The organism is Metapseudomonas cellulosilytica, assembly GCF_049334135.1.
Classification (GTDB): Bacteria; Pseudomonadota; Gammaproteobacteria; order Pseudomonadales; family Pseudomonadaceae; genus Metapseudomonas.
Map to the genome: position 1 here is coordinate 54584 of NZ_JBHZGN010000010.1, position 168257 is coordinate 222840.

Annotated in this window: 157 protein-coding genes, 1 tRNA gene and 2 pseudogenes (1 of these 160 cut by a window edge); 77 read left to right on the forward strand and 83 right to left on the reverse strand. The window is 60.8% G+C overall.

The window, feature by feature from the left end; translation table 11 throughout:
* The 5 genes from ACFW0H_RS14400 to ACFW0H_RS14420 form a co-directional block, all read left to right on the forward strand.
* Window positions 1-664, forward strand: partial view of an RNA polymerase factor sigma-54 gene (locus tag ACFW0H_RS14400; protein WP_422914564.1) — the final stretch only. It extends 833 nt beyond the left edge of the window; 664 of the gene's 1497 nt are visible here — the last part of the coding sequence; its start codon lies beyond the left edge, outside the window; its stop codon occupies window positions 662-664.
* 84 nt (window positions 665-748) lie between these two features.
* Entirely contained in the window at window positions 749-1057 is a 309-nt protein-coding gene (hpf, locus tag ACFW0H_RS14405; RefSeq protein WP_280290808.1) for a ribosome hibernation-promoting factor, HPF/YfiA family, read from the forward strand.
* Between the two features lie 10 nt (window positions 1058-1067).
* Window positions 1068-1532 carry a PTS IIA-like nitrogen regulatory protein PtsN gene (gene ptsN, locus ACFW0H_RS14410; RefSeq protein ID WP_422914565.1) on the forward strand — a complete coding sequence of 155 codons (465 nt, stop codon included), beginning with the start codon at window positions 1068-1070 and terminating at the stop codon, window positions 1530-1532.
* 9 nt (window positions 1533-1541) lie between these two features.
* On the forward strand, window positions 1542-2399 hold the full coding sequence (rapZ, locus tag ACFW0H_RS14415; RefSeq protein ID WP_422914566.1) for an RNase adapter RapZ: 858 nt from the start codon (window positions 1542-1544) through the stop codon (window positions 2397-2399).
* 16 nt (window positions 2400-2415) lie between these two features.
* The gene (locus tag ACFW0H_RS14420; RefSeq protein ID WP_422914567.1) at window positions 2416-2688 is read left to right on the forward strand and encodes an HPr family phosphocarrier protein; all 273 of its coding nucleotides are present in this window, start codon (window positions 2416-2418) and stop codon (window positions 2686-2688) included.
* 72 nt (window positions 2689-2760) lie between these two features.
* Here the strand turns inward: ACFW0H_RS14420 and pmbA are convergent, their stop codons facing one another.
* Complete coding sequence (gene pmbA / locus ACFW0H_RS14425; protein ID WP_422914568.1) at window positions 2761-4107, reverse strand: metalloprotease PmbA; 1347 nt, start codon at window positions 4105-4107, stop codon at window positions 2761-2763.
* A gap of 143 nt (window positions 4108-4250) precedes the next feature.
* On the opposite strand from pmbA, the gene yjgA reads away from it, so the two are divergent.
* Complete coding sequence (gene yjgA, locus ACFW0H_RS14430) at window positions 4251-4772, forward strand: ribosome biogenesis factor YjgA (protein ID WP_153922234.1); 522 nt, start codon at window positions 4251-4253, stop codon at window positions 4770-4772.
* 19 nt (window positions 4773-4791) lie between these two features.
* On the opposite strand, the gene tldD is transcribed toward yjgA, so the two are convergent.
* The 8 genes from tldD to mreB form a co-directional block, all read right to left on the reverse strand.
* Window positions 4792-6234, reverse strand: coding sequence for a metalloprotease TldD (gene tldD / locus ACFW0H_RS14435; protein WP_422914569.1), 1443 nt, complete (start codon window positions 6232-6234; stop codon window positions 4792-4794).
* Window positions 6231-7085, reverse strand: coding sequence for a carbon-nitrogen hydrolase family protein (locus tag ACFW0H_RS14440; RefSeq protein WP_422914570.1), 855 nt, complete (start codon window positions 7083-7085; stop codon window positions 6231-6233). The genes tldD and ACFW0H_RS14440 overlap by 4 nt, the downstream gene beginning before the upstream one ends.
* Window positions 7086-7141: 56 nt before the next feature.
* Window positions 7142-10960, reverse strand: a complete 3819-nt coding sequence (locus tag ACFW0H_RS14445; RefSeq protein ID WP_422914571.1) for a YhdP family protein — start codon at window positions 10958-10960, stop codon at window positions 7142-7144.
* A 13-nt stretch (window positions 10961-10973) separates the two neighbouring features.
* Window positions 10974-12431 carry a ribonuclease G gene (gene rng, locus ACFW0H_RS14450; RefSeq protein WP_422914572.1) on the reverse strand — a complete coding sequence of 486 codons (1458 nt, stop codon included), beginning with the start codon at window positions 12429-12431 and terminating at the stop codon, window positions 10974-10976.
* Between the two features lie 9 nt (window positions 12432-12440).
* Complete coding sequence (locus ACFW0H_RS14455; protein ID WP_422914573.1) at window positions 12441-13031, reverse strand: Maf family protein; 591 nt, start codon at window positions 13029-13031, stop codon at window positions 12441-12443.
* Between the two features lie 51 nt (window positions 13032-13082).
* Window positions 13083-13571 carry a rod shape-determining protein MreD gene (gene mreD / locus ACFW0H_RS14460; protein WP_422914574.1) on the reverse strand — a complete coding sequence of 163 codons (489 nt, stop codon included), beginning with the start codon at window positions 13569-13571 and terminating at the stop codon, window positions 13083-13085.
* Complete coding sequence (gene mreC / locus ACFW0H_RS14465) at window positions 13571-14593, reverse strand: rod shape-determining protein MreC (RefSeq protein WP_422914713.1); 1023 nt, start codon at window positions 14591-14593, stop codon at window positions 13571-13573. The genes mreD and mreC overlap by 1 nt, the downstream gene beginning before the upstream one ends.
* An 81-nt stretch (window positions 14594-14674) precedes the next feature.
* On the reverse strand, window positions 14675-15712 hold the full coding sequence (gene mreB, locus ACFW0H_RS14470) for a rod shape-determining protein MreB (RefSeq protein WP_422914575.1): 1038 nt from the start codon (window positions 15710-15712) through the stop codon (window positions 14675-14677).
* A gap of 218 nt (window positions 15713-15930) precedes the next feature.
* Here mreB and gatC point away from each other — a divergent pair, with 218 nt between their 5' ends.
* Genes gatC through ACFW0H_RS14495 form a run of 5 tightly spaced genes read left to right on the forward strand, consistent with a single transcriptional unit; the run spans window position 15931 to window position 19979 of the window.
* Window positions 15931-16218 carry an Asp-tRNA(Asn)/Glu-tRNA(Gln) amidotransferase subunit GatC gene (gene gatC / locus ACFW0H_RS14475; protein ID WP_422914576.1) on the forward strand — a complete coding sequence of 96 codons (288 nt, stop codon included), beginning with the start codon at window positions 15931-15933 and terminating at the stop codon, window positions 16216-16218.
* Between the two features lie 14 nt (window positions 16219-16232).
* Entirely contained in the window at window positions 16233-17684 is a 1452-nt protein-coding gene (gene gatA, locus ACFW0H_RS14480) for an Asp-tRNA(Asn)/Glu-tRNA(Gln) amidotransferase subunit GatA (protein ID WP_422914577.1), read from the forward strand.
* A 12-nt stretch (window positions 17685-17696) separates the two neighbouring features.
* Window positions 17697-19142 carry an Asp-tRNA(Asn)/Glu-tRNA(Gln) amidotransferase subunit GatB gene (gatB, locus tag ACFW0H_RS14485; protein WP_422914578.1) on the forward strand — a complete coding sequence of 482 codons (1446 nt, stop codon included), beginning with the start codon at window positions 17697-17699 and terminating at the stop codon, window positions 19140-19142.
* Between the two features lie 56 nt (window positions 19143-19198).
* Window positions 19199-19588 (forward strand): septal ring lytic transglycosylase RlpA family protein, encoded by a 390-nt coding sequence (locus tag ACFW0H_RS14490; protein ID WP_422914579.1) that lies wholly within the window; start codon window positions 19199-19201, stop codon window positions 19586-19588.
* Window positions 19589-19601: 13 nt separating this feature from the next.
* Window positions 19602-19979, forward strand: coding sequence for a carboxymuconolactone decarboxylase family protein (locus ACFW0H_RS14495; RefSeq protein ID WP_422914580.1), 378 nt, complete (start codon window positions 19602-19604; stop codon window positions 19977-19979).
* 107 nt (window positions 19980-20086) lie between these two features.
* On the opposite strand, the gene ACFW0H_RS14500 is transcribed toward ACFW0H_RS14495, so the two are convergent.
* From ACFW0H_RS14500 to ACFW0H_RS14510, 3 genes are all read right to left on the reverse strand, one after another.
* Window positions 20087-21028 (reverse strand): AEC family transporter, encoded by a 942-nt coding sequence (locus tag ACFW0H_RS14500; protein ID WP_422914581.1) that lies wholly within the window; start codon window positions 21026-21028, stop codon window positions 20087-20089.
* A 203-nt stretch (window positions 21029-21231) separates the two neighbouring features.
* Complete coding sequence (locus tag ACFW0H_RS14505) at window positions 21232-21792, reverse strand: response regulator transcription factor (RefSeq protein WP_422914582.1); 561 nt, start codon at window positions 21790-21792, stop codon at window positions 21232-21234.
* A gap of 24 nt (window positions 21793-21816) precedes the next feature.
* Window positions 21817-23073, reverse strand: coding sequence for an ATP-binding protein (locus ACFW0H_RS14510; RefSeq protein WP_422914583.1), 1257 nt, complete (start codon window positions 23071-23073; stop codon window positions 21817-21819).
* A 348-nt stretch (window positions 23074-23421) separates the two neighbouring features.
* Between ACFW0H_RS14510 and ACFW0H_RS14515 the strand changes: the two genes are divergently transcribed.
* The 3 genes from ACFW0H_RS14515 to ACFW0H_RS14525 all read left to right on the forward strand — a co-directional run bounded on the left by ACFW0H_RS14515 (window position 23422) and on the right by ACFW0H_RS14525 (window position 27617).
* Window positions 23422-24138 carry an SIMPL domain-containing protein gene (locus tag ACFW0H_RS14515; protein WP_422914584.1) on the forward strand — a complete coding sequence of 239 codons (717 nt, stop codon included), beginning with the start codon at window positions 23422-23424 and terminating at the stop codon, window positions 24136-24138.
* Window positions 24139-24350: 212 nt separating this feature from the next.
* Complete coding sequence (locus ACFW0H_RS14520; RefSeq protein ID WP_422914585.1) at window positions 24351-25952, forward strand: ABC transporter substrate-binding protein; 1602 nt, start codon at window positions 24351-24353, stop codon at window positions 25950-25952.
* 78 nt (window positions 25953-26030) lie between these two features.
* Window positions 26031-27617 (forward strand): ABC transporter substrate-binding protein, encoded by a 1587-nt coding sequence (locus ACFW0H_RS14525; protein ID WP_422914586.1) that lies wholly within the window; start codon window positions 26031-26033, stop codon window positions 27615-27617.
* A gap of 194 nt (window positions 27618-27811) precedes the next feature.
* Here ACFW0H_RS14525 and ACFW0H_RS14530 read toward each other — a convergent pair whose 3' ends face one another.
* Window positions 27812-29029, reverse strand: coding sequence for a M24 family metallopeptidase (locus ACFW0H_RS14530; protein ID WP_422914587.1), 1218 nt, complete (start codon window positions 29027-29029; stop codon window positions 27812-27814).
* Window positions 29030-29190: 161 nt separating this feature from the next.
* On the opposite strand from ACFW0H_RS14530, the gene ACFW0H_RS14535 reads away from it, so the two are divergent.
* The 6 genes from ACFW0H_RS14535 (at window position 29191) to ACFW0H_RS14560 (ending at window position 35798) form a co-directional block, all read left to right on the forward strand.
* Complete coding sequence (locus ACFW0H_RS14535) at window positions 29191-29754, forward strand: helix-turn-helix domain-containing protein (RefSeq protein ID WP_422914588.1); 564 nt, start codon at window positions 29191-29193, stop codon at window positions 29752-29754.
* Window positions 29755-30043: 289 nt separating this feature from the next.
* Window positions 30044-31618 (forward strand): ABC transporter substrate-binding protein, encoded by a 1575-nt coding sequence (locus ACFW0H_RS14540; protein WP_422914714.1) that lies wholly within the window; start codon window positions 30044-30046, stop codon window positions 31616-31618.
* Window positions 31619-31818: 200 nt separating this feature from the next.
* Complete coding sequence (locus tag ACFW0H_RS14545; protein ID WP_422914589.1) at window positions 31819-32829, forward strand: ABC transporter permease subunit; 1011 nt, start codon at window positions 31819-31821, stop codon at window positions 32827-32829.
* A 21-nt stretch (window positions 32830-32850) separates the two neighbouring features.
* Window positions 32851-33747 carry an ABC transporter permease subunit gene (locus tag ACFW0H_RS14550; protein WP_422914715.1) on the forward strand — a complete coding sequence of 299 codons (897 nt, stop codon included), beginning with the start codon at window positions 32851-32853 and terminating at the stop codon, window positions 33745-33747.
* Window positions 33748-33855: 108 nt separating this feature from the next.
* Window positions 33856-34830 (forward strand): ABC transporter ATP-binding protein, encoded by a 975-nt coding sequence (locus tag ACFW0H_RS14555; RefSeq protein ID WP_422914590.1) that lies wholly within the window; start codon window positions 33856-33858, stop codon window positions 34828-34830.
* Window positions 34827-35798 carry a peptide ABC transporter ATP-binding protein gene (locus tag ACFW0H_RS14560; RefSeq protein ID WP_422914591.1) on the forward strand — a complete coding sequence of 324 codons (972 nt, stop codon included), beginning with the start codon at window positions 34827-34829 and terminating at the stop codon, window positions 35796-35798. The genes ACFW0H_RS14555 and ACFW0H_RS14560 overlap by 4 nt, the downstream gene beginning before the upstream one ends.
* 110 nt (window positions 35799-35908) lie before the next feature.
* Here the strand turns inward: ACFW0H_RS14560 and ACFW0H_RS14565 are convergent, their stop codons facing one another.
* Entirely contained in the window at window positions 35909-36526 is a 618-nt protein-coding gene (locus ACFW0H_RS14565) for a LysE family translocator (protein WP_422914592.1), read from the reverse strand.
* 142 nt (window positions 36527-36668) lie between these two features.
* On the opposite strand from ACFW0H_RS14565, the gene ACFW0H_RS14570 reads away from it, so the two are divergent.
* Window positions 36669-37142 (forward strand): Lrp/AsnC family transcriptional regulator, encoded by a 474-nt coding sequence (locus ACFW0H_RS14570; RefSeq protein WP_422914716.1) that lies wholly within the window; start codon window positions 36669-36671, stop codon window positions 37140-37142.
* A gap of 150 nt (window positions 37143-37292) precedes the next feature.
* Here ACFW0H_RS14570 and ACFW0H_RS14575 read toward each other — a convergent pair whose 3' ends face one another.
* From ACFW0H_RS14575 to ACFW0H_RS14610, 8 genes are all read right to left on the reverse strand, one after another.
* Window positions 37293-38213, reverse strand: coding sequence for a 5-oxoprolinase subunit C family protein (locus ACFW0H_RS14575; protein ID WP_422914593.1), 921 nt, complete (start codon window positions 38211-38213; stop codon window positions 37293-37295).
* Window positions 38210-38887, reverse strand: coding sequence for a 5-oxoprolinase subunit PxpB (pxpB, locus tag ACFW0H_RS14580; protein ID WP_422914594.1), 678 nt, complete (start codon window positions 38885-38887; stop codon window positions 38210-38212). The genes ACFW0H_RS14575 and pxpB (ACFW0H_RS14580) overlap by 4 nt, the downstream gene beginning before the upstream one ends.
* On the reverse strand, window positions 38884-39630 hold the full coding sequence (locus tag ACFW0H_RS14585; RefSeq protein ID WP_422914595.1) for a 5-oxoprolinase subunit PxpA: 747 nt from the start codon (window positions 39628-39630) through the stop codon (window positions 38884-38886). The genes pxpB (ACFW0H_RS14580) and ACFW0H_RS14585 overlap by 4 nt, the downstream gene beginning before the upstream one ends.
* 304 nt (window positions 39631-39934) lie before the next feature.
* Window positions 39935-42496 carry a PepSY domain-containing protein gene (locus ACFW0H_RS14590; RefSeq protein WP_422914717.1) on the reverse strand — a complete coding sequence of 854 codons (2562 nt, stop codon included), beginning with the start codon at window positions 42494-42496 and terminating at the stop codon, window positions 39935-39937.
* 183 nt (window positions 42497-42679) lie between these two features.
* Window positions 42680-44887 (reverse strand): TonB-dependent receptor, encoded by a 2208-nt coding sequence (locus ACFW0H_RS14595; protein WP_422914596.1) that lies wholly within the window; start codon window positions 44885-44887, stop codon window positions 42680-42682.
* A 331-nt stretch (window positions 44888-45218) separates the two neighbouring features.
* Window positions 45219-46322, reverse strand: a complete 1104-nt coding sequence (locus ACFW0H_RS14600) for an alpha-hydroxy acid oxidase (RefSeq protein WP_422914597.1) — start codon at window positions 46320-46322, stop codon at window positions 45219-45221.
* 148 nt (window positions 46323-46470) lie between these two features.
* Complete coding sequence (locus ACFW0H_RS14605) at window positions 46471-48684, reverse strand: TonB-dependent receptor (RefSeq protein WP_422914598.1); 2214 nt, start codon at window positions 48682-48684, stop codon at window positions 46471-46473.
* A 416-nt stretch (window positions 48685-49100) separates the two neighbouring features.
* Window positions 49101-50264 (reverse strand): type III PLP-dependent enzyme, encoded by a 1164-nt coding sequence (locus tag ACFW0H_RS14610; RefSeq protein WP_422914599.1) that lies wholly within the window; start codon window positions 50262-50264, stop codon window positions 49101-49103.
* Window positions 50265-50802: 538 nt separating this feature from the next.
* Between ACFW0H_RS14610 and ACFW0H_RS14615 the strand changes: the two are divergent.
* Window positions 50803-50865: pseudogene (locus ACFW0H_RS14615) on the forward strand (hypothetical protein); the annotation flags it as partial.
* 201 nt (window positions 50866-51066) lie between these two features.
* Window positions 51067-52278 carry a tyrosine-type recombinase/integrase gene (locus ACFW0H_RS14620; RefSeq protein ID WP_422914600.1) on the forward strand — a complete coding sequence of 404 codons (1212 nt, stop codon included), beginning with the start codon at window positions 51067-51069 and terminating at the stop codon, window positions 52276-52278.
* Between the two features lie 304 nt (window positions 52279-52582).
* Here ACFW0H_RS14620 and ACFW0H_RS14625 read toward each other — a convergent pair whose 3' ends face one another.
* The 7 genes from ACFW0H_RS14625 to ACFW0H_RS14655 form a co-directional block, all read right to left on the reverse strand.
* Window positions 52583-55282 (reverse strand): ATP-dependent DNA helicase, encoded by a 2700-nt coding sequence (locus ACFW0H_RS14625; RefSeq protein WP_422914601.1) that lies wholly within the window; start codon window positions 55280-55282, stop codon window positions 52583-52585.
* Window positions 55283-55313: 31 nt separating this feature from the next.
* Window positions 55314-56639: a DUF6035 family protein gene (locus ACFW0H_RS14630; RefSeq protein WP_422914602.1), complete on the reverse strand. Its 1326-nt coding sequence runs from the start codon at window positions 56637-56639 to the stop codon at window positions 55314-55316.
* Window positions 56640-56801: 162 nt separating this feature from the next.
* Window positions 56802-57833, reverse strand: coding sequence for a DEAD/DEAH box helicase family protein (locus ACFW0H_RS14635; RefSeq protein WP_422914603.1), 1032 nt, complete (start codon window positions 57831-57833; stop codon window positions 56802-56804).
* A complete protein-coding gene (locus ACFW0H_RS14640; RefSeq protein ID WP_422914604.1) occupies window positions 57818-59383 on the reverse strand; it encodes an ATP-dependent nuclease in 1566 nt (521 codons plus the stop codon). Before ACFW0H_RS14640 ends, ACFW0H_RS14635 begins: the two co-directional genes overlap by 16 nt.
* 259 nt (window positions 59384-59642) lie before the next feature.
* On the reverse strand, window positions 59643-60347 hold the full coding sequence (locus ACFW0H_RS14645; RefSeq protein WP_422914605.1) for a phospholipase D-like domain-containing protein: 705 nt from the start codon (window positions 60345-60347) through the stop codon (window positions 59643-59645).
* A gap of 101 nt (window positions 60348-60448) precedes the next feature.
* The gene (locus ACFW0H_RS14650) at window positions 60449-60733 is read right to left on the reverse strand and encodes a hypothetical protein (RefSeq protein ID WP_422914606.1); all 285 of its coding nucleotides are present in this window, start codon (window positions 60731-60733) and stop codon (window positions 60449-60451) included.
* Entirely contained in the window at window positions 60733-61125 is a 393-nt protein-coding gene (locus tag ACFW0H_RS14655) for a hypothetical protein (RefSeq protein WP_422914607.1), read from the reverse strand. Before ACFW0H_RS14655 ends, ACFW0H_RS14650 begins: the two co-directional genes overlap by 1 nt.
* 182 nt (window positions 61126-61307) lie before the next feature.
* Between ACFW0H_RS14655 and ACFW0H_RS14660 the strand changes: the two genes are divergently transcribed.
* The 5 genes from ACFW0H_RS14660 to ACFW0H_RS14680 all read left to right on the forward strand — a co-directional run bounded on the left by ACFW0H_RS14660 (window position 61308) and on the right by ACFW0H_RS14680 (window position 67618).
* On the forward strand, window positions 61308-61478 hold the full coding sequence (locus tag ACFW0H_RS14660) for a DUF4224 domain-containing protein (RefSeq protein ID WP_422914608.1): 171 nt from the start codon (window positions 61308-61310) through the stop codon (window positions 61476-61478).
* Window positions 61479-62456: 978 nt separating this feature from the next.
* Window positions 62457-62696 (forward strand): hypothetical protein, encoded by a 240-nt coding sequence (locus ACFW0H_RS14665; RefSeq protein ID WP_422914609.1) that lies wholly within the window; start codon window positions 62457-62459, stop codon window positions 62694-62696.
* Window positions 62697-62743: 47 nt separating this feature from the next.
* On the forward strand, window positions 62744-63016 hold the full coding sequence (locus ACFW0H_RS14670) for a hypothetical protein (RefSeq protein WP_422914610.1): 273 nt from the start codon (window positions 62744-62746) through the stop codon (window positions 63014-63016).
* Between the two features lie 17 nt (window positions 63017-63033).
* Window positions 63034-64185 carry a tyrosine-type recombinase/integrase gene (locus tag ACFW0H_RS14675; protein ID WP_422914611.1) on the forward strand — a complete coding sequence of 384 codons (1152 nt, stop codon included), beginning with the start codon at window positions 63034-63036 and terminating at the stop codon, window positions 64183-64185.
* 415 nt (window positions 64186-64600) lie between these two features.
* On the forward strand, window positions 64601-67618 hold the full coding sequence (locus ACFW0H_RS14680) for a DEAD/DEAH box helicase (protein ID WP_422914612.1): 3018 nt from the start codon (window positions 64601-64603) through the stop codon (window positions 67616-67618).
* Between the two features lie 337 nt (window positions 67619-67955).
* On the opposite strand, the pseudogene ACFW0H_RS14685 reads toward ACFW0H_RS14680, so the two are convergent.
* From ACFW0H_RS14685 to ACFW0H_RS14725, 9 genes and pseudogenes are all read right to left on the reverse strand, one after another.
* Window positions 67956-68165, reverse strand: a pseudogene (locus ACFW0H_RS14685) (hypothetical protein); the annotation flags it as partial.
* 353 nt (window positions 68166-68518) lie between these two features.
* A complete protein-coding gene (locus ACFW0H_RS14690; RefSeq protein ID WP_422914613.1) occupies window positions 68519-69778 on the reverse strand; it encodes an NAD(P)/FAD-dependent oxidoreductase in 1260 nt (419 codons plus the stop codon).
* Window positions 69771-70688: a bifunctional Delta(1)-pyrroline-2-carboxylate/Delta(1)-piperideine-2-carboxylate reductase gene (gene lhpI, locus ACFW0H_RS14695; RefSeq protein WP_422914614.1), complete on the reverse strand. Its 918-nt coding sequence runs from the start codon at window positions 70686-70688 to the stop codon at window positions 69771-69773. The genes ACFW0H_RS14690 and lhpI overlap by 8 nt, the downstream gene beginning before the upstream one ends.
* Before the next feature lies 1 nt (window position 70689).
* Complete coding sequence (locus ACFW0H_RS14700) at window positions 70690-71406, reverse strand: ABC transporter ATP-binding protein (protein ID WP_422914615.1); 717 nt, start codon at window positions 71404-71406, stop codon at window positions 70690-70692.
* The gene (locus ACFW0H_RS14705) at window positions 71403-72278 is read right to left on the reverse strand and encodes an ABC transporter ATP-binding protein (RefSeq protein WP_422914616.1); all 876 of its coding nucleotides are present in this window, start codon (window positions 72276-72278) and stop codon (window positions 71403-71405) included. Before ACFW0H_RS14705 ends, ACFW0H_RS14700 begins: the two co-directional genes overlap by 4 nt.
* Entirely contained in the window at window positions 72275-73588 is a 1314-nt protein-coding gene (gene livM, locus ACFW0H_RS14710) for a high-affinity branched-chain amino acid ABC transporter permease LivM (protein ID WP_459077303.1), read from the reverse strand. The genes ACFW0H_RS14705 and livM overlap by 4 nt, the downstream gene beginning before the upstream one ends.
* A 2-nt stretch (window positions 73589-73590) precedes the next feature.
* Entirely contained in the window at window positions 73591-74505 is a 915-nt protein-coding gene (locus ACFW0H_RS14715; protein ID WP_422914617.1) for an ABC transporter permease subunit, read from the reverse strand.
* 76 nt (window positions 74506-74581) lie between these two features.
* A complete protein-coding gene (locus tag ACFW0H_RS14720) occupies window positions 74582-75697 on the reverse strand; it encodes a branched-chain amino acid ABC transporter substrate-binding protein (RefSeq protein WP_422914618.1) in 1116 nt (371 codons plus the stop codon).
* A 629-nt stretch (window positions 75698-76326) separates the two neighbouring features.
* Complete coding sequence (locus ACFW0H_RS14725; protein ID WP_422914619.1) at window positions 76327-76677, reverse strand: RidA family protein; 351 nt, start codon at window positions 76675-76677, stop codon at window positions 76327-76329.
* Window positions 76678-77058: 381 nt separating this feature from the next.
* Between ACFW0H_RS14725 and ACFW0H_RS14730 the strand changes: the two genes are divergently transcribed.
* Complete coding sequence (locus tag ACFW0H_RS14730; protein ID WP_422914620.1) at window positions 77059-77814, forward strand: helix-turn-helix domain-containing protein; 756 nt, start codon at window positions 77059-77061, stop codon at window positions 77812-77814.
* A 92-nt stretch (window positions 77815-77906) separates the two neighbouring features.
* On the opposite strand, the gene ACFW0H_RS30155 is transcribed toward ACFW0H_RS14730, so the two are convergent.
* The 6 genes from ACFW0H_RS30155 to ACFW0H_RS14755 all read right to left on the reverse strand — a co-directional run bounded on the left by ACFW0H_RS30155 (window position 77907) and on the right by ACFW0H_RS14755 (window position 82826).
* On the reverse strand, window positions 77907-78143 hold the full coding sequence (locus ACFW0H_RS30155; RefSeq protein ID WP_459077304.1) for a DUF7740 domain-containing protein: 237 nt from the start codon (window positions 78141-78143) through the stop codon (window positions 77907-77909).
* A gap of 361 nt (window positions 78144-78504) precedes the next feature.
* Window positions 78505-78960: a VOC family protein gene (locus ACFW0H_RS14735; protein WP_422914621.1), complete on the reverse strand. Its 456-nt coding sequence runs from the start codon at window positions 78958-78960 to the stop codon at window positions 78505-78507.
* Entirely contained in the window at window positions 78957-79751 is a 795-nt protein-coding gene (locus ACFW0H_RS14740; RefSeq protein WP_422914622.1) for an NAD(P)H-dependent oxidoreductase, read from the reverse strand. Before ACFW0H_RS14740 ends, ACFW0H_RS14735 begins: the two co-directional genes overlap by 4 nt.
* A gap of 353 nt (window positions 79752-80104) precedes the next feature.
* On the reverse strand, window positions 80105-80308 hold the full coding sequence (locus tag ACFW0H_RS14745) for a 4-oxalocrotonate tautomerase (protein ID WP_422914623.1): 204 nt from the start codon (window positions 80306-80308) through the stop codon (window positions 80105-80107).
* Between the two features lie 233 nt (window positions 80309-80541).
* Window positions 80542-81564 (reverse strand): aldehyde dehydrogenase family protein, encoded by a 1023-nt coding sequence (locus tag ACFW0H_RS14750; RefSeq protein ID WP_422914624.1) that lies wholly within the window; start codon window positions 81562-81564, stop codon window positions 80542-80544.
* Between the two features lie 14 nt (window positions 81565-81578).
* On the reverse strand, window positions 81579-82826 hold the full coding sequence (locus tag ACFW0H_RS14755; protein ID WP_422914625.1) for an NAD(P)/FAD-dependent oxidoreductase: 1248 nt from the start codon (window positions 82824-82826) through the stop codon (window positions 81579-81581).
* 627 nt (window positions 82827-83453) lie between these two features.
* On the opposite strand from ACFW0H_RS14755, the gene ACFW0H_RS14760 reads away from it, so the two are divergent.
* The 9 genes from ACFW0H_RS14760 (at window position 83454) to ACFW0H_RS14800 (ending at window position 92000) form a co-directional block, all read left to right on the forward strand.
* Entirely contained in the window at window positions 83454-83996 is a 543-nt protein-coding gene (locus tag ACFW0H_RS14760) for a thiamine pyrophosphate-binding protein (protein ID WP_422914626.1), read from the forward strand.
* Window positions 83984-84583, forward strand: coding sequence for a thiamine pyrophosphate-dependent enzyme (locus tag ACFW0H_RS14765; protein WP_422914627.1), 600 nt, complete (start codon window positions 83984-83986; stop codon window positions 84581-84583). Before ACFW0H_RS14760 ends, ACFW0H_RS14765 begins: the two co-directional genes overlap by 13 nt.
* 19 nt (window positions 84584-84602) lie before the next feature.
* Window positions 84603-86090 (forward strand): aldehyde dehydrogenase, encoded by a 1488-nt coding sequence (locus tag ACFW0H_RS14770; protein WP_422914628.1) that lies wholly within the window; start codon window positions 84603-84605, stop codon window positions 86088-86090.
* 13 nt (window positions 86091-86103) lie between these two features.
* Window positions 86104-87267 (forward strand): acyl-CoA dehydrogenase family protein, encoded by a 1164-nt coding sequence (locus ACFW0H_RS14775; protein ID WP_422914629.1) that lies wholly within the window; start codon window positions 86104-86106, stop codon window positions 87265-87267.
* Between the two features lie 97 nt (window positions 87268-87364).
* Window positions 87365-88567 carry a CaiB/BaiF CoA transferase family protein gene (locus tag ACFW0H_RS14780; RefSeq protein WP_422914630.1) on the forward strand — a complete coding sequence of 401 codons (1203 nt, stop codon included), beginning with the start codon at window positions 87365-87367 and terminating at the stop codon, window positions 88565-88567.
* Between the two features lie 46 nt (window positions 88568-88613).
* The gene (locus ACFW0H_RS14785) at window positions 88614-89363 is read left to right on the forward strand and encodes an electron transfer flavoprotein subunit beta/FixA family protein (RefSeq protein WP_422914631.1); all 750 of its coding nucleotides are present in this window, start codon (window positions 88614-88616) and stop codon (window positions 89361-89363) included.
* Entirely contained in the window at window positions 89363-90292 is a 930-nt protein-coding gene (locus ACFW0H_RS14790) for an electron transfer flavoprotein subunit alpha/FixB family protein (RefSeq protein WP_422914632.1), read from the forward strand. Before ACFW0H_RS14785 ends, ACFW0H_RS14790 begins: the two co-directional genes overlap by 1 nt.
* Window positions 90293-90317: 25 nt before the next feature.
* Window positions 90318-91145, forward strand: coding sequence for an HTD2 family dehydratase (locus ACFW0H_RS14795; protein WP_422914633.1), 828 nt, complete (start codon window positions 90318-90320; stop codon window positions 91143-91145).
* Between the two features lie 30 nt (window positions 91146-91175).
* A complete protein-coding gene (locus ACFW0H_RS14800; protein WP_422914634.1) occupies window positions 91176-92000 on the forward strand; it encodes an HpcH/HpaI aldolase/citrate lyase family protein in 825 nt (274 codons plus the stop codon).
* Between the two features lie 185 nt (window positions 92001-92185).
* On the opposite strand, the gene ACFW0H_RS14805 is transcribed toward ACFW0H_RS14800, so the two are convergent.
* A complete protein-coding gene (locus ACFW0H_RS14805; RefSeq protein WP_422914635.1) occupies window positions 92186-92980 on the reverse strand; it encodes an NAD(P)H-dependent oxidoreductase in 795 nt (264 codons plus the stop codon).
* Window positions 92981-93819: 839 nt separating this feature from the next.
* On the opposite strand from ACFW0H_RS14805, the gene ACFW0H_RS14810 reads away from it, so the two are divergent.
* The 11 genes from ACFW0H_RS14810 (at window position 93820) to ACFW0H_RS14860 (ending at window position 102878) form a co-directional block, all read left to right on the forward strand.
* Window positions 93820-94596 carry an SDR family NAD(P)-dependent oxidoreductase gene (locus ACFW0H_RS14810; protein ID WP_422914636.1) on the forward strand — a complete coding sequence of 259 codons (777 nt, stop codon included), beginning with the start codon at window positions 93820-93822 and terminating at the stop codon, window positions 94594-94596.
* A 5-nt stretch (window positions 94597-94601) separates the two neighbouring features.
* Window positions 94602-95279, forward strand: coding sequence for a 5-oxoprolinase subunit PxpB (gene pxpB, locus ACFW0H_RS14815; RefSeq protein WP_422914637.1), 678 nt, complete (start codon window positions 94602-94604; stop codon window positions 95277-95279).
* Window positions 95276-96235, forward strand: a complete 960-nt coding sequence (locus tag ACFW0H_RS14820; protein ID WP_422914638.1) for a 5-oxoprolinase subunit C family protein — start codon at window positions 95276-95278, stop codon at window positions 96233-96235. The genes pxpB (ACFW0H_RS14815) and ACFW0H_RS14820 overlap by 4 nt, the downstream gene beginning before the upstream one ends.
* A gap of 20 nt (window positions 96236-96255) precedes the next feature.
* Window positions 96256-97044: a LamB/YcsF family protein gene (locus ACFW0H_RS14825; RefSeq protein ID WP_422914639.1), complete on the forward strand. Its 789-nt coding sequence runs from the start codon at window positions 96256-96258 to the stop codon at window positions 97042-97044.
* 4 nt (window positions 97045-97048) lie between these two features.
* A complete protein-coding gene (accB, locus tag ACFW0H_RS14830) occupies window positions 97049-97498 on the forward strand; it encodes an acetyl-CoA carboxylase biotin carboxyl carrier protein (protein ID WP_422914640.1) in 450 nt (149 codons plus the stop codon).
* Between the two features lie 2 nt (window positions 97499-97500).
* Window positions 97501-98862: an acetyl-CoA carboxylase biotin carboxylase subunit gene (accC, locus tag ACFW0H_RS14835; protein ID WP_422914641.1), complete on the forward strand. Its 1362-nt coding sequence runs from the start codon at window positions 97501-97503 to the stop codon at window positions 98860-98862.
* A 1-nt stretch (window position 98863) separates the two neighbouring features.
* On the forward strand, window positions 98864-99265 hold the full coding sequence (locus ACFW0H_RS14840) for an acetyl-CoA carboxylase biotin carboxyl carrier protein (RefSeq protein ID WP_422914642.1): 402 nt from the start codon (window positions 98864-98866) through the stop codon (window positions 99263-99265).
* A gap of 9 nt (window positions 99266-99274) precedes the next feature.
* Entirely contained in the window at window positions 99275-99883 is a 609-nt protein-coding gene (locus ACFW0H_RS14845; protein ID WP_422914643.1) for a TetR/AcrR family transcriptional regulator, read from the forward strand.
* A gap of 265 nt (window positions 99884-100148) precedes the next feature.
* On the forward strand, window positions 100149-100553 hold the full coding sequence (locus ACFW0H_RS14850) for an alpha/beta hydrolase (RefSeq protein WP_422914644.1): 405 nt from the start codon (window positions 100149-100151) through the stop codon (window positions 100551-100553).
* Window positions 100554-100597: 44 nt separating this feature from the next.
* On the forward strand, window positions 100598-101878 hold the full coding sequence (locus ACFW0H_RS14855; RefSeq protein WP_422914645.1) for an aminotransferase class I/II-fold pyridoxal phosphate-dependent enzyme: 1281 nt from the start codon (window positions 100598-100600) through the stop codon (window positions 101876-101878).
* 76 nt (window positions 101879-101954) lie between these two features.
* Window positions 101955-102878, forward strand: coding sequence for a LysR family transcriptional regulator (locus ACFW0H_RS14860; RefSeq protein ID WP_422914646.1), 924 nt, complete (start codon window positions 101955-101957; stop codon window positions 102876-102878).
* Between the two features lie 97 nt (window positions 102879-102975).
* Here ACFW0H_RS14860 and ACFW0H_RS14865 read toward each other — a convergent pair whose 3' ends face one another.
* The 3 genes from ACFW0H_RS14865 to ACFW0H_RS14875 form a co-directional block, all read right to left on the reverse strand.
* Window positions 102976-103887, reverse strand: a complete 912-nt coding sequence (locus ACFW0H_RS14865) for a DMT family transporter (protein ID WP_422914647.1) — start codon at window positions 103885-103887, stop codon at window positions 102976-102978.
* Between the two features lie 3 nt (window positions 103888-103890).
* A complete protein-coding gene (gene can, locus ACFW0H_RS14870) occupies window positions 103891-104535 on the reverse strand; it encodes a carbonate dehydratase (protein ID WP_422914648.1) in 645 nt (214 codons plus the stop codon).
* Between the two features lie 105 nt (window positions 104536-104640).
* Window positions 104641-105621 carry a threonine ammonia-lyase gene (locus ACFW0H_RS14875; protein ID WP_422914649.1) on the reverse strand — a complete coding sequence of 327 codons (981 nt, stop codon included), beginning with the start codon at window positions 105619-105621 and terminating at the stop codon, window positions 104641-104643.
* Between the two features lie 419 nt (window positions 105622-106040).
* Here ACFW0H_RS14875 and ACFW0H_RS14880 point away from each other — a divergent pair, with 419 nt between their 5' ends.
* Window positions 106041-106979, forward strand: a complete 939-nt coding sequence (locus ACFW0H_RS14880; protein WP_422914650.1) for a LysR family transcriptional regulator — start codon at window positions 106041-106043, stop codon at window positions 106977-106979.
* A 1027-nt stretch (window positions 106980-108006) separates the two neighbouring features.
* Window positions 108007-108369: a histone-like nucleoid-structuring protein, MvaT/MvaU family gene (locus ACFW0H_RS14885; protein WP_422914651.1), complete on the forward strand. Its 363-nt coding sequence runs from the start codon at window positions 108007-108009 to the stop codon at window positions 108367-108369.
* Between the two features lie 208 nt (window positions 108370-108577).
* On the opposite strand, the gene qatD is transcribed toward ACFW0H_RS14885, so the two are convergent.
* The 5 genes from qatD to ACFW0H_RS14910 all read right to left on the reverse strand — a co-directional run bounded on the left by qatD (window position 108578) and on the right by ACFW0H_RS14910 (window position 114770).
* Complete coding sequence (gene qatD / locus ACFW0H_RS14890) at window positions 108578-109342, reverse strand: Qat anti-phage system TatD family nuclease QatD (RefSeq protein ID WP_422914652.1); 765 nt, start codon at window positions 109340-109342, stop codon at window positions 108578-108580.
* Complete coding sequence (qatC, locus tag ACFW0H_RS14895; protein WP_422914653.1) at window positions 109339-110712, reverse strand: Qat anti-phage system QueC-like protein QatC; 1374 nt, start codon at window positions 110710-110712, stop codon at window positions 109339-109341. The genes qatD and qatC overlap by 4 nt, the downstream gene beginning before the upstream one ends.
* Entirely contained in the window at window positions 110709-111623 is a 915-nt protein-coding gene (gene qatB / locus ACFW0H_RS14900; protein ID WP_422914654.1) for a Qat anti-phage system associated protein QatB, read from the reverse strand. The genes qatC and qatB overlap by 4 nt, the downstream gene beginning before the upstream one ends.
* The gene (gene qatA, locus ACFW0H_RS14905) at window positions 111551-113503 is read right to left on the reverse strand and encodes a Qat anti-phage system ATPase QatA (RefSeq protein WP_422914655.1); all 1953 of its coding nucleotides are present in this window, start codon (window positions 113501-113503) and stop codon (window positions 111551-111553) included. The genes qatB and qatA overlap by 73 nt, the downstream gene beginning before the upstream one ends.
* A gap of 118 nt (window positions 113504-113621) precedes the next feature.
* The gene (locus ACFW0H_RS14910) at window positions 113622-114770 is read right to left on the reverse strand and encodes a DUF1624 domain-containing protein (protein ID WP_422914656.1); all 1149 of its coding nucleotides are present in this window, start codon (window positions 114768-114770) and stop codon (window positions 113622-113624) included.
* A 182-nt stretch (window positions 114771-114952) separates the two neighbouring features.
* Here ACFW0H_RS14910 and ACFW0H_RS14915 point away from each other — a divergent pair, with 182 nt between their 5' ends.
* Window positions 114953-116290 (forward strand): OprD family porin, encoded by a 1338-nt coding sequence (locus ACFW0H_RS14915; protein WP_422914719.1) that lies wholly within the window; start codon window positions 114953-114955, stop codon window positions 116288-116290.
* 85 nt (window positions 116291-116375) lie between these two features.
* Here the strand turns inward: ACFW0H_RS14915 and ACFW0H_RS14920 are convergent, their stop codons facing one another.
* Window positions 116376-116555 carry a hypothetical protein gene (locus ACFW0H_RS14920; RefSeq protein WP_422914657.1) on the reverse strand — a complete coding sequence of 60 codons (180 nt, stop codon included), beginning with the start codon at window positions 116553-116555 and terminating at the stop codon, window positions 116376-116378.
* A gap of 121 nt (window positions 116556-116676) precedes the next feature.
* Here ACFW0H_RS14920 and ACFW0H_RS14925 point away from each other — a divergent pair, with 121 nt between their 5' ends.
* The 3 genes from ACFW0H_RS14925 (at window position 116677) to ACFW0H_RS14935 (ending at window position 118004) form a co-directional block, all read left to right on the forward strand.
* A complete protein-coding gene (locus tag ACFW0H_RS14925) occupies window positions 116677-116859 on the forward strand; it encodes a hypothetical protein (RefSeq protein WP_422914658.1) in 183 nt (60 codons plus the stop codon).
* A 304-nt stretch (window positions 116860-117163) separates the two neighbouring features.
* Entirely contained in the window at window positions 117164-117676 is a 513-nt protein-coding gene (locus ACFW0H_RS14930) for an antirestriction protein ArdA (RefSeq protein WP_422914659.1), read from the forward strand.
* Window positions 117677-117698: 22 nt separating this feature from the next.
* A complete protein-coding gene (locus ACFW0H_RS14935; protein WP_422914660.1) occupies window positions 117699-118004 on the forward strand; it encodes a hypothetical protein in 306 nt (101 codons plus the stop codon).
* A gap of 40 nt (window positions 118005-118044) precedes the next feature.
* On the opposite strand, the gene ACFW0H_RS14940 is transcribed toward ACFW0H_RS14935, so the two are convergent.
* From ACFW0H_RS14940 to ACFW0H_RS14955, 4 genes are read right to left on the reverse strand one after another with little or no spacing between them, the layout of a single operon-like run.
* Window positions 118045-118491: a hypothetical protein gene (locus tag ACFW0H_RS14940; protein ID WP_422914661.1), complete on the reverse strand. Its 447-nt coding sequence runs from the start codon at window positions 118489-118491 to the stop codon at window positions 118045-118047.
* 15 nt (window positions 118492-118506) lie between these two features.
* Window positions 118507-119073 carry a hypothetical protein gene (locus tag ACFW0H_RS14945; RefSeq protein ID WP_422914662.1) on the reverse strand — a complete coding sequence of 189 codons (567 nt, stop codon included), beginning with the start codon at window positions 119071-119073 and terminating at the stop codon, window positions 118507-118509.
* Window positions 119064-119696, reverse strand: coding sequence for a J domain-containing protein (locus tag ACFW0H_RS14950; protein ID WP_422914663.1), 633 nt, complete (start codon window positions 119694-119696; stop codon window positions 119064-119066). Before ACFW0H_RS14950 ends, ACFW0H_RS14945 begins: the two co-directional genes overlap by 10 nt.
* Window positions 119696-120379: a hypothetical protein gene (locus ACFW0H_RS14955; RefSeq protein WP_422914664.1), complete on the reverse strand. Its 684-nt coding sequence runs from the start codon at window positions 120377-120379 to the stop codon at window positions 119696-119698. Before ACFW0H_RS14955 ends, ACFW0H_RS14950 begins: the two co-directional genes overlap by 1 nt.
* Window positions 120380-120481: 102 nt before the next feature.
* Between ACFW0H_RS14955 and ACFW0H_RS14960 the strand changes: the two genes are divergently transcribed.
* Window positions 120482-121339, forward strand: coding sequence for a hypothetical protein (locus ACFW0H_RS14960; protein ID WP_422914665.1), 858 nt, complete (start codon window positions 120482-120484; stop codon window positions 121337-121339).
* A gap of 2 nt (window positions 121340-121341) precedes the next feature.
* Window positions 121342-121860 carry an ankyrin repeat domain-containing protein gene (locus ACFW0H_RS14965; RefSeq protein ID WP_422914666.1) on the forward strand — a complete coding sequence of 173 codons (519 nt, stop codon included), beginning with the start codon at window positions 121342-121344 and terminating at the stop codon, window positions 121858-121860.
* Here ACFW0H_RS14965 and ACFW0H_RS14970 read toward each other — a convergent pair.
* Window positions 121855-123387: a type IV secretory system conjugative DNA transfer family protein gene (locus ACFW0H_RS14970; RefSeq protein ID WP_422914667.1), complete on the reverse strand. Its 1533-nt coding sequence runs from the start codon at window positions 123385-123387 to the stop codon at window positions 121855-121857. The genes ACFW0H_RS14965 and ACFW0H_RS14970 overlap by 6 nt on opposite strands.
* Window positions 123388-123698: 311 nt before the next feature.
* Between ACFW0H_RS14970 and ACFW0H_RS14975 the strand changes: the two genes are divergently transcribed.
* The 3 genes from ACFW0H_RS14975 to ACFW0H_RS14985 are packed head-to-tail and all read left to right on the forward strand — an operon-like array spanning window position 123699 to window position 128457.
* Window positions 123699-123989, forward strand: coding sequence for a hypothetical protein (locus ACFW0H_RS14975; protein ID WP_422914668.1), 291 nt, complete (start codon window positions 123699-123701; stop codon window positions 123987-123989).
* Window positions 123986-128170 (forward strand): hypothetical protein, encoded by a 4185-nt coding sequence (locus ACFW0H_RS14980; RefSeq protein WP_422914669.1) that lies wholly within the window; start codon window positions 123986-123988, stop codon window positions 128168-128170. The genes ACFW0H_RS14975 and ACFW0H_RS14980 overlap by 4 nt, the downstream gene beginning before the upstream one ends.
* Before the next feature lie 59 nt (window positions 128171-128229).
* Window positions 128230-128457 carry a hypothetical protein gene (locus tag ACFW0H_RS14985; protein ID WP_422914670.1) on the forward strand — a complete coding sequence of 76 codons (228 nt, stop codon included), beginning with the start codon at window positions 128230-128232 and terminating at the stop codon, window positions 128455-128457.
* A gap of 487 nt (window positions 128458-128944) precedes the next feature.
* Here ACFW0H_RS14985 and ACFW0H_RS14990 read toward each other — a convergent pair whose 3' ends face one another.
* The 3 genes from ACFW0H_RS14990 to ACFW0H_RS15000 form a co-directional block, all read right to left on the reverse strand.
* Window positions 128945-129382 carry a hypothetical protein gene (locus ACFW0H_RS14990; protein WP_422914671.1) on the reverse strand — a complete coding sequence of 146 codons (438 nt, stop codon included), beginning with the start codon at window positions 129380-129382 and terminating at the stop codon, window positions 128945-128947.
* A gap of 59 nt (window positions 129383-129441) precedes the next feature.
* Window positions 129442-129864 carry a hypothetical protein gene (locus ACFW0H_RS14995; protein ID WP_422914672.1) on the reverse strand — a complete coding sequence of 141 codons (423 nt, stop codon included), beginning with the start codon at window positions 129862-129864 and terminating at the stop codon, window positions 129442-129444.
* A gap of 202 nt (window positions 129865-130066) precedes the next feature.
* Entirely contained in the window at window positions 130067-130381 is a 315-nt protein-coding gene (locus ACFW0H_RS15000) for a hypothetical protein (RefSeq protein ID WP_422914673.1), read from the reverse strand.
* 585 nt (window positions 130382-130966) lie between these two features.
* Here ACFW0H_RS15000 and ACFW0H_RS15005 point away from each other — a divergent pair.
* From ACFW0H_RS15005 to ACFW0H_RS15015, 3 genes are all read left to right on the forward strand, one after another.
* Complete coding sequence (locus ACFW0H_RS15005; protein ID WP_422914674.1) at window positions 130967-131176, forward strand: hypothetical protein; 210 nt, start codon at window positions 130967-130969, stop codon at window positions 131174-131176.
* 690 nt (window positions 131177-131866) lie between these two features.
* A complete protein-coding gene (locus tag ACFW0H_RS15010) occupies window positions 131867-132211 on the forward strand; it encodes a hypothetical protein (protein WP_422914675.1) in 345 nt (114 codons plus the stop codon).
* Window positions 132208-133803, forward strand: coding sequence for a relaxase/mobilization nuclease domain-containing protein (locus tag ACFW0H_RS15015; protein ID WP_422914676.1), 1596 nt, complete (start codon window positions 132208-132210; stop codon window positions 133801-133803). The genes ACFW0H_RS15010 and ACFW0H_RS15015 overlap by 4 nt, the downstream gene beginning before the upstream one ends.
* Before the next feature lie 40 nt (window positions 133804-133843).
* On the opposite strand, the gene ACFW0H_RS15020 is transcribed toward ACFW0H_RS15015, so the two are convergent.
* From ACFW0H_RS15020 to ACFW0H_RS15040, 5 genes are read right to left on the reverse strand one after another with little or no spacing between them, the layout of a single operon-like run.
* Window positions 133844-134584 carry a hypothetical protein gene (locus ACFW0H_RS15020; protein WP_422914677.1) on the reverse strand — a complete coding sequence of 247 codons (741 nt, stop codon included), beginning with the start codon at window positions 134582-134584 and terminating at the stop codon, window positions 133844-133846.
* A 52-nt stretch (window positions 134585-134636) separates the two neighbouring features.
* On the reverse strand, window positions 134637-134990 hold the full coding sequence (locus tag ACFW0H_RS15025) for a hypothetical protein (RefSeq protein WP_422914678.1): 354 nt from the start codon (window positions 134988-134990) through the stop codon (window positions 134637-134639).
* 33 nt (window positions 134991-135023) lie between these two features.
* Complete coding sequence (locus tag ACFW0H_RS15030) at window positions 135024-135896, reverse strand: bacteriophage abortive infection AbiH family protein (protein WP_422914679.1); 873 nt, start codon at window positions 135894-135896, stop codon at window positions 135024-135026.
* A 38-nt stretch (window positions 135897-135934) separates the two neighbouring features.
* Window positions 135935-136744 carry a GIY-YIG nuclease family protein gene (locus ACFW0H_RS15035; protein WP_422914680.1) on the reverse strand — a complete coding sequence of 270 codons (810 nt, stop codon included), beginning with the start codon at window positions 136742-136744 and terminating at the stop codon, window positions 135935-135937.
* Between the two features lie 18 nt (window positions 136745-136762).
* Complete coding sequence (locus ACFW0H_RS15040) at window positions 136763-137404, reverse strand: hypothetical protein (protein WP_422914681.1); 642 nt, start codon at window positions 137402-137404, stop codon at window positions 136763-136765.
* Window positions 137405-137717: 313 nt separating this feature from the next.
* On the opposite strand from ACFW0H_RS15040, the gene ACFW0H_RS15045 reads away from it, so the two are divergent.
* Both ACFW0H_RS15045 and ACFW0H_RS15050 read left to right on the forward strand, forming a co-directional pair.
* Window positions 137718-139307 carry a peptide chain release factor 3 gene (locus ACFW0H_RS15045; protein ID WP_422914682.1) on the forward strand — a complete coding sequence of 530 codons (1590 nt, stop codon included), beginning with the start codon at window positions 137718-137720 and terminating at the stop codon, window positions 139305-139307.
* Window positions 139308-139426: 119 nt separating this feature from the next.
* On the forward strand, window positions 139427-140050 hold the full coding sequence (locus tag ACFW0H_RS15050; RefSeq protein WP_422914683.1) for a TetR family transcriptional regulator C-terminal domain-containing protein: 624 nt from the start codon (window positions 139427-139429) through the stop codon (window positions 140048-140050).
* Between the two features lie 135 nt (window positions 140051-140185).
* Here the strand turns inward: ACFW0H_RS15050 and ACFW0H_RS15055 are convergent, their stop codons facing one another.
* The 4 genes from ACFW0H_RS15055 to ACFW0H_RS15070 form a co-directional block, all read right to left on the reverse strand.
* Window positions 140186-140881 (reverse strand): ABC transporter permease, encoded by a 696-nt coding sequence (locus ACFW0H_RS15055; protein ID WP_422914684.1) that lies wholly within the window; start codon window positions 140879-140881, stop codon window positions 140186-140188.
* A gap of 13 nt (window positions 140882-140894) precedes the next feature.
* Window positions 140895-141605 carry an ABC transporter permease gene (locus tag ACFW0H_RS15060; protein WP_422914685.1) on the reverse strand — a complete coding sequence of 237 codons (711 nt, stop codon included), beginning with the start codon at window positions 141603-141605 and terminating at the stop codon, window positions 140895-140897.
* A 61-nt stretch (window positions 141606-141666) separates the two neighbouring features.
* Window positions 141667-142452 (reverse strand): transporter substrate-binding domain-containing protein, encoded by a 786-nt coding sequence (locus tag ACFW0H_RS15065; RefSeq protein WP_422914686.1) that lies wholly within the window; start codon window positions 142450-142452, stop codon window positions 141667-141669.
* A gap of 72 nt (window positions 142453-142524) precedes the next feature.
* The gene (locus ACFW0H_RS15070; RefSeq protein WP_422914687.1) at window positions 142525-144528 is read right to left on the reverse strand and encodes an aminotransferase class I/II-fold pyridoxal phosphate-dependent enzyme; all 2004 of its coding nucleotides are present in this window, start codon (window positions 144526-144528) and stop codon (window positions 142525-142527) included.
* Between the two features lie 227 nt (window positions 144529-144755).
* Here ACFW0H_RS15070 and ACFW0H_RS15075 point away from each other — a divergent pair, with 227 nt between their 5' ends.
* A complete protein-coding gene (locus tag ACFW0H_RS15075) occupies window positions 144756-145541 on the forward strand; it encodes a TatD family hydrolase (protein ID WP_422914688.1) in 786 nt (261 codons plus the stop codon).
* A gap of 413 nt (window positions 145542-145954) precedes the next feature.
* On the opposite strand, the gene ACFW0H_RS30160 is transcribed toward ACFW0H_RS15075, so the two are convergent.
* The 4 genes from ACFW0H_RS30160 to ACFW0H_RS15100 all read right to left on the reverse strand — a co-directional run bounded on the left by ACFW0H_RS30160 (window position 145955) and on the right by ACFW0H_RS15100 (window position 152426).
* Window positions 145955-147985 (reverse strand): methyl-accepting chemotaxis protein, encoded by a 2031-nt coding sequence (locus ACFW0H_RS30160; protein WP_459077305.1) that lies wholly within the window; start codon window positions 147983-147985, stop codon window positions 145955-145957.
* A 367-nt stretch (window positions 147986-148352) separates the two neighbouring features.
* Complete coding sequence (gene ampE / locus ACFW0H_RS15090; RefSeq protein WP_422914689.1) at window positions 148353-149189, reverse strand: regulatory signaling modulator protein AmpE; 837 nt, start codon at window positions 149187-149189, stop codon at window positions 148353-148355.
* 16 nt (window positions 149190-149205) lie between these two features.
* Window positions 149206-149754 carry a 1,6-anhydro-N-acetylmuramyl-L-alanine amidase AmpD gene (gene ampD / locus ACFW0H_RS15095; protein ID WP_422914690.1) on the reverse strand — a complete coding sequence of 183 codons (549 nt, stop codon included), beginning with the start codon at window positions 149752-149754 and terminating at the stop codon, window positions 149206-149208.
* A gap of 398 nt (window positions 149755-150152) precedes the next feature.
* Window positions 150153-152426: a DUF1631 domain-containing protein gene (locus ACFW0H_RS15100; RefSeq protein ID WP_422914691.1), complete on the reverse strand. Its 2274-nt coding sequence runs from the start codon at window positions 152424-152426 to the stop codon at window positions 150153-150155.
* A gap of 321 nt (window positions 152427-152747) precedes the next feature.
* Here ACFW0H_RS15100 and nadC point away from each other — a divergent pair, with 321 nt between their 5' ends.
* On the forward strand, window positions 152748-153596 hold the full coding sequence (gene nadC, locus ACFW0H_RS15105; protein WP_422914692.1) for a carboxylating nicotinate-nucleotide diphosphorylase: 849 nt from the start codon (window positions 152748-152750) through the stop codon (window positions 153594-153596).
* Window positions 153597-154697: 1101 nt separating this feature from the next.
* Here nadC and ACFW0H_RS15110 read toward each other — a convergent pair.
* Entirely contained in the window at window positions 154698-154946 is a 249-nt protein-coding gene (locus tag ACFW0H_RS15110; protein WP_422914693.1) for a hypothetical protein, read from the reverse strand.
* A gap of 184 nt (window positions 154947-155130) precedes the next feature.
* On the opposite strand from ACFW0H_RS15110, the gene ACFW0H_RS15115 reads away from it, so the two are divergent.
* Window positions 155131-156057, forward strand: a complete 927-nt coding sequence (locus ACFW0H_RS15115; RefSeq protein ID WP_422914694.1) for a universal stress protein — start codon at window positions 155131-155133, stop codon at window positions 156055-156057.
* Between the two features lie 437 nt (window positions 156058-156494).
* Complete coding sequence (locus ACFW0H_RS15120; protein WP_422914695.1) at window positions 156495-156722, forward strand: hypothetical protein; 228 nt, start codon at window positions 156495-156497, stop codon at window positions 156720-156722.
* A gap of 85 nt (window positions 156723-156807) precedes the next feature.
* On the opposite strand, the gene ACFW0H_RS15125 is transcribed toward ACFW0H_RS15120, so the two are convergent.
* The 3 genes from ACFW0H_RS15125 to ACFW0H_RS15135 all read right to left on the reverse strand — a co-directional run bounded on the left by ACFW0H_RS15125 (window position 156808) and on the right by ACFW0H_RS15135 (window position 158318).
* Window positions 156808-156883: transfer RNA gene (locus tag ACFW0H_RS15125), tRNA-Thr, on the reverse strand.
* A gap of 201 nt (window positions 156884-157084) precedes the next feature.
* Window positions 157085-157504: a pilin gene (locus ACFW0H_RS15130; protein WP_422914696.1), complete on the reverse strand. Its 420-nt coding sequence runs from the start codon at window positions 157502-157504 to the stop codon at window positions 157085-157087.
* Window positions 157505-157898: 394 nt separating this feature from the next.
* Window positions 157899-158318, reverse strand: a complete 420-nt coding sequence (locus tag ACFW0H_RS15135) for a pilin (RefSeq protein WP_422914697.1) — start codon at window positions 158316-158318, stop codon at window positions 157899-157901.
* A gap of 250 nt (window positions 158319-158568) precedes the next feature.
* On the opposite strand from ACFW0H_RS15135, the gene pilB reads away from it, so the two are divergent.
* From pilB to yacG, 5 genes are read left to right on the forward strand one after another with little or no spacing between them, the layout of a single operon-like run.
* Window positions 158569-160275, forward strand: a complete 1707-nt coding sequence (gene pilB / locus ACFW0H_RS15140) for a type IV-A pilus assembly ATPase PilB (protein WP_422914698.1) — start codon at window positions 158569-158571, stop codon at window positions 160273-160275.
* 3 nt (window positions 160276-160278) lie between these two features.
* Window positions 160279-161499: a type II secretion system F family protein gene (locus tag ACFW0H_RS15145; protein ID WP_422914699.1), complete on the forward strand. Its 1221-nt coding sequence runs from the start codon at window positions 160279-160281 to the stop codon at window positions 161497-161499.
* Complete coding sequence (locus ACFW0H_RS15150; protein ID WP_422914700.1) at window positions 161496-162368, forward strand: prepilin peptidase; 873 nt, start codon at window positions 161496-161498, stop codon at window positions 162366-162368. Before ACFW0H_RS15145 ends, ACFW0H_RS15150 begins: the two co-directional genes overlap by 4 nt.
* Window positions 162365-162976, forward strand: a complete 612-nt coding sequence (gene coaE / locus ACFW0H_RS15155; protein ID WP_422914701.1) for a dephospho-CoA kinase — start codon at window positions 162365-162367, stop codon at window positions 162974-162976. Before ACFW0H_RS15150 ends, coaE begins: the two co-directional genes overlap by 4 nt.
* On the forward strand, window positions 162973-163173 hold the full coding sequence (gene yacG / locus ACFW0H_RS15160) for a DNA gyrase inhibitor YacG (RefSeq protein WP_422914702.1): 201 nt from the start codon (window positions 162973-162975) through the stop codon (window positions 163171-163173). Before coaE ends, yacG begins: the two co-directional genes overlap by 4 nt.
* A gap of 126 nt (window positions 163174-163299) precedes the next feature.
* On the opposite strand, the gene ACFW0H_RS15165 is transcribed toward yacG, so the two are convergent.
* From ACFW0H_RS15165 to ACFW0H_RS15180, 4 genes are all read right to left on the reverse strand, one after another.
* Window positions 163300-163515 (reverse strand): hypothetical protein, encoded by a 216-nt coding sequence (locus tag ACFW0H_RS15165; RefSeq protein ID WP_422914703.1) that lies wholly within the window; start codon window positions 163513-163515, stop codon window positions 163300-163302.
* Window positions 163516-163944: 429 nt separating this feature from the next.
* Window positions 163945-164631 (reverse strand): energy-coupling factor ABC transporter permease, encoded by a 687-nt coding sequence (locus tag ACFW0H_RS15170; protein ID WP_422914704.1) that lies wholly within the window; start codon window positions 164629-164631, stop codon window positions 163945-163947.
* Window positions 164628-165095 carry an FAD/FMN-containing dehydrogenase gene (locus tag ACFW0H_RS15175; RefSeq protein ID WP_422914705.1) on the reverse strand — a complete coding sequence of 156 codons (468 nt, stop codon included), beginning with the start codon at window positions 165093-165095 and terminating at the stop codon, window positions 164628-164630. Before ACFW0H_RS15175 ends, ACFW0H_RS15170 begins: the two co-directional genes overlap by 4 nt.
* A 4-nt stretch (window positions 165096-165099) precedes the next feature.
* Entirely contained in the window at window positions 165100-165522 is a 423-nt protein-coding gene (locus ACFW0H_RS15180) for a GNAT family N-acetyltransferase (protein WP_422914706.1), read from the reverse strand.
* A 134-nt stretch (window positions 165523-165656) separates the two neighbouring features.
* Here ACFW0H_RS15180 and ACFW0H_RS15185 point away from each other — a divergent pair, with 134 nt between their 5' ends.
* The 3 genes from ACFW0H_RS15185 (at window position 165657) to ACFW0H_RS15195 (ending at window position 167904) form a co-directional block, all read left to right on the forward strand.
* Window positions 165657-166283, forward strand: coding sequence for a DUF1780 domain-containing protein (locus tag ACFW0H_RS15185; protein WP_422914707.1), 627 nt, complete (start codon window positions 165657-165659; stop codon window positions 166281-166283).
* A gap of 88 nt (window positions 166284-166371) precedes the next feature.
* Entirely contained in the window at window positions 166372-166545 is a 174-nt protein-coding gene (locus ACFW0H_RS15190; protein WP_422914708.1) for a DUF3094 family protein, read from the forward strand.
* A gap of 60 nt (window positions 166546-166605) precedes the next feature.
* Complete coding sequence (locus ACFW0H_RS15195; RefSeq protein ID WP_422914709.1) at window positions 166606-167904, forward strand: NAD(P)/FAD-dependent oxidoreductase; 1299 nt, start codon at window positions 166606-166608, stop codon at window positions 167902-167904.
* Window positions 167905-168257: the final 353 nt, after the last annotated feature.

Below are 168257 nucleotides of genomic sequence, written 5' to 3' on the forward strand. Positions count from 1 at the left end.
CCCGCGCCCCGGCTCGCAGATCGAAGCCAGCGAGCCCGAGTACGTGGTGCCGGACGTCATAGTGCGCAAGCACAATGAACGCTGGCTGGTGGAGCTGAACCAGGAGGCTGTGCCGCGCCTGCGGGTCAATCCGCACTATGCCGGGTTCGTCCGCCGCGCCGACTCCAGCGCCGACAATACCTTCATGCGCAACCAGCTCCAGGAAGCGCGCTGGTTCATCAAGAGCCTGCAAAGCCGCAATGAAACCCTGATGAAAGTCGCCACCCAGATCGTCGAGCACCAGCGCGGCTTCCTGGAATACGGCGACGAGGCGATGAAGCCCCTGGTGCTGCACGACATCGCCGAAGCCGTGGGCATGCACGAGTCCACCATCTCGCGTGTGACCACGCAGAAATACATGCACACCCCCCGCGGCATCTACGAGCTGAAGTACTTCTTCTCCAGCCACGTCAGCACCTCGGAAGGCGGCGAATGCTCGTCTACCGCGATCCGCGCCATCATCAAGAAACTGGTCGCAGCGGAAAATCCGAAAAAGCCGTTGAGTGACAGCAAGATCGCTGGTTTACTGGAGGCACAGGGCATTCAAGTGGCCCGTCGCACAGTAGCCAAGTACCGCGAGTCCCTTGGGATAGCGCCTTCCAGCGAACGGAAGCGACTGATGTGACGCGGAAATTGACCCACGCCAAAGTGTTCCGGTGGCAGGCCCGTTAGCCTGTCTCTTCTACACGGGCAATAAGGAGAAAGCGGTATGCAAGTCAACATCAGTGGACATCAACTGGATGTGACCGACGCCCTGCGCAACTACGTTGTCGAGAAGTTCGACCGTCTGGAGCGCCACTTCGACCGAATCACCAACGTGCAGGTGATAATGAACGTCGAAAAACTCAAACAGAAAATCGAAGCCACTTTGCACATCGCCGGCGGCGAAGTCGTTGCCAACGCGGAACATGAAGACATGTACGCGGCCATCGACCTGCTCACCGACAAGCTCGATCGCCAGTTGATCAAGCACAAGGAAAAGCAGCTTAACCGCCAGCAGGGTGCTACCGCCCGCTGACCCCTCCCCTATGATTCGACTCGAGCAAATCCTGACCCCCGGCCGTTCCCTGGTGAACGTGCCGGGAGGCAGCAAGAAACGTGTTCTGGAACAGATCGCCAAGCTGGTCGCCCGCGACCTTCCCGACCTTGATAACCAGGATATCTTCGAGAGCCTGGTTTCCCGGGAAAAGCTCGGGTCCACCGGTTTCGGCAACGGCATCGCCATTCCCCACTGTCGTCTAACCGGTTGCACGGCGCCTATCAGCGCCGTGCTCCGCCTCGACGCCCCTATCGATTTCGACGCCATCGATGGCGCGCCCGTGGACCTGCTGCTCGTTCTGCTGGTCCCGGAAGCCGCCACCGACGAGCACCTTGAACTGCTCCGCCAGATCGCCAGCATGCTCGACCGCAGCGACGTGCGTGAGCGCCTGCGGCAGGCTCCGGACAGTACCAGCCTGTACCAGGTAGTCGTGGACGTTCAGAGCGGACACTAGGGCCTCGCCATGCGCCTGATTATCGTCAGCGGCCGTTCCGGGTCGGGCAAGAGTACCGCCCTCAACGTTCTTGAGGACCACGGCTTCTACTGTATCGACAACCTGCCCGCCGGCCTGCTGCCAGAACTGGCCGAGCGCGCCCTCCTGCACACGGAGCTGATGGAGCCCAAGGTCGCCGTGTCGATCGACGCGCGCAACCTGCCGAGCCAGCTGCAACGCTTTCCTGAACTGCTGGCAGAAGCTCGCAGCCGCCATATCAAGTGCGACGTGCTCTACCTCGACGCCGATCACGACACCCTGCTCAAGCGCTTCTCAGAGACGCGTCGACGCCACCCGCTGACCAACGACAACCGCTCCCTCGCCGAAGCCATCAAGGACGAAGAAGCGTTGCTGGCGCCGATCGCCGATCTCGCCGACCTGAAGATCGACACCACGCATCTCAACCTGTATCAGCTGCGCGACAGTATCAAGCTGCGCCTGCTGAACCAGCCGGAGCCCGGCACGGCCTTCCTGGTCGAGTCTTTCGGTTTCAAGCGCGGGATGCCGGTGGATGCCGACCTGGTGTTCGACGTGCGCTGCCTGCCCAACCCTTACTGGAAGCCGGAACTGCGCGACCATTCGGGCCTGGAGCAAGCGGTCGCCGATTACCTGGCCGCGCAACCCGACGTCGAGGAGATGTACCAGGATATCCTCAGCTACCTGAACAAGTGGCTGCCGCGCTTTGCCGCAAGCAATCGGGCGTACGTTACCATCGCTATCGGCTGCACCGGCGGCCATCACCGCTCGGTCTATATCGCCGAGCGCCTGGGAGCCGCACTGAAACCCAGTTTGAAGAACGTCCAGGTTCGCCACCGCGACCTCAGCTAGAAGGATTGGAACCGCGATGCCAGCCTGCGAGATCACCATCATCAACAAGCTTGGCCTGCATGCCCGTGCAGCTGCGAAGTTCGTCGGCGTGGCCGGGCGCTATCCGTGCCAGATCCGCGTTGGCCGCTCCCCGGAAAGTCTGGTGGACGGCAAGAGCATCATGGCGGTGATGATGCTGGCTGCGGGCAAAGGCACGCCCATCCACCTGCACACCGAGGGCGAGCAGGATGACGACGCCCTCAATGCGCTGATCGAACTGATCAACAACAAGTTCGACGAAGGCGAATGACCTCTCGCCCGCTGCCAGCAAAATGAAAAACGCGCCCATCAGGGCGCGTTTTCGCAGGTGGCCAAATGTCACTCAACTTCCGGCGACCGTCATCCGCTCGATCAGCACCGAACCGGTTCGGATGTTGCCACGCAGTTCCAGATCGCTGCCGATGGCGACAATCTGCCGGAACATGTCCTTGAGGTTGCCAGCGATGGTCACTTCCTGCACCGGGAACTGAATCTCGCCGTTCTCCACCCAGTAACCCGCGGCGCCACGGGAGTAGTCACCCGTGACCATGTTCAGCCCCTGCCCCATCAGCTCGGTCACCAGCAGGCCGCGCCCCATGCGCCGCAGCAGTGCCGCCTGGTCTTCCAGGCCGTGGGTGACGAAGAGGTTGTGCACGCCGCCGGCGTTGGCCGTACTGGGCAAACCCAGCTTGCGGCCGGAGTAGGTGCCGAGGACGTAGGACACCAGCTCCCCCTTCTCCACGAAAGGTTTTGCGTAAGTGGCCAGGCCGTCGTTGTCGAAGGCCGCGCTGGCCATGGCGCGGGGAATGTGCGGACGCTCGTCGATGGTGACCCATTCGGGGAACAACCGCTGGCCCAGGGCGCCTTCCAGGAAGGAGGACTTGCGGTAGAGGTTGCCACCGGAAATGGCCCCGAGGAAACTGCCGAACAGGCCCGTGGCCAGCTCGGCGGCGAACAGCACCGGCACCTCGCAGGTCGGTACGGGACGGGCGCCAAGGCGCGCCGCGGTGCGCTCGGCGGCACGCCGGCCGATACTCGCCGGGTCCGCCAACTGATCGCCGATACGGCTGACGTCATACCAGTAATCGCGCTGCATCTGGCCTTCGGCCTCGGCGATCATCACGCAGCTCAGGCTGTGTCTTGTGCTGGCGTAACCGCCGACGAAACCATGGCTGTTGCCGTAGACGCGGCAGCCCTGGTGAGTGTTGAGCGTGGTGCCATCGGCCTTGCTCACGCGCTTGTCGACCCCGAAGGCCGCCGCCTCGCAAATCAGCGCTTGCTCCACCGCCTGGTCGGGGCTGATGGACCAGGGATGATAGAGATCGAGTTCCGGCAGGTCGCGGGCCATCAGCGCCGCGTCGGCCAGACCGGCGCACTCGTCCTCGGAGGCATGCTTGGCTATGGCGAGCGCCGCGGCGACGGTTTCGCGGATAGCATCTTCGCCACTCGCCGAGGTGCTGGCCGAGCCCTTGCGCTGGCCGACGTACAGGGTGATGCCGAAACCCTGGTCACGGTTGAATTCGACCGTTTCCACCTCGCCCTGGCGCACGGTGGTGGACAGTCCCTGCTCCACTGAAACAGCCACCTCGCAGGCGCTCGCGCCCTGGCGCCGGGCCTCGGCGAGGATGCGCTCGACCCGCGCCTGCAGTTCCGGCAATGCTTCCGGGCCGACCACTTCTACTTCACTCATAGCCACTCCAGTTCAAAAATTCCTCGACGCGGCGACGCAACCTGGCGCCTCACCGCACGTACCGCGCTCCGGCGGCGCCAGCCGGGCCGGACAACGCGGCCCCGACTGGTTATCATGGCGGCGTTTCCCACTGGACCACCCCCATGTCTGAATTCTTCGACGACGACTTCTCCGGAGAGAAGAGCAAAACCCAGGTCAAGCGCGAGCTGCATGCCCTGCAGGAGCTCGGCGAGCGCCTGACCACCTTCAAGGCCGACGTGCTGGCCAAGCTGCCGCTGACCGACGCCCTGCAAAAGGCCCTGGCGGAAGCGCCGAAGCACAAGGCGCACGTCGCCCGCAAACGGCACATCCAGTACATCGGCAAGCTCATGCGCGAGCAGGACATCGAGGCCATCGTCAGCCTGATCGACCAGCTCGACAGCTCCACCCGCGAATACAACGAGCGCTTCCACGCCCTCGAGCGCTGGCGCGACCGCCTGATCGAGGGTGGCGATGCCGCCCTGGAAAGCTTCGTCGCCGACTACCCGGAAACCGACCGCCAGCACCTGCGCGGCCTGATCCGTCATGCCCAGCACGAAGCGGCCCACAACAAACCGCCGGCCGCCGCGCGCAAGGTGTTCAAGTACATCCGCGACCTGGACGAAGCCAAGCGCGGCTTGCGCTGATCCCTTCCGGGGGCCGTCATCAGGCCCCCGTCCCGCCTACCGTCATCGCATCGATCTTCAGGGTCGGCTGGCCGACGCCCACCGGCACCGACTGGCCGTCCTTGCCGCAGGTTCCCACGCCGCTGTCCAGCGCCAGGTCGTTGCCGACCATGGATACCCGGCTCATGGCCTCGGGGCCGTTGCCGATCAGGGTGGCGCCCTTCACCGGCGTGGTGATCCTGCCATTCTCGATCAGGTAGGCCTCGCTGGTGGAGAAGACGAACTTGCCGCTGGTGATGTCCACCTGGCCACCACCGAGGTTGGCGCAATAGATACCGCGTTCCACCGAGGCGATGATTTCCTCGGGGTCGGTCTTGCCGGCCAGCATGTAGGTGTTGGTCATGCGCGGCATCGGCAGGTGCGCGTAGGATTCGCGACGGCCGTTGCCGGTGCGCGCCACCTTCATCAGGCGGGCGTTGAGCTTGTCCTGCATGTAGCCCTTGAGCACACCGTTCTCGATCAGCGTGGTGCACTGGGTCGGGGTACCTTCGTCATCGACGCTGAGGGAGCCGCGGCGATAGGCCAGGGTGCCGTCGTCGACTATGGTGCAAAGGCTGGACGCGACTCGCTCGCCGATGCGACCGCTGTAGGCCGAACTGCCCTTGCGGTTGAAATCGCCCTCCAGGCCGTGGCCCACCGCTTCGTGCAGCAGCACCCCGGACCAACCCGCCCCCATGACCACCGGCAAGGTACCGGCCGGGGCCGGCACCGCCTCCAGGTTCACCAGTGCCTGGCGCAGCGCCTCTCGGGCATAACCCATGGCGCGGTCTTCCTGGAGGAAGTAGCGGTAATCGGTGCGCCCGCCACCGCCGTGACCACCGCGCTCGCGGCGACCGTTCTGCTCGACGATCACGCTGACATTGAAGCGCACCAGCGGACGCACATCGCCCCCCAGGCTGCCGTCACTGGCAGCGATCAGGATGCGCTCCCAGACGCCCGCCATGCTGACCGTGACCTGCTTGATGCGCGGGTCCAGGGCGCGGGTGGCGGCATCCACCTTCTTCAGCAGGTCGACCTTTTCGGCGCGGCTGATCACATCCAGCGGGCTGCTGGAATCGTAGAGGCGGGTGATCTGCGGGCTGGCGAAGGCCTGCACGCGGCCCTCCTGCCCAGCCCGGGAAATGGAGCGCGCGGCGCGGGCCGCCTGGCGCAGGGCCTCGCCGGTGATGGCATTGCTGTAGGCGAAGCCGGTTTTCTCGCCGGACTGGGCACGCACGCCCACCCCCTGGTCCAGGTGGAAGCTGCCTTCCTTGACGATGCCGTCCTCCAGCACCCAGGACTCCGAGATCTGCCCCTGGAAGTAGAGGTCCGCGGCATCGATGCCGGGGCCGGCCAGTTCGCCGAGGATCTCCGGCAGCTGCTCGATGCTGAGGTCGCCGGGCGCCAGCAGGTGCTCGCTGACGGATAACAAGAGGTCGCTCATAACTTCTCCGTACGCGCCGGCCCGGGGACGGCCGGCGTCATGAATCTTCTGTGGGTGCTCACGGGCATGCGCTGGCGAATCGCCGCCTGCTCCTCGGCGTCGCGCCTGGCCAGCAGCACGGCTTCGCCCTGGGCCTGCTCGGCGAGCACGCGGCCCCAAGGGTCGACTATGGCGGAATGGCCGAAGGTTTCGCGCGGGCCGGGATGCACGCCGCCCTGCCCGGCCGCCAGCAGATAACACTGGGTCTCGATGGCGCGAGCGCGCACCAGCACCTGCCAGTGGGCCGCACCGGTGACGGCGGTAAAGGCCGAAGGCGCGCTGATCAGCTCGGCACCGGCTTCGCGCAGGGCGCCATAGAGTTCGGGAAAGCGCAGGTCATAGCAGACGGTCAGGCCCAGTCGCCCCACCGGGGTGTCGGCCACCACCACTTCGCCACCATGCATGTAGTCATCGGACTCGCGGTAGCGACCGCGGTTGTCGCTGACGTCGACATCGAACAGGTGGATCTTGTCGTAGCGCGCCGCCCGCTCGCCCTGCTCGTCGATCAGCAGCGAGCAGGCGTGGGGGCGGTCCTGGGGTCGGCCGTCTGGCGGTAGCGGCAGGGTGCCGGCCACAATCCACAACTTGAGGTCACGGGCGGCCTGGCGTAGCCAGGGCAGGATCGGGCCCTGCCCCTCGGCTTCGGCGCGCCCCAGGTCCGCCAGGTCACGACGGCCGATGGCGGCAAAGTTCTCCGGCAGCACCGCGAGGCGGGCGCCACCGTCGGCGGCCTGCTCCAGCAGGCGTCGGGCACTGGTCAGGTTGGCCAGGACATCGTCCTGGCTGACCATCTGAATCACGGCAAGGGACATCGAAATCTCCGCTCGGGGCATGGGATGCATGCTAACCCATGCTGCGGCACCTGGCTTCAACGAGGCTTTTCAAAAGGCTTGTCGAAAGTGATCTTCGGATTCTTCCAGGGACCCTGGACCTTGTACTGCACGCTGGCGAAGCGCGCCACCTTGTCCCCCAGCAGCTTGTCCACCACGAACAACGCCCCGCCGATGGCCGGAGCGCCGACTATCAGCGCCGCCATCGGCAGGTTGTTGGTCACCGGCAGGGTCACCAGCAGCTTGGCGTCGATTCGGTCGTTGGCAAGGTCCAGGGTGCCTTCCAGCTCCAGTCCGCTGGAAGGCCCTTCGAGCTTGATCGGCTCACGGGTCACGAAGCGTCCGTCACTGCCCACCAGCAGGCCCTTGACCCGGTCATAGGCCAATCCCTTGCCGAGCAGGTCGGAAAAGTCCAGGCGCAGGCGCCGGCCGATGGAGTTGAAATTAAGCAGGCCGAACACCCGCAAGGCCTGGGCGCCGCCCTCCACCTCGACGAACTGGCCGTTGTGCAGGCTGGCGTCCAGCGAACCGGAATAGCGCTTGAGGCTGACCCAGGCCGGCGAGCCGGGCCAGCGGCCATCGGCATCCAGGCGAAAGCGTTTACTGGTGGCCGAAGGGGCAAAGTTCCAGGCCTTGAGCACATCGGCCAGGTTCTTGCCTTCCATGCGCCCCTTGTACCAGGAGCTGCTGTTCCCGGCCTCACCTTCCCAGCCGGCCCGCCCTCCGACCTTCAACCCCCGCAAGTTGAGGTCCAGTTCACTGAAGACCACGCCCTTGGCGTCGGGCCGCGCCTTGAAGGACCAGGCGCCCAGGGGCGACTCGCCCAACACCACCTGATCGATGCGCACATCCAGCGCCGGTACCTGGCGCGGGTCGACGGCGGCCAGCGGGTCGGGCTTGGCGTCGGCCTCAGCCTCGTTTTCCGGTGGTTCGGGCAGGCGAATCTGCTTCATATGGATGACGATGGGCACACCCTTGGCATCCGCCATCACCACGCTGCCCTGGAGCAGGGCGCTATCCAGGCCAAGATTCCAGCCGCTGGCCGAACGCGCCAGGCTTGCCTTGAGGTTTTCCAGGCTCAGGCCGAAGCCCTTGAAACGCCCGACTTCCAGGTTGGCGCTGCGCAATAGCCGCGCCTTCTCGACACCCTCCTTGGGCACGTACTGCCTGGCCAGTTCCAACCAGGGCGCGGTATCCAGCTCTTCGACCCGACCGCGCACGCGCAAGCCCTTGGCGCCCGGCAGGCTGGCCGTACCGCCCCCCAGCACCAGATCGCCACGCGCCTCGTCCAGCTTGCCCACGGGCGCCGCCAGGGCCAGGCTGGCGAGTCCAGGGGCATCCAGCCAGTAGCGCCGCTCGTCGCCATCCAGGGTCATGCGCCAGCTGGTATCGCGGGATTCGTCGGCGGTCTTGCCATAAGGTGCCGGCAGATCGATGGCCAGGCCCCTGAGGTTGGAATCGACGCCCAGCTGGCTGTCCTTGCCGTCCAGGCTGAGGTTCAGGCTGTAGGGCAGAACACCCGAGGCGGGCAACGGTTGGGTGACGCCGAGCCAGGCGGTGAGGTCCTGAAGGGTGATGCTGCCGGTGGCCAGGATCCGCGAGCGGGCCTTGCCATCGCGTCCCTCGGCCTGGGCCCTGGCGCGCACTTCGCGGCCGAAGACCTGGCCACGGATATCCCGGGAGCTGAGGCCGGTGGCGGTGTCGTAGCGGAAGGCCCCCTTGAGCTGGGTGAAGGACAACTCCGGGCGGGCGATCTTCAGTTGCGCGCCGGTGGTGGCGAGATCCACCACGACATGGGGCGGCTGCCCCTTCTCCAGCGGGATATCGAGTTTCAGGCTGCCGTCGAGGTCACCCTGCCCCTGCCAGCCGGCGAAGATCGGGGCCGTGCCCATGGGCGCTTCCTGGAGAATCTTCAGTCCGTCGGTGAAGCTGCTGTCCAGCTTGGCATCCAGTTGCAAGCGCGGCACCTCGCCCGGCTCCACATGGGGCACCGCCGCCTCGGCATCGCTCACCCGGCTGTCGAGGATGCGCCCATCCGGCACCTTGATCCGTACGCCGGTGTCCTCGATGAACACGTCGCCACGGGCCTCGCGCAGTTCCGGCCAGCCCGGCTGGTAGGCCAGGTTCGCGTCGTGCACCTTGAAGAACAGGCTGAGGGAGCGCGCCGCCGGTTCGGCGCCTCGGGCCAGGGAGCCCTGGTACTGGAAGTAGCCCTCGTCCACCGCCCCGCCCTTGATGGCCTCCTTGAGCCACTTGGCCAGGGCCGGGTTGAGCCCGGGGGAGCGGGTCGGCAGGTATTTCTCGGTGTAGCGGGCGTCGCCCTCACGCAGGCCGACGCGCAGGTCCATGTAGTCCTCGGCCGCGGGGTCGCGCATCAGGCGGATCAGCATGTCGCCAGCGATGTCGCCCTCCTCGCCAGCGAGGCGCATGTAGGGGCTGGCCAGGGTGAAGGCACTGTCATCGAGGGTCCAGGTCAGCCGCGCGCGGGCCTCCCGGTAGCGCCAGGGCTTGGGAAAGAGGTGGTCGAGATGCAGCATGAAATCATCCGCATCCAGGCGCAGCTCGCCCTGCTGGAGATCGCCCACCAGGCTGCCGCTGACGTTCTCCGCCGCAGGCGCGCCGTGATAGGCGTCAATACCGACGCCGTCCAGATTGCTGCTGAACTCCAGGCGCTTGGCACCCTGCTGCTGCGGCCGATAGAAGAGCGTCAGGTTGCGCAGGGCGCCGCGGGGCCTGAGACCGGCCACGGCTGCCGCGGCCTGCTCGGGCAGTGGTACCAGCGCATCGACGACCGGCAGCAGGGGGCCGACGTCCAGGCGATCGGCGCTGAGCCGCCACTCCGGCTGCTCACCGGCCTTCTGGTCGAGGCGGATATGGGCCTCGCCCCAGCGCTGCTTGCCGATGTTCATCGCCAGGGAATCCAGCAGGACCTGGTAGCCCTCGGCGGTGCGGCTGATATAGGCATTCAGCGCCAGGTTGCCCAGCGTGACGGGCTTGCGTTCGGCGTAGGCGCCACGCGCCTCGGGCACATGCAGCCGGACCACCGCACGCTTGAGGCCGCCCTTGACCCAGTCCAGCCAGGCCTCGCCGCCGGCCTGCAGACGCTGCAGTTGCCAGTCGCGGGTCAGGCTCGCCGGTACCCAGCGCGCCCAGTCGGTCTGCGGCAGGCTCAGATAGAGTTCGGCATCGCTCTGCAACCAAGCCTCGCTGTCCATCCGCGTCTGCAGTCGCAGGGCGAGGGGCTGCCCGTCAGGCAGTTCGAGACGGCCATCGAGACGCTGGCGACTGCCGCTGGCCCGAAGGCCCAGGTTGACCTGGCTGAAATGGACGGGGTCCTGGCCACGGGGCTCGAGGGTGATCTGGCTGTTCAGCACCGAGACATGGCCGATCCGCTGCAACAACTCGCGCACCTGACGCGGACCGGGAAGCGGCGCGTCGGCGTTGGCGACGAAGCCTTCCAGACTCCATTTGCCGGCCTCGTCCTGGCGCAGGTCGAGCTGGATGCCGTCCAGCTCCAGGCGGGCGATGCGCGGTTGCCAGGCCAACAGGCTGCCGAGCATGTCGGGCACCACGCGGATCTGTGCCAGGCGCAAGGCGCCGTCGCCCTCCCCCAACTGAACGTCGTGGGCGATCAGCAGCGGTGCCAGGTCGTACCAGCGGCCCTCCAGGCTGCCGACCTTCAGCGACGGCCCCAGCGCGGCGGATGCCTTGGCCTCCACCTCTGCGCGGTATTCCGCCACCAGGGGCACCAGCTCACGCCCGAGACTGACATAGAGCGCCGCCAGCACCAGGAACAAGGCGCAGAGGCCCAGCAGCCAGCGCAGGGCGCGCATCAACCCACGGGCGAAGGAGTCCACTCAGCTCAGCGCCTCAGAGCAGGACCACATCGTACTGTTCCTGGGAATACATGGTTTCCACCTGGAACTTGATGGGCCGCCCGATGAACGCCTCCAGATCGGCGACGTTCCCCGACTCTTCGTCCAGCAGGCGGTCCACCACCTTCTGGTTGGCCAGCACCAGGTAACCCTCGGCCTGGTAGGCGCGGGCCTCGCGGAGGATCTCGCGGAAGATCTCGTAGCAGATGGTTTCCGCCGTCTTCAGCAGGCCGCGTCCCTGGCAGCAGGAACAGGGTTCGCAGAGCACCTGGATCAGGCTTTCGCGGGTGCGCTTGCGGGTCATCTGCACCAGGCCGAGTTCGGTGATGCCGATGATGTTGGTCTTGGCGTGGTCACGCTCCAGCTGCTTTTCCAGGGTGCGCAACACCTGGCGCTGGTGCTCTTCATCCTCCATGTCGATGAAGTCGATGATGATGATCCCGCCCAGGTTGCGCAGGCGCAGCTGGCGGGCGATGGCGGTGGCGGCCTCGAGGTTGGTCTTGAAGATGGTCTCTTCGAGGGTGCGGTGGCCGACGAAGGCGCCGGTGTTGACGTCGATGGTGGTCATCGCCTCGGTGGGGTCGATGATCAGGTAGCCACCGGACTTGAGCAGCACCTTGCGTTCCAGGGCCTTCTGGATTTCGTCCTCGACGCCATAGAGGTCGAAGATCGGCCGCTCACCGGGGTAATGCTCCAGGCGGTCGGCGATTTCCGGCATCAGCTCGTCGACGAACTGGGTGACCTTCTGGAAGGTCTCCCGCGAGTCGATGCGGATCTTCTCGATACGCGGGTTGACCAGGTCGCGCAGGGTGCGCAGCGCCAGGCTGAGGTCTTCGTAGATGACCGAGGGCGCGGGCGCGGTCTGCATCTGCGCGGAAATCTGCTCCCAGAGCCGGCGCAGGTAGCGGATATCCACCAGGATCTCGTCGGCGCGGGCGCCATCGGCGGCGGTGCGCAGGATGAAGCCTCCGGCTTCTTCGATACCTTCGGCGGCGATGCAGTCGGCCACCACCTGTTTGAGGCGATCGCGCTCGGCTTCGTCTTCGATCTTCAGCGAAATACCGACATGACTGGTGCGCGGCATGTACACCAGATAACGCGAAGGAATCGACAGCTGGGTGGTCAGGCGCGCGCCCTTGCTGCCGATCGGGTCCTTGGTGACCTGCACCACCAGGCTCTGGCCCTCGTGCACCAGGGCACTGATGCTCTCCACCGCACTGCCTTCGCGAGTGCTGATTTCGGAAGCGTGGATGAACGCCGCGCGGTCCAGGCCGATGTCGACGAAGGCCGCCTGCATGCCCGGCAGCACTCGCACCACCTTGCCCTTGTAGATGTTGCCGACTATGCCGCGGCGTTGCGTGCGCTCGACATGCGCCTCTTGCAGAACACCGTTCTCGACTACCGCCACGCGCGATTCCATCGGCGTGATATTGATCAGAATCTCTTCGCTCATGCCGTTGACCTATCCCAGGTGCTGCCAACAAGGAATGCCGAACCCGGCGAGCATTTCCGCCGTTTCCAGCAGCGGCAATCCCACTACCGCTGAATAACTGCCCTCTACTCGACTGACGAACACCGCACCCAACCCCTGGATAGCGTAGCTGCCCGCCTTGTCCGCGGGCTCGCCGCTGGCCCAGTAGGCGTCCAGTTCAGGCTGGGAAATCGCGCGGAAGCGCACCCGGCTGGTGACCACCTGGGCCTCGCAGCGCGCGGCGTCGGCCAGCGCCACGGCGGTGAGCACCTCATGCTCGCGGCCGGACAGCGATGCCAGGGTGGCCAGGGCGTCGTCACGATCGAGCGGTTTGCCGAGAATACGGCCATCCAGTACCACGGCGGTATCGGCGCCGAGCACGCAGGCACCAGTCGACTCGGCCAGGGAGGCGAATCCCGCCAGGGCCTTTTCGCGGGCCAGGCGCTCGACATAGGCGTAGGCGGATTCACCCGGCTGGGCGGTTTCGTCGATGGAGGCGATCAGGGTGACATGGGGAACGCCGATCTGCGCCAGCAATTCGCGCCGGCGCGGCGACCCCGAAGCCAGGTACAGCGTGGCCATGCGGACTTCTCCCTGTCGAGGACAGAGGCTTGCGACATGGCCGCAAGCCGATCAGTTGACGTTGAGGCGGCGACTCGTGCCGCGCAAGGCGGCATACACCCAGGGCCAGAGCAGCGCGCTGACCAGCGCGGGCAGCAGGAAGACCAGGGTCGGGGGACGATTACCGGTGAGGGCATTGAGCCACAGCTGCACCAGCTGGGCCAGACCGAAAACTACGAGCAGCACCAGACACTGCTGCCACATGGGAAACATGCGCAGGCGCTGGTGCAGGGTCAGCACCAGGAAAGTGATCAGGGCGAGAATCAACGCGTTCTGTCCGAGGAGGCTGCCATAGAGCACATCTTCCGCCAGGCCCAGGACCCAGGCCGTGGTCATGCCGACCCGGTGCGGCAGCGCAAGGGTCCAGTAGGTGAGGAACAGCGCCAGCCAGAGCGGCCGACCGATTTCCATGAAGCTCGGCAATGGCCCGACGCTGAGCACCAGGCCCAGGATCAGGCTGAGCCAGATGACCCAGCCATTGTTGGAGCGCTGACCGACCATCAGTGGTTCTCCTGGCTGTTCTGCGCCGCCGGCGGCTTGGCTGGCGCGGCCTGGGTGGGCGCCGCGGGTGCGCTGGCCGGAGCGGCGGGAGCGGCGGGAGCTGCGGGAGCTGCGGGAGCTGCCGCCGCGTTGGCGGCAGGCACGGCCTGGCCGGCGGCGGCCGGCGCGCTGCCCTGGGGTTGCGCCGCGGCTTCGCGGTCGGCGGCTTCCTGGGCCTTGGCGGCGTCGTTGGCGCGCTCTTCGGGACTGCGGGAGTCAGTGAACACCAGCAACATGTAACGGCTACGGTTCAGCGCGGCGGTGGGCACCGCGCGGACGATGGCGAACGGCTGGCCGGAGTCGTGAATGACTTCCTTGACCGTCGCCACCGGATAACCGGCCGGGAAGCGCTGGCCCATGCCGGAGCTGACCAGCAGGTCGCCTTCCTTGATGTCGGCGGTATCGGCCACGTGGCGCAGCTCGAGGCGCTCGGGGTTGCCGGTACCGCTGGCAATGGCGCGCAGGCCGTTGCGGTTCACCTGCACCGGAATGCTGTGGGTGGTATCGGTCAGCAGCAGGACACGGGCGGTGTAAGGCATCACCTCCACCACCTGGCCCATCAGGCCGCGGGCATCCAGTACCGGCTGGCCGAGGAATACGCCGTCCTTTTCGCCCTTGTCGATCAGGATGCGGTGGGTAAAGGGGTTGGGATCAACGCCGATCAGCTCGCCCACCAGCACCTTCTCGTCCACCAGGGCCGAGGAGTTGAGCAGCTCGCGCAGGCGCACGTTCTGCTCGGTGAGGGTCGCCAGTTTCTGCAGGCGGCGCTGCATCAGCAGGGCTTCGGCCTTGAGCTTCTCGTTCTCGGCGATCAGGGTGCTGCGGCTGGTGAACTGGTCGCTGACGCCGTCCCAGGCGCGCACCGGCAGGTCAGCCAGCCAGTAGAAGGGCGTGAGGACCAGGCCCATCTGGCTGCGCATCGGCTTCAAGGTGTCGAAACGGGCGTCGACCACCATCAGCGCAGCCGACAGCACGGCGAACACCAGCATGCGCACGCCGAGCGAGGGTCCCTTGGTAAATAACGGCTTGATGGCCCGCTCCTATGGCTGCGACGCTCTCCAACCTCACTCGGTGGAGAGCAGATCCATCGCGTGACGGTCCATCATCTCCAGGGCACGGCCACCACCACGGGCGACACAGGTCAGAGGATCTTCGGCGACGATCACCGGCAGACCGGTTTCCTGGGCCAGCAGCTTGTCCAGGTCGCGCAGCAGCGCACCACCACCGGTCAGCACCAGGCCGCGCTCGGCGATGTCGGACGCCAGTTCCGGCGGCGACTGTTCCAGGGCGCTCTTGACAGCCTGGACGATGGTCGAAAGCGACTCCTGCAGGGCTTCGAGCACTTCATTGGAGTTCAGGGTGAAGCTGCGCGGCACGCCTTCGGCCAGGTTGCGGCCACGAACGTCAATCTCACGGACTTCGCCGCCCGGATAGGCGTTGCCGATTTCCTGCTTGATGCGCTCGGCGGTGGATTCGCCGATCAGGCTGCCGTAGTTGCGGCGCACGTAGGTGACGATGGACTCGTCGAAGCGGTCGCCGCCAACGCGTACGGATTCGGCGTAGACCACGCCGTTCAGGGAAATCAGGGCGATTTCGGTGGTGCCGCCGCCGATGTCCACGACCATGGAGCCGCGGGCCTCTTCCACCGGCAGGCCGGCGCCGATGGCGGCAGCCATGGGTTCCTCGATCAGGAACACTTCACGGGCGCCGGCGCCCAGGGCGGATTCACGGATGGCACGGCGTTCCACCTGGGTGGACTTGCAGGGCACGCAGATCAGCACGCGCGGGCTCGGCTGCAGGAAGCTGTTCTCGTGCACCTTGTTGATGAAGTACTGCAGCATCTTCTCGCAGACGCTGAAATCGGCGATCACACCGTCCTTCATCGGACGAATGGCGGAAATGTTGCCTGGAGTACGGCCCAGCATGCGCTTGGCCTCGGTACCCACGGCCACGACGCTTTTCTGGTTGCCGTGGTTACGAATGGCGACCACGGAGGGCTCGTTGAGGACGATACCGCGCTCGCGCACGTAAATAAGGGTATTGGCAGTGCCCAGGTCGATCGACAGATCGCTGGAAAACATGCCACGCAGTTTCTTGAACATGGGAGAGGGACCCTAGGCAACGCGTGGGTAAAAAAGTGCGGCAAACTCTAACAATGACGGGGATTTTGGGCAAGGCGCCGATATGTTAAATTGCCTGTTTTTCCGGGCCATCAAGGCCCATCATCGCGGCCTTTGACCGCCCGTTCGCAGCACCGTTCCCCGCTCTATTCCCGCACGGTCGACTGCCCACGCAGGCCGCTTCTAGTTGGAGACCCCCGATGGCGCTTGAACGCTCCGACGTGGAAAAAATCGCCCATCTCGCCCGACTGGGGCTGAACGAGGCCGATATCCCGCGTACTACCGAAACCCTTAACAACATCCTCGGCCTGATCGACGCCATGCAGGCCGTGGACACCGACGGCATCGAGCCCATGGCCCACCCCCTGGACGCCACCCAGCGCCTGCGCGCCGATCGCGTTTCCGAGGAAAACCATCGCGACGCCTACCAGGCCATCGCGCCGGCCGTCGAGAACGGCCTGTACCTCGTGCCCAAAGTCATCGAATAAGGAAAGGGTTTCCCATGCATCAACTGACCCTCGCCGAGATCGCCCGAAGCCTCGCCGCCAAGGAATTCTCCGCCGAAGAGCTGACCCGCGGCCTGCTGGCACGCATCCACCAGCTCGATCCGCAATTGAACAGCTTTATCAGCATCACCGACGAACCGGCCATCGACCAGGCCCGGGCAGCCGACGCACGGCGTGCCGCGGGTGAGCAGGGCGCCCTGCTCGGCGCCCCCATCGCCCACAAGGACCTGTTCTGCACCGAAGGCGTGCTGACCAGCTGTGGCTCGAAGATCCTCAGCGGCTTCAAGGCTCCCTACGACGCCACCGTGGTCGCCCGCCTCAAGGCCGCCGGCGCGGTCAGCCTCGGCAAGCTGAACATGGACGAGTTCGCCATGGGCTCCTCCAACGAATCCAGCCACTATGGCGCGGTGAAGAACCCCTGGGCCCTGGACCGCGTGCCCGGCGGTTCCTCCGGCGGTTCCGCCGCGGCCGTCGCCGCGCGCCTGGTGCCCGCGGCCACCGGCACCGACACCGGCGGCTCGATCCGCCAGCCGGCCGCCTTCACCAACCTCACCGGCATCAAGCCCACCTACGGCCGGGTATCCCGCTGGGGCATGATCGCCTACGCCTCCAGCCTCGACCAGGGCGGCCCGCTGGCCCGCACCGCCGAGGACTGCGCACTGTTGCTGGGCGCCATCGCCGGCTTCGATCCGAAGGATTCCACCAGCGTCGATGCGCCCGTGGATGACTACCTCGCCGCCCTGGCCCAGCCGCTGGCCGGCCTGCGCATCGGCCTGCCGAAGGAGTACTTCGGCGCCGGCCTGGATTCGCGCATCGCCGACGCCGTGCTGGCCGTGGTCGAGGAGCTGAAAAAGCTGGGCGCCACCGTCAAGGAAGTCAGCCTGCCGAACATGCAGCACGCGATTCCCGCCTACTACGTGATCGCCCCAGCGGAAGCCTCCTCCAACCTGTCGCGTTTCGACGGCGTGCGCTTCGGCTACCGCTGCGAGAACCCGCAGAACCTGGAAGACCTGTACAAGCGCTCCCGCGCCGAAGGCTTCGGCACCGAGGTGAAGCGCCGCATCATGGTCGGCACCTACGCCCTGTCCGCCGGCTACTACGACGCCTACTACCTGAAGGCGCAGAAGATCCGCCGCCTGATCAAGAACGACTTCATGGCCGCCTTCGGCGAAGTCGACGTGATCCTCGGCCCGACCACGCCGAACCCGGCCTGGAAGCTCGGCGAGAAGAACAACGACCCGGTCGCCCAGTACCTGGAAGACATCTACACCATCACCGCCAACCTGGCGGGCCTGCCGGGCCTCTCCATGCCCGCCGGCTTCGTCGATGGCCTGCCGGTCGGCGTCCAGCTGCTGGCTCCCTACTTCCAGGAAGGCCGCCTGCTCAACGTCGCCCACCAGTACCAGCAGGCGACCGACTGGCACACTCGCGCCCCGGCCGGATTCTGAGGAAAGACAAAGATGCAATGGGAAACAGTGATCGGGCTGGAAATCCACGCACAGCTCAGCACCCAATCGAAGATCTTCTCCGGCAGCGCCACCACCTTCGGCGCCGAGCCCAACACCCAGGCCAGCCTGGTTGACCTCGGCATGCCCGGCACCCTGCCGGTGCTGAACGCGGAAGCCGTGCGCATGGCCTGCAAGTTCGGCCTGGCCATCGACGCCGAGATCGCCGACAAGAACGTCTTCGCCCGCAAGAACTACTTCTACCCGGACCTGCCCAAGGGCTACCAGACCAGCCAGTACGAGAAGCCGATCGTCGGCAAGGGCCATCTGGACATCACCCTGGAAGACGGCACCGTCAAGCGCATCGGCATCACCCGCGCGCACCTGGAAGAGGACGCCGGCAAGAGCCTGCACGAAGACTTCCACGGCATGAGCGGCATCGACCTGAACCGCGCCGGCACCCCGCTGCTGGAAATCGTTTCCGAGCCGGACATCCGCAGCGCCAAGGAAGCCGTGGCCTACGTCAAGGCCATCCACGCCCTGGTGCGCTACCTCGGCATCTGCGACGGCAACATGGCCGAAGGCTCGCTGCGCTGCGACTGTAACGTCTCGGTTCGCCCCAAGGGCCAGGCCGAGTTCGGCACCCGCGCCGAGATCAAGAACGTCAACTCCTTCCGCTTCATCGAGAAGGCCATCAACCACGAGGTCCAGCGCCAGATCGAGCTGATCGAGGACGGTGGCAAGGTCGTCCAGGAAACCCGCCTGTACGACCCGAACAAGGACGAGACCCGCTCCATGCGGAGCAAGGAAGAAGCCAACGACTACCGTTACTTCCCCTGCCCCGACCTGCTGCCGGTGGTGATCGAGCAGAGCTTCCTCGACGAAGTGCGTGCCGGCCTGCCGGAGCTGCCGACCGAGAAGCGCGAGCGCTTCCAGAGCGAGTTCGGCCTGTCCACCTACGACGCCAGCGTGCTCTCCGCCAGCCGCGAGATGGCGGACTACTTCGAGGCCGTGCAGAAGGTCTGCGGCGACGCCAAGCTGGCCGCCAACTGGGTGATGGTCGAACTGTCCAGCCTGCTCAACAAGGAAGGCCTGGAAATCGACCAGTCTCCGGTTTCCGCCGAGCAACTGGGCGGCATGATCCTGCGCATCAAGGACAACACCATCTCCGGCAAGATCGCCAAGATGGTCTTCGAGGCCATGGCCGCCGGTGAAGGTTCCGCCGACGAGATCATCGAGAAGAAGGGGCTCAAGCAGGTCACCGACACCGGCGCCATCGAGACGATGCTCGACGAAGTGCTGGCCGCCAATGCCGCCCAGGTCGAACAGTACCGCGCCAGCGACGAAGCCAAGCGCGCCAAGATGTTCGGCTTCTTCGTCGGCCAGGCGATGAAGGCTTCCAAGGGCAAGGCCAACCCCGGCCAGGTGAACGAATTGCTGAAGAAGAAGCTCGAAGGCTGAAATACCCACTCAGAACGCCGGGCTTGCCCGGCGTTTTCTTGTCCGAGACCCTCGACATGTTTCGAACCCTGTTCTGGCTCCCGCTGCTGGCCCTGCTCCTGGCCGGCTGCAGCACCAGTCCCTTCGGGGGCGGAAGTGGCGAAACCGGCCACGGCTATCGCGCCGAAGGCAAGGCGTCCTACTACGGCGCCAAGCACCACGGCAAACGCACCGCCAGCGGCGAGCGCTTCAACGCCAACGCCCTGACCGCCGCCCACCGCACCCTGCCCTTCGGCACCCGGGTGAAGGTGACCAACCTGAACAACGACCGCTCGGTGGTGGTGCGCATCAACGACCGCGGCCCCCATACCCGCGGCCGCATCATCGATTTGTCGCGCAAGGCCGCCGAACAGCTGGGCATGCTGCGTGCCGGCGTGGCGCCGGTACGGGTGGAATCGATCGACTGACTGGAGAATCACAATGAGCGACGAACGCATATCCGGCCTGCAGGTGCGCCGTGAAGTCATGGGCGACGCCTTCGTCGACCGCGCCATGGGCAATGCCACCGAGTTCACCCAGCCGCTGCAGGACTTCGTCAACGAGCACGCCTGGGGCGGCGTGTGGAATCGCGAGGGCCTGCCGCGCAAGACCCGCAGCCTGATCACCCTGGCCGCCCTCACCGCCCTGAAGTGCCCGCAGGAGCTGAAAGGCCATGTACGCGGCGCGCTGAACAATGGCTGCACGGTGGAAGAAATCCGCGAAGCGCTGCTGCACTGCGCCGTCTACGCCGGAGTCCCCGCCGCCATCGATGCCTTCCGCGCCGCCCAGGAAGTCATCGACGACTACCAGAAGGCCTGACATTCCTCGTAGGGTGGGCTTTAGCCCACCAACCTACCCCGGCGCCCCCCCGAAAACAGCGTGGGCTGAAGCCCACCCTACCGCTCATTGCCCTGCCCGGGTGGGCCTCAGATCACGCCGGCCCACTGCAACAGGAACAGCCCAATATTGGTCGTGATCACCGCCGCCAGGGTGGTGACCACGATGATCGCCGCCGCCAGCTCGTGGTTACCGTTCACCGCGCGGGCCATCACAAAACTGGCCGCTGCGGTGGGGCTGCCGAAGTAGAGAAAGAGGATTGCCAGCTCGGCATTGCGGAAACCGCAAAGCCAGGCGCCGAAGGTAGCCAGGATCGGCAGCCAGACCATCTTCATCAAACTGGCGCTGATGGCGACCTTGCCGCTTGAACGCAAGGACGCCAGCGACAGGGTGCCGCCGATGCAGATCAGCGCCAGCGGCAGGGTCATCTGGGCGAAGTACTCGCCCGAGGTGATCAGCCAGGCGGGCAGCGGCAACTGCCAATAGGCGAACGGAATGGCGGCCAGCACGCCGATGATCAGCGGGTTGCTGAAGATGCTCTTGGCCAGGCTCAGGGGATCGCTCTTGGCGTTCGGGCTGTAGATCGCCAGAACGATGGCCGAGAGGGTGTTGTAGCTGAGGATCACCACTCCGCCGAGAATGCCGCCCACCGACAGGCCGTAATCGCCATACATGCTGGTGGCCAGCGCCAGGCCGACGATGCCGTTGTTGCCGCGGAAGGCACCCTGGGCGTAGATGCCGCGATCCGCCACCGGGCAGCGCAGGATGGCCCAGCCCCAGCCGATCAGGAAGCACACCAGGGTCGCCGCCACGAAGTAGCCGATCAGCGCCGGCTGCAACGCCGTGCGAAGGTCTGCCTGGACGATGCCGAGGAACAGCAGGGTGGGCATCGTGCCCTTGAACACCAGGGACGATGCCGTGTTGATGAAGGCTGCGTCTATCCAGCCCAGGCGCTTGAGGGCCACGCCAACGAACAGCATGGAGAACACCGGGGCGGTGATGCTGAGAGTCTGCTGGACGACGGCGAGCATGGGCAACCTTGGCACGGGATAGTTAGGCGGCTAAGGATACCAAGGGCGGCGGGGAAAAGCCTTTCGCGGGTCTTTCAACTTTGTAGGGGCGAATTCATTCGCCAAGCAGGCCGAAGGACTGCCCCGCCGGCTTGCAGGGGGACACTGCGTGTCCCTTGGCGAATGAATTCGCCCCTACAAGAACAAAGCCGGCCGGACCGGAATCAGCGGCGCACGGGGCGCTTCTGCAACTTGCGCTGCAAGGTGCGGCGGTGCATGCCCAGGGCACGGGCGGTCGCGGAAATGTTGCCATCGTGCTCGGCCAGCACCCGCTGGATGTGCTCCCACTGCAGGCGATCCACCGACATGGGGTTTTCCGGCACCAGGCTGTCCAGGTCGGCGTGCTCGGAGAGCAGCGCGGTGAGGACGTCGTCGGCGTCGGCCGGCTTGCACAGGTAGTTGGTGGCGCCGCGCTTGATGGCCTCCACCGCGGTGGCGATGCTCGAATAGCCGGTGAGGATCACCACGCGCATTTCGGCGTCCAGTTCCAGCAGCTTGGGCAGCAGCACCAACCCGGAATCGCCGTCCATCTTCAGGTCCAGCACGGCGTAGTCCGGCAGGTCGTCCTTGGCCATCTGCAGGCCTTCCTCGGCGGAGCCGGCAACCGAGACCCGCAAACCGCGACGCGACATCGCCCGCGCCATGACGCGGGTGAAGGTGGCGTCGTCATCCACCAGCAGCAGGTGGGGCTGTTCTTCGCCTTCGATCAGGGGTTCGTCAGTCATCTCGCTTCCTCTTCGTCAAGGCATTCAGGCGACGCCGTAGGCACGCGGCAGGCGCAACTCGGTCAAGGTGCCGCCTTCTTCATGGTTATAGAGTTTAACCGTACCGCCGGCACGGGTGACGCTGGCCTGGCTCAGGAACAGGCCGAGGCCGAACCCCTTGCCCTTGGTGGTGAAGAAGGGCCGGCCCAGCTGTTCGGCGATGGCCAGCGGCACGCCGGCGCCATGGTCGCGGATGGTCAGCACCATCCACTGGTGGTCCCAGTTGACGCGGATGTCGAGCTTTTCCGGGCAGGCGTCGGCAGCGTTGTTGAGCAGATTCAGCAGGGCCTGGGTCAGGTCTGCCGGGGGTTTGATTCGCGGCGCCACGCCAAGGCCCATGCACTGGTAGCGGTAGGTGGCTTCCGGGCGCATCAGGTGCCAGCGGTTGAGGGTGACTTCCAGCCACTCGATCACCGACTGCTCCACGACCGCCTGTCGACGATCCGCCTCGGCGGCACGCACCAGCTGCTGCAGCGTGTCCTTGCAGAGCATCACCTGCTCCTGGAGCAGGGCGAGGTCATCCTGCAGGCCCGGCTTGTCACCGTACTCCTGGCGCAGCTCCTTGAGCAGCACGCTCATGGTCGCCAGGGGCGTGCCCAGTTCGTGGGCGGCGCCGGCGGCCTGGGTGGCCACGGCCAGCAGTTGCTGGTCGCGCATGCTTTCCTCCCGTCGCACCGCTTGCAATTGGTCCTGGCGCCGCAGCTCCTCGGCCATGCGCGCGACGAAGAAGGTGATCAGCGCCGCCGCCAGGGCGAAGCTCAGCCACATGCCGTAGATCAGCAGTGATTCGCGCTGGCCGGTAGGCATTTCCAACGGGTGGAAGAGCACCAGCAGCAGGGTGTAGGCCGCCAGCGCCAGGCCTGCCAGGGTGATGGTGTAGAGCCAGGGCAGGGTCGCCGCGGCGATGGTCAGCGGCACCAGGTAATAGGACACGAAGGGGTTGGTGGACCCCCCGGAGAAGTACAGCAGCACGCTGTGGATGATCAGGTCGAAGCCCAACTGGACCGAGTACTCCAGCTCGGTCACCGGCCAGGGGCCGCGCAGCCGCGCCGCGGTGGCCAGGCAAAGCACCAGCGACACGCCGAGCGTAATGCTCAGGGCGAGCCAGGGCAGAGGCAGCAGTTGGGCCTTGTAGGCAAGGCCCACCGAGCCGGCCTGGGCGGCGAGGACGAGGATGCGGATCAGGGTCAGCCGCAGCAGGTTCTGGCGGCTACCGGAGAGCAGTTGTACGGGTTCGAGCATGGTCACTCCCTGGAATCGGCGGAGTATAACCAAGGCCGGTATCGGCCCGCTCCTGTGCGGCAACTCGCCGCAGTGGATCTGCACCGGAGGCGGGCATGGCATGTCTGTAGGGGCGAATTCATTCGCCAAGGGCGGCGCAGCTGCCCCTCCGACCTCGCTGGGCAGACCTGCAGTCTGCTTGGCGAATGAATTCGCCCCTACAAGGTCACTAAACCGCCAGCGCCGTCTGGAACATCCGTCCCGAAATCCGGTCAATTGCCCCGGTTAACCCGAATGGCCGTTTACCCTCGTCCAACACAGGGAATGATCGCGCAATCCGCGCGGATGCCTGTCCCACAAGGAGTTGTCATGCCCAAGTTCACCCGCCTCGCCGCCACCCTCGCCCTCTGCGCCGCCAGCCTCGGCAGCCTTGCGGCCCAGGCCGCGGACGAAGTCCACTACAACCAGGTGGCGGTGCGCGCCGAGGTCAGCCAGGAAGTGACCCACGATCTGATGCACGTCACCCTCTACAGCGAGTCGCAGAATCCCGACCCGGCCAAGCTGGCCGACGAGATCACCCGCGCGCTCAACAGCGCCGTGCAGAAAGCACGCAAGGCCAAGGGCGTCACCGTCAGCCTGGGCAGCCGCAACAGCTACCCGGTGTATGACGAGAAAGGCCAGAAGATCACCGCCTGGCGCGAGCGCGGCGAACTGCGCCTGGAAAGCGCCGACTTCGCCACCCTCTCCCAGCTCAGCGTCGACCTGCTGGGAGAGCTGAAGATGGCCGGGATGAACTTCAGCATCGCCGAAAAGACCCGCAAGACCCACGAGGACGATCTGCTCAAGCAGGCCGTGGACGCCTTCAAGGCCCGCGCGCAGCTGGCCACTGACGCCCTCGGCGGCAAGAGCTACAAGCTGGTCAACCTGAACCTGAACAGCGCCGGCTTCCAGCCGCCGCAACCGATCATGATGCGCGCCATGGCCGCCAAGGGTTATGCCGATGCCGCCGCCGTGCCGGAAATCGAAGCCGGCACCAGCCGCGTCAGCGTCAGCGCTGACGGCACCATCGAAGTGCAGATGCCCTGATCCCGCTCGGGCGCCGCTCTGCAACGGCGCGGCGCCCTGTTCCCTGCCCCGGTCGCGATGTGCCGGATCGCGGCACACCCTTACAGCTTTATTCCACCTACTACACTTATTCCTATCGAGCTGTTGCGTCGGGCATATGCCCTGCATGGCTTCGCGCAAGTCCCCGACAACGGGTCCCTCACAATGACAAACAAAACAAACATGAGGTCAACATGCGTAAAAACGCCGTCATCCAGGCACTTCTCGCGGCAGGGCTGATCGCCAGCGCGCCCTTTGCCAGCGCCGCCAGCAACCTGGTGTTCTGCTCCGAGGGCAGCCCCGCCGGCTTCGACCCGGGCCAATACACCACCGGCACCGATTTCGATGCTTCCGCGGAAACCATTTTCAACCGCCTGACCCAGTTCGAACGCGGCGGCACCGCGGTGATCCCGGGCCTGGCCGAGAAGTGGGACATTTCCCCCGACGGCCTCAGCTACACCTTCCACCTGCGCAAGGGCGTGAAGTTCCACACCACCGACTACTTCAAGCCGACCCGCGAATTCAACGCCGACGACGTGCTCTTCACCTTCCAGCGCATGCTCGACAAGGACCACCCCTTCCGTAAGGCCTACCCCACCGAATTCCCCTACTTCACCGACATGGGCATGGACGCCAACATCACCAAGGTGGAGAAGCTCGACGACCAGACCGTCAAGTTCACGCTGGCCAATGTCGACGCCGCCTTCATCCAGAACCTGGCGATGAGCTTCGCCTCCATCCAGTCCGCCGAATATGCCGACCAACTGCTGAAACAAGGCAAGGCCGCCGACATCAACCAGAAGCCCGTGGGCACCGGCCCCTTCGTCTTCAAGCGCTACCAGAAGGACGCGCAGATTCGCTTCACCGGCAACAAGGACTACTGGAAACCCGAGGACGTGAAGGTCGACAACCTGATCTTCTCCATCAGCACCGATGCTTCGGTGCGCATGCAGAAGCTCAAGGCCAATGAATGCCAGATCACCCTCTTCCCACGCCCGGCCGATCTGGAATCGCTGAGGAAGGACCCAAACCTGAAGATGCCATCGCAGCCGGGCTTCAATGATGGCTATATCGCCTACAACGTCCGGCACCAGCCGTTGGACAAGCTGGAAGTGCGTCAGGCCCTGGACATGGCGGTGAACAAGAAAGCCATCATCGACGCGGTCTACCAGAGCGCCGGCCAGCTGGCGGTGAACGGCATGCCGCCGACCCAGTGGTCCTATGACGAGACCATCAAGGACACCCCCTACAACCCGGAAAAAGCCAAGGAGTTGCTGAAGGCCGCCGGCGTCAAGGAAGGCACCGAAATCACCCTCTGGGCCATGCCGGTGCAGCGCCCCTACAACCCCAACGCCAAGCTGATGGCCGAGATGCTGCAGTCCGACTGGGCCAAGGTGGGTATCAAGGCGAAGATCGTCACCTACGAATGGGGCGAATACCTCAAGCGCGCGAAGGCCGGCGAACACGACACCATGCTGATCGGCTGGAGCGGCGACAATGGTGACCCGGACAACTGGCTCGGCACCCTCTACGGCTGCGACGCGGTAGACGGCAACAACTTCTCCAAGTGGTGCGACGCCAGCTACGACAAACTGATAAAAGAGGCCAAACGCACCACCGATCAGGCCAAGCGCACCGAGCTGTACAAAGAGGCCCAACACCTCCTGAAAGCTGCAGTCCCGATCACCCCGATTGCCCACTCCACCGTCTACCAGCCGATGCGCAAGAACGTGCAGGATTACAAGATCAGCCCGTTCGGCCTCAACTCCTTCTATGGCGTGAGCATCGGCAAGTAAGCCGTTACAGCGGGGCCTCCCGGCCCCGCTTGCCCACCCTACCTGCTCAACCGGAAATCGCCGTTTCAAGGAAGCCCGATGCGTCGAAGCCTGCTGTCCCTCGCTCTCTGCCTTCCCCTCTACGCCGCAGCCAGCCAGTCCTTGGTGGTCTGCACCGAAGCCAGCCCCGAAGGCTTCGATATCGTCCAGTACACCGCTGCCACCACGGCCGATGCCTCGGCCGAAACCGTCTTCGACCGCCTGGTGCAATTCGCTCCCGGCAGCACCCGGTTGCAACCGGGGCTGGCGGAAAGCTGGACGATCAGCGATGACGGACTGGTTTACCAGTTCCAGCTGCGCAAGGGCGTGAAGTTCCACAGTACGCCCTGGTTCACCCCCAGCCGCGAGTTCAACGCCGACGACGTGCTCTGGAGCTTCCAGCGCCAGCTGAACGCCGACCACCCCTGGCACACGCTGTCGCCGCGCGGCTTCCCCTATGCCGAGTCCATGGCCTTCGCGCAGTTGATCGAGCGCATCGAGAAGCTTGACCCGCACCGCGTGCGCTTCGTCCTGAAGCACCCCGAAGCGCCCTTCCTCGCCGACCTGGCCATGGGCTTCACCTCGATCTATTCCGCCGAGTACGCCGGCCAGTTGCTCAAGGCCGGCAAGCCGGAGCAACTCAACCGCGAACCGGTGGGCACCGGCCCCTTCGTCTTCGAACGCTATCGCAAGGATGCGCAGATCCGCTTCCGCGCCAATCCCGACTACTGGGCGGGGAAACCGGCGATCGACCGCCTGCTGTTCGCCATCACCCCCGATCCCAACGTGCGCGTGCAGCAGCTCAAGGCCAATGCCTGCCAGGTGGCGGTCTATCCCCGCCCCACCGATATCGCGTCGCTGCGCCAGGACCCGGCACTGGACATCCTCGAACTGGATTCCCTGCTGGTCGCCTATGTCGGCATCAACACCCGCCACCCACCGCTGGACGACCTGCGGGTGCGCCAGGCCATCAACCTCGCCTTCGACAGACGCGCCTACCTGCGCGCGCAGTATGGCGAAGGCAACGCCAGCCTCTCGGTTGCGCCCTACCCTGCCACCCTCCTGGGGTTCAACGACAAGCTGGTGCCCTGGCCCCTGGATCCGCAAAAGGCACGCCAGTTGCTGGCCGAAGCCGGGCACAAGGACGGGTTCAAGCTGACCATCTGGACCCGACCCGGTGGTGGGCCGACCAACCCCAACCCGGGCATCGGCGCACAGATGCTCCAGGCCGACCTGGCTGCCATCGGCATCCAGGCGGAGATTCGCGTCTATGAATGGGGCGAGCTGATCAAGCGCGCCAAGCAGGGCGAACACGACCTGGTGTTCATGGGCTGGGCCGGGGACAATGGCGACCCGGACAACTTCCTCACTCCCAACCTGTCCTGTGCCGCGGCGAAATCCGGGGAGAACCAGGCCGGCTGGTGCAACCAGGCCTTCGACGAGCTGATCCGCCAGGCCCGCGCCGTCACCGACCCGGCCCGCCGCGCCGAGCTCTACCGCCAGGCCCTGGCGATCTTCCACGAGCAGGCGCCCTGGATTCCCCTGGCGCACCCCAAGCAGTTCGCCGCCCTGCGCAAGGGGATCGAAGGTTTCCAGCTGAGTCCGCTGGGGTCGAACAACTTCGCGCGGGTGAGGCTGAAGCAGTAGGCCGCTCTTCTGTAGGGGCGAATTCATTCGCCAAGCAGACCGCAGGGCTGCCCTTCGGAGTCCGAGCGTGCACGGTTGCCCTCTCCCCAACCCTCTCCCGCAAGCGGGAGAGGGGGCTGTCTGTGCGGGGGCGGACTCCGGCTTATTCCTGTAGCGGCGAATTCATTCGCGAAAGCAGGCCGAAGGCCTGCCCGCTACGCCTCCAATCCGAACGGATCGTCGATGGAATGGCTCGGCTGGGTAAACCAGCGCGGGCCTTCGGCGGTCATGTAGAAATGATCCTCCAGGCGAATGCCGAACTCGCCCGGAACACAGATCATTGGCTCGTTGGAAAAACACATGCCCTCGGCCAGCGGCGTCTCGTCACCGCGGACCAGGTAGGGCCCTTCGTGGATATCCAGGCCGATGCCGTGGCCGGTTCGGTGCGGCAGGCCGGGCAACTGGTAGTCCGGGCCCAGGCCGGCGGCCGCCAGGCATTGGCGGGCGGCGGCGTCCACCGAACCGCAGGGTGCGCCAAGGCGAGCCGCCTCGAAAGCCGCTTGCTGTGCCGCCTTCTCCAGACTCCAGAAGGCACGCTGGCGCTCGCTGGGTTTGCCGAACACATAGCTGCGGGTGATATCCGATTGGTAGCCGTACAGCTGGCAACCGGTATCGATCAGCACCATGTCACCGTCCTTCAGCACCTGCGCGTGCTTCACCCCGTGGGGGAAAGCGCTGGCCTCGCCAAACAGCACGATGCAGAAAGTGGAACCCGGCGCGCCCACCTGGCGGTGCGCCTGGTGGATGAACTCGGCCACCTCCGTGGTGTTGATGCCTTGGCGCAGGATGCTGGCGGCAGCCTTGTGCACTTCCAGGGTCATGTCCTTGGCGCGCTGCATCAGCGCCAGCTCGGTGGCGGACTTGTGGAAGCGGCAGGGATCGATCACGCAGGCGGCGCTGATGAAGTCGTAACCGGAAGCGAGGCTGCGGATGCCGTCGAACATGAAGAAAGCCAGGGACGGGCACAGGCCCACCACCGCATCCGGCGCGATACCCATTGCGCCGAGCATCTCCAGCAACAGCCGATAGGGGCGCTCGTGTTCCTGCCAGGTGTGGATAACCCCTTCCACCTCACGGAAGTCGCGGATGGTGCCTTCCTCGAAGGCCGGCGCGATATAGGCCAGCGGACCGTCGGCAGGCAGCACGGCGCCGACCAGGCGTTCGCTCGGGCTCCACTTCACCCCGGTGAAGTAGCGCAGGTTGCTTCCGGCATTGAGGTAGATGGCCGCGATCCCCTGCTCGCGCATCAGGCCCTGGGCCCTGGCGATGCGCGCCTGGTATTCGTCGAGGCCGATGGGCTCGACGCCCGCGGTCATGCTGGCCAGGCCGGCGAGGGCCTGTTCCGGGGTCTTGCCACCCACTCCCACTGTCATCTTGTTCTCCTGAGGGATGTTGCGATTCGAGAAATTTAAGTATCACTTAAATCTTCGTCAACGCTAATTTTCAGTAGCACTTAAATTTCAATAAGGCGACAAGCCTTTTCTAAGATGCGTCGCCCGTTATACTGGCGCCCTTCAGAACAAGAGCCACACCAATGACCGTAGAACAGATCGGCGAACGGTTGCGCCGCTATCGCCGCGCCGCCAACAAGACCCTGAACCAGGTAGCCGCCGAATCGGGTCTCACGGCCAGCTTCCTGTCCCAGGCGGAACGCAACCTCACCGGCGTGTCCATCTCGTCCCTGGCCAATATCGCCAAGTCCTTGGGGATTCCCCTCAACGCCCTGTTCGACCAGCCCACCCAGCCGCAGCCCGATTCCCACCAGGGCCAGCGCGTGCGCTACACCATCGGCGGCCAGCCGCTGGCCTACGAGCGCCTGTCCAGCAACTTCCCCGGCAACCTGATCAACGCAGTGAAGATGAGCATGCCGGTGGGCTACCAGTCCGAGCTCATTTCCCACGAAGGCGCCGAATTCGCCTACGTGCTGTCCGGGCAGATCGTCTACACCATCGAAGGCCGCAACTACCCCCTGGGCCCGGGGGATTCGGTGCATTTCGACGCCGCCAAGGCGCATTTCCTCGCCAATACCGGCGACGAGGTGGCCGAGGTGCTGACCGTCACCACCATGGGCCTGTTCGACGACCACCCCACAACCTGACCGGCCGGTTTCCGCAAGTAAGCACCACTGAATTTAAGTTGACCTTAATTTCAGCATCACTTAAGTTCGGCCTCGGCCGGCAGTGGTGCAAGTATCCCCTTATCCCCTGCCGCCTTCGCCCGCCCGGGAGCGCCGGCATTCGGCCCCGGACTTGCGATCGACGGGCAACTTGCGGCTCACGAAGCCGCGAGATCAGGTGTAAGGGAAAACAAGCTTCGAGCACCTGGTACGCCGCCCTCAGAACAACAACAACGAGGTTCGCATGCGTCAGAAAACCAAGCTCAAGACCATGATCGCCGCCGGCCTGCTGCTCGGCTCCGGCCTCTCCCACGCCGCCAGCAACCTGGTGTTCTGCTCCGAGGGCAGCCCCGCCGGCTTCGACCCGGGCCAATACACCACCGGCACCGATTTCGACGCCACCGCGGAAACCATCTTCAACCGCCTGACCCAGTTCGAACGCGGCGGCACCGCGGTGATCCCGGGCCTGGCCGAGAAGTGGGACATTTCCCCCGACGGCCTCAGCTACACCTTCCACCTGCGCCAGGGCGTGAAGTTCCACACCACCGACTACTTCAAGCCGACCCGCGAATTCAACGCTGACGACGTGCTCTTCACCTTCCAGCGCATGCTCGACAAGGACCACCCGTTCCGCAAGGCGTACCCCACCGAATTCCCCTACTTCACCGACATGGGCATGGACGCCAACATCGCCAAGGTGGAGAAGGTCGACGACCAGACCGTCAAGTTCACCCTCAACAGCGTCGACGCCGCCTTCATCCAGAACCTGGCCATGAGCTTCGCCTCGATCCAGTCCGCCGAATACGCCGACCAGCTGCTCAAGGCCGGCAAGGCCGCCGACATCAACCAGAAACCCATCGGCACCGGCCCCTTCGTCTTCAAGCGCTACCAGAAGGACTCGCAGATCCGCTTCGCCGGCAACAAGGACTACTGGATGCCCGAGGACGTGAAGATCGACAACCTGATCTTCTCCATCAACACCGATGCCTCGGTACGCATGCAGAAGCTCAAGGCCGGCGAATGCCAGGTCACCCTCTTCCCGCGCCCGGCCGACCTGGACGTCCTGAAGAAGGACCCGAACCTGAACATGCCGTCGCAGCCGGGCTTCAACCTCGGCTACATCGCCTACAACGTCACCCACAAGCCCTTCGACAAGCTCGAAGTGCGCCAGGCGCTGGACATGGCGGTGAACAAGAAAGCGATCATCGACGCCGTCTACCAGGGCGCCGGCCAGCTGGCGGTCAACGGCATGCCGCCGACCCAGTGGTCCTACGACGAGACCATCAAGGACGCCCCCTACAACCCGGAAAAAGCCAAGGAACTGCTGAAAGCCGCCGGCGTTGCCGAAGGCACCGAGATCACCCTCTGGGCCATGCCGGTGCAGCGCCCCTACAACCCCAACGCCAAGCTGATGGCCGAGATGCTGCAGGCCGACTGGGCCAAGGTGGGCATCAAGGCGAAGATCGTCAGCTACGAATGGGGCGAGTACATCAAGCGTTCCAAGGGCGGCGAACACGACGCCATGCTGATCGGCTGGAGCGGCGACAATGGTGACCCGGACAACTGGCTGGGCACCCTCTACGGCTGCGACGCGATCAACGGCAACAACTTCTCCAAGTGGTGCGACGCCGGCTACGACAAGCTGATCAAGCAGGCCAAGGCCACCCCGGACCAGGCCAAGCGCACCGAGCTGTACAAAGAGGCCCAGCACCTCCTGAAAGACGCCGTGCCGATCACCCCGATCGCCCACTCCACCGTCTACCAGCCGATGCGCAAGAACGTGCAGGACTACAAGATCAGCCCGTTCGGCCTCAACTCCTTCTACGGCGTCTCCAGCCAGCGCTGAGCCAAGGTGGCCGGGCAACCGGCCTCCCTGCATGCCTCAGGACGGCACCAGACCGGACGAGGCTTTTCTCACCTGCCACAACAAACGCCCAGCGCCGCGCCCGACACCTTCGGGCCGGCGCCTTTGCCCACGCGACCTAAACTGCTGGGAACGGCCAGTCTTGCTGGCCGGCATCAAAAGATGAGGAGTGATTCGCCCAAATGCTGAGTTTCATCGCACGCCGACTGGGGCTTCTGATCCCCACCTTCTTCGGCGTCACCCTGCTCACCTTCGCCCTGATTCGCCTGATCCCCGGCGATCCGGTGGAAGTGATGATGGGTGAGCGCCGGGTCGACCCGGAAATGCATGCCCAGGCCATGGAACGCCTCGGCCTCAACAAACCGCTGCCAGAACAGTACCTGGATTACATCGGCAAGCTGGCGCAGGGCGACCTGGGAGAATCGCTGCGTACCCGCGAGGGCGTCTGGCACGAATTCCTCACCCTCTTCCCCGCCACCCTTGAATTGGCACTCGCCGCGCTGATCTTCGCCGGCACCCTCGGCGTGCTGGCCGGGGTGATCGCCGCACTCAAGCGCGGCTCGCTGTTCGACCACGGGGTAATGGGCATCTCGCTGGCCGGCTACTCCATGCCGATCTTCTGGTGGGGCCTGCTGCTGATCATGTTCTTCTCCGTGGGCCTGGGCTGGACGCCGGTATCCGGGCGCATCGACCTGCTCTACGACATCGAGCCGAAAACCGGCTTCATGCTCATCGATACCCTGCTCAGCGACGAGGAAGGCGCCTTCGTCGATGCGCTGCGACACCTGATCCTGCCGGCCATCGTGCTGGGCACCATCCCGCTGGCGGTGATCGCCCGCATGACCCGCTCGGCCATGCTCGAAGTGCTGCGCGAGGACTATGTCCGCACCGCCCGCGCCAAGGGCCTGTCGCCGGCCCGCGTGGTCTTCGTCCACGGCCTGCGCAACGCGCTGATCCCGGTGCTCACCGTGTTCGGCCTGCAGGTGGGCACCCTGCTCGCCGGCGCGGTGCTGACCGAAACCATCTTCTCCTGGCCGGGCATCGGCAAATGGCTGATCGAAGCCATCGGCGCCCGTGACTACCCGGTGGTGCAGAACGGCATCCTGCTGATCGCCTGCCTCGTGATCCTGGTGAACTTCGTCGTGGACATCCTCTACGGCCTGGTCAACCCGCGCATCCGCCACCAGCGTTAAGGAGACCTGAACGTGAACGCCATGCAACCCCAGGTCGACCCGAGCATCCTCTACCCCTCTCCCCTCAAGGAGTTCTGGAAGGCCTTCTCCCACAACAAGGGCGCCGTCGGCGGCCTTGTCTTCATGATCCTGATCGTGTTCTGCGCCCTGTTCGCCCCCTGGGTCGCCCCCCACGACCCCAGCGAGCAGTTCCGCGACTTCCTGCTGAGCCCGCCGGCCTGGCTGGAAGGCGGCCACGCGCAGTTCCTGCTCGGCACCGACGAACTGGGCCGCGATGTGCTGTCGCGCCTGATCCACGGCGCCCGCCTGTCCCTGCTGATCGGCCTGTCGTCGGTGGTGATGTCGCTGATCCCCGGCATCCTCCTCGGTCTGGTGGCGGGTTTCTTCCCGCGCCTCCTGGGCCCGTCGATCATGCGCCTGATGGACATCATGCTGGCCCTGCCCTCGCTGCTGCTGGCAGTGGCCATCGTCGCCATCCTCGGCCCAGGCCTGATCAACACCGTGATCGCCATCGCCATCGTCTCCCTGCCCTCCTACGTGCGTCTGACCCGCGCCTCGGTGATGGGCGAGCAGAACCGCGACTACGTCACCGCCTCGCGCCTGGCCGGCGCCGGCCTGCTGCGCCTGATGTTCGTCACCGTGCTGCCCAACTGCATGGCGCCCTTGATCGTCCAGGCCACCCTGAGCTTCTCCTCGGCCATCCTCGATGCCGCCGCCCTGGGCTTCCTCGGCCTCGGCGTGCAGCCGCCCACTCCCGAGTGGGGCACCATGCTGGCCTCCGCGCGCGACTACATCGAACGCGCCTGGTGGGTGGTCTCGCTGCCTGGCCTGACCATCCTGCTCAGCGTGCTGGCGATCAACCTGATGGGCGACGGCCTGCGCGACGCGCTGGACCCGAAACTCAAGAATGCAGTCTGAGGAGCCCGCCATGAACCGCACCAACCATCATTGGCCGACCATGTCGATGGGTATCGCTCCGCTCCACCCATCCTGCGGCCGCCTCCGCTTCAGCCTGGAGGCCGCCGTATGAGCCTCCTGGAAATCAAGAACCTCAGCGTGCGCTTCGGCGACGCCAACGCCGTCCCGGTGGTGGACGGCCTCGACATCTCGGTGGACAAGGGCGAAGTGCTGGCCATCGTCGGCGAGTCCGGCTCCGGCAAGTCGGTGACCATGATGGCGCTGATGGGCCTGATCGACGCCCCCGGCCGGGTCACCGCCGACAGCCTGCGCTTCGACGGCCACGACATGCTCAAGCTCAAGGGCAGGCAGCGTCGCCACATCGTCGGCAAGGACCTGGCCATGGTCTTCCAGGACCCGATGACTGCCCTCAACCCGAGCTACACCGTGGGCTTTCAGATCGAGGAAGTGCTGCACCAGCACCTCGGCCTGAAGGGCAAGGCCGCACGCCAACGCGCCCTGGAACTGCTGGAACGGGTGGAGATCCCCGGCGCCGCCAGCCGCCTCGACGCCTACCCGCACCAGCTCTCCGGGGGCATGAGCCAGCGCGTGGCCATCGCCATGGCCATTGCCGCCGAGCCCAAGCTGCTGATCGCCGACGAACCCACCACCGCCCTGGACGTGACCATCCAGGCGCAGATCATGGACCTGCTGCTGGACCTGCAGCGCGACCAGGGCATGGCCCTGGTGCTGATCACCCATGACCTGGCCGTGGTGGCCGAAACCGCCGACCGCGTCTGCGTGATGTATGCCGGCCAGGCGGTGGAGATAGGTGAAGTGCCGCGCCTGTTCGACGCTCCCACCCATCCCTATACCGAAGCCCTGCTCAAGGCGATTCCCGAGCACAGCCTGGGCGCCCATCGCCTGTCCACCCTGCCGGGCATCGTTCCCGGCCGCTACGACCGGCCCCACGGCTGCCTGCTGTCGCCGCGCTGCCCCTACGGCCAGTCCAACTGCGTGGCCCAGCGCCCGACGCTGGACCCGCACGCCCATGGCGCCGTGCGCTGCTTCTACCCCCTTAACCTGATCGAGGTGGCGCGATGAGTGCCGTATTGACCGCCCGCGACCTGCATCGCCATTACGAAGTCTCCCGGGGCCTGTTCAAGCCAAACGCCCTGGTGCGCGCCCTCAATGGCGTGTCCTTCGAGCTGGAAGCCGGTCGCACCCTGGCCGTGGTCGGCGAATCCGGTTGCGGCAAGTCCACCCTGGCGCGTGCCCTGACGCTGATCGAAGAACCCTCGTCCGGCTCGCTGCAGATCGCCGGCCACGAAGTGGCGGGCGCCAGCAAGGCAGAGCGCAAGCAGCTGCGCCGCGATGTGCAGATGGTCTTCCAGAACCCCTACGCCTCACTCAATCCGCGGCAGAAGGTGGGCGACCAGTTGGCCGAGCCGCTGCTGATCAACACCGGCCTGTCCCGCGCCGAACGCCGCGAGCAAGTGCAGGCGATGATGCAGCAGGTGGGCCTGCGCCCCGAGCATTACCAGCGCTACCCGCACATGTTCTCCGGCGGCCAGCGCCAGCGCATCGCCCTGGCCCGCGCCATGATGCTCAATCCCAAGGTGCTGGTGGCGGACGAGCCCACCTCGGCCCTGGACGTGTCGATCCAGGCCCAGGTGCTCAACCTCTTCATGGACCTGCAGGAGCGCTACAACACCGGCTACGTGTTCATCTCCCACAACCTCGCGGTGGTGCGCCACGTCTCCAATGACGTGCTGGTGATGTACCTCGGCCGCCCGGTGGAAATGGGCCCCAGCGAGCTGATCTACAACCGCCCGCTGCACCCGTACACCAAGGCCCTGCTCTCGGCCACGCCGGCCATCCACCCGGACCCGAGCAAGCCGAAGATCAAGATCGCCGGTGAACTGCCCAACCCGCTCGACCCGCCGCCCGGCTGCGCCTTCCACAAGCGCTGCCCCTACGCCACCGAGCGCTGCAAGGTGGAAGTTCCGGAGCTGCGCCTGCTCGATGCCCGCCAGGTGGCCTGCCACCATGCGGAGACCATCAACATGTAGGGGCGAATTCATTCGCCAAGCAGGCCAACGGCCTGCCCGCTTAGTTTGAAGGGGGCCGCTTTGCGGCCCTTGGCGAATGAATTCGCCCCTACAAGGAAGCGGGCTGTGCGTCAAAGATCCCGCAACACCGCCAACCTCACCCCGAACCCCACCAATACCCCGCCGAACAGCCACTGCTGCAGCCGCTGCACCAGCGGCCGCTTGCCCAGCCAATGGCCGATGCCCTCGCCCGCCAGGGCGTAGGCCGTATCGAACACCAGCCCCACCGCCACCAATACCGCGCCGAGCAGCGCGAACTGCAACCCCAGCGGCCCGGCCTCCGGGTTGACGAACTGCGGCAGCAGCACGGAGCAGAACACCAGCGCCTTGGGGTTCAGCAGATTGGTCAGCAGCCCCCGGCGCAGGGCTTGCCAATAGGCCCGCGACGGCTGCCGCTCGCCCTCCACCACCCATGCAGCGTTCTCCGCCTGGAACAGCTTCAATCCCAGCCAGAGCAGGTAGGCGGCGCCGGCCAGGCGCACCAGGTCGAAGGTCCAGGGGGCGGTCCTGAACAGCACCGCCAGGCCCAGGCCGGCCAACGCCACGTGGCCGCTACGCGCCAGGGCCAGCCCCAGCGCGGTGGCCAGGGCCATGGCGCGGCCCTGGCGGGCACCGGTTTGCAACAGGAGGATCATGTCGGGCCCTGGCAGCAGGTAGACCACCGCCAGGGCAATCAGGAAGCCGGTCATCTTTTCGCTCCAGAACAGCCGTTGGAGCCAAGATTCTAGGTCCGAAGGCCGGGGCAGGTGCTTGCGTATTTGGCTGAAGCAGCCATGATTCCTGGCACTTTCTGCCAACCCGATCGAGTCAAACAGGCCACTTATGCCAAAACTGAAACTGGACGCCCTGGACCACCGGATTCTCGCCGCACTGCAGCGCGACGGTCGCCTGTCCAACGTGCAATTGGCCGAGGAAATCGGCCTGTCCGCATCCCCCTGCCTGCGCCGGGTCCGGCTGCTGGAAGAAGCCGGGGTGATTCGCGGCTACCACGCCAGCCTCGATCGCGACGAAGTGGGCCTGGGGCTGACGGTGTTCGTCGGGATCAAGGTGGAGCGCCACCACCAGGAACAGGCCGATGCCTTTCGCGAGGCGGTGATCAGCCTGCCAGAAGTCATCTCGGTGCATCTGGTTTCAGGCGAATCGGACTTTCTGCTGCAAGTGGTGGTGCCGGACCTGCGCGGGTACGAGCACTTCCTCACCAGCACCCTGCTCAAGCTGCCCGGTGTCAGCGACATCCGCAGCAACTTCGCCATCCAGACGGTGAAGGCGCCGGCGCCGTTGCCGTTGAATCATCTACCGAAATAAACAGGGGCGAACCGCTCTTCTGTAGGGGCGAATTCATTCGCCAAGCAGTCCGAAGGGCTGCCCTCCATTGCCAATCGGGGCCGCTACGCGGCCCTTGGCGAATGAATTCGCCCCTACACCCCAAAACAGCCCTGCAGAGTGGGTGAAATCCTACCGCCCAAAGAACCGATAGAACGCCCGCAGCTCAGCCTGGGAATCCTCCAGGCTCATGACCGTGAAGCGCAGCACCTGGTTCGCCGGGCACTGCGCCAGGCGCCCCAGGTCCAGGGCGTGGACCCAGCCGAGGATGGGGTAGCCGCCCATGGTCTGGCGGTCGGCCATCAGGATGATGGGCTGGCCATCCGGCGGCACCTGGATGGCACCGCTGACCACGCCCTGGGACCATTGGCGCTGCGGCGCGAGCAAGGGCTCGCCCTGCAGGCGGGCCCCCATACGGTCGGACTGCGGACTGAGCAGCCAGGGCCACTCGAAAAAGGCGCGGGCCTGCTGCTCGTCGAAACTGGCGGCGTCGCCACCGATGATCACGCGCAGCAGCTGCGCCGCCGTGTAATCCGGTTGCCAGGGCCAGGGCACGCCGGCGCCGCGGGGGAAGTCTCCGGCCCCGCCCGACAACAGGTCGCCTTCGCCCAGGCGCGCGCCATCACCCGCCAGCCCACCAAGGCCCTCGCGTAGCTGGCAGGCAACGCTGCCCAGCACCGGCTCGGCGCGAATGCCATCCACCAGCGCCAGGTAAGCACGCTGGCCGCTGCGGGCAAAACCGATCTGCAGGCGCTGGCCGGCCTCCAGGCGAAAACGCGACCAGCCTCGCCGTGGCTCGCCATCCACGTTCAACGGCATGTCGGCGCCGGTCAGCGCTACCCAGAGGTGGCCTTCGGCCTCCAGTTCCACACCGCCCAGGGCGATTTCCAGCACGGCGCTGCCACGGGGATTGCCCAGCAGCCGATTGGCCCAGGCCGCCGCCAACGGGTCCATCGGGCCGGCCGGCGAGACGCCCAGGTGCTGCCAACCGAAACGGCCGGCATCCTGCAGCAGGCTCAGGGGGCCGGGCTTGATCACCCGCAGGCTGTTCATGCCTCGCCCCCTTCGGCGCGGTAACGGGCTTCGTCTATGGCGAAGAAGCGCACCCGGTCACCCAGCGCCAGCGGACAAGGCGGCTCGCGCCGGGCATCGAACAAGGTCCAGGGACAGATCCCGAGCAGGTGCCAGCCGCCCGGCGAGGCCTGTGGATAAATGGCTGTCTGCCGCTCGGCGATGGCCAGGCTGCCAGCCGGTACCCGCAGGCGCGGGCTGCTCCGGCGCGGCAGTGCCAGGCGCGGGTCCAGGCCGCCGAGGTAGGCGAAGCCGGGCGAGAAACCGATGGCGCCGACGCGGTACTCGGCGCTGCTGTGGACATCCACCACCTCGGCCACTGATAGACCGCAGGATTGCGCAACCCAGGCCAGGTCCTCGCCGCAGTACCAGACAGGGATCTCGTGCAGCCGACCAGCGTCCATCGGTACCGGTTCCGCCAGCCAGGCTTCCAGCAAAGGCTCGATGTCCCGGGCCAGGGACTGGTGGTCGGTGCGGGTCAGGTCATAGTGCAACAACAGCGTGGTCCAGCCCGGCACCAGGTCCAGCAACTGGTGCCCGAAGTGCTGGCGCAGGGTTTCGGCAAGTGCGGCGATGCGCAGCGACAACCGGGCGTCCGGCTCGTCGGCCAGCACCAGCAGCAGGGATTCGGCGCCGGCGGGCTCGAGGCGGATCATAGGGCGTCCAGCTTGCCTCGCAGTCGGCGCAGCACCGCCAGGGACTCGGGGTTATCGCCATGCACGCAGAGGCTGTCGGCGGTGAGGCGCAGCGGCTTGCCGTCGATATCAGGGAAGGGCTCGCCGGCTGCGATGGCCAGGGCCTGGTCGAGGATGCGCTCCGGATCGTGGTGCACGGCGCCGGCCATACGCCGGGGCGCCAGCTGGCCGTCGGAGAGGTAGGCGCGGTCGGCGAAGGCCTCGAACATCAGCGGCACATCGGCGGCGTCGGCCAGTTCCAGTTCGCGACTGTTGTCCGCCAGCGCCAGCACCATCAGCGGCAGGCCCTTGCGGTAACTGGCACAGGCATCGAGCACCGCGGCGAGCAAGGCGTCGTCACGCACCAGGTCGTTGTACAGGGCACCGTGGGGCTTCACGTAGGCCACCTGGGTGCCGGCGGCACGGCAGAAGGCCTCCAGCGCGCCGATCTGGTAGAGCACCAGGGCGCGCACCTCTTCCGGTGCACAGGCCATATGACGGCGGCCGAAACCGGCGAGGTCCGGATAGGCCGGATGGGCGCCGATGCGCACATCGTGACGCAGCGCCAGTTCGACGGTGCGCTGCATGGTCAGGGGGTCGGCGGCGTGGAAACCGCAGGCGAGGTTCGCCTGGTCCACCAGCGGCATGGCGTGTTCGTCGTCGCCCATACGCCAGGCGCCGAAGCTTTCGCCCATGTCGCAGTTCAGCAGGATTCGTCTGTTCATGAAGGGGATTATGGCTAAAAGCCGCCGCTATTGTAGGAGCGAATTCACTCGCGATGGCCGCGCAGCGGCCCGTAGGGTGGACCACGCTTTACCGGTCCACCGTTGGAGGTTCGATCGGGCGCCGTTGGTGGATGTAAAGAGCGATATCCACCCGCGAGTGAATTCGTTCGCGAAGGCAATACCCTCTCCCCAGCTCTCTCCCTGAAGGGAGAGGGAAACATCCGTGCCGATAAAAAACGCCCCGCACATGGCGGGGCGATCATTCCCCAGGAGCAGGGATCACTCGGTGCGGTGCGGGGCGCCGTCAGTACACGTCGCGGCGGTAGCGGCCTTCATCGCTCAGCTGTTGCAGGGCTTCGTCACCCAGGAGGTCGCGCAGCGTGCGGTCGACGCCTTCGGCCATGCCCTGCAGGCTGCCGCAGACATAGATCACCGCGCCCTCGGCCAGCCAGGCGCGCAATTCATCGGCGGCTTCGCGCAGGCGGTCCTGCACATAGATTTTCTCGGCCTGGTCACGGGAGAAGGCGAGATCCAGGCGCTGCAGATCGCCCCCGGCCAGCCAGCCTTGCAGTTCCGCGCGGCAGTAGAAGTCGTGGGCCTCGTTACGCTCGCCGAACAGCAGCCAGTTGCGCTTGCGGCCGGCGGCGAGGGCCGCCTTGAGCAAGCTGCGCAGGCCGGCGAGGCCGGTGCCGTTGCCGATGAAGATCAGCGGGCGCTCTTCGTCGATCAGGTGGAAGCGGCTGTTGCGGCGCAGGCGCAGGGGCACCACGGCGCCTTCCGGCAGGTAATGGGTGAGCCAGCCCGAGGCGATACCCAGGCTGCCATCGGCATGCTGCTCCTGGCGCACGATCAATTCCAGCACACCGTCGCTGGCAAGCGACGCGATGGAGTACTGGCGCACCGCGAGGCCGATCAGCGCCTGGACCAGGGCCTGCGGCTGCAGCCCGACCAGATGCTCGAAGGAATTGGGCAGCAGACGTCCGCCCAGGGCCTGGCGCAGCGGCTGGCGCACGCCGTCCAGCTCCACCGGGGCGTCGCCGTCCAGGCCATGCTGGTCAAGCCAGGCCTGGATGACCGGCTCGGCCTGGCGCGGCAGGATTTCCACCAGGTCGCCGGCTTGCCAGAGCAATTGGCTGCCCACGGGGGCACGCAGGCGCAGGAGCCAGGTGGATTCACCCTGGCTGCCCGGGTTGAGGTGTTCGCGGCCTTCCAGGGTCCAGCTTTCGAACGCCGGGCCGCTCCAGGGCGTCAGCGCGGCGCTGCCGGATACCTGGGCGAGTTGCTGCTGCCAGTGCTGCAGGGCGCCGCCGTCGCCATTGTCCACTTCCACCGGGTCGAACAGTTGGCTGGCACCCTGCCCTTTCAACCAGGCCTGGAGGCGCCGGCCGAAACCGCAGAACTGCTCGTACTGGCGATCGCCCAGGGCCAGCACGGCGAAGCGCAGGCCGGCGAGCTGGGAGGCCTGGCCGAGTACCTTGCGCTCGAAGCCACGGGCGTTGTCCGGGGCTTCGCCGTCACCGAAGGTGCTGACCACGAAGAGTGCGTTGCGGGCCTGGGCCAGGGTACCGCTGTCCAGCGTCGCCAGCGGCTCGACCCGTACCGGCAGCCCGGCGGCCTGGAGCTGGCCGGCGCTCTGCCAGGCCAGTTGCTCGGCGAAACCGCTCTGGCTGGCAAAGCCGATCAGCCAGGAATCCTTGCCGCCGCTCTCGGCCAGCCCGCCACGGGCGGCCTTCACCGCGCGCTTCTTGCGCTTGCGATCGAGGTAGAGCAACCAGCCGGTGATGAAGAACAGCGGCATGGCCAGGCTGGCCAGCATCATCAGGATGCGCCCCGGCAGGCCGAAGTACTCGCCCACGTGCAGGGCGTAGATGCTGGTGAGCAACTGGGCCTTGAAGCTCTTCTCGGTGTAGCGGTCGCTGCGCATCACCTTGCCGCTGGCCGGATCGAGGGTGATCTGGTTCAGGGCGCGCGGGTGGGCGGCGTCTTCCAGCAGGTAGAAGACGGTGGCCGGCTGGCCGCCCACCGGCGGCAGGCGCAGGTTGTAGGCGCTCATGGTGGGGCCGGCGGTCTCGCCAATGCTCGTCCACAGGGCGTCATAGTCCACCACCGGCGGCGGGCCGGACGGTGCCTGCATGCCGGGACGGCCGCGGCCTTCGCCACGGCGTTCGCCGGGCTTGCCGTGCTGCTGGCCGGCGGGCGCGTCGGCGAGCAAGCGGTTGAGGCCTTCGCGGTACCAGTCGTAGGACCAGAACAGGCCGGTGAGAGCGGCCATGAGATAGAACAGCAGGCACCAGGTACCGGCCACGGCGTGCAGGTCCCAGTTGAAGCTGCGGCCCTTGCGCGACCAGTCGAGGGTCAGCCAGGCGCGCCAGCTGGCGGCCTTGCGCGGCCAGCGCAGGTAGAGGCCGGAGAGGCAGAAGAAAACCAGGATCAGGGTACAGGCGGCGGTGATCTGCTTGCCGAACTCGCCCATGGCGAGGTAGCGGTGCAGTTGCAGCATCAGGCCGAAGAACTGCTGACCGGTGGGCTCGCCCAGCAGCTCGCCGGTGTAGGGGTCGAAATAGCGCATGGGGCCACGGCGTTCGCCGGGCGGCGGCGCGAAGAAGACACGGGCGGCATGGCCGCTGGTGGTTTCCACCCGGAGATCGGACACCCTCTTGCCTTCCACCGCCTCGATCCGGCTCACCAGTTCGGCCGGCGGCAGTACGCCAGCCTCCCGCACCTGCACGGTGAGGGTCTCGGGATTGAGCAGGCGGAGGATCTCCTCCTGGAAGCTGTAGGCCGCGCCGGTGATCCCCATCAGGGCCAGAACCAGACCGGCACTGATACCGAACAGCCAGTGCAGCTGGAACAGGGTCTTCTTCAACACGTGATATCCCTCGGATACGCACCTGGCGGTGCGTCGAATCGCTCGTTCGCGGTCGGCCCCATGCCGAACCGGGAGGCAATTCTATTTGAGAACGGGATGCATTAAACCAGAAAACGACGCTTTTACCTTTTATTTACAGCAAGGCGGGCCCCGCATCAGGCGGGGCCCGCCGCTCGTCCGTCAGAACGCGTAGGTGGCGGTCAGGATCGCCGAACGGGCGTCGCCGTATTCGATGGCCGAGGAACGCGCGTCGGTGCCGTTTTGCTGGCGAACACGCTCCACGTAGTCCTTGTCGAACAGGTTGTTCACGTTCAGTTGCAGATCCAGGTCCTCGTTGACCCGGTAGCCGACCATGGCGTTATGCACCCAGTAGGCGTCCAGCTTGGCGGTGGTGCTGGAGCTGACGTTGCGCTCGCTGACGTAGCGGGCGCCGTAGCCCAGGGTCCAGCCTTCCGGCAGCTCGTAGGTGGTCCACAGGTTGAAGGAACGCGGCGGGGTATTGCCCAGCGCCTGGCCTTCGCGGGCGATACCGGCGGCGGTGTCGGCGGCCTTCAGGGTCTCGCTGGACTGGAAGGTGTAGTTGGCGAACACATCCCACTGCTCGGTGATATGGCCGGTCAGGCCCAGCTCCACACCTTCCACGCGCTGCTTGCCGGCCAGTTGGGTCGAGCCGTCGAGCATGGTTTCACGCGCGTTGGTCTTCTCCACGCGGAACAGCGCACCGTCCACCTCCAGGCGGCCAGCCAGCAGTTCCCACTTGGTGCCCAGTTCCCAGGACTCGTTCTTTTCCGGATCGAGGTTCTCGGTCGCCGCGGTCAGGCCACCACCGTTGGAGGCGATGCCTTCGGCTGTGGGGTTGAAGGAGTTGCCCCAGGCCACATAGAAGCGGCCGTTCTCCACCGGTTTGTAGACCAGGCCGGCGCGGCTGCTGAGCTTCTCGTCCTTGGAGGTGAAGCTGCCGGTCTGGGCGTGGGTCGCCGAGAAGGTGTCGCTATGCCCCTTGAACCAGTCGTAGCGCAGACCAACGTTGAGGTCCCACTGTTCGTGCAGGGCGATGGTGTCGAAGACGTACAGCGCCTTGTCGTCCAGCTGGTTTTCGGTGTAGCTGCTGGTGGTCTTGTTGACCGGACCGACCCAGTGGCCGGGCGGATTGCTCAGGTCGAAGCCATTGGCCGGGAACACGGCGTTGCCCAGGCCATGGTTGTAGCTCTTGAGGTCGAAGTCCTCGCGGGAGATTTCCGCGCCGGTCACCAGTTCGTGGCCGAGACCGAGGGTGTCGAAGCTGGCGCGCAGGTTGGTCTGGTTGATCCACATGGTGGTGGTGGTGTCACGGCCGGAGGCCTGCGGGCCGGCGGGACGGTAGCGCCCGGGCGGCACGCCCTGCAGGTTGACGTGGGACGCGGAGACGATGGTGTCGCGGTCGATGCGGCTGTAGCGCGTCAGGTTCTGCAGACGCAGGTTCTCATTGAAATCGTGCTCGAGGTTCGCGGTGAAGGCGTTCTGCTCGATCTCGTCCTTGTCCAGGTTGTCCCAGCCGAAGTAGTCCTCGCGGCTGACGCCACCGAGCTTCTTGCCGTTCAGGGCGGGCACGCCGTAGTCGGGCAGGTTGTCGTCGGTCTGGTGGAAGGTGCTCAGGGTCAGGCGGGTGTCTTCGTTGAAGCCCAGGCGCAGGGACGGCGCGACGCCCCAGCGCTCGCGATCGATCTCGTCGCGGCCGGGCACATCGTTCTCGTGGGCCATCAGGTTCAGGCGGAACGAACTGTTGCTGCCCACGTCTTCCAGCGGCTGGTTGGTGTCCAGGGTCAGGCGGTGGTAGTTGTCGGTGCCGAGGCCCGCGCCAAGGCGGGTGAAGGCGCGATCCATGGGCTGCTTGCTGATGATGTTGATGCTGCCACCGGTGGTGCCGGCGCCGCCGAACACCGAGTTCGGGCCCTTGATGACCTCGACCTGCTCGATATTGAAGGTGTCGGTACGGCTGGTCTGGGCGCTGTCGCGCAGGCCGTCGATCTGGATGTTGTTGTTCGCGGAGAAGCCGCGGATGTTGATGCTGTCGCCGGAGCCGCCGCCGCCCTCGCCGGCGTTGAAGGTGATGCCGGAGACGTTGGACAGCACCTGGCGCAGGCTCAGGGCTTGCTGCTCCTGAATGACTTCCTTGGGTACCACGGTGATGGTCTGCGGGGTGTCCAGCAGCGGCGCGGTGTACTTCACAGAGGAGGATTGCTCGACCTTGTAGGTCTTCTCGCTCGACTTGCCATCGACGTTGACGGTGCCGAGTTCCAGGGCCTTGCCCTCTTCGGCGGCCAGAGCCAGGCCGGAGGACGACGCCATGGCCAGGCCGACGGCGGAGGCCAGCAGGGCACGTTGTGGCAGGTTGTTCTTTTTGCTCATAAGAATCACTCCCCAATGAAGATGGGGCGCGATTCTATTTGCGAATGTTTATCAGTAAAGTTTTGCACATCATCTTTACAAAATCTTTACATTTGTCGGATTTTTCCAGGAAATGCTTAAAACCGGAGATTTTCTGCGAAAAAGACCGGATTTTCCCTACAAGCAACGGGAAGCCGCAGGGTATTTTCAGCCATTCGAAGAATCGTGATTCGCCCACGGCGAAGCGTGACCAAAGGGTCATTTTTCAGGCCCGGCACACAGGCTGGCAAAGAAGGCCCACTGATGATCCGGATAACCAATTCGCCGCCTGTGCCGGGGGGCACTCGGTCACCTAGCGCCAGAGCAGCGAGGCGTCGATATCGGCCAGGGTCGGGCAGCCGGTCAGCGCCATGGCCACCTCCAGCTCCGAGCGCAGCATGTGCAGCACATGGGCCACTCCCGAAGCGCCTGCCGTGGCCAGGCCATGGACATAGGGGCGGCCGATCATCACGGCGCTGGCACCCAGGGCCAGGGCCTTGAGCACATCGGTGCCACGGCGGACACCGCCATCCAGCACCAGCGGCACCCGCCCGGCGACGGCCTGCGCCAGGGCAGGCAGCACATCCAGCGTGGCGGGCAATGTGTCCAGGGTGCGGCCACCATGGTTGGAAACCACTATCCCCGCCACGCCCTGCTCCACCGCCCTCGCGGCGTCGCAGGCGCTCATCACGCCTTTCACCAGCACCGGCAGCCGGGTAAGGGATTGCAGCCACTCCAGGTCTTTCCAGGTCGGCGCATGGGCCAGCAACGGACTGCCGAACAGCGGGCTGGCGCCCGGTTGGGCGATGCTGGGCGGCAAGTTGCGCATGCCCTTGAGATTCACCGCCTCGACGCCTTCGGGAAGGGTGAAGCCGGCACGCTGTTCGCGGTTGCGCACGCCGTTCACCGGCGCATCCACCGTGACCAGCAGCGCCCGGTAGCCCGCCGCTTCGGCGCGCCGCACCAGCTCGCGGGTGAACTCGCGGTCAGGCTGGATATAGAGCTGGAACCAGAGCGGCGTATGCGCGGCCTCGGCGATGGCTTCCAGGCTGACGCTGGCCTGGGTGCTGACCACCATGGCCGCGCCCATGGCCGAGGCGCCCAGCACGGTGGCCAGCTCACCCTCGGGGTGCGCCAGCTTCTGGAAGGCCACCGGCGCCAGCAGGATGGGGTAGTCCAGGTCGAGCCCGCAGAGCTGCAGGCGTGTATGACCTCCACCCAGGTCGTCCAGCACCCGGTTGAGCAGGCGCACACGCTGGAAGGCCGCCAGGTTGTCGGCCAGGGTCAGCTCGTCCGCCGCGCCACCGGCCAGGTAGGCCCAGGCCCCGGGCGCCATGCGCTCACGGGCGAAGGGCTCGTAGTCGGCAACGGCGACGATTTCAGCGGGAATCTGCTGGAGCTTGGGAAGCGGTGTCATGGCGCGGGTTGCCCTCAGTGGCGGCGCCCGCCGAAAGAGCCGGCTGACAAGGGTTCGCCAATAAACGTGGCGCTCATCTTACTGGGGCGGGAAAGCGCGAGGGAACTGGGCGAAGTGCCGCGCCGGGTGGCGCGGCGGGTGGCAAGCCTCAGAACGACAGCGTGGCCGACAGCACGGCCGAGCGGGCATCACCGTACTCGATAGCCGAGGAACGTGCCGCATCGCCCAGGGTAGTGCGCACGCGCTCCACGTAGTCCTTGTCGAACAGGTTGTTGAGGTTCAGCTGCAGGTCCAGGGTCTCGCTGGCCTTGTAGCCCAGCATGGCGTTGTGCAGCCAGTACTCGTCCAGCTTGATCCGGTCATCGGACGAGGTGAGATTGCGCTCGCTGACGTAGCGCGTGCCATAGCCGACCCGGACATTGCCCGGCAGGTCGTAGGTGGTCCACAGGTTGAAGGAGCGTGGCGGCGTGTTGGCCAGCGCCTGCCCTACGCTTGCGATTCCCTTCGGCGTGTTGGCGTCCTTGCGGACTTCACTGTCGAGGAAGGTGAAGTTGGCGAACAGGTTCCACCGCTCGGTGAGCTTGCCGGTCGCCGCGAGTTCGAAACCCTGCACCCGGCGATCACCCGCCAGCGCCGTCGAGCCGTCGACCATGGAGACCCGCGCATTCTTCTTCTCCACCTGGAAGATGGCGGCATCCAGCTCCAGGCGACTATCCAGCAGTTCCCACTTGGTACCCAGCTCCCAGGTCTCGTTCTTCTCCGGGCCGAGCTTCTGGGTCGCCTCGCTGAGGCCCGAGCCCATGGTGGCGAGATTTTCCGCCGAGGGGTTGAAGGAGTTGCCCCAGGCCACGTAGAGGCGGCCGAAGTCGGTGGGCTTGAACACCAGCCCGGCACGGCTACTCAGGCGCTCGTCGCTGGAGCTGTAGCCCTTGGTGGTCCAGGCGCCCTTGGCCAGGCTGCGGTTCTCGGCATCGCCGTCCACCCAGTCGTAGCGCAGGCCCAGGCTCAGGTCCCACATCTCGTCCAGGGCAATGGTGTCGAAGGCATAGAGCGCCCGGTCGATCAGGCGCGTCTCGACCAGCGAGGAGAGTCCTTTATCGGTCGGCCCACTCCAGTAGCCGGGCGGGCTGGCCAGGTCGAAACCGCCATCGGGAAACTTGAGGCCGTAGGAATAGACGTCGCGGTCATAGGTCTCGCGGGACAGCTCCAGACCGCCGACGAAGGTATGGCCGAACCCCAGCGTGTCGAAGTCCGCCGTGAGGCTGGTCTGGCTGATCCACATCTTGCTGGTGACGTCGCGCCCATAGGCTTGCGGGCCCGCCGGCAGGTACTTGCCCGGCGGCAGCTTGTCGATATTGATATGGGCGGCGGAGATCACCGTGTCGCGGTGGATCTGGCTGTAGCGGGTGAGGCTCTGCAGCGACAGGTCGTCGTTGAACTGATGCTCCAGCTTGAGGGTGAAGGCGTTCTGGCTGATCTCTTCCTTGTCCAGGTTGCGAAAGCCGAAGTAAGCGTCGCGGCTGACGCCCGCCACCCGCTTGCCATTGATGATGGGCACGCCATAGTCGGGCAGGTTGTCGTCGGTCTGGTGGAAATAGCTCAGGGTCAGGCGCGTGTCATCGCTCAGGCCCAGAGCCAGGGATGGTGCCAGGCCCCAGCGCTGGCGCTCGATCTGCTTGCGGTCGGGCACGTCGTTCTCGTGAGCCATCAGGTTCAGGCGGAAGGCGCTGCCGTTGCCCACCTCATCCAGCGTCTGGTTGGTGTCCAGGGTCAGGCGGTGGTAGCTGTCGGTGCCCAGGCCCGCGCCGATGCGGGTGAAGGTTTCACCCAGCGGTTGCTTGGTGATCTGGTTGACCGTACCGCCGGTGGTGCCCATGCCGCCGAATACCGAGTTGGGGCCCTTGATCACCTCCACCTGCTCGATGTTGAAGGTGTCGGTGCGGTTGTTCTGCGCGCTGTCGCGCAGGCCGTCGATCTGCATGTTGGAGTTGGCCGAAAAGCCGCGGATGTTGATGCTGTCACCCGAACCACCGCCGCCTTCCCCGGCGTTGAAGGTGATGCCGGAGACATTGGACAGCACCTCGCGCAGGCTCAGGGCCTTCTGGTCCTGGATCACCTCCTGGGGCACCACGGTGATGGTCTGCGGGGTGTCCAGCAGCGGTACCGCGTACTTGACCGAAGACGAGCGCTCGACCTTGTAGGCCTTCTCGCGCTTTCCGTCGACCTTCACATTGTCCAGTTCCAGGGCCTTGCCCGGTGCATCGGCCATGGCATGGCTGCCGAGACCGGCCAGGGCGGTGCCAATGGCGGCGACCAGGAGGTTGCGCTGCGAAAGTCTGAGTGGTGCGGCTTGTTGTTCCATGAGAGTGCTCCCCAGTTGAATGGGGAGCGACTCTATTTAGGAATGATTATCAACAAAAGACAGCCGACGCAGGTTCGGAAATGCCCTTGGGGAGAGCGGAAAATCCCTACAAGCAAGACGCCGTATCTGTGGGGGCGAATTCATTCGTTATGTCTGCGTTAAGTGTTGGGATGTGGCGCAGAGGCCCGTAGGGTGGGCTTCAGCCCACCATCGGAGGTCAGCGTGGGCTAAAGCCCACCCTACAAGGCTGAGCCTGCGAAGCCCAGCGATGTGCAGGGTGTTGGGCCTCGCTGCGCTCGGCACCAACCTACGGAGTCCAGGTTGGCATCGCCCCACAAAGGAGAACACCGCCCGCCCTGGGCGCGCAAAGAACAAGGCCCGCCATATGGCGGGCCTTGTCCGAAGCGCATGCAGCCTTACAGGTAGAAGGCCTTCAGCGGCGGGAAGCCGTTGAATTCCACCGCGCTGTAGCTGGTGGTGTAGGCGCCGGTGGAGAGCCAGTAGAGGCGGTCTTCGGCGGCCAGGTTCAGCGGCAGGCCGTACTTGTAGTTCTCGTACATGATGTCGGCGCTGTCGCAGGTCGGGCCGGCGATGACGACTTCTTCCATCTCGCCCTTCTTCTCCACCCAGATCGGGAACTTGATGGCTTCGTCCATGGTTTCGATCAGGCCGGAGAACTTGCCCACGTCGGTGTAGATCCAGCGCTCGACGGCGGTGCGGGACTTGCGTGCCACCAGCACCACTTCGCTGACCAGGATGCCGGCGTTGGCGATCAGGGAACGGCCCGGCTCGAGGATGATTTCCGGCAGCTCGTCGCCGAAGTCTTCCTTGAGGAAGCGGATGATTTCCTCGGCGTAGGTTTCCAGGCTGTTGGTGCGCTGGATGTAGTTGGCCGGGAAGCCGCCGCCCATGTTGATCATCTGCAGGGTGATGCCGTCTTCTTCCTTCAGGCGCTCGAAGATCACCTTGACCTTGGCGATGGCCGCATCCCAGACGTCGATATCGCGCTGCTGCGAGCCCACGTGGAAGGACACGCCGTAGGGCACCAGGCCCAGCTGCTTGGCGAGGATCAAGAGGTCCAGGGCCATGTCCGGGTTGCAGCCGAACTTGCGCGACAGCGGCCAGTCGGCCGAGGTGGAGCCTTCGGTGAGGATGCGCACGTAGACCTTGGCACCCGGAGCGGCCTTGGCGATGTTGCGCAGGTCGGCTTCGGAGTCGGTGGCGAACAGGCGCACGCCTTTCTCGTAGAAGTAGCGGATGTCGCGGGCTTTCTTGATGGTGTTGCCGTAGCTGATGCGCTCCGGGCTGACGCCGGTCTTCATCACCTTGTCCAGCTCATAGATGGAGGCGATGTCGAAGTTGGAGCCTTTGTCGCGCAGCAGTTCGGTGATCTCGGTGGCCGGGTTGGCCTTCACCGCGTAGTAGACCTTGGCGAAGGGGAAGCAGCTGACCAGTTGATCGTAGGAATCGGAGATGGTCTGTTTATCGATCACCACGAACGGGGTTTCCTGCTTGTCGGCGAACGCCTTCATGCGCTGGAAAGTTTCGGGCGAGAAATAGTCTTCGACCTTGATCGACATGCGAGGGACTCCAAATGGCAAAACAAACGAAAGTTGTTAGGGGTGGCCCAGTCGTTGGACAACAGGCCTGAACGTCTGATCAGTTTCCCCACTTTGGTTCGCCTACTTCCCAAGGCATGTCGCCGAGGATTTTCAGTCGTTCCAGACTTCAAACCTCTCGTCGTCAGTACTTGAGCCGGATGGATCGTTGCCAGCATGGACGTTCGGGCGCGAACTTTAGGACCACAGGAACCACAGATCAATCAAAAATTGCCGCTTTGCCGCATCCCTTTGTCGCATCGGCAGTTGACTGTTTGGAATCCTCAACAAAACGTCATGGAATGCTGCACAGATGCGGATTTCAGGGTGATGACAGGGGTAGAGGTGCGTAGGGTGGATGTCGCTTTTTACATCCACCAACAGGGCCCGGCCGAACCCCGAAGGAGACACGCGCGCCCCGTACGCCCGGCGGCGCTGATCGGCCGCCCATTTCCCGCTATAATCCCGCGTTTTTCCGGGCCGTCCGCGCCCCGCCACCGACTCCAACGGGCACCAATCCATGACCATCCAGGCTGCCGAAGTCGCGAAACGCCGCACCTTCGCCATCATTTCCCACCCCGACCTTACCCTCTAGGTCAGGCTGCGACAGGCCCTGCCATATTCTCAAATAATCTACTGATTTTATTGAAGAATCTCCGGTCACCCGCGACAATCAAAGACATCCGAAGACAGGCTAAGCCACACGCTTTATGTACACGGCAGCGTACATAAATCAGCCCTTCGAGACCTTTGAAAAATTGTGTACGCACATCCGGAGGGCCCCATGGCGATCTCGGATACCTGGCTTAAAGCCAACAGCGGCAAGCCCCGCGCGGCGAGGGAAGAGAAGGCCGACCGCGAGGCCTTAAGCGTGCGCATCACCCCCAAAGGCAAAATCACCTTCCAGCTGCGCTACCGCTACGACGCGCGCCCCTGCCGTCTTGATCTTGGCACCTATCCCCTGATGTCACTCAAAGAGGCCCGCGCAGAAGCACAGCGCCTGCGTGCCCAGCTGGAGCAGGGACATGACCCCAAGGTGGTCAGGCAGCTGGAAAAGCAGGCGATCCTCCAGGCCGACTCCATCGAGTCCCTATTCCGGCAGTGGTATGCGTCCTACTGCAAAGGCAACAAGAAGGGGCACCACGAAATCCTGCGCTCCTTCGAGATTCATGTGTTTCCGACGATTGGCCATCTCCCGGCGGGCAAAGTCACCCTGCACGAATGGCTGGCTCTCCTGGAGCAGCAGGCGAAGGTCAGGCCCGGCATCGCCGACCGCATCCTGGTCAATGCCAAGCAGATGCTCAAATGGGGTATGAAACGCCAGCTCATCCCCAGCCATCCGCTCTCCGACATCAACGCCAAGGAAGACCTGCAAATCAAAAAGGTCGCGGGCTCTCGCTCCCTGTCCTATGAGGAAATCAGGTTCGTATGGAAGGCCATCGAGCAGTCGCGCATGGCGACCAAGAACAAGATTTTCCTGAAACTCTGCTTGATCTATGGATGCCGCAACGGCGAGCTGCGCGTCAGCGAGAAGGGGCATTTCGACTTCAAGGCGATGGTCTGGACGGTGCCTGCCACCAACCACAAGCTCGGCAAGAACTCAGGCAAGCCGCTCTTGCGTCCCATCACCCCGGAGACGGAGGCACTGATCCGGCAGGCCATCGACTTGAGCAAGGGCAGCGCTTATCTGTTCACCAACAGCGGCACGAGCACACCGATGGGGACAGGCGCGCCCCTGCAGTTGCCCTACAACATCATGCAGTGGCTGCGGCGGCACGAAAAATACGAGATGGCGCACTGGTCTGTTCACGACTTGCGAAAGACCGCACGGACGAATTTCTCGACGCTGACCGAGCCCCACATTGCCGAAATCATGCTCGGCCATAAGCTGCCAGGCAGTTGGCAGGTCTACGACCATTACGACTATCTGGCCGAGCAAAAAGAGGCTTACAGCGCCTGGTGCAAGCGCCTGGAAAGCCTGACGGGATTCTGTTGAAAAAGTAACTGCCATTCCTTGGCACCAACAGAATCGCGCTGTCATCGGGTATCGGAGCAGGCAGCATGATGGAACAGTTCTCTCACACCCGCGATCTGCGATAGCACTGTTCGCACAGACCTTGAGAAGTGGCAGTCAGCCGGTTCCAGCAGGCAGAAACCGGCCAGAAGCCGCCCGTCACGACAGGCCGCTATCGCCCTGATTTAGCTTGGACTATTAAAGCGTCTGAAGCTAAGAACATGCCTACCGAAGCCTTACCAATGCAATCGGCTATCAGCCTTGGCTGCATTGGTGCTCCGGTAATTCATCTACGTACCGGTGTAAGGCCGCGGCGGGCAGCGAGGATAGCGACATCCTTTGTGTTTGCGCTGTGGTTGATCCGCTCTAGAACATTTTGCTGCGTCTCGGGAGTCCAAAATATCCGCAGACGCTCGCGTGCCCGGGTTATTGCTGTGTAAAAGATGCTGTGCGTAATGTCGTCTTCGTTGGCATCGGTGATGACGACTTTGACGGAGTCGTATTCGAGGCCCTGCGCCTTGTGTATCGACACGGCGTAAGCAACTTGGAATGGTACGGTAGTGTTTAGCGAGTCATCGTCTTCGTCGCTAGTATTGAAGTCGTATACAGAGAAGCGCACAGTCGAGCCCTCTATCCATTCAAGCTCATCATTAGCTACGTCGAACTCGCTGAGCGCTCGATCAAGCTCTACGTCGAACTGGATCCGGCCACGAACGCTGTCGATGCCAACGATGCGACCCTTGAGGTTGTTGTAGATCACTGGTCGGAACCGCTCGGTCTCATGAAAGAGCACTGGGTCTCCAATCTTGTACGTGGAGACACGCCAGGTAGTCGCCGCGCCAGGATTGCTGGCCTGCAAAAATCGGTTGATATTGTTGATTCCATAGAGACCATCGTAGTTCAGGCACAGGATGATCTCATCCTGCCCTTGAGGCTCGAATAGCGTCTTGTCGAGCACACTGGAATACCCGTTGCGGGCCATGACCTCTGTGAGGTCATCTTCAATTGCGCGGACTTTATTCCAGAAACCTAACAGTGAGTCGTTCTTGGTTCTGAAGGGGGTTGTCAGCTCGAACACCGACGTGCTTGGAATAAATGATCGGATGATCTCGAACCAGTTGCCGAACTGGATCGACTCGATCTGGTAGACATCGCCAACCAATACAAGCAGCTTGAACGAGGTTTTCTCCACTACCTTGATGAAATCTGCATTGCTGACGGTGCTGCATTCGTCGATAACGAGAAGGTCGTACTCCGTGGTAGAGTCCTTCTTGCCAATCTGACTACTGATTGTTCGGAAGTCGGCGTTCTGCGCGGTCACTTTGCGTTTTAGGTTGTCGATCGCTGGGTTTGTGTGCGCCAGGAACAGCTTTCCCTTATCGTTGAAATAGTGAGCAATGTGGTCAACCATCGTTGATTTGCCAGTGCCGGCTGCCCCATAGATCAGTGCGACGCGCGATTGGCTGAACAACTGCTTGAGAGCATTCTTTTTTATCGGGTCGTCGATTCGACGAGGTGTTTCATCGAGCCAGCGCTCAACGGCCTGAGTGAAGCCTTCGATCCTCGACGAGGAGTATTTCTGAAGCACCTCAACGATGGAGACAGTCTCGTTCTCATACCCACGGACGAAGACGTGCCCTCTGTCGAGCAGGAGTTGGCGCTCCGTATGCTTGTAGTAGAGCCTCATGTTGTAAGTCGAGATCAATCCACTGACATCTCCGAACGCCTCAAGGTCAGCCACGGGTGTGTAAAGGTTTCCGTGACGTTCCACGTTGTTCTTCGCGCGTCGAGCGAGCAATTCATGGATCCTTCCAGTCGTATCAAGGCTTTCGACTAGGTCCCAGTACCGCGGATTGTGGGAGGACAACGAGGTACAAAATGGCATAGTGTCAAAGGGAATGCAGCCGTACCGAAGCTTCAGTCCAGAAAGAACGCGACAGCCGTTTCGGTCGTACTGCGACTTGAGTATCTGGTTCTGCATCCGCAGCATGAGATACCGAAGGACGTTGTGGCCCGGAGCTCGCGACCTCACGATCCAGCGCGCTTTGTCCAGTACAGGGAAGATCAGCGGCTGTGCACCGCCAGCCGTAGCCTCTGCTCTTGCCGCCGCGTAGCTGCCGTCAGGGATGTCCAGAAGATCAAGCAGACTGCCTGAACCAGCCGTCAGCCGATACATCAGGTAGCGATACTCCGTCGATGCGGCTCGCACTTTAGAGGCTAAGCCCAGAAGACGCGCGAAATTGTCGAACTCGCACGGACGGATTGAAACTTCCCACTCGCTGATGATCGTGATCGGCATGCTCTGGCCGAGGACCTCGATCGAATCCCGCCGAAGCGTCAACATGGCGGCGTACTTATCAGTCATGTCGATATCAGTGAAGGCGATGATGCGGTCGAACTTGTTCACCTTGTTTATGGCGCGATAGAGGGTAGCCTCGTAGTAAATCCGACCGGAGATGAAAAACGGGCGTGTTTTATGTATGTAGTATCGATCTCGTGGGTTGTTGTCCGTCTGGGATAAGCGAGCCAGCTCAATGCGTCCAGCAATCTTCTCGTGGTACTCCCGAAGAGATGGATCGAGATCGACCGGAAAGTCCTCAAGGTTTGCCAGTATGGCCAATCCACAGCTGTCTCGAAGCAAGCTGCGGATGCGGCAGAGGTACTCGTAGTACTTGAGCATCAAACGCTCGGAAGTGTCCCCGTCCAAGGTGTAGTGAGAGGCACTTTGCTGGATCAGATTGTGGAACTTACCGAGAAAGTTGAGCTTTCCATTGCTCTTGACGAAAGCCAGCCCCGGACCAACCGCAGCGTAATTAAATTCGGCATCGGGTGAGCCTGTATGGAGACGAACTGCTACACCCTCAACTAGGTTCCGGAGCTGAGCGAGCACGTTCTGCGAGAGCAGTGCCCGCTGATCCGCGAGCGATGCAATATTTCGACAAATCGCCTCGGCGGCGTACTGGATCTGCTTCGTGACGGTAGCCATCAGTCCCCTCTCGCTCAAAAGTACACAGGAGTCACCACAATTGCATTTTCATGAGGCTTTCCCTGATCTCAGGTATAAGGAAGGTGAAGAGCTGATTGAACTGATCGTCCGGTTGATAGGCTTTATCCTTCGCACGTATACCAGCTCGAATCTCTGCACGACGCTTCGCCCAGGTACCTTTCTTATCCTGCTGATCAAGTGTCTCGTTCCAGCCGAAATCCCTGAGTGTCCAGCCAAACGGAAGTAGAAAGGGCTTGTAGTATTCAAAGGCGGTGTTGGTAACGTTCAGAAGGCGATCATGGCGGTAGCCCACTGGTCGACCGTATCTCGCACTCAACATAATCGACACCACGCCATGGAATGGCCCTTGCCAGTAAGACCTTGGGAGCTCGAGATCAGGGAGCGCGTTTTTCATGCGTTCCCGCAACTCAGTCCAAGCGACATCCGCTTCTCTACTTTCTTCTGCACCGAATTCCAACCAGAACTGGTGAAAGTCTTGGCGCATGGAGTCCAGGCTTGAAGACGCCTCCAAGGCGTCTCTTTCGGCTTGGTAGTCGAAGAAGTACACGAGTTGGAGATCTGGCTGGATCGTCAATTGATCCAGGAATACTGGCTCGGTGCGCCATTCGTTTTCGATCTGGCCATTAATCATGCGTGGCCTAGCAAACCAACAGTCGAGGGCCATCCTGCCACTGGACTCTGAGCGCGCCAGGGTGGCGTCGTTCACGATGAACACGTTGTGGTTGTTGAGGTAGAGGATGTCTTCTTCAGCCGTACGTGTTTGTGCGGGGTCGAAGCTTTGGAAGACCCAAATCACTGCACCTGAGTTGGCTCGGTAAAACTCTCGCCGGCCTACGATCTCCGTCAGGTAGGTGGTTGAAAGCTGTACTTCAAATGCGATCCTTTTCCCAGCCCGTTCCACCTGTACATCTGGTTTGCGCCAGGTCGCACGATCTGCCAAGCGCAGTCCTTTCCAAACCTTTTCGACTTGAGGGGCCGAGCAACTCTTATCCGCCAGCAAGCTGTCCCGGATGATGCCTTTGAGCCGGATGTGAGCCTGACTTTCCTTCTGGGCGTTGTACTTGATCCTGTTAATCTGATCAGGGCTCAGCTTTCCCTTCGTCGAAATAGAACAGCCGGTTTCATTCTCGATCGATGGATGGTGGCGAAAGTGAAAGCAGCGCTCCTGGGTGCGCACGAGAAGGAGCGGCGAGCTGCAGAGTTGGCAAACCAACCAAGGCTCGTTCGGGTTGATCACGAAACGAGAGGCCAGCTTGTTCCTGTCCTGGATGACGAGCGACAGTTCGCGCATCAGGAACTCCGGAAGCTTGATTGGCTCCCCGGTATCCAGATTCATCACATCCGTCAATTGCATCTTTTGGGTTGGCTGAGCGAACTCTAAAGTCCGCACAGTTTGCTCTGCTGCTTCCTTTCTCACTGGACTCTACTCAGTTTTTGAGCATAGAACTAATGGGCTTGGTCTTCGGTACGTTGATAGGAATGAGTTGCCGGGGGCGCATCAGCCTTGCTGCTTGAAAGCCTTCATTAGCTTGTCAGGGACAAAATAGAGGTCACCTCGCGCTCTCGAGCAGGCCACATACAGCTTGTTCCGCGTCTGCGGATTGGCTTCATGTAGCGTCCCTGCCAGATAGCGTTTCCAGATGTCGACACCCATCACGATACAGACGTCCTTGAAGTGATCCATACCCTTGCTCGCTCCCCAGTTCTCGGAGTGGCATCCGTACTTGGAATGCTCACGCAAAAACAGCTTCACGATGGATGCGTCAGCGTGCAGTGTGTTGGCCTGGTCTTGGTCGTTGACAGTAATGATCTCGCTGTCCCGCTCTTCATGGGCACCCATTGCGATTTGCAGCTGCGTGCTGATGAAGTCGCAAACGGTAGTGCCGCATCGCCAACTGCGACTGAGCGTCGTCTTGTCTACCGCGATGCCCGCATTACGAAAGCGCTTCTCGTACTGAGTGATGTCGTCGTGCAGGCTGCCGTTTACCGCTCCGTCTCTGCTGGTGTCAAAGGTGTGTTGATGGAAATCCCCGACGAAGGTCATTCCGATCTTTGCCTGCGACATCTGCAGGAGCAGATTGAAGTCGTGACCTGCGAAATCTTGCACCTCATCGACATAAAGCCAGTCATAGAAGCGCTCCAGCCGGGCTCGCACGGCAGGTAAGCAGCCCTCAACTTCCAACAGTTTTGCCAGGCGATTGTGATAAAGCCTACGGCTGCCATCACGGTAACGATTGATATCGGTGGTGGCGAGCCGCCGATCAGGTGGGCGTCTGAAATTCAGGCCTCGGGTTCCCAATTGCAATTGCATCAAAGGGCGATAGCAGAACCCATGCAGGAACGAGAAATAGGTCATGAGCGTGATGTTGGCTGGGATCACCCCGAATTTTTGAATGATCCTGTTACGCAGATGACGGTGATTATTGTCCGTGTAGGTAATGATCAAGGCCCGCCGGTCGAGGCCGAGCCGATCAATCACCAGGCTCGTTTTTCCGGATCCTGCGACGGCAAAAATTACGCTCTTATCCATTCGATCGCTTCCTGGATGTACTTCGGTGCGATCAAGCCGTCAGCTTTTTTGGTCAGCAATTCAAAGGCGACGTCGGCCTTGTTTTTGAGCATGTAATCCTGCACGGTCAGTGTTTTTCGACCAGCTGCAAACAGGTCGTCGCAGGTTTTCTGATTGTCCAGGTACAGGCCGATCTCGAATGTCCTTCGCGCAGGATCTGGGTCGGCAAAAATTTGAGCCAGGTCGTACAGGTCGTCCTTGTAGTTCGCGACACAGTTCTGTTGATAGTCACCGTCGTTGTCCCGAATGGCGGCGACTTTGATGTTCAGCAGCTTGCCTAACTCCAAATAGCGTTTAAAGCTTGTGCCACCGATCGAGATGATGTGAACGTCATCGGCTTGGGGGGTATTGCCTGCGTGCTGCTTGTAGAAATGCTCCATGAGGATGAACTCTGCATCCCCCTCGACCAAAATGACTCGCCCGGAAAGTGCGAATTCGAGGACGTTGTTATCTGGCGCTTTCATGAAGAAATTGGCGGTAGGCTCTGACAGATCTTTCAAACGCCCAGCCTTTTGCCCAGTTCCCAGCAGCAGCGCGTGACGTAGATCCAGACGTGCGCAGATGTGGCTGCTGTGAGTCGCGATGAACAACTGGGTGCCCGCAGTGTTCCCGAGTCGCTCAACAAGCCGCTTCATGTTGGTATGGCTCAGATGGTTCTCAGGCTCTTCCAGTAGCAGCGCGTGTAGCCCCCCTTTGGCTTCGTGCTTTTGCAGTGCGAAGTTGGTCTTGATGAAGCACTGCTCCCCCTTGCCGCGATTCTCGATAGGGATGCCACCCTTGGTGATCACCAAATCTGTTTCCAGGTTCGAGCGGACGCTGGTTCGCAAGGCGAACTGATAGTCTCCCAGTGCTTCGTTCAGAACCTTGAGGTTTTCTCGCCCAAAAGTCTCTTTCCCTTGGCGGTACTGATTTTCGAGACGGAAGCGATCAGGCACCTCGGTATGGAAGCCGAATACCGCACGAGTGTATTCGCGGGCGGCGTATTCGGTGTCGATCCGAGAGCTGTCGATCATTAGGTGTTTGACTGGACGCCTATAGCTGACATGAGGCGCACCAGAGAAGGTCGAGAACTGAACGGTGTAATACTCGTAGGGAAAACTGTCCTTGTTAGATTTCAGCAGCTCAACGATCGTCGGGCCGAACTCTTCGAACAAGGGAATTATCGACATGCGCAGACCGTCTGTTTGCGTCCCCAAAAGGTTTTGAGTGCCGTAAAACCCCTGGTCATCTCCCTCTTCGAGGAACACGTCGACGATGACTTGTGGAAGCCGGTCAAGGGTGAGTGGGCCTGCCAGGAATTTCTGCACGGCGCCTTGATTGAGCAGCGCCTCGTAGCCGATGGTTTCCACCCGGCCGCGGCTCGCACTCAGTGTCAGATCCAGGGCCAGCAGCACACTACTTTTGCCTGTCTCGTTATCTCCAATCAGCACGTTGGTGCCCGGGTCGAACTGAAGTGTTAGGGCATCGAAGCTTTTGAAATTTTCGAGTACTACCTTTTTGATAGTAGGCATGTTCGTTCCTTCTAGCCTGAGTAGTGCGGGCGAAGCTCCCACTTCATCCCTGAGCAACTGATATGGCGTCAGCGTAGGTAAGCTATCAATTTGCCACCAAGGCAAGCAACCCTCTGACCGGCCGCTTTGACCGATCTCTGCCCGTCGTGACCGACAGAAGTCGCCCCATAGCGCACACTAATTAACGATAAGCTAAGGGGCGGGCTTTAGCTCGTCCCAGCGAACGAAGTGCGCAATTTGAGCGACTTGTCAGCACCGCTTACGTGCCAATCCGCCATTCGGGGGCTACCCACTCAGATCTCCAGTCGAGTTCCTCAGACATGGCTGCAATCTGACCATACTCCTCAAAGTATGCGTTGACTATTTTCTTATCGGTTATAAATAACGCATTCTCAAGAGACATGGTTGCATTTTTGGTTAGATTAAATGAGCCCGTCCAAACAGCATATGGCGTGACGGTCTCAATATCATGATCCTCTGTGCCTTCTTCCACCCTAGCAAATATCAAGAATTTATTGTGCATGCGTGGGAAGGCAGGTTTCTTTTCGGAGTTATGGTTCCCTACACACCTGACGGGATCAATGGATGGATCGCTACAGACAGATACAGAGCTTAGGATATTGCTGAATGAATATCTGGTTAAGTTGCATTTGAGTGATTTATATTTGGTGCGCAATGTTTTTTTAAAGTCACTCCTAGAGCCGACGTCGGGGCGCAGGAAATCCTCTTTTTGCACCACGATGGAGACGTTGTTCAGCTCGGCTAGAGCGTCCAGTATTGAGTAACTTGTTAGCCAGGCGATGGCGCCGAATACCGCATCAGACTCTTTAATGTGTTGCAGTAATCTTTCTTCTATATTTCTAAAGTACACGGTTACGCCGGAGCTCGAAGCTGTACTGTTATCAGTAAAGTTTTTGTCGTAATTTCCGTCATTTTCGAGCTCGAATTTATTTAGGTCATCCATATTTTTACAGAGCCCCAGCATTGAAAGCGTTTGGTTAAGGGTTGGGCCTTAGCTCGCCCCAGTAGGCGAGGGCCTGGTTTTAATTAATTGTTATGGCTTGCTCAATTTATCTTCGGCTTTTCTTTTGTCGCCGTTGAAATTAATAGCGGAGTTGCAATACCTAAGTGCACCGCCATAAATTCGTTAACATTGACTCCAGCTTTCTGGTAGAGCACAACCGTTGCTCCGCCAAGCAGAACCATTACGCTAGTCACTAACCAATAGAATGGAGAGACCAGCCAAGATGGCTTTTCTGATTCCTGGGCATGCCTAAGATTATAAAGGGCAAGTATCTCAGGTAACGCTCCACCGATGACTCCGTAAATAGCGGCTTCCTGCAAAGTCATTAGTCACTCCCAAGCTTGTCCGAGTTCATGGCCCGAAAAGCAGTGAAAATGTCTTTTAGAGCGGATCGTTTTTTCTTCAGAGTGTAAAGCGTATCTCCTGACCTCGTTCTCATTACGGACTGCCGAACTCTAGGATCAGTTTCAAGTACAGTTTTTACCTCTTGAACTGGTCGACTGATTTGTCTCGCAATTCCCTCCGCGGTTCTGTAATCCCATTTCTCATCTTCGAGTGCTGTTATCACAAAACTGCCGGTACTTGCGTCGCGAGAGGGTTTGTTGCTTCTTTTGGATTTATGTCTGCTCATGATTTCCTGCTGGGCATATCTATAAGTAGATGACACAAATGGAGTAATGCTTTGCGCTACCTGTGCCTGATAACGTTCCTTGTTCACGCGCAAATCCCTGTTTGGCTTGAGTGTGGCACCAGAAACGCGACATGAGGCGAGAAGGAAAATCGAGATGGCTTTTGTGCACATTACGGAGTCAGTAGCAGCGTGTCCACGGTCGGCCGGTTTCTGCCGGTCGTAACCGGCAGAAGTCGATCGTTTGCAGGCATCTGACTGGGGAGAGCGATGTGCCCGCGAATAAGCAGATAGTAGAGTGGCTGAGTAGCCACTGCTGGAAATACGAGCTCAGCGCAGCAGGGAAGCCGGTTGTAGCGCGAATCTATGCCTGCCTTCGGCTCGCTGGCGTCAAACCCAACACTGCGACCGCCACGACTGAACCGTGGAACCAGCACCTCTAACGCGTGAAGTAAAGCGCTAAAGCCATCAGCTTAAGTAATTCGGTAGACATGCTGACGGGGCGAGTTCCGAGGCTTTCTTCTAGGGTCTGCTATTGGTGGCGTAATCCTGTATTCAGGCGGCCATTGGCTCTCTAGCCATGCCTCAAACCGCTTTAGGCTGTAGAACCAGGTCGAGCCAATCTTTTGGCAAACCTCTCGCGGGATCTGCCCACGGCTCCTGCGCCCCTGGATGGCGCGCTGGGTTATGCCCAAGTGCTCGGCCATCTGTACCTCGGTCAACATGTCGGGAAGACTCTCCCTGCTGCGCTGTTCAAACAGCCCAGCAAGCGTTCCGACAGTCTCACTCATCTCCGCCAGCTGTTTCTGCAGTGACCTGAACTGCTCGACGATTGAATCTGGTTTGGGCATCGCTATCGCTCCTGAGTCTCTGTCCTGCTGTTCGATCTCTCCAAAGCCTAGGCCCTGACCGCCATGATTCGCTGGAGCGGGCTGCCGGGCGGAATGCTATGCCGATCATACCTGGCAGACAGAGACTCAATCAGTCGTGCAACCCCAAGGAAGAATTACATCTTTCCCTTTCGCGCTGCTCCCAGCAGGACACCTCATCTACATCCCAGAGATTGAAACTTCCGACGTGCTTCATGCACGGCGAAGGAAACGGGTTAATAGCACGCTTCATGCGCCGAAAAAGCGTTCGGCTAGAACATCGGAAGCGATCACAGAGATCCTGCGTGGAATAGTACGCAACCATGGCACACCCCCTCTAAGGAGCATGGAGAGAGGGTACCTAGAGCCCTATGGCAGATCTCCTCTCGCTTTCCTCGTAAAGCTTGAAAAGCCAGGAGCGAGGCACGGCGCAGTCAGCATTGAAAAATACACAACCTTAGAATGTAAAAATTAAGAAATTATAAACCTCTCAAGGCTTACCATAGAGATATTGAGGAAAACCTTACTCATAACTCAGAAGAGATTTATGGAATGCAGATCATAATCAAAGGGGAGATGACGATTGCACAACTGCGCCAGGCATTCTATGAAAAGCTCTCGGAGCTTGAACAGGATTACGGCGTAAAACACTTAAAGGGTGCCACACTGTACGTAACCCCCGTCAATGAGTTTGGTGAAGAAGTTGTGCCGCGCAACAGGTGCGGCCAACCGGTGAATAAGCTGCACAGCACCGGCCCGTACAAAAGCGCCGCCGATGACTTCAAAATCTGAACAAGACTTACTCGCGTCAACCAGTACAAAGGGAGGTTAATACCATCATGGAGTTCCCTCGTTACGTGAACCTAGAGCAGGCCAGGAACCTACTCGCCGAAAATGGCATAGAACTTACACATCGGCAGCTCAAGCGAGCCGCCGATCCGGATGCGCACGGCAAACGCAAATTACCCTTCTTTGTTGATCCCATCGACAGACGCTTGAAAATCGACAAAAACCTGCTGGTCGAAATTTATACCACCTGCCAGATTAACGCCCAGAATAACGCGCATATAACCCCTCAAAACCTGAAAGGAGTATTTGACCGGAGCCATTAAATACTATAGTTAGAATCATGCCCGACATTCGCAAAAGATCAGGAACAAAAGGAGTCGTCTACCAAGTCAGGTACGAGGATAAATCTTCCGCTACGGGTTACTCCTACAAGTCATTTCCGCTTAGAAAAGAAGCCCAGGCGTTTATTGAAAATCTCTCTACCGTTAAGCAACTGAACAGACAGATTAAAAGCCTGGACGCAGCCGTAGATACCTGGCTAAACATCTGTGAAAGCGAGGGAAGAGACGGCAGAAAACCCGTATCCAGAGCCGTAATAAAGCTCTATACCCAGCGCGCCCGGATCATCAAAGCCTATGACTGGGGGAAAGCCTTACAGGAAATTACCAAACCCGATGTCGTCGCCTTCCGCAGTTGGCTCCTGAATCAATACAGTCGCGACCAGTCGAGAAAGGTACTGAGTTCACTGCACTCCGTACTGCTGGAAATGATTAGCCGCGGCCATATAGGCCACGACCCGGCGATGGGGGTGCGCATCCAGTCAGAAACAACCCCGATAGAAATCCCCAGCCAGGAAGAGGTCAGGACGATACTCCGTGCTGCCGACGCCCTGGCCACATCCCGGCATTCGCAGGTGCGAGAAGCCTGGAAGCGTTATCGCCCCATGATCTACCTGGCGGTAGCCTCTGGCATGCGCCCCCAGGAGTATGTCGCCCTCCCCCGCCGCGACGTTCTGAGTAACGGCATCCGGGTCAGCCAAGCCATGGACCGCTCCGGAAAAATCGGGTCCCCGAAAAGTCGCGCCGGGCATCGCACCATCGATGTCGGGCAGGAAGTTATCCAAATGATCCTGGACTTCACGGGAGACGAGGGCAGCCCCGACAACCTGGTTTTTGGTACCCGTACCGGCAAGCCCATGCAGCTGGTGCCATTCCGGGCCAGTGCCTGGAATCCGCTGATGAAAGAAGCCGGCTTAATGGTACCGAATGCAGACACAAGCGAAGCCCAGCCGAAGTACACCCCTTACGCATTGAGGCACTTCTTCGCGTCCTCCCTGCTCATGAAAAATTGCGACATCAAGTATGTCCAGTCGCAAATGGGACATGCCCGCGCCGGTCTCACCCTAGACACCTACGGACACCTGATCTCCGTCAAGGACGATGCGCGCTCCGCCACTACACGCGGTTTAGTCGGTGAATTACTGAGCGCTTAAGCCGACTTGTGGCAAATCTGTGGCCGACAACATCTACCCCATTGAAAAGCAATAACAAAAATCAGCCTTCCAAGCTGGCTATGAGGGTTCGATTCCCTTCACCCGCTCCATCAATTAAATCAATCACTTAGCGACAACAAAGATCAAAGAAAGATCGAAAACGGGCATTTTTTCCACAAAATGCCGCACGCTGAAATCCGCAGAAATCTGCCGTTGTCTGAATTGATCGCTCTGAGTTTGTGGCGAGTCTTGTGGCAAGCTTAGTAGCCGTCTGTCTTGCGGTAGCTCGGGTGGATAACACCAAGATGAGGCCACCTCACCCCCTGACAATTAGCGAGCGAATGCTAGGTTCCAATATCCGGTAAGCGAAAATGCGCCAGCGGTGTCAAACCCGCGAGGCAGATAAGGAGGCTCCATGGCGACCAAGGCGGTGTTCGTTGGCATCAATAAGCAGCTCGATCCAACCATTGATGAGTTGACCGGCGCTATGCGCGACGCGCTTGCCCTCTGGGCGCTCTTTACCGACACACTACCGGACCTGAGCGCCAAGCTGCTGATCGACCAGGAAGCCACGAAGGAGACTGTTTCACAGGCCATCCTGCAAACGCTGGCCGACGCGACAGACAATGATGTTGTCATAATTAGTTTTGCCGGCCACGGTTCGCCCGATGGATGCCTAGCATTCTACGACACGCTACGCTTGGATCTAACCAGCACGACGCTGCCTATGGCCGTTCTTGCGGATGCCTTCAAGGCAACCCGCGCTCGCGCTGTCCTCTTCGTCCTTGACTCATGCTTCAGTGGTCACGCTCCCGCCCGCGTCCTCGACGTTGAGGCGAGGCCACGTAATGCCTTCGCTCTGGAAAGCGTGTCCGGTGAAGGCCGTATCCTGTTGGCGGCCTGCACCTCCACGCAATCGGCATGGGAACAGCCAGGAACTGGCCATGGCCTGCTGACCAGCGCGGTAATCCAAGCAATGACTGGGGCCACATCCGAGCAGGTGAGCTTCCCGGCCATCGCCGATGAAATCATTCAGCTCACGCGTGTCGAGGGCGAACGGATCGGCGTTACGCAGACCCCCGTGTTTCTGGGAAGCGTGCAAGGGGGACTCGTTTTTCCACGCCTCCTGCGCGGTCCTAACTATCAGGCCGCTTTTCCCTCGACCGATATTGTCCGGATTGATGGGGCCTTTGAAGAACTGCTCGCGCACGGATTCCCGCAGAGCATTGTCGATCAATGGACCGAACGGTTCCCTGAGGGGCTCAATGCGCTGCAGCTACGTGCGGTCAACGAGTTCGGCGTTCTTGCCGGGCGATCCCTTCTAACTGTCGCGCCAACCAGCTCGGGCAAGACGATGATCGGCGAGCTAGCTGCTATCCAATCCGTTCTCGCTGGCAAAAAAGCAGCATTCTTACTTCCCTATCGCGCCATCGTTGCTGAGAAGTTCGAAGAGTTCTCTGCGCGATACGGAGAGGCCGGCCTGCGGGTGATCCGCTGTACAGGGGATGCCACAGACAGCGTCGGGGAAGTGATGGCGGGTCGCTATGACCTCGCCTTCTTCACCTATGAGATGTTTCTCAATCTGACTCTCGGCGCACCGCATTTGCTCAACCGCCTCGGGTTGGTGGTGGTTGACGAGGGCCAGTTCATTACCGATCCCCGACGAGGCATCACGGTCGAGCTAATACTTGCCATGCTGCTGCGTGCGCGTTCGCGCGGCGTCAGTCCTCAGCTGCTCCTGCTTTCCGCCGTCATCGGCCAGCTTAATGGATTCGACCGATGGCTAGATATCCCCGTACTGCTTTCCCGCGAACGTCCAGTGCCCCTCATCGAGGGCGTTCTTGACCGTCAGGGCACGTTTCAATTTGTCGATGTCGACGGCACGACCAAGACCGAGGTCCTGCTACCTCGTCATACCATCGTGCAACGGCAAAATAAGCCATCGTCGCAAGACGTCATCGTGCCTCTTGCGCAGCAGTTGGTCGCGAATGGCGAAAAGCTAATCGTCTTTCGCAACGTGCGTGGCAAGGCCCAAGGCTGTGCCCGCTATCTGGCCGCCGCCCTTGGCAAAGCCCCCGCAGCTGCGGCATTAGATGCCTTGCCCGAGCAAGGCCTGACGGCGGCGTCCCAGGATTTGCGTATCTGCCTGCAAGGCGGCACGGCTTTTCACAACACAAACCTTCTGCGCGCAGAGCGAGAGGCAGTGGAGCAAGAGTTTCGCAGCGCCGATGGCGGTATCCATGTGCTCGCCTCGACGACCACGCTGGCCGCAGGAATCAATACACCGGCCTCTACGGTGATCCTCGCCGAAAACGAGTTCCTCGGTGAAGACGGGCGGCCCTTCACCATCGCCGAGTACAAGAACATGGCGGGACGCGCAGGACGTTTGGGCTTCAATGAGACCGGCAAGGCCATCATCCTCGCAGATACGCCCATTGAGCGCGCCCAGCTATTCAGACGCTATGTGCAGGGTGTTCCAGAAGACGTTGTTTCCTCCTTTAGGGTCGCAGATCTTTCGACCTGGGTTCTGCGGCTCCTCAGCCAAGTACGCGGCATGAGAGCTGCTGAAATCCCTGGACTTCTCATCAATACCTTCGGCGGTTATGCCGCATCCCGCGCCAACCCGGCTTGGGTGCCAATGGTTGAGCAGCATATTTCCCAACTCGTTGCGCGCCTACTGCAAGCTGGACTTGCCGAGGATGAAGAAGGAATCATTCATCTAAACTTGCTCGGCCAAGCTGTCGGGGCCTCGTCCCTGTCGTTTGAGTCCGGCCTGCGCCTTGTTGAACTGTTGCGTGGCCTCGATGTTGCGACTACCCCGGCGACGCACATCCTTGGCTTAGTGCAGGTACTTGATGAGTTGGGGGCTATCTATACCCCAATTATGAGGCGAGGCAGCTCCGAAGCCGTGCGGATCAACGACGCTATCCAACGCTATGGACAAAACTTGCCGCGATTCCTGCAGCGCTATGGTGCTGATGAACACGAGGTCTGGCGGCGTTGCAAGCGGGCGGCGATCCTGTACGACTGGATTGAAGGTGTTCCAATCGACGTTATGGAGCGCCACTACACAACCAATCCGTATCAAGGCTCAATCAGCTACGGTGACATTGTGAGCATCGCTGAAACGACGCGCTTCCATTTGCGCTCGGCGCATCGCATTCTTGCCGCGCTGTTTCCGGAGCAGCCGGTGTTCCTCACCGCAATTGATGAATTGTTAATCCGCCTTGAAGCCGGGATTCCCGTACGCGCTTTGCCTCTCCTGGAGCTTCCCGTGCCATTGAGCCGGGGCCAGAATCTTTCTCTTCTTGAAGCAGGAATTTTGAGTCCAGAGGCAGTAAACGCTCTGCCGCAAGCTGAGCTCGCCGCCCTTGTCGGAACAATCAGCGCGGCGCGCTTAAAGACAGCCTCCGATACTGCCGCCATCCGGTAGTCGGCACCAGACGCAGTTGCCTAACGGCTTCAGTGCCTTTGGTCGCCCATCTCATACGCAAAAAACCAGTCGGCTTGTCACTTTTTGCGTATATTTTGGGTAGTTCTAGGGCAAGTATTAATAAATGCTTACGCTTCCAAGCTGGCTATAAGGGTTCAATTCCCTTCACCTGCGCCATCAGTTAAATCAATGAGTTAGACGAGTAACCGGGAAACAAAACGGCTTATTGGGCCGTTTGCCACAGAACGCCATCCGCAGAAGCCCCCCAGAAACCTGTCATTGTCCGCACCACACGTTTTGAATTTTTGGCGAGCATGTGGCGGATCTCCTTACAGCGTTAGATGTTATTTCGTATCTGGGGCATGGGGCATGGTGTCCCACAGGGTCCCGAGTGACGGTATAGCCCCGGCGCGGAGGCATCCAGAGCGAAGCCGAGCACACCGTTCAGCAGCACCATGGCCATGAGTTCGGAATAGACCAAGTGCTCGTTGGTATCGAGGATTTAGTAACCGAGGCCCGCGCCGGCGACGAGCATTTCGCACGTAACACTCAATCAGCGTCAATACCTTGTTGAGTTCTGCGAACGCGAGACAGAAGACTGTTTCTCTATGCTGGCTCTGCACGAGAGACATAGGTTCGTTACAGCAGGACGGACCGTCGTCCGCTTTCGGCCGATTCTCTTGAAAAAGTAGCTGAACCCTCATGCCACCGGCAGGCAAGCATGGGGACAGGCAGCATGCTGGGACGGTTACCGGGCTGGTAACCACTTCGGGCACACGGTTCCAGAGTTCGTTCACCAGCTGCTGGCTCGCAAAGAGTTGGAAAGTCGTTGTGTCGGGACTCAAGGGAGCATAGGCCGGTCAATTATTGACACGGCTTAGCCCCTTGGTCTCCGGGCAACTAGATAGTTGAGTATCTGGAAGGCAAGTACGCAGCGGGGATTTGCTCAACACCTAGCAGGTGATCGCGCAACATGGCTCCCGTAGTTGCGGCGAGGGTCAGGCCAAGATGCCCGTGGCCTGTGGCGAAGAACATACCCTGTACCCGATCCGATGGCCCAATTACCGGCACCGTTTCCGGCACGGAGGGACGATTACCCATCCACTGCGTCATCGACTCGGTATTTAGGGGGCCAACCATGTCCTCGGCCCGCTCAAGCAGCATCTGCGCCCGCCGATAGTCGGGCTCAGCATTGCGGCTGGCAAGCTCCACGGTACCGGCAATTCGCACTCCACCATTGGCCATCGGGAGGATCACGAAGCTCTCACTGTGATTCATCAAGTATTGCTTAAGCGGTTTGGAGGCTTTGGGCAGAGTTAGGTGATAGCCGCGCTCACTCTCCAATGGCAAAACTTGCCGCTCAGGCTTGGCGAACTCATCACTCCATACGCCGCTGGCGATAATCACATTTGGTGCTCTCAGCTCGATTCCATCGGCCAACTCAACCCCACGCACGCGGCCGGACTGGCGAAGGACGGTTCGGACCTTTGATTGCACAAAGCGCCCCCCCTCGCGCACGAACTGGCTGAACACACCAAGGCTGAAAAGGTAAGGATCGTCAACGTGGGAAAAATCTGGGATGGAGACTGCCTGGTTCCACGTTGGCAGTAGGTTGGGTTCCAGATTGCCTACCTGCTGCGGCGTGCATTTTTCCCACCGCACACCATGCCGGCCACGCAGTTCCCAATTGCTCAGGTCCGCTTCCAACTCGTGGCGCGACGCGTACAGCATCAGCGCTCCGTAGGGCCGCCACATTGAAGTCAACCCGCAATGTTCGATAAGCCGCTGCCAATCGGCCCGAGCGCTTCGGAGCAGCACAGCCAAGTCGATAGTCAGGCACTCGACCTTACTAGGTCGGCCTGCAAGCACAAACCGGGTAAGCCAGGGTGCAAGTGTCGGTAGATGGCGCCAGCGCACAGCCAGTGGTCCTCTGCTGTCGAATAACCATTTCGGGACTTTGAGTAGTGTCTGCACATCTGCCAGCGGCAGCACTTCCGAAATGGCAATGGCTCCAGCGTTACCCGAGGACGCGCCGCTAGCGGGGGGATTTTGATCTACCAGCACCACATTCATCCCCGCCATGCGCAGTTGAAGGGCGGTAGCAATACCAACCACTCCCGCGCCGACGACAACGACATCCGCTATTTCAGTCTCAGCCATTGGCAAGCTCCGACACAGCAGCGGCACAACGACCTGCCGCGAGATCCCAAGCGGCGCACCCGACACTCTTGAACAGACGGGGACGGGTGACATCGATCTTCCCATCAAGTGCCTGGGCAAGGCTGGATACGGTGGACCAGTCCACACCGGCCTGGATTAGATCACCCGCCTCGTGAGGAGCGCCAACTGGATCATCTACATACAATTGGCTGTCCTTAACGCAAGCCGGTGCGAACTCAACCATATCAGGCTTGAATGCACCTACACCGATTAACAGGCGCTCGGGCGTTACTGGCTCGGAGTAAATGGGCGAAGTGCTGCTGGTCACAGTAATCACCACCTGAGTGTCGGGGTGTACACGTCCCTGCCTCGGATTCAGCGTCAGAGGTAGTTGGTTGTGTTGCTGGCAGAAGCGGGCAGTTTTATCTGGGTCGCGCCCATGCACATCAACCTGGGCCCCGGGGTACATGGCAGCCAATGCCTCCAAATGGCCGGACGCTTGGGCGCCAATACCGATAACAGCAAAATGCGTGGGGACCCCAACTGCAAGTGCCTGAACACCCACCATGGATACTGCCGCCGTCCGCCGAGCGGTCACGGTTGGGCCATCTAGCAGCAGCAAAGGCTCTCCGGTAATCGCGGAGTAAACCGCTACTACGCCACGGATGGTCGGCAGATTCCGTGCCTGGTTAGCGGGGACGAAATTGACAAGCTTATGAACAGCCACATCCCTGGCAGTAGCCGGCATCGATAGCAGGACAGAATTGCCGGACAGCGGCAGCACTTGCCGCTCGGGACTGAAAATCTCGCCCCGAGCATACTCCCTAGCAACGCCGCGCAGGTGTTCACAAAGAGCCGTGAAGGGGAGCAGTTCGCTAGTCTGTTTAGCGTCCAAGAGCTGCAGAGTCATATCAGTGCCCCCCCAAATAGGCATTTCGTACTTCAGCGTTGTTAAGAAGTTCCTGTCCGCTACCCGTCATGCGAATCTCGCCGTTGACCATTACGTAGGCCCGGTCAGAGAGCTTCAGCGCGTGGTTGGCGTTCTGCTCCACGAGGAAGATGGTCATACCGCTCTTTGCCAAGTCGCGCAGGGTCTGGAAGATATGTTTGACCACGATGGGCGCCAAGCCTAGCGAGGGCTCGTCCAGCAGCAGGATCTTCGGTCGACTCATCAATGCCCGGCCGATGGCGAGCATTTGCTGCTCGCCACCGGACATGGTCATGGCGCGCTGGTTACGGCGCTCCTTCAGGCGCGGGAACAGATGGAACATACGGTCCCGATCTTCCTCCGCATGGTCCATGCCGATGGGAATGGTGCCCATCAGCAGGTTCTCCTCTACCGTCATGTCGGGGAATACGCGGCGGCCCTCCGGCGACTGGGCGATACCGTTGGAGGCGATGTAGTGCGAGGAGCGTTTGCTAATGTCCTCGCCCTTGTAGAGGATCTGCCCAGCGGCCGCGCGGGGCTGGCCGAAAATCGACATAAGCAGGGTCGACTTGCCCGCACCGTTGGCGCCGATCAGGCTTACCGTCTCACCTTGGCGGATATGCAGGTTCACTTTCTTCAGCGCCTGGATCGGCCCATAGAACACGTCGATGTCACGCAGTTCGAGAATCGGCGTACTCATGCAGCTTCCTCCCCTTCTTCCGCGCCGAGGTAGGCCGCGATCACCCGCTGATTGTTCTGGATGTCCGTCGGCTTCCCTTGAGCAATCACATCGCCGTGTTCCAGCACTATCACGTGGTCAGAAATACTCATCACCATGCCCATGTCGTGTTCGATCAATAGAACTGTGACTCCATGCTTGTCCCGCAGGGTGCGGATGATGGAGGTCAACGCGATGGTCTCCGCCGGGTTCAGGCCGGCAGCCGGTTCGTCGAGACAGATCAGCTCGGGACCGGTACACATGGCGCGAGCAATTTCGAGGCGACGCTGTTGCCCATAAGAGAGTTCGCCAGCCAGACGATTCGCACAGTCCTGCAGGTCCACCACCCCCAGCCAGTAGAAAGCGTTTTTCAGCAACCGCTCTTCGGTACGTCGAAAGCCTGGTGTGTTGAAAATTCCGGCGAGCAAGTTCCGGTTCGCCTCCATGTGCTGAGCCACCAGGAGGTTCTCGACGGCTGTCATTTCTTTGAACAGCCGGATGTTCTGGAAAGTGCGGGCGAGACCAGCGCGATTCACCTGATGAGTGCCACCGAACATCTTGTAATAGAGGCGACGAACGAAGCTCACCGGATTAAAGAAGTCGGTTGCTTGGAAGGGCTCGCCCAGCACTTGGATAACATTGGTTCGGCGTTCTCTGGCGTGCAGTGCAATATGGCCGCCGCTGGCGGTGTAGAAGCCGGTCAGGCAGTTGAAGACCGTCGTCTTGCCGGCGCCATTGGGGCCGATCAGCGCGGTGATTGAACCGCGCTTGACCGATAGGTTGACGTCCTTGAGCGCTTTGATGCCGCCAAACTGCATCATCAGGTGCTCGACGCGCAGAATTTCGTCGCTCATTGTGCTACTCCCTTGGGTGCTGCCACACCGATCCGGCTCACCCGGATCAGCCCCCTCGGCTTCCAAATCATCATTAACACCATCAATACGCCGAACAGCAGCACGCGGTAGTCGGCGAATGCACGCAAGAGCTCCGGAGCAACGGTAAGGACGAAGGCGGCGACTACCACCCCTACGGTGGACCCCATACCGCCAAGCACCACGATGGCTAGGATGAGCGCCGACTCGAAGAAGGTGAAAGAAGTGGGGTTTACGAAGCCCTGGTAACTGGCGAAAAAGACACCGGCGATACCGGCAGTACTGGCGCCTATCGCAAAAGCCGAAAGCTTCACCAGCACATGGTTCAGGCCCATGGCACGGCAAGCGATTTCGTCCTCGCGCAACGCTTCCCAGGCACGGCCGATGGGCATTCGAGTCAGTCGGTGCTTCACATAGAGGACCAGCAGCACCGTGACGAAGAGCACCGCATAGATGAACACGAACTTCAGGTTCGGGTTGTAAGCGATTCCGAAGAACTCATGAATCGGTACGCCGCCCTCCTTTGCCCGGCGCCCAAATTCCAGCCCCATAACGGTGGGGCTGGGCACCGACATGCCGTTGGGCCCGCCAGTGAAGTCCAGCCAGTTATTCAGCACCAGACGGATGATCTCGCCAAAGCCCAAGGTGACGATGGCCAGGTAGTCGCCGTGCATGCGCAGCACAGGGAATCCGAGGATGGCCCCAGCCACGGCAGCGGCCACAGCGGCCAGCGGCAGCGCACTCCAAAAACCCAGACCCAAATGCTGATAGCCCAGCGCCAGGCCATAGGCACCGATGGCATAGAACCCGACATAGCCAAGATCCAGCAGCCCAGCGAGCCCGACGACGATGTTCAGTCCCAGCCCCAACAGTACGTAAATCAGTCCCAGAATGACGATTGTCAGCACGTACTTATCGGCGATGAAAGGCAGTGCCACCGCACAAACGATAACGAAAGGGAAAACCCAGCGCAGGTGAGAGCGCTCGCCAGGCGCGGCAACCCGTACCCCACCGTCTGCGCAGGTCAAGCGACCCAAAAGCGCTTGGCCCCGTGAGGTCTGTACCAGCAAACCGAACAACAAACGGCCCACCATGACAATTGCAGTCATGACTGCAACACGCATTGGATGAAGGTTGAAACCGTAGCCATCAAGGACCACGCCCACCACAGGCCCAAATACGATCAGCGCCATCAGTCCTGCCAGAACGCTATCGACCAGGGCTTTGCTAATGCTGATCGAATGCCCTGGCTGACTAGCTTCGACGCGCTTGTTCAAGGTAACGGTATTCATGCTTACACCTTGGCAATTAGCGGTCGGCCCAGAAGGCCCTGAGGACGGAAAATGAGGATCGTTACCAACAACGCGAAGCTGAAGACATCCTTGTAATCACTGTTCACCAGACCAGCGAACTGAGTTTCAGCAACGCCCAGTATTACTCCGCCGAGCATGGCGCCGGGCAACGAGCCAATACCACCAAGCACCGCGGCAGTGAACGCCTTGATGCCAATAATGAAGCCGGCGTAAAAGTCGAAGGATCCATAGTTCATGGTGATCAGCACGCCGGCCAGCGCGGCCATCGCGGCGCCGATAACGAACACGTAGGAAATCACTCGATCAGTGTTGATGCCCAAGATTGAGGCCATCTTGCAGTCTTGCTGAACTGCCCGGCACATACGCCCAAGGCGTGTCTTCCCGATGAGGTAGCTGAGTACTGCCATACCTAAAAAGGCGGCCACCAGGATGAACAACTTGGTGTACGTGATCTGAATAAATCCGTCGCCGACTGCGAACCGCAAAGAGCCGTCAAGCAGCATCGGAATGCCTTGCTGCCTACTACCTTGGGCGATCTGTACATAGTTCTGCAAAATCAGCGACATACCAATGGCACTGATCAGCGGGGCAAGGCGGGTTGATTTACGTAATGGCCGGTAAGCAATGCGTTCTACCACCAAGCCATACACACATGTAATAACAACCGAAAAAATAATTGTACCGAATATCAAGAATGGAAATGAATGTATTCCAAAAAAACTCAACAGAGCCAAACCAATGGCCGCCAAGTATGCTGACACCATATAAATTTCGCCATGAGCGAAATTAATCATGCCAATAATCCCATACACCATGGAATAACCGACGGCGATGAGCCCGTAGACAGACCCCAAGGTCAGTCCGTTTATTAACTGTTGTAAGAAAATATGATCCACGACGCGCCACCCAATTCGAATGCAATAGACGAATGAACTCATCGCATTGAGATGCGATGAGCTCTCGTCCTACAACTTAAAGCTGCTTGTATGTACCGTCAGACGCCCATTGGTACATGACATAGTCGGACTGCGTGAGGTCGCCTTTGCCGTCCCATTGCCGAACACCAAGCGACGTAGGCACCTTATTGGACTTCAGCCATTCGGAAGCTTTTTCGGCATCGGTGCTCTTCACACCGTTGTACGCAGCTGCCAAGGCCTGCACAGCAGAATACGAATACATAGTGAAACCTTCAGGCTCGTATCCTTGCGCTCGGAACTGTTCGACGACTTCCTTACCGGCAGGATTGAGGCGCGGATCAGAGCCGAAAGTGAACAGCACACCGTCGACGAATTGTTTGCCACCCGCGGCGGTAAGCATTTCATTTGTCATGACGCCATCGTCGGAAATAAACGGCGCTGTTACACCTTGCTCACGCATTTGCCGCACCAGGGGGCCCGCCTCAGGATGCAGACCGCCAAAGTAAACGGCGTCTGCGTTCAGAGCGCGCATCTTCGTCACGACCGAATTGAAGTCTTTCTCGCCTCGTGTCAGGCCTTCATACATTACGGCCTCCACTCCTTTGCTCTTCAGCTGTGCGCGAGTGGCATCGGCAATTCCCTGACCGTAGGTGTCCTTGTCGTGAAGAATAACTACCCGCTTGGCTTTCAGAACATCAACAATGTAATTGCCCGCTACAGTTCCTTGCTGGTCGTCACGCCCGCAATTGCGAAAGAGAGTTGATAATCCGCGTTCGGTGACCTGGGGATTGGTAGATCCAGGGGTGATGGAAAGCACACCTGCATCGGCATAGATTTCCGAAGCAGGAATAGTTGATGAGGAACAGAAATGCCCAATGACTGCCACAACCTTGTCAGAATCGACTAGCCTATTAGCAACGGCTACAGCTTGTTTAGGCTCGCAAGCGTCGTCAGCCTTGACCAGCCTGATCTTCTCGCCATTGATACCTCCAGCCTTATTGATGCTATCAGCCGCTGCCGAGGCCCCGCGCCAAACCTGCTCACCGTAGTTGGCATAAGGACCACTCATAGGACCGGCCACTCCGATCAGCACGTCGGCATGAGCGGGGCCCGCAATTACCACTGCCGAAAAGGAAGTAGCGAGGAAAACGGATAACTTGGAAGGTTGCATTTCGTTCGCTCCAATACAAGGAACTGATCAAAGCCCAGGGTCATATAGCGCCTGCACTACAGACCTGACACGGACAGTCGAAACAGCAGTCGAAACACTATTTCAAGAGAAACAGTGGATGTTGAGTCATTACTTGTCGGGGTCACGGCATCTGACTCTTGTGCCGTGGTTCATTCTGGATTGCAGGGGGGCGCATGGCTTGCACTGATCAAGGCCAATTCTTGCCGTTTTCTGCATAACCGGACCAATGACGCGAACGGCTGCGAACCGCTAACTCCAAATACCTGCTTAGCTTCTGCCGGACACACACCGCACAGGCGCACCATGCTGCCTCCCCGTTTCGCCTAACCTGGAACTGGAGCCAGCGCCCAAAAGCCCTACACGCACACCACCCAGATCGGCCAGGCCAAGAGAATACGAATTAGCGTAAGCAACGATGGAATCCCCACAAGGCACCTGAAAATGACTAAACAAAAAAAAACCGCAGACCTAGGTCTGCGGTTAAAAGGCTCAGCGCACTTTAGCATACCGACACATACATGCCGAAGATTTGCCAGCCAACGTCTGTACTTAGAAAAGGAATTGCGAATAGTAGATTTTCTTCGAGCTGTTACTACGAAAACTATTTATTATCTGGGTATCGCAGCAGTAACGATAAACTCCACTCGCAGATCTGGATCTACTAAGGCGGCCTGAGCACTGGCACGAACTGGCGCGTGGCCCTCTGGCACCCAAGACTCCCAAACCGAATTCATTGCATCGAAATCTGCAAGATCGGCGAGCAAGATAATGACCTGCAAAAGGTGCTGCTTGTTAGTTCCAACGCCTTCTAGGAGAGCATCTACGCGGGCCAGAGCAGTGCGGACTTGATCGGCGATTGGCTCACAAGGCTCGCCAACCTGACCGGCCAAGTAGACAGTTTGCTCGTGGACAACAGCTTGACTCAAACGCTTATTGGTAAGTTTACGCACGATCGGCATGCGGTATTTCTCCAAAGTTATGCAGAGGTTCTAGTGTCTAGACCTAGCTCTAAGCCGGCGGAAATCGTTGCTAGGCCCTACCAAGATCGCCTCGACTCCGCCCGTGCGTCCTGCCTTCTTCTTCGCCAAGCTAGCGACAAACCTGGCGATGCCGGCCAAATGGTGCGCTATCGACCGTGCGGCTCAACGTGCCCCCATTGTGCAAGCGCGACAAATTGCTGGCTTGAACTCGTCACGGGCTTAATCTGCGGCATCTTGCACAAATGGCACCCTACCCCTCCCAAGGAATGCAAGCGTCTCCCACAGCCCTTTCCAAGCTGATAAAGTGTTTCTAGTAGGTGAGGCGCCTCACAGCGCGAGCGGACCGGAGGCTTGTAAACAGTGGTTGAGCGCAAAGAACTTCTACATTGGATCGAGCAGGACCTAAGCCTGCTGGAAAAACTGTTTGATCGAATGCCAGATGTAATGTTCTTTTTGAAGGACACTGAGGGTCGCTACGTTGCAGTTAACGACACACTCGTCCGCCTTTGCGGCCGGCATAGCAAGGAAGAGGTGGTCGGGTTGACAGCAGATGAGCTCTTCCCAATTACCAGTTCCAGCATAATGGCCCAGGACATGAGTGTTATTCAGACTGGTAAGGAAATTGTCGACTCACTGCGCCTTTTCAGGTCAGCTGATGGTCATAAGCAATGGTGCCTCAGCTCAAAGTTCGGAATTTTTGACAGAGATAAGAAAGCCAGGGGCCTGGTTGGTATCTCACGGATACTGGCAAGGCCTGATGAAAAGCATCTCGGCTACAAGCGATTGCTTGAGTTCTCACGACTGGTACAAAGTAACCTTGACCAGCCAATACTGATTAGTGATATAGCCGAGCAGGTAAGCCTTTCTATGGATACCTTGCAACGCTTAACACGGGAAGTTTATCAGCTCTCTCCGAAACAGATCCTAATGAAAGCGCGCATTGATAAAGCATGTGAACTGCTGGAGAGCACTACAACCAGCATCACGGACATCGCGAGCGAATGTGGTTACTCCGACCATAGTGCTTTCAGTCGCCAGTTCCGCGCAGCGCTTCACTGCACGCCTCAGCAGTATCGCTCAAGCGTCCGGGGTGATGCAGCAAAGCAACTGGACTGATCAGCGCTCTGAAAGATCAGATCCCAGATAAACTAGGCACTGTCACCGACAAAGCTATCACAGACTCCGAAACACCCGGTGCCTTGTATACTTTACCAACCGCAACGCTGGGTACAAGCAGAACTCGTTAGCCTCGAAATATCAACATCCTGAATCGCGCGCAGGACGTACAACCGAGGCTCTTTATCATTGATAATTGAAAACATGATATTTCGCTGAGACCTCGGCAACCTCTTCGCACAACGTTTAGCAGTTAGCCTGACCGCTGCATCGTTCCCGTGAATTCTAGCGGCCAAAAGAACTGAAATTGTCGCGTCGATAAGCTCCACTTTAAGCCTCGTTCGATTAATGAATCGGACCTTTTAGCCTGCCCTACGCGACCGCAAGGGAGAACCAACGCCCTTTGATATCACTCGAGCCCAAACCATACTGAGCTAGAACAGCGCATAAGAAAGGCATCGGCGCGCATCATTCGAGATCTGATTAAGGCCAGAAGCTCAATCTCAACATTTTGCTAACAAAATTCTCAGCGCCCGAAATGGTCAGTTTTCTGTGTGAACACATAGGCCAAACCAATGAGCACTTCAGCGACCAACCAGGTTGCTAAACTATCCACGGCACACACCCAGCCAAACTGGCCAGGCGTGTGGTTTACGACCATGCATATAAGGTCTGATTGACGGCGAAGGTCTATTTCTTAGCCGCAGAGCGGACTTGCAGAGTGACACCTGCCCCCTTTTCACGGGTATTGAAATAGCTAAACCCATGGCCATTCGGAAGGCGTCCACGAAGCAGAAGGTCAAGCCCCAGACTCTGCGCAGCAGCCTCACCTTCATTGCAAGATTCGACTTGGAACCCGAGATAGAACACCCCCTCACCATGCTCCTCCAAGAAGCGGCGGTGCGGCGTGTCTCCCGGCGGCGGGGCACACAATTGCAATTGGACGTTGTCTAAGATCACATATCGGAAGTGAAGCTTCAGAAAGTCCTCTTTACAAGGAACCTGAAGATCGCCCGCAAAGGCATCAAGAGACGGAAATGCCTGCCAAGGCCCCACCCCAATGGACTCGTAGAACGCGATAGAACGATCCAGATCGTTCACGACAATACAGACATGGTGGAGATGTTGAAACGGAGAGGCGCTCATTTTGCCTCCGGAGTGTACTGTATAGCAGCTTCGTACTTCCGCTGATTGGCTCGAGGGTTCCATTGCACTCCCGATTTAGCTACCACTCCCGGCTTGAGACGCTGGGTCTCGTCATAGTCTTCCCAGGGATGGAAGAACAGCGGCTCCAGATGATCAATATCCTGAAGGCGTCTCGCGTACCCCTTCAGGTAGCTGATGCGCTCTTCCTCCGAGAGACGTGCCGGCATCCACGAGGCGTAGGGCGGCAAAACAGTGAATCCGGTATAAGCAAGGATCCCATTGTGGATAGGCCACAGCACGTGGTGAAGATCACCGTCAATGCCGTTGGGCTCGTATAAGGTGGCAGCAGTCCCGGTGGTGATGCACAGCATCGCCTTCTTACCCTTGAAATGGCCGGAACTGTACTTTTTGCCTGTCGAGTATGCGAAGCCACGCGCGAAGACTCGATCCACCCACCCTTTCAAGATGGCAGGCATAGAGAACCACCACACAGGAAAATGGAACAGGATAAGGTCTGCGTTAGTTACCTTTCTCTGCTCTGCCTTCACGACTTCATCGAACGTACCCGAAGCGAAAGCATGCTCCTGCTCGCGAGATAGATCCAAGTAGGCAGCGTCAGCACGATCACCGCAGAAATCGCCATGCCCAAGCACCGCCTGCCAGCCCATCTCATACAGGTCGCTCACTTCGACATTGTGGCCAGCTTCCTGCAGCGTTGCTACGGCCGTGTTCTTCAGTGCCCCACTGAACGATTGGGGCTCAGGATGTGCGAATACGATCAATACATTCATTTCGAATAACCTTGCTCAGCGATTGAGAACGCACATACATACAATCAATTTCGACCAAGCTCGTCTTGCACCTAAGCGCATGCTTTAGTGCGGCGTTTCGCACAGCCACACCAAAACATCCACACTGCAAATTTCGGACCGGTCGGTCAACATCAAACGAAGGAAAAATAACCGACACGAACACTCCTCCACCCAAATCCTCAAAGGCGAGATAAAATGCGCTTTTAGGATTAACGGAAGAATTATTTGAGAGTAAATCTAGAAAGTAAAAGAGTCTTCTCTTCCGGGTAACAATGTCAACTTCCCATCAGAACCGCGAAATAAATTGGCCGCCTCTCTAGGCGGCCTAACACTCAACGCTTTTCGTCGTCTGGGTGCGACACCAAGAAATTCCCAGCGCGCGCCCAGTCATAAGGTGGGATCTCGACGAACAGGATATCGACAGATTCTACGGTGCAGCCAAGCAGTTCTGAGGTCAATCGAGTAACTTCTTCGACATAGCGATATTTCTGCTCACGAGTGCGCCCCGGACTAAGTTCAATTCGTATTGTTGGCATTTCTATTCTCCTGAAAAAGCGAAGGACAAGCTAATCCAAAACGATATAAAGCGAAGATCACTGCGTACCAAATCTCGCATTACAGAGCTCCATAAAAAAGTAGAGCCTCCCATCAGCCGTGTATGATAGTCAGCTCTAAAACCTCTCCTGCGGGCCAAACTTCAACCTACGGTCACCAACTGCGGCGCTTGACGCTCGCTGGCCCGACTACAGAATCGCACCACCCTAGTTCTTTAGATCCGTTGACTTTCACACCCCTGTCGATCTCTCAAGTAGCTGATTTCACGGCCAATGCTGGCAACTCCGATCCTGAACCAGACGTTCCTGATCTGTTGGTAATAATTGATCTTGTCGATAGCTTCCTCGCGAACGCCACCGAAGCAAACCCTAGTTTCTGAAAAAGCGGCAGAAGTCATTGAGTGATGGCTAAATGTTTGGGGCAACATCCCCGTTGCGACTTCATCCAGGCGCTCCTCTTCGAGGATCAGGCTCAGCAATGGCCGCCCCAAGTCAAAGCCCAGCGCCTTAAAGCTGCTTGCAGCTTGGATATAACAACGTTCAATAACGTCATCACCTGCCAAATCGATCAACACTACCAACGGATGTTCAAGCAGCGCCTCTTCAACTTCAGAGCCAAATCCTGAAACAACATTGACAACCCCCGGCGGGAAACCTGCCCTATCTAGGAGACTGGCAAGCGAAATCGTCGAGATGGGACAAAGGTGCGATGGATTAATTACTACAGTGCACCCAGCCGCCAGCGCTGGAGCTAGCCTCCAAGCCGCCATCAAGAGCGGAAATTTTCGGGGGGTGATAGAAGCCACTACACCAATTGCCCCTTTGCGAATGATGTTGAAGCTTCCGGTCCGACCTACTGGAGCGACGCTCCACTCCGACTTGTAGGCCAACCTACCGAAGTGGTGAAACCACTGAGCGATTACACGAATCTGCGTCAGCGCTACCGTAATAGGACTTCCGGTACCGAGACCATCCAATTCCGCAAGATACGCAGCCTCCTTGGAGACAAGGTCACCCAAGCGATGAAGCAAGCGCCCACGCTCGGCTGCTGACATTCGGCTCCAGGGCCCATCTCTTAAAGCTCTCTGGGCAGCGCTGACAGCCAGATCAGCATCACGCCAATCCCCACGGGCGACCTTTGCCCAAGGTTTACCCGTGAGAGGATTGTCGATATCGAACCACTCACCACTTGCGGGCTCTACCGCCTGGCCGTCAATGAAGTGGAGATAACGTGTCATCACGATGCCTGCTGTCAGTACACCACAGCTTCGACAATTGGCCGATTGGCGAGAATTCGCTCAAAGCCAAGGGGGCTCAGATCCAGGCTGCGAAAACCTCCCTGAGTAATCAACTCAGCAACCGCCCGGCCCGTCGCCGGGGAATGCATCACTCCATGCCCAGAGAAGCCAGTGGCATGAATGAAGTTAGGCACCTCAGGATGAGCACCCACGACTCCATTATGGTCAAGCAGATTGACTTCGTAATGACCTGCCCACGCACGCTGAACGCGCAATTGCTCGAGGGCCGGCACCCTATGCGCAAGCAGCGGCCACAATGTTTCCTCGAGCAGGTAGTGGTCAGGTTCGAAGTCACCTTCCGCGTTCGGATCGCGACATTCCTCCGGTGCGATGCCCGCGATGAAGCCATCACCTTCTGGCCGAATCCATGCCCCCGAATTGTCGAAAAGCATCGGGAAGCCCTCCCCAGGAAGCGGCGCCTTGATATGGAAAATGGTCCGCTTGCGGGGTTCGACTGGTAGTTCAATACCTGCCAATCCCGCAATTTTTCCACCCCAGGCCCCCGCCGCGTTGACGCACCAGTCGCACGCCAGAGTCGTACCACTATTGCCCAACCGAACTCCGGTTACCGCTCCGCCATTCACATCAACTCCAACTACCTCATCGCTGATGTACTCGGCACCCAATCGCCGCGCCTCACGACGTACGAGCTGCAAGAGGGCCCAGGCGTCAAACCACCCCTCATTCGCCGCACCATAGGTAGCAATGCCGAGGTCCTCGACATTGAGCCAGGGGAAGCGCTGCTTAGCTTGATCGGGAGAGAGGATATCGATGACCGCTCCATGCTCCATCTGCTCCCGAGCTTGCTTCTGCAGAGTATCGCTGCTGGCTTCGCTTCCGAGGATAAGGTAGCCCCGCTCCTCAAAATCTATGTTGGCATCGTCTCCGAACCAATCCTTGATATTGCGGAACATGTCGGCGCCGAACAGGCTCATGCCAATGTTGAACGGGCAGCCGAACTGAGTACGAATGGATGCTGCTGAAAGGGCCGTCGAGGAGTACTGATAGGTACTGTCCCGCTCAATGACCTTGATATGACCTTTGAACCCCTGCTTACGCAGGAAGAAAGCGACAAAGCTTCCGATAACGGCGCCGCCGATGATGACAACCGTTTCTGAATTGCTGGGCATTAATGCACCCTCTCTCGACGATTCGAATTGGGAGGCGGCCTTGTTGCCGCCCACCAGGTAGGCGGTTCTCACTTTGGAATACTCCTCAGACCAGCTCCCACGTCCGACATCCAATCGTTCACGGCCGGAGGGACACAGCCAGCCGGCATTGCATGGACGGGAAGCTAGAGTTGTCGCCCCGCGCCACCCAATTGTGCTAGCGAGGAATATGGCTGGCTTGATCTCGTTGCGGGGCTATGCTGCGGCTTTTCGCACAATTACTCAGTAACGGACTGCGGACGCCCCTTGTCTCCAGCGAACGATTCACACCGAAAGGGCCTGTTCGACCCCACAAATTCAGGCGCCGCAAGCCGGATATCACGAGGACGAAAGAGGCTGCACGCCACTTCGCGCGCCCCTCGCAAGACATCGACCAAACGGCAGACTCCGGCCGAAACCTCCAGCCCAGAGCCGTCAGGATCTTTTACGCGACCTGGTTCCGCGGAGAAGCAACGCAATCGGAGAAGCATCCGCACCTGCAAAGCGACGAAGACGAAGGCTTTCAACAAGCATCCCGCTTGATGCTGCCTGCCCATCCCTTTTGCACCAGAACATATGCCGAGCCGGCATATCTCGTTTGAAAAAACGGTAGTCGTCGCGATCAGGTATCTCGCACAGAATCGAGGCCGACAAGGCATTAAGCCTTCGGAGACGACAGTCATGACAACACAAGAAACAGACCTCAAGCCCGAGATCGATTGGCAGGTGGACGTATTCAACGTCCTCAAAGCCCACGACGTGAAACACGTGGTGTACGTACCGGACGCCGGCCACTCCGCCGCCATCCGCATGTCCATCGCCGATCCGGACATCCACGACGTGGTACTGACCACCGAAGAAGAGGGCATCGGCTACCTGGCCGGCGCCTGGCTCGGCGGCGAGCGTGGTGCGCTGCTGATGCAATCGAGCGGCGTGGGCAACTGCATCAACAACCTGGCGTTGCAGGTCTGCGCACGCTTCCCGCTCCTGATGGTGGTGACCATGCGTGGCGACTGGGCCGAGTTCAACCCCTGGCAGAACCCCATGGGGCAGGCCACCGAGCGCTCACTGAACCTGATGGGCGTAATGACCTGGCAAGCCGACGATCCCAAGGACGTGGCGCCGCTGCTGCATGGCGCCGCCACCATGGCCTTCAACGGTGATTCCGCTACCGCCCTGCTGCTGGGCCAGCGCCTGATTGGAGAAAAGAAATGGGTCAAGTAAGCGCCAACCACATCCTCGACCGCCGCGAAGTCGTGAAGACCCTGCTGGCCGACCGCAGTGACGTGCTGGTTGTCACTGGTCTGGGTTCGGCCTCCTACGACGTCATGGCCGCCGGCGACCACGACAACAACTACTACCTCTGGGCAGCCATGGGCAGTGCCGCGATGGTCGGCCTGGGCATTGCCAAGGCGCAGCCGGACAAATCCGTGGTCGTCGTGACCGGTGACGGCGAGATGCTGATGGGCTTCGGCTCCCTGGCCACCATCGCCCTGCAGAAGCCGGCCAACCTCACCATCGTGGTGTTGGACAACGGTCACTTTGGTGAAACCGGCATGCAAGTCAGCCACGCCGGCCACGGCATCGCCCTGGACCAGGTCGCGAAGACCTGCGGCTTTGGCTGGACCGACGAAATCCGCGATATGGAAGGCGTGCGCCAGCTGCGCGAGCAGATCAGCGCCCGCAACGCTGGGGTCAAGCTGGCCACCGTGAAGATCAAGGCGGAAAACCCGCCGCGCGTTCTGCCGCCGCGTGATGGCAGCTACATCAAGAACCGCTTCCGTGCGGCCCTGGGCTTCCAGCCCATCTGACCGTTGAGAGAGGCCTTCCATGTCGAATCTTGAGCGTTTCCAGAACCTGGTCGATGGCCAGTACCGCACCAGCAGCACCGGGCGTTGGCTGGCCACGGCCAACCCCTTTACTGGCGCCGAGTGGGCCGAGGTGCCGCAGTGCGGCGCTGACGATGCCACACTGGCCATCGAAGCTGCGCACCGTGCCTTCAGCAGCGGCCCCTGGTCGAAGCTGTCGGCCACCGCGCGGGGCAAGCTGCTGCGTCGCCTGGGCGACCTGATCGCCCGCGACGCGGAAAAGCTTGCGGCCATCGAGGTGCGCGACAACGGCAAGCTGTACGCCGAGATGCTGGGACAAATGCGCTACCTGCCAGAGTGGTTCTATTACTTCGGCGGCCTGGCGGACAAGATCGAGGGCGGCGTGCTGCCCAGCGACAAGCCTGAGATCTTCTCCTACACCAAGCGCGAGCCCCTGGGTGTGGTGGTGGCCATCACCCCCTGGAATTCGCCGCTCATGCTGCTGACATGGAAGCTGGCGCCGGCCCTGGCCGCCGGCAACACCGTTGTGATCAAACCGTCCGAATTCACCTCGTGCTCCACCCTGGCGCTGATGGCGCTGTTCAAGGAGGCGGGTTTCCCGGACGGCGTGGTCAACACCGTTACCGGCTTCGGCCACGAAGTGGGCCCGACCCTGGTCGGTCACCCGCTGGTATCCAAGGTCGCGTTTACCGGCGGCGACGCCACCGGCGCGGCGGTTTACACCCAGGCAGCCAAAAACATCAAACATGTGACCCTGGAGCTGGGCGGCAAATCGCCGAACATCGTCTTCGCCGACGCCCATATCGAAAACGCGGTGAAAGGTGCCATCTCTGGCATCTTTGCCGCCTCGGGGCAGACCTGTATTGCGGGTTCGCGACTACTGGTGCAACGCAGCGTTTATCAGGAGGTCAGCGAGAAAGTGGTGGCCCTGGCCCGCACCGCTCAGCTTGGTGACCCCATGCTGACTACCACCCAGGTTGGACCCATCACCACCCAGCCCCAGCGCGACAAGGTGCTGCAGTACATCGATATCGCCCGTGAAGGCGGTGCCGAATGCCTGCTGGGCGGCAAGCGCCCCGAAGCAGCAGAGCTGGCCAATGGTTGGTTCGTCGAACCGACCATCTTCGCTGACGTGAACAACCAGATGCGCATCGCCCGCGAAGAGGTCTTCGGCCCCGTGCTGTCGATCATCCCCTTCGACGACGAGGACGAGGCCATCAGCATCGCCAACGACACCCCCTACGGCCTTGCCGCTGGGGTCTGGACCTCGGATATCCGCCGCGCTTTCAAGGTCACTGACCAGGTGCGCGCCGGTACCGTCTGGGTCAACACCTACCGCGCAGTGAGTTTCATGGCCCCGTTCGGTGGTTACAAGCAGAGCGGCATTGGCCGGGAGAACGGCCAGGTCGCGATCGAAGACTACCTGCAGACCAAGAGCGTCTGGGTGAACCTCGCCGAAGAGGTTCTCAACCCGTTCGTCCTGCGCTGAGGAGAGAACAACAATGAGCACCCGTAACAGCGAAGAACTGAACGCCATCCGCGAGGGCGTGCGCGCCCTCTGCGCCGAATTTCCCGCCGAGTACTGGCGCAAGATCGATGAAGAGAAGGGTTTCCCCGAGGCCTTCGTCACTGCCATGACCCAGGCCGGCTGGCTCTCGGCGATGATCCCGGAAGAGTACGGCGGCTCGGGCCTTGGCCTGGCCGAGGCCTCGGTGATCCTCGAAGAGGTGAACCACTGCGGTGGCAACTCCGGGACCATCCACGGGCAGATGTACAACATGTTCACCCTGCTGCGGAACGGCAGCGAGGAGCAGAAACGCTACTACCTGCCGAAGCTCGCCAGCGGTGAACTGCGCCTGCAGTCCATGGGCGTCACCGAACCCACCACCGGCACCGACACCACCAAGATCAAGACCACGGCGGTGCGCCAGGGCGACAAGTACGTGATCAATGGCCAGAAGGTGTGGATCTCCCGTATCCAGCACTCCGACCTGATGATCCTGCTGGCGCGCACCACGCCCCTGGCCGAGGTGAAGAAGAAGTCCGAAGGCATGTCGATCTTCCTCGTCGACCTGCGTGAGGCCATCGGCCGCGGCCTGACCGTGCAGCCCATCGCCAACATGGTCAACCACGAGACCAACGAGCTGTTCTTCGACAACCTGGAAATCCCGGCCAGCAGCCTGATCGGCGAAGAGGGCAAGGGCTTCCGCTACATCCTCGACGGCCTGAATGCCGAGCGTACCCTGATCGCTGCCGAGTGCATCGGCGACGGCCGCTGGTTCACCGAGAAGTCCGCCCAGTACGCCCGCGACCGCGTGGTGTTCGGCCGGCCCATCGGCCAGAACCAGGGTGTGCAGTTCCCCATCGCCGAAGCCCATATCGAGATCGAGGCCGCCGATCTGATGCGCTGGCGGGCTTGCGAGGAATACGACGCCGGCCTGAACGCTGGGGCGGCGGCCAACATGGCCAAGTACCTGGCGGCCAAGGCCAGCTGGGAAGCGGCCAATGCCTGCCTGCAGACCCACGGTGGCTTCGGCTTCGCCAACGAGTACGACGTGGAGCGCAAGTTCCGTGAAACCCGCCTGTATCAGGTGGCGCCCATCTCCACCAACCTGATCCTGTCCTACGTGGCCGAGCACCTGCTCGAACTGCCGCGTTCGTTCTGACAGGACTGCTCCCTGGATAGGGGGCTTTTGCAGCAACCTACCCGCCGCGCCTCGGCTTGAGGCGCGCGGTTTCCCTGTTCGACTCGGGAGCCAATTCATGAGCCAGCCAGCAGCAATGCGCCCCCTCGATGGCATCACTGTGGTCAGTTTGGAACACGCCATCGCCGCCCCTTTCTGTACCCGCCAACTCGCCGATCTCGGCGCCCGTGTAATCAAGGTCGAGCGCCCAGGCGTGGGTGATTTCGCCCGGGGTTATGACGAGCGTGTCAGCGGTCTGGCATCCCACTTCGTCTGGACCAACCGCTCCAAGGAAAGCCTGACCCTGGACCTGAAGCAGGGGCCAGCGTTGGAAGTTCTGGAGCGCCTGCTGGGCAAGGCCGATGTGCTCGTACAAAACCTCGCCCCCGGTGCAGCGGCACGCATGGGGCTGTCGTTCGAAGCGCTGCATGAACGCTTTCCGCGCCTGGTGGTATGCGACATCTCCGGCTACGGCGAAGGCGGCCCGTTCGAGAAAAAGAAGGCCTACGACCTGCTAATCCAGAGCGAAGGCGGTTTCCTTTCCGTAACCGGCGGTCCGGGTGAAGACGAGATGGCCAAGGCTGGCTGCTCCATTGCCGATATCGCAGCTGGCATGTATGCCTACACTGGCGTGCTTTCAGCGCTGATGTTGCGCGAGCGCACCGGCAAGGGCAGTCGGGTAGACGTCTCCATGCTGGAAAGCCTGGTGGAGTGGATGAACTACCCGATGTACTACGCCTACAACGGCGCACCGCCACCGCCTCGTGCCGGTGCCGCCCATGCCACCATCTATCCCTACGGACCCTTCCCGGTGGGCGACGGCAGCAGCGTGATGCTCGGCCTGCAGAACGAGCGCGAATGGCAGGCCTTCTGCGAGAAGGTGCTGCAGCAGCCCTGGCTGAGCACGGATGAACGCTTCTCCGCAAACTTCAAACGGGTGGCGAACCGTACCGCGCTTCGCTTGATTATCGTGCAGGCATTCTCCCAATTGGATTTCAACGCGGTGATCCAGCGCCTGGACGACGCACAGATTGCCAACGCGCGGGTCAATGACATGCAGGGTGTCTGGGAGCATCCGCAATTGAAGGCAAGGGACCGTTGGCGACACGTCGCCAGCCCCGCCGGGCAGATTCCAAGTCTGTTGCCACCGGCCAGCAGCAGTGCCTTCGAGCCGCGCATGGACCCGGTACCCGGCCTGGGCGAACACACATCAGCGCTACTTGCCGAACTTGAGGTTCCGGCCGAGCGAATTGAAGAGATGCGGCAGGCCGGAATGATCTGAACCTGATCGCCCTTTTTCGCAAACTCACAACCTATTCGAGAGCCCCATGAAGTTACTGGTAGCTATCAAACGAGTGGTCGACTTCAACGTCAAAGTCCGCGTCAAGGCGGACCACTCCGGCGTCGACCTCGCCAACGTGAAGATGTCGATGAACCCCTTCTGCGAAATCGCCGTGGAAGAAGCCGTCCGTCTGAAAGAAAAAGGCGTAGCGAGTGAAATCGTCGTCGTCACCATCGGCCCGAACACCGCTCAAGAGCAGCTGCGTACTGCCCTGGCCCTGGGCGCCGATCGCGCCATCCTGGTCGAATCCAACGACGAACTGAATTCCCTGGCCGTAGCCAAGCTGCTGAAGGCCGTTGTCGACAAGGAGCAGCCTAAGCTGGTCATCCTCGGCAAGCAGGCCATCGACAGCGACAACAACCAGACCGGCCAGATGCTGGGCGCCCTCACGGGCTTCGCCCAGGGCACCTTCGCCTCCAAGGTCGAAGTCGCTGGTGACAAGGCCAACGTCACCCGTGAGATCGATGGTGGTCTGCAGACCGTCGCGCTGAACCTGCCGGCGATCGTCACCACCGACCTGCGCCTGAACGAGCCGCGCTACGCGTCGCTGCCGAACATCATGAAAGCCAAGAAGAAGCCGCTGGACGTGGTGACCCCGGACGCCCTGGGCGTTTCCACCGCCTCCACCGTGAAGACCCTGAAAGTTGAAGCACCGGCCGCCCGCCAGGCTGGTATCAAGGTCAAGTCCGTGGCTGAACTGGTCGACAAACTGAAGAACGAGGCGAAGGTAATCTGATGGCTATCCTGGTTGTTGCTGAACACACTAACGCCGCCCTGGCAGCCGCCACCCTCAACACCGTCACCGCCGCGCAGAAGATCGGTGGCGACATCCACGTGCTGGTCGCAGGCCAGGGCGTCGGCGCTGCCGCCGAAGCCGCTGCCAAGATCGCCGGCGTGGCCAAGGTGCTGGTCGCCGACAATGCCGCCTACGCGCATCAGCTGCCGGAAAACGTCGCGCCGCTGATCGCCGAGCTGGGCAAGGGCTACAGCCACGTGCTCGCCCCTGCCACCACCAACGGCAAGAACTTCCTGCCGCGCGTGGCCGCCCTGCTGGACGTCGACCAGATCTCCGAGATCATTGCCGTCGAGAGCGCCGACACCTTCAAGCGTCCGATCTACGCCGGTAACGCCATCGCCACCGTGCAGTCCTCCGCTGCCGTGAAGGTGATCACCGTGCGGTCCACCGGTTTCGACGCCGCTGCCGCCGAAGGCGGTGCCGCTGCCGTTGAAGCCGTGACCACCGTTTCCGACGCCGGCAAGTCCGCCTTCGTCGGTGAAGAACTGGCCAAGTCCGACCGTCCGGAACTGACCGCTGCCAAGATCGTCATTTCCGGCGGCCGTGGCATGCAGAACGGCGACAACTTCAAGCACCTGTACGCCCTGGCCGACAAGCTGGGCGCGGCGGTCGGCGCTTCCCGTGCCGCGGTCGACGCCGGCTTCGTGCCGAACGACATGCAGGTCGGCCAGACCGGCAAGATCGTCGCGCCGCAGCTGTACATCGCCGTCGGCATCTCCGGTGCCATCCAGCACCTGGCGGGCATGAAGGACTCCAAGGTGATCGTCGCGATCAACAAGGACGAAGAAGCGCCGATCTTCCAGATCGCCGACTACGGCCTGGTGGCTGACCTGTTCGAAGCTGTACCGGAGCTGGCAAGCGCCATCTGAGTCACTTATCGGGGATATCACGAACATGAGCGAAGTCGATCTGTCCGCCTGGATTGGCCGTACCCAAGAAGCACATGACCAACTTACAGACAACTTGGTCAAGCGCATCGCGGCCACCCTCGGTGAGCGCACCCCCACCCATGGCGAGGCACTGCCACCGTTGTGGCACTGGGCCTTCTTCCAGGACCCGGTGTTCGAGTCCGGTCTCGGCAGCGATGGCCACCCGGCGCGAGGCGGCTTCCTACCGCCCGCAGATAATCGCAACCGGATGTGGGCAGGGAGCCGCCTGGAATTCATTGAGCCGCTGAAGGTGGGCAGCGAGGTGACACGTGTTTCCACCATCCTTGATGTACAGGAGAAGCATGGCCGAACAGGTTCCCTGCTATTCGTCACTGTGCGCCACGAGTATGTCCAAGAAGGGAAGCTGACTCTGCTAGAAGAGCAGGACATTGTCTACCGTGAGCCTTCCCCTCCAAGACTTTCGGGTAGTGATCCGCTGCCCGCGGGAGAGTGGAGTGAAGGGATCGTCCCCACACCAACGCTTCTATTCCGCTATTCGGCGGTCACCTTCAACGGCCATCGCATTCACTACGACTGGCCATATGTGACGGAGCAGGAAGGCTACCCTGGGCTCGTTGTCCATGGCCCCCTCATTGCAACCCTCAATCTCCGAGCGTTCACACGCGCCCATCCCAATGTCCGGGTTCGTCGCTTCTCGTTCAGGGGAGTACGGCCCTTGATATGCCCGGAGCGGCTCGACATAGGCGGCCAGACCATTTCCGAGGGTAAGGCCAAGGTGTGGGTAGGAAATGACGCCGGCGTCGCACAGTTGGGCGAAGTCGAGTTCGATTGATCCTGAGGCTTGCTTGAAAGGACAACTTTTATGAACAAAGCGATAGTAAGAACTGCGCTGTTTGTTCCGGCTAGTCGCCCGGAACGTATTCCGAAGGCGATTGCCGCTGGGGCAGACAGGGTAATCGTCGACCTCGAAGACGCTGTGCAAGAAAGCTTGAAAGTGGAAGCCCGAGCCAACCTGGGGCAGTTCCTAGAGGAGAACCCCGCCTGCGAAATTCTTGTACGCATCAATGCCCCTGAGCATGCTGGCCACGATCTCGACCTGGACCTGTGCGCACGCTATCCAGGAGTAGTCGGTATTGTTCTACCGAAAGCAGAGAGCGCCGCTCAGGTTCTGCATGTCGGGCGCACCGGCAAACCTGTTTGGCCGATCATCGAAAGTGCCCAAGGACTCTTTGCCTTACCAGAGATAGCCAAGGCGAATGGTGTTGAGCGACTCTCTTTTGGGAGTCTGGATCTAGCACTGGACCTGAACCTGGCCACTGGCAGCAACGCGGCGGAAGAAGTGCTGAGTCATGCCCGCTATGCGGTGCTCCTGCACACACGCGTAGCAAGGCTCGCACCTGCACTGGATGGCGTTTTCCCAGACATCCAGGACAGTGAAGGTCTTGCACGTGTCACTCGCTATGCACGGGATATGGGGTTCGGTGGAGCTCTCTGCATTCACCCTAGCCAGGTGAAGAGCATCCATGAAGTACTGATGCCAGGCGAAGAAGAACTGGTATGGGCTCGCAAAGTCATCGCGGCCTCCGTAACCGGCGGTGGGGTCTTTGTCGTAGATGGGCAGATGATCGATGCGCCGGTGATTGGCCGTGCCCGGGCGCTCCTTCAGCGAGCTGGCGAAAGCGCATAGCTCAACAAGCCAGCTTACCGCGTGACTCGAGGGAGTCTCCGAGCAAACCGCGGAGACTCCCTTTTTTCTTGCGATCTACTAGCACCCGATACGCAGGTCCGAACAGGAAGCGCGTACGCCCAGGTCATGCGACCTGGACGATTGAAAATCCGCGAGTTCTCGTTGCGAGGTCCACGTGGTTGCTATCAGCTCCGGCGCGGAGTGAATTGCTCAGCTGCCTCTGGCTTACCCTGGTCAGCGCGTGGATTCCATTGAACGCCAGACCTGGCGACTACGCCGGGCTTAAGCCGTTGAGTTTCGTCGTAGTCTTCCCATGGGTGGAAGTACAAGGGCTCCAACTGATCCAGGCCCTGTAGGTGCTTGGAGTATTCCTGCAGGTATGCCTCACGTTCCTGCTCGGTCACTCTGGCCGGCATCCAGGCGGCGTAGGGCGGAAGTACAGTGAAGCCGGTGTAACCCAAGAGGCCATTGTGGATAGGCCAAAGTACGTGGTGCAGATCACCGTCGATGCCGTTCGGCTCGTACAGGGTCCCGGCGGTACCCGTAGTGATACACAGCATGGCCTTCTTGCCCTTGAAGTGGCCCGTGCCGTACTTCTTACCGGTCGAATATGCAAAGCCACGAGCAAAAACCCGATCAACCCAGCCTTTCATAATTGCCGGCATCGAGAACCACCACACCGGGAAGTGGAAGAGGATCAGGTCCGCTTTGCTGATTTTGTCTTGCTCCGCACGAACCTCCTCCGCAAATGAACTCGTAGCAAAGGCGTGCTCCTGTTCCCGAGAAAGGTCCAGATAATTGGCATCGGCACGTTTGCCAGCGAAGTCAGCGGCGCCAAGCGCTGCATGCCACCCCATCTCATACAGATCGCTCACCACGACGCTGTGTCCAGACCTCTCAAGGGTCTCGACTGCAACATTCTTGAGCGCAGCATTGAAGGAGTGCCGCTCTGGATGAGCGAAAACGATCAGTACATTCATGTTCAGGGCACCAGATCCAATTCAGTAATTTGGACATCACATCGAACCAGAAAGCAGCTCGCTAGTCTTGGACTTAAAAAGCACAAAGACTGCGGTGTTTTGCACAGCCCTGTCAGCCTGACTGACTATGCTGGCCCCCTTGATCTGGCAAGATTCACATCGCCTCCCCCACCAACAACATCGCGAGTCATGCGACGTCCGGCCCCTGCCCGCCAATATGCAGGAAACCGCGCCAGCCAGACTGCTTGTATGCAAGCCAAACTTGAGTCCAGAAAGGCACCATGCGGCAATCAATAAGAACCAACGGCTTCGATGAGGCACCCCATGGAAGCCCGGCTCCGCTGCCTGGTAGCCCTATGAAAGCCCCTAAAATGATAGTTCCTGCCCACAAAAGCTCCCTGAATCGCGTCGAGCTACTCCAGATGATCAGCTCACTTGAGCCGCCGGCCAACGAACAGATTTTCCGAAAACGGGCAGATCCGAGCACCTATACACCTGTATTGAAGGCCATTTCCGGGCAACCTCGAGGGGAAAGCCTGACCTTTCGCGCTAAGCTCACTGACCGATGCCTACGGCTCCTCTGCCGACTAGGACAGATCCCCCCACTCCACTGAGCGATCAAAAGCGCCTTCCACCAGGAAGGCGTTTCTGTTTCTGAACCTCCGACGCTCAGCTATGCAAAAAGCCGCCCCATCACAACCGCGTCAATTCAAGTCAACGAGGCACTTCATCTGCAACATAGAGGTGGTCATGGCGCTGATTGGCGACTGGCGCATGAAGGGCTCTCAAGACTCCCTCGAGCCCCATGTTCCGCATGATTCCAACCCTCAGGAGAAAACATGAAGCATCAAGACAAGGTTGTACTGGTCACAGGGGCTGCCCAAGGGCTTGGCCTGGCATGCGCTGAGCGCTTTCTCGCAGATGGCGCCAAAGTCCTGCTGGTAGACGTGCAGGAGGACAAAGTCCGCGCGCAGGCGGAACGTCTCGGCGACAAGGCTGCCTGGTGCGCGGCCGACCTGAGCAAGATCGACAGCGCGCTGGCCAAGGACATCGTCGATCAGGCGCTGAAGCATTTCGGCTCGCTGGACGTGGTGGTCAACAACGCAGGTGTGATTTTCACCGCCGACTTTGTCGACTTCCCGGAGGATCAATTTGATCGCGTGCAGCGCATCAACCTGAAGGCTCCTTTCCTCATTGGGCAAGCCGCCGCTCGCGTGATGATCGAAAAGGGCATCAAGGGCTCCATCGTCAACATGTCCTCAATCAATGCCGAACTGGCGAACCCCACCGCCGTGGCATACGCGGTCTCCAAAGGCGGCATCAAACAGCTCACAGCCGTCATGGCAGTCAGCCTCATTCAGCACGGTATCCGTGTGAACGCCGTGGGCCCCGGCACCATTGCGACCGATATGGTCCTCAACTCGGTAATGGCCAACGCTGCCCAGCGTAACACCGTGCTCTCGCGCACCCCGATCGGCCGCTGCGGAGAGGCTTCCGAAGTCGCCAGCGTCGCCTCGTTCCTCGCCAGCGACGACGCGTCCTACATCGTTGGCCAGACGATCTACCCGGATGGTGGCCGACTGATCCTCAACTACACCGTGCCGGTGAACGAGTGACCGTGATGGCTGGCCAGATATCTCTCGAGTCGGCCCCGCGCCTGAGCAATGCCGGCTCCCGAGGGTTGTTGCTCGATGTGGCTGTGGGCGCTTTCAGCGCCCAACTGCAGCAAAGGATTCTTGCGCTTGCTGCGCGAATGCTTTGCCATCCCTCTGTGGAACAGACCGTGCCTGGCATGAACAACCTGCTGCTGGTTTACAGGCCTCAGCAGATTGCCGAGCAAGCGTTGGCAGATGCCATGCTCCAGGCGTGGCAAGAGGTTGGGCAAACACAGCCGACTGGACGACTGGTGGAAATTCCCGTGGTGTACGGAGGTTCTTGCGGCGAGGACTTGCCCGCAATTGCCGAGCAGGCCGGCCTATCGGTCCAGACGTTCGTCGAGCTGCACAGTGCCGCCGAGTACCAGGTCGCCTGTCTTGGCGCCATGCCCGGGTTCCCCTATCTCAGCGGTCTCGATTCCCGCCTGGCGACGCCGCGCCGAGCGGTGCCACGCATGCGCCTGGAACAAGGGACGGTGATCATCGGTGGCCCTCAGGCAGCAGTGATGCCCTTCGCGGGTCCCTCCGGCTGGCATGCAATCGGCCAAACCAGCTGCCTGCTGTTTGACCCGGTCAATGAGCAACCGGCGCTCCTGCAGCCAGGTGACCGAGTTCGCTTCACTATCGCGGAGCTGTTGCCATGATCGAAATCCTCACGAACGGGGCCCTCAACTCCGTACAGGATCTCGGCCGAACGGGATACCTCAACATCGGCGTCAGCAACGGCGGGGCAATGGATATTCCAGCCCTGACAATCGGCAATCTGTTGTTGGGGAACCCGCCGGACTTTGCAGGTCTGGAAGTCGTTCTGTTTCCCTTCCGGATCAAGATTCTCGCTGACTGCCGCCTTGCCCTGACGGGGGCGGATTGCAGCGCGGACCTAGACGAGCGAATAGTCGCCCCAGGTTGGGTGGTCAATGCCAAGGCAGGGCAGACCCTTACGCTACGGCCTCCTCGACGAGGCGCCCGTTGCTACATCACCTTCGCCGGCGGTATCGATGTGGAACCCGTAATGGGTTCCCGCTCGACAGATCTCAAAACCGGATTCGGCGGATTCAAAGGGCGCGCACTGCAGCGCGGAGACGTCATCCCAGTGGGCGGTACGGCTATCTCGCATCGCGCCGAATTTGGCTCGGCCATGGCTGTTTCCTATGCAGAAAGAGGTGGCCTAGTAAATGTCCGGGTATTGCCGGGGGCAGAATTCGACGCCTTTGATGAGCAGTCACGCAGCTCGTTCTTTTCCCAGGAATGGACCATCACTCAGGACAGCAACCGGACCGGCATGCGCCTGAAAGGAGAGCCTCTTTCGCTGTCGATGCCCCTTGAAATGCTGTCCCACGGCATCCTGCCCGGCACGATTCAAGTGCCGCCGGCTGGGCAGCCGATGATCCAGCTGGCTGACGCGAATACCTCAGGGGGATATCCCAAGATCGCCCACGTGATTGATGCCGACTTTGCGCTATTGGCCCAGGCCCCCATCGGATCGCGTGTTCGATTCAACGCCGTCACTCAGCAGCAAGCCCTCACTGCCCAGGAAGAACTGGACCGCCAACTGAAGCAAATTCAGAACGCCGTCCAGCTGAAGTACCGATACGCGTGAAACCGCGGGAGTGCAAAACAATGAGCAATCAGAATCTGAGCGTTGACCTCAACTCCGACATGGGAGAAGGATTCGGCGCTTATCGAATGGGTGACGACGAAGCGATCCTCGACATCGTCAGCACCGCAAACGTGGCTTGCGGTTTTCATGCCGGCGACCCGGAGATCATGGCCAGCACTTTTGCCCTGGCCAAGCAGAAGGGCGTCGCAGTCGGTGCACATCCAGCCTTTCCCGACCTTTGGGGATTCGGTCGTCGACGCATCCCCTTCTCTGTAGGCGAGATCGAACGTCTGGTCGCCTATCAGATTGGTGCGGCTCAAGCCCTGTCCGCCTATGCCGGTCACCCAATCACCCATGTCAAAGCACATGGCGCCCTCGGAAACCTGACCCAGACGGACGCCGACGTGGCCGGGGCGGTTTGCCGGGCAATTAAAGCGGTAGACCCTTCTCTCGCTTGCCTTGTTATCGCCCTCGGCCATCAGGCACGCATCGCAGCCGAAATGGGGCTGGAGGTTCGTTCCGAAATCTTTGCTGATCGAGCCTACGACGATAACGGCCACCTGGTACATCGGAGCCTCCCCGGCGCCGTGATTCATGACGCCCAAGAGGCCTCCGATCGCGTTGTGAGAATGGTCAAGAACCAAGCGATCGAAACCATCACTGGGCGCACGCTTGCCTGCCCAATCGATTCCATTTGCGTACACAGCGATACGCCTGCTGCCGTGGCCATTGCGCGTGAAGTCCGCAATGCCCTTGAGCGGAACGGGATCACTGTGGCCAGCAAGCCCCATCCCTTACACAACGGATAAGAAGATGAAGCTCGATTTCATTGAGAGTCTCGTCGATCTCGCGGAGCGCGCACGCCTGAGTGAGCTCGAGTACCGCGAGGGCGACAGCCGCGTCAGCCTACGTTTCGCCGGCACGTCGAACGGACTTACTGCTGATGAAGGCTCCCGAGCAGAGTCTCTCCATCCGGCAGCGCAAGCGCAGGCCGGCGCGTCAATCGCTGACGCCAACTCCGTTCACACTGTCACGTCACCGCTGGTAGGGATCTTCTATCGGGCTCCCTCGCCTGACAAACCGCCCTTTGTAGCCGTGGGTGATCGGGTCGAGGCAGGTCAAACCCTGGCCATCTTGGAGGCGATGAAGATGCTGAATCCGATCGAGGCCGATCGGGCAGGACGAATCGTAGAAGTCCTTTCCGAGGATGGTACCTCTGTCGATTTCGGCGTTCCGCTGTTCAAGATTGAGGAGGAGAAGTGATTATGTCTGCTCCTGCATTTGACAGTGTTCTGATCGCAAATCGCGGTGAGATTGCCCTTCGTGTTTTGCGCGCTGCGCGCGATCTTGGACTTCGGACTATCGCGATTCACTCGGACGCAGACGCCAATCTGCGCCATGTTGCCTTGGCTGATCAGCGCCTCTGCATCGGGCCCGCAAGCGCCTCGCAGAGTTACTTGAATATCGAGCGGATTCTCCAGGCAGCTGAACTCACCGGGGCGGGGGCAATCCACCCCGGCTACGGTTTCCTTGCTGAAAATGCGGGTTTTGCTGCAGCCGTCGAGTCATCCGGCCGGGTTTTCATTGGCCCGAGAGCAGAATCCATCCGGCTCATGGGCGACAAGGTATCTGCCAAGCAAGCCATGATCGAGGCAGGTGTCCCCTGTGTTCCTGGATCGCCCGGGGCACTGCCGGCCGACGTACAGGCAGTTCATGGGTTGGCAGAAGAGTGCGGCTACCCACTAATTGTGAAGGCCGCTGGTGGTGGTGGTGGGCGAGGTATGCGCATAGTGCGCAATGCCGCGGAGCTTAATGAAGCAGTGGCCCTGACGCGGGAAGAGGCCGGCCGAGCGTTCGGTAACCCCGAGGTCTATCTAGAGCGATTCCTCGAGCACCCGCGGCACATCGAAATTCAGGTGCTGGCAGATGCCCATGGCAACGCCGTTTGGCTAGGAGAGCGCGACTGCTCCATGCAGCGACGGCATCAGAAGATCATCGAAGAGTCACCTGCCCCTGGAATCAGCCGAGATGATATTGCGAAGATCGGTGAGCGATGCGTACAGGCATGCAAATCCATCGGTTATCGCGGCGCAGGAACGTTTGAGTTCCTCTACGAGGATGGAGCGTTCTTTTTCATCGAAATGAATACCCGGGTTCAGGTCGAGCATCCTGTCACCGAGCTGGTTACGGGCGTCGACATTGTTCGCGAGCAACTGCTGGTGGCATTGGGTGAACGTCTGTCGTTGCGCCAGGAGGATATCCAGGTCCGCGGCCATGCGATCGAATGCCGAATTAACGCAGAAGATCCGTTCAGTTTCATCCCTTCCCCTGGGATGGTGAACCACTGGGTGGCCCCGGGTGGTCCTGGCGTACGGATCGATAGCCATCTTTACAGCGGCTACAAAGTCCCCGCCCATTACGACTCTCTGATAGCCAAATTCCTGACCTACGGCGAAAGCCGGGAGCAGGCGATCGTGCGAATGCGCGGTGTGCTGGAAGACGCAGAGCTTCAGGGGATCAAGAGCAACATTCCCCTGCATCAGCGCTTGATGCGCGAACCAGGATTCGTCGCAGGAGGCTTCGATATCCATCACTTGGAACGCTACCTGGCCCAACGGGAGGATTGATATGACTCCGAAAATGATCGAAGAGATTGCCAGCCTGCTCAACAGACGCGGTCTCGAAGCAATCGAATTCGAACAGGGCAACGCAGCCCTTCGCATGGTTCGCGGTGCGAAAGGACCGTCCAACGTTATCCATGCGCCCGCTCCCGAAGCGGCTGAGGCAGTTGCCAAGGCGATGATCTGCCATTCACCGGGAATGGGGTTCCTGCGCCTTATACACCCGCAGCGCGAAGCTCCCAACGTCGCCGTGGGGGATCACGTGGGCGACGGCGAGACTCTGGCCTACCTGCAGTGCGGAGCGCTCCTTCGGGAAGTCACCGCCAACTGTTCGGGAACGGTCAAGCAACTACTGGCCGTGGAAGGCGAACTCGTCGGCTTCGGGCAACCACTGTTCGAGTTCGAATGAGACAAGGCGATGAGTCAGGCAATTCATTCGTCGCAAAGGGTGTTCGGACCGAGCCAGACGATTCTCGCCGCTGCCTATCGGTTGCTCGTTGACCAAGGTTTCGGGGCGATGTCCATGCGTGGTTTGGGCGCGCTTGCAGGCATGCAAGCTGGGAGCCTCTACCACCATTTCTCGGGCAAGCAAGATGTGCTTGAGGAGGTCCTTCATCATCTGCTTCAGCAACGTCTGGATTCCTGGCTCGTCCACAAGCCCGCAACTGCTCACGTGCTGTTGGGTCTCGAGGCATTCGTTTCCTTTCACGTGGAGTACGTGCTCGAACGACCGGAGGAGCAATCGCTCTTACGGTCAGAACGACGATACCTGCAGGACGATGCGAAGCAGAGACTGGATCGGCTGGAATGTCGCTACCGCCAAGAGTTGCGGGACCTTATCGCCGTTGGGACACGGAAAGGATTGTTCCGCGCTGCGGACGTTGAGATGACCACCAACGCTCTGTTTGCGCTGCTGGAAGGTGTAGATGCGATCGTCGGAACGCGTTCGAGCAAAGCACAAAGTGAGATGAGGGATTGGATGATCGCTCTCTCAAGGCGACTACTGCAGGTGGAAGTGGATGACTAGTCCGAGACGCGAAACCCTCATGCATCCAGGGGTAGTTGGTTCGTTCGAAGTACTGATTGACCATCCCTCCGAACCTGTAGCCCAAGCGCTGATCATTCACCCCCACCCCCGCCTTGGAGGAAGCGCACGCCATAAGGTACCCCATGCAATCGCGCGCGCTTTGGCGGCCTCGCATATCACCTGCTGGCGGCCGAATCTTCTCCACGCGGGAGCGCTGGAAGGTCGGCATGACGGAAATGGGTGTGAACTCGATGAGCTCTGCCAGTTGCTGAAAACCATGCACCGACAGCACGAGAACTTACCCATCGTCGTGGTCGGTTTCTCCTTCGGCGCACATCTGGCTGCACACCTTTCCTGCCGACAGTCGCAATCTGTGGCAATTGCCGACTTCCTGCTTTGTGGATTACCCGCTGGCAATGTCATGGATCAGCGCCACTACGAGACCCCCCCCGTGCCAGGAGCCTATGTCGTTCATGGCGAAGCGGATGAAAGTGTCCCTCTCCGCCAGGTTCTGGAATGGGCCGCACCACAAGGGAATGCGGTTACCGTCGTCCCCCATGCGGATCACTTCTTCAACGGCACCTTGCCGACGCTGACCCGCTTGCTGGTCGAGCGTGCACTACAGAAGGTTGGGGCCTTCCCCATGTCCCCAGCGATCTCCGGGTCGTAGACCTATTCCTAGGTCGATTGAATTTTTACTCGAGGAATTTTGAGATGGTTGAGTTCCAGTCGCGGCCTCTTCAGGAGGTTCAGAGCCTGTTTGATGACATCCAAGAGCATTACCTGGCTCAGTGCGCCGAGAAGCTGAATATCAACATGGCCAGGGGGGTTCTCAGCAGCGAGCAACTCGATCTCTCCAATGGACTATTCGAACAGACCAATTTTATCGCCCAGGATGGCACAGATTGCCGCAACTACATGGGGCAGCAAGGCTTGCCTGAGGCCAGAAAACTTTTCTCCAACGTCCTCGGGGTTCCGCCGGAGCAAGTTGTGGTGGACGGCAACTCCAGCCTCGCCTTGATGCATGACTGCCTTTCTTACGCCTGGCGTAGCGGTACCTGCGATTCGGCACTGCCCTGGGGCAAACTGGACGACATTGCCTTCCTCTGCCCGGTGCCCGGCTACGATCGCCACTTCTCCCTCTGCGAATCGTTTGGAATTCGCTTGATCCCGGTGGATTTGCGTGACGACGGTCCTGATATCGAACAAGTCCTGGAGTTGGTGAAAGACCCGGCTGTGAAGGGCATGTGGTGTATTCCCAAATACAGCAATCCCACTGGCACCATCTACAGCGACTCGGTCATCGAGGCTCTTGCCCGAATGGAGACCGCTGCACTTGACTTCCGGCTGTTCTGGGATGACGCCTACACATTGCATCACCTGACCGAGGAACGTGTCGCCATCGCCAACATTACCGAACTGTGCGAGCGACATGGCCACCCGAATCGGGCGTTTGTCTTCGCGTCCACGTCAAAGATGACATTCGCAGGATCCGGCCTGGCATTGTTTGGGAGCTCTCCGAAAAACATCGCCTGGTGGCTGCGCCATGTCTCTTTTCGAAGTGTCGGCCCCGACAAGATCAATCAGCTTCGCCACGTTTCCTTCTTGAAGGATTTCGCAGGCCTCGAGGACTTGATGGAAGGGCATCGCCGCATCTTGGCACCACGCTTTGATGCAGTGAAATCCGTATTCCAGGAAAGACTCTCCTCCTGGAAGGTTGCGACCTGGTCTTCGCCCCTTGGCGGCTACTTCATCAGCCTCAATTGCATGCCTGGCACAGCCAAGCGAGTTGTTGAGCTGGCAAAGAAAGCTGGTGTGCAAGTGACAGCGGCAGGCGCAGCATATCCTTACGGTCGAGACCCCCACGACAGCCATCTGCGAATCGCTCCTTCGTCGCCAACACTGGAGGAGCTCAAGCAGGCAGCCAATCTTGTATCGACCTGTGTGCTGGTCGCCGCGTGCGAACATCGCCTGGGGCTCATCACGGCGGCTTAGCAAGGGACTCCATCCCCGCAGCCGGGCGTACCGCTCGGCTGCATTTGGAAAGTCGGCTCACAGAGATGATTCAGCGATGGACATAGTTCGACTCAAAACTCTGATACACGTGGCGGAACTGGGCAGCCTGAGTAAAGCTGCCAATCGACTGCATATCGCCCAGCCGGCACTCAGCAGGCAAATTCGCCATCTGGAAGAGGAGCTCGGCGTCGAGTTGTTCGAACGCCATGGTCGCGGGATGGTAGTTACCGAGCTTGGCCTGCAGATCGTCGAGCACGCCTCCCGGATACTGGAGGAGATTGAGTCCATACGAGCCACGGCTGCCGGAGGCTGTTCGTCGTTCTGGGGCAGCGTCACCATCGGAGCCACGCCAACCGTTGCGGAGATCGTCACGGTGCCGCTTGTGCGCAAGATTCGCGAGCTGCACCCCAACCTGGCAGTTCGATTTTCTTCCGCATTCAGCGGATACCTATTGGACTGGCTACAGAGTGGAGAGCTCGATCTGGCATTTTCCTACGATCCCCAGCCACGCCACACGCTTCGCATCCAGCCAGTCATGATGGAGAACCTGGTACTGGTAGGACCTCCCGGCGCAGAACTAAGCCTCGACAAACCGGTTACCTTTGCGAGCCTGCAGGACCACCAGGTGGTAATTCCGAGCACTCGTCACAGCCTCCGCGCGATCGTGGAAGAATGTGCCAAGCAAGCAGGCATCAAGCTCATCTGCAACGTCGAGGCTGACTCCTTTGCGGCGATGATCGATTTGGTGAGAGAAGGATTCGGATTGACCATCCTTCCACAGGCCTCCATCTATGCCCAAGTTCAAGCAGGCACCCTGTCAGCGGCCCCTTTGATCGACCCGCAGCCATCGAGAAAGCTTGTCCTGGTCTATCCCGCCGATCGCAAAGTCAGCCCCGCTGCAAAGTATGTTGGGGAAGCTTTCATCGAACTCACAGAGGACCTGGTGGCTCGTAACATTTGGGCAGGCCATATGTTGTAGAAGGGCACCTCGCGCTATACCAGGAGGAGGACCCGCCCCGCCTTGCTGATAGTTCCCTGCGAGAAGCGCTGCCGCCAATGCGGTCCTTGGTGCTGAATCACCTCATTGAGGGGCGCGTTGCCAACAGCAGGCCAGCAAAGATCAGCGCTCCACCCAACCAATGGTAGTTCTGCAGAACTTCGCCCAACTGCAGATAGCCAAGCAAGGCTGTGAACACCGGCAACAGGTAGTTGGTGAGCACGGCCTTGGCCACGCCCAGCACGCGGACACCTTGATTCCACAGCAGGTATCCCAAAAGCGAAGTGCAAAGGCCTGTGTAGCCGATGGCAGCAAGGTTCTCGCCAGAGATTTCGAAACTCTGCCCGTTAGCCAGCTCCTGCAGGTAGAACGGCAGCAGCAGAGGCACGCCACAGAGTATCAGTGACCCCAGTAGCACTAGTGGCGGAAACTGGAAGTAGTTGCTCCAGCGGCGTAACAGCACGGTGTAGAGGGCCCAGCCAACCACGGCAAGCAGCATGATCAAGTCGCCGCGGTTGAAGGACAGCGCGGCCAGCTGAGTAATTTTTCCCTGGGCGATCAGCACAATCAGGCCGACAGTGGCCACCGCTAGCCCAAGCCAGGCGCGTCTTGGCGGCCATTCGTGGAGCAGCACGCCGGCACCGATGAAGGTGGCCATCGGTAGACAGGTGTTGAGCAAGGTTATGTTGATCGCCACAGTGGTACGCGCGGCGAAGTAAAGCAGCACGCTGTAGGTGCAGATCCCCAACGCAGCCACCAGCACCAGTCGCCAGCCAGCGCGGCGCAACTGGGCGCGGGACTCCCACATCGGCCGGGCAACGAAAGGCAGTAGGAGGGCCAACGCCAAGTTCCAACGCCAGAAGGCCAAGTTAAAAGGTGGAATGGCTTCGTGGAACGCACGGGCGATGAGGGCATTACCGGCCCACAAGAGGCTCGCTACAACCAGGCCGAGCCAAGCCAAAACGACGGTCCGGCCTTGTTGTTGGTGCATGGCTCAGATCCGTCCGAGGGGACGCAGGCGATTCTGAGGAGCCAGTTGTTCCGTGCTGCTTACCGTGACGCCGAGGTCTTTCCAGATGCCGTCCTTGATGCCGTAGATGCAGCCATGGACGGACAGCTCCTGGCTACGGTGCCACGCGTTCTGGACGATGGTAGTGTGACTAACGTTCATCACCTGCTGAATGACGTTGAGTTCGCAGAGGCGGTCCACCCGGTCTTCTTCACTGGCGAAGGTAGAGAGGTGATCTCGATGTTCGTAGTAGATGTCACGGATGGTGCGGAGCCAGCCATCGATCAGACCAAACTGCGCACCATGCATGGACGCCCGTACACCGCCGCAACCATAGTGGCCGGTGACCAGGATGTGCTTCACCTTGAGAACGTCCACGGCGTACTGGATGACCGACAGGCAGTTGAGGTCGGTGTGCAACACCACGTTGGCCACATTGCGATGGACGAAGAGGTCGCCGGGCAGCATGCCAACGATTTCGTTGGCCGGCACCCGGGCGTCGGAGCAGCCGATCCAGAGGTATTCCGGTACCTGCTGCTTGGCGAGCTTGGCGAAGAAGTCCGGTTCGCGTTGCTTGATGCTTTCGGCCCAGCGTGCATTGTTGTCGATCAACTGCTGCAGGTCACTCATATGTCTTTTCCCACATTTGCCGGCGAACCGAGAGAACGCCGGGAGTTTTCTGACTCAATTCACAGGCGCCGCCGGGCACTTCCCGATTGTTCAGGGAGATGCCCCTCACGCACTACGTGTTATCGCGGAAGCAAAAACGTCAGGATCAAGGTTGCCACCCGAGCAGACGACAGCGACGGTCTTGCCATAGAAGTTCGACTTTTGAGCTAGAACGGCCCCCAGTGCAGCAGCCCCTCCCGGCTCGACCACCAGCTTTAGCCATCGGAAAGCAGCAGCGATTGCCATGAGCGCTTCATCGTCCCTTACGTTCAAGCAGGTGGGGCGACATTCATGCAGCACACTAAATGGGATGTCCCCTACTGAAGGTCCGCTCAGTGCATCTTGAATAGTCGTCGTGGAGTGGACGTTTCTCACCGGAGATCCACTGATTAGAGAACGAGCCAGCTTCTCGTACCCAGACGGCTCAACGACGTAGCAGCTCGCCTGCGAATGAAGCGCCTCAAATGCAGTGATAACGCCAGATGCAAGGCCGCCTCCACTGCTGCCGACCAGTAGCGCATCTGGCTTTATCCCCAACTCAGTCAATTGCTCACAGAACTCAAGGCCCAATGTTCCCTGGCCAGCCATCACCTGGAGATTGTCGAAAGGAGGAATGAAGGTCAGATCGCGGGTCCGCGCCAGTTGATCCACGACCTGGCCCCGATCTTCCGATGCTGGGTCGTAGAGCACGACTTCTGCTCCCCACCAGCGACAGTTTTCCTGCTTGATAGCCGGGGCAGTCGTAGGCATCACAATGACAGCCGGACATCCAAGCAGCTTGGCACCCGCAGCAACGCCTTGGCCGTGGTTGCCCGCGGAGTACGTGATCACTCCCTTCCTCACAGCTTCGTCGCCCAGCGAAAGCATCAGATTCAGGGCACCTCTCAGCTTGAAGGCCCCGGTCCGCTGAAGAGATTCCGCTTTCACGATTACCCGGCATCCAGCAGCGGCATTGAGCTGAGGTGATTCGAGAATCGGAGTCCGAACTATGTGACCGGACAACCGGGCTGCGGCCTCCTGGATATCAACCAGACTGAACGAGAGCATCAAACCTCCGGAAGCGTGTTCTTTTAGCAAGTGGCAAAGGACGGACAGCCGAAGGTCGGTTGGCTCCGACACGTCGGCTATCCAGGAGGCCTTGGGAGCACAGCCAATGAAAAAAAAAGGAGCCGCCTTAAGCCAATTCTCGAGCGGCTCGGAGGAAAGCAATGACCATCAGCGTCGACATAGGACAAATGTTCTGCTCAGCCCTAGTCCAAGAATCGTGCTTGGTCCGAGCAAAGTTCGTAGGCCATCGACGGATGCGTTTACTCGTTGACATCCGGATCTTTGAGCATGGGCCGGATGATGCTCGGAGGGGATGGTCGCCCTGAACAAAGGCAAAAAAAAGCGTTATTAATTTATGTAAATACGCGAAAAAAAATCGTGTTTTACTAGTGGGAGCCTCTATCCGATTCGAGACCCCCATGACCTTCAAACAGCTCGAAGCTCTCTACTGGACCGCGAAGCTGGGTGGATTTCTTCCAGCAGCCCAGAAACTCCATACCACGCAATCAGCGATATCGAAGAGGGTCCAGGAGCTGGAGTCGTTGCTGGGAACGCCGCTATTCGACCGCACACTCAGGTCTGCGCGGCTTACCGAGAAGGGAAGCGAGCTGCTTGTTCATGCCACACGGCTGCTGGACATGCGCGCCGAGGTTCTTGATCGAATGAGTCAGCACGATGTGATCGAGAGGACTCTGCGTCTCGGCGTCACTGAGCTGACTTCCATGACCTGGCTTCCAACGCTCGTGGAAGCCATTCAGGCCCGCTATCCGAAAGTAATCGTAGAACCCCACGTCGACATGAGTGCGAACCTGCGAGACAGGCTGCTCGCGGAGGAAATAGATCTGATGATCGTCCCTGAGATCTATGCCGAGCCCCGTTTCGCGTCTCAATACGTTGGCAAGGTGGAGAATGCCTGGATGAGCCGACCAGGGCTGGTCACGTCTGAACGGCCCTTGAGCCTAGTAGATCTTGGCGCTTACCGAGTGCTTCTAGATAAGTCGGGGCCAGGCATGGTCTACGACCGCTGGTTCAAGAGTAAGGGGTTCACACCTGCCAGCACGCTAACCAGCAACAGCATCGTGGCGCTGGCGGCAATGACGATCTCAGGGCTTGGTATAAGTTACTTCCCTCGTCACTGTCTCCAACCACTTCTGTCTGCGAATCTGCTACAGATACTCGAAGTCAATCCCGGCTTACCGGATGTCCCCTATGCAGCTATGTACAAGGCGGAAAGCCCCAGTGAACTGACGTGCGCAGTCATTTCCCTGGCCCAAGAATGCTGCGACTTCTCCACGTTAATAAAGCCTGAGGCGCCTCTGAACAGGCCCCTTCCAGGCGTTGTGAATGCCACGAACTAACGCGGTGCTTATGCCATGGCGGTGGCATCTGCGTGAATAGCCCCAGCGAGTCACAATGCTCCAGACTACTTCGCTTCAACTGCCCAAGGCTCCCCACCCTTCAAGTCCGTTGTCGGCCAAAGCTGCCTCAAGGTCGAGGGTTCACCCTCCCATGATTAACCATCTTCGCTCTGGCAGTAATACCTCGAAATAGTCAATCCGGTTGAATATTTTTTCGGCTGCGCACTTCTCCTTGATAATCTCGTTCCAAACCAATGACCGGCCATGGGGATCGTGACGATTACTCCATAAATATCGAGAAAGAGTTCTGGGATGCCCCTCTTGAAATGCTCGAAGGTGACCCGCACGCTGCAGAAATTTGATTGATTCACTCTCGTTCTGCGCTCGACGAGCTCCCTCCAATCCAGACGCCGCTGCAGACCGCTCTTGACTCGATTGGGCCGCTAGGACCATACGTGCGGTTGACTTCGCACGCGACAAAATGGCCATAAATGGCAGATCGAAATTCTACGCGAGCTCCATGGCCATCATGAAAAACTCCATTCGGGTCGCCATATTCATCTATTCCGTAAAGGACAAGATGGCGCTACCCTCGCTTCCTCATGTTGGATAACATCGAAGATAAGGGGATGATGGAGGCCAGAAGCCAAAACTTACAACGAGTCCTGGTAGAGAAATGTGCCAAACTGGAGAATGACTATCAGATTATCTGAACCACATCCATGATCGATCCAAAACTTAATACTTCTGACTATGTGGTGGGCCATTTCTACAAAAAAGGCGAACACACGATCAAGTTCTCGAAAGGCAACATACATTAAGTAGCATCTCAAGGGCGAAACGCCCTTGAGGCGGCCTCGCCGGACAACCGCCAGCGAAGCCGGGGCGTTTTAGTAGCCTTGACCTGCCTCACTCGAAAAAACGCCATCTCGTACTCACGCCGCTATCAGCTCCCCGCGTGAAATATCACGCACGGTTTTGCTATATTTCAAATAACACACACGTCCTTGCGATAAGGAGCAACGCAGTGTCAAAGCTGGCTGAATTTAGAGCAGTAGAAAAGGCGCTTCAGGAGCAACTCGCTCAATTTGAGGCGCTGAAAGCCGATGCGGGCTTGAAGAAAGAAATCGAATTCGAAGAAAAATTGAAGACCCTAATGCAGGCCTACAGCAAGGGGCTCAAAGACATTATCGCCATCCTGGAGCCCGTTCCGGCGGGCCGCAATTTGGAGAAGGCCGCGAGCGCGCATCGCCGACCGCGCGTCCTCAAGCGTTATAAGAACCCCCATACCAATGAAGTGGTGGAAACCAAGGGCGGCAATCACCGCGTCCTGAAAGAGTGGAAAGCCGAATACGGCGCAGCCACTGTGGAGTCCTGGCTTCAGGCCTAATCGGCCATCCGGGGCGGTTTCAGGGCCGCTCCGGAGCAACGCTTACCTACTGAGGATAGCCCACTGGGTCCTGCTGCCGCACGAGATGCACAAAGCCGTTCTAAGACAACAAACCACTCTGCACGGGCATTCGAGGAGAGCTTCTAATCGAAGCGCAACAAGCCGCTATCCCCGACCGCCAAGATCGGATCGAGCCAAAACGATCTGCTCACCCCCTCACGAGTTGGCTGAGGTTCCTGACCATCTGCGCCGCCATCTCCTCCTGTTCTACGCCGCGAAGCCTGGCCAACTCCAGCACGGTTCCACGCACATCCCGCGGGCGAACAGGCTGGCCATCTTCAACAACGAACGGACCATCGGTTTCGGTGAGGATGCGGTCCAACGGAAGTGAAGCAATCAATTGCTGCTGCTTCGCTGACTTGAACATTTGGGTGTTGATTGAAAAGTAGCAACCAAGCTCAATGGCTCTCCGCGCCTCAGAGGCCGTCCCGGTGAACCAGTGCAGTACAACAGTCCCCTTCTCGGCGGGAAGGAATTTCTCAACGTGAGCGAGCACCTTGGGCACGGTGCGGACGCTATGGACAGTTAGTATCTTGTCGCCCTGCTCAGCACAGGCCTGCAGAATGCGGCTGAATACCCGCTCCTGGGCCTCGAAGCTCTTGTAGAAACGCGGCCCAGCATCTAATCCCACCTCGCCAACATAGCGGCTCTGTTCGAGCAGTCGCTCGAACAGAGGCAACTCCGACTCACGCTCCCCAACCAGTTGAGGGTGGAGGCCCAGCGCGACCCGCACAAAAGACGAGCGCTCGGCCAACTCCTTATTTCTAGCCCAGGCCTTAGGGGTAGTGGTTACGGTTAAGGTGGCAACCTGTTCCGCGTCGCACTCCGCAATCAACTGTTCATGGTCTCGGTAAAGGTCCAGGTGGCAATGAAAATCGACCCACCGAGGCCGTCTCATGGAGGTGCTTCTCATAGCGGGCTCGCACTAACTCCCACCAGGTACTTCTCCACCTCCAGCAGCCCTTCGACATACACCCTTTCATACTTATCCCAGTCGTCCGGGTGGTCTGTGAGCGGACCGGGGCGATGGATATCGAAACGGGCCTGGCCGGGCATTGCCCTGAGGCGAGACAGAGCGAGCTGGAAGGACCGCACATGCTGCCCCTCGACTTGTGCCGTGTTAAGGACTTGCGCATGGAGATCTTGGATCAGATAGCGAGTCTTATCACGACCGCATCCTTCTAAAATCGCCGCACGGCGGATGATGCAGGGCACACAGTAGCCGCAATGTTTGGGCTCACGGTTGCTGGCATCGCGGGCAAAACGGGCCTTGCCAGGGGACGAGCAGGACATCGTCAAATGAGCGTGGTTTTTCAGGAAATCAGGAACTTGGCACTCCTGAGCCATCTGTCCCTTCGTTCGGTGCGCGTAGCGATTGTATAGCTCCGTCGTCAGCCCTAGCTCGCGGAACAGTTCGTTCACTCGGGCCATGTAGAAGGGATGGGTAGTACGAGTGCTGAGAGCGCCCAGACGGGTCGGATCGAGCGGTACGTTGAGCGAGATGAGCCCATTCTCTGGCACATGAATCGTGATCGTTTCGCCGGTCGCATCGGCTGCCAGCGCAGCAAGCGCAAAGAACAGGAAGGACCGGCCACGTAGCGTATCCTCCCCAACAGATCCGGTAACCGTGCCCTTGGGGAATCCAACTCGGGCCTGGATCTGATTCAACCGCGTTTGCGGGAATGCCTTCTTCAGCGCCGCCATACACAGATTCTGGTACGGGCTCGTGCTGTTGTTATCCCAGTAATGACTGACCAGCAGCGGTTCCTCCCCTTCGGAGATGAGGTCAACCGCCCCAATGAAGCTGTCCAACCCACCGGAAAACAAGCAGACGCCGGTAGGGTGGGCAGTCCTCAGCTTGGTGAGCGTTGGCGCCAATGACCTGATGCCGGCCGGGCGATCCCTGAAGAAGAATCGCCAGCGATCGCCGGTCAAGAAGTTGAGCGTGCGGGCCAAGTGCTGATCCAAGCGCGACCACAGGGCGATGTCCCCTACCGGAAGGTACAGATCGATCTCGCGCGTCCAGGCATTCTGCGAGTTCTTGGGCCGCGAAATCCTCGTATCCGCTGCCGTCACCAGCGCTGCGAGAATGGCCAGATCGATTGAGGTTTCGGAGGGGGTAAGTCCCAAGCTCGAAAGCTGCATGATGGCTTGGCCAATGCCAAACGAGAGCGTGTCGCCGTCCAGGAATTGAATGTCGGTGGCGGTGCTTCCCGGGCGATGAAGCGGCACAACTTGATTATCGGTACTGCCAAGGCGACAGATCAGGCTATGGCTCTTCATTTGGCAGACTCCCCGGCGATGGCAATGATCTCGAACGCCGCCTCATAGATCTCCAGCACCACCCGATCAACATCCTTATCGCTGAGTGCAGGCACTGAACCTAACTTGTCGGCAAGCTTGCCCCTTGTGGCGCCAGCAACGAAGTTGTGAAGTTGCTTTTCGGCACGCTCGGCCTGGGCAACGTCGTCAGAAAGCATGATCCCCCGCCCTCCGAGCTCGGCCATGACCATCCCTTCGATCGAGCGCACGATGAAATCCAAGAAGAAGTCCTGCATCTGCCCAGGGGTCATTTCGTCGAAGGTGCCGACTCCCGCTTTTCCCAGCTCGCTGATGTTCGCGAGCATCGCCTGACGGGCAACTGCCTCATCAATCGCGCCACCTGCCGGGCAGATGAACTCCATCATTGAAAGAAAAACGTCTCCGGCCGGACGGCCGGACAGCGCTACGAGGTCAAGCCGGCGAAGAACCTCTGTTGCACCGACGCGCTGCACATCGCGGAAGATCGATAGAAGCCGGCCGGCTGATGCGCGCGATGCCCCCATTCTTCGGGCCGCGCGTCTCGAACCTCCGGTTCCTTTCCGCACATACCCCGATACCGCCCGCCCTAACTCCCCGGAGCCGCCTCCCTTCGAGAAACGCGTGAAACTCGACCTTGCGCTCCCGAGCGCCCCCGGCACGAACCCGTCGGCGGCCGGGCCAGCAGCAGGATCTGTTGCCGACGCCGTACCATCAGCAGCGCCCGATTGGCCTGGGACAGGCTTGGTCGGAGGAGAAGGTTCATCCACCCAAGAAGGCACTAGTCCGGTCGCAGAACCACCATATCCTTTGGAGGTACCCATCACTTGCCCCTTACTTTCAAAATCACGTTCGCGGTACTGGCCAATGTCTGGTTGTCTGGGCTGACGCTCCATTCCTTCAAGATTGTGGTCAGTTCCTTAGCATGGGCGTCGTCTTTGATGCATTCATCCCAGCAGGATGCGGCCCAGGCCCCTAGCTTTGAAACCTCAAAGGTACGAATCAGATCAAGGAGTCTCCGTTGCAGGAACTGATGCTGGAGCACGAGATGGATCATGCCCTGTACCCCACTGGGCTCGTCCTCGAAACTATCCGCTTGGAAAATCCGAGCCCGCAGCATTTCGAAGACTTCCTGGCTATCCGACACGCTCAGCGCGCCGACCTGCTCAGTAATACCGCCACCCTTCATGAGCGCCCGCGGCCCCATCAACTTCTCGACCAAGCCCTCGAGATGGCTGTCCGTGTTGTAAGCGCCGAGCGCGCTGCGCTTATCGCGGGTGATGAAAACGTACGGTCGCAGGTCTAGCTCACCCAAGCGCGGCTCAAGCAAGGCCCATCTGGAAACCCAATCATTGCCGAGCCAGTCGGCCGTCTCTTTTTGCGGCTTATCCTTGGACGCCTTCTTGCGCCCTGCATTGCCTTCATCGCCTGCCACCGCCTCTTCAGCCGACTCACTTTGTCGAACGGCAGCCTCAAGAAGCTCCAAGGCCCTAACCCGCCCGCTCGAAGACGAAGCGACCAAATGCGCGATCTGCTCATACAGGTCTGGCTGGAATCGCTCCGCCAGCATCATTTTGGCCAGAACCGGACGTTGAATATCAGAGCCAAACCCTCGGGCTTCGGCGATTTCATGACGGAGCATCATCGAGTTCAGAAAGCGCTTAATCTGACGTGGGTTGCCACGCGTCCCTTTGGCCAGGGGCTCAGTGACGTACCCACTCAGCAGCAGGGCCTGCTCAACGGCAGGCGTGACCTTGCCCTTGAGCGCTGTCTCCACAGCCGCGCGATCCAAGCCTCGGCTTATCCACGGCCGTCGCATATCTTCACGGGCTGAGGCCAACAGCGCCTGAAAGTCAGGGTTGTCAGCACCCAAGGCGTCTTCAGCGAGTAGCAGGCTGATGTAGTTGCGCGTTTCGGCAACACCTAACGCGGGAATCCTGAATGGCACCTGGATCAGCTTTTCCAGGTAGTTGCGGGCATAACTGACCGAGCCAGAACTGGGCGGCAAATCGGGGAAATGCTCACGCACTGCATACTCAATCATCATCTCGTCTGCCCCGATGACAAAGGCAGTGCGTTCGACGAACAAGAACAGCCGGATGGCCTCAAGCGTGGCAATAGCGGTATTCGGCAGGCAGCGGTCCAGATCGTCAACGATCACCACCAGCTGCTTGATGTCCGCGGCATCCAGTAGCGCTTTGAACTCCTCGCGGAACGCGTGCATGTGTGACGGCACATGATCGCCGTCGGCCTCCGCGTCCTTGAGGAATTCACCAGCCTTTTCCGTCAGCCCAGCGAGAGTTTTTTGATCAAGGTGCTCTGCCGGGTCGGAAACGACTGAGACGGCGAGGTCGTAAAACCCTTTGAGCTGATCAAAATTGGGTAAGCCCGCCATATTCATCGCGAACCCACCAGCCTTTCGCGCCATCTTCAGCCAGTCGAGTCGTTTGAAAACCTTGCGCGCCGCATCGGCGACTTTGTCCGAAGCTGGGCGAGCCCGACGCAGGTCCTCAATCACATTTTCGATAATGACCGTCTTGGCATCCTCAAAACCTTCGAAGGTCCAGCCGTTGAACCAAAGGCAGAGGACGTCGCCATCGTCTTGAAAAGCAGCCTGGGTCATCTTGAGAACACTGGACTTACCAGCCCCCCAATCGCCGTGGACACCAATAGTGATGGGGGCTTGCTGGGTTTCACGTATGAGCTTGACCACCGTACTTGCAATGGCTTCGTAGTAAAGCAAGTCCGTAGCAGTTTCTTGATCGTTCAGAAACATCTGCTGATCCTTAGCCGGTCGGCTCCATTGAGGAAAGCGCTCGGCGATACCATATCCGCGAGCACTAGCCTTTTGCCACATATTTGGTAAGGGTTCTATTCGGATAGGTACCTAAGGGTTACAGGTACTTGAGCCAGGCGATGTCGCGCCGGCGCGCCTTCAGGCGGGCAAACCAGCGCACGGGCAGGTACAGCGCCACCGCCAGCACCACCGTCGTGCTCCATACCGCCAGGACCGAGTCGAGGCCGAAGTACTGCCCGTGATTCGCGCCCCAGATCGCCAGGCCGGCTAGGTACAACAGCTTCAGCACGTAGAGGTGCAGCAGGTAGAAGAACATCGGCGCCGCCCCGAACACCGCCAGCCAACGCAGCAGGCGCCCCTCGTTGCGCCGCTCGAACAGCACCAGCAGCAACAGGCCCACGCCCAGGGTCAGCGCCAGGAACAGCAACGACGGCGGGTACTTGGTGATGTTGAAGAAGCTCATCAAGGTCTGGATGCCGGTTTCGCCGCTGAACCAGGGCTTTTCGCCGTAGCCATTGAGCAAGCGCAGCGCGAGGAACCCCACCAGCGCCCCGACGCCGGTGACGACCAGCCGCTGGCGACGCTGCACCGCCTCGCTCGCCCGGCCGAACCAGGGGCCGATGGCGTAGCCCAGGGCGATCACACCGATCCACGGCAGCACCGGGTAGGAAGTGCGCAGGCGCAGCCCTTCCGACGCTTCGATCCAGCCGCGGTCATGCAGCACCGCCCACGGCACGTGCAGCCAGGACTCCACCGGGAAGTGCAGGTCGTCCAGCAGGTTGTGGCCGGCAACCAGTATCAGCCCCAAGGCGACCAACAGTGCGCGCGGCAACCAGAGCAGCCCGGAGAGGGCCAGCATGCTCAGGCCGATGGCCCAGATCACCTGCAGGTAGATCACGCTCGGCGGCAGCTGGAAGGTCCAGGCGAAGTTCACCAGGGTGAATTCGAGCACCACCAGGAACAGCCCGCGCTTGAACAGGAAACTGGACACCACCGCCCTGCCCTGCTGCTTCTCGCCGTAGAGGAAGGCCGACAGGCCGGTAAGCAGGATGAACACGGGGGCGCACAGGTGCGCCAGGGTGCGGCTGAGGAACAGCGCCGGATCCGTCTGCAGCACGTCCATCGGGTCGGACACCTGCCTATGCAGGTAGAAGGTCTCGCGGACGTGGTCCAGCAGCATGAACAGGATCACCAGGCCGCGCAGGGCATCGATGGAGTGAAGACGGGTGGAAGGAGTTGGAGGCATGAGGACTTCTCTGAGCGGAATGTAATAATATTACATTTCAAGGAGTGCGCTTACCAGACAGTCTAGATCGGGACCTGGCGGCGTCCTGCATGCCGCGGCACCTACGTTCAGCCGCTCCATTCGATTGAGCGAAGGCCGGTCACCCGCGCCTTCGCCCCCGCAAGGAACCCGTTGTGATCCGTATTTCCCGTCTGACGTTTCCACTAGTCCTGGCCACCCAGGCGGCCGCCGCTCACGCCGAGTCCGCCCAGAAGCAGGCCAACGGCTTTCTCGCGGATGGCCGCTGGACGCTGCTCAACCGCACGGTCTACGACAACCGCGAGTATCGCCACGGTGCCCGCAGCAACGGCGCACGCAACGCTCGCAAACCATTCGCCGAACGCAACGGCTATGCCGAGGAATGGGCCTACGGCCTGATGGGCACCTTCCAGTCAGGCTTCACCCCGGGCACCGTGGGAGTCGGCGTCGACGCCCACCTGTACCATGGCCGCAAGCTCGACAGCGGCGGCGGACGCGCCGGCAAGGCACGCCTGCTGGGCCTCGACAACGACAACCAGGTCAAGGACGACATGACCCGCGGCGGTACGGCGCTCAAGCTGCGCGCCGCGTCCACCACGCTGGCCTATGGCGAACAGCGGGTGAAGACGCCGGTGTTCAGCTCCTCGGACAGCCGCCTGCTGCCGGAGACCGCCACCGGATTCTTTCTGCAGAGCAACGAGCTCGAGCGCCTGAGCCTGGTCGCCGGCCATTTCACCGAAAGCACCGACCGCAACGCCTCCAGTCATGACCAGGGCTTCGTGGTGAACTACTCCAACGGCCGCCAGGGCGACAGCGTCGACCTCGCCGGCCTGGTGTACGGGGGCGTCAATGGCCTGACAGCCAGCCTCTACAGCTCCCGCTACGAGGACACCTGGCGCCAGCACTACCTGGGCTGCGTCTACAGCTACGCCCTGGGTGAGGACCGCAGCCTGTCGTTCAATTTCAACCTGTACCGCACCACCGATACCGGCGAGGCGCTGTCGGGCCGGATCGATAACACCACCTGGAGCCTGGTATCGGGCTACACGCGCGGCGCCCACACCATTAGCCTCGGCTATCAGCAGGTGGATGGTGACACGCCGTTCGATTACGTCACCCGCGGCGCCATCTGGCTCGGCAACGCGGTTCAGCTCTCCGATTTCAATGCGCCCAACGAGCGCTCCTGGCAGCTGCGCTATGACCTGGCGCTGGCCCGGTTCGGCTTGCCGGGGCTAGCACTCAGCACCGCCTATCTACGCGGCGCCGACATCGACGGCAGCCACGTCGACCCGAACGGCGGCTACGCCTATCTGGGCTATGGCCGTGGTGGTAGGCACTGGGAGCGCGACCTCGAAGCGCGCTACGTGATACCGCACGGCGCGGCCAAGGGCCTGGCCTTCTCGCTGCGGCACAGCGCACACCGGGGCAACAAGGCACAGGCCGAACTCGACACCGACCAGATCCGCCTCGCCGTGGAATTTCCCCTTGATGGCCAGTTCTGAGCCCACCCCGCCGCCACCCTGGCGCTCCCTGACGATGCTGAGGCTGCCCGTTCGCGTCTACCCCAGAGGGAATTCGACGCTGAGCTCAAGGGCGCCACGTCCTTGAGTTCAGCACGCGGCGGATGTTTTCCAGCGAGGCCAGGGCATTCCGGTAATCCTCACGGGGCTGGTCGCTGCGCGCGGAGGCATTGAACACCTCGCGGTACAGTGCGCGCAGTTCGCTCTCAGGTTTGGCAGCCAGTTCAAAGATCGTCAGCAGTTTCATCTTCTTTTTTCCTCTCATTTTCCGGCCACCCATCGCGGCCTCATGGTGCTTGCCCACGCACAGGCGACGGCCACGGCTGCACCCGCATTCTTCGGGCCGCAACGAAGAGAAGGAGTCATTCATGACTTGCAGCACCGACGTGACGACGCCTATGCGAAAGCCCATAGATCAGGACGCGTGCGGTGTGACTGAAGAAGACGAGGGGAAGGAGAAGAGAAACGGCGATGACCGCGTCGAAATGGTGACGAGCCCCAGTGCGAACCTGCTGCGCTTCGCGCTGCAGGCCGGGCTCTATCGCGCGTAGCCACGCGACCGGGCCAATGAAGAACAATTGTCCCGGCCTTCCGGTGACGATCCCTTTCGCGAAAGAGAAGAAAGTCGCTATGGGCTCTGCCCCTGGCGCAACGCAAGGGTAAAGCTTCGCCCCGTCAAAGGGTCTCCCCGACCTTCCGCACCCAAAAGACGACATGGGTTTGTGCAGGCCGGGGGATTCCCCTCCCTTTGACCTAAGCCCTTGCGTTTTGCCTCCCCGGTCTCGCCGACGGGCAGGGGTGCATGTGCGCGCTACAGCACATGCACCCCAAGCCCTTTAAAGGAGAGCCCAAGCCATGACCATCACGCCCCGCATCTATGTTGCCGACCTGGCCGCCTATAACAGCGGCTACCTCCATGGCGTCTGGATTGATGCGAGCGCGGAAGTCGAGGACATCCAGGAACAGATAAACGCCATGCTGGCCGCCTCCCCCGTGAAGGATGCCGAGGAATACGCCATCCACGATTACGAAGGCTTCGACGGTTACCAGCTTGGCGAATACGAGAGCATCACTGCCGCGCACGAGCTCGCCTGTTTCATCGAAGAATTCCCGGAGTTCGGCGGTGCGCTGCTCGGGCATTTCTCCAGCATCGAGGAAGCCCGCCGCGCCGCTGAAGAGGATTATTGCGGCACCTTTGAATCGCTCGCCGACTACGCCCAGCAGCTCACTGAAGAGACCACCCAGATCCCGCCGTCACTGGCCTATTACATCAACTACGAAGCGATGGCCCGCGACATGGAACTGAACGACGACGTATTCACCCTCGAAACCGGATACCGCGAAGTCCATGTGTTCTGGAATCACTGATCCAGCAGGAAAGGGACTTCCCATGGACACCACCCGCGCAACCTTTGCCTGGCAGGGCCTCAGCATCGAGGTCCTGCTGACCCCCAGCTGGTCAGAGTGCTACCGCCACATCTACGGCTATCCACTCGCCCACCTGCAGATCAGCGCGGCAGGCCGTACCCCGCTGCCCATCTCGGAAACAGGCTACCGTTCGCACTTTGAGCGCGCCGACAACATCGCGGCAGCGGGCGGTGCGGTCGCCTATGCGCGTGCATGGCTCGATCAAGCGGCCCGGTCCCCGGCATGGATCGAGGCGCAGCAGGAGGCGCGGCAGATGTCGCTGTTTTAAAAAAAAACGGCCCTTCGGGCCGCATCTTCCTCAAGACAGATCACCTGCCAAGGCCTTGCTCCTGCGCTACGCGCCCGGAGGGCAGCCCATTGAAAAGTCCCCTGATCTCTTTCGGGCTGCCATGGCGGCTCTCGCTCCGTGCATACCGCTCCGGGTACTCCAGCCTGTCAATCTCACGCCGGTACTGCTCCCGGATCACGTTCGATTCCCGCACATGCTGCGCCTCCACCATCCATTCAGCGCGCTTGTCCAGCTGCTTCTGGCTCAGCGGCTTCACACGGGCTTGGTCCGGCCTGCATTCAGGCCGGTTATGCTCCAGCAGTATCCGACGCCGCGCGCGTTCAAGATCATCGGCGTAGCGCCGCCGTTGATTCTCCTTCAGGGCTTCCAATGCCTGGTCGCGCGCTTCCTGCAATGCCCGGATCTGCTGCGCGCGGATGACATCCGCCCCTCGCGCAGCCTGATTAAAACCGGCTTTCTCGTTCATGATGGCATCACCGCCCTATCGGGATTTACCGGGCAGGGACAATGGCCCCGCCGTCTTCGGCAATAGCGTTTGCAATGAGGCCTGCGGCGCAGGCTTCTGGCGGGCGAACTCCAGGTTGATCCCGCTGCACACAACCCGTCCCTGAAACCCGCAAACTGGACATCTCATGCTGGTGGCATCTTCAGCAATGCACGACAGGCAGCCGCAAGTAGCACACAGCACAACCCCTTCGTTATCGCAGTGTGGGCAGCCCTGATAGTTGCCCAGCAGCAGCGCGCGCAAATCGCTGTGTTCACGGATACCGGCTGACCCGCACGGCTTCGCCACCGGGGCCTTGCGGCGCACGATCACGTCGGTGATCTCCGCGCCTTTCTCATGCAGCTTTAAGATCAGCGCGGCTGAAGCTTGCGGCACTTTCGAGCAGTAGAGAATGCGGTCGCCATGCGCCTGTTCCACCTTGCGCAGCACGGCAGATGCGGAAGTAGGCTGCGGGGTGGTTGTCTTGCGGTTGAAAGCAGCCAGCTCCTGGCGCGCCTTCTCCAGCAGAGACGGAACCTTATCTTGCTGACGGATTATTTCCATTTCTTCGCCCTCTTGATGCAGTCAACGGCATCGTTGATCTGCTGCATGAACACGTGAGTGGGAAAACCCTTATCCGGGTGCAGGACGGCAGCGAGCTCACGCTGCCGGGCCTTGAGCATGGCCTTGTCGAAGGCCTGGCCTTCCGGGAAGCCCAGCACTTCCAGCGCCTGCGCATAGGTACTCTTCTCGGGAGCTGCGGCCTTGCTCTGCTCTTTCTTCGGCGGCTCTTCCTCACCCAGCACGCTGCGCCTGAATTCCGCGAAGCTCGCAAACTCATGGCGTCCGTACTTCCAGAACAGCTGGCGCAGCTTCACGTACCGGCGCACGGCGATAGAAAGCTTTTGTGCTGCAAGGAAACAGGGCTGATACAGGCGCAGCCACGTACCCCAGGTCACGGCAATCACCAGCAGGACGCTTTCGCGGACCAGCGACTTCAGGAACCTGCCCAGCCGGGTAGCGCCCCGCATCAGCAACACTGACGCCCAGTCGATGAAAATCAGCGCCTGGCGGTACAGCGTCACAACCAGCCAATGCAGGAAGTTGAAAGCGATCCCGGCAGCCACGATCCAAACCAACGCCGCAGAGAACATGCCCAAGTAATGGAGCAGTTGGGAAGTTGTCATCACAGTCCTCCAGGGGATTGATGCCAGTCGCCATTGACGTGCGGGTTGTCGCCCGCACCGACATGTTTTGCTTCCTGCGCCAGCTGGCGGTCGCAGTACTGCAACCGCGCCACCACGGCAGCTGCCTGCTGCCTGCCATAGACGGAAAGCAGGTCCACGCGCTGACCGTCGTACACCAGCACGACGTGGAAGGAGTCGCCGTAATAGATGGGCATCTGCACGATCTGGCCGCGTGCGGAGGCCTCGCGGGTGTCCAGCTCATTGCTGCGCCGTTCAAGTTCGGCCCGGTCGTGCGGCAACAGCACAAAACGGTGGTCCAGACGGCGGTCGAAGCACTTCCAGCCCCACACACACTTGACCCGGATGGAGTCCAGGCTCAGTTCAATCCGTGTGGTAGCCCGGAAGGCTTTCCGGGCCACGAAATGCAGCGCCCAGCTGCCAAAAGCCGCACCGCCAAAAGCCACCGCCAGGACGGATAACTCCGGCTGTCGCCAGTCGGGCAGGGTCACCATGCTGGCTGCCAGAAGCCCGAGCCCGCACAGGCTGCTGATCCCATCCGCGAGCTTGGCCCGAAAGGGGGTGAGCTCATGCGGCATCACCCGGAACATCAGCCGACCGGCTTCGTCGGTCAGCGCAAAGGTGGACGGTCGTCCCTCCTGAGGGCTTTTCATCGGAGAGCGCATGGCAGCGACCTCAATGGATGGCGTTGGGCGCTACGCTGACATAACAGCGCCTGCTGCTTACCTCGCCGGTTCCTCGCGCCTGCCATGTATGGGGGAAGGGATATGGATGTTGATGAGATCGAGTTCAGCGACTGGCAGATCGAGAAACTGCGCTCGGCCTTGCGCCGATACCGCACGATCAGCAAGCACGGCGGGCGATTGCCATCCTGGCGTCAGGTGCGCGATGACATCGTGTTCTCTGACTCCAACGTCGAAAAATACGAATCAGATGACGCCGAGCTTGTCTTCAAGGAAGAAGCCCTGCGCCGCTTCGGCGAGGCGGTAAACGACACCATGGGTATCGAGCGCCTACGGGATGTTGCGCGCTTTCTTCTCGACGAAGAACTGCTCTCCCCTGAGTCCTTCCAGGAAGAACGGCAGGATCTCGCGGCCTTCCTCGCCATGCACGAATATTTCGCCAACGACTACGAAGTCGTACCCGATCTCGTATCGGCGTTCTCCGGGACATTCACCTACCGCGTACCCAGCGCTCCAGGCGCTCCTGCGAACGTCACCATCAGGCTGCATCTAATGCCTGATGCCTCCGGCAAATACGTGCGGGTAGAAGAAGTTATTCAGACGGACCTAGTCGGCGAGCGGGCCAGAAGTCAAACGCCTTACACCCGTCGCCGCCGCAAAGATAACGAATTCATCAGAACAACCTCCCGGAAAGGGTTTGGGTTTCCGATCACCCGTCTGAACATCCTTCATGTGTTCCTGGATGGTGCCACCCCTGGTGACCGCATGACCTATATCCAGGCGGGTGAACTGCATGATGGTTCCACGGCAGAGGGGTTCTTCCTCATGCGTAACGGCGAGGCAACAGGCCGGGATCAATGGGCACGGGACATCTTTTACGAAGAGCCCGTGGTCCTGCCCAATATCTGCCGCTTCGACCCTGACCAGGGACAGGAGGCATAAACATGGCCGAAGACAAGAAGAACCAGGACCGGCGGCTGCAGCTGCCCACCCATGAAGCGCTCCGGGAGCTTTATGGGTTCAGGCCAAAAGACATCGTGAAGTCGATGCTTCCGGAGGGGGGGTTACGCTCGATACCTCCTCCCGAGCGCGACCCGGAATTCGAGGCAGCGTGGGAGAAAGCTAATGAACAGGAATTCATCCGCGAGGTGAAAGCCGGGAAGATCGGGAGCGTAGAGCGCAGAATCCAACTGGGCATCAACGTGAACGCCCAGGATAAATTCGGGATGACGGCACTCCACCACGCGGCGGCGACTGGTTTTCGGCCCTGTATCAGGCTGCTGGTGAACAGCGGCAAATGCGATTATCTGCTTCAGGACAATAAGGGGCGTCTGGCTTCCGATCTCGCCTACGAATGGGGGCGGGATTATGCGGTGGGCCTCCTTCTACAGAAGAAGGAGGCAAGGCAGGCTTACCAGCAAAGCCTGGCATCACCCCCTGCAACGTCATCCGACAATCTATAGATAAGGGGCCAGCACGCCATCTCTCTGGTGCCAGATCACCCGCTGCAACATCATCGGGTGACGCCCGGCCCACAGGATCAACTGGCGTTGCAGCGGATCATGACGCGCGAAATGACGCCTGACTTCATCAGGTGTCAGCAGGTCGTGGAGTTCTATCGCCTCCGAGCGCCCTGAAAGCCCTTTGCTTTGCTGGTCTTGGGCTACCTCGCCCATGCGCGCGACTTCCACCTGCGTTTTCCCAAGCAGCTTCGAAATGTACTCGGTCGTCGCCACATCGTTGTTGCCGAAAAACTGCATGACGCCCGCATTCCCGGCGAAGGTTTCCCAGCGCTCGCCATAGAGCGCCTTGCCCTGGCTCCAGTCCTGCAAGATGACCCAGAGTTTCACGCCAAAGGACGCAATCAGGCCCGAGGCAGTTTCCAGCTGCTTCATGTAGCCCAACACCGGGAACTCGTCGAGGCAGGCCAGCACCGGGGCAGGCGGGACTGTCTTTTCCCGCTCCATCGCATCGAGTAGCTGATTCACGAAGATGCGCATCCAGCGCCGGGAAATCTCGATGCGTGTCGCCGGAAAGCACAGGTAAATGCTCACACCTCCCGGCTTGTTCTTCAGTTCCGCCAGGTCGAAATCATGGTCTTTCAGCACCTGGCGAAAGGCCGAGTAATCCAGAAACTTCGTGTGTCGGTTGACCGTGGAGTGAACGCTGCTGAGCTCATTACCGCGCTTGCCGTAGAAATCGAGCGCCGCCGCCATCAGCGCACTGCCAATGTCCTCGGTTTCCGGGTCGTCCTGGAGTCGGTAGGCGTTGTCCAGCATCTCCTCACAGAAGGGATACTTTACTTGCTCAGCCTCGCTGCCCTCCTCCCCACTCGGTCCGCTCCACAGCGCCAGCTTTATCAGCTCCCGTACCTTGATGAGGTGGCGTTGCCCGTCGTGCTGGGCCGCCGTCGCCACATGGATAATCACGCCCTCGATGAAGTTCTTCGCAGACTCATCCCAATGAGGCTCTTTCTGGTCCGCCGACTGCACGACAATCGACTCGGCAATCAGCGCGGCATCCTCCAAAAAGCTCGGACTGCCGACGGTGAGAATCCGCATCGGGTTGAAGGAGGCCCGGTATTGGGATACCTCTTTACTGGAAGTCCCAAAGGGATCGACAACATAGATTTTTTGCCCCAGAGCCGCTCGTCTGCTGGCGGTAATACTCGCCAGCTCGCCTTTGGGGTCGGTCGCCAGGATGCTGCCGGGGTAGAAAAACAGGTTGCTGATAAGGCCAACTGATTTTCCGGAACGCGACCCCGCCACCGTGAGAATGTGGCGGTCATCCTCGATACCAATCAGCTGCGCGCCGAGCGCGCCGATCAGGACTTTCTTCCCCGGCTTGCGCGGGTCATACGCGAGTAGGGGGCTCGCCGCGACGTCTTCGAGCTTCATCCACCGCGCCTGCGGAACTTTCTGCTCCCGCAAGGGCCGGGTCGAGTCGCCGCGCGGAACGTCCCGCATGAAATCCTTGAAGAACTCACTCATGGCATGGGCCTCGTCACCGACGTCCATAGAGCATGGCATACATCCGTATTCACCACTCCACGCATCTTGCCCGAACGCAGGAAAGTCCCACCCAATTACCTGGAAAACGTATAAATAATTAAATTCAAATATCTTGCACTTTAATAACCATAAAACTCCAAACACCCAGGCAATACCGCACAACCAACACCCTTTTCAGAAGCCCGCAGCCATTAACAACAAAATAATTCTGCAGCACAACTTCTTGATTGATTGTTAATACACCTCTGTTATTTTGGGAGCTGGTCGATATATAAGGCAGGGAGGCTTACATGGCCAAGACTGGCATCATTTGCGTATTCATTACTGGCGTTTTCTTTGGGCTGGCCGGGGCATTCAGCATTCATCCCGGAAAAGCCGCTTCATCAGATAACCCCGCCGCTATCAATACACGAGATGGAATTATCCGCTTCATGATCGACGGCGAAGAACAAGCCCGCATTGATGCGGGCGGATTCCACGTCAAAGGGGATATCAATTATTCCGGCACGATCACGGACTCAGTGACATTTGCTCCCTATGTCCATCCTGACCATAAGGCGAGCCAGGGAACTGGGCCATGAAAAAGCTCCTGCCCCTGGTCGCACTTCTCGCGCTATCTCCCGCGCCAGCCCAAGCACAAATGGAAAGCGATTTTTCCATCGGCGGCGCTGTGCGCGTGGGTTGGTCAACCACCACCTGCAACGCAGCGGCGGCAGGTGCTATCCGTTACAACTCCGGCAGCGGGGGTTCGATTAATTTTTGCAACGGCTCAACCTGGACGAACATAGGGGGCGGGGGCACGCCTGCCGGGGCCACCCGTGAAATCCAGTTCAATTCCGGCGGCGCATTCGGTGCTTCATCCACTTTCAAGCTGATGGCCGATGGCGATCTGCTGCTCACGGGAACCCATACCGGCACGGCCAGCGTTCCAGTGACGGGTGTTGGCACGCGCATGTTCTTTGATACCCAGAAATCGGCGTTCCGCGCCGGGAGAGTCACGGGTGCGGAATGGGATGATGCCAGCATTGGCTCATACAGCGTGGCGATGGGCTGGGGCACAACCGCGAGCGGCAATTGGAGCACGGCGTTGGGTGAGGCCACCGTGGCCAGTGGTGGCGAAGCCACAGCCATGGGACAGGTGACGACCGCCAGCGGCCAGACCAGCACGGCGACGGGGTACTTCACCACCGCCGCCGGTGATTACAGCCTGTCGGCTGGCCGCGAGGTCAATGTGACGGCCACTGGCGATGGCTCGTTCGGCTTCGGCCTGACAACCACCGCCCCCGCCACCGACCCGCAGGTATCCGGCGCACAGTCCTTCGGTATCTTCATGGGCAATCAGAGCGCGGTGAACTTCTCCGCCGCAAACACCATGGGCCTGTTCGGCGGGGAGCTGGTCATTGACCCGCGCGTCCCGGCCTCCAACCTTGTGGCCGACACCGCGCTGGAAATCGAGGGCGCGATCAAGATCGCCTATGACAGCCAGTCCTGCGCCGCCGCCTCCGAAGGCGCACTGCGCTACAACAGCGCATCCGACACGTTCGAGGTCTGCAAGACCGCAGGCTCCTGGACCAACATGCTCGGCGGGGGCACGCCCGCCGGGGCCACCCGAGAGATCCAGTTCAATTCCGGCGGCGCGTTCGGCGCGTCGTCCACCTACAAACTGATGGCGGATGGCGACCTTCTGCTCACCGGCACCTTTACCGGGACGGCCAGCGTTCCCGTATCCGGGGCGGGCACCCGCATGTTCTTCGACACGCAGAAGGCCGCGTTCCGGGCAGGCTACGTGAACGGCACGCAATGGGACAACGCGAGCATCGGCACTTTCAGCATGGCGATGGGTGGCGTCACGACGGCTAGTGGTGACGGCAGCACGGCGCTGGGGCAGGGCACGACAGCCAACGGCTTGAGCAGCACAGCGATTGGGGAGAGCACGACCGCCAGCGGTGACTACAGCACGGCGATGGGGCAAAGCACGACGGCCAGCGGCGGAGCCAGCACGGCGATGGGGGATAGCACGACCGCTAGCGGTGACAGCAGCACGGCAACGGGGATAAGCACGACTGCTAGCGGTCCCGTCAGCACGGCTATGGGGTCCATGACCACGGCGGGCGGGGATTGGAGCCTGGCGGCTGGCTACGCCGTCAACGTGCCAGCCACCGGCGATGGCTCGTTTGGCTTTGGCCTGACGACCACGTATCCGGCCACCAATCCGCAAGTATCGGGGGCGCAATCCTTCGGCATCTTCATGGGCAGCCAGAACGCGGTGAATTTCTCCGCCGCGAACACCATGGGCCTGTTCGGCGGGGAGCTGGTGATCGACCCGCGCATCCCGGCCTCAAATCTCGTTGCCGATACGGCGCTGGAGGTCGAGGGCGCGATCAAGATCGCGTATGACGGCCAGTCCTGCGCCGCCGCCTCCGAAGGCGCGCTGCGCTACAACAGCGCCTCCGACACCTTCGAGGTCTGCAAAACCGCAGGCTCCTGGACCAACATGCTGAGCAACGGCGGCACGCCCGCCGGGGCCGACCGTGAGATTCAGTTCAATTCCGGCGGCGCGCTGGCGGCATCAACCATGTTTAGGCTGCTGCCCGACGGCGGGCTGGCTTTAGGAAGTGGCGCTAGTGCCAGCAACAACCAGTTCGCAACGGCCATAGGGAGCGGTGCCGCCGCTACCGGCATATACAGCATGGCAATCGGGAGAAACGTTCAGGCAAGCGGGATCACCGCGACTGCCATGGGAAGTTCGACATCTGTCTCATCGAATTACGGTGTGGGTCTGGGATCTAATCTCGATGTAACGGGGAGCCAGTTCAGTTTCGGACTTGGAAAGTATCTAACGGTTTCGGGGAGGGAGAGCCTGGGGGTTGCTCTGTCAAACGCGACCCCGACGACCAAACCGAACCTTTCGGGAATACATTCTGTTGCCTACTTCCTCGGCAATCAGGATGGCGTAGTCTTCGCCTCCGGCAATAGCTTCGGCATGTTCGGCGGCACCATGGTGATCGACCCGCGCACGCCCGCCTCAAATCTCGTTGCCAACACCGCGCTTGAAGTCGAGGGCGCGATAAAAATTGCGTACGACGGCCAGTCCTGCGCTGCCGCCTCCGAAGGCGCGCTGCGCTACAACAGCGCCACCGACACCTTCGAGGCCTGCAAGACCGCAGGTTCCTGGACCAACATGCTCGGCGGCGGGGGTTCAATCGACTCCCTGTCAGATGGCATCAGCGATGGGGCCTCAACAGTTTTCCTCGGCATCGGGTCTGGTGCAGCGAATATAGGCGGCAACTACAACACGGCAGTGGGTATCAGCACGCTGTCCACCAACGCCGCAAAGATGGGCAGTACCGCCATCGGGTTCGAGGCGATGCGCTATGCCGACAGCACGGCGACGAGCACGTATGCCAATAACACCGCTATGGGCTATCAGGCTCTGCGCGGCAGCACTACGGCCAGCGCGAACACGGGCACCTATAACACGGCGGTTGGCACTCAGGCGCTCCAAGCCAATACCAACGGCTCCTACAACGTGGGGGTTGGCAATCAGGCGCTCTATGCCAACACGAGCGGCGGTCAGAACGTGGCGGTTGGCCACCAGGCGCTCTCAACCAATACGACTGGTGTGGCCAACACAGCGGTTGGCACCTATGCGCTTAATGTCAACACGGGCGGCGGGAACAACGCGGCTGTTGGCTTAGGGGCGCTCTCAGCCAATACGACTGGCATGAGCAACGTGGCGGTTGGCACTTATGCGCTTAATCTCAACACGACCGGCAATAACAACGTTGGGGTTGGCTATCAGGCGCTTCTACTCAATACGACTGGCGGGAACAACACGGCGCTTGGCTATGGGGCACTGTATTCCAACGTCGCCAAGCAGGGCAGCACTGCGATTGGTTATCAGGCGATGCAATACGCCGACAGCACGGCGACAGGAAGTGCGGCCAATAACACCGCGCTTGGCCATCAGGCGCTGCGCGGCAGCACGATAGCCGGCGCGAATACGGGTACCGGCAATACGGCAGTGGGATATAACGCCCTGCTGGCTACGACATCGGGCATTGGCAATACGGCGGTCGGGGATCGAGCCATGGACGCCAACGCAACTGGTCAGAACAACGTTGCAATTGGCCAGGACTCTCTTGCCATAACCACGTCAGGCAGGGAAAACGTTGCCATTGGTATGCTGGCGATGAGCCTTGGTGCCGCTAACGGCAGGGAGAACGTGGGGGTTGGTTACCGGGCCTTGGAAGATGTCACCGGCGATTACAACATTGCGATTGGTACCCGTGCCGGTGATGGCATTACGTCAGGCTCTTCGAACATCGTTATCGGCAATCAGGTATCGGTTGCTGGCAGCAGCCAGTTGAATATCGGCGACACGATCTATGGCGATCTTTCGACCGACTCTGTGACCATCGGCACAACGGCGGGGCAAATTCGAGCGCTTCCGCCCGCGTCGCAGCCCATAGCAGCGGGCGGCACGATTCCCGCCGATGCCTGCGGCACGGTGAAGAGCATATACGCCGTCGCGACGGTCACGACCAGCACGACCGATACGTTCCCGACTCCGGGTACCACCAATACCGGGTGCTGCATGGATGTGGTGAACACAGGGGGCATGGACATCACGCTCGACGCCAATCTCAATTTCAAGACGATTGGCGGCGCGAATCAGACCCTCAACCAGCATGACGCCATGCGCGTCTGCTCGAACGGTTCGTTCTGGTACCAAATCAGCGCCGTCGCGGGCAACCAGTAAATCGAATTGCGGGGCCGCGTGGTGCAGTCCAGCGAACAACAGAACAAGAAAACAACACCATGGCGAGCAATAAACCGGCCTATGAAGCTTTTATAGCCACACAAAAAGGCGAAGGTAAAAATATAAAGACCTTTTGGCACAAGGTCGGCGTCATCTGGATGAACAATACCGGGACGGGCTTTAATCTGGATATTCCTCCCGGAATATCCATATCCGGCCGCGTTGTCCTGCTACCATACCGGTACTTGGAAAACGGCGGTGGAGCGGCAGAGGAACTGCCCAACTAGCCACTAGAAAGAAGGCCCGGAATAATCCGGACCTTCACTTATCAGCGAACGTCATGCACGCGGGAAAGGGCGGGCCTTTATCGGCGAGGAAGCGGCGGCGGTCGCCAGTGCTGTGATTAACCACGGCAAGCCCGAAACCTCCAAGCATCTGTCTTAGAGCATTGGCATAATCCTTTAGTGGCATAGTCCACGCGAACATATTATATCCCCTAGCAGGAACTGCCATTTTTAGATTTCTGGCCTATAGAAAGTTACAGCGACGTTTTCAGCGCCGCTCGTCGTTCTCGCGGGTTCGCATACGGTAAATCCCAGATACTCCCCTTTCGCATTGTGAAGCACCAGAACAGGCCCGTCGTCTAAAGCGTTCTGATGAACGGGAATGTAATACGGGGTACGAGCGACAAATAGCCCGCCCAGAACATTAGAAAAAGCTCTTTTGAGCATAATCCGTGCTGGCATATTTTCTCTCCTGGCAGGTTGAGGTATTTCAGAGCCGTGGCTTACGGGAAGCTACCGCAACGTTATTAGTGTCGGTAGTTTGGCTGTTACTCTCTACATGAGTAACCCTGCCAATTGTTCCATCGGCCAGGAGCGCCTCATACTGATCTTCGCACACAAATTTTGTTTCTGTTCTAACAGGCTCCCCAACAGTAATGCGGAAAACACCGCAAAGGCCCGCAGGATCATTGAAGCGGCTGGCACGTATATCAACATCAGGGACCGCCGCTGCCGGAAGCTGTTTTTTTGAAATGCGCATTGCTCCTACACGTTTCCCTTGCTCATTATGAAGCGACAATACAACCAGCGGGAAAGAGTCATGCAGCACGGAATAATCCGGAAACTTGCTGGCGGGCGGGATCGCGCGGACGATTGGGATGAAAATACCAATCATCTTCCTTAGAGCATTAAAAGCATTTTTGAGCATATCCCACTCTCCTTGTTTATCTGTAGCGCTGTCGTCAGCATCCTTCTGAAGCCGCCATTTTATGGCTTCAGCTCATAGAAATAGTCAGTTCTAACACCATTTTGATTGACGCTGCCTTCTTCGTTACTCTCTACACGAATAACTGTGCCAACTTTTCCATCGGCCAATAACACGTCGTACTGATATTCACGTTCATTGACCATGACGGCCTTTATTTTTGTTCTTGCAGGCTGCCCAACGGTAACGCGGAAAACACTCCGAAGCCCACGGGGATCATTGAAACGGGAGCCGCTTGCGTCCTTATCAAGGGTCGCCGCTGCCGGAAGTTGTACTTTTGAAACGCGCATTGATCCCAGATATTTCCCTTCCTCATCATGAAGCGACAGAACAACCTTCGGGGGAAAATCACGAGACGCAGGATCAGAGGACCGGGAACCAGTGCCAAATATCCTTAGAACATTAGCAAAAGCTTCTTTAAGCATTATCCACTCTCCTTTTTCTTCTCGATGGGCGGAATTATCCCCATAAGACCCGAGAGCTATATATGTCAAGAAAATTCCGTAAAGAGAGATAAGGAACCACGCTTTACCATAAAGCAACGACGGTGCGGCAGAAGAAAAAAGGCCCGGAATAATCCGGGCCTTAAGTTATCAGCAGGAGTAGTCTGCTGAACAGGGAGTAAACCTAAACCATTAATTCCTTATCGACAAATAAATAAACTTCGATGCTAAGCTCTTCGCAAACTGCACCTTGAGGGTTGACCAGCGGTACCGGTTTACCTTCCGCATCCAGCGGCGTGAGATACAGGCTCACCTTTGAGGCTTTAACCAGGCCATTGGCCGCTAATTCCTCGGCGGCGCGCTGCAATGTCACCGCCAATTCACCGGGGTGCATTTCACCTTTAATTTTGACGACACATTTAGGGCCCACAGGCGTTTTCTTGCGCGGGGCAGGACGTGCGGGATAACCGCGACGGGGAAGTTTTCCATAAGGTTTCATCGTGAGGCCCTTCCGCTGGCCTTCCTTTAACCCTACCGGATAACCACCAAGAAATGATTAACGGCATGCGCGACGCTATTCGCGCTCCTTCGACCGGCCCGTACTAGATCCAGATCAGTCCTCGCGCGAGCAGCCTACAGTCGGGCCTGGCCCCGACGCGGCGCTGAAGAGGACCAGGAAGCCGTAATTCTCACGCCGGCAACGCGGTGCCCGGACTTGTCCCTACAGCTTGATCGTACCGAAGAGATGATCGGCAGAATGACCCTCGCTTCCCCGATGCACTTCGCTTCACATACGCCTGTATGCAGCTCTCCTCTCGAAGCCATTTCCTTCTCTCAGCATGTGGACGGGTATTCAGATACCTCCTTCTTCGTGGCTTCCTTTATCCCAGCTATAAGCCGTTACCCCATAGCCAGCGTTCGTCGATGCCTTGGCAGCGTGTCAATGGGCGGCCCGCGCCAGCCTGCACCTGATCGGGCGTTGCCCTGGTGCAGGCCCGTGTTGCCCATGACACGTCGGCGCTCGCTGGCTGCTGGGGGCTCGTCGCTGGAATAAACCAGCCTCAAGCAAAAAAGGAGCTACCTCATGAACACCAAATCCACCACCACTGAATCCCGGAAACCCTCCTTCGTGGCCAAGACCCGCAAGGGCACAGGCGAGCAAGCGGTTTACGAACGCATCGGCGTCGCCTGGAAAAATGCCGATGGCTCGTTCTACATCAAGCTGGCGGGCACACAAGTCGTCTCCGACTTCATGCTCTACGAGATCGAAAACACGGAAGCTTCAGCGGAATAACCTCTGGGGGTACAGCACCGCACAGACGGGCCGCAAGGCCCGTCTTTTTTTTGCTCTTGTCTTTGCTGTCCGTATCAGTCCACCAACACCCAAATCAGTCCCCGGCGCACGCTCCGTACAAGTACATCGCTGCCTGCTGCGCTCCGGGGCTTTTTTGTATCCATGCACGCCCAGCCGTGCTATGGACTACCGGCAAAACCATTTCTCAAACGGAGAGACCGCATCAGCGGTCGGCTTACTTTTAGAAATTATTCACACCTCCAGCCATAAACTGGACTCAAGGGCCAGCTGCGAACGAAGTGAGCACAAGGTGTGCGTGGTAGTACCACGCCCACCTTGCGTGGGGACTTCCAGTCCCCCGCGATCCCCCCTGGGAATCCCTAGGCTCCAAAGTTCTTGTGGAACTTTGTCACCAAGGGATTAAGGCGCAACGTGTCGTCGTTGCATCGCGATCAGAGGAGACTTCGGCTCTCCTCTGAACTCCATCGAGCAAAGGGCACTTCGTAGCCCCTTGCGACCCTCGATTAAGGACTTTCGCGTCCTTAAAACCACGACCGGGAATTCGGCCCGGTGCCGACCAAAAGGAGATGTCAGCTCTCCCTTTGGAATCCCATCGACCAGCAGCGCGACGCTGACCGCGCGTGGAAACCGAGAGGAAAGAGGAACTGCCTGAGCGCATATGTTGACGGCATGACCAGACGAACGAAAAAACGCCCTGCGCCGATCTCCTACCGCCCGCCCGAACGGCTGCGCGAGGAGTTTCATTCGCGCGTGACGCATTCTGGTCAGTCGATCAACGCCTTCATCACCGAAGCCGTGTTCGGGCAGGCGATGCCGCGCGCCAGGCCCATCTCATCCCTGGAGCGCAAGCTTGCCGCCATGCTGCTCTCGCAGGCTGCCCGGATCAACGACCGGCTGACGCAGGCCTGCGGTGAGCCTGATGACGGTCACCTGGAGCAGCTGCTGCTGGAATGCCGCGACGAGCTCGCCGAAATCCGCAGCTATCTCATGCTCGCGCTGGGGAGGGACCCATGATCCCTTTTGCCTCGCAGCGCGGCAGCGGCCAGGATCTTGCCACCCACCTGCTGAATGCCTACGACAATGAGCTGGCCGAGATCGCGGATCTGCGTGGCGCGCTAGCCCATGATCTGCACGGTGCTTTCAAGGAATGGCAGGTCCAGGCAGAAACCCTGACCCGCTGCGAGAAGTATCTCTACAGCCTCTCGATCAACCCTGATCCCGCGCAGGGGCCGCTCACCCGCGACCAGTACATGGATTACATCCGCCGCGCTGAAGACACTCTGGGCCTCGGCGATCAGCCGCGTGCCATCGTGTTCCACATCAAGGATGGCCGTGAGCATTGCCATGTCGTCTGGTCGCGGATCGACGCAGACCACGAGAAGGCCGTCCACTTGGCCTTCGACCGCGACAAGCTGATGCGGGTAACCAGGGGCTTTGCCCGCGACCACGGGCTGAGCCTGCCTCCCGGTTATGAGAAATCCCGTAATGTCGGGCAGCTCTCGCTCTACGAGCGGGCGCAGCTGCAGCGCACAGGCCTCTCCCTGGACGACCACAGACGGCAGGTCACCGAGGCCTGGCAGCAAAGTGATAATGCCCGTACGTTCGTTCACGCTTTAAGCGAACGCGGCTACATGCTCGCCACAGGTAATCGCCCCTATGTACTGGTCGACCTCTACGGCAACGTGAACGCGCTGCCCCGACTGATCGACGACAGGTCCGTCCGCACCAAAGATATCCGCTCCTTTCTGGAGAAGGAGTTCCCACCCGAGGCGCTGCCATCGGTGGAGGAAGCACAGAAACTCGTGACCGATCACCGCAAGCTGGTGGAGACGTCAGTGCGTGCGGAGGATTACGCCGAGAAGCTCGCCGAGCTCAAGCACGCACAGCAAGAGAGGCGGCATGTGCTGGAACAGCAGCGTGAAGCCTTGAAATATCGCCAACATGCCCTGCGTCTGGCACAGCAGGCAAAGCATCGGGCCGAGCGGGATAAACTGCGCGCGGGCCATCTCGCGCTGATGAAGCAGGTGCGCCAGGAGCGCTATGAGCATCGGCCCTCCGGCCTGGCTGACTTCCTGGGGCGGGTCAGCGGCGTGAATTTCCTGCGCCACAAGCTCCAGCACTATCAGGACACCAAGCGCCTGCGTGCGTATCTGGAACAGCACGCCCAACTCAAGGCGCGTCAGGCGCAGGAGACCAGAGCGCTGGCATTACGGCTCAAGCTTCAGGGCACAAATATCGAGCGCCAGTACAGGTCACTCGAAAAGGTCGATAAGCGGGAGATCGCCGCCTTCATGCGCGACCAGCAATGCGCACAGCACATCAGGGCGCGCGGAAAAGACGGTGCCATGCCGTCACTGGTTCAGATCCTCCCAGGGCGCAGGCGCGCACCAGACAGGGGAACGGTTCCCGATGTTATGGCTGCCTTCGAACAGGCGCGACATGCGCCGCGTAGTCCAATCCCGGACGTGATGGCGGCGTTCGAACGCGCCACTGCCGTGTTCCGCAAAGGGAAGCAGGAACAGCGTGAAGGCGAGGGACTGGAGAAATCCCGACCTCTAGCACCCCCGCCTCACCGCAAGGGCAACGAGCCTGACCGGGAACGATGAGTGCTAAAGCTTTTCTGGTCCGATTTCGCTAGGTCACCCATTATTTAGGTCTGACCTTTGACAGGGCAATACAGGCCTTATAGAAGCTCCCAATCTCTAGCGAATGCGCAGTCGGAGATGGGGCCAACCACGAAATATTTGCGCTAAACGCTGACACGAAACATAAAAAATCAACAGCGGCTATAGATTTGTAAAAATTAACAGGAGCTCCGTAATCGCTATCGGCGTAAGCGCCGTGCAAAATTCCATGCCTGTTAGTTTTATCTGATAACGAATAGTTCTTTGAGTTTATGTACAGGTGCCCCCTAGAAAACTCCGCAAAGGAATCCATCATGGAAGCAATTTCACCGACAGCGCCAATACTATTTCTTACAGAGTAATTCTTGCAGTCTTCTGAGAGATTAACAAAAACTTCCGTAATGGAATTGAAATTAACCCCTCGACTGGCAGCCAGCTTCTTCCCCGCACCTTCTATCACAGGCATTAACCCAGAAACCGCAATGTGATCAAGCCCAAGAAAGTGGGCCTGAATAGATTCGGAAATGATTTCTTTATAATCACTAATAAACGGCGTAATTGGGTAGCGCTCAGTTACCATTGCCGCCAAATTATCTGCGGAATAGATAAACGAGAGCGCCACCTCAAGATCACCCTGGCTAAAAGATGCTCCTTTATCGCTCACCGCCTTAGCAAGCAGACTGAGATATCCCAGCGTAACGTAGGGAGGTATAAACCAACCCACACCATTAAAGGAGGCCTTGTAGTGATCTAAATTGCTCATACACGCTCACAGAATCTTTCAACGAAGAGTATTGGATCAGGCCACATCAGTGTCATTCGGAATGATCGACCAATCTCCAGGATTGTTTTTCTTTTGTATTTCGACGAATCTTTGGATGCTTAGAGCACAGGGATTCCACACGCTCTTCTGTAAGTTTAGTTGCCGACGCAATGGCCTCAGTGCTCCGGAAGGTATTCTTCGCATCAGCAACAGACTTAGTAAGAAATTTCAAAATAGCGGCGCCATCCTTTGTGTCGCGCCACCATTTCCAGGAACCCCCTATAAGCCATATGATTGCAGCAGCAATGAGCGCTGACACCAAGTTGTTATCTGACGCAAGCTGCAGCACCCAATCCAATTGGGCTTGATCATCGTGCGAGTAAGATACAAAGACTGCTGACTGCATTTAAACCTCGAATTTCTAAGCGCATGAAGGGCATTATGCGACTGCCAATCCATCATATGCCTCAATAGTTATGTTTCCACTGCCCACACCGCATTTAAGAAGCTGCCGCAAGAAATGGTCGTCATCTTCAAGTCTATAGCAATAGATTTTCCAATTTGCATTATTGGAGTTTTTCGCAATTTCTTCAAAATAAGGCAGGTCGATATCGTTTAACGAATGACCAATAACTCGAATGGTCGAAAAGCTACCCAGGGAGCTGAAGAAATCCCTGTTCGTTTTGATTACTTCACTTACTGGCTTCTGAAGCGCGTAGAAAGGATACTTAGCTGCGCCTTCCGCATCTGAAAATATCGTGCGGTTGCTGTCTCCATTTTCATCCAGCTCAGGTTCTTCTTCCATCGTTTCGCCATGGCCGAAGATCAAATCATCGTATGCACCAGACCTGCCGTGTATGTGCAAGATATTTGCGTCATCTATTCCATAGATCAGCTGAATTGTGGAGGTGTAGTTGAATGAGAGGAAAGAGTCCGCCTCAGAAAATGACACCTTCTTCGACGCCAGCGTGACATCAATACTTTCTATCCATTCATGGAAATGTTCTTTGATAGCCTCAACAAGGTCATTGGCTTGTTCGGTGATATCATCCTCAAGGCCAAATGCTTCGCTAGGCCGAAAGTTTTCATCTGTGGGATCAGTATGGTCGTGGGCTTCGTAAAATAGCTGCCAATCAAATTTCCCTAGTGAGTTCTCGAAGTCAGACCATGGGCCGTTTTGGACTGTATCAATGAGATAAAACGACTCCAACTCATCGAGCGTGTCTTTGGCAAAGGCATAGAACAAATCATAGCTCGTTGGCAGTCCATGCCAAAGATCAAATCCATTGCCTATGATATTCAGCGTGCTCATCTGCCACCTACATCGCCCAAAAGCGCATAACGATTAAATTAGTTTAGGTTGTAGCCAAAAGGTCCTGAAAGCAGTGCGCGCTTCCAGTATTGCTCTCGCTCGATGATGACTTTGTCATCCGTTTTCATGGAGCGATATTCAAGCAGGGAAAACTGGAAGTTCTTCCGCGCGTAATCCTTGCCTTCCGTCTTTATGATCTTGGTAAGCTCATCATTCCAACCATGACCTGTACCGATGTAGCAGGACCACCTGGACCAGATGCCGGAGTCGCCATACGCTGAACCTACGTATTTCTTACCATTGTTTTTATCGACGATCAGATAAACGCCCTTGACATTCTCCAGAGCAGATTTCCAATCCTGTTTCTTCTGTACGAAAATTGACTCCAGAACGGGGAAGCTGTGTTCTATGTTCTCATATCCGCAAAATGCTTCGCCCGTGTATGGCTTCTCGAATATTTGCGAGAGTACCAGGTTGTCGAAGTGCTTTTCGAGATAGAAAGCCCTGCCGCGAGAGCCAGGTCCGGGGTATTCAACCAACAGCCTGCCGATATAGCTGCTGTATTTTTCCGTAAGTGCGACAATGTTTTTGTTAGGCAGGCGTTCAATTACCTCAAATATCCCGCCAAACAGCCATGTACCAGGCCGATGGCGATATCTGATCAGGCTGAAGATGTAGCGCCTGCTGAAGTCATCACGCCCACCTTTCCATCCATTCCAGCCTTTCCATTCCTCTCTATCTCGAACAAATACGTCGAGTGGGTCCTGGCTTCCATTCCAGACCGCGAAATGAATTTTGTAATCCTTGATGGATTCAATATCGATCAAGCTTTCAATCTTAATTTCCATGAGTTCCCCAAGCCCAATCTATCCAATCAAACCTCTTACCAATTCATCCCTAGCAAATTGTTTCCAGTTTTCGTTCTCTACCAGCGTGGATTTGTATATTTTCAGAGAACCACAGCCCTTTATGGATTTCAGGGTCTGTTTGACGTGATCCACAACTGACTTGGTTAGCCATGGACTTAAAGTAATCCGTTTTATGCTACTGAGCGGAACAGGGACACGCATGACAGGAGGTCCCTTTTTTTCTGAACCATAGAAAATCCTGAACTCACTCTCAGCAGCAAATGCATGCCGTTTTAGAAACGGCAAGTCATCACGCGATGGCGCACATGAGCGGAGCGCATCAATCGTCTTGTACTTAACTTCCTCTGCGCGCAAGCCGGGTATTACGCGTACCGCCGAGAGCAGTTTGTCTCTGTCGAACTCGATACAGACCCCATTGCCGCCATGAGAAAATACTCTCCAGTGGTGATAGGTTTCCGACGCGTCGGCAAGACAGAGTGCATAAGTGCTTTGGTATCCGTTTGCGCGGGCAAACTGCTCAATGTAGTAGGAGTCGTTCCTGTCATCCCACGTGGCCGGGTTCAGAAGAACAAGCTCTTTCGTTTGAAGGTAGTCAATCAGATAGGGGAGTTCGGTATACCTGCGAAGTGATTGTTCCATGGTGTAGAGAGGTCCTTTATCAATATCAAATCACCATCACTCAATAAGCCTTTCCTACAGCCTTCTCCAAGACCCTGCAAGCCCTGCGCAACGCCTTTCCAGCGATTGGTTTGACCTGGGGACCCAATGCCTCGTGAAAACAGTGCTGCGCTGGGACGCCGACGTGTGCATACGTCGCCCAAAGGCGCATTCCGTGGGCGTTGGAGGCTTCTTTTTGTTACACTGCGCGATTTCCTGCGCTGGCCTGTGCAAGCGGCCAAAGGCACCTTTTCAGCTGTGTACATAACCGCGTACACAATCGAGATCCAGAACGATGTCCGACAGTAAATTTGCCAACGAAGTCAAGGCCAGACGCACGTTTGCCATCATTTCCCACCCCGACGCGGGCAAGACCACCATCACCGAGAAGCTGCTGCTGATGGGCAAGGCCATCGCCGTGGCCGGGACCGTGAAGTCGCGCAAGTCCGACCGCCATGCCACCTCCGACTGGATGGAGATGGAAAAGCAGCGCGGCATCTCCATCACCACCTCGGTGATGCAGTTCCCCTACCGCGAGCACATGATCAACCTGCTCGACACCCCCGGCCACGAGGACTTCTCGGAAGACACCTACCGCACCCTCACCGCGGTGGACTCGGCGCTGATGGTCCTCGACGGCGGTAAGGGTGTCGAGCCGCGCACCATCGCCCTGATGGAAGTCTGCCGCCTGCGCGACACGCCCATCGTCAGCTTCATCAACAAGCTGGACCGCGATATCCGCGACCCCATCGAGCTGCTCGACGAAATCGAGGCAGTCCTGAAGATCAAGGCCGCCCCGATCACCTGGCCCATCGGCTGCTACAAGGACTTCAAGGGCGTGTACCACCTGGCCCAGGACAAGGTCATCGTCTACACCCCCGGCCACGGCCACGAGCGCACCGAGATGAAGGTCATCGACAAGCTCGATTCGGACGAGGCCCGCGCCCACCTGGGTGATCTCTACGACCGTTTCGTCGAGGAACTGGAGCTGGTGCAGGGTGCCTGCCACGCGTTCGACAAGGAAGAATTCCTCAAGGGCCACATGACCCCGGTGTTCTTCGGTACCGCGCTCGGCAACTTCGGTGTCGACCAGGTGCTCGACTGCATCGTCGACTGGGCGCCCAAGCCGCTGTCCCGCGCCACCCACGAGCGCAGCGTGGAGCCCACCGAGGAGAAGTTCTCCGGCTTCGTGTTCAAGATCCAGGCGAACATGGACCCCAAGCACCGCGACCGTATCGCCTTCATGCGCATCTGCTCGGGCAAGTACGAGAAAGGCATGAAGATGCGCCACGTGCGCCTGGGCAAGGACGTGAAGATCGCCGACGCCCTGACCTTCTTCTCCAGCGAGCGTGAGCAACTGGAAGAAGCCTTCGCCGGCGACATCATCGGCCTGCACAACCACGGCACCATCCAGATCGGCGACACCTTCACCGAAGGCGAGGCGCTGGGCTTCACCGGTATCCCGCACTTCGCCCCGGAACTCTTCCGCCGCGTGCGCCTGAAGGACCCGCTGAAATCCAAGCAGCTGCGCCAGGGCCTGCAGGAACTGGCCGAGGAAGGCGCCACCCAGGTGTTCTTCCCCGAGCGCAACAACGACATCATCCTCGGCGCGGTCGGTGTGCTGCAGTTCGACGTGGTGGCCAGCCGCCTGAAGGAGGAATACAAGGTGGAGTGCGCCTACGAAACGATCAACGTCTGGTCGGCGCGCTGGATCGACTGCAAGGACGAGAAGAAGCTCAAGGAGTTCAAGGACAAGGCCTACGAGAACCTGTCCGTGGATGGCGGCGGCCACCTCACCTACCTGGCCCCGACCCGGGTGAACCTCAGCCTGATGGAAGAGCGCTGGCCGGACGTGAAATTCCGCGCCACCCGCGAACACCACTGAGTCTCTGCCGGCGCGGTTCCCGCGCCGGCCTCGCTCGATTCATGGCAGCGTCCGGACAGTTGGTTTGCCGTCGGAGCAGGCGCTACCATTCCTGCCCTTAGAGCGAAGGAAATCGCCCCGTGGACAGGCCCCGCGAAAGACAGCCCCGCACCAACCCCGACGAACGCCGCGAACACTTGGTGCGCGCAGCCCTGCGCTGCCTGGTCGCCGAGGGCCATGCGGGCATTTCGGTGCGCCGCATCGCCAAGGAAGCCGATGTCGCCGTCGGCCTGATCAACCACTATTTCGGCAGCATAGACGCGCTGGTGGCGCAGGCGTACGTGACCCTCGCCACCGAAGTGAATCAGCTCCTGCAGGCACGTATCGATGAGGCCGGCGACGATCCCGAGGCGCGCCTTAATGCCTTTCTCACCGGCTACTTCTCGCCGGTGACCCTGGACCCCGACCTGCTGAGCCCCTGGGTGGTGTTCTGGAGCCTGATACGCCATTCGCCCCAGGTGAACGAAGCCCACGAACGCACCTACGGCGGCACGCTGCGGATGCTGGAAGTCCTGCTCTCGGACCTGTCGCGCAAGGAAGGCTTCAGCATCGCCAAGCCCCGCCTGGCGGCCATCGGTCTCTCCGCCCTGCTGGACGGCCTGTGGCTGGAATGGAGTCTGAACCCGGCCAACATCAGCGCCGAGGACGGCCTGGAAATCAGCCGGCGCTGGGTGGAAAGCCTGCGGCGCGGGGCTTATGCCTGAGCAAACCGGTGGGCGCTGCACCTGTAGGGGCGAATTCATTCGCCAGGGGCAACGCAGTTGCCCAGATCACAACCTCAGGCAGACCTGCGGTCTGCTTGGCGAATGAATTCGCCCCTACAAGATCCCACCCCCACCCTAATTCGCCCGACGAAACATGCTTCGCCGCTCCACCCGCGCGGCACCGGCCTCGATCATGAAGGTCAGGCAGATATAGATGCCCGCCACCAGCAGCAGGGGCTGGTAGATCTGGAAGGTCTGCGCGCGCACCACGTTGGCGGCGCCCAGCAGGTCCACCACCGCCACGGTGGAGGCCAGCGCGGTGGACTTCAGCAGCAGCACCGTCTCCCCCGCCAGCGTCGGCAGCAACAGGCGGATCGCCCGGGGCAGCCAGACCCGCATCAGTACCAGGCGCTTGCGCATCCCGAAGGCCGCCGCCGCTTCCAGCTCACCGCGCGGCACCGACTTCATCCCGCCGCGGATCACCTCGCCCACATAGGCGCCGACCGAGAGCACCAGGGCCAGCACGATGTACCAGAAGCCGTCACGCAGGTAAGGCCAGAGGAAGCTGCCGCGAATCAGCGGGAACTGGGCGAACAGGCTGCCCACGCCGTAGTAGAAGATGTAGATCTGCACCAGCAGCGGCGTGCCACGGATCACGCTGGTGTAGCCCAGGCTCAAGCCGGCGATCAGCGGATTGCGCGACATCCGGGCCAGCGCCACCCCCAACGCCAGGACGAAGCCCAGCACGGCGGAGATCAGCAGCAACAGCAAGGTGGTGCCCAGCCCGTTCAGCAGCAGGCCGGCATAGTCGAGGATCCAGCTCGGGGTCATCAGGGATGCCTCCTCACACCGACGGCATCCAGCGACGGAAGCGTCGCTCGAGCCAGCCGGACAACAGGTTGGAGAGCAGCGTCAGCACGTAGTAGAAAGCCGCCGCCGTGAGATAGAACATCAGGTACTGGCGCGTGGACCCGGCCGCCTGCTTGGCGGTGAACAGCAGCTCGCTGGTCCCCACCACGCTGATCAGCGCACTGTCCTTGATCAGGTTGACCCAGAGGTTGGCCATCCCCGCCAGGGCGTTTGGCGCCATCACCGGCAAGGTCACCCGGCGGAACAGACTGAAACCGCTCATGCCGAAGGCGCGCGCGGCCTCGGTCTGGCCATGGGGAATGGCCTCGATCGCGCCGCGGAAGATTTCCGAGGCGTAGGCCCCCTGCACCAGCCCGAGCACCACGATGGCCACCAGGGTGCCGTTGAGCTTGACCTGGGTGTAGCCCAGCCAGCCGAGCACCTCGTTGATGCCCATGGAGCCGGCGTAGAACAGCAGGAGGATCAGCAACAACTCGGGCACGGCCCGGCACAGGGTGGTGTAGCCGCGCATCAGGCGGGCCAGCGGAGGCGGACCGTTGAGCTTGGCGACGGCGACGCAGAGCCCGATCAGGATACCGACCAGGAAGGCGCCAACGGAGATTTCCAGGGTGACCCACAAACCCTTGAGCAAGGCCGGTCCCCAGCCCTGGGGGCCGAAACCGACCAGATCGAAGTAAGACGACATCAGGACACCTCGACGCGAAGCGGAAACTCGCCGCCCCGGTGGCCCGGGGCGGCAACGGGGATCACTGTTTCGGCGCTACGCTGACGTCGAAGTACTTGGCGGAAATGGTCTTGTAGTCCTCGCTGGCCAGGAGCTTGCCGATGGCGTCGTCGAGGCGGGTCTTCAGTTCCTGGTCCTCCTTGCGAAGGCCGGCACCCATGCCGCGTCCGAACACCGGGTCGTAGGGAACCTGGCCCTTGACCACGAGACCGGCCGCCTGGGCATCGGCGGACTTGACGAAGTCGGCCACGCCCAGGCCATCGGCCAGCATCAGGTCGATGCGCCCGGCCGCGAGGTCGGCGTTCACCGAGTCCTGGGTGTCGTAGTAGCGGACGTCGGCGATGCCCTCGTAGAACTTCTTCACATAGTTGGAATTGTTGGTGGAGATCTGCACGCCGATCGCCTTGCCCTTCAGGGACTCCGGCGTGGCGCTCACGTCCAGGGCCTTGGGCGCGACGATGACGGTGGGGGAATCGTAGTAGGGACGGCTGAAGGAGATCTGCTTCTCGCGCTCCTCGGTGATGGACATGGAGTTGAAGATCACATCCACCTTCTTCGCCAGCAGCGCGGGGATGATGCCGTCCCAGGCCACCTCTTCGATCACGCACTCGGCCTGCATGTCGCTGCAAAGCTTGCGGATCAGGTCCGGCTCGAAACCGGTCCACTGGCCGTCCGGCTGCCTCACCGAGAAGGGCGGATAGGGCTCCGCCGCCAACGCGAACCTGATGGGATCGGCCTGTGCGCCCGCTATGCCAGCAACGAGCATTGCCGCACCCGCCATCCAACCTGCCAGTTGAGACTTCTTCATCGTGATCCCCTTGCCCTGCTTGGTTTTGTTGTGATTCGAGCTTATCGAGGCGTGCCGCCGGGGCGGCCGCGGTCATCGATTCTGGTGAGCGGTGACGAACTGCCGGCAGCGCTCGCTGCGCGGCCGCAGGAAGACGTCCTGCGGCGGGCCTTCTTCTTCGATCCGGCCCTGGTGGAGGAAGGCGACGTGGCTGGAAACGTCGCGGGCGAAGGCCATTTCGTGGGTCACCAGGATCATGGTGCGGCCCTCTTCGGCCAGGGAGCGGATCACCCGCAGCACTTCGCCGACCAGTTCCGGGTCCAGCGCCGAGGTGGGCTCGTCGAACAGCATCACCTTGGGCTCCACGGCCAAGGCACGGGCGATGGCCACGCGCTGTTGCTGGCCGCCGGAAAGGAAAGACGGGTACTCATGCCGCTTGGCCGCCAGCCCGACCCGTTCCAGCAGGGCCTCGGCCCGCTCAATGGCCTCGGCGCGGCTCTCGCGCAGGACCTGGATGGGCGCTTCGATCAGGTTCTCCAGCACCGTGCGGTGGGGCCAGAGGTTGAACCCCTGGAACACCATGCCCAGGCGCGAGCGGATGCGGGTCAGCTGCTTCTGGTCGGCCACCATCGGCTCGCCGATGCGGTTGGTGGAAAGCTGGATGCTTTCGCCGTCGACCCTGACCTCGCCCTGGTTGGGAATCTCCAGCATGTTGATGCAGCGCAGCAGGGTGCTCTTGCCCGAACCGCTGGCGCCGATCAGCGACACCACATCCCCTTCGCGGGCCGTGAGGGAAACGCCCTTGAGCACCTCGAACTGGCCGAAGCGCTTGTGGATGGAATCCACCTCCACCATCTTCGGCCGCTCGGCCCTGGCGGGTGCGGCTTCGACGGCGCGAGTCGAAACCACCTCAATGGCCGGCCGACCCTTCAGGGTGGCAGCGAAGCGGTGGATGCGCGCGCAGGCCTCGGCCAGCTGCGCCTCGCCCAGGGTGTAGGACAGGCGCACGAATCCCGCCGCTGCAGGACCGAAGGCCTCGGCATCGAGCACCGAAACGCCGGTTTCGCGGAACAGCCGCCAGGCGAAATCCAGCGAACCGAGGCCGCTGCCGCGCACATCCAGCAGGACGAACATGCCCGCTTCCGGCTTCAGCACCTTCAGCGGCGCGCAGTCTGCCAGGGCGCTCACCACCAGGTCGCGACGACGACGGTAGACCTCGCGCATCTGGGCGGTCACCTGGTCGTAGGAACGCACCGCCGCCAGCGCCGCTTCCTGCACGAAGCCCGGCAGGCCGTAGAGCATGTTCAACGCGAGGTTCTCGATATGCGCCACCAGCTCCGGGCAGGCGACCACCCAGCCCGTGCGCCAGCCGGTCATGGCGTGGGACTTGGACAGGCTGCCGATGCTCACCGTGCGCTCGTGCATCCCCGGCAAGGTGGTGAAATAGCGATGTGGCTGTTCGAAGGCCAGGCTTTCGTAGACTTCGTCCACCACCACCCAGAGGTCGTGCTGGCGCGCCAGTTCGGCGATGGCCTCGAGCTCCCCGCCGTTCAGCACGACGCCCGTGGGGTTGTTCGGGTTGGCGAAGAAGATCGCCCGGGTGCGCTTGGTGATGGCCGCGCGCAGGGCGCCGAGATCAGGACGGAAACCGCCCTCCGCCGGACACGGCACCCGCACCAGGGTCGCGCCCGAGGCCTTGAGGGTGGCTTCGTAGGTGACATACACCGGGTCGAAGACGATGACTTCATCGCCCGCTTCGAGCAGGCACATGGCGGCGGCATAGAGGCCGTTCTGCGCGCCGGCGACCAGGATGGTGCTGCCCGCCGACACGGCCTGGCCGGTCAGGCGCCCATGAAGGTCGGCGATGGCCTGGCGCAGCTCGGGACGACCGGCGACGTCACAGTAGTGGGTATCGCCGGCCTGCAATGCCTGGATGGCGGCCGCGGTGATGGATTCGGGGGTGGCGAAGTCCGGATCGCCGATGCTGAGGACAATGACATCCTCGCCGGCCCGTTGGGCCTCGATGGCTGCGTAATGGATATCCCAAGCGGCCGTGCCTGGCCCTGCCATCCTCTCCACAAGCGAAGCAAAACGCATGTTCGAACCCCATTGCAAATGGTGGATTCCGGACCGCTTGGCTGCATCGGCGAACCGGCGAGTGGCCCAACCATAGCCAAGAATGAACGAGTGTTCAATAGCGTTTTTCGCCCCGATTCTCCTGGTCCTCCCAATGCCCCGTGGCAGAGCGGGCGCCCCCGGAAAAGCGCCCGTTTTCCCTGCAATCGGGCATGCCGCAAGGTGCCGCTGGGTATATGCTGGCGGCCATGCTGATCGATACCCACAACCACCTGGACTTCCCCGATTTCGATGCTGACCGCGACGCCGTCCTGGCGCACTGTCGTGCCCTGGGCGTGGGGCGGCAGGTGCTGCTCGGGGTGTTCCAGGGCAACTGGCAACGAATCTGGGACCTGGCCAACACCGAGGACGGTTTCTGCACCGCCTTCGGCCTGCACCCGGTTTACCTGGCGCAACACCGCGACGAGCATCTGCTGGAACTGCGCCAGCTGCTGCAGCGCCATGCCGGACACCCCAAGCTCTGCGCGGTTGGCGAGATCGGCCTGGACTATTTCATTCCCGAACTGGATCGCGACCAGCAGCAGCGCCTGTTCGAGGCCCAACTGGCGCTGGCGGCGGAGTTCGAGCTGCCGGCCCTGCTGCACGTGCGGCGCAGCCACGCGGCGGTGATCGCCACCCTGAAACGCTTCCGCCTCAAGCGCGCCGGCATCGTCCACGCCTTCGCCGGCAGCGTCGAGGACGCCAAGGAGTATCGCAAGCTGGGCTTTTACCTCGGCCTCGGCGGCGCCCCCACCTGGCCGCAGGCCAACCGCCTGCGCAAGGTGGTGGCGCAGTTGCCGCTGGAATCCATCGTGCTGGAGACCGACTCGCCGGACATGGCGCCAGCCATGCATCCCTACGGGCGCAACAGCCCGGAGTTCCTGCCGGATATCTGTGCGGCCCTGGCGGAGATTCGCGGCGTTACGCCGGAGGAACTGGCCGCAGCCAGTACGCGCAATGCCTGTGAGGTGTTTGGGTGGGACATTCCCTTGTAGGGGCGAATTCATTCGCCAAGCAGACCGCAGGTCTGCCCACACCCCGTCGGGGCAACTGCGTTGCCCTTGGCGAATGAATTCGCCCCTACAAAAAAGCTACGTAGGATGGGTGGAGCGGAGCGATACCCATGCGGACAGAGCTGATGGGTATCGCAAGCTCGCGGAGCGCCGCCCGACCCATCCGGACTGCCCACACCCCGTCGGGGCAACTGCGTTGCCCTTGGCGAATGAATTCGCCCCCACAAAAAAGCTACGTAGGATGGGTGGAGCGGAGCGATACCCATGCGGACAGAGCTGATGGGTATCGCAAGCTCGCGGAACGCCGCCCGACCCATCCGGACTGCCCACACCCCGTCGGGGCAACTGCGTTGCCCTTGGCGAATGAATTCGCCCCTACAAGAACCGCGGCGGGATCAGACCCGGAACGCGCCGATCAACTGCTTGAGCTGCGCCACCTGCCCGGACAGCTCGCGGCTGGCCTGTTCGGTCTGGTTCGCGCCCTCGGCGGTGCGCTCGCCCGCGTGGTTGATCTCGACGATGTTCTGGTCGATGTCATGGGCCACGGCGGTCTGCTGCTCGGCCGCGGCGGCGATCTGCTGGTTCTGGTCGACGATCAGGCCCACCGCGCCAAGGATGTTCTCCAGCGCCGCCTGTACCTTGCCGGACTGGCTGACAGTGCCGTCGGCCATCTGGTGGCTGGTGCTCATCGCCTTCACCGCGGCACCGACGCCGCCCTGCAGCCTGACGATCGTCTGCTCGATTTCCTCGGTGGACTGCTGGGTACGCTTGGCCAGGGTGCGCACCTCGTCCGCCACCACGGCGAACCCCCTGCCCTGCTCGCCGGCACGGGCCGCTTCGATGGCCGCATTCAGCGCCAGCAGATTGGTCTGCTCGGCGATGCCCTTGATCACTTCCAGCACCCGGCTGATGGAAGCGCTGTCCGCCGCCAGTTGATTGATCACCACCACCGATTGGTCGATCTCGCTGGCCAGCCGCTCGATGCTGCCCAGCTGGGACTCCACCAGGGCTCGCCCGCTGACGGTTTCCTGGTTGACGCTCTGCGCACTGCCCACCGCGGCGGCGGCACTGCGCGCCACCTCCTGGGCGGTAGCGGACATCTGATTCATCGCCGTGGCCACCTGCTCGATCTGGCTGCGCTGGCCGGCCACCGCCTGGTTGCTTTCGCCGGAAACCCGCTCCACCCGGCCGGCCTGGCGCTCCACCTCGGCCACGGTATGGCCGACCAGTTCGATCAGGTCGTGGATCTTCGCCACGGTGCCGTTGAACACCTGGCCCAGTTCGCCCAGCTCGTCGCGGCTTTCGGCGCGGAAGCTGACGGTCATGTCGCCTGATGCGACCTGGTCCATCACCTTGCCCAGGCTCTTCAAGGTGGTGCGCGTGGAAACGTAGAAGCCGCTGTAGAGGTAGAGAATCGCCAGGAACACCACCAACAGGGCCACCACCAGCAGCACGGTCTGCATGCGCTTGCCGGCCAGGCGGTCTTCCAGCTCCGTCTTGAGGAAAGCCAGGGAGCCGTCATTGAGCTGGTAGGTCTTCTCCAGCGCTGCGCTCACCTGGTCGTAGAACTGCCGCCAGGGCGTGTCGAGGGTGTCGGCCATGATGACCTTCTCCTCGAAGAGCGCGGCGCTCTGCTTGATGGTCTCGCGGCTGGCGGCGGCCAGGCCGTCCAGCGCCTGGTGCGCGCGCGGGCTGCCATCGAGGGCGTCGGTGAGCTTCAGGCCGTACTCGGCATTGAGCTTGTCCAGATCCAGCAGCAGGTCGTCCAGCTTGGTGCTGGCCGCCGAATTGAGGAAGCCCTGGCCGAGGGAATAGGCACCAATGGCGCGGCCCTTGCCCAGGGCCATGGTGACTTGCGGGGTGGCGCTGGTGACCAGTTCGGTGACCTGGCGGACATCGGCCTGGTTGTCCTGGCTGAGGCCGGCTTGGGCGGCGACGAACCGGATGAAGACCTGGGCATTGCCCAGCAGCTTCTCGATCATCGCGCTCTTGCTCTGCAGCGAGTTCTCACCCTTGGCTGCCTGCAGGGCGGCGAGCAGTTCGTCGCGCTTGGCGTTGAAGGCCTCGACCTGCCCGGGTTCCGACACCACCGGCGCCAGCCCGCGGAGGGTGGCCAGCAGCTCCTGCTCCAGGCTGGCGATACGCTGTTCCAGGTCGCCGGACTGCCCCGACTGGCCGATCATCGAATTGATCAGCACCAGGTCGTTGAGGCTTTCGAGGTTACGCCGCAGCGTGAGGCTGGTACCCAGCAGGTCGAGGCTCTGCAGCTCGGCGCGGGTGCTGACGAATTGCCGGTAGGAGTCGCGCACCAGATAGAAGTTGGTGATCAACATCGGCAGGAAGAACAGAACGCTGATCAGGCTGAACTTCATACCGAAGCTGAGGCGATTCATCAGCGCGATGGCAGGATACAACAGGGTCTTCACAAGACGCCTCCTGTTCACATTTATTGTTATGAATGCGCACCGATCGCCGACAACGCGGCTCGACCATTGCGCCGCAGCATCCCCACGCTGCGACGCGGCCGCCCAACTCGGTCAGATACTTCCTTGAGCAAAGTCAGGTATTTCGGGCGCGAGCACCTGTGTACCCGATATCGGCAGGAGTTTCTGTAATTAAAGGTTAAGCAAGGCGGGCCCGACCGCCGGTGGCGCCCGGCATCGGCATGTAGGGTGGACCACGCTTCATCGGTCCACCGAACGAGGCTCCCGGAAACCACGGATGGTGGAAATCCGCTTCGTGGATTTCCACCCTACCCAGCTGGGTTGTGACGCCCGAGGCAGACGAGGTCCGTCAGAACAACAGGGCCCAGACCGCGAAACCGGCGTACCAGAGCACTGCGGAGCGCACCACCAGCTGCCAGAGGGCATCCAGGGTCGCGACCCCGGCATCGCCGCTGGCGGGCTCCGGCAACTCGGCGGCGGCGCGGCCAGCCAGTTGGATGTAGCGCGACGCCGGAATCTCCCAGCTCAGCAGCTCGTGCAGCAGCACCCGGCTGACGCCGACGAAATTGCCCACCAGCGAGAAGCTTGCCGCCAGCACCCGCACCGGCAACCAGTCGAAAGCGTGACGGATCACCTCCGCCCGCTCGCGCACCGCCGGCGCCTCGGCATGCTCGGTGGTCAGCGCCAGCAGGCGGTAGGCCAAGGCCGCCACCGGCCCCAGCAGCGCGTACCAGAAGATCACCGCGAAGAAGCCCTGATAGGCCTGCCAGAGCTGGTAGCCCTGCACCTGCTGCAGCAGATCGCCGCTCTCGTCGGCCTCCAGGCCGAGGTCACGCTCGGCCACATGGTAGGCACCCTGGGTATCGCCTCGCCGCCAGGCATCGCGGAACGGGCCGAGATCGGCCAGCACATCGCCACGGCCCAGGCTGTAGATGATCACCAGCAGGTGCACCGGCAGCGCCAGCCAGCCGTAAGCCAGCGGCTCCAGGGCCGTCAGCAGCAGCGCCAGCAGGACCAGGGGCAGCAACACCAACAGCGCCAGGACCGCCCAGGGGCGGCCAGCGAACCGGGGGTTGGCCTCGGCCTTGGCCAGTTCGCGCGCCCAGAATCCATCCTGCTGGATATGCCAGCGCCAGGCGGAGAATTTCTCGATCCAGAGCACCAGCAACAGCACCAGAAAATACATGGGTCCCTCCTCTTGATCAGGCTACGAGCGCCGCCCGCAGGCGCGCCCAGTCGAATGCCGGCCCGGGATCGGTCTTGCGTCCCGGGGCGATATCGCTATGACCGCAGATGCGCTCCGGCGTTATGGCCGGGTAGACGCAGCGCAGCTGCTCCACCAATGCGATCAGCGCAGCGTACTGGGGTTCCGTGAACGGCAGGTCATCGGTGCCCTCCAGTTCGATCCCCAGGGAAAAGTCGTTGCAGTTCTCCCGCCCCGCGAACAGCGAGACACCGGCGTGCCACGCGCGCTCGTTGCAGGAAACGAACTGGGTGACGGCGCCGTCGCGCTCGATGAGGAAATGCGCGGACACCTTGAGCTCGCGGATGCCCTCGAAATAAGGGTGCTCGGCGGGGTCCAGGCGGTTCTGGAAGAACTCCTGCACCTTGCCCGTGCCGAACTGGCCGGGCGGCAGGCTGATGTTGTGGATCACCAGCAGGGAGACCTCTCCCAGCGGGCGACAATTGAAGTTGGGCGAAGGGCGATGGCTGATGCCCTGGCACCAACCGGAAGCGGGGTCCAGCTGCATGTCGGCTCCTTGGTCTGCCGCCACTTTAGGCACAGTGAAGCCATTTTAGCGAGTGGCGATGTGCGGAGCGGTGGGCTGTACCAGACGCAGCCGGCGGGTTTGGCCGACACCGACTGTGGGGGCGATTTCAATCGCTGAGCGAACCGCAGGTTCGCCCTTCGACCTCATGGGGGGCAGCTGCGCCGCCCTTGGCGAATGAATTCGCTATGTCTGCGTTAAGTTGAGATGTGGCGCAGAGGCCCGTAGGGTGGGCTTCAGCCCACCATCGGAGGTCAGCGTGGGCTAAAGCCCACCCTACAAGGCTACAAAAGCCAGCCCGAGCGCAGTGGCGATCGTAGGATGCGGTGGAGCGGAGCGATACCCATCAGCCACGCGCGATGGGACAGGCCTCGCGAGGCTCAAGCCCCCTTCAGCCGCCGCAGGTTGCCGATCACCGACTCCAGGGCGCGGTCGAACAACAGGGCATCGTCCAGCAGGCGAATGGCCTTGCGGCGGAACTCCACGGCCAGCCCCATGCGGGTCTTCTCCAGCACCTTCATGCCGGTGCGGTTGACGAAGATGTACTTGCCGGTGGGCTTGATCAGCGCCGCCAGCTTGCAGCGCAGCTTGTGCTCGTCGTCCTCCTGGAACTCGACCCAGCTGCCCACCCGCAGGTTGTCGGCGAAGCCCAGGGCCTCGTGGTCGTCCGCCAGGCTGAGCTCGGGCTCCTGCGCCGGCGCCTCGACCGGTGCGGCGAGGACGATCTCCTCCACCACCGCCACCATCGCCGGCGCCATTTCCGCGGGCTCGTTGGCTGCCGGCAAGTCGAGCAGCGGCGGCGTCGACTCCGGGTCCTCGTCGGCGACCACGACCACCAGCTCCGGCTTGCGCAAGCGCTGGAAAGCCTGCACATGCAGCGATTCCAACTGGCTGAAGAACGCACTGGTGGAGAAAGGATCGAAGGCGGCGCTGGCCAGCCCGTCACGCAGGGACTTGAGCAAGCCCGGCACCTGCTCCAGCAGGCGCGCCCGCGCTTCCGGAGCCTCATGGGGCTCCACGCTCCAGATCAGGTCGTCCACGGTCTGCAGGGCGGACTGCCACTCGGCCGACTCCACACCGTGCTTGAGGCAGGTCAGCATCAGCACCTTGCTCCAGGCTTCCTGGAGCAGGCGCACCACCACTTCCGGCAGGGTACGGCCGAGCAGGCGCTGGTTGAGCGCTTCTTCCACCTGCTTGCGGGCGAGTTCGGCCCTGGCACGGCCTTCCTCGGCATCGCGGGTACGCTGTTCCAGCAGTTCGCTGCGGCGGCGCTCGTCGCCGGTATAGGCGAGGAATTCGTTCAGCAGTTCGGAGAAGATCGCCGGGTCATCGACGAAATCGTTCAACAGCCGTAGCACCACCTGCTCGATGCGGTGGTAGAGGCTGTCGCGCTTGGCATCGTCCTGCTCCACCCAGCCCAGGGCCGCCGAGGCGATCTCGTTGAGCAGGCGGCGCGCCGGGTGGCTGCCGCGGCTGAAGAAGGTCTTGTCCAGCAGGGCGACCTTGAGCATGGGGATCTGCATGCGCCCGATCAGCGCCTTGAGCGAGTCCGGCAGGGTGCGATCGTCAAGGATGAACTCGAAGAGCATGGACACCAGGTTGATGACATCGTCATCCACCTGCCCGACCACCCGCACGCGGCCACTGCGGGCACTGGCGCGGGTCAGCAGCTGGTCGAGGTTGAGGCGCAGGTCGTAGTCGTAATCGGACTGCTGCGGCAAGTGCTGCTGCAGGTGGGACAGCAGGCGCATCAGGTCGTTGCTGCTGACCGGAACCGCATCGGCGGGATACTCCCGGCGCGGCACAGCCGAGCCACGCACCTGGGAGAGCAGTTCCTGGAGCACGCCGAAGACTTCCTGCACGCCCTGTTCCGCGGTTTGCGCGCCTGCACTCGCCTCGCCCGGCTGGGCCGTGCGCGCCGTGGCGGCGGTACGCTCCTGCTGGCGGCGAACGGGCGCCGCCGAACGCAGGTCCGGCAGCACGCCGGCGGCGATCAGGCACTGGTTGGCTTCGGCGTAGATCTGGTCCAGCTCGGTGAGAACGTACTTCTCGAACAGCTTGAGGATGATCAGCTTGACCTTGATCTCCACGCCCAGGCTGCGGCAGGCGTCGAGGAAGGACTCGCACAGCTGGCGCGGGCCCAGGGGGTTGGTCCGGTCTTCGATCTTCTTGCTGACCAGGGTATTGAGGCGTGCCGTGAGGTGGCCAAGGGCGATGCCATCGCGATTCATCACCTTGGCGACCATGGCGTCCAGGGCCACGGTTTCCTCGAGCTCATCGTTCTGGACCAGCGAAAGGCTGTCGAAGGACACCGCGCCCAACTGCGGCGCCTTGCCGATCTCGTACTGTTGCAGGGACGAGAATGACTCGAACACCTTCTGCAAAAAGGTCCGCTCGATGCTCTTGCGCTTCAATCGCAAGTCGCGCATTGCCTCGAAAAAGGCGCTCTGCTCGGCATTGCTGGTGGCGCGGTCCGCCATCTCGAACAGGGTGTCGTCCGCATTGTCGAACAGCATCTGCAGCGCCTGCTTCAGCTGCAGCGCCACTTTGTCGCGCACCTGAATCAAGGCCACGGGCAACCTTCCTACCGGTGAGGTTGGCGATTGCTCGGCGGCCCCCTTGTTCAGCGGCACCACCTTCGCGTCGGTCTGCATCACAAGCCTCCCGCAGGCCGCGCCCTTGCGAAGGGCTTGTCGGGCTGCACGTCGATCATGGGGAGCCATCCATAACGTCAACTATCTGACGTCAAATTTAGAAAATTCCGATGTCATTATATGGATGATGCCGTGACAACCAAGCGGAGTTTTCCTACAGACATGACTCAATTCACAGTTGCGGGACACTGACCGACAAGCGAACGGCACGCAAGTCGCACTCCTGACCGTCCGGCAGAACGCGCAGGCTGCCAGTCATCGGCACTGCGCCGGTCGTCGGCAGCCTTTATAATCGCCGCCATCCTGCCTGCGGAGCCCACCATGCCCAACCTCCTCCTCGCCGACCTCAGCGCTGAAATCGAGGCCAACGTACGCGCCGCCCTCAAGGAAGACGTCGGCGGCGGCGACATCACCGCCCAACTCATCCCCGAAGACCGCCCGGCCCGCGCCAGCGTGATCACCCGCGAGGCGGCCATCATCAGCGGCACCGCCTGGGTGGACGAAGTGTTCCGCCAGCTCGACCCGCGCGTGAAGGTGCAATGGCAGGTACGCGACGGCGAGCGCGCCGCGGCGAACCAGGTGCTCTTCCACCTCGAAGGCCCGGCCCGCGCCCTGCTCACCGGGGAGCGCAGCGCCCTGAACTTCCTGCAGTGCCTGTCGGGCGTCGCCACCCGCGTCGGCCACTATGTGGAACTGGTGAAAGACACCCAGGTGAAACTGCTCGACACCCGCAAGACTCTGCCCGGCCTGCGCCTGGCGCAGAAGTACGCGGTCACCTGCGGCGGCGGCCACAACCACCGCATCGGCCTGTACGACGCCTTCCTCATCAAGGAAAACCACATTGTGGCCTCCGGCGGCATCGCCCAGGCCATCGACGCCGCCCACCGCATTGCCCCCGGCAAGCCGGTGGAAGTGGAAGTGGAAAGCCTCGACGAACTCCAGCAAGCCCTGGCGGCCGGCGCCGACATCATCATGCTCGACGAACTCAGCCTCGACGACATGCGCACCGCCGTCAGCCGCACCAAAGGCCGCGCCAAGCTGGAAGCCTCCGGCGGCGTCAACGAAACCACCCTGCGCACCATCGCCGACACCGGCGTCGACTACATCTCCATCGGCACCCTGACCAAGGACGTCAAGGCCATCGACCTGTCCATGCGCCTCAGCCTCTGAGCACAGCCCCCCCCCAGAGCTTGGCTGGCGGCCGAGGGGTGGAATCCTTGTAGGGGCGATTTCAATCGCCAAGCAGGCCGCAGGCCTGCCCTATGAGCCTTCCCGGGGCAACTCCGTTGCCCTTGGCGAATGAATTCGCCCCTACAACGCCGGTGGGGGGCGCCACGCGCACCAGCCGTAGAACCCCGCGCAGAGACTGATTCCGCAAGCCGACTATCGAGGATTGCTTAACGACCGAGAGCAGAACCCTTGTGGGGGCGATTTCAATCGCTGAGCAGGCCGCAGGCCTGCCCTACGAGCCTTCCCGTGGAAACTCCGTCGCCGTTGGCGATTAAACATCCACGCTCGTAGAAACTGGACTTGCTTTACCCCGGAGCAGACCACCAACTGCCGCATAGCCCCCTATCCGCTATGCCTCAAATGGCCCGGATCAAGCACCGAAGCCAGCCCGTAGGGTGCGCCATGCGCACCAGCGGTCGCCCCCCTTGCAGGGCTTGATTGCGTAATCCGGCTATCGGGAATTGCTACTCGACTGAGCACAGCGCTTGTAGGGGCGATTTCAATCGCCAAGCAGACCGCAGGGCTGCCCTACAGACCTTCCCAGGGCAACTTCGTCGCCCTTGGCGAGTAAACATCCACGCTCGTAGAACGTGGACTTGCGGTAGCCCCCTGGAAGGGGGCGAATCCTCCCCCGTGCACAAGGCCACCCCTTTCACCTGGTCTGGACCGTAGGGTGCGCTGTGCGCACCGATTCCGGGATCGGCTTCGGCACCCCGTCAAACCGCCGGTGCGCACGGCGCACCCTACCGGATCGGCTTCATCCTGCTAGCCCGGAAATCGAATCGTCACCGGCAGAGCCGATGACTCATGACCACGTCCTAAGGACGTGGTTTTCCGAGTTCAAATGAATTCGCCCCTGCAAAGCCGCCAGGGCGCACCCTCTCATTCCCCACGAAAGGTCGAAATAAGCCTTTCCTTGCTTCAACCCAAATCACCTAACCCGGGCGACCAGCTGCCTCGCTGTGATTTCGATCAGCCACCATACTTCGCCGTGAGCGAGCAGGGCCTACTCACTCGTCCTCCTCTTGCAGAAATTCCCCGTCAGCCAATGATCACCGGGGCGTATTGGCGTGCCTGCCGAGCAGCCAGGAATCCACGCGCAATCAAGAGTTCGAGGGAGTAGTCGCTTCGTCGGCGCCAGGCCACATGCGCAGGGCGTGGCATCGGCTTCTCGATCTGGATGTAGTGGAACAGCAGCGCTTGCGCTGTGGAAGCTGATTCCGCAGTTGCATGAACGACAAGAAGAAGTTCCGTGATCATCAACGCCGGTTCGATGCGGACAACAAACATCGGAGTGACTCGACGAATCTGATTTCGGCTGTCGCGTGCAGGGTGTCGGTGGATGGGCTTCCAACCGACGGACAGAGCGGCAATTGCGGGCAACCGCTGCCCCCATTGCGCTCATTGGGACACAACAAAGAAGCACTGTGCCTCCGTCCACATGCAAACCGAACTCGCGCTCGGGAATACAGCCATGCATACCATCCGAAACACCCTGGTGGTCGTGGATCCACAGCAGCCTGAGGCCCTGGTCCTGAACCGGGCCAGAATGATCGCCAGCGCCACCCAGTCGCACTTGCATCTCCTGGTTTGCGACAAGCACCCCAACCTTTCGCCGCACCTCGAAGACCTGGGAGAAACGCTGGAAAAGGAGGGTTTCAGCGTCAGCGCCGAGCAGGCCTGGCACCATAGCCCGCACCAGACCATCATCGCCGTGCAGCAGGCGCAGGGCTGCGGGCTGGTGATCAAGCAGCACCTGCCCGATAACCCCATCATGAAAGCCATCCTCACCCCGGAGGACTGGAAGTTGCTGCGCTATTGCCCCAGCCCGGTGCTGATCGTGAAAACCGTCAGGCCCTGGAGCGACGGCACCATTCTCGCCGCCGTCGACGTGGGCAACAGCGATATCGAACACCGCGTGCTGCACGCCGGCATCGTCAGCCACGGCCACGACATCGCCAAGCTGGCCGGCAGTACCCTGCACATGCTGAGCGCCCACCCCTATCCCATGTTCTCGGCGCCGGATCCCGTGTTCCAACGCAAGGAAAGCATCCAGGATTTCTACCGCGCGCAATGCAGGACACTGCAAAAGGAGTTCGGCATCGACGACGACCGCCTGCATATCGAAGAAGGCGCGGCCGATATCCTCATTCCGCAAATGGCCCACACACTCAATGCCGCGCTGACGGTGATCGGCAACGTGGCCCGCACCGGGCTGACCGGCGCCTTGATCGGCAACACCGCCGAGATGGTGCTCGACACGCTGGAGAGCGATGTCCTGGTACTCAAACCGGACGACATCATCACCCACTTGGAAGAACTGGCGGCCCCGGCACAAGGCGCCCAGGAGCAGGCCACGCTGACGTCCTGGCCTTACAACCACCATAACCATCGGCTTTAGGTTGTCCGGTCTGCGGCTCGTTGGTCGTGGCCGTGTGGCGCTGCTGAGCCTCTGATTCCCGCCTTGCCGAGCCGCGGGGCGTTGCCATGCGCCCCGGGTGAGGCTATGGTGCCGCCGTCCTGGCAAATTCCAGGACCGGGCGTCGCGGCCCGAAATGCAAAAGGCGCACAAGCGCCGACCATCCGATTGCTGGCGCTTTTTTGTGTCGGCAACGTCGTGTCATGGCGGCTGTGCGCGGGAGACCGAAAGGTCTGCCGGGTTCCTTTTGCCCCGGTCCGCGAACCCGTGCACAGCTGCCACCCCAATCGTTTCGCGGCGATTCGCGGCAGTTCCCAAGCAAAAGGAGCTTCGACTATGCACACCCGCACATCAGCAAGGAATGCACACCCCTGGGTAGCGACTATCGCCAAGGGTCAGAGAGTCGCAGGAGGTGGGCTATGAACAGCTTCGCCCGCATTGCCGACCACCAAGGCGACCGCATCATGACCGCCGGCTACGCCCTCGGCACCATAGCCGACTTGCTGGGCTGCGACGGCCTCGAACACCACCTGAGCGACCGGGACCTGAAAGGCCTGCACCACGCTATCAAGGCCATCTCGGAACTGATGAAGTGCTCGGCGATGGAGCTGTATAGCGTTGCCGACAAAATTGACAGGCAAGACTGAAAGGCGCATCGCCGAGGCACCAAGCCATGGCCCGCCCCACGAAAAACAAAAAGCCCCGCTGATGCGGGGCTTTCTGTCTGGATCATGGTGCCGGTAAGAGGAATCGAACCCCCGACCTTCTCATTACGAATGAGCTGCTCTACCGACTGAGCTACACCGGCGCGGCGCTCAAGATAAACGCTGCGGGCGCAGTTGAAAAGCGCCCAAATGTGAAAAACGTCGACTTGGGATTCAGCGCAAACGGATGGCCATTCACTGCGGCCAACAGGCAGGCATAGAAACGCGAAAGCCCCGCCGCGAGGGACAGGGCTTTCGAGACAATCTGGTGATGGGTTTCGCTTCGCTCACCCCATCCTACACGCTTAGTCTTTACAAACCTTAGCAGCCAAACAGGTGCCGGACTGAGTCCACGTTACTTGCGTTGCACCAGCCGCCAATGACGGAGTATTGATGTAGGTGTAGCCGCCCGCAGGAGCCCCAGCTGTGGCAGTAACAGCTGCAGTGGTTCCCGTAATAGCTAGAGCGGTAGTCGCTTCTTTAGAGTTCACAAGCGTAGTAATGCCGACTTCTGCGATGGTGTCACAGGCAGTTGCATCGCCTGCGTTTTCGGTCAGACACACGGAAATAGCAGTTTCAGCAGAGGCTGCAGCTGACACAATGTCTTGAAACTTAGATTTAGTCACATAGTCCTGATATGCCGGAATCGCGACAGCAGCCAAAATACCGATAATCGCAACCACAATCATCAATTCGATCAAGGTAAAGCCTTTTTGCACCTTCATGGAGTTCTCCTAAAGTAAAAATAAAGGTCTAGCGACCTGGTTTAAGCCTAAGCAGATAGCATGCCAAATCTATCAAGCACACTACTCATGCACCTCCAGCCTGACCAGACCACAGAGCTCCATCCAGAATCAGCAATTAGTGACATTTTTTGGCTCTATCTTGCTTCACGCAAGATAGAGCCCATCCACGCAAACGCAGGACAAATCAACCGCACGGTGGCTAATCCTCCGCATCTCCCCCTCTCCACAAAGCATAACGCCCCGCAGAGGCGGGGCGTTATGGGAAGAGGTATCAGCGGCGACGAGACAGTATCGCGGTGAACGGTGGCAGCCCCTTTGGGAACCCAACCCTACGGTCCGTCATACGATCATTTCCGAGCGACCCGGATTTAACTTATTGCTTACAAACCTTAGCAGCCAAACAGGTGCCGCTCTGAGTCCACACTACCTGGGTTGCACCAGCCGCCAAAGACGGAGTATTGATGTAGGTGTAGCCGCCCGCAGGAGCTCCAGCTGTGGCAGTAACAGCTGCAGTGGTTCCCGTAACAGCTAGAGCGGTAGTCGCTTCTTTAGAGTTCACAAGCGTAGTAATGCCGAGTTCTGCGATGGTGTCACAGGCAGTTGCATCGCCTGCGTTTTCAGTCAGACACACGGAAATAGCAGTCTCAACAGAGGCTGCAGCAGACACAATGTCTTGAAACTTAGACTTAGTCACATAGTCCTGATATGCCGGAATCGCGACAGCAGCCAAAATACCGATAATCGCAACCACGATCATCAATTCGATAAGGGTGAAACCTTTTTGAGCCTTCATTTTTTTCTCCATCTGCTGAGGGTCAAACAACCTGACAACGCCATCAGTGCACAGTACGTGCCACATGCAGCACCCGTCGAAAGGGCAGCCAAAAACGGCGTACCGGGGCCGTTCCTATAGCGAGCAGGAGTAACTGAAAGCACCATAAACCGCAAATACTGTCCTTTTTTGTCACCCTCGGCTCAGGCATTTGGCTGCCAAGATCATCTACGTTATAAGGCAGAGTCAAACTCACAGACCGACGCCTGCCATGACAGAGACTGCCCCCACCCTTTCAGGCCTCGCCAAACAGCTTGTCCTGACCAACCTGCTGGACGAGCGGAGCGCCCTTCAGGCCCACACCCAGGCGCAGCGCAACAAGATCCCGCTGATCACTTACCTGGTGCAGAACAAGCTGGTGAAAAGCCGCGATCTGGCGGAAATGGCAGCAGAGCAGTTCGGTGTCGCCTTTCTCGATCTTTCCGGCGTCGACAGCGAATCCCAGCCCAAGGATCTGGTCAGCGAAAAGCTGATTCGCCAACACCGCGCGCTGCCCCTCTGGCGACGTGGCAACAAGCTATTTGTAGGCATTTCCGACCCCACCAATCACCAGGCGGTCACCGATATCCAGTTCAGTACTGGGCTGAATACCGAGGCCATCCTGGTCGAGGATGACAAGCTAGGCGACGCCATCGAGAAGTTCTTCGACTCCGCCACCAGCGGCATGGAGGACCTTGGGGATGTCGACTTGGATGGCGTTGACGTCGAAGCGGTCGATGATGACAAGAAGGACAACCCTGGCGGCGTGGATGCCGATGACGCTCCGGTAGTGCGCTTCGTCAACAAGATGCTGCTGGATGCCATTCGCGGCGGCTCTTCAGACCTGCACTTTGAGCCGTATGAGCGCTCCTACCGGGTGCGTTTCCGTACCGACGGCATGCTGCATGAGGTGGCCAAGCCCCCAATCCAGTTGGCCAGCCGTATTGCCGCCCGCCTGAAGGTGATGGCTGCGCTGGATATTTCCGAACGGCGCAAGCCCCAGGATGGCCGGATCAAGATGAAGATCTCCAAGGCCAAGTCCATCGACTTTCGCGTCAATACCCTGCCCACCCTCTGGGGCGAGAAGATCGTGATGCGGATCCTCGATCCCACCAGCGCCCAGATGGGCATCGATGCCCTGGGCTACGAGGAAGAACAGAAGGAACTCTATCTCGCCGCCCTGAAGCAGCCCCAGGGCATGATCCTGGTGACCGGCCCCACTGGATCCGGCAAGACTGTATCCCTCTATACCGGCATCAATATCCTCAATACTGTGGATATCAATATCTCCACGGCAGAAGATCCGGTGGAGATCAACCTGGAAGGGGTGAACCAGGTTAACGTCAATCCCAGACAGGGCATGGATTTCGCCCAGGCCTTGCGCGCCTTCCTGCGCCAGGACCCGGATGTGATCATGGTGGGTGAGATCCGCGATCTGGAAACCGCCGAGATCGCCATCAAGGCGGCCCAGACCGGCCATATGGTGCTGTCCACCCTGCACACCAACAGCGCCGCGGAGACCCTGACCCGCATGCGCAATATGGGTGTGCCGGCTTTCAATATCGCCACCTCGGTGAACCTGATCATCGCCCAACGCCTGGCACGCAAATTGTGTATCCATTGCAAGAAGGAACTGGAGATCCCCCGGGAAACCCTGCTCAAGGAGGGTTTCCCGGAGTCCAGCATCGGCAGCTTCAAGCTCTATGGCCCAGTGGGCTGCGACAACTGCAACCAGGGCTACAAGGGCCGAGTTGGTATTTATGAAGTGGTTAAAGTCACGCCGGCTATGCAGCAGCTTATTATGGAGGAGGCCAACTCCATCCAGATCGCCCGGCAGGCGCGCCAGGATGGCTACAACGATTTGCGAACCTCGGGCTTGGTGAAGGCCATGACCGGCATTACCAGCCTCGAGGAAGTCAACCGCGTGACCAAGGATTAATCCATGGCGGCAAAAGCGCTGAAAAACAGTACCTTCGCCTGGGAAGGCACAGACAAGAAAGGATCCAAGGTCAGGGGCGAGATCTCGGGGCAGAACCCGGCCCTGGTCAAGGCCCAGTTGCGCAAGCAGGGCATCAACCCGACCAAGGTACGCAAGAAGTCGGCGCCCCTGTTGAGCGCAGGGCAGACGATCAAGCCACTGGATATCGCTCTCTTCACCCGCCAGATGGCCACCATGATGAAGGCCGGCGTTCCTTTGATGCAGTCCTTCGACATCATCGGCGAGGGTTTCGAGAAGCCCGCCATGCGCAAGCTGGTGGATGAGGTGAAGCAGGAGGTGTCCGCCGGCAACAGCCTAGCCAACTCCCTGCGCAAGAAGCCTGAATATTTCGACGAGCTCTACTGCAACCTGGTGGACTCGGGCGAGCAGGCTGGTGCCCTGGAAACCTTGCTGGATCGTATTGCCACCTACAAGGAGAAGACCGAGGCACTGAAGGCCAAAATCAAGAAGGCCATGAACTACCCCATTGCCGTAGTATTAGTTGCCATCATCGTTTCGGCCATTTTGCTGATCAAGGTAGTGCCTCAATTCCAGTCGGTGTTCGCCAGCTTCGGCGCCGAACTGCCAGCCTTTACCCTGATGGTGATCGGCATTTCCGAAGTACTTCAGAAGTGGTGGTTTATCGTCCTGCTTGGATTGTTCGCCTTTGGCTTTGCGGTGCAACAAACGCACCTGAAATCGCAGAAGTTTCGGGATTGGACCGATCGAGCCGTGCTCAAGCTGCCCATCGTCGGGAATATTCTCTACAAGGCCGCGGTTGCACGCTTCGCCCGAACCCTGGCAACTACGTTCGCCGCCGGCGTGCCGCTGGTGGACGCACTAGACTCGGTGGCAGGTGCCAGCGGCAACGTGGTGTTCAAGAATGCGGTAAACAAAGTCAAGCAGGATGTCTCTACCGGCATGCAGCTGAACTTCTCCATGCGTACCACCGGCGTTTTCCCCGCCATGGCCGTGCAGATGACCGCCATTGGCGAGGAGTCCGGGGCCCTGGACGATATGCTCGACAAGGTCGCCAGCTTTTACGAGGCGGAGGTGGACAACGCCGTCGACAGCCTCACCGCCCTGATGGAACCCATGATCATGGCCGTACTCGGGGTACTGGTCGGCGGCCTGATCATCGCCATGTACCTGCCCATCTTCCAACTCGGCAACGTCGTCGGATGAATTTGATCGACTTCCTGGCCAGCCACGCGCTGGCCTTTGTTTTGCTCGCCCTGCTGCTTGGCCTGTTGCTGGGCAGTTTCCTCAATGTAGTGATTTACCGCCTGCCGCAGATGATGTTCCGCGACTGGCAGGAGCAGGCGCGGGAGGCCCTGAGCCTGCCGGAAGAGCCCAAGGGGCCGGTGTTCAACCTGGTGCTGCCGAATTCCCGCTGCCCCCACTGCAGCCATGAAATCCGCGCCTGGGAAAATATCCCGGTGGTCAGCTACCTGGCCCTGGGCGGCAAGTGCTCGGCCTGCAAGGCTCCCATCAGCAAGCGCTACCCGCTGGTGGAACTGGCCTGCGGCCTGCTCTCGGCCTATGTGGCCTGGCATTTCGGCTTTGGCTGGCAGGCTGGCGCCTTCCTGCTGCTGACCTGGGGCCTGCTGGCGATGAGCATGATCGACGTCGACCACCAGCTGCTGCCCGATGCGCTGGTGCTGCCGCTGCTCTGGCTGGGCCTGATTCTCAATAGCCAGGATCTGTTCACCAGCCTCGATCACGCACTCTGGGGCGCGGTGGCCGGTTATATGAGCCTGTGGTCGGTGTACTGGCTGTTCAAGCTGGTGACCGGCAAGGAAGGCATGGGCCATGGCGACTTCAAGCTGCTGGCGATGCTCGGCGCCTGGGGCGGCTGGCAGGTGCTGCCGCTGACCATCCTGCTGTCGTCCCTGGTGGGCGCGGTGCTGGGGGTGATCATGCTGCGCCTGCGCAACAAGGACACCGCCACGCCCATCCCCTTCGGCCCCTACCTTGCGATTGCCGGCTGGATTGCGCTGCTCTGGGGTGATCAAATAACGGCGACCTATCTGCAGTTCGCCGGATTCAAATGAACAAACCCTGGATTCTTGGCCTTACGGGCGGCATCGGCAGCGGCAAGAGCGCCGTCGCCGCCCATTTCAGCGATCTTGGCGTGCACCTGGTGGATGCCGACCAAGCCGCGCGCTGGGTGGTGGAACCCGGCCGCCCGGCCCTGGCGAAGATCGCCGAGCACTTCGGCAGCGCGGTATTGCAGGCCGACGGCCAGTTGGACCGCGCCGCCCTGCGCCAGCGCATCTTCGATAACCCGGACGAGCGCCGCTGGCTGGAAAGCCTGCTGCACCCGCTGATCGGCCAGGAAATCAGCCAGTACCTGGCGAAGGCCGAATCCCCCTATGCCATCCTCGTCTCGCCGCTGCTGATCGAGTCCGGCCAGTACCGCTTCACCCAGCGCGTATTGCTGGTGGACGCCCCGGAAACCGTGCAGATCCAGCGCACCATGCAGCGGGACAAAGTACCCGAAGAGCAGGTCCAAGCCATATTGAAGGTACAGGCCAGCCGCGAAGAGCGACTGAAGCACGCCCACGACGTACTGCTCAACGACCGCGACCTGAACTGGCTGCGTGCCGAGGTAGAGCGCCTGCACAACTTCTACCTGACCCTGCGAGGAGGCCAGCCATGAGCCAACCCGTCACTGTGGAGTGCCCGACCTGCGGCGCTCCGGTGGAATGGGGCCCGCAAAGCCCCTCCCGCCCCTTCTGTTCCGAACGCTGCAAGCTGATCGACCTGGGCGCCTGGGCCGCCGAGGAGCATGCGATCCCCGGCAACGATCTGGAAGACGACCTGTTCTCCGGCGAACTGCCGCCGCGCGAGCATTGATTGCTGTTGTGGCCATTTACCGGGGAAAGAAGGAATTCGTAGGGTGCGCTGTGCGCACCGGGTGTTTACGAGTGGCTTCCTGGTGCGCACAGCACACCCTACATAAGGCGCTCCCAGCATCAGCGCTCAAGGGCGCATGAAGCTGTAATCGCACTCCGCGTCGAGGTTGTCGGCGAGAAAGGTCAGTTCCTGCGCCAGGTCTTCCGCTGAACGCAGCGCTGCGCTGCGTTCGACCACCGCGCTCAGCAAGGCACGCAATGCCAGCTCTTCGGTGAAGCCACCCGCCTTCGCGGCTTCCAGGTTCTGCTCAAGAGCGGTTCTCGCCCAATTGTGAATGCTCATTCCGTCTGCTCCATGGTTGCGGTGGATAGAAGATACGCACGGATTCCCGCCCAGGCGTAGGGTGGACCACGCTTCACCGGTCCACCTTTCGGGGTTCGGCCGGGCCCTGCTGGTGGATGTAGAAAGCGACATCCACCCTACACACGGATTCCCGCCCGGGCGTAGGGTGGACCACGCTTCACCGGTCCACCTTTCGGGGTTCGGCCGAGCCCTGCTGGTGGATGTAAAAAGCGACATCCACCCTACGCGCGGATTCCCGCCTGGGCGTAGGGTGGACCACGCTTCACCGGTCCACCTTTCGGGGTTCGGCCGAGCCCTGCTGGTGGATGTAAAAAGCGACATCCACCCTACACACTAGTGAGCGACGCCCCACGATAGTTGACCCAGGTCAGGTCCGGGGGCGGGATCGAGCGGATGAATCCCCGTCCATCAGCGGGAATCGTCGTCCTTCCAGGGCGCCTGGAGGTAACGGGTGCGGTTGAAGGTTTCCAGCCACTCGGGGCAGAACACCACCAGGGCGGTCACGGCGGTGCCGTTGATGAAGGCTTCGGGGAACATCACCAGCCAGAGGTAGCCGATGAAGTCCTCCAGCCAGGGCGGCATCGGGAAAACGCCGTCCACCCACAGCACCCCGAGCCCGATAAGAACGCAGAGCAAGGCGGCCAGGGCAGCGGGAAAGAAGCCGCAGCAGAAGATGTACACGAACAGGTTGCGCGGTTGGTAATGCTCCACCCACTTGGCGCACAACTCGGTGACCAGCACCGGCAACAGCACCAGCAGCGCGCCGTTGACGCCCAGGGCCGACAGGTCCTGCTTGCCCAGCGCCAGCAGGCCCAACTGTGCCGTCAGGCCGCCCAGCACGGCCAGGGGCCAGTCGAGCAACAGGGTGACCGCGGTCATGCCGATGAGGTGATAGGACAGGCCCGAAGCGAAGTCCCGGCGCATCAGCCAGAGCAGGAAGAGTGCCAGCACGGTGCCGAACAGCAGGTGCTGGCGACGGAAATCGCTGAACAGCTCGACCCAGGGCGCACGCCAGATGGCCCAGGCCAGCACGGGTAGATAGATAGCCCAGCCGAGAGTCAGTGATTCCGTGGAGAGGAGTTCAGCAGCGATCACGGCGCCAGGGACTCCAGCGCGGCACGCAGGGCCGCGGCGTCGGAGAATTCCCGCTGTTCCGCGAGCTTGCCGTGATCGAGCCGCAGCCAGAGCACTTGCGATGCCTGGCCGGGATAGCGGCTGGCGACGCGGGATTCACGGTCCAGCAGGACCCGGTAGTTGTAGTCGCGCATGGCGGGAACGGCGAAGAGCCTGGAGACCAGCGCCGGCATGCGGCTGATGTCGGCCAGGAACATGGCGCGACGCCCTTCGAGGTAGCCCTTGGGCTGGCCTTCGAGCGCCGCCTTGACCAACTTGGCGCCGTCCATGTCACGAGCCACCAGCAGCAGCTGCAACTGGTCGTCCAGGCTATAGGGCTGCTCGTACTGGTCCAGCAGGGTCCAGGGGGCGAGGCGCTCGCCGACTTCCAGCGCCTGGCTCACCGTCGCCAGCAGGCAAAGCATCAACCCAAGGCAGATCCGCATCGATTCAGTCTCCAGTGGTCGAGTAGACCCGAATGTCCTCACGCTCCGACCAGCCCCGCTGCATCTGCCAGAAGGCCAGCGCCTCGGGCGCATCCTCGAGCACGAATACATGGGACTTGCGGATACCCAGTTGGGCCAGGCGACGCAGCGCCTCCTGCAGCAATGCCTTGGCCCAGCCCTTGCCGCGGAACGGCGAGTCGACCACCAGGTGCTGCAGGTAGCCCCGGCGCCCGTCATGCCCGACCAGCAGGCTGCCCGCCACATGGCCGCGATCGTCCTCGAGCAGCAGGCAGAGGTCGGGATTGCGCTGCAAGTAGGCGCAGAAGGGTTCCAGTTCGTCCTCCGCACGCAGGCGGATGCCCGGCGTGCGGCGCCAGAGGTCTTGCAGGTGGATGTGATCGGCAGCGGTGATCGGGCGAATGCGCATGGTGGGCTCCCGGCAAGTTCTGGGAGTTTACACCGCGGTGGTCAGCGGCAACCTGCGCGCATTTGTCGCGACGGCACCGCCGCAGAGTCGCCGGGGGTACCCAGAGCCCGGGCCGCAGGGCTAAGCTGCGGAACATGAACGAGTCCGACTACCTGCGCCTGCTCACGCGGCAGGCCGAGCAAGCCAACGACTTCCTGTCGAACGCGCGCAAGTGGGAACGTGAGCGCTGGGTCTGCCAACGGCTCCTGCAAGCGCTCAACCTGTCCTATCGCCTCGAGGATTTCAGCACCGGCCAGGAGCCGCCGGACGTGCAATTCCGCGAAGCCAACTTCGAGGTCTTCTTTGTCCTCGACGAAGGCCGCCGCCTCAACGAGGAATGGCGCGCCGAGCTGGAGCGCCGCCGCAGCGCCTTCTCCCTCGCGCAACTGGTGCGCCGGGAAAGCCGCCCGAGACGCATACCCGCCGCCGAGCTTCAGGCCCGCCTGGCGCCGACGCTGCGCAAGAAGGCGCGCAACTATGGCGAACGCGGCCTCGAGCTGGGCGATCTCGACCTGCTGGCATTCGTCAACCTCAAGCGCGCGACCCCGGACTTCAACAGCCCTTTTCCACCACCGACCGAATACCTGCGCCAGGGGTGGCGCTCGCTGTCACTGGTGGGGCCGAACTTCGCCCGGGTCCTGTTCGCCCATCGAGACGCCCCGGACTTCCTGCGCAACAACCTCGGCCGCACCATTCTGTTCGACGTGGGGATCGGCCTGTAGCCACGCCCATGCAATTTTCCCCTGCCACGCGTTGAGCCCCCGTGAATTCGCCAGCTAGAATGCCCGTCATTCCAAAGTCGAGGCTCCCATGTCCAGCCGTCTGACGCCCGAAGACCAGCAGAAGGTCGACCAGTACCTGAACCTCCCGCAGCACCAGGTGGAACGCCAGCCGTTCCGCCCATGGCGCCTGCTGTGGATAACGCTGGCAGTGGTGATCGCCCTGGGCATCCTCAGCCGCCTCCTGAGCCGACTGGTGCTATGAGCTGCCTCCTGCGCTCGCCCTCGGCGAACAAGAATTCCTATAGCCTTGTGAGACCTTCCCATGTCCCATCGCATCGTGATCGTCGGCGGCGGCGCCGGCGGCCTGGAGCTCGCTACCCGTCTGGGTAGAACCCTCGGCAAGAAAGGCCTGGCCAAGATCGTCCTGGCCGACGCCAACCTCACCCATATCTGGAAGCCCCTGCTGCATGAAGTGGCCGCCGGTTCGCTCAACTCCACGGAGAACGAGCTGAACTACGTGGCCCAGGCCAAGTGGAACCACTTCGAGTTCCAGCTCGGCCGCATGAGCGGGCTGGACCGCAAACGCAAGGTCATCCAGCTCGCCGCCACCCATGACGAGGAAGGCCGCGAACTGGTGCCGGCGCGTGAGCTGGCCTACGACAGCCTGGTCCTGGCGGTCGGCAGCACCACCAACGACTTCGGCACCGAAGGCGCGGCGCAGCACTGCATCTTCCTCGACACCCGCGAGCAGGCCGAGCGCTTCCACCGCCAACTGCTCAGCCACTACCTGCGCGCCCATGCCCAGCAGAACGCCAGCGACCAGATCAGCGTCGCCATCGTCGGCGCCGGCGCCACCGGTGTCGAGCTGGCCGCCGAACTGCACCACGCGGCCCATGAACTGGCCGCCTATGGCCTGGACAGCATCCAGCCGGAGAACATGCGCATCACCCTGATCGAGGCCGGCCCGCGCGTGCTCCCGGCCCTGCCCGAACGCATCAGCGCCCCGGTGCACCGCACCCTGGAGCAGCTCGGCGTGAAGGTCATGACCGGTGCGGCGGTGAAGGAAGTGACCGTGGACGGCCTGCTCACCGCCCAGGGTGAGACCATTCCCGCGAGCCTCAAGGTCTGGGCCGCCGGCATTCGCGCCCCGGCCTTCCTCAAGGACCTCGACGGCCTGGAAAGCAACCGCATCAATCAATTGGTGGTGCGCCCGACCCTGCAGACCACCCGCGATGACGACATCTTCGCCTTCGGCGACTGCGCCGCCTGCCCCCTTGGCGACGGCAGCGAACGCAACGTCCCGCCGCGGGCCCAGGCCGCGCATCAACAGGCATCGCTGCTGGTCAAGTCGTTCAAACTGCGCCTGCAGGGTCAGCCCCTGCCGGACTACCAGTACCAGGATTACGGCTCGCTGATCTCGCTGTCGAGCTTCAGCGCGGTAGGCAATCTGATGGGCAACCTGATGGGCAGCGTGAAGCTGGAAGGCTGGCTGGCGCGGATGTTCTACATCTCGCTCTACCGCATGCACCAGATGGCGCTCTACGGCGGATTCCGTACCTTCCTGCTGATGCTCAGCGACCGGATTGGCCGCAGCACGGACCCGCGGCTGAAGCTTCACTGACTTATCGCCAAAGGATCGTCGGGCAGGCCTGCGGCCTGCTTGGCGAATGAATTCGCCCCTACAGGGTGGTGCCCAGTGGCAGTGCGGCGCCGGCGCAAGTCACCCCTCTACCTCCGGGAGAGGGGCCGGGGCGGGCCGCGTTCGGATGAGGGATATCGTGCCCTGCTCGAACTTCCAGGGGCAGCCCTTCGGCCTGCTTGGCGAATGAATTCGCCCCTACAGGGTGGTGCCCAGAGGCAGTGCGGCGCCGGCGCGAGTCACCCCTCTCCCTCCGGGAGAGGGGCCGGGGGGTGAGGGATATCGTGCCCTGCTCGAACTTCCAGGGGCAGACCTTCGGCCTGCTTGGCGAATGA

Excerpts from the sequence above, each read along its gene's own strand:
- hpf (WP_280290808.1), top strand. The coding sequence starts at position 749 with ATGCAAGTCAACATCAGTGGACATCAACTGGATGTGACCGACGCCCTG.
- ptsN (WP_422914565.1), top strand. The coding sequence starts at position 1,068 with ATGATTCGACTCGAGCAAATCCTGACCCCCGGCCGTTCCCTGGTGAAC.
- rapZ (WP_422914566.1), top strand. The coding sequence starts at position 1,542 with ATGCGCCTGATTATCGTCAGCGGCCGTTCCGGGTCGGGCAAGAGTACC.
- ACFW0H_RS14420 (WP_422914567.1), top strand. The coding sequence starts at position 2,416 with ATGCCAGCCTGCGAGATCACCATCATCAACAAGCTTGGCCTGCATGCC.
- pmbA (WP_422914568.1), bottom strand. The coding sequence starts at position 4,107 with ATGAGTGAAGTAGAAGTGGTCGGCCCGGAAGCATTGCCGGAACTGCAG.
- yjgA (WP_153922234.1), top strand. The coding sequence starts at position 4,251 with ATGTCTGAATTCTTCGACGACGACTTCTCCGGAGAGAAGAGCAAAACC.
- tldD (WP_422914569.1), bottom strand. The coding sequence starts at position 6,234 with ATGAGCGACCTCTTGTTATCCGTCAGCGAGCACCTGCTGGCGCCCGGC.
- ACFW0H_RS14440 (WP_422914570.1), bottom strand. The coding sequence starts at position 7,085 with ATGTCCCTTGCCGTGATTCAGATGGTCAGCCAGGACGATGTCCTGGCC.
- rng (WP_422914572.1), bottom strand. The coding sequence starts at position 12,431 with ATGAGCGAAGAGATTCTGATCAATATCACGCCGATGGAATCGCGCGTG.
- ACFW0H_RS14455 (WP_422914573.1), bottom strand. The coding sequence starts at position 13,031 with ATGGCCACGCTGTACCTGGCTTCGGGGTCGCCGCGCCGGCGCGAATTG.
- mreD (WP_422914574.1), bottom strand. The coding sequence starts at position 13,571 with ATGGTCGGTCAGCGCTCCAACAATGGCTGGGTCATCTGGCTCAGCCTG.
- mreB (WP_422914575.1), bottom strand. The coding sequence starts at position 15,712 with ATGTTCAAGAAACTGCGTGGCATGTTTTCCAGCGATCTGTCGATCGAC.
- gatC (WP_422914576.1), top strand. The coding sequence starts at position 15,931 with ATGGCGCTTGAACGCTCCGACGTGGAAAAAATCGCCCATCTCGCCCGA.
- gatA (WP_422914577.1), top strand. The coding sequence starts at position 16,233 with ATGCATCAACTGACCCTCGCCGAGATCGCCCGAAGCCTCGCCGCCAAG.
- gatB (WP_422914578.1), top strand. The coding sequence starts at position 17,697 with ATGCAATGGGAAACAGTGATCGGGCTGGAAATCCACGCACAGCTCAGC.
- ACFW0H_RS14490 (WP_422914579.1), top strand. The coding sequence starts at position 19,199 with ATGTTTCGAACCCTGTTCTGGCTCCCGCTGCTGGCCCTGCTCCTGGCC.
- ACFW0H_RS14495 (WP_422914580.1), top strand. The coding sequence starts at position 19,602 with ATGAGCGACGAACGCATATCCGGCCTGCAGGTGCGCCGTGAAGTCATG.
- ACFW0H_RS14500 (WP_422914581.1), bottom strand. The coding sequence starts at position 21,028 with ATGCTCGCCGTCGTCCAGCAGACTCTCAGCATCACCGCCCCGGTGTTC.
- ACFW0H_RS14505 (WP_422914582.1), bottom strand. The coding sequence starts at position 21,792 with ATGACTGACGAACCCCTGATCGAAGGCGAAGAACAGCCCCACCTGCTG.
- ACFW0H_RS14510 (WP_422914583.1), bottom strand. The coding sequence starts at position 23,073 with ATGCTCGAACCCGTACAACTGCTCTCCGGTAGCCGCCAGAACCTGCTG.
- ACFW0H_RS14515 (WP_422914584.1), top strand. The coding sequence starts at position 23,422 with ATGCCCAAGTTCACCCGCCTCGCCGCCACCCTCGCCCTCTGCGCCGCC.
- ACFW0H_RS14520 (WP_422914585.1), top strand. The coding sequence starts at position 24,351 with ATGCGTAAAAACGCCGTCATCCAGGCACTTCTCGCGGCAGGGCTGATC.
- ACFW0H_RS14525 (WP_422914586.1), top strand. The coding sequence starts at position 26,031 with ATGCGTCGAAGCCTGCTGTCCCTCGCTCTCTGCCTTCCCCTCTACGCC.
- ACFW0H_RS14530 (WP_422914587.1), bottom strand. The coding sequence starts at position 29,029 with ATGACAGTGGGAGTGGGTGGCAAGACCCCGGAACAGGCCCTCGCCGGC.
- ACFW0H_RS14535 (WP_422914588.1), top strand. The coding sequence starts at position 29,191 with ATGACCGTAGAACAGATCGGCGAACGGTTGCGCCGCTATCGCCGCGCC.
- ACFW0H_RS14540 (WP_422914714.1), top strand. The coding sequence starts at position 30,044 with ATGATCGCCGCCGGCCTGCTGCTCGGCTCCGGCCTCTCCCACGCCGCC.
- ACFW0H_RS14545 (WP_422914589.1), top strand. The coding sequence starts at position 31,819 with ATGCTGAGTTTCATCGCACGCCGACTGGGGCTTCTGATCCCCACCTTC.
- ACFW0H_RS14550 (WP_422914715.1), top strand. The coding sequence starts at position 32,851 with ATGCAACCCCAGGTCGACCCGAGCATCCTCTACCCCTCTCCCCTCAAG.
- ACFW0H_RS14555 (WP_422914590.1), top strand. The coding sequence starts at position 33,856 with ATGAGCCTCCTGGAAATCAAGAACCTCAGCGTGCGCTTCGGCGACGCC.
- ACFW0H_RS14560 (WP_422914591.1), top strand. The coding sequence starts at position 34,827 with ATGAGTGCCGTATTGACCGCCCGCGACCTGCATCGCCATTACGAAGTC.
- ACFW0H_RS14565 (WP_422914592.1), bottom strand. The coding sequence starts at position 36,526 with ATGACCGGCTTCCTGATTGCCCTGGCGGTGGTCTACCTGCTGCCAGGG.
- ACFW0H_RS14575 (WP_422914593.1), bottom strand. The coding sequence starts at position 38,213 with ATGAACAGCCTGCGGGTGATCAAGCCCGGCCCCCTGAGCCTGCTGCAG.
- pxpB (WP_422914594.1), bottom strand. The coding sequence starts at position 38,887 with ATGATCCGCCTCGAGCCCGCCGGCGCCGAATCCCTGCTGCTGGTGCTG.
- ACFW0H_RS14585 (WP_422914595.1), bottom strand. The coding sequence starts at position 39,630 with ATGAACAGACGAATCCTGCTGAACTGCGACATGGGCGAAAGCTTCGGC.
- ACFW0H_RS14595 (WP_422914596.1), bottom strand. The coding sequence starts at position 44,887 with ATGAGCAAAAAGAACAACCTGCCACAACGTGCCCTGCTGGCCTCCGCC.
- ACFW0H_RS14600 (WP_422914597.1), bottom strand. The coding sequence starts at position 46,322 with ATGACACCGCTTCCCAAGCTCCAGCAGATTCCCGCTGAAATCGTCGCC.
- ACFW0H_RS14605 (WP_422914598.1), bottom strand. The coding sequence starts at position 48,684 with ATGGAACAACAAGCCGCACCACTCAGACTTTCGCAGCGCAACCTCCTG.
- ACFW0H_RS14610 (WP_422914599.1), bottom strand. The coding sequence starts at position 50,264 with ATGTCGATCAAGGTCGAAGACTATTTCTCGCCCGAAACTTTCCAGCGC.
- ACFW0H_RS14620 (WP_422914600.1), top strand. The coding sequence starts at position 51,067 with ATGGCGATCTCGGATACCTGGCTTAAAGCCAACAGCGGCAAGCCCCGC.
- ACFW0H_RS14625 (WP_422914601.1), bottom strand. The coding sequence starts at position 55,282 with ATGGCTACCGTCACGAAGCAGATCCAGTACGCCGCCGAGGCGATTTGT.
- ACFW0H_RS14630 (WP_422914602.1), bottom strand. The coding sequence starts at position 56,639 with ATGAATCTGGATACCGGGGAGCCAATCAAGCTTCCGGAGTTCCTGATG.
- ACFW0H_RS14635 (WP_422914603.1), bottom strand. The coding sequence starts at position 57,833 with ATGGATAAGAGCGTAATTTTTGCCGTCGCAGGATCCGGAAAAACGAGC.
- ACFW0H_RS14640 (WP_422914604.1), bottom strand. The coding sequence starts at position 59,383 with ATGCCTACTATCAAAAAGGTAGTACTCGAAAATTTCAAAAGCTTCGAT.
- ACFW0H_RS14645 (WP_422914605.1), bottom strand. The coding sequence starts at position 60,347 with ATGGATGACCTAAATAAATTCGAGCTCGAAAATGACGGAAATTACGAC.
- ACFW0H_RS14650 (WP_422914606.1), bottom strand. The coding sequence starts at position 60,733 with ATGACTTTGCAGGAAGCCGCTATTTACGGAGTCATCGGTGGAGCGTTA.
- ACFW0H_RS14665 (WP_422914609.1), top strand. The coding sequence starts at position 62,457 with ATGCAGATCATAATCAAAGGGGAGATGACGATTGCACAACTGCGCCAG.
- ACFW0H_RS14670 (WP_422914610.1), top strand. The coding sequence starts at position 62,744 with ATGGAGTTCCCTCGTTACGTGAACCTAGAGCAGGCCAGGAACCTACTC.
- ACFW0H_RS14675 (WP_422914611.1), top strand. The coding sequence starts at position 63,034 with ATGCCCGACATTCGCAAAAGATCAGGAACAAAAGGAGTCGTCTACCAA.
- ACFW0H_RS14680 (WP_422914612.1), top strand. The coding sequence starts at position 64,601 with ATGGCGACCAAGGCGGTGTTCGTTGGCATCAATAAGCAGCTCGATCCA.
- ACFW0H_RS14690 (WP_422914613.1), bottom strand. The coding sequence starts at position 69,778 with ATGGCTGAGACTGAAATAGCGGATGTCGTTGTCGTCGGCGCGGGAGTG.
- lhpI (WP_422914614.1), bottom strand. The coding sequence starts at position 70,688 with ATGACTCTGCAGCTCTTGGACGCTAAACAGACTAGCGAACTGCTCCCC.
- ACFW0H_RS14700 (WP_422914615.1), bottom strand. The coding sequence starts at position 71,406 with ATGAGTACGCCGATTCTCGAACTGCGTGACATCGACGTGTTCTATGGG.
- ACFW0H_RS14705 (WP_422914616.1), bottom strand. The coding sequence starts at position 72,278 with ATGAGCGACGAAATTCTGCGCGTCGAGCACCTGATGATGCAGTTTGGC.
- livM (WP_459077303.1), bottom strand. The coding sequence starts at position 73,588 with ATGAATACCGTTACCTTGAACAAGCGCGTCGAAGCTAGTCAGCCAGGG.
- ACFW0H_RS14720 (WP_422914618.1), bottom strand. The coding sequence starts at position 75,697 with ATGCAACCTTCCAAGTTATCCGTTTTCCTCGCTACTTCCTTTTCGGCA.
- ACFW0H_RS14725 (WP_422914619.1), bottom strand. The coding sequence starts at position 76,677 with ATGCCGATCGTGCGTAAACTTACCAATAAGCGTTTGAGTCAAGCTGTT.
- ACFW0H_RS14735 (WP_422914621.1), bottom strand. The coding sequence starts at position 78,960 with ATGAGCGCCTCTCCGTTTCAACATCTCCACCATGTCTGTATTGTCGTG.
- ACFW0H_RS14740 (WP_422914622.1), bottom strand. The coding sequence starts at position 79,751 with ATGAATGTATTGATCGTATTCGCACATCCTGAGCCCCAATCGTTCAGT.
- ACFW0H_RS14745 (WP_422914623.1), bottom strand. The coding sequence starts at position 80,308 with ATGCCAACAATACGAATTGAACTTAGTCCGGGGCGCACTCGTGAGCAG.
- ACFW0H_RS14750 (WP_422914624.1), bottom strand. The coding sequence starts at position 81,564 with ATGACACGTTATCTCCACTTCATTGACGGCCAGGCGGTAGAGCCCGCA.
- ACFW0H_RS14760 (WP_422914626.1), top strand. The coding sequence starts at position 83,454 with ATGACAACACAAGAAACAGACCTCAAGCCCGAGATCGATTGGCAGGTG.
- ACFW0H_RS14765 (WP_422914627.1), top strand. The coding sequence starts at position 83,984 with ATGGGTCAAGTAAGCGCCAACCACATCCTCGACCGCCGCGAAGTCGTG.
- ACFW0H_RS14770 (WP_422914628.1), top strand. The coding sequence starts at position 84,603 with ATGTCGAATCTTGAGCGTTTCCAGAACCTGGTCGATGGCCAGTACCGC.
- ACFW0H_RS14775 (WP_422914629.1), top strand. The coding sequence starts at position 86,104 with ATGAGCACCCGTAACAGCGAAGAACTGAACGCCATCCGCGAGGGCGTG.
- ACFW0H_RS14780 (WP_422914630.1), top strand. The coding sequence starts at position 87,365 with ATGAGCCAGCCAGCAGCAATGCGCCCCCTCGATGGCATCACTGTGGTC.
- ACFW0H_RS14785 (WP_422914631.1), top strand. The coding sequence starts at position 88,614 with ATGAAGTTACTGGTAGCTATCAAACGAGTGGTCGACTTCAACGTCAAA.
- ACFW0H_RS14790 (WP_422914632.1), top strand. The coding sequence starts at position 89,363 with ATGGCTATCCTGGTTGTTGCTGAACACACTAACGCCGCCCTGGCAGCC.
- ACFW0H_RS14795 (WP_422914633.1), top strand. The coding sequence starts at position 90,318 with ATGAGCGAAGTCGATCTGTCCGCCTGGATTGGCCGTACCCAAGAAGCA.
- ACFW0H_RS14800 (WP_422914634.1), top strand. The coding sequence starts at position 91,176 with ATGAACAAAGCGATAGTAAGAACTGCGCTGTTTGTTCCGGCTAGTCGC.
- ACFW0H_RS14805 (WP_422914635.1), bottom strand. The coding sequence starts at position 92,980 with ATGAATGTACTGATCGTTTTCGCTCATCCAGAGCGGCACTCCTTCAAT.
- ACFW0H_RS14810 (WP_422914636.1), top strand. The coding sequence starts at position 93,820 with ATGAAGCATCAAGACAAGGTTGTACTGGTCACAGGGGCTGCCCAAGGG.
- pxpB (WP_422914637.1), top strand. The coding sequence starts at position 94,602 with ATGGCTGGCCAGATATCTCTCGAGTCGGCCCCGCGCCTGAGCAATGCC.
- ACFW0H_RS14820 (WP_422914638.1), top strand. The coding sequence starts at position 95,276 with ATGATCGAAATCCTCACGAACGGGGCCCTCAACTCCGTACAGGATCTC.
- ACFW0H_RS14825 (WP_422914639.1), top strand. The coding sequence starts at position 96,256 with ATGAGCAATCAGAATCTGAGCGTTGACCTCAACTCCGACATGGGAGAA.
- accB (WP_422914640.1), top strand. The coding sequence starts at position 97,049 with ATGAAGCTCGATTTCATTGAGAGTCTCGTCGATCTCGCGGAGCGCGCA.
- accC (WP_422914641.1), top strand. The coding sequence starts at position 97,501 with ATGTCTGCTCCTGCATTTGACAGTGTTCTGATCGCAAATCGCGGTGAG.
- ACFW0H_RS14840 (WP_422914642.1), top strand. The coding sequence starts at position 98,864 with ATGACTCCGAAAATGATCGAAGAGATTGCCAGCCTGCTCAACAGACGC.
- ACFW0H_RS14845 (WP_422914643.1), top strand. The coding sequence starts at position 99,275 with ATGAGTCAGGCAATTCATTCGTCGCAAAGGGTGTTCGGACCGAGCCAG.
- ACFW0H_RS14855 (WP_422914645.1), top strand. The coding sequence starts at position 100,598 with ATGGTTGAGTTCCAGTCGCGGCCTCTTCAGGAGGTTCAGAGCCTGTTT.
- ACFW0H_RS14860 (WP_422914646.1), top strand. The coding sequence starts at position 101,955 with ATGGACATAGTTCGACTCAAAACTCTGATACACGTGGCGGAACTGGGC.
- ACFW0H_RS14865 (WP_422914647.1), bottom strand. The coding sequence starts at position 103,887 with ATGCACCAACAACAAGGCCGGACCGTCGTTTTGGCTTGGCTCGGCCTG.
- can (WP_422914648.1), bottom strand. The coding sequence starts at position 104,535 with ATGAGTGACCTGCAGCAGTTGATCGACAACAATGCACGCTGGGCCGAA.
- ACFW0H_RS14875 (WP_422914649.1), bottom strand. The coding sequence starts at position 105,621 with ATGCTCTCGTTCAGTCTGGTTGATATCCAGGAGGCCGCAGCCCGGTTG.
- ACFW0H_RS14880 (WP_422914650.1), top strand. The coding sequence starts at position 106,041 with ATGACCTTCAAACAGCTCGAAGCTCTCTACTGGACCGCGAAGCTGGGT.
- qatD (WP_422914652.1), bottom strand. The coding sequence starts at position 109,342 with ATGAGAAGCACCTCCATGAGACGGCCTCGGTGGGTCGATTTTCATTGC.
- qatC (WP_422914653.1), bottom strand. The coding sequence starts at position 110,712 with ATGAAGAGCCATAGCCTGATCTGTCGCCTTGGCAGTACCGATAATCAA.
- qatB (WP_422914654.1), bottom strand. The coding sequence starts at position 111,623 with ATGGAGCGTCAGCCCAGACAACCAGACATTGGCCAGTACCGCGAACGT.
- qatA (WP_422914655.1), bottom strand. The coding sequence starts at position 113,503 with ATGTTTCTGAACGATCAAGAAACTGCTACGGACTTGCTTTACTACGAA.
- ACFW0H_RS14910 (WP_422914656.1), bottom strand. The coding sequence starts at position 114,770 with ATGCCTCCAACTCCTTCCACCCGTCTTCACTCCATCGATGCCCTGCGC.
- ACFW0H_RS14920 (WP_422914657.1), bottom strand. The coding sequence starts at position 116,555 with ATGAAACTGCTGACGATCTTTGAACTGGCTGCCAAACCTGAGAGCGAA.
- ACFW0H_RS14925 (WP_422914658.1), top strand. The coding sequence starts at position 116,677 with ATGACTTGCAGCACCGACGTGACGACGCCTATGCGAAAGCCCATAGAT.
- ACFW0H_RS14930 (WP_422914659.1), top strand. The coding sequence starts at position 117,164 with ATGACCATCACGCCCCGCATCTATGTTGCCGACCTGGCCGCCTATAAC.
- ACFW0H_RS14935 (WP_422914660.1), top strand. The coding sequence starts at position 117,699 with ATGGACACCACCCGCGCAACCTTTGCCTGGCAGGGCCTCAGCATCGAG.
- ACFW0H_RS14940 (WP_422914661.1), bottom strand. The coding sequence starts at position 118,491 with ATGAACGAGAAAGCCGGTTTTAATCAGGCTGCGCGAGGGGCGGATGTC.
- ACFW0H_RS14945 (WP_422914662.1), bottom strand. The coding sequence starts at position 119,073 with ATGGAAATAATCCGTCAGCAAGATAAGGTTCCGTCTCTGCTGGAGAAG.
- ACFW0H_RS14950 (WP_422914663.1), bottom strand. The coding sequence starts at position 119,696 with ATGACAACTTCCCAACTGCTCCATTACTTGGGCATGTTCTCTGCGGCG.
- ACFW0H_RS14955 (WP_422914664.1), bottom strand. The coding sequence starts at position 120,379 with ATGCGCTCTCCGATGAAAAGCCCTCAGGAGGGACGACCGTCCACCTTT.
- ACFW0H_RS14960 (WP_422914665.1), top strand. The coding sequence starts at position 120,482 with ATGGATGTTGATGAGATCGAGTTCAGCGACTGGCAGATCGAGAAACTG.
- ACFW0H_RS14965 (WP_422914666.1), top strand. The coding sequence starts at position 121,342 with ATGGCCGAAGACAAGAAGAACCAGGACCGGCGGCTGCAGCTGCCCACC.
- ACFW0H_RS14970 (WP_422914667.1), bottom strand. The coding sequence starts at position 123,387 with ATGAGTGAGTTCTTCAAGGATTTCATGCGGGACGTTCCGCGCGGCGAC.
- ACFW0H_RS14975 (WP_422914668.1), top strand. The coding sequence starts at position 123,699 with ATGGCCAAGACTGGCATCATTTGCGTATTCATTACTGGCGTTTTCTTT.
- ACFW0H_RS14980 (WP_422914669.1), top strand. The coding sequence starts at position 123,986 with ATGAAAAAGCTCCTGCCCCTGGTCGCACTTCTCGCGCTATCTCCCGCG.
- ACFW0H_RS14985 (WP_422914670.1), top strand. The coding sequence starts at position 128,230 with ATGGCGAGCAATAAACCGGCCTATGAAGCTTTTATAGCCACACAAAAA.
- ACFW0H_RS14990 (WP_422914671.1), bottom strand. The coding sequence starts at position 129,382 with ATGCTCAAAAATGCTTTTAATGCTCTAAGGAAGATGATTGGTATTTTC.
- ACFW0H_RS14995 (WP_422914672.1), bottom strand. The coding sequence starts at position 129,864 with ATGCTTAAAGAAGCTTTTGCTAATGTTCTAAGGATATTTGGCACTGGT.
- ACFW0H_RS15000 (WP_422914673.1), bottom strand. The coding sequence starts at position 130,381 with ATGAAACCTTATGGAAAACTTCCCCGTCGCGGTTATCCCGCACGTCCT.
- ACFW0H_RS15005 (WP_422914674.1), top strand. The coding sequence starts at position 130,967 with ATGAACACCAAATCCACCACCACTGAATCCCGGAAACCCTCCTTCGTG.
- ACFW0H_RS15010 (WP_422914675.1), top strand. The coding sequence starts at position 131,867 with ATGACCAGACGAACGAAAAAACGCCCTGCGCCGATCTCCTACCGCCCG.
- ACFW0H_RS15015 (WP_422914676.1), top strand. The coding sequence starts at position 132,208 with ATGATCCCTTTTGCCTCGCAGCGCGGCAGCGGCCAGGATCTTGCCACC.
- ACFW0H_RS15020 (WP_422914677.1), bottom strand. The coding sequence starts at position 134,584 with ATGAGCAATTTAGATCACTACAAGGCCTCCTTTAATGGTGTGGGTTGG.
- ACFW0H_RS15025 (WP_422914678.1), bottom strand. The coding sequence starts at position 134,990 with ATGCAGTCAGCAGTCTTTGTATCTTACTCGCACGATGATCAAGCCCAA.
- ACFW0H_RS15030 (WP_422914679.1), bottom strand. The coding sequence starts at position 135,896 with ATGAGCACGCTGAATATCATAGGCAATGGATTTGATCTTTGGCATGGA.
- ACFW0H_RS15035 (WP_422914680.1), bottom strand. The coding sequence starts at position 136,744 with ATGGAAATTAAGATTGAAAGCTTGATCGATATTGAATCCATCAAGGAT.
- ACFW0H_RS15040 (WP_422914681.1), bottom strand. The coding sequence starts at position 137,404 with ATGGAACAATCACTTCGCAGGTATACCGAACTCCCCTATCTGATTGAC.
- ACFW0H_RS15045 (WP_422914682.1), top strand. The coding sequence starts at position 137,718 with ATGTCCGACAGTAAATTTGCCAACGAAGTCAAGGCCAGACGCACGTTT.
- ACFW0H_RS15055 (WP_422914684.1), bottom strand. The coding sequence starts at position 140,881 with ATGACCCCGAGCTGGATCCTCGACTATGCCGGCCTGCTGCTGAACGGG.
- ACFW0H_RS15060 (WP_422914685.1), bottom strand. The coding sequence starts at position 141,605 with ATGTCGTCTTACTTCGATCTGGTCGGTTTCGGCCCCCAGGGCTGGGGA.
- ACFW0H_RS15065 (WP_422914686.1), bottom strand. The coding sequence starts at position 142,452 with ATGAAGAAGTCTCAACTGGCAGGTTGGATGGCGGGTGCGGCAATGCTC.
- ACFW0H_RS15070 (WP_422914687.1), bottom strand. The coding sequence starts at position 144,528 with ATGCGTTTTGCTTCGCTTGTGGAGAGGATGGCAGGGCCAGGCACGGCC.
- ACFW0H_RS15075 (WP_422914688.1), top strand. The coding sequence starts at position 144,756 with ATGCTGATCGATACCCACAACCACCTGGACTTCCCCGATTTCGATGCT.
- ampE (WP_422914689.1), bottom strand. The coding sequence starts at position 149,189 with ATGTATTTTCTGGTGCTGTTGCTGGTGCTCTGGATCGAGAAATTCTCC.
- ampD (WP_422914690.1), bottom strand. The coding sequence starts at position 149,754 with ATGCAGCTGGACCCCGCTTCCGGTTGGTGCCAGGGCATCAGCCATCGC.
- ACFW0H_RS15100 (WP_422914691.1), bottom strand. The coding sequence starts at position 152,426 with ATGCAGACCGACGCGAAGGTGGTGCCGCTGAACAAGGGGGCCGCCGAG.
- nadC (WP_422914692.1), top strand. The coding sequence starts at position 152,748 with ATGCCCAACCTCCTCCTCGCCGACCTCAGCGCTGAAATCGAGGCCAAC.
- ACFW0H_RS15110 (WP_422914693.1), bottom strand. The coding sequence starts at position 154,946 with ATGTTTGTTGTCCGCATCGAACCGGCGTTGATGATCACGGAACTTCTT.
- ACFW0H_RS15115 (WP_422914694.1), top strand. The coding sequence starts at position 155,131 with ATGCATACCATCCGAAACACCCTGGTGGTCGTGGATCCACAGCAGCCT.
- ACFW0H_RS15120 (WP_422914695.1), top strand. The coding sequence starts at position 156,495 with ATGAACAGCTTCGCCCGCATTGCCGACCACCAAGGCGACCGCATCATG.
- ACFW0H_RS15130 (WP_422914696.1), bottom strand. The coding sequence starts at position 157,504 with ATGAAGGTGCAAAAAGGCTTTACCTTGATCGAATTGATGATTGTGGTT.
- ACFW0H_RS15135 (WP_422914697.1), bottom strand. The coding sequence starts at position 158,318 with ATGAAGGCTCAAAAAGGTTTCACCCTTATCGAATTGATGATCGTGGTT.
- pilB (WP_422914698.1), top strand. The coding sequence starts at position 158,569 with ATGACAGAGACTGCCCCCACCCTTTCAGGCCTCGCCAAACAGCTTGTC.
- ACFW0H_RS15145 (WP_422914699.1), top strand. The coding sequence starts at position 160,279 with ATGGCGGCAAAAGCGCTGAAAAACAGTACCTTCGCCTGGGAAGGCACA.
- ACFW0H_RS15150 (WP_422914700.1), top strand. The coding sequence starts at position 161,496 with ATGAATTTGATCGACTTCCTGGCCAGCCACGCGCTGGCCTTTGTTTTG.
- coaE (WP_422914701.1), top strand. The coding sequence starts at position 162,365 with ATGAACAAACCCTGGATTCTTGGCCTTACGGGCGGCATCGGCAGCGGC.
- yacG (WP_422914702.1), top strand. The coding sequence starts at position 162,973 with ATGAGCCAACCCGTCACTGTGGAGTGCCCGACCTGCGGCGCTCCGGTG.
- ACFW0H_RS15165 (WP_422914703.1), bottom strand. The coding sequence starts at position 163,515 with ATGAGCATTCACAATTGGGCGAGAACCGCTCTTGAGCAGAACCTGGAA.
- ACFW0H_RS15175 (WP_422914705.1), bottom strand. The coding sequence starts at position 165,095 with ATGCGGATCTGCCTTGGGTTGATGCTTTGCCTGCTGGCGACGGTGAGC.
- ACFW0H_RS15180 (WP_422914706.1), bottom strand. The coding sequence starts at position 165,522 with ATGCGCATTCGCCCGATCACCGCTGCCGATCACATCCACCTGCAAGAC.
- ACFW0H_RS15185 (WP_422914707.1), top strand. The coding sequence starts at position 165,657 with ATGAACGAGTCCGACTACCTGCGCCTGCTCACGCGGCAGGCCGAGCAA.
- ACFW0H_RS15190 (WP_422914708.1), top strand. The coding sequence starts at position 166,372 with ATGTCCAGCCGTCTGACGCCCGAAGACCAGCAGAAGGTCGACCAGTAC.
- ACFW0H_RS15195 (WP_422914709.1), top strand. The coding sequence starts at position 166,606 with ATGTCCCATCGCATCGTGATCGTCGGCGGCGGCGCCGGCGGCCTGGAG.